Genomic DNA, 222,296 nt, shown 5'->3' on the forward strand with positions numbered 1-222,296 from the left:
GGAGCCAAGGCCCAGGACGACGAGTGCAGCTAGCGCCGGGACCGGGAAAAATCTCCAGCCGGGGCGGAACATGGCCGGGAATTTGGCAGGTCGGGGCGGGTTTTGGAAGTGCCGGGATGCGCCCGAATCGACCCCGGAAAACCGCTACTTCTGGCAGCGGCCACAATAGAAGGTGGAGCGCCCGGATTGCACGATGCGCTTGATGGGCGCGCCGCAGGCCTGGCAGGGCTCGCCCTCGTGGTCATAAACCCGGAACCGGGTCTGGAAATAGCCCAGTTCGCCATCCGACTGGACGTAATCACGCAAGGACGAACCGCCCGCCTTGATGGCCTCGCGCAGCACGGCCTTGATCGCCTGCACCAGCTTGGCCAGCTTCTCGGGCTTGACGCTGCCCGCCAGCCGTTTCGGGTCGATGCCGGCGCGAAACAGCGCCTCGCAGACATAGATATTGCCCAGGCCGGCCACCACGGTCTGGTCCAGCAGGGCAGCCTTCATCGGGGCTTTTTTGCCCTTCAGGGCGGCAGTCAGCACCGCCGGCGTGAAGGCATCGTCCAGCGGTTCGGGCCCCAGGCCTTTCAGCAGGCGGTGCTCGGCCAGTTTGCCGGCCGGCACCAGATCCATCATGCCAAAGCGGCGGGCATCGTTGAAGGTGGCGGCCCAGCCTTCGTCGGTGGCGAAAATCACGTGATCATGCGGGCCGATATCATTGGGCCAGCCGGCCCGCAGCACCATGCGCCCCGACATGCCCAGATGAATGATCCAGACCAGGCCGCCTTCCAGGCGGATGAGGATGTATTTCGCCCGGCGCTCCAGGGCTTCCACCCGGCGGCCCAGGATGGTTTTGGTGAAATTCTTTGGCAGGGGGAAACGCAGGTCGGGCCGGCGGGCCTCGATACGGGTGATGCGCCGGCCTTCCAGCTTGAGCGCCAATCCGCGGCGCGTGGTTTCCACTTCAGGCAATTCGGGCATTCCGCGGATCCTCTGGGCTGTCTCTATACCGTGACGGCCCCATTTCGGCTATGGTCGGCCCCACCATGACCGATCCGACCCAACCGACTGAAAACACTTCGGGAAACCAGACCCATTTCGGCTTCCAGACCGTGCCGGAAACCGAAAAGGCCAGGCTGGTGCGCGGCGTGTTCGATTCGGTGGCCGGCAATTACGACCTGATGAACGACGTGATGTCGGGCGGCATCCATCGCCTGTGGAAGGCGGCCATGATCGACTGGCTGAGCCCGCGCGGCGAGATGACCGTACTCGACCTGGCCGGCGGCACGGGCGACATCGCCTTCCGCATCGTCGAGCGCGCGCCGAAGGCCCGCGTGGTGGTGGCCGACATCAATGCCGCCATGCTGGAACAGGGCCGCAACCGCGCCATCGATACCGGCGCGCAGCATCCCGCCCGCCTGCGCAACCTGAGCTGGGCCTGCATGGATGCCGAGAAGCTGGCCCTGCCCGATCGCTCTGTGGATGCCTATACCATCGCCTTTGGCATCCGCAACGTAACCCATATCGATGCTGCCCTGCGCGAAGCCTTTCGCGTGCTGAAGCCCGGCGGGCGTTTCCTGTGCCTGGAATTCTCGGCCGTGCGCAACCCGGCGCTGACGAAGCTTTATGATGTCTACAGCTTCAACCTGCTGCCCAAACTGGGCGGCCTGATCGCGAAGGACGAAGATTCCTACCGCTATCTGGTGGAAAGCATCCGACGCTTCCCGGATCAGGAGCGTTTCGCCGCCATGATCACCGAGGCCGGTTTCGGCAACGTGATGGTGCGCGACCTCACCGGCGGCATCGCCGCCCTGCATTCGGCCCGCCGCATCTGAGCTACGCAGGATCACCATTGCCGTGCTGACCGACCTGCGCCACCTGCTTCGTCTGTTCGCCATCGGCCGCTGCTTCGCGCGGCAGGATGCGCTGTTCCTCCTGCGCGATGCACCGGTCGGCGGCGGCCGCAGCATGCTGGGCCTGTTCCAGACCCTGTTCGGCCGGCGGCGGCCGAACCTGCGCGAGGGCGAGCGGCTGGCCGCGGCCCTGGGCGAGCTGGGCCCCAGCTTCATCAAGCTGGGCCAGGTGCTGTCCGTGCGGCCAGATCTGGTTGGCGCGGCACTGGCCGAGGATCTGGGCCGGCTGCGCGACAAGCTGCCGCCATTTTCCTGGGTCGAGGCGAAGGCGGTGATCGAGGCCGAACTGGGCGCGCCGGTCGATGCGCTATTTGCGCATATCGAGACCGAACCGGTGGCCGCCGCCAGCGTGGCGCAGGTGCATCTGGCCGAAACCAGCGATGGCCGCGCGGTGGCCGTGAAGGTGCTTCGCCCTGGCGTGGAAGAGGCTTTCGCCCGCGATCTTGCCCTGTTCGCCTGGCTGGCCGAAACCGCCGAGCAGCGTGTGGCGGGCATGGAGCGCCTGCGGCCGCGGGATGTGGTGACCAGCTTGCGTGACTGGGTGGCGATTGAACTGGATTTGCGGCTGGAGGCGGCAGCCGCCAGCGAATTGCGTGACAATTTCCGCGACGATCCGGATGTGCTGGTGCCGGCCATCGACTGGCAGCGTACGGCACGCCGGGTGATGACCGTGGATCGCATTCGCGGCCTGCCGATCGAGGATCGTGCGGCGTTGCAGGAAGCGGGGCTAGACCTGCACGAACTGGCAGCGCGGGTGATCCGTGTTTTCCTCAAGCAGGCTTTGCGCGACGGCTATTTCCACGCCGACATGCATCACGGCAACCTGTTTGTCTCGCCCGAGCAGGGCGGGCGATTGGAGCTGGTGGATTTCGGCATCATGGGCCGGCTCGACATGAAGACCCGGCGCTTCATGGCCGAGATGCTGGGCGCTTTCCTGACCGGCAACTGGCGACGTGCGGCAGAAGTGCATTTCGAGGCCGGCTATGTGCCGGCCGACCGTGACGTGGACGCGTTTGCCCAGGCCTGCCGCTCGATCGGCGAACCGATCCTGGACCGGCCGGTGACCGAGATTTCGATCGGCCGCCTGCTGGCGCAGTTGTTCCAGATCACCGAGACCTTCGGCATGCGCACGCAGACCCATCTGCTGCTGCTGCAGAAAACCATGGTCACGGTAGAGGGGGTGGCCCGCAGCCTTGATCCGGAGATCAATTTCTGGGAAGTGGCGCGGCCAGTGATCGAGGACTGGGCTCGCGAGAATCTCGCCCCCGCGGCGAGGCTGCGCGAGATGGCTGACAGCCTGACCGACACGCTGCGCCGCCTGCCCGCCATTCTGGATGGGCTTGAGGCGCTGGCGCAGACAGGGGCGACGGCAGCGCCGACGGCAGGCGGTCTCGTGCTCAGCGCGGAGAGCGTTACTCGGCTGGCCGAAGCCCAAGCCGCAGCGACAGCAAAGCGGCAGCGGCCGCTGTTGTGGAGCCTGTGGGTCGGCATCGCCTTGCTGCTGGCCGCCCTGCTGCTGGATTAAGGCCCAGACCCGCCGGCGAAAAAAGAAAGGGGCCGGTTTCCCAGCCCCTTCCCCAAGACGATCTGATCGAAAAATCAGAAGTCGAGACGCATGCCGACGACACCGAAGGTCGCCTTCGAATCGTTGTCGGCCTGGGCGGTACCAGCAACGACGGTACCGGCGCTGATGGCGTCGTCATATTTGTAGTAGCCGATGCCGCTGAACAGCAGGACGCCAGTGGCGACCTGGTAGGTCAGACCAGCCGAATACCAGGTGTATTCATCTTCGCCACCAACCGCGGTGCCGGCGATGTTGCCCTGATCGGCCTTGGTCTTCGCGAAGTCAGCGCCCAGACCGATCGAGCCGGACTTGGTGCCGTTGGTCAGGTAGCGCAGACCGGCGGTGTAGACATTCCGCTTGTCGTCGCCCGCACGGGTCACACCCATTTCTTCGCGCTTGTAGGCGCCACCGAACTGGACCGACGAACCGTCGCCGATGTTGTAGGTCAGCGTGGTGCCGGCGACATAGCCGGTGAGACCGCTCGACTTGAACACGGTGGCGGAGCCCGAGGTCAGGCTGCCGGCGCTGTCAGCTTCGATCGAGAAGCGGTTGTAGCCGCCGAACAGGGCGACGTCGACCGGGCCAAACGACTCGATGTAGTTTGCGGCTACCGTGTAGGCCTTGGAAATCTGGCCCGCATTCGCCGAGCTGCCGAATTTCGCCGTGCCGCAGGACACAGCGTTGGTCGACGAGCTGGAGCTCTGGTAGTCGAAATCCTCGCAGCCATCCGGCGTATACGACACGCCCAGCTGCAGGCCCTTGCCGGCCTTCGAGCCGAAATAGCGGTTGGCCGAAGTGTAGAGGTTGATGCCTTCCCGATCGTCCGGCGCGGAGGCGAACTTGGTCAGGTTGCCAGACGTACGGGCGCCCGAAGGAGTCACCGTGACGGCAAGATCACCGGTCGGATCGACCGTACCGTAACCCGGGATGGCGATGGGCGCACCATAGACCATCTTCGAGGCGGCACGGTCGGTCGAGCCCAGCTCAACACGGCCGATGTCAGCCCGCTCGACAAACATATAGCGCTCATCGATCTGGTCGCCGGTGCTCGAACCTTCGAGTTCGACGCGGCCGCCGACAACGGTGCCGTTATCCAGCACGCCGCGGATATTGAAATAAATTTCCGCATCATTGCTGATCGCAGTCGGGTTGGTGTCGGTCTGCGTCCGGTTCTTCTCACGATCCTGGACCTTGATGGCCTGCGTGAGATAACCGCCAACCGAAACCGCAACCGGCTCGGCCTTGACCTGGGCCAAGGCTGCTTCGCTCACGATCAGCGTCGCAGCCGCAACCAGCGCAGTCTGGAGTAAGAGGGTCTTTTTCATATTGGCGTCCTTCATTTCGGTTTGCTTGTCAGCGTCGAAGTACACCACAAACTGTACCCAATGCTGGTACTTACGGGCCTTCGAGCGGGCAAGTCAATCGATGAATACCGAAAGCACTTTGCAACGATATGACTTGAACCCATTTAACGCCGAGTGTGGCGCCAAGCTCACGATTTCCTGTGTCGCCGATCACACGTCAGTTCTGCGGACGGAATAAGGATAGAAAGAACAGGAAATAAAAAGGGGCGGATTTCTCCGCCCCTTTTCCAGATCCGACGGTAGTCGGATTAGAAGGTCAGGCCAAGGCCGACAACGCCGAAGGTCTGCTTGCTGTCGCTACCAGTGCCCGAGCCGATGTTGCCCGGCTGGTCAAGGTCAGAGACACCGACGCCCGCGAAAGCGAGAACGCCAGCAGCCACCTGGTAGGTCAGGCCGAGATGGTAGTAATCGAGATCCTGGTCACCGGTGTTAGCGGCACCACCAGCAGCAGCGCCATTGAGGGTGTTGCTGTCGGAACGGCGGTAGAATTCCACGCCGATACCGATCGAGCCCGGAGCCGCACCATTGGTCAGATAGCGCAGACCAACAGTCCAAGCCTTGCGGTCACGGTCGAGAGTCGCACCATCGCGCTTGCTCAGGTCTTCCTTGGTGTAACCACCACCGAGGGCAACCGACGAACCATCGCCGACATTGTAGGTCAGCGTGGTGCCGAGCTGCCAGCCATCGACGCGGCCCTTGCCAGCGCCCGAAGCGGTGGCGGTGCTCGCCGTGGTCGCTTCGCGGTTGACGCTGTTGTAGCCGGCATAGAGGGCGGCATCAACCTGGCCGAACGTCTCCAGGTAGTTGGCGGCAGCGGCATACTGGGCGCTGACCTGGCCTGTATTGGTCGAGCTGCCAAACTTGGAATTGCCGCACATCCCGGCCGTGGTGGTGGCGGTCGACGGATTGGCATCGAAGTCCTCACAGCCATCCGGCACGTACGAGAAGCCGAGCTGCAGACCCTTGCCCGCCTTCGAGCCGAAGTAACGGTTCGAAGCCGTATAGACGTTGATGCCTTCCTTGTCGTGGTTGGCATTGGCGAACCACATCAGCGGGGCATTCGGGGTGGCCGAATATTCCGAGTGAACGGTGGTGCCATGGCCCGGCAGCGAGTTCGGGGCGAAATACAGCATCTTGCCGGTCACGCGGTCGGTCGAACCCAGTTCGACGCGGCCGATGTCGGCGCGCTCAACGAACAGATAGCGTTCATCGATCTGGTCGCCGTAGGACGCGGCTTCCAGTTCGACGCGGCCACCGATCACGGTGCCGTTGTCGAGAACGCCACGGATGTTGAACCAGATTTCGGCGTCGGACGAGAAGGCATCCGGGCGCTGGTCGACCGCAGTGTCCTTATCGCGATCCTGGACCTTGTAGAACTGATTGAAATAACCGCCAACAGTGGCGGCGAGCGGTTCAGCCTTGACCTGAGCCGAAGCGACATCGGCCACGAACAGGCCAGCAGCCGCAACGAGTGCGGTTTGCAGAAGCAGCGTCTTCTTCATTTTCCTCTTTCCTCTCCCACCGGGATTAGGGTTGCAGTGCTAGTCACTAGCAATGAACATTCGACCTTGCAGGGCCGAGTGATCCTGCAGATCAAGCCATTTTGAATGCACAAGTGTCAATCAAAGCTCCCCCGCCCGCTGTTCTTTTGCCGTTTGTGTTGCAATCGAGCCACACAGATGGATTCAGCCAAAAATTGAATTATAAACAAAAGCTTAACTGGTGGGTCGAGCCAGGATGCCTGAGGTCATGCGCGCCGGTCGCGGGGAAATTCATTCCTTCATGATTAACCGGTATGCGCGGCCTGGCTCCGGAATGCCATTTTCGATCCTTAAGGGTGAATCGCTCCACGCCGCAACGAAGAAACCGTTATTTTCCGCGCATTTTCGTATGTAGTCGTCTGACTGGCGGAAGCGGCCGGTAGGCATGAGTTGAACCGGTCCGCCGGTATCATCTCCAAGTTCAATAGTGCATAGCAGTTCGCCAGCCGCCTCAAGAACACGCCGGCAGAGCGCAAAAGTCTTCTCCAGGTGTCCTATATATATAAATACATCTGTTGATAGTAAAATATTGTAGCGATTAGGCGTTTGCTCTAGAAAAGCGTGGATTTCTCCTTTGTATAGCCTGTCGTAGCCACGCCGGACGGCGTGGGACAACATTCGCGGCGCAAGATCAATACCATCAAGTGTTGCGGCATATTGGCGAAACAGTTTGGCGTTCAGTCCCGTCCCGCAGCCGAGATCAAGGATGCGACGCGTTGGCTCACGGGGCCAAACCGATTCGATAAGGCCATAAATCATTTCAGGAGCACAATATTTCAGGCCCGCCAATCGGGCGTCAAAATCATCCGCGTGACCATCAAAAACCCACAGGACATAATCGTCCGGGGCACGTTCCGGCGCCGCTCCGCCCTCAAGCATCGCCACCATGTGCTTGATGGCCCCGGAATCAGGCAAAATGGCCGAGGCCCGACGGAAAGCCGCCAAAGCCGCTGCCGTATCCTTGCATTCAAGATGGCATTGGCCGATCCCAAGCCAGACGGATGCATTATCGCCCTGCTGCAGCATTTGCCGATAAATACCGATTGCCTCCTCAAACCGGCCACTGGTCTGAGCCTGCCAAGCTGCAGCAAAAAGATGATCAAGACTGGAAGAATTAGTCATTTTTTATATGCACTTACCTAGCGCCTTGGTCTGCAACACCGATGATGCCTGAGACCGATTCTTCCGTCTGCCAGGAATTGGCGGCATCTTCCGAAGTGTGATACTTACACCAACTGCTTTGCGGTTTCTAAATCAGAGGATGGTCGTAATGCCCGCCCTTCGTCATTTTTTTCACATGCGGAATCCTGGAGAGGGCTCCGTCACTAAGCCGGGCATACGCAACCTGCTGGTATTTGCCATGCTGCTGGCCGTCTTATCGGCCTGCACGTCCCCCGGGGATGGGACACAGACGTATTATCCTGAAAAGGATTCCATGGGAAATTATAACCCGGCACCAACGGGCGACCGGCAGAGTGTGTTTGGTGGAGGCGGCCTTAATATCCTCGGCGGCGACAAGAAAAAGGAAGACCCCGGCTCCGGTTCCGGCATCGGCGTAAACAGCTATCTGTGGCGCGCCAGCCTGGATACCGTATCGTTCATGCCGCTCACCTCGGCCGATCCTTTCGGCGGCGTGATCATCACCGACTGGTATGTACCGCCGCAGACCCCTGGCGAACGGTTCAAGGTGACCGTCTATATCCTCGACCGGGCACTCAGGGCCGACGGCCTCCGGGTCGGGGTGTTCCGCCAGGTGCGCCAGGGCGATTCCTGGGTGGATCAGCCCGCCGCCGCAAACACGGCCACCACCATGGAAAACGCCATACTCCAGCGTGCGCGTGAATTCCGCATGGAGGCCGAGGCCCGGCGCTAAAGAAGCCGGCGCGGAGGCAATCCGGCCCTGAACCCGTGCGTCGGTGTCGGCTCCACCTTAGCTGCAGCCCTGCGCGGCGCACTTCGAATACGGCTTTCCGCGCCGCCCTTTCGCCGCTAAAACAGCCCTTCTCCGGCCGTTTCCGGCTGGACGTCAGTAGTCTCAATTGGATGCAGCATGTCCCGCTATAACGCGAAGGCGGTCGAAACCAAGTGGCAGTCTGTCTGGACCGAGCGCCAGGCTTTTCGGGCCAAAGCCGATCCGTCCCGGCCGAAATATTATGTGCTCGAGATGTTTCCCTATCCCTCGGGCCGCATCCATATGGGCCATGTGCGCAACTACACGCTGGGCGACGTCGTGGCGCGCTACAAGCGGGCCCGCGGCTTCAACGTGCTGCATCCCATGGGCTGGGACGCCTTCGGCCTGCCGGCGGAAAATGCCGCCCAGGAAAAGAAGGTGCATCCCGCCGCCTGGACCTATGACAACATCGCCAACATGCGCGCCGAACTGCAGCGCATGGGCCTGTCGCTGGACTGGAGCCGTGAGCTCGCGACCTGCCATCCCGGCTATTACCGGCACCAGCAGAAGCTGTTCCTCGATTTCCTGAAAGCCGGCCTGATCTACCGCCGCGAAAGCTTCGTCAACTGGGATCCGGTCGACCAGACCGTGCTGGCCAACGAGCAGGTGATCGACGGCCGCGGCTGGCGTTCGGGTGCTGTGGTCGAACGCCGCAAGCTGTCGCAATGGTTCCTCAAGATCACCGCCTATGCCGACGATCTGCTGCAGGCCTTAAGCGGCCTGGACCGCTGGCCCGAGCGCGTGCGGCTGATGCAGCAGAACTGGATCGGCAAGTCGGAAGGCGCCCGCTTCTCCTTCGCCCTGAAAAACCGGGCCGATAAAATCGAAGTCTATTCCACCCGGCCCGATACCCTGTTCGGTGCCAGCTTCGTCGCCATTTCCGCCGATCATCCGCTGGCCACGGAGGCCGCGAAAAGCGACCCGAAACTGGCCGCCTTCATCGAGGAATGCCGCCAGACCGGCACGGCGGAGGCCGAACTGGAAAAGGCCGAGAAGAAGGGCTACCGCATTCCGCTGGATGCCATTCATCCTTTCGACGCGGCCTGGACCTTGCCGGTTTACGTGGCGAATTTCGTGCTGATGGAATACGGCACCGGCGCCATCTTCGGCTGCCCCGGCCACGACCAGCGCGACCTGGATTTCGCCCGCAAATACGATCTGCCGGTGAAGGCCGTGGTGGCTCCGAAAGGCCAGTCCACCCTGGAAATCGGCAGCGAAGCCTTCACCGATACCGATGGCACGGTGGCGATCAATTCCGGTTTCCTCAACGGCCTGGATGTCGCGGCCGCCAAACGCGCCGCGATTGCCAAACTGGAAGAACTGAAAGCTGGCGAAGGCACCGTTACCTTCCGCCTGCGCGACTGGGGTGTGTCGCGCCAGCGTTACTGGGGCTGCCCCATTCCGGTGATCCATTGTGATTCCTGCGGCATCGTGCCGGTGCCGGAAAAAGACCTGCCGGTGCAACTGCCCGACGACGTCACCTTCGACCGGCCCGGCAACCCGCTGGATCACCATCCGACCTGGAAGCACGTGAACTGCCCGTCCTGCGGCAAGGCCGCGCGGCGCGAGACCGACACCTGCGACACCTTCGTCGACAGTTCGTGGTATTTCGCCCGCTTCTGCAGTCCGCGCAGCGACGAACCGATGGTGAAGGCGGAAGTCGATTACTGGCTGCCGGTCGACCAGTATATCGGTGGCATCGAACATGCCATCCTGCATCTGCTCTATTCGCGCTTTTTCACCCGCGCCCTGCGCGATACCGGCCACGTCTCGCTGCCGAGCGGCGAGCCGTTTGCCGGCCTGTTCACCCAGGGCATGGTCTGCCACGAGACCTACAAGGACGCTTCCGGCGCCTGGCTCATGCCGACCGAGGTGAAGAAGGATGGCGGCGCGGTGGTGCATATCCGCACCAACGAACCCGTCAGCGTCGGCCGCACCGAGAAGATGTCGAAGTCGAAGAAGAACGTCATCGACCCGGGCTTGATCATCGACACCTATGGCGCCGACACCGCGCGCTGGTTCATGCTGTCCGATTCCCCGCCGGAACGCGATCTGGAATGGAGCGAGTCTGGCGTCGAGGGCGCCTGGCGTTTCACCCAGCGCCTGTGGCGTCTGGTTTCCGAAGCCAAGGGCCCGATTGCGGCCAAGACCGCCGCCATGCCTGCGGAATTCAATGGTGCCGCGCTGGACCTGCGCCGCGCCCTGCACAAGACGGTCGCCGCGATGACCGGCGATCTGGAACAGTTTCATTTCAACAAGGCCGTGGCGCGGGTACATGAATTCGCCAACCTGCTGGAAGCCACCAAGGGCGATGATGTCGCCACCGCCTGGGCCCGGCGCGAAGCGCTGGAAACCCTGGCCAAGCTGATCGGCCCGATGGTGCCGCATCTGGCTGAGGAAATCTGGCAAGCGCTCGGCAACGAAGGCTTGCTGCTGGAACAGTCCTGGCCTGTTGCCGATGCCGATCTGGTGCGCGACAACACGGTGACCGTGGCGGTGCAGGTGGCCGGCAAGCTGCGCGCCACCATCGAGGTCGAGCGCGACATGGACAAGACGGCCCTGGAAAAACTGGCCCTGGCCAACGACAATGTGCAACGCGCCATCGATGGCAAGCCCGTGCGCAAGGTGGTGATCGTGCCAAATCGGATCGTCAATGTCGTGGTCTAGGCAATTCTGCCTCGTTTTGCTGCTGGCTGCCGGCCTTGCCGGCTGCGGCTTCAAGCCGCTATACCGGCAGGACGGGCCAGGCGCGACCGCGCCGCAATTTGCCCAGATCAGCATCACCCAGCCGGAAGACCGCGTCAGCCAGCAGTTGCGCAATCACCTGCTCGACATGATCACGCCACAAGGCACCCCCGAACGGCCGGCCTATATCCTGGATTACCGCATCACCGAAACGGTCGGCTCGGTTTTTGTCACCCGCAGTGACGAGATCACCCGCAACAATCTGCAGATCACGGTTGCCACCAATCTCCGCAATTACGAGACCGGCCGTCCGATAACCTCCTTCTCGGTCACCAGTCAGGCTTCCTACAATCTTACCGTTGCCGATTATTCCAACCTGATCAGCGAGAAGAATGCCCGCGAACGCGCCTTGCGCGATGCCGCCGAGCAGATCCGCATTCGCCTGGCCAATTATTTCGGGCGCGGCCAGTTTACGACGCCGGCGACGCCGCGCGTGCCATGAAACTGGCCACGCGCGAGGTTGAGGGCTTCGTCCGGCGCCCGCGCCCCGAAATCCGCGCCGTGCTGCTGTTTGGCAGCGACGCCGGCATGATCCGCGAACGCGCCAAGGCCATTGCCCAAAGCGTCGTGAAGGATCTGAGCGACCCCTTTTTGGTCACCACCCTGACCGGCGCGCAGCTGCAGGAAGACCCTGCACGCCTGGCCGATGAAGCGGCCGCCATCGCACTGACCGGCGGCCGCCGTGTCGTGATGGTCTCAGGCGCCGGCGATCGCAACGCCAAGCTGTTCGAATCCTTCTTGGACTCCATGGTCGGCGACACGCTGGTCGTGGTCGAGGCCGGCGAACTGGCGGCGCGCTCGTCGCTGCGCAGCGCCTTCGAGGAATCCGACCTGGCCGTCGCCATCGGCTGTTATGCCGACGACCAGCGCGCCCTGCAGGGCCTGATTGAGGAGATGGCGCGCGAAGCCGGCAAGAAGATCGCACCCGAGGCGATGGGCTACCTGCTCGACAACCTCGGCACCGATCGCATGGTGACGCGCGGCGAAATCGCCAAGCTGCTGCTCTACAAGGGCGAGGACGCCACGCCGATTGGCCTGGAAGACTGCGAGGCGGTGATCGGCGACAGCTCGTCGCTATTCCTGGACGATGTCGCCTTCGCCGCCTTTGGCGGCGACTTCAATGGCCTGACCGATGCGCTGACCCGTTGTGAAAGCGCAGGCGAATCGCCGGTGGCGATCCTGCGCGTGGCCCAGAAGCATGGCCAGAAACTGCATCTTGCCGCCGGCCAGCGCGAAACCGGTACCCGCTTGGACCCGCAGCGCTTAGGGGTGCATTGGACGCGGCGCGACGGTTTCGAGCGGCAGAGCAAGATGTGGTCCAGCGACCGGTTGATGCGCGCGCTGGAAATCCTCACCGATGCCGAACTGACAGCGAAAAGCACCGGCATGCCGGCCGCCAGCGCTTGTGGCGATGCCCTGCTGCGAATCGCCAGAGCCGCACGCGTCGCGCGATAAGACTGGCCCGCGCGTCGCGCGATAAGATTGGCCCGCGCGCGTCGCGCGATGACTATTTGCCGAAATCGAGGATCGCCGCAGCCCCGTCCTCGGCACCGGCCATCAGGTAACGGCCATCGGACGTCCAACCCAGGGCGGTGACCGGGGCATCGCCCAGACGTTCAAGGTCGATGCTGGAACCGTCGGAAATCCGGCCGAGTTTGAGCTGGCCGTTATCATGGCCCGAGGCCACCAGGCCGTGACGCGGATGAAAGGCCACGACCGTGACAGGCGCGCCGCGGCTCAGTTCCACCGGCGCCGAGCCCATCGGCCCCTTGCCCTTGCAGTCCCACACCACCACCACCTCGGCGCCGCTGGTCGCCAGCCAGCGGCCATCGCGCGACCAGCTGAAGCTTTTCGGCTTGGCCGGATAGCCGCTCATGCGCATGTCGGCGGAATCGGCCAGCCGCCAGCCATGCAATTCATTTTCCTGCGTCGCCGTCATGATGAATTTGCCATCCGGCGACCAGGTCACCGCCACATGCGAACCTTTCCAGGCCAATCGTTTCGGCTGCTGTGCTTCTGCCTTCGCCCACCACAGGCTGACGCCGCCGTAATGCGCCGCCACCAGTCGCTTGCCCTTCGGATTGAAGGCCAGGCCGCTGATCGTGCTGGGATGATCCTCAAAGGTAGCGACCGGCTTGCCGGCAGCATCAAGCAGGCCAAGCTTTTTGCCGGCAGCGTAAGCGGTGGCGCCGCCATTGTCGGCCACGGCAACATGCTCGATCCATTTGCGCGGCACGTTGGCCAGTTCCTGGCCCTCGCCCGCCACCGTGGTCTGCATCAGCCGGCCATCGTCGCCGCCCGAAACAAAGCCCATGCCCCCCGGCGCCGCGGCCATGCAGAGCAGGGCCGCATCGGGATGCACGATCAGGCGGCGGGTACTGGCCGCTTCCGGTTCGTCGAAAGGACGCAGCGCGATCGAGCCATCGCCCAGCCCGAAGCCGGCCGTGCCGGCCGCCTCGGCGGCGGCCACCGAGATCACACCGGCCCTGAACTGCCAGAGATAGGCGCGGAAGCCGATCTGGGTTCCAGCCCCCGCCTGCCCGGCATCACGCACGGCAGGCATCGAAACCCTGCTGCAAGGCGGCGGCATCCAGTTCGCGGCCGATAAAAACCAGCTTGGACTGGCGCTTCTCATCGGCACGCCACGGCCGCTGGAAATCGCCGTCCTTGATCATGTGCACGGCCTGGAACACAAAGCGCTTGTCGCTGCCCTTCAGATCGAGAATGCCTTTGGCCCGCAGGATATCCTGCCCCTTGGTGGCCAGCAGCTCGCTGATCCACGCATCGAACTTGCGCGCATCCACCGGCGCATCCACCGTGAGCGACACGCTTTTCACCGAAACATCGTGCACGTGGTCGTGGCCGCAATGCTCGTCATGCACATGGCCCGGTTCGCCATGGGCCGGGTTGTGGTCATGATGATGGTGGTCGTGGCCATGATGATCATGACCGCAATGTTCGTCATGCACGTGACCTGGCTCGCCATGGGCCGGATTCTTCTTCAGGAATTCCGGTTCCAGATCGAGGATGCGATCCAGGTCGAAGGCGCCACGGTCCAGCACCTTGTCCAGCGGTACGTCGCATTTGGTGGCATGGTGGATCTTGGCAAAGGCATTGATCGCCCGGATGCGGGCTTCCACCTCGGCCAGTTCGGCCGGCGTCACCAGGTCGGTCTTGTTCAGGATTATCACGTCGGCAAAGGCGATCTGCTCTTCCGCTTCACGGCTGTCCTTCAGGCGTGCCGGCAGGTGGCGGGCATCGACCACGGTGACGATGGAGTCGAGCTTGGCCCGGCGCGACACATCCTCGTCGACGAAAAAGGTCTGTGCCACGGGGCCGGGATCGGCCAGGCCGGTGGTTTCCACGATGATCGCGTCGAAGCGGTCCTTGCGTTTGAACAGGCCCTCGATGATGCGGATCAGGTCGCCGCGCACGGTGCAGCAGATGCAGCCGTTGTTCATCTCGAAGACTTCCTCGTCGGCATCCACGACCAGCTCGTTGTCGATGCCGACCTCGCCGAATTCGTTGATGATCACGGCGTATTTCTTGCCGTGCGGCTCGGTGAGGATGCGGTTCAGCAAGGTGGTCTTGCCGGCGCCGAGATAGCCGGTCAGGACGGTGACAGGCGTTTGCGACATGGGCTTACTCCGGGGTGATCGGCTGTGCTATGAGTTGGCCGTAACCATAGTGGCCTGCCGGCCGGAGTCCAGTGCCGGACCCGGCCGCCAGAACACCGGAAAAGTTCTGCCGTTCCAAGCTGATGTCCGACCGCACCACCACCTACTGGATCACCGTCCCGAGCCCGCTGGGCTCGCTGAGCGTGGCTGCCCGCGATGGCGCGATCGTCGAGCTGGATTGGGGTGGTCGCGGCGCGCGCGCCCTGGCGGTGGATCAGCCGCCCGAGATCGCCGGCCTGCTGGCGGAAGCCGCCCGGCAACTGGCCGCCTATTTCACCGACGGTCAGTTCCGCTTCGATCTGCCGCTGCGCCCCGCCGGCAGCGATTTCCAGCGCGCGGTGTGGGACTTCATGCTGGCGATCCCGGCGGGCGAGAGCCGCACCTACGGCCAGGCCGCTGCGGCCACGGGGGCCGCCGCCCGCGCAGTGGGCGGCGCCTGCGGCGCCAATCCGATCCCGGTGATCATTCCATGCCACCGCATCCTGGCCGCCGGCGGCGAGGCCGGCGGCTATTCCGGCAAAGGCGGACTGGATACCAAGCGCTGGCTGCTGCGGCATGAAGGCGCCTATGTGCCATCCGAACAGGTCAGCCTGTTCTGACGCCGCCTGCCTCGGCCAGCAGCGCGGCGGAGAAATCCTGCACGGCGCGCAGCGGCATGGTCTCCCTGTGGGCGAGGAACAGCAATGGCGTGGCGGTCGGCTCACGATCCACGCGCAGACGCTGCACCAGACCCAGCCGGCTGTAATGGGCAATCGCCGATGATGGCGCGGCCGTCACCAGTTCGGTGCGGCCGACGATCTGCAGGTTGGTATGGAATGACAGCGATTCGACGACGGGGCGCGGCAGCGCCAGCCCGTGATCGAGGAAATGCTGGTCCACCACCTCGCGTGTGAAACTGGGCAATGGGGCGAGCACCCAGGACATCTCCGCCAGTTCACCCAGCGACACCTTCCGGCGCCGCGCCAGCGGATGGCGGTGCGCGATCGCGAAGGACAGGCCTTCCGATGCCATCGGCATCGCAACCACGTCACGCAGCGCCGGATCGCGTAGCGCCGAAGCATCGATGCGACCGACGAAACAGTCGATGCGACGGTTTTTCAGCGCCGCCAGCAGAACGGGGACGATATTTTCGACGATCTCGATATCGAAGTCGCCGCCCGCCCGTCGCAAGCGCGCAATGGTTTGCGGCAGCAGGTTGACCGCCACCAGAGGCAGAGCACCAACCGACAGCCGCCGACGCGGTGCGGCCTCGCCGCTACCCAGCGCGCGATCGAGCGAAGCCAGGCCGATGCGCAGGCGTTCCACCACGGCGCGGCCGGCTTCGGTCAGCCGCACGCCGCGCGGCAGCCTTTCATACAGCTGAGCGCGGACTGCGGTTTCCAGCTCGCGCAGGATCTTGGTGGCGGCCGGCTGGCTCAGGCCCAGTTGCTGTGCGGCGCGGCTGAGCGAGCCGCTCGCTTCGACGGCATCGAGCAGGCGGAGATGGCGCAGGCGCAAACGGTCGGTGCGGAACATGGCGGCGCGGCCTCGGCGATATATCCACTGGTTATGGATATAGTCCATAACAATAATTTACTGGCAAGGATGCGATGTCTAGGCTGGCCGGAAAAACAAGGAGGAAACACCGATGCGCCGTTCGCGCCACCGCCCGACACGCCGCGCCGTGCTGCACTTTGCCGCCGCCGGGGCGACGACCGCCCTCACGCCACGCCTGTTGCGCGCGCAGGGTTATCCGGCCAAGCCAATCAAGCTGATCCTGCCTTACGCGGCCGGCGGCGGACCCGATGTCCTGACCCGCGTCTTCGCCGAGAAGATGAGCGATGTGCTGGGCCAGCGCGTCATTGTCGACAACCGCGTCGGCGCCGGCGGCATTCTGGCCGGGCAGATCGCCGCCCAGGCGCCTGCCGACGGTTACACCATCCTGCTCGGCTCGTCGTCGCATGTGACGCAGAAGCTGCTGGAGCAGAAGGCGGAGTTCGACCCGCTGACCAGCTTCACCCATATCACCAGGCTCAGCACGGCGCCGACGCTGATGGTGGCCGCAGCGGATGGCCCGTTCCGCAGCGCCGCCGACATGGTGGCGGCCGCCAAACAGGCGCCGGGGAAGTTCAATTACGGCTCCGGCGGCATCGGCAGCGCCGCGCATCTGGCCGGCGCCGCCTTCGCCACCTTCACCGGCATCGATGTGGTGCATGTGCCATTCCGCGGTTCGGTCGAGATCGTGCCAGCCATCCTGAGCAATACGGTGGAGTTCGCCTTCCCCACCGCCTCCACCGCCGTGCCGCAGGTGCATGCCGGCAAGGTGCGCGCGCTCGCCACCACGGCACCGCGCCGCCTGCCGCAACTGCCCGACGTGCCGACCCTGAAGGAGCTTTTCGGCAGCGACGATCTGGTGATCGAATCCTGGAGCGGCCTGTGGGGCCCGGCCAATCTGCCGGCACCCGTGGTGGCGAAGCTGAACGAGGCGGCACTGGCGGTTGCGCGGATGCCCGACGTGATCGCGGTGCATGACAAGATCGGCAGCCCGATCGACACCTCCGCGACGCCGGCGGAATTCACCGCCTTCATCCGCAGCGAAACGGCGAAATACACCAGGCTGGTGGCCGCCGCCAACATCGGGATACAGCGATGACTGGCGCACCGGATTTCCGGCCGCTGGATGGCGTGACGGTGCTGGATTTCTCGCATGTCATCGCCGGGCCGCTGGCCTCCTTCCATCTCACCCGGCTCGGCGCCACCGTGATCAAGGTGGAAGGGGCTGACGGCGACGTGATGCGGCATACCGCACGCGGCATGCAGACCTATACCGCGCTCAATGCCGGCAAACAGGCGCTGCAGCTCGACCTGCGCGATCCGGCGCAGTTGCAGGCCGCGCGCGACCTGGCAGAGAAAGCCGACATCCTGCTCGATAATCTGCGCCCTGGCGTGCTCGACCGTTTCGGCCTCAATTATGAATCCGTGCAGGCGCTCAATCCGCGCATCGTCTATTGTTCGATCTCGGGCTTTGGCCGCCATGGTGCCTGGGCCGACCGTCCCGCCTATGATCACGTGATCCAGGCCATGACCGGCATGATGCTGCTGGCCGGCACCGAGCAGGATCCGCCGATCAAGGTCGGCTTCCCGGCCGTCGACGCGGTGGCCGGCCTGCTCGCCGCGTTTGCCATGCTGGCGGGCCTGCGCGAACGCGAGCGCACCGGCAAGGGCATGCTGCTGGATGTTTCGATGATCGGCGCGGCGATGCAACTGATGTATCCCTTCACCTGCGAGACTTTGACCAGCGGCGCCTCGCCGCCGCGGCTCGGCAACCAGGGCTATTCCGGCAGCCCGGCCGCCGATCTGTTCGAATGCCGGGATGGCTGGATCGCCATCGGCGCCAACAAGCCGCGGCATGTGGCCAGCCTGCTCGACATCCTTGGACTCGCCGAACTGGCGCAGGACCCGGCGATCTTTCCCGATGGCCTGTCGCTGGATGGGCCGGCCAGCTTCGCGCGGGCGGCCGATCCGGCCCGTTTCAAGCAGGCGGTGGCGGCCAGGATGCGCGACTGGCAGGCCGATGCCCTGGAAGCGGCCCTGGCGGCCGCACGGGTGCCGGTGTCGCGGGTACGGCGCCTGCATGAATTCGCGGCGGCGTTCAAGCTGGACCCGCCCTTCGCCCTGCAAAGCCTGGGCGACCCTGACGCGGCCGTCCTGTCTCCCGGCCTGGGTTTCCGCATCGCCTGACCGATCCACCATCTGCGGCGGTCACGCAGCTGTTGGTTGCCCAGCCCCCTCGCTGCTGCCTAAAGTCGTTTCCGCGTTCCGACAGAACCACCGCGTCCTGACCGGCAACGACGAGGCGGACGGCTATTCGGGCAGGACCGGACAGGTGGGACTGGCGTCATGAGCATGACTGATTCCGCGGGCGAGCCGGCAAACGGCCTGTCGCCGGATGCCGTGGTGGAACGCAGCGAGGATCTGGCCGCGACCACGCGCCATCCCCTGCTGCGCCGGCTGTTCGAATACTGGTCCGGCAAGGCGGCCGGGCGCATGGCCCCGACCCGCGCCGATATCGATCCGGTCGACTTCTCCTATGCCATCGGCTGGACCACCCTGGTCGACGTGTTGGAAGGCGGCGGGGAATTCCAGGCCCGCGTGTTCGGCGGCGGCATGGCGATGATGGCCGGACAGGAACTGACCGGCCGCACCAGCGCGGCGATGCAGGACCCGGAATTGCGCCGGGCCATCGTCGCCAACCTGCGCTGGGTGGTGGCCCATCGCAAGCCATTGCGCATCTACCGCGAACAGACCACGGCGCAGCGGCGCTATCGCTACGAGACGGTGATCCTGCCGCTTTCTTCCGATGGCCAGACGGTGGATCAACTGCTGATGGCGGCGACGCCGCCGCTGTTCGAAGCCGGCTGAAATCCCAAATAAACCGCAGCATACGGCCTATTTAAACCGCCGACTCTCCCTTGCCAGTGGTTGTCGCGGCCCCACATTCTCTCAAATCGCACCTGGGGGGCGGAACGGCGCAGCATTATGACGGCTCCGGAATACATCGGCGGTCTGCCCTATGAGCGGGTAGAACTGAAAAACGATCCGAGGCGCGAACTCATTCACCCGATATTGCGCCGACTGCATGCCTATTGGGAGACCAAGCGCGAGCTTCGCATCGGACCATCACGTAGTGATATTGACCCGGTGGATTTTCCTTATGCCATCGGTTGGGTGAGTCTCTTCGATGTCAGTGAAGGCCCCGACAATTTCATCATACGGGTTCTGGGCGGGCGCAGCGAAAGGACTTTGGACCTCGGTCCCGATTTCCGTCGGCCGCAAGATAGCGACGACCCGGAATTCCATGCTGTCGCGATGGAAGACCTTCGTTGGGTCGTCGAGCACCGCAAACCCCTTCGGGTCTTCCGCGACATCAAGACCGCCAAGCGAAGATACCGTTTCGAAGGACTGGTCCTGCCGTTGTCTGACGACGGCCAGCACGTCAACATGCTGCTGCTCGCCGGCATTCCGCCAGTCGGCGGTTGATTGCTGCACTGCGCTGCCGCTAGAGTCCGCGCAGCGCAGAAAACCGGACAGGAGGAATGCATGGCCCGCAGCATCGAAATCCAGGCCCATGACGGTGGCCGCTTCACCGGGTATCTGGCCGAACCGGCCGGCGGCAAAGGGCCGGGCATTCTGGTGATTCAGGAAATCTTCGGCGTCAACAAGGTGATGCGCGACATCTGCGACGGCCTGGCGAAGCAGGGTTATGTCGCGCTCTGCCCCGACCTGTTCTGGCGCCAGGAGCCCGGCATCGACATCACCGACAAGACCAAGGCGGAATGGGACAAGGCGTTTGCGCTGTTCAACGGTTTCAATCTCGACAACGGCATCGATGACCTGAAGGCATCGCTGTCCGTCCTGCGCAAGCTGCCCGGCTGCAGCGGCAAGGTCGGCACGGTGGGCTACTGCCTGGGCGGTCGGCTGGCCTATCTGATGGCCTGCCGCAGCGACGTGGATGCCGCCGTGGGCTATTACGGCGTGATGCTGAAAGATCATCTGGCCGAAGCAAAGAACATCAGGAAGCCCCTGCTGCTGCATTGCGCGACCGAAGACAAGTTCGTGCCCAAGGACGCGCAGGCGACAATCGCCACCGAACTGAAGAAATATCCGCTGGTCACGCGGCTGGATTACCAGGGCAACGACCACGCCTTCGCCCGCGTGGGCGGCGAACATTACGACAAGGCCGCCGCCGATCTGGCCAACAGCCGCACGGCGGAATTCTTCAAGAAGCATCTGGCCTGAACGCCGGCATCGCCCTAGTTCCGATCCCGCAACACCCAACGCAAGGACTGCAACCCATGGCGCATGCCATCCGTATCCACGCCAACGGCGGCCCCGAAGTGATGAAATGGGAAGAGGTCGAGGTCGGCGATCCCGGCCCGGGCCAGATCCGCATCAGGACCTCGGCCGCCGGCCTGAACTACATCGACACCTATCACCGCTCCGGCCTGTACAAGCTGCCGCTGCCGCTGATCCTGGGCCAGGAAGGCGCCGGCAGCGTGACGGCGGTGGGCGCTGGCGTGACCGACATCAAGGTGGGCGACCGCGTCGCCTATGCCTCCTCGCCGCTGGGTTCGTATTCGGAAGAGCGACTGATGCAGGCCGACCGCTGCGTGGTGCTGCCCGCCGGCATCACCGACCAGCAGGCCGCCGGCATGATGCTCAAGGGCATGACGGCGGAATACCTGCTGCGCCGGACCTACAAGGTGCAGCCGGGCGAGACCATCCTGTTCCATGCCGCCGCCGGCGGCGTCGGCCTGATCTTCGGGCAATGGGCCAAGGCGCTGGGCGCCACCGTGATCGGCACGGTGGGCAGCGAGGACAAGGCGAAGCTCGCCAAGGCCCATGGCTACGATCATGTGATCAACTATCGCACCGAGAATTTCGTCGAGCGCGTGAAGGAGCTGACCAGGGGCGAAGGCGTGCCGGTCGTTTACGATGGCGTCGGCAAGGATACCTGGGACGGCTCGCTCGACTGCCTGCGGCCGTTCGGCCTGATGGTCAGCTTCGGCAATGCCTCGGGCGCGGTGCCGCCCTTTGCCATCGGCACGCTGGCAACCAAGGGCTCGCTCTACCTCACCCGCCCCACGCTGGTCACCTACACGGCCAAGCGCAACGACCTGGTCACTTCGGCCAATGCGCTGTTCGACGTGGTGAAGGCGGGCAAGGTGAAGATCGAGACGCCGCAGACCTACGCCCTGAAGGATGCGGCCAAAGCCCATGCCGATCTGGAGGCGCGCAAGACCACCGGCTCGACGCTGCTGCTGCCGTAAACCCTCACCCTCCCGACGCAGCCCGTCGGGTCCCTCCCTCTCCCGCATGCGGGAGAGGGTTGGGGTGAGGGCGCCGCATGCCAGCCATGCGGTAGCGTCTTACCCCTTTTCCCGCGGCGGCGCTTTTGCCATGGTGCCGCCGCCATGACCGACCTCCTCAGCCTCGCCAGCGGCAACCTGCTGTCGCCGATGATCCTCGCCTTCGCGCTGGGCGCGCTGGCGGCTTTCCTGCGCTCCGACCTCGAAATCCCCGAAGGCGCCGCCAAGGCGCTGGCGATCTATCTGATGTTCGCCATCGGCTTCAAGGGCGGCGTCGCCATGCATTCCGCCAGCGGGCTGGCCCTGCTCTGGGCCATTCTCGCCGCCCTGGCCTTGAGCGCCGCACTGCCGCTGCTGGCCTTCGGACTGCTGCGCACGCTGTGGCGGCAGGATCGCACCAACGCCGCGGCGATTGCCGCGCATTACGGCTCGATCAGCATCGTCACCTTCGTCACGGCCGCCGAATTCCTGCGCAGCCGCGACATCCCCTATGAAGGCTATATCGTGGCGATGACGGCGGTGATGGAAACCCCGGCCATCCTGATCGGCCTCCTGCTGGCCGGCCGGCAGGTGCAGGCCGGCATGCAGCAGGGCAGCAGCGAACGCGGCGAACTGGTGCGCGAGGTGCTGGTGAACGGCTCGGTGATGCTGCTGGTCGGCGGTTTCATCATCGGCTGGATCACCGGCGATGCCGGCCTGACCAAGATCAAACCCTTCGTGGCCGACCTGTTCAACGGCGCGCTCTGCATCTTCCTGCTCGACATGGGCCTGGTGGCCGTGCGCCAGGGCCGCGCGGCGAAACATTTCCCCAAGCCGCTGATCCTGTTCGGCCTGGTGATGCCGCCGCTGGGCGCGGCTTTGGGCCTGCTCACCGCCTGGGCGCTGGGCCTGAGTGTCGGCGGCGCCATGCTGCTCGCTGTATTGGCCGCCTCCGCTTCCTACATTGCCGTGCCGGCCGCCATGCGCCTGGCCCTGCCGGCGGCCAATCCCTCGCTGTCGGTGACGCTGGCGCTGGCGATCACTTTCCCCTTCAATGTCGCCATCGGCCTGCCGCTCTACCTGCTGGCCGCGCAAACGCTGTTCGGAGGCTGAAACCATGCCGGGCCATCCGCGCAAGAAGATCGAAATCATCGTCGAGGCGCCGCTGCAAAGGTCGGTTCTCGAGTGGCTCAGCGGCCAGGGCGTGAAGGGCTGGAGCCTGCTGCCCCGCGTGATCGGCGGCGGCCAGCATGGCGAACGCAGCGGCGACGACGTGACGCGAGCCTTCGACAACGTGATGATCGTCGCCGTCACCACCGAACCGGTGGCGCGCCAGGTGCTGGACGGTTTCCATCAGCGCTTCGCCAATGCCGTCGCCATCGTGTATATTTCCGACGTGGAAGTGGCACGCCCCTACAGGTTCTGACATGACAAGCGATACGCCGGCCCCGTCATCTCCCGCACAGCAGGGCCGCGCACTGGCCCGCGCCTGCCGCACGGCCACACTGGGCACCGCGATGGCCGATGGCAGCGGACAACCCTATGCCTCCCTCGTCCTGCTCGCCTGCGATGTCGACGCGACACCCTTGCTGCTGATCTCCACCCTGGCCGACCACACAAAGAACATCCTGAATGATAACCGCGTGTCGCTGCTCTGCGACGGCACGGCAGGCTTCGCCGAACCGCTGACCGGCCCGCGCGTCACCCTGCTGGGCCATGCCGAAAAAACCGAACTGCCGCGCCACCAGACCCGCTTCCTCGCCCGGCACCCCTCGGCCGAGATGTATGCCGGCTTCAGGGATTTCGCCTTCTACCGCCTGCGCATCACACGCGCCCATATCGTGGCCGGCTTCGGCAAAATCCACTGGTTCGATGACTATACATACGCTGGCGACTGGCAGGCCCTGGCCGAGGCCGAGGCTGGCATCATCGAACACATGAACACCGACCACACTGACGCCGTGCAGCTTTACGCCTCGAAACTGCTGAACCGCACGGAGGGCAGTTGGAAGATGTGCGGCGTGGACCCGGAAGGCACCGATCTGATCCGCAGCGATGAGGGCCATGAGGGCGAACTGCTCCGCCTGCCCTTCGCCAAACCGGTGAGCGATGCCGAAGGCGCGCGGGTGGAACTGGTGCGCCTGGTGAAGCAGGCGCGGGCGGCATAATAAAAAGCCCGCCAGCCTAACGGCTGACGGGCTTTCGCGTCCGATGTCCGGGGGGGACTTGCGCGGACGGTTTACCAGCTGGTGACGACGGCGCCCTTGAACTTCTCTTCCACGAAGGCTTTCACCTCGGGCGAGCGATAGGCCTGCACCAGTTTGGCGTATTCAGGCTTGTCCTTGTCCTGCGTGCGCACGGCGATAATGTTCACGTAGGGCGATTTCGGCGTCTCGATGGCGATCGAATCGCGCTTGGGGTTCAGGCCGGCGGGGATCGCGTAGTTGGTGTTGATCACGGCGGCATCCAGCTCGTCGAGCGCGCGCGGCAACTGGGCGGCGTCGAGCTCCACGATCTTCAGCTTCTTCGGGTTCTCGGCGATATCCAGTGGCGTCGCCTTCAGGCCGGCATCGGGCCGCAGCTTGATCAGACCAGCCGATTCCAGCACCAGCAGGGCGCGGCCGCCATTGGTGGGATCGTTCGGAATGCCGATGCGCGCGCCGTCGGCCAGATCGCCGATGGCCTTCACCTTCTTGGAATAGGCGCCCATCGGGAAATTCACCGTGTAACCGATATTGCTGAGCTTGTAGCCGCGATCCTTGATCTGCGCCTCGAGATACGGGAGGTGCTGGTAGGAATTCACATCCAGATCGCCGGCATTCAGCGCCGCATTGGGCTGCACGTAATCGCTGAATTCCACGATCTGGATTTTCAGGCCGTCCTTCTCGGCCACCTTCTTCACGACCTCGAAGATTTCCGCATGCGGGCCAGCGGTGACGCCGACCTTGATCGGCTTGTCCTGGGCGACAGCGGGGAGCGAGACGAGAGCCGCGACGGCAAGGGCGGCGAAACTGCGACGGTTCAACATGGTGTTTGTCCTTTTCTGTGTGGGGAGGTTTAACGAAACTCAACGATGGCTGAGGCGGCGCACCAGGCGATCACCCAATGACTGCACGCCCTGCACGAAGACGATCAGCACAGCGACGACGGCCAGCATCACCTCGGGCAGGAACCGCTGGTAGCCGTAGCGGATGCCGATATCGCCTAAGCCGCCGCCGCCCACCGCGCCCGCCATGGCGGAATAGCCGATCAGACTGACCAGCGTGATGGTGAGGCCGGCGATGATCCCGGGCAGGGCCTCGGGCAGCAGCACTTTCGTCACGATTTGCAAAGGGGTTGCCCCCATCGCCTCGGCCGCCTCGATCAGGCCTGCCGGCACCTCGCGCAACGCGGTTTCCACCAGGCGGGCGATGAAGGGAATGGCGGCGATGGTGAGCGGCACGACCGCTGCCAGCGTGCCGATCGAGGTGCCCACCACCAGCCGCGTGAAGGGGATCACCGCCACCATCAGGATGATGAAGGGCGTGGAGCGCGCGGCATTCACGATCAGCCCGAGCGCGCGGTTGAGCGGCACGTTCTGCAGGATGCCGCCACGGTCGGTGAGGATCAGCACCACGCCGAGCGGGATGCCGAAGGCAGCGCCGATGCCGCCCGAAACGCCGACCATCACCAGCGTCTCAAGCAGGCCGTCAAACAGCAAGGCGATCAGGGCGGACGACATGATTCAGGTCCTCGACATGAAGCTGGCGGGAGAGCAGGAAATTGCGGGCGGCGGCAAGCTGGGCCTCGCCACCGCGGGCCTGCACGACCATGACGCCGAAGGGGCGGCCCTGGATCTCGTCGATCCGGCCATGCAGGATATTGAGGTCGATATTCAGGTTGCGGGACAGCTCGGCGATCACCGGCTCGTCGGCATGCGGCCCGGTGAACAGGATGCGCCACAGGCCGGCGCCGGCATGATCCGGATCGGCGGCGATGCGCTTTTCCAGCGCCGGTGGCAGGGCGAAGCCGATCAGATCGGCCACGAAGCTGCGCGTGGTGGCATGCTGCGGCCGGGTGAAGACATCGAAGGTCTCGCCCTGCTCGATCACGCGGCCCTGTTCCATCACGGCGACGCGGTCGGCGATTTCCTTCACCACCGCCATCTCGTGGGTGATCAGCACCACGGTCAGCTTCAGCCGGTCGCGGATGTCCTTGATCAGCGCCAGGATCTGCTCGGTGGTTTCGGGATCGAGCGCCGAGGTGGCCTCGTCGCAGAGCAGAACCTTCGGATCGGTCGCCAATGCGCGGGCGATGCCGACACGCTGTTTCTGCCCGCCGGAGAGCTGCGCCGGATAACGCCCGGCCTTGTCGGCCAGGCCGACCAGGTCCAGCAAAGGCTCGACCTTGGCCTTGATCGCGGCTCGGCTTTCGCCACGCAGTTCCAGCGGCAGGGCCACGTTGTCGAACACATTGCGCGCCGACAGCAGGTTGAAATGCTGGAAGATCATGCCGATGTCGCGCCGGGCGGCGCGTAGCGCGGGCGCCCTGAGCAGGGTGAGGTCGCGGCCGGCGACGATCACGCTGCCTTCGGTGGGCCGTTCCAGCAGGTTGATGCAGCGGATCAGCGTGGACTTGCCGGCGCCACTGCGGCCGATCACGCCGAAGATTTCCCCGGCGGCAATATTGAGGCTGACATCGCGCAGGGCTTCGACGCTGCCCGAGGCGCCGGCAAAGCGCTTGGTGATGTGACGCAACTCGATCATGGACAGTGATCCTTCAGCGGTCGAAGGGCAAAAAACTCAGCCCGATCAGGTCGCCGCCCTGGCTCCACTCACGACCATGCCATTCCGGCGGCAGGGCCAGCGGATCGGTGAGCGATGCAGCCGTGTCATGGGGATTATCCCCGAGCGGATTGTCGTTGGCGGCGGGCCGCAGCCGTTCGGGCGCGAGGAAGGCGCCGAAGGCGGCCTGCAGGCGATGGGCAAAGCCCGGCCGGCGCCGGCTGCGCCCATGGCGGGTGATGTGGGTGGGCACCTCGTTGGCCGGTGCCAGAAGCAGGAACTCGGTCATGGCTTACCTCCAGGACTGAGACGGGTGGGAAAAACCGCGGCGGCGGGCCGCGTTGTCGTTGGCGGCCAGCAGGGCGCGGGCGGCGCGTTCGGCATCGGTGCTGCGGCGGAACAGTTGCTGTTCCAGCGCGGCGAATTGCGGCGCGGATGCGAAGAAGCGGAACCCGCCGCGTTCGCGGATCACCACACCGGCGGCCTCGCCGGCCGCCTCGATCAGATAGGCTTCACTCATGGGAAGATCTCCGTTGGCCGGCCCTGCTTAAGGGGCGCGGCCGTTCATCGCTGGACTAGGAAACGCGGTTGGATCGGCGCGTGGTCAGCGACAACAACAGAGACGGGTTTTGCGGATGCAGAAGCGGATCATGGGTCACTCCGGACTTTTCATTCGGGCCCACGACTTCCGCCGTGGCGCTTTAGCATTGGTGTCGCGGTGCAAGCTGCCCCTCAAATCCCGCGGTACGGCCGAAGCCGACGCCCCTATATTCCACAGTTGGAAATACAGGTCAACATAAATTCACAAACAGTTACGCAAATAAAACATGCCTCAGGCGCAAAAAATTCATAGCTCCGGTTGAAGCCATTGATAACGATCAATTTTCAGAAGATTTCGGTCGGGGTCGGCCCGGCAATGCCCCATTGTACCGGACCGACCACGTATCCCGACACGACCAGCAGAGTGTCGGGACCGACCTAAGAAACCGCCCCGGCTGCAGGGAAGCAGTGGCGCGATGGGCCTGAGTATATGCGAATGATTTTCAATTACAAGTCCGATCTGCAAGCCGGCGAAAGTTTTTTGCCCGGCCCCGCCTGGCCTCCGCATGGCATACTGCCGGCAAGGCCATAACGGGCATGACGTGACGAAACAGATTCCGGCAACACTGGAAACCGTATCGCAGCCCCGGCTGCGGCGGATGCTGGATTACTGGCACGGCCTGCGCCGCAACGGCGCCCTGCCCGCCCGCACCGACATCGATCCGATGGATTTTCCCTGGCTGCTGGGCAACGTCTCGCTGGTCGAGGTGCATGATGGCGCAGATGCCGCGCGTCGCTATCGCATCCGCCTGGTCGGCATCAACACCACCACGTATTTCGGCTACGAAGCCGGCGGACGCTGGCTCGATGAACTGCCGGAACCGGATTATGTCGAGCACATCACCGTGATGTTCGACGAGGTGGTGCGTCTGGCCCGCCCGATGGTGGAGCGGCCCGACATGATGATCGACGGGCGGATCTACAATTACGAGGTGCTGCGCCTGCCGCTGGCAAGCGACGGCGTAACCCCCGACATGCTGCTGCTGGCCGCCGATTTCTTCGACTCCGACGATTAAAGTCAGGGATGCAGCCGCAGGCCCTTCACGGCCTTGTCCACTGCCTTGCGCGCGCCATGCAGCCCGAGACCGACCCAGTGCTGTGCGCCCGGGTCGCCCTCGGCGAAAACGGCGCGGTTGGCCGCATCATGGCCGGTGGCGAACATCGCTTCCACATAGGGCGCGATGGTCAGGCCCTGGGCCAGCGCGCGGTCATGCAGCTTGCGCAGGTCATCCAGCCCGGCGGCAAACACCAGGATCGGCTGGCCGCACAGGGCGGTGTAACGGCGGCCGGCGGCATCGATATAGGCCTGCCCGATGCAGCCGGGAATGGCGGCGGCCAGCCCGCTGGCCAGGAAAGCCGTCACGTTCAGTTTCTGCCACACCGCCAGGTCCTCGCGCACCGCGATCGCGATCTTGGTTTCGAATGCCAGCTTGGTTTCCGACACGTCTTCCTCCTGCCATTGCCGGAGGGAAGATGCCGTCAGGCCGGGGCGCTGTCTGGAAGATTTGTGCAGAGACGGCGATAGGCAGACGGCGTCATGCCATAGGCGCGGCGGAACCAGCGGCCCAGATGGCTCTGGTCGGCGAAGCCGGTGGCGGCCGCCACAATCGCCGGCATGGTGCCGCCGGCCAGCATCCGGCGGGCATGGCTCAGACGCCGCTGCACAAGATAGGCATGCGGAGCCAGACCGTAGGCCGCCTTGAAACTGCGGCTGATCCGGAAACGGTCGGCACCCAGTTCATCGGCCATCATCTGCAGGCCAAGATCGGTGCCGAAGGCATCGTCCATCATCGCCCGCGCCTGCCGCGCCAGACGCGGCGCCTGCGCCGGTGCGGTGCGGCTCTCGCCACGCCGCCGCCACAGCAACGCCACCACGCGATCCAGAGCCGCCTCGCGGGCCATGCGGCTGTCGGGCGCGGCGATCTGGTGCCAGGCGGCGAGGATGGCGCGCGCCAGGGCGGGATCCTCGGCCAGCGTGGCGGGAAAACCCAGAGCCGATGCGCCGTCGGACACATCGGCATGCAAAGCCGCCGCATCGCGCAGCCAGGTGGGGTCGAAATACAGCATCGCATAGACGAAACCGCTGCTGGCGCCCGCTTCGCCGTCATGGGTCTCGCCCGGCTCCATCAGGATGACGCGGCCGGGCGTGCTGCGCACCAGCCGGCGGCGGCAATGGAATTGCTGCAACCCCCGCTCGGTCACGCCGACCAGCACCTGATCGTGGAAATGCGGATCATAGGCATGGCTGTGGAAGGCGGCACGCACGGCCTCGGTGCCGCTGACGCGGTCGCGGGCAAAACGGAACCAGTCCCTGGGATCTGCGCCGGTCATGCGGCGGCAGTCTAGCCGCCGCAATGCCCCCCGGCTACCGGATCACGCCACAGGCGATGCGGCCACCGCCGCCGCCCAGCGGCGTGGGTTCGTCGCTGTAATTGTCGCCGCCGGCATGGATCATCAGCGCATGGCCGGACAGATCCTTCACCTTCAGCCGCGGCGCGATCACCGGCAGCGTCGCCGTGCCGTCGCCGTTGACCACCAGCGGCGGCAGGTCGCCCATATGTCCCATCCTGTCATGCGGGCCGTGATGCCGGCCGGTGCGGCGCGGATCGTAATGTCCGCCGGCGCCCATGCCGGCAGCCGGTTGGCCGTTCGGCCCGGGCCCCGGCCCGCAATCGGGTTTTTCATGCAGGTGGAAGCCATGCGGGCCCGGCGGCTGCAGGTTGGCCAGGGCCGGACTGAGCATCAGGCCCTGGGGCGTATCCTTGGCCGCGATGGTGCCGATCTTGGATCCCACGCCGCTGGCGGTGATGGAATGGATGTCGATGGTCTTTTCGGCGGCAAATACCGGGCCGGCGGCAAGGGCGGCGGCACCAGTGAGAGCCGCGGCGAGAGTCAGGGGTAGGATCAGAACGCGCTGCATGTCGTTTCCTCCTCGGGCGGATTGCCCTTTCCAACAGATATGCGGCGGGAAAGGTCCGGCAAGCGGGCCAGCAGCGCAAAAAAAAGACGGGCGGAGTTGCCCCCGCCCGTCCGGTCGGCCAGCCGCAGCCGGCGATCAGGTGTTCATCGAGTCGAAGAAATCCGCGTTGGTGCGGCTGTGCTTGATCTTGTCGAGCAGGAATTCCATCGCGTCCTGGCCGCCCATCGGCATGAGGATGCGGCGCAGCACCCACATCTTGGCCAGCACGCCCTTGTCGACCAGCAGTTCCTCCTTGCGGGTGCCCGACTTGGTGATGTCGATGGCCGGGAAAGTGCGCTTGTCGGAGAGCTTGCGGTCGAGGATGATTTCCGAATTGCCGGTGCCCTTGAACTCTTCGAAGATCACTTCGTCCATGCGCGAGCCGGTATCGATCAGCGCGGTGGCGATGATGGTGAGCGAACCGCCCTCTTCGATATTGCGCGCCGCACCGAAGAAGCGTTTCGGGCGCTGCAATGCGTTGGCATCCACGCCGCCGGTCAGCACCTTGCCCGAGGAGGGCACCACGGTGTTGTAGGCACGGGCCAGGCGGGTGATCGAGTCGAGCAGGATCACCACGTCGCGCTTGTGTTCGACCAGGCGCTTGGCCTTTTCCAGCACCATTTCGGTGACCTGCACGTGGCGGCTGGCCGGCTCGTCGAAGGTGGAGGAAATCACCTCGCCCTTCACCGTGCGCTGCATGTCGGTCACTTCTTCCGGGCGTTCGTCGATCAGCAGGACGATCAGGTAGACTTCCGGGTGGTTGTGGCTGATGGCATGCGCGATGTTCTGCAGCAGCATCGTCTTGCCGGTGCGCGGTGGCGCCACGATCAGCGAACGCTGGCCCTTGCCCTGCGGCGAGATCAGGTCGATCACGCGGGCCGAGACATCCTTCTTCGGCGCGGCCGAGACCAGCTTCTCGCGCTTGCCCTCGCCGCCACGGCTCTTGATGGTCGGCGTCTTGGTCGCGGCGGCCGGCGCGGCAGCCGCCGGCTCCTCGGCGGCATCCGGCATTTCCATGCGCAGGCGCTCGGTCGGATAGAGCGGCGTCAGGTTGTCGAAATGCACCTTGTGGCGGCTCTGCTCGGGGTCTTCGTAATTGATCGTGTTGACCTTGAGCAGGGCGAAATAGCGCTCGCCGTCCTTCGGCGCGCGAATCGTGCCCTCGATGGTATCGCCGGTGCGCAGGCCGAAGCGACGGATCTGGTTGGGGCTGACATAGATGTCGTCGGGGCCCGGCAGGTAATTGGCCTGGGCGGATCGCAGGAAGCCGAAGCCGTCCTGCAGCACTTCCAGCACGCCCTCGCCGGTGATCTCGACTTCCTTCTCGGCCAGCTGCTTGAGGATCGCGAACATCATGTCCTGCTTGCGCAGGGTGGAGGCGTTCTCGATCTGCAGTTCTTCGGCGAAGGCCAGCAGTTCGGTCGGGGATTTGGTTTTCAGTTCCTGCAGATTCATCGGACGGACTCGCGGACTCGTGAGGGCGGTGTTGTTCGGGAGATTTGGGCCCAGCGTCCGGTACGGACGCAGCAGCCATAAGGGGGGAATGTCAGCCGCCGGTGCGGTTGTCAGCCTGGCCGCTGCTGCCAACCGCTATTGCCTGGAGGCGACTAGGCCCGGAGCGACGCGATCGGAAAATGCGGAAGGGATGCCGTGGCGACCCCGACCCGAAAGAAGATGGGCCGGTTGCCTAAGCGAGATAGCAACGGGCCTGGGATAAGTCAAGGGCGGGCGACCGCGTTTGCAGTCGCCCGCCCGATCATAACGATGACAAATTTGTAATCTGCCGTCTTTGTAATCTGGTGGCCGTGTCAGGCGGCGAGGTTGAGCGCCAGAAAGACCGCGCCGATCACCGCAACGCCGGCGCCGGCATAGCGGCTGAAGCGCGGCAGGCGGTCGCCGGCCGTTTTGCCCAGCTTGCGCCAGGCCACCACCACGCCGGCGGCGATGCCGTATTGCACAATGACCAGGCCGGCAAGATAGGTGCCCAGCGGCGTGGTTTCGGCGCCCACGATGCTCTCGCCGAAGGCATAGCCATGGAACAGGCCGGCCAGGGCAAGAATGGCGGCAAACAGGCCATCGTCGATCTGGCGCGGGATCACCAGCAACACCCCGAGCAGCAACACCGAGGCCGCCACCAGGATTTCGCCGCCCGGCAGGTCGATGCCGTTCAGATGCACGATGACGCCGGCCAGCGAGGCCAGCACGAAAGCCAGGGGCAGGATCAGGCCACGGGCGCGCGGCGCGGCCAGCAGGCCGGCGGCCAGGATGAAGGCCAGATGATCGAGGCCAATAATGGGATGGCCGAGGCCAGACAGCAGGCCGGTCATAAAGGTATTGGGCATCTGGCCGCCCATCGCGTGATGGGCAAGGGCCGGGGCTGCCTGGATGGAAATGAGCAGGGCCGCGATGGCGGCAGTGATACGCAACATGATGTACCTCCCGTACAGGAAAAACGGCCGGCCCTGCATTCTTCCCCTCGAAGCAGGCGGCCGCCCAATCAGGCGATGGCAGGTCTCCGGGCTTGCGGGTCATCGCTTGGCGCCGCCTTCCCAGCCGGTTGCCCGGCCAGTGGCATTGTGGCACCGCGCTCGCCGCCTACCGTAGCGGGGGCTGCTGCGGCCTGGGACGACGATATGAGATATGAATCGTCCGCACCGCATTCCCTTTTCACCACCGGCAACCGTGAATCGCCGGCGGACCATCGCGGCGAAGCTTAGGAGCCTAACCGGCCTGCGTCAAACCGCCGCTCTTGCCGAAGGCCGGCCGCAGGGGTAAGCCTTCAGGACATGAGCATTGCCGCAACCCTGCTGCCGCCCCGGCGCCGTCCCATGTGGACGCACGTCCTGGCGCGCATGGCGTTGCTCGCGGTGCTGTTCCACGCCCTGTTGCCATTGACCCTGCATGCCGCGCAGCGGGTGCAGGCCGCCAACGGCATCGAGATGACCGTGCTCTGTTCGGCGCTTGGCACCCGCACGATTGCCCTGAAAGATGGCCTGCCGATCGAAGCCGACACGGAAAAGCCCCTGAAGGCAAGCAAGACCTGCCCGGTCTGCCTGGCCGCGGCCCAGCTTGGCCAAGCCATCCTGCCCGGCACCCTGCCGCTGCTGGTTCCCGGGCTTGCCATCACCGTTCTCTACGGCGCCGCACCAGACAGCACGCTGGCCCAGGCCCGTTATCTCCCCGCCCAGGCACGCGCGCCACCGCTTTCGTAATCCTGACCGAACCGTTTTCGTCTTATTCAGGATTTACGGGAGGATTCCCATGTCGCGTCTATTCCTTTTGAGCGCTGCGGCGCTGACCCTTGTTGCTTCATTGCCCGTCATGGCTCATGTCACGGCCGATCCGGCGCTGGCCGAGCCCGACAGTTATTTCCGCACCGCCCTGCGCGTGCCCCATGGCTGCGGCAGCAGCCCGACCACGGCGATCCGCGTCGGCATTCCCGACGGCGTGGTGAGCGTGCGGCCCCAGGCCAAGCCCGGCTGGCAGGTCGCCATTGAAACCCGCAAGCTGGCCCAGCCGGTGGAGATCGGCCACGGCCAGAAAACCGATACCCTGGTCAGCACGGTGAGCTGGAGCGGCGGCAAACTGCCGAACGAGCAGTTCGACGAATTCGGTCTGGTGATGAAGCTGCCGAACCAGCCCGGCGCGCAGCTCTGGCTGCCGGTGGTGCAGACCTGCGAAACCGGCGAAACCCGCTGGGACCAGATCCCCGCCGCCGGCCAGTCGGCGCATGACCTGCCGCGCCCCGCTGCCCTGATCCGTGTCGCCGATGCCGGCAAGCCGGTGATGCTCGCGCAGCACAACCATGCCATGCCGGCGGCGCCCAAGGCAGGCGACGTCGCCATCGAGCAGCCTTTCGCCCGCGCCACGCCGGCGAAGGTGGGCGGCGTGTTCATGACGCTGAAGAATGCCGGCGGCACGGCCGACAAACTGGTGAAGGCCGCGTCCCCCGTTGCCGAGAATGTCGAACTGCACACCCATGTGAAGGACGGCGATGCCATGCGCATGCGGCCGGTGGAGAACATCCCCGTGCCGGCCCATGGCCAGACCGCGCTGGAGCCCGGCGGCTATCATGTGATGCTGATCGGCCTGAAACAGCCGCTGAAGGAAGGCACGCAGTTTCCGCTGACGCTGACCTTCGAGAAAGCCGGGACCGTCACCATCCAGATTCCGGTCATGAAGGCCGGCAGCATGGGTGATGCCGGCCAGGGCGGCCACAAGCACTAAGCGATCCATCCGCAGGCAGTCTGCCGCGCAGCTTCGGCTGCGCCACGGATGGATTCTGCCTGCCTGCCATCCATCGAAAGATCAATCCAATGCATTATAGCGATCCCGCATTCTTCGCCTTGCGTCGCAAGGCCGAAAAACTGCTGCCCAAAGTGGCGCTGGCCCTGCTGGGAACCAGTGCGGCGCTGGCGCTGCTGACCCCGTCGGCGCATAGCCAGACCGTGACCCGGCCGATCACCGTGACCGGCAAGGCGGAAACCGACTCCATCACCGTGCCCGATGCCGGGGAAGCCAGGCGCCGCATCGAGAACACGGCCGGTGGCGTTGACATCGTGCCGGCCGATGAAGTCCGCGACGGCCGTGCCAATACCGTGAAGGACGTGTTGGATTTCGTGCCCGGCGTGTTTGCCCAGCCGAAATACGGCCAAGAGGATTCGCGGCTTTCCATCCGCGGCTCGGGCCTGTCGCGCAGCTTCCACCTGCGCGGCACCCGCATCCTGCGCGACGGCGTGCCGATCACCGACGCCGATGGCGCCGGCGACACGATGGAGATCGACCCGCTCGCCGTCGACTACACCGAAATCTACAAGGGCGCCAACGCCCTGCAATACGGCGCCTCGCTGCTGGGCGGCGCGGTGAATTTCGTCAGCCCCACCGGCCGCAGCCAGCCGGGCTTCCTGCTGCGCCAGGAACTGGGCAGCTTCGACAGCCTGCGCAGCCAGTTCGGGGCCGGCGGCGCCCAGGGTAACTTCGATTACTACGTCACGCCGACCTACAGCCACAGCAGCGGCTATCGCGACCACACCGACCAGGATTACACGCGCCTGAACGGCAATGTCGGCTACCGCTTCGGCGACGGCGCGGAGACGCGCTTTTATTTAAGCGCCGCCAACATCAACCAGAAGATCCCCAACAGCGTGACCAAGAGCCAGGCGCTGGCCAGCCCGAGCTGGACCTCGCCGCAAAGCTTCTCCGGCAACACCAAGCGCAACATCGAGGCCATCCGCGCCGCCAGCAAAACCACCTTCCTCACCGACAGCGGCGAGGCCACGGTGGGATTCTTCGCCGCCAGCAAGACATTGTTCCACCCACTGTCCTCGCCGGGCTTCAGCACGGTGGTGGATAACGAGGAGGTCAATGGCGGCGGCTTCGCGCGCTGGACCGGTGACACGCAGGTCGCCGGCCATCGCAACGAGATGACGCTGGGTCTGAATTATTTCACCGGCAACAATCACGCGAAAAGCTTCACCAATGTCGGCGGCGCCCGGGGCAGCCTGACCGCCGATGCCGACCAGACATCCGATACGCTGGAAGTCTACGGCGAAAATGCCTTCTACGTGGTGCCGGATGTCGCCCTGATCGCCGGCCTGCAGGGCACCATGGCAAGGCGCGAACTGGACGACAATTTCCTGTCCAACGGCAACCAGTCTTTCGAGCGCGGCTATAACAGCGTGAATCCGAAGTTCGGCACGCGCTGGGATTTCGCGCCGCACATGCAGGCCTTCGTGAACTACAGCTGGTCGAGCGAGCCGCCGCCCTTCTCGGAACTGGGCACCACGGCCACCACCACCGCCCTGGAACAGCAGGAATCCAGAACGCTGGAGCTTGGCAGCCGCGGCCGCCACGGCGACCTGGCCTGGGACGCGGCGATCTATCGCGCCTGGCTGCATAACGAGCTGCAGACCATCCAGCCGGCTACCGGCCAGGCCGTGCAGCAGAATGTGGACAACACCATCCACCAGGGTATCGAACTGGGCGGCGACTGGGTGTTTGCCCGCAATCTGGCGGCGACCGACGACAGCACGACCTTGCGGCTGGCTTACACCTACAGCGACTTCTTCTTCGATGGTCACCCGACCTACGGCAACAACGACATTCCCGGCGCGCCCAGGCATTACCTGCGCGCCGAGTTGCGTTACGCCCACGCCAGCGGGTGGTATGCCGGACCGAACGTGGAATGGGTGCCGCAGGGCTATTACGTCGACAATGCCAACACGCTGAAGACCGATCCCTATCTGCTGCTGGGCGCGAAGGCCGGTTATGACTTCGGCAACGGGCTGAAACTGTTCCTCGACGGCCGCAACCTGCTCGACAAGACCTTCATCTCGAATGCCAGCACCACCACCAGCGCCACCGCCAGCTCCGCGCTGTTCAATCCCGGCGATGGCCGCGCGGTGTTTGTCGGCGCCGAGTACCGGTGGTAGCCGAGATCCTTGTCTCACAGCCAGCACCGGGGCGGCTTCGGCCGCCCCGGTTGTTGCCCCTGCGCGGCCTTGCGCCTGCCCTGCTGCTGCATGGCGGCATCGCCTGGATGCTCGTGACGATGGCGCCTGCACCGCAGCCGCCGGCGCCTGTTTTTGAAATCCTGCTGCAACCGGCAGCCGCCGCAGCTGAAGCCCCGGCCCCAGAAACCTCGGCCCCAGAAACCTCGGCCCCTGACACCCCAACCCCTGAAACAGCGGCATCGGATGCGACGCCGATGGAAACAGCGCCGCCCGAGCCAGCCATCGAAACGCTGCCCGATCCCGCGCCGCCGCGTCCGCGCCACCGGACCCAGCGGACCTCAGCGCCGACGCTGGCAAATACGGCTGCAAATACGGCGGCAAATACGACAGCAAACCCTGAAGCGATCTCTGCTCCGACAGCGATGCCGGTCCCTGCGGCCGCGCCGGCGACATCAGCGACACCGACCGAGTATGCGCCGCCGCCCTACGCGCCCGTATTGCTGGACTGGCTTGTCCGCCACCGCGATTATCCGCGCGCCGCGCGCCTGCGCCGCCAGGAAGGCACGCCGCGCATCGCCATCACGCTGGATACTTCCGGCCGCCTGCTGGCGTTGACGCTGACCGAGAGCAGCGGCTTTGCCCTGCTGGACGAGGCCGCCCTCGACATGGCACGCCGGGCAGCGCCCTTTCCGCCGCCGCAGTTTCCGCGCGGCACCGACCGCGCCACCTTCATCGTCCCTGTGCAGTTCACCCTGCAGCGCTAATCGTGCTGGACACTGTGACACAGCGAGGCAAATACTGTCGCTGTCATGCAGGTGATCCGACATCGTTCCGAGCGCGGCCAGTGGGAGATGGCCTTTGCATCCGCGCATCCTCGGCTGGCCGGAATGGTTGATACCTATATCGGCTACGACGAGCGCAACACCGCCTTCACCCGGCGACACGAACTGCCCGGCCTGAACGTGGTTATGATTGTCAACCTGGGCGATCCGATCACTATTGTCGACACGGCCGGCTTTGTCATTCCGGTCGGCACTAGTTGCGGCTTTGCCGCCGGCCTGAGCGATGCCTATGCCATTTCGGAAAGCGGCGGCAGCCAGCGTGGCCTGCAGGTGATGTTCACGCCGCAGGGCGCGCGGCGTTTCTTCCGCCTGCCCATGCAGGACCTGACCAACCGCGTCTTCCTGCTGCCCGACCTGCTGGGTCCAGCGGCGGCATGGCGCCTGATCGAAGACCTTCAGGCGGCCAATGACTGGGATGCCTGCTTCGCCCGACTGGATGCCGCCATCGCCGCCCGCACTGCATCGCACGAGACTGTGGATCTGGCCGGCATCCGCGCCGCCGACTGGGCCCTGCGTCAGATCGCGCGGCGCAACGGCGCCATGTCGATCGCTGCCCTGGCTGAGGAGATGGGCTGCAGCCGCAAGCATCTGGCCGCGCAATTCCGCGAGCATGTCGGCCTGGCGCCGAAAACGGTCGCCGGCTTGTTGCGCTTCCGCCATGTGCTGAGCCTGATTGATGCCGCACCGACACGCTGGACAGAACTGGCGCTGGAAGCCGGCTATTACGACCAGGCCCATTTCAACCGCGATTTCCGCCGCCTGACCGGCCGCACGCCGGGCGATTACCTCGCCGCCCGGCTGCAGGGGCAGGTTGGCCTGCCGGTGGACTGAATAATCCGGTTACATTTTTACAAGCATGCCGACGGGCGGGCGGCTAACGTGCCGGCATCCGAATATCAGGAGCCAGCCATGACCGATACCCGACCGAGTTTCTATCCCGTGCTGCAATACCGCGACGCGCCGGCCGCCATGGCCTGGCTGGAAAAGGCCTTCGGCTTCCGCACCATCGCCTGCCACAAGAACCCCGATGGCAGCATCGCCCATGCCGAGATGCGCTTTGGCAACGGCATGGTGATGCTGGGCAGCGTGCAGGATGAAGGCCCCTTCGCCTTCCGCACGCCGCGTGAGGCCGGTGTCATCACCCAGAGCAGCTATGTCGCCGCCGATGATGTCGATGCTTTGTATGACCGGGCGCGCGCCGTCGGCGCCGAAGTGGTGATGGGCATTCGCGACACCGATTACGGTTCACGCGATTTCTCGGTGCGCGACCCGGAGGGCCATCTGTGGAGCTTTGGCAGCTACCGCCCGGATTTTGGCTGATAAAATTAATTTAATTTCCCGCTTCGACCCGAAATCGCCATAGTCCCCGGGCGTGTTTCCAGGCCCGGCCACACCGGCCGGGCCTTCTCCCGTCCCCGAGGATATCATGTCGCGTCTTGCCGCTTTCTTCCGCGCCTTCTGGTTTCTGGCCCGCCCCTATTTCGCCGATCGCCGCGAACGGACGGTCGCGGTCGGCCTGCTGGCGGCGATCGTCGTGCTGAACCTGGCCAGCGTGGGCCTGAGCGTGTGGTTCAATTCCTGGTACAACGACTTCTACAACGCGCTGCAGGAGAAGGATTTCGATGCCTTCAAGACCCTGCTGCTCACCTTCAGCGCCGTTGCCGCCGCCTTCATCATCGTCGCGGTCTATCGCTACTACCTGCAACAGATGCTGCAGATCCGCTGGCGCAAGTGGCTGACCGAACACTGGCTGCGCGACTGGCTGGGCGACAAGCGCTATTACCACATGCAGATGCTGGGCCTGGATACCGACAACCCGGACCAGCGCATCGCCGAGGATCTGCGGCTGTTCCCGGCCTATTCGCTCAGCCTGACGCTCGGCCTGATGAATGCCGTGGTCACGCTGGTCTCCTTCCTCGGCATCCTGTGGAGCCTGTCGGGCGATTTCGCCATCTCGCTTGGCGGCACGGAATACCAGATTCCCGGCTACATGGTCTGGTTCGCCATCGTCTATGCCGCTGTCGGCACCGGCCTGACGCACTGGATCGGCAAGCCGCTGGTGAAACTGAATTTCGACCGCCAGCAGGTGGAGGCCGATTTCCGTTTCCATCTGGTGCGCGTGCGCGAACATGCCGAAGGCATCGCCTTCCAGCATGGCGAAGCGGTGGAACAGGCCGGGCTGGCGCGCCGCTTCATGGCAGTGTTCAACAACACCTATGCCATCATGCGCCGCACCAAGAAGCTGACCTGGTTCACCGCCGGTTACGGCCAGATCGCGGTGATCTTTCCCTTCGTGGTGGCGGCACCGCGTTATTTCAGCGGCGGCATCCAGCTTGGCGGCCTGATGCAGACGGTATCGGCTTTCGGCCAGGTGCAGGAAGCGCTCAGCTACATCATCACGGCCTATACCGACATCGCCGAATGGCAGGCCGTGATCGACCGTCTGACCGGCTTCCAGGACGGCATGGCCAAGGCGCGCGCCCTGGCGGCCGAAAAACAGATCGGCGTGGATGCGGATGGCGAGATGCTGGCGGTGGGTCCGCTGGCGCTGGCCCTGCCGGATGGCCGGCCGCTGCTGGATGTGCAGGCGCTGGATCTCGCTGCCGGCGACAGCCTGCTGGTCGGCGGCCGTTCGGGCAGCGGCAAGAGCACGCTGTTGCGCGCCGTCGCCGGGCTGTGGCTGTTCGGCCGCGGCCATGTGCGGCGCCCCGCCGATGCGGCCAGCCTGTTCCTGCCGCAGAAGCCGTATCTGCCGCTGGGCAGCCTGCGCGCGGCTTTGGCCTATCCGCGCGATCCCGCAGATTTCAGCGACGCGGATTACCGCGCCGCGCTGGCGGCGCTCGACCTTGGACATCTGGCGCCGCGCCTGGCCGAGGAAGCCTACTGGAGCCAGCAATTATCCGGCGGCGAGCAGCAGCGCGTGCAGCTGGCCCGCGCCCTGCTGCTGAAACCACGCTGGCTGTATCTGGATGAAGCGACCTCGGCGCTGGATACGGCCACCGAGGCAAAAGCCCTGGCCGCGCTGCGCGATGCCCTGCCCGACGCGGCCGTGATCAGCATCGGCCACCGCCCCGCCTTGCAGCAGTTCCACCGCCGCCACGCGATGCTGGAGAGCCAGCCACAGGGTCCGGCGCAGGGTCCGGCGCGGCTGCTGGCCGTGTGAAGCCGGGCCTCAGCCCCAGGATCTCAGCCCCAGGATCTCAGCCCCAGGGGCCGCCGCGGCGGCTGCCGCCCGAGCGCGGCACTGAGCTGGTGCCTGAACTGGTGCCTGAACTGGCGCCTGGGCTGCCGCCGCCCGAATAGGCCGGCGCGGCACGATAACCGCCGCCGCGCACATTGGCGGCCAGCTGCATCAGCGCGGCAACGCGGTTCTCGGTGCTGGGATGGGTCGAGAACAGGTTGTCCATGCCCCGGCCATGCAGCGGGTTGATGATGAACATGTGTGCCGTGGCGGGATTGTGCTCGGCCTGCTCGTTGGGAATGCGCTCGGCCGCGCCGGAGATGCGCTGCAGGGCCGAGGCTAGCCAGGTGGGGTCGCCCGAGATTTCCGCGCCCATGCGGTCGGCGGCATATTCGCGGCTGCGGCTGATCGCCATTTGCACCAGCATTGCGGCGATGGGGGCCAGGATCATGATGGCGATCGAGCCGATGATGCCCAGCGGGTTGTTGCGGTTGTCCGACGAGCCGCCGAAGAACATGGCAAAATTCGCCAGCATGCCGATGGCGCCGGCCAGCGTGGCGGTGATCGTCATGATCAGGGTGTCGCGGTTCTTCACATGGGCCAGCTCATGCGCCATCACGCCGGCGATCTCCTCGCGGCTCAGGCTGTGCAGCAGGCCGGTGGTGGCGGCCACGGCGGCGTTTTCCGGATTGCGGCCGGTGGCGAAGGCGTTGGGCTGGTCGTTGTCGATCACGTAGACGCGCGGCATCGGCAGGCCGGCGCGCTGCGACAGTTCGGCGATCATGCCGTGGAATTCCGGCGCGGTCTGGGCGTCCACCTCGCGCGCGCCATACATCGACAGCACCATTCTGTCGCTGTTCCAGTAGGCGAACAGGTTCATGGCGGCGGCCAGTCCCAGGGCGATCAGCATGCCCGCCTCGCCGCCGATCAGGAAGCCGACTGCGCCGAACAGCGCCATCAGGCCCGCCAGCAGGATAGCCGTCTTCATGTAATTCATCGTCTTCGGTCCTCTTTCCCGGGTGACTTAACAAGCCGCCCGCACCGTTATATGTATGCAGGGTCGATCCCTGCGCAAGACATCCCAGCCGTGACCAGCAACACCAGACCGACCGGACAGCCCGATCCCAGCCTCGACGGCGAGAGCGGTAAGGCCATTGTCGATACCCGGCCGATCGACCCGAAGACGGGCAAACCGCTGGCGCCGGCCAAACCGGCCGTGAAACTGACCCAGGCGCCCGGCGAGGAAAACGGCCCCCAGGGCCCGGAACCCACCCGCTACGGCGACTGGGAACGCAAGGGCATCGTCTCCGACTTCTGAAGGCGATTTAGGGTTCGATTAAGCCAAAATTGGGGCATTCCGGCAGAAGCCGGCGGCTTGCATGCCCCCCGCGCCTGCCTATACTCCGGCCCGATTTTCCCGGCTTTTGAGGAGTATGCCCGATGAGCGGCAGCAAGCATGGCAGCGTGAAGAAGGTGGTCCTGGCCTATTCCGGCGGCCTGGATACCTCGGTGATCCTGAAATGGCTGCAGGAGACCTATGGCTGCGAGGTCGTGACCTTCACCGCCGATCTGGGCCAGGGCGAGGAACTGGAACCGGCGCGCAAGAAGGCCGAGATGTTCGGCGTGAAGCAGATCTTCATCGAGGACGTGCGCGAGGAATTCGTGCGCGACTTCGTCTTCCCGATGTTCCGCGCCAATGCCATGTATGAGGGCCTCTACCTGCTGGGCACCTCGATCGCCCGGCCGCTGATCGCCAAGCGCCAGATCGAGATCGCCCGCGAGGTCGGCGCCGACGCGGTCTGCCACGGCGCCACCGGCAAGGGCAACGACCAGGTGCGTTTCGAGCTGGGCTATTACGCGCTGAAGCCCGACATCAAGGTGATCGCGCCCTGGCGCGAATGGGAGCTGAATTCCCGCACCGCCCTGATCGACTTCGCCGAGAAGCACCAGATCCCGATCGCCAAGGACAAGCGCGGCGAGGCGCCCTTCTCGGTGGATGCCAACCTGCTGCACATCTCGGCCGAGGGCAAAGTGCTGGAGGATCCGTGGGTGGAAGCCCCGGACTTCGTCTATTCCCGCACAGTCGATCCCGAGAAGGCGCCGAACGAGCCTGAATACATCGAGATCGAGTTCAAGAAAGGCGATGCCATCGCGGTGAACGGCAAGGCGCTGTCGCCGGCCGCGCTCCTCACGAAGCTGAACGAACTGGGCGGCAAGCACGGCATCGGCCGGCTGGATCTGCTGGAGAACCGCTTCGTCGGCATGAAGAGCCGCGGCATCTACGAAACCCCGGGCGGCACCATCCTGCACATGGCCCATCGCGGCATCGAGCAGGCCACGCTGGACCGCGGCGCGGCGCACCTGAAGGACGAGATCATGCCGCGCTATGCCGAGCTGATCTATAACGGCTTCTGGTTCTCGCCCGAGCGCGAGATGCTGCAGGCCCTGATCGACAAGAGCCAGGAGAATGTGGAAGGCACCGTGCGGCTGAAGCTCTACAAGGGCTCGGTCAACGTGGTCGGCCGCAAGTCGCCCAAGTCGCTCTACTCGCTCAGCCATGTCACCTTCGAGGCCGACTCGGTCTACGACCAGAAGGATGCCCAGGGCTTCATCAAGCTGAATGCCCTGCGCCTGCGCCTGCTCAACCGCCAGAAGGGCTGAGAGAAAGGCTAAGCGCCGGTTTCAGCGGTTTTCCGCAAAAAGGCGGGCTTTGCGGCCCGCCTTTTTTATTGCCCATCCCGTTTTTGTCACAGGCCGCCCCGATCTGGTCGCAACCGGCGCGGCCAGCCGCCGGCTACCCTGCCTTCACCTCTGTAGAAGACAGGAGACCGCCATGCCGACGACCACGCGCATCCACGCCGTCAGCGTCTATCGCAGCATCCCGCGTTCCACCGAGCGGTATATGGAGGAGCGGCTGTGGCAGCGCGCGCTGCAGCGCCTGGAAGGCCCGAAGCAGAAGCCCGCACCGGCGCGCAAGAAAAAGGCCCGCCAGACCAAATCCTTTGCCGCCATCCTGCGCGCCATCCGCAACGGCCTCGGCCGCCACGTCGACATGTATGTCTGACGTCGTTTCCGCCTGACGCTTGCTCACGCCGCCGCCGGCAGCCGCGCCAGCTTGTCGGGGTTGCGGATGATGAACACGTTGCGCACCGCGCCATCCACAATGTCGACCGCCATCGCCAGATAGGGTTTGTCGCCGTCGAACAGCAGCCAGCCCGGCTGGCCGTTGATGCGCACCGCCATGCCACGCAGCGTGTCGGGCTGCTTGCGGCGCACGCCGACGAAAAAGCGCACCACCTTTTCGGCGCCATGGATCACGTTCAGCGCCGCCGCCGCCTTGCCGCCGCCATCCGACCAGATCATCGCATCCTCGGCCAGCAGGCCGGCGAACATCCGCGCATCGCCCGCGCGCGTGGCGGCAGCAAAGCGTTCGGCCAGCCGTTTTGCCTCGACTGAATCGGCGGCGAAACGCGGGCGCTGGTCCTTCAGGTGTTTCTGCGCGCGGCTGACCAGCTGGCGGCAGGCGACTTCCGATTTCTGCAGCGCGGCCGCGATCTGCGGATAATCGTAATCAAAAGCCTCGCGCAGCAGCCAGGCGGCGCGTTCGGCCGGCGTGAGGCGTTCCAGCACCAGCAGCATCGCCATGGAAAGATCGTCGGCCTGCTCATGGGCGGCATCGGCGCCGGGCGTCGGATCGGGCAGGCTGACCTCCAGTTCCACCAGCGGTTCGGGCAACCAGACGCCGGGATACTGGGCGCGTTCCAGCTTGGCGGCGCGCAGGCGGTCGATGCACAGCCGCGTGCAGGCGGTGACCAGCCAGGCTTCCGGATTCTGGATCGCCCCCGCGTCGCTGCGGTGCCAGCGCAGGAAGGTGTCCTGCACGGCATCCTCGGCATCGCCGACGCTGGCCAGCATGCGATAGGCCAGGCCGAACAGCCGGCGGCGATGCTGCTCGAAGGTCGCGGTCTTGGCGTCGGTCGCCGGCGCGGTCGGCATGTCAGGCCACCTTCAGAGGGATCAGGCTGCAACTCTTGGCATAGCCCAGGGCCCGCTTCAAGACGGGATAGAAGCGCGCCAGACCCAAGGCAATGGCGAGATCGAACATGGCGCGGCGGCCGAGCTGACGCTGCAACTGCTCGGCCAGCGTTTCCAGCGCCGGATCGTTTTCCGCCGCCGCGCGGCCGAAGCGCAACGCCAAAGCCTGCAGCGGCGGCAGATCGGTGAGGCGGTTGTCGAGCGCGGCCTGCAGATGCGCCGGCGCGATGCCGTCCTTCAGCGCCAGATTGACATGGATCTGCACGCACTCGCCGCAATCGTCGACCTGCACGGCCCCCAGCGTCGCGAAATGCAGGGCCTCGGCCGGCGCGGTCACATCCTGCCGGCCCAGGCCGGCGATCACACCGAGCTTCGCCAGCAGGGCCGGTGCCACGCGACCGATCTCGCGCATGTAGTCCATGCGTACACCGAGATACTGCTCCGATGCCGCCACGCGCCGCTCGATCAACGCCGCCGGCGCTAGCCTGGCCAGCGTGGCCGTGGAGGGACGCGGCAGGACCAGCGCGATCGCCAGCACGGCCGGCAGATGGATGCCCAGCACTTCGACGGCCAGCGCGGCGGCATGGGCATGGCCGGCCACCAGCGTCTCGACCAGATGAATGCCCGCATGCAGGCCGAGGAATACCGCCGCCGGCAGCAGGCCGCCGCGCTGGCCGCGCCGGGCCGCCCAGGCGGCACCCAGGCCGGTGGCGATGAAGGCCGCGCCGATATCGCGCACAAAATGGTCGTTGAACGGGCCGGTGCCGCTCACCCCCGGCACGCCGGCATACCAGCCGCCGGGCATGATCAGCATGAACAGGCCGTTCAGCACGAGGCCGGCGGCCAGCAGGGCCGTCAAAACACGCCAGAGCGGGCCGGGCGCGGGAGTCAGGCTGGAGGCGGTCGTCATGGGGCTATCCTTTTTTCTGTGGATACCCCCGAAGACGGCCGGCCTGCGGATTTTGTGACAGGCCGCTCTTATCCAGCCGCCTTTTATTCGGCTGCCTGGCGCAAGGCCTCCTGCTTGGCGCGCTCGGTTGCCTGCCGGTTGCGCCGCTTGATCCACCACATGAAAAAGCCGGTGACGGCAAACAGCGGGATGATCACGCCCGAGACGAAGACCAGGAATTTGTAGAATCCGCCCAGGCCGGTGCCGTAATGCAGCGCGCGCTGCCAGGCAATGATCGCCTCGCCTGTCGAAAAGGTCTTCGGATCGAACACGTCGATCACCTGGGCGCGCCAGGGATCGATCAGCACGGTAATGCCCGGGGCGCCGTCTTCCGGTGTGCCGCGCACCAGACCGATGCGCAGGGCCTGGTCCGGCCGGGTCGGCAGGAAGGCATTCAGGAAGCGTGCATCGGGGACCTGCTCCTGCGCCAGGACCAGCCCCTCGGCCAGGCCAATCCGGCTGCCGCCCCGGATCGGCTCGACACGGGCCTGGAACATTGCCGCCCGCATGTCGCGTCCCGGGAACACGGCATTCACCGCCGCCGAGATCTGCTGCGGGAAAGCCAGATAGACCCCGGTGAAATTCACCAGCATGAACAGCAGCAGGCTCCAGATGCCCACCGCGCCATGCAGGTCGCGATGCAGCCGCAGGCCCTTCGCTCCCTTGCGGATGGTGAAGGCGGCCTTCCATTGTCCGTTTCGCGGCCACCAGATCACCAGCCCGGTGCAGCCCAGCACCAGCATGGCGATGCCGAGCCAGCCGACCAGCTCACGCCCCAGGCCGCCCGCGATGAACAGATGGCCGTGCAGGTCATGGAAGAAACGCACCCAGCCGGTCATGGCCTGCTGGGTTTCAATCGGCTGCGCCGTCACCGGATCGAGCAGGATTTGCAGGCTGCCGGCAAAAGGACTGACCCGTGGAATCGCCGCCTGCGCCTGGCCCGGCGCCGCCGGTTCGGCATTGCGCATCGCCGGCCGTTCATCGGCCATGCCGGGGCGCGACAGCCGCACGGCGGCGGGCTCGCCCGGTTCGGCCGGCCAGCGCACGGCGATGGGAATCCGGCCCGGCTCGCTATTGGCGGCCTGCGCGGCTTCGATCAGCTCGGCCGGACTGCGCCATTCGCCGGGCGTGGTGACCTGGGGTTCACCCTGGCCGAACAGATGCTCCAGATCATGGGCATAGACCAGTACGCTGCCGGTAACACCCATCATCACCAGCGGCAGCAACAGGATCAGTCCGGTCCATAAATGAACCTGTTCCAGCCAGTAGCGCAGGCCGCGGCGTTGCGGTTTGGATTTGCCAGCCATGGAGCGGGAGCCTCGTATCGTCTTAGCTGTCGGCCCAGCGCCGCAGCAGGTTGTGGTAGATGGCGGTGAGCTGCAGGACCTGCGGATCGGCATTGCCGTGCCGCATCACCAGCTGCTGGATCGAGGTGTCGAGCTGGAACAGCAGCGCGCGCTGGCCGTCGTCGCGCACCATGCTCTGCAGCCAGAAGAAGCTGGCGATGCGGGCGCCGCGCGTCACCTCGGTCACGCGATGCAGGCTGGTCGAGGGATACAACACCATGTCGCCGGCCGGCAGCTTCACCCGATGCTCGCCATAGGTATCCTCCACCACCAGCTCGCCGCCCTCGTATTCCTCCGGATCGGCCAGGAACAGCGTGCAGGACAGATCGGTACGGATGCGGAAGTCGCTGCCGGCCAGCGGCCGGATCGCGTTGTCGACATGGTTGCCGAAGGATTCGCCGCCGGCATAGCGGTTGAACAAGGGCGGAAAGACCTTGAGCGGCAGGGCGGCAGAGATGAAGCGCGGGCTTTTTTCCAGCGCATCGAGGATCATGTCGCCCATCTGCCGCGCGGCCGGCGATCCCTCGGGCAATTGCATGTTGCGCTTGGCGAGCGCCGACTGGTGGCCGGACGTGACATTTCCGTCCACCCATTCGGCGGCATCAATCACCTGGCGGCATTGCGCGACCTGCTGACGGGTCAGCACCCGCTCGATATGCAGCATCATGGTGTCGTCTCCACAGTATTACCGCCCGAATGCACATCGCCCCGCCCGGCGAATGCACGGGCGGGGCGCGGTTCTCCTGCGCGGATTGTCTTACGCGGTACTCAGAACTTGAAGTTCGTCGTCAGCAACGCCGTGCGGCCCGGCGCCACGGTGGCGAACTGGCCGGCATGGGTGGCGTCGTAATAGGTTTCATCCAGCAGGTTCTGCACGTTCAGCTGCACATCCACATTCTCGGTCACCTTGTAGCCAACCATGGCATCGAAGCGCCAATAGGACGGCAGCTCGTAGGTATTCGCGGTATTGGCATAACGCCGCGCCGTGTAGATGGCGCCGCCGCCGACCACCCAGTCGCGCGTCAGGTCGTACGTGGTCCACAGGCTGATGTTATGCGGCGCAATCGACGGGAATTCCTTGCCATCGTTGCTGGCATTCGGACCATCGTCGACGATCTCGCTCTTCAGGAAGGTATAGCCGCCGAACAGCTTCCACGCCCTGGTCAGGTTGCCGGCAAATCCGACTTCGAAGCCATCCACCCGCTGCTTGCCCACCGGCAGCTGCTCGGCGGTGTTGGTGACGCCGCTGACGCGGGCGTTCTCCTTCTCGGTGCGGAACACGGCGCCGGTCAGCGACAGCGTCTTGTTCAGCAGGTCCCACTTGGTGCCGAGTTCGTAGGAGCGGTTCTCCTCGGGCTTCAGGGTTTCATTATTGGCCGCGACATTGCCTTCGTCACCGCCCTCGCCGGCCGAACTGCCGACCGGATTGGTGGACGTGCCGTAGGCGACATAGATGCTGCCGTTGGGCATGGGCTTGTAGACCAGGCCGGTCTGGTAGTTCACGAAGGTGTCGTGCCGGCTGCCGTCGAATGCCCCGTTCTGGGTCGTGCCGTATGAATTGGTGCGATAATCATCCAGGCGCAGGCCCAGATTGAGATCCCATTGCGGGGCCAGCGCGATGGTGTCGATGGCGTAAATCGCCATCGTGGCAACGCGCGTGTTGGCGAACTGGCTCGAGGTCGTGATCGTGCCGGTATACGGATCCGACGAATTCGGGTTGTAGAGATCGCCCTGGGTCGACGAGGGGCTCAGCGTATAGCCGCGATTCTTGGTCTGCTCGCGGGCCAGCTCGATGCCGGTAATGGCGGCGTTCTTGAAGCCGCCAAGATCGAACTCGCTCTGCAGGTCGGTCTGGTTGACGACCGTCTCGGTATCGGCGTTGCGGCTGCGCGTCTCACGCTCGATCCGGCCGTTCGTCAGGATGTTGACCGGCGACGTTGCCGTGCCGGTATTCCAGTCCGGCTTGGTGACGATGTAATGGTTCTGCGCATAGGCATAGCGCGTGGTGTTGCGCAGCACCGTGTTGTCGGTCAGATCGTGTTCCAGCTGCGCCGTCAGGCCGTCGTAATAGGTTTCGCGGAAATCCCGGCTGGTCAGGCCGTAGAAATTGTCGCGCGAAACGCTGATCGGCTTGCCGGTGCGCGGATCGAAGGTGTGGCCGTAATCGGGCAGACCATCGGTCTGGAAATGGAAGTAGCTGAGCGTGAGGCGGGTCGGCTTGTTCAGGCCGAAGGTCACGGTCGGCGCGAAACCGAACTTGGTGATATCCACCTCGTCGCGGCCGGCCACCTCGCCATCATGCGCCATGGCGTTGATGCGGAAGGCGATGTTGTTGTCGATTACGCGATTGACGTCGGCGGTCGCCCGCTTGGTCATGTCGGTGCCCAGCGTCAGGCTGCCGGCGGTGAAATCCTCGGCCTTCGCGGTCTTGCTGACCAGGTTGAGCACGCCGCCGGTGGCGCCGCGGCCAACCATGGCGCCGCTCGGCCCCTTGGTGACCTCCACCTGCTCAAGATTGAACGTGTCGCGCGACTGCGCACCGGTATCGCGCAGTCCGTCGATATAGGTGCTGCTCATGGCGTCGAAGCCGCGGATGAACGGCCGGTCGCCGATGGCGGTGCCGCCTTCGCCCGAACCCAGGCTTATGCCCGGGGTGGTGCGCAGCACTTCGGTCAGCGATGTGGCGGCGCGCTCCTGGATCACCTCCTGCGGGATCACGGTCACCGACTTGGGTGTGTCCAGAAGCGGCGCGGTGAATTTCGGCGAGGCCGACTGCTCGACCCTGTACCCCTCGGCTGCGGCCGGCTTTTCGCCCTCGACGGCAATGGTCGGCAGCTGGGCCGGTTGGCTGGCCTGCTGGGCCTGGGCCGGCAGGGCAGCGGCGCCGAGCGCGACAGCGGAAGCGGCGCCCAGCACATGCGGCGCGACGCGGCCCAGCCGCAGGCGGCCAACAGTGGGTTGCTGAATGGTCGGAAGGCTGGAATCAGCCATGGTTCACCCCCGGAACACGAGAAAAGGATGGAAACCTGGCTGGCGGGTCCGGCGCGGCAGGCCGCAAGGCCGGACTGGGCTGGCTTGGCAATTGATATGGCCGCGGAAATCAGTCTCCGCGGACACAGCCGTGGCGGGACTTTTTTAGCCGCCCGCATCTGGCGGACAGGGACATAGCATTGCTATTGGTAATATTGCAACTGATTATCACTAGTATAATTATCAATGTGGCCCTGCCGCCACACCAGCCCTGCCGCCATCCCCTTCCATGTTCGGTCATCCGGTCCGAGTATTGTCAGGTCCAGCGCAGGACTCCGGCGGCAAGCCCGTTTAACCCGTAAACCCTTCATTTGGCCTCGTATTATGAAACGCCCTGCCCTGACCTTCTCCGCCGTCGCCCTCGCCCTGCTACTGGCCGGCGGGGCCGGGTGGTACTGGTCTGCCCGCACCGACACCCAGCCCTCTTTCCGCATCCACAGCGTGGCCCTGGGCAGCGTGGAGGACACCGTATCGGCGGTCGGCACCCTGCAGCCGCTGACCTACGTCGATGTCGGCACACAGGTTTCGGGCCAGCTGAAGGTCATATCCGTGGATTACGGCCAGCGCGTGGAGCAGGGCGCCCTGCTGGCGCAGATCGATCCCACCGTCTATGAGGCGCGTGTCGCCGCCGATCAGGCCAACCTGCTGGCCCTGAAGGCGCAGCGCGCCGACAAGCAGGTGCAGCTCGGCCTCGCCGAGCGTCAGTTCGAGCGCCAGCGCCGCCTGCTGGCCGAACGCGCCACCAGCCAGGATTCCTACGACAGCGCCGAAGCCAACCGCCGCTCGCTGCTGGCTCAGATCGCCGTGCTGGATGCGCAAATTCAACAAGGCGAATCGACGCTGCGCTCCGACCAGGCCAATCTGGGTTACACCAAGATCTACGCGCCGATGACCGGCACGGTGGTGGATATCAGCGCGCGTCAGGGCCAGACCCTGAACGCCAACCAGCAGGCCCCGATCATCCTGCGCATCGCCGATCTCGATACCATGACGGTGAAAACCCAGGTCTCGGAAGCCGATGTGCCCAAACTGACCATTGGCATGCCGGCATATTTCACCACGCTGGGCCAGCCCGACAAGAAACGCACCGGCACCTTGCGCCAGATCCTGCCGACGCCGGAAACCGTCAATAATGTGGTGTTGTATTCCGCGCTGTTCGACGTCGCCAATCCCGAGCATGACCTGCTGACCCAGATGAGCGCACAGGTCTTCTTCGTGGTGGCGAAAGCCGAGAACCTGCCCGTCGTGCCGATGGCGGCCCTGCGGCCGCTGCCCAACGACAAGGCCCGCTTCGCCCTGCGCGTGATGGAAAACGGCCAGCCGGTGCGCCGCATCGTGGAGGTCGCCGCCAGCAACCGCGTGAATGCCGCGATCAAAAGCGGCCTGAAAGCCGGCGAGGAGATCGTGCTGGATGCGCCGCCGGCCGGACAGCGCAATGCGGCGTCACGCCAAGGCGGCCCGTCCGGCCCGCCGCCGCGGCTGTAGCGGGGCATTGCGATGAATGTCATGTCCTCCACCCAGCAGGGCGACCAGCAGGCCATTCTGCAGCCGGACCGGAAAACCGGCCAAACCACTGACCAGCCGGTGATCCGCCTGCGCGACATCCGCAAGACCTTTTATCGCGGCACGCTGGCCGTCGAGGTCCTGCACGGCATCTCGCTCGACATCCATGCCGGCGAATTCATCGCCATCATGGGCGCCTCGGGCTCGGGCAAATCAACCCTGATGAATCTCATCGGCCTGCTCGACCGGCCGACCAGCGGCTCTTACACGCTGGACGGCACCGAAGTCGCGGCCCTGGATGCCGACCGGCGCGCCCTGCTGCGCCGCGAGGCTTTTGGTTTCATCTTCCAGCAATACAACCTGCTGCCGGGTGAAACCGCCGCCGGCAATGTCGAGATGCCGGCGATCTATGCCGGCCTGTCACGCGGCGAACGCGCGGCACGCGCCGCCGAACTGCTGACACGGCTTGGACTGTCCGACCGCATGGATCATCGCCCGGCGCAGCTTTCCGGCGGCCAGCAGCAGCGCGTTTCGATTGCCCGCGCCCTGATGAACGGCGGCGCCATCATCCTGGCCGACGAGCCGACCGGCGCGCTGGACAGCAAAAGCGGCGCCGAAGTGATGCAGCTTCTGCGCGACCTGAATGCCCAGGGCCACACCGTTCTGCTGATCACCCATGATCCCGAAGTGGCGGCACAGGCCAACCGCATCGTCGAGCTGAAGGACGGCAACATCGTCTCCGACCGCGGCACCGGAAGCGTCACGCCGACACAGGCCGCACCGAAACATCCCGAGCATCACGTCCGCACGGGCTTTGCCCTGTTCGACGCGCTGGAAGCCGGCCGCATGGCCCTGCAGGCTTTGCGCGGCAACCTGCTGCGCACGCTGCTCACCCTGCTGGGCATCATCATCGGCGTGGCCTCGGTGGTGGCGATGCTGGCGATCGGCGACGGCGCCAAGCAATCGGTGCTCGACCGCATCACCGCCATGGGCACCAACCTGCTGCTGATCCGGCCCGGCGCGCCGAACATCCGGCGCAGCGACGGCATCACGGCAACCCTGGTGGCCGAGGATGCCGATGCGATCAAGGCCGAGATCGGCAATGTCATCGCCGTGGTGCCGGAATATACCGGCAACGTCACCGCGCGCTACCGCGACCGCGACACCGTCACCCAGGTCAATTCCACGGTCGCCGATTTCCCCAAGGCGCGCGACTGGCCGGTGGCCGAAGGCGTGTTCTTCTCGGACGAGGATGTGCGGGCCTATGTGCCCGTGGCGGTGATCGGCCAGACCGTGGCGAACAACCTGTTCCCCGGCGGCCAGCCGGTCGGCAACTACATCCTGCTGAACAGCATTCCCTTCCAGGTCATCGGCACCATGACGTCCAAGGGTGCCACGCCATGGGGTGCCGATCAGGACGATGTGATCTACGCGCCGCTCACCACCGGCATGTTGCGGCTGTTCGGCCAGCGTTATGTGAAGACGATCACAGTCCAGGTCGAGGATGTGACGAAGATCGATGACACGCAGGAGGAAATCCGCCAGCTTCTGGTCGCGCGCCATCGCGCGGAGGATTTCCAGATCCGCAACATGGCCTCGATCATCGAAACCGCCATGGCCACCCAGAATACATTGACCATCCTGCTTGGCTCGATTGCCGCCATCGCCCTGCTGGTGGGCGGCATCGGCGTGATGAACATCATGTTGGTCAGCGTCACCGAGCGCACGCGCGAGATCGGCGTGCGCATGGCAACCGGCGCGCGCCGGCTGAACATCATGCTGCAGTTCAATTCCGAAGCCCTGGCGATCTGCACGCTCGGCGGCCTGATCGGCGTGGCCGTCGGCTTAAGCACGACCTGGCTGTTCGCGTGGTTCGGCCGGCCGGTGATCTTCTCGCCCGAACCTGTATTGCTCGCCTTCTCCTGCGCCTTCGCCACCGGCCTGCTGTTCGGCTATCTGCCGGCGCGCAAGGCCGCCGATCTCGACCCTGTGGTCGCCCTCGCTGCGGAATAACCCAACCATGCCTGCCTTCCGTCTGACGGCCACGGCCGTGCTTGCCCTTTCGCTTGGCGCCTGCTCGATGGTGCCCGACTATTTCAAGCCCGCCGTCGAAACGCCGAAGGCGTGGGACAGCCGGCAGGACGGCGCCGGCCTCTGGCCCGATGCCGGATGGTGGCACAGTTTCGGCAGCGCCGAGCTGAACGCCCTGATCACCGAGGCCCAGGCCGGCAACACCGACCTGCGCGCCGCCGTGGCCCGCATCCGCCAGGCCGAGGCACAGGCCAAGATCTCCGGCGCCGCGCTCTATCCCACTTTGGGCAGCGATGGCTCGGCCACCCGCAGCCGCACCGGCCGCGGCACCAGCACAACGAATACCACCAGCAGCAGCGCGACCTCGGGTCAGGTCATCCGCAACAGCTTCGCCGGCAACCTCACCGCCGGCTACCAGGTGGATCTCTTCGGCGCCAACTCGGCCACCGCCGATGCGGCACTGACCCGGCTGGAGTCCAGCCGTTTCGACCGCGAGACCGTGGCGATCACGCTCTATGCCGATATCGCCACCGGCTATTTCCAGGTCCTGTCGCTGCGCGACCGTATACGTCTGGCCAACGATACCCTGCGCGTGGCCGAAGGCGTGCTGGAACTGCTGGAAAGCCAGCGCCGGCTGGGCGTGACCACCGATTACGAAGTCGCGCAGCAGCGCAGTAGCGTCGCCACCCAGCGCGCCACCGTGGCGGCGCTGGAGCAGAGCGAACGCCAGGCCCTGGATGCACTGGCCGTGCTGATCGGCCGCAACCCGCAGGGTTTCCGCGTGGCGGGCAACACCCTGGCCGGACTGAACCTGCCGCCGGTGGCCGCCGGTCTGCCGTCGGAGCTGCTGCTGCGCCGGCCCGACCTGCGCAAGGCGGAAAGCGACCTGCGCGCCGCCAATTTCGATATCGGCGCGGCGCGGGCCGCGCGCTTCCCCAGCCTCGACCTCACGGCGCGGGCCGGCACCCAGAGCGGCACGACGGCCGCGCTGTTTGAGCCCAACACGATGATCTATTCCATCGCCGCCTCGCTCACCGCGCCGATCTTCCAGGGCGGCAAGCTGGAAGGCCAGGAGGAGCTGGCGCGCGCCCAGAGCCAGGAACTGGTGGAAAGTTATCGCGGCGCCATCCTCTCGGCCTTCCGCGACACGGAAGACGCGCTGGGCGCCACGCTGAATACCGGCCGGCAATACGGCTTTGCCTCGGAAGCCTTCAATCAGGCCAACGATGCCTACCGCATCGTGGAAGCGCGCTATCGCGCCGGCACGGTGGGATTCCTCGACCTGCTGGATGCCCAGCGTTCGGTGTTCTCGGCCAACGATGCGATGGTGCAGGCGGGCCTCAGCCGCTTCACCGCCAGCGTCGATCTCTACAAGGCACTCGGCGGCGGCTGGGACGGCAGCACGGTGCCGCCTATCATCACCCGGCCTTGAGGTTCTGCGCCCCGCCGGCGCCGGCCGACGCCGTCGCTGTCGCCGGCGCCGACGCCGCCTGCAGCAGCCAGTCGGCCTGCGCCGCCCAGCATTGCTGCGGCATGTCGCGCTTGAAGAAGCCGAAATGGCCGATGCGCTGCAGGCCCCAGTCGCGCGGCGCCACATGCAGGCGTTCGATGCTGGCGTTGGGGTAATAGCCCATCAGCCTGTCGACGCCCTTCTTCGGTCCGAAATCGTGATCGTCGGCGAAGCTGATCATGCGCATGCGGGCGCGCACGGCATGATTATGCGGCCGCAACGGCGCACCGTCGTCGTCGACCAGATAATGCGGCGAGCAGCACCAGCGCCGCCAGTCGCGCGCGATGGCGCCGGGCAGCGGCTGGCCGCCCAGCCACCAGCCCGGAATCCGGTCGATCAGGCCGACCACTGCCGGAAACGCGACATACCATGACAGCAGCAGCCGAATCTGATGCCGGCGCGACCAGTTGCGCCAGTAGCCATGCTGCGAGGCAATCGCCAGCACGGCATCGATCTCGCCGGCCTGCGGCATCAGGCCCAGCATCTGGCCGCCAAAGGAATGGCACACCATGGCGCGGCGATGGCCGGGCGCATGCCGGCTGAGGAAATCGGCGGCGGCGGGAATGTCGCGCCGGCCCCAGTCGAGCATGCGCGGCAACGGCGCTCCGGGGCTCTGCGGCGAACCGCCGATGCCGCGATAGTCGAAGGCCAGCACGGTGAAGCCGCGCCCGGCGAGGAAGGCGGCGAAGCTTTCGTAATAACGGCGCGCGACGCCGGTGGCCGCATTGATCTGCACGCTCACGCCATTGGGCCGGGCAGGCTCGATCAACGTGCCGGCCAGGATCTGGCCATCGGGCACGGGGATGGAGACGGAGAGAATCTTCAGTCGCGGTGTCTGCATGGCGCGCAGGCTAGAGGCGCCAATTCCGCGCCGGCAATTACGCGCGACGTAAGGTCGCGCGACTGTGATCGGTCTGCCGTCACGTCAACCCGATTCGTTGAATCACGACTGCGTGACGAACGGCTGCGGCCGCCGCTATCCGGCATATACCGGCATCACCATGCCGGTACAGCTGGCGAAAACCGTGTCGCCGTCACCCAGCCGCCCCTCGACGAAGCAGACATGCCGTGTTGTGCGTGTTGCCCAGGCGCGGAAGGCGAGCGACGGCGCGGGCCGTGCCAGATGCAGGAACTGCACCGCCAGATTCAGCGTGACCACGGTGTCGGTATCGTAATGTCCGAGGCCGGCCAGCACCACCGCCGCATCAAATCCGGCGGCAATCACGCCGCCATTCAGCGCCGCCGCGCCGCCACCGCCGAGCATGCCTTCGGGTAACGCCGTCAGGCCGATGACGGCCTCGTCCGTCCCGAAACTTCCATCGAAACCGAACCAGAGAATCTCCGCGCGGCGATTGAACAGCGAGAGCGAGAGAGCGCGATCGGCCGCGTCGCGACGAAAGGGAATCCGCGATCCATCCGCCATGCCGCGCTCACAGGCCGAAGACCCGGCGCGCGTTGCCACCGAGAAATTTCGCCTTTGCCTCGGCCGGCAGGTCCAGCGATTCGACGCCTTTGATGCAGCGGTCGAACGGCAGATGCGGGAAGTTGGTGCCGAACAGCACCTTGTCCTGCCCGTAGCCTTTCATGAACTGCAGCAACGCCGGCGGATACATCTTGGGTAGATAGGCCGAGGTATCGATGTAGACATTCGGATGCTTCCAGCACAGGGCCAGCATCTCCTCGGTCCAGGGAAAGCCGATATGGCCGCCCACGATGACCAGCTCGGGGAAATCCAGCGCCACCTGGTCGATATAGGGGATCGGCCGTCCGGTCTCGGAGGGAAACAGCGGCCCGGTATGGCCGACCTGGGTGCAGAAGGGAATGCCGAGCTCGACGCATTTGGCATAGAGCGGATAATAGCGCCGGTCGGTGGGCGGCAATTCCCACAGCCAGGGCACCACGCGCAAGGCCCTGAAGCCGAGCTCCTTCACGGCGCGCTCCAGCTCGCGCACGGCCTCCATCGGCTTGTGCAGGTCCACGGCGGCGACGCCGGTGAAGCGATCCGGATAGGCGCGGGTGAAGCGCGCCACCTCGTCGTTCGACACCACCCAGCGGCCGGGCCGCGCCCAGGCGCAGAACATCAGCCGGTCGATGCCGGCGGCATCCATCAGCGCCACCACCTCGTCGGGCGACAGCGCGCGGTCTAGCATGGCCGCCGTGCCCGACTGCTCGAACAGCCGCACCACTTCGGGCATGGTCTGGCGTGCATTGAAAACCGGCTGCGCCCAGGAATCGATAATGGGAGTGCCCGCACGCATGTCAGGCCGCGCGGGAATCGCTTTTGCGGTAGGCCGCGTTGTAAAGCCACTCGGCCATCTCGGCCCAGCGTTCGGCCGGCATGTCGCGCTTGAAGAAGCCGAAATGGCCGATGCGCTGCAGGCCCCAGTCGCGCGGCGCGATATGCTGGCGGTCGATCCGGGCACCGGCATAGGTCTGGGCCAAAGCATCCACGCCCCGCCTCGGCCCGAAATCCACATCGTCGGCGAAGCTGATCATGCGCAGGGGCGCGCGGATGCGACGGTTCTGCGGCTGCAGCGGCTTGCCGGTATCGTCGGACATGTAATGCGGCGTGCGGCACCAGCGCGCCCAGTCCAGCGCCACGCCGCGCGGCAGCGGCTCGCCGCCCAGCATGCGGCCCGGCACATGGCCGCGCAAAGCCACGGTCAGCGGCATGGCGACATACCAGATCGCCGCCAGCCGCACCTGATGCGCCGCCGGCCAGTTGCGCCAGTAGCCCTGCTGGGCGCCGATGGTGATTGCGGCGGCGATGTCTTCCGCCCGCGGCAGCAGGCCCAGGGCCTGGCCGCCGAAGGAATGGCCGACCATGCAGGGCCGCGCCTCGGGGAAACGCTGGCTGAGGAAGGCGGCGGCGGCGGGAATATCGTGGCGGGCCCAGTCGAGCATGCGCGGCGCCGGCGCGCCGGGCGATGTCTCGCGCGAGCCGGCAATGCCGCGATAGTCGAAATTCAGCACGGCGAAACCGCGCCCGGCCATATAGGCGGCAAAGGCATCGTAATAGCCGCGCGGCACGCCGGTGGCGCCGTTGATCTGCAGGGTCAGGCCGTTGAAAGCCGACGGCACGGGCGCGAACAGGCGGGCCGAAAGCTGCTGGCCATCGGCAGCCGTGAGGGTGACGGATTCGGGAGGCAATGTGGTCATGCCGCGATCTATAGGATCGCCGCCCGGGCGCGGACAAATGCAAAGTGCCGCGGCTCGGATGAATTCATTTCACCTGACGCAGGGGCGCGCGACGTTTTCCGGTTTTGGCCTTTTTGCCGTTCGCGTCTTGGGCCGGCATAAAGGGCGCCATCTGCGTGTTGGCCCGCCGCATCAAATCGACCAGCCAGTCGCGCAGGGCCTGCAGCGACGGCCGTTCGGCATCGGCGCGGCGGCAGACGAACCAGTAGCCCTGGTCGGCCGGCACCACCACGGGAAACGGCATCACCAGCCGTTTGTCGGCCAGCTTTGGCGCGATCAGCGGCACCACGGCCAGCGCCACGCCCAGCCCCTGCTCGGCCGCCTCCAGCATCTGCACCACGCTGTCGACCCAGACCTCGCGGCCGGCGGTGATGCCGTCGACGCCGGCGGCGCGCAGCCAGCGCGGCCAGGCATCGGCGAAGGTGGACAGATGGATGAGCGTCTGGCCGCGCAGATCGCGCGGAGTTTTCAGCTTCGCCGCCAGTTTCGGCGCGCAGACCACGGTGGTCGCCAGGTCGGTGAGCTTCACGGCGGTCAGCCCCGGCCAGCGGCCATGGCCGAACCGCACGGCGGCATCGATGGCATCGCGCGCGAAATCGGCATGGCGCGGCGAGGATTCCACGAACAGCCGCAGGCCCGGCTGGCTTTCCAGGAATTCGGCCAGGTTGGGAATGATCCAGGTGGCCGCCACATTGGGCACGGCCGACAGCCGCAGGTCTTCGGCATGGGGCGTCTGGCCCACGCGCAGCGAGGCCTGCGCCACCTGGTCGAAGGCCTTGCGCACCGTGCTGAAATAATCCTGCCCGGCCTCGGTGAGGCGGATCTCGCGGTTGAGCCGGCGGAACAGGCTCAGGCCCAGATGCTGTTCGATCTGCTTCACGCGATGACTGATCGCCGACGGCGTGAGGTTGAGCTCGGTGGCGGCCGCCTTGAAGCTCAAATGGCGGGCGGCGGCGTCGAAGGCCTCGAGGGCCAGCAGGGGCGGCAGGCGTTTGGCCATGGCCCCAGATTAGGACGATTCAGGCGAATGGGAAGCCGTGACGTGGCGGCAGACTGACGCCGCGGCAGGCCCGACCTTGGTCTAGTGCGCCATCGCAGACCAGCCGGCGCTTTAAAGCAGAATAAGGAAAATCGTGGATGCCCGGGTCAAACCCGGGCCTGACGGTTATATAGGACGTCATGGCCGGACCCAGAAAGCGCTTTCTTGGCCGGCCATCCATGTCTTTTCTGAAGCGTCTTTTTCTACAGCGTCTTCGGATCGATCTTTTCGCGGTAGCAGGCTGCCGTCAGCGTGTTCTGCAGCAGGCAGGCAATCGTCATCGGGCCGACGCCGCCCGGCACCGGCGTGATCACGCCGGCCTGCTCGACGGCCGAGGCATAATGCACATCGCCGATCAGCTTGGTCTTGCCGTCGTCCTTGGGCACGCGGTTGATGCCCACATCGATCACGGCGGCACCGCGCTTGATCCATTCGCCGCGCACCATCTCGGGCTTGCCCACGGCGGCGATCAGGATATCGGCCTGCTTGCACAGCACGGGCAGGTCGCGCGAGCGCGAATGGGCGATGGTGACGGTGGCATTGCCGGCCAGCAGCAGACCGGCAACCGGCCGGCCCACCAGGATCGAGCGGCCGATCACCAGCGCGTTGGCGCCAGCCACCTCGACGCCGGCCTTTTCCAGCAGGATCATGCAGCCCAGCGGCGTGCAGGGCGTGAGCGCCTCCATGCCCTGGGCCAGCTTGCCGGCATTCACCGGATGCAGGCCGTCGACATCCTTCAGCGGGTCGATCGCCTCGATGATCGCCTGGGTGTCGATCTGTTTGGGCAGCGGCATCTGCACCAGGATGCCGTCCACGCTGGGATCGGCATTCAGCCGCGCCACCACGTTCAGCAGGTCGCGCTGGCTGGTGCTTTCCGGCAGCTTGACCTCGTCGGAGATCATGCCGGCCTCGCGCGTCTGCACGCCCTTGTTGCGCACATAGACTTCCGAAGCCGGATCGTTGCCGACCAGCACCACGGTCAGGCCCGGCAGGCGGCCAGCCCTGGCCTCGAAGCGTTTCACGCGCGCGGCCACCTCTTGGCGCAATGCCACCGCCACCGCCTTGCCGTCCAGGATCGTCGTCATGGGATCACCTCTTGTTCAATGCGGCGAGCCAGCCAGACAGCGCCGTGTCCAGCGCGGCGGGATCGCCGGAAATAAGGATCTGCTTGTGCCGGTCGGTGGCGCCGGCGACGATCTCGAAATCGCGGCCGGGCAGTTTCAGGCTTTTGGCCAGCAGCTTCAGCAGCGCGGCATTGGCCTTGCCGTCTTCCGGCACGGCGGTCACCCGCGCCACCAGTTCGCAGGATCCATCCGCAGTCGGCTTCACGCCTTCGATGGCATCGCGCCCGCCCTTGGGCGTGAGGCGCACGAACAGGCGCAGGCCGTCGGCCTGGTGTTTCCAGGGCTGAATGCCAGCCGTCAGGCCAGATATTCCCACAGCAGGTTGCGGATGAAGATCAGCAGCAGGATCAGCACCACCGGCGACAGGTCGATGCCGCCCAGGTTGGGCAGGATGCGCCGGATCGGGCGCAGCAGCGGCTCGGTGATGCGGTAGAGGAAATCGCCGATGGCATAGACCACGCGGTTGCGCGTGTTGATGACGTTGAAGGCGACCAGCCAGCTCAGAATGGCGGAGGCGATCAGCACCCACATATAGAGGTTCAGCACCATATCGATCAGGATGATCAGCGAATGCACGTAACCCTCCGGGAGTGGCGGACTAGGCCGGATAACAGGGCCGGATAACAGGGCCGGGTAACGGGCCGGGCGACAGGCCGGCGCCTGCTGCCCGACCGGGGCGGCGAGACCATGGTCGGCCATGGTCGGAAACGACACCGGGGAGTGATACCGGCAGGCGGGCGGAAACGCAACCGAGCGGGCTGCCCGCCGGAACCTAAAGATGGGGACAAATATCGGGGCCCATTGCGAAAACCGTGCGCAAAAACGGCAAGGCGGCCGGCCGGCTTCCGGCAGCGGGCAGGGCCCGGCCAGGAGCCGAGCCGGCCCACGATTTCGGGGGTTTAAGGTGTGGACAAAGCCCGGCCCGTTTGCTACTTGCTAGCCGCCCGGCCGGGACCTTTGCGAAGTCCCCCTTGATCTTATGGCCGGCGCACCGGCTTGGGGCCGTAGCTCAGATGGGAGAGCGCCTCGTTCGCAATGAGGAGGTCAGGGGTTCGATTCCCCTCGGCTCCACCAAATCTCCACCTATTCCGCCATCAACCGATATCCCACACCCGGCTCGGTGAGCAGCAACTGCGGCCGGGCGGCATCGGCCTCGATCTTCTGTCGCAGTTGCCGGGCGAAGACCCGCAGATACTGCACGTCGCTCTCATGGGCCGGACCCCAGACTTCCCGCAGGATGAACTGGTGGGTCAGCACCTTGCCGGCATGCTGCACCAGCAGCTTCAGCAGGTCGTATTCCTTCGGCGACAGCCGCACCGGCTCGTCCTTCAGGAAGACCTGCCGCTTCTCCAGATCGACCTTCAGGTCGCCCGTGATGAAGACCGGCATGCCGGTGGTGGCCCCGACAGTGTGACGCAGGGCCGCCCGGATGCGGGCCAGAAGTTCTCCGGTGCCAAACGGCTTGGTGACATAGTCATCCGCCCCGGCGTCGAGGGCTGCGATCTTGTCGGTCTCGTCGGCCCGAACGGAGAGCACCACAATGGGCATGGTGCTCCACTCGCGCAGGCGGGCAATCACCGACTGGCCGTCCATGTCGGGCAGCCCGAGATCGAGCACGATCAGGTCGGGCTTCTCCAGCGCCGCCAGTCGCAGCCCCTCCTGCCCGCTGGCGGCCTCGACGATTGCGAAACCGTGCGCCTCCAGGCTGACTCGCAGATACCGCCTGATCTGCGGTTCGTCGTCGATCACCAGTATCTTGGCGCCATCAGGCATTGGGGATCTTCTCTTCGGCAGGCATCGCCGGCTGCTCTTCAAGCGGCAGCGTTACAATCATCCGCGTGCCCATATGCGTCTTTTGGCCGTCCGCCACCGGGCTCTCGGCACGAATCTCGCCGCCATGGGCCTTCAGGATGCTGCGGCAGATCGACAGGCCAAGCCCGGTACCGGCCACCTGCCGGTCGCCGGCCTTCACGCGATAAAACATATCGAAGACCTGCTCAAGCTCGGCATGCGGGATACCGGAGCCGGAATCCGTCACGGTCAGGATCACATGGCGGTCGTCGTGGCGCAGGCGCAGATCGATGGTTGAACCCCTGGGAGAATACTTGGCGGCATTGTCCAGCAGGTTGATCAGCACCTGCTCGATCAGGATGTAATCCACCCGCAGCAAGGGCATGGCGGGGTCGACCTCGATGCGGATGTCGTGACCCTGTGTCAGCGGGGCCGCGCGTTTGACCGCCGTGGCGACGATCTCTTCCGGATCGGTCCAGTCGAGCTTGGGCTGCATGGCGCCGGCCTCGATCCGCGTCATGTCAAGCAGGTTGCCGACGAAACGGTTCAGACGCTCCGCTTCGTCGCGGACGGTCTGCAGAAGCTCCTTGCGCCCGCTTTCGTCGATCTGCCGGCCGAAATTCATCAGGCTGGACACCCCGCCGATGATGGAGGCCAGCGGCGTGCGCAGATCGTGGCTGATCGACGACAGCAGGGCCGACCGCAGCTTCTCGGTCTCGGCCGAGACGCGGGCTTCCTCGACATCGCGGTTGAGCAGGCTGCGCTCGATGGCCAGTGCCGCCTGCCCAGCCAGCGCATCCAGCAGCCTGCGCTCGTCGGGGCCCAAGGCTGGCCGGTCGTCCGGAAAGCGGATACCCAATGCACCCAGCTTGCGTTCGGCCGTCCGCAGCGGCAGGAACAGCCAGTCCGACGACGGCAGCGTGCCGGTGCCGCGTCCCGCCGGTTCGCCCTTTTCCCATGCCCATGCGGCGGCGATCCGTGCGCGTTCATCGATCTGGTCTTCCGGCGGATAGGCGGCGCGGATCACCAGGCCATCATCCTCGGGCATCAGCACCAGCGACTGCGCCTTGCTGGTGGCCGCCACGTGATGCACGACGGCCCAGAGAATGTCGTCTTCCGCTGCCGCTCCCGTCACCATGCGGCTGAAATCATAGAGCGAAGCCGTGCGGGCCTCACGAATACGGGCGGCCTCCGCCTGCGCCCTGATCCGCGCCGTCAGGGTGCTGGTGATCAGGGCGACGGCGAGGAAGACGAAGAAAGTGTAGATGTTTTCTGCATTCGCGATGGTGAAGGTATACAGCGGCTGCAGGAACAGGAAATTGTAGCCCAGCACGGCTACGACCGAACTCAGCACCGCCGCTGAGTGCCCATAGCGCAGCGAACTGAACAGCACGCCGACGAGAATCAGCAGTGGCACACTGGATTCCGGCAGCCAGCGTTCTGCCAACTTCACCAGCCCCGTCACGCCAAGAACTATCGCGGCGGCCGGGACGAGTCCGGCGAGGCTAACGCCGGCGAGACGGTCCCGCATGACCTCGAACCACGATTCGGCATCGGAGGATCCGGTGATCACATGGATGTTGATGCCATCGCCCAGCTCGACCAGACGATCCGTCAGTGTGCCGCGCAGGCGATTGACCAGCCGCGAACGATGGCTGCGGGCAACGACGATCTCGGTCACGTTGCGCTGGCGGGCCTGCCGGATGATCTCGCCCGGCACATTGCCGCCGGCCACCGTGACGACCTCCGCACCGAATTCCTCGGCCAGGGTCAGCGCCCGGTTAATCTGCGTCTTCTCGGCGTCGGACAGGCGATCATGCGCCGGCGTCTCGACATAAAGCGCGATCCAGGGCGCACGCCGACGTTCGGCGATCCGTCGCGCCGTCCGCACCAGTCGCGGCATCAGCGGGCTGGGGCTGATGCAGGCCATGATGCGGTCCCGCGTCGGCCACGGGCCGGCAATGGCGTGCGACTGCATGTAGGACAACATCTGGCTGTCGACCTGATCGGCAGCCTTGCGTAGTGCCAGTTCGCGCAGGGCCGTCAGGTTGCCCGGCGCGAAGAAATGATGCACGGCGCGGGCGGCCTGATCGGGCACATAGACCTTGCCTTCCTTCAGTCGCTTGATCAGGTCTTCGGGCGGCAGATCGATCACCTCGATGGTGTCGGCCTGCGCCAGCACACTGTCGGGCACCGTCTCGCGCACCTTCACGCGGGTGATCTGTGCCACCACATCGTTCAGGCTTTCCAGATGCTGGATGTTCAACGCGGTATAGACATCGATTCCGGCCGCGCGGATTTCCTCGATATCCTGATAGCGTTTTTCATGCCGGCTGCCGGGCACGTTGGTGTGGGCCAGTTCGTCGATCAGCACCAGTTGCGGCCGGCGCTTCAGAACCTCGTCGACATCGAGTTCGTTGAACACCCGGTCGCGATAGGCCACCCGCCGCTGCGGTAGCTGCTCCAGCCCACGCAGAAGATCGGCCGTCTCCTGCCGGCCGTGGGTCTCGACCACACCGACGACCACATCCACGCCCTCACGCTGCCGGGCATGGGCAGTCTCCAGCATCGCATAGGTCTTGCCGACGCCGGGCGCAGCGCCCAGAAAGACGTTCAGACGGCCACGCTTTTCCTGCGTGGCCGTCTGGAGCAGGGCGTCCGGTGACGGTCGACGGTCTTGATCTGGCCGATCTTCAGGCATCAATCCTCGCGTTGATCGGGCTCACTTCGATACCGGCTTCATCTTATCCAAGGCCATGTTCAGCGTCAGCACATTGACGCCGGGTTGCCCGAGGAATCCCAGCCAAGGCCGTTCGGTATGCGCCTCGACCAAGGACTGAACTTCGGCCATGGTCAGGCCACGCGCCTCGGCCACACGGGGAAGCTGTCGCGCGACATTGGCCGGCGAGATATGCGGGTCTAGGCCGCTGCCGGATGTGGTGACGGCATCCACGGGAACGGCAGCCGAGCCATCGCGGCCCTTGTAGATTTCCGTGTCGCCGGCCACCCGCTCCACCAGCGCCTTCGCCGTGGGCGCGAGATTCGAGCCGCTGGACGAAGTTGCGTCATAGCCGTCCTTGCCGGCGGCCGAGGGGCGCGGCAGGAAATACTGCGGCTGGGTGAAGCTCTGGGCGATCAGCGACGAGCCGACGACCTTGCGGTCCTGTTCGATCAGACTGCCGCCGGCCTGCCTGGGGAACAGGCCCTGGCCGATGCCGGTCATCGCCAGCGGATACAGCAGCCCGGTGACCAGCGTGAAAAAGACCAGCAGGACCAGAGCGGGGCGAATGTGAGTAATCATGTTCGTATCTCCTTACGCCAGACCAAGCGCGGCCACGGCGATGTCGATGGCCTTGATGCCGAGGAACGGCAGCACGACGCCGCCAAGGCCATAGATCACCAGGTTGCGCCGCAGCAGCGTGGCGGCCGGCAGTGGCCGGTAGCGCACGCCTTTCAGCGCCAGCGGGATCAGGGCGATGATGATCAGGGCGTTGAAGATCACCGCCGAGAGGATGGCGCTCTGCGGCGAACTCAACTGCATCACGTTCAGCGACCCAAGCTGCGGGTAAGTGGCAACGAACAGCGCCGGAATGATGGCGAAGTATTTCGCCACGTCGTTGGCCAGACTGAAGGTGGTCAGCGAACCCCGGCTCATCAGCAGCTGCTTGCCGATCATCACCACCTCGATCAGCTTGGTCGGGTTGCTGTCGAGATCGACCATGTTGCCGGCCTCGCGGGCCGCTGCCGTGCCGATATTCATGGCAAGACCCACATCGGCCTGCGCCAGCGCGGGGGCATCGTTGGTGCCGTCGCCGCACATGGCAACCAGCTTGCCCTCGCCCTGTTCTTTCCTGATCAGTTCCAGCTTCTTCTCCGGTGTCGCCTCGGCAATGAAATCGTCCACGCCGGCCTCGGCCGCGATGGCGGCAGCGGTCAGCGGATTGTCGCCGGTCACCATCACCGTGCGAATACCCATCCGGCGCAGTTCGGCGAATCGGTCGCGAATGCCAGTCTTCACGATATCTTTCAGATGGATGACGCCGAGGATGCGGCGGTCGATGGCAACCACCAGCGGCGTGCCGCCCGACTTGGCGATTCGCTCAACGGCCACCGTCAGGTCTGCCGTGGCCTGCACGCCGACATGCCGCAGCACGGCATCGAGCGCGCCCTTGCGGATCTGCCTGGCATCGAGATCAAGGCCGCTCATCCGGGTCTGGGCCGAGAAGGCGATGAAGCTGCCGGCCTTCGCCCGCTCGATCTCCTGAGCCAGAGCGTATTTCTCCACTGCCAGCGCCACGATGGATTTGCCTTCGGGCGTCTCGTCGGCGACGGAAGCCAGCAGGGCGGCTTCAGCCAGTTCATGCTCGGACACACCTGGCAGGGCCACGAAGGCCGAGGCCATGCGGTTGCCATGGGTGATCGTGCCGGTCTTGTCGAGCAGCAGCGTATCGACATCGCCGGCCGCCTCCACGGCGCGGCCCGACTTGGCGATCACGTTATGGCGGATCAGGCGGTCCATGCCGGCGATGCCGATGGCCGACAGCAGCCCGCCGATGGTGGTGGGAATCAGCGTCACCAGCAGGGCGATCAGATAGACCACCGGCACCGGCATACCGGAATAGATCGCGAGTGCTTCGAGGCTGCCGGTGGTGACGAGGAAGATCAGCGTCATGCCGACCAGCAGCACGGTGAGGGCGATCTCGTTCGGCGTCTTCTGCCGCTTGGCCCCTTCCACCAGGCCGATCATGCGGTCGAGGAAGCTTTCTCCGGGATTGACGGTGATCTTCACCTTGATCCAGTCGGACAATACCCGCGTGCCGCCGGTGACGCCCGAACGGTCGCCACCGGATTCCCGGATCACCGGCGCGGATTCGCCGGTGATGGCCGATTCATCCACCGAGGCGATACCCTCGATCACGTCGCCGTCGCCCGGCACCGGATCGCCCGCCTCCACCATAACGACATCGCCGATCCGTAAGCTGGTGGCCGGCACCTGCGTGATCTTGCCTTCAGCGTCGAATTTTTTTGCCATCGCCTCGGTCTTGCCGCGACGCAGGGATTCGGCCTGCGCCTTGCCGCGTCCCTCCGCCAGGGCTTCCGCGAAATTGGCGAACAGCACGGTAAACCACAGCCATGCCGATATCTGGCCCAGCAGGGCCGCATCGCCGCCGGCAAAGAGAGCGCGGACGAAAAGCACGGTCGAGACGGCGGCAACGGCGGCGGTGACGAACATCACCGGGTTGCGCCAAAGCTGACGCGGATCGAGCTTGACGACCGACTGGCCGATAGCCTCCCGCATCAGGGCAGGATCGAAGGTTTTCTGAACCACAGCTTTGCTCATGACAATATCCTCAGAACGTCTTGCCGGCGGCGAGCAGCAGATGCTCGACAACCGGCCCCAGCGCGAGCGCCGGGAAAAAGGTGAGACCGCCGACGATCAGGATCGTGCCCGCCAGCAGCAGGACGAACATCGGACCATGGGTGGGGAAACTGCCGCTTGAGGCCGGCGTCGCCTTCTTCGCCGCCAGTCCCCCGGCCATGGCGATGACCGGCACGATCATGGCGAACCGGCCCAGCAGCATCGTGATGCCCAGCGCGGTATTGTAGAAGACCGAGTTGGCGCTCAGGCCGGCGAAGGCACTGCCGTTGTTGCCGGCTGCAGAGGTGAAGCCATAGAGCGCCTCGCTCAGGCCGTGCGGACCCGAGGACAGGAGCCCGGCCAGACCGGACTCGGTCACCAGCGCAATCGCCGTGCCGACCAGGATGGCAATCGGCGAGATCAGGATCGCCAGCACCGCCAGCTTGGCCTCACGCGCCTCGATCTTCTTGCCGAGATATTCCGGGCTGCGGCCGACCATCAGCCCGGCGATGAACAGCGTCGCCACGATGAACAGCGCGATGCCATAAAAGCCCGCGCCCACGCCGCCGACGATCACTTCGCCCAGCATGATGTTGAGCATCGGGATCATGCCGCCCAGCGGCAGGAAGCTGGAATGCATGGCGTTGACCGCGCCGCAGGAGGCCGCCGTGGTGATCACTGCAAAGAGCGCGGACGTGAAGCTGCCGAAGCGGACCTCCTTGCCCTCCATGTTGCCCATGGCCGGGTCGACCCCCAATGCGGTGAGCAGCGGATTTCCACCGGCCTCGACATGGCCCGCGATCAGAACGCCGGCGACGAACAGCAGCAGCATGGTGGCAAGAATCGCATACCCTTGCCGCTGATCCCTCACCATGCGACCGAAGACGTTGGTGAGCGCCGCGCCGATCAGGAAGATCAGCAGCATCTGCACGAAATTGCTTAAGCTGGTCGGGTTCTCGAAGGGATGCGCCGCATTGGCGTTGAAGAAACCGCCGCCATTGGTGCCCAGCATCTTGATCGCCACCTGGCTCGCCACCGGACCCTGCGCGATCACCTGCTGCGCGCCCTCCAGCGTCGTCGCCGTGGTGTAGACGTCGAAATTCTGCGGCATGCCCTGCCAGATCAGGAAAATGGCGGCAACGAACGCTATCGGCAGCAGCACACCCAGCGTTGCGCGGGTGAAATCAACCCAGAAATTGCCGACCGTCTTGGCCGATTTGCGGGCGAAGGCGCGGATCACCACAAGGGCAATCGCGATGCCGGTGGCCGCCGAGACGAAATTCTGCACCGTCAGGCCGGCCATCTGGCTGAAATAGCTCATGGTGCCTTCGCCGCCATAGGCCTGCCAGTTGGTGTTGGTGACGAAGCTAACGGCGGTGTTGAAGGCCAGATCGCTCGGCACGGCGGGCAGACCCTGCGGATTGAGCGGCAGCATGTCCTGCAGGCGCAGGATGGCGAACAGCAGCAGGAAGCCGGCGAGATTGAAGACCAGCATGGCAATGGCATAGGCCGACCAATGCTGCTCGCGCCCATTGCCATCATGACCGGCGCTGACCCCGGCCAGTGCAAAAAGCGGCCGTTCGATGGGCCGCAGCCAGCCGATCTCGCCGCTGAACAGCCGCGTCATGTAGAGACCAAGGACAGGCGTGACGGCCAGAATGATGGCCAGATACAGGCCAAGCTGGAGATAGTCGTTCTGTGTCATGGCCGCCTCAGAACGTCTCGGCCCGCAGCAGGGCGTAGACCAGATAGATGGCGAGCAGGAGCGCGATGCCCCCGCCCAGGATGAAGTCGAAGCTCAGGGAAGGACTCATGGGCGTGGCGCTCCTATAGCCGTTCGCAGAACAGCGTGTAGGCGATGAAGCCGGCGAAGAGGCCGGCACCGAGGATGATGAAAATGAGATCGGACATGGACGGGCTCCAAGAGAGCCTATGGTCTAGTCCCGGTCCGCATTAAGCCGCCATGCGGGATGCGCCCGGGCGGCATAAGGATTCCATAAAGGTGGCGTTTATGGCTGTCATGCAACACGCCGCCACGGCCAGGCACCGAGACGACGGGTTCAGCGCCCAGAACCTTGCCGGATGCCGTGTTTTCAATATGTTGAACGAGATGCTCAGTGAAAATTGCGGCCCGGCATCTTTGATGGCCGCCTGAAGCTGCAATCTGGGGAAATGATTGGTTCAATGAATCCCGCTATGCCTGCGACCACGCGCCATCCGAATCTCATGCGCTTCGAGCGGTTCCTCTGGGCCCTGCCGCTGGCCTATGCCGTGCACATCCCCGAGGAATTCCTCGCCGGCTTCCCGGACTGGATGAGCCGGCACATGCATGCCGACATGGACAACCAGGGCTTCTGGCTCAACAACAGCCTGTTCATGGCGATCCTGCTTTCGCTGTCGCTGTGGGCCAGCCGCAGCCGGTCATCCCTGGCGGCCTTTGTCTTCCTGAGCTGGGCGAGCGGCAACCTGTTCTGGAATTTCATCTTCCATGTCGTCACCACGGTTTATGCCGACAGCTATTCGCCGGGCCTGGTGTCGGCATCGCTGCTTTATTATCCCGTCGCGGTCTGGGCCGGCGTGCTCGCCATGCGCGACGGCCGGCTGGGCCTGCGGGGCGTTCTCGGCGCATTTGCCATCGGCGCCGGCCTGATGCTGTTCGTGATCTGGAGCGGCCTGTGGAATTTCAGGCTGCCCTTCGCGTGAACGCGGCCCTCACTCGGCCCCGCGTTCACTCAGGCCCGCGTCCCAGCCACACCACATCGCCGGGGTTTTCGCCCTTGCGTGCGCCGCGCTCGGCGGCGCCGGGCAGCGGCGTGAGCGGCAGGTAGACCAGCAGCAGGGCCTCGCCGTTTTCCGTGCGTGTCGGCAGGCCAAGGCGCCCCACCTGCACGCTGGTGAATTCAAACAGCACGCGGCCGAGATACCAGACCGGCATGCCCTCATCGAGCGCCTGATGAATGATGGCATAGCGGGCTTCGCGTATTTCCGGCGCGGCATAATACAGCACCGGCTTGCCGCGCGGATTTTCGTGAAACAGGAAGGTGAGTTCCTCGCCCACCACGCCATAGCTGAGATGGCGCGCGGCATCGCGGCGGAAGGTCATCGTCCAGGGCAGCAGGTCGGCGGGGATCAACGCCGGCGCCAGGGCATGCAGGCCGGGCAGGCCACTCTCTTCCCCCGCCAGGCCACGCCAGCGCGACAGCATCAGTCGCGCCGCCGCCGGCAGGGCCTGATCGGGCGGAACCATGGTATCGCTGTCGCTTTGCACCGGTGTCTTCCCGTTTGCCAGTTGGCGGTCTCGCATGGCGGCGGTTCAGACTAGCACGAATGCCGCGCGCACCACCGTATGGATTGCCTCATCCCGCCACTTCGAACGGCCCGTGCTTCACCTTGACGCCCGGTTCGGGCGGCAGCAGGCGGATCGGGCCGGCGCGGGTGTCGCTTGCCGTCAGGGTCTCGACGATGATGGTGCATTCCACCGCCGTCGCGCCGTCGGCCAGAGGCAGCACCAGGCGTTCGGCGGTGATCACGTTATCGGGCTCGCCGGGTTCCAGCGGCGGCAGGGTATAGACGCTTTTGCAATAGACCGGCTTGCGGCGCTGGATCACCTCGGCCAGAAGGTCGCGCATGTAATGGGTGTAGACCGGATCGGCAAGTTCGGTGAAGGCACGGGCATCCAGGCCCTCGGGCAGGGTGCGGAACCAGCGCGCGATCTCGTGACCGCAGAGGCGGAAACGGCCGAGATCGAAATTGCCGCGGTTCACCTCGGCGATGATCATATGCGGCAGGATGATGCGCGGAATCGTCGCCGCATCGATCAGGCGGAAATCGGGGATGTTGACCGGATGCGGCAGCGCGCGCCAGTAATCGCGCGCCGCCTGCAGCACCGGATTGGCAGCCAGCAGCATGGGGCCTCGGCGGACGGGGGTCTGTCTTGCCCGAAGCTATGCCCGCTTTGCCGCCCCGGCGGGAGGTTGAGAATCGGATATGTGGTTAGGCCACAGCCTTAAATTGTTCAAAACGAAGCGCCAAACGATCCCGATCAGGCAAATCTGCGTCACGCGATGGCTTGTTAATATACCCTCCATGCAGATCCTTGAGCGCTTCGAGCATAGGCCCATCTTCCAACATCAATAATTTCTCAGAAACATGAATTTTAAAGTCAGGGTCAATCCCGATTAGATGTGCATCGAAGGCTGCATGGTGGATTTTCGACAGCGGTATGCCGTTTGTAACCACGGGCTGCCCAAGTTTCTCATGTGCATCTGGAACAATATGGGCCGCATCCAAAAGAATTGGTTCCGGCAATCGAGAGAGCGCACAACGTCCTTTATATGCATCAATAACTGCCGCACGGAATGATGCTTGATGTAGTCGTTGCTTAACCGACCGCAGAGCATATCGCCGCTCCGATGCAGTATGTGGCAGAGCAAGGCTCGTTTGATTTACATCCCCAAAGGCAATTCTAGCCGTATGCGTCTTTGCATCCCACCCAACGATGAAGGCGGGAACGATCGCGTGATAGAATCCTGGAGCAAATCCAAGGAAATAAATAATTGGAATCTGAGCATCCATTGCCTCTCGTAGCCAACGATTGTCTGCAGCTTCCGGATCAGTCCCCATAAAAGCGTATTCCACAACCTCGTCGCTCTGATAAATTTTCCGCTGCACACTGCGCTGGTCGTCGTACCAGACCTTCCTGCCAGGACGAGGAAATACCGTTCTAATGGAAAGCAGATATTTCATTTGTTTTGGCTTAAAGATGCCACGTTGAGGGTTTACGAGAGGAATGCGCTGACCTTCATATTCCAACCCCGCAGCAATATGTTCATTGGTAATTTGCCCATGGATTTGGGTAAGCAATTGCACATGCTCGAAGACTTTAAGCCGCAATGCAAAGTCCGGATCATTAGTTGGAACAGAGAGCAATCTCTGCGGATCAACTAAACCCCATCCTATGCTTGCTTCTTCAAAGCCTTTGTTATTAGCCACAGCTTGCCAATTTGTTTTGCGTCCCAACGATCATCGTAATGTCCGCCATCGATATTTGTATGGCAACCTTGAATTTTGTGCTGGCAGCCTCAGTTCAATATAGCCGCTCTTGCCCATCGTGAATCCGCCGTGTTTCTTCCGCCTGGCGCAGACGTGGACCAGACAGGACGGGCCAGTTCACGCCGCCCGCTTTGGCAACGATTGGCCGGTTCTGGCGATCATTGGCGATAGTTGTCGATAATTGTCGAGAATTGGCGAGGTCTGGCCGGCGCCCGGCCGCCAGCCGCCCCGGCCTGGATGCGCGTTGGCCCGGATCGATCAAGGCAGATCAGCCACTTAAGCCGGCACGCCCCACCAGCCAGGCCGCAACCGCGCCTGAAACGCCGCCTTATTCGCTGGCAAGGATGGTGTTGCGCAGGATCGGGTAGATCTGGTTGTTCCAGCGTTTGCCGCTGAACACGCCGTAATGGCCCACGCCGGCCTGCATGTGGTGGCGCTTCCGATAGGGCCGCAGGCCCGTGCACAGGTCATGTGCCGCCATGGTCTGGCCGATGGCGCAGATGTCGTCGCGCTCGCCCTCCACGGTGAGGAGCGAGGTGCGCTTGATCAGGCCGGGATTGACGGGCTTGCCGCGATAGGTGAGTTCGCCTTTTGCCAGGCGATGCTCCTGGAACACCCATTGCACGGTCTCGAGATAGAATTCCGCCGTCAGGTCGAGCACGGCGAAATACTCGTCGTAGAAATCCTTGGTCTTGGCGGCCTGCTCGAAATCGCCCTGCCACAGATGCTGGAACAGCTCGACATGCGCCTTCACATGGCGGTCCATGTTCATGCTCATGAAGGCCGTGAGCTGCACGAAACCGGGATAGACCCGGCGGCCAACGCCGGGCAGCCCGGGCGGCACCACCGAGATCAGCCTGCTCTCGAACCAGTCGATGGGATTCTCCATCGCCAGGTCGTTCACCTTGGTCGGGTTGATGCGGGTGTCGATCGGCCCGGCCATCAGCGTCATCGAGCGCGGCTGCGCCTTGTGGCCCTGCTCGGCCATCACCGAAACGGCGGTCAGCGCCTGCACGCAGGGCTGGCACACCGCCACGATATGGCCGCCGGGGCCGATCACGGTCAGGAATTCGATCAGGTGGTCGACATAATCCTCGAAGCCGAAGCGGCCGGCGCTCAAGGGGATGTCGCGCGCATTGTGCCAGTCGGTAATAAAGACGTCGTGGTCGGGCAGCAGCGTCGCCACCGTGTCGCGCAGCAATGTGGCGAAATGGCCCGACAGCGGCGCCACGACAAGAACGCGCGGCTGTTCGGTGGCGATGTCCTTTTTGAAATGCAGCAGGGTGCCGAACGGCGTGACATGCGCGGGTTCTTCGGTCACCGCCACGTCGCGGTTGCCCACGGTCACATTGGTGATGCCATAGGGCGGGCGGCCGTGGCTGAGGCCGGCGCGGGCCAGCATCTCGGTGGCGGCGGCCATGCCGCGCAGCAGCGGGTTTTGCCCGGCCGCATGGTGCAGGCCCGGCAAAACCTGTTCGGCCATGCGGCGCAGGGGCGCCATCAGGTCGGCCTGGGTCTGGTAGGCCAGGTAAAGCATCGCGCTGGGGTCAGCCTTGGTCATGCAGTCCGATCGGCCGGGTGTCGGCCCGGCACGAAATTCCGGCGCTCCCCCCATGGCAGGCCGGTTGCAAAAAAAGCTAATGCAGTTTTTGCTGCAATGCGAGATATATGTATGCACCGCACAGGCTGGACTTTCGGCGAAGCCCGTGCCAGCCGCCGCCGGGGGGAACGGGAATGTCCAGGGCCACACTCACCATCAGCAGCAAGAATTACTCCTCCTGGTCGCTGCGCGGCTGGCTGCTCTGCCGCATGGCCGGGCTGGATTTCGAGGAAAAGCTGCTGTCCAGCGACGACCCCTCCACCCGGGCCGAACTTTTGCTGCTCTCGCCCAGCTTCCTGGTGCCCAGGCTGACCCATGGTCAGATCTCGGTGTGGGACACGCTGGCGATCGCCGAATACCTGCACGAGATCGCGCCCCAGGCCGGGCTGATGCCCACCGACCAAGTGCAGCGCGCCCATTGCCGCGCCATTGCCGGCGAGATGCATTCGGGTTTCTACAATCTGCGCTCGGCCTTGCCGATGAACCTGAAGGCGCATTATCCCGGCTTCAAGATCTGGGCCGGCGCCCAGGCCGATATCGATCGCGTGATCACCATCTGGCGCGACTGCTTCACCGCCTATGGCGGGCCGTGGCTGTTCGGCGCCAAACCCTGCCTGGCCGACGCGATGTATGCGCCGGTCTGCACCCGCTTCCTCACCTACGACGTGAAGCTGGATCCGGAATGCCGCGCCTATTGCCAGACCGTCATGGCCTGGCCGGTGATGCGCGACTGGGTGGAGGCGGCCAAGGCCGAGCCGGAGGAACTCGACGAGCTCGACGTCGAGTTCTGAATAAGTCTGCCGGTGGCGGCTATGCGGCGCCGCCGCCATGGCGCGACACGAAACTGCGCAGCCGATGCAGCGCCGGCGCCGCGATCGGATCGCGCCCGTTCAGCATCAGCACCAGGGCAGGCCGGCTGATCTCCAGCCTGCCGGCCAGGTCGTCGATGCTGATCTGCGCGACCCGGCAGGCATCGCTCACCACGCTCAGGCCGTTATTGTCGAGATAGAAATTGCCGTCTTCCTCGCGCACATGCAGGCTGCCCTTGGGCAGCGACGGCGCGACATGGCCCGATGCGTGACCGGCAGCAGGACTGGCCGCGCGGACACTTGCCGGGCGCGGAGCCGCACGCGGCGTCGTCATTTGCGGCGCTGCCGGCGCGGCCGCGCTGAAATCATCCAGCGCCAGCGCGGTTGGCCTGGTGAAATCGTCCAGGCCAAGGCTGTGACTGACCTGTTCCTTCAACATGTCGCTCAAACTCTGCAGCCGCGCCGGATCAAGCGGCACGAGGTCGAAGCGCGCGGCATTCTCGCCATGGAAGGCGCGGATTTCATCCAGCCTGTGCAGCCGGCGAGCCAGCACCGGCTTGCTGCCCAACGGCCAGGGCTTGCCGCTATCGGCCATGCGCGCAAGAAAGGCCCGCGTAGCCTCGATTTCCAGCTGCAGGACACCCCAGCGCACCTGCGCAAGGTTTTTCGCCTGGGCTTCCTGCTTTTCCGGTTCGAAATCGCCCAAGCGCGATTCAACCAGATCGATGAAGACCTGAAACTGGTCCAGCTTTTCCAGCAGGGTCCGGAAGTCGCCGAAGCGATCCGACATGCCGGCACTGGAAAAGGCCTTCGCGATTTCCTGTGCCTGGCGTTCGACCTGCGCGACCAGCGCCAGGGCAGCGGCGCGGGTATCGGTTTTCTTCTGGCTGGTCTGCACGACGGGCTCCGGATCGGCGATGAATGTCCGGAGCTGAAATTAGACATGCCGGCAGGCATGCGGTGGTTATTTTCCGCTTAGGGTTGCCAAACGATAACCTGCCGCCTCAGGCCGCGATGCCGCCGTTCTGGGTGATGAAACTGCGCAGCATATCGAGCGGGCCACGGCTGATCGGGTCATTGCCATTCAGCATCAGCACCAGGGATGCCCGGCTGACGCCCATTTTGGTGGCCAGCTGGTCCATGCTCATGTTCGCCGCGCGACAGGCTTCGGTAACGGCCACGATCCCGTCGCGTTCAACATAAAAACGGCCCGCCATCTCGCGCACGCGCAGGCGCGGCGGCGAGGAAAGCCGTGCAACCGGTGGCGCCGGCGGCCGTGGCCCCTGGCGGCGTGGGGCCGGGCGGGGGCGCAGGCGCTGAGGCGCCGGTTCGGCCGCGACCTGGCTTTCGAAGCTGAAATCCTCCAGCCCGGGCGCGCGTTCGATCTGCGCCTTCAGCAAGTCTTCCACTGCATGCAGCATGGCGCTGCCCAGCGGAGCCAGGCCGTATTGCTGGCCGTGGTGGTCGTAATATTCCAGGAATTCATCCAGCCGGTGCAGCCGGCGCTGCAGGAATTCGCGACTGCCCAGCGGCCAGGGTTTGCCGTTTTCGCCGATCCGCACCAGGAAAACCTGGGTGCTGTCCACCTCGACCACGATGATCCGCCAGCGGATTTCAGCCAGATGCCTGGCCAGCGCCTCACGCTTGGCTGGCTCGAATTGCGGCAGGCGCTCCTCGACCAGATCGACGAAAACATGGAAATGATCGACCTTGTCGATAAACCGCTTGAAATCGCCAAACCGGTCGGAGAAGGCATCGCCATCGCGGTAGGCATCGGTGATATCGAGACCCTGGCGTTCCACCTGGGCCAGCAGGCGCAAGGCTTCCCGCCGAACCTTGCCGTTTTCCGCCGTCTGACCGAGCACGCGACCCCTGGGTGTTTAGCCTAGCCTATGCAGACAACACTAACGGGATCGGTTGTATTTATCAATTTTCAATTCTATTATAAATTTTCAATAAACTCAATGTCTTGGCTGCTTGCAGGGCGTGAAGTGCGCCAAATCCCGGCTCAGGCAGACCTGCACCTCGCGGATTACCCCGTCCTGGGCCAAGGCGCGCAGGCTTTGCACCGTCAGGCCCTTGGCCGCGTTGGCCTCGACCAGGGTGGCGGCGTAATCCTTGGCGGATTGGCGCGGCGCCGGATCGGGGAGGACCAGGCCCTCGCGTAGCCTGACGATGGTGGCGAAATAGGCCGCCGGATCGGTGAAATCACTGCAGCTTCCATGTTTGGTCCACTGGCACTGCATCAGCCGTGCCTCGGGCATGGTGCACATGGTCCGGCGCAGCACCTCGGCCGGCACAGGCTGTACCGTGGCACAATATTGCGGCCAGGACCCGCCATCGCGCTTCTCGCGGTATTCTGGCCACAGGCCATGCACGACCCAGCCGAACCGGTTGTCACGACACTGCACCGGGCTGTTTTGCCCGGCCCTGGTGGCGCAAAAAGCCGGCGACCAGCTCAGGCTGAGGATGTAATGGTCGAAATCGCGGGGCCGCCCGCGTGGCAATTCGCGCGACTGGTCGGGCCGCGAGCAGGCCTGCACCTCGATCTGTGCCGGGATGCGGCATTGCTGGGGCTGGGACTGCGCTGTCTGCGCACCAGCCGGCATGGCGCCCGACACGGCAACGGGCAGCAGCAGAAGCAGCAGGATGGCGAGCTTGCGATGGAGCATCATGGCGGTCTAAAGATCGACGACCCGTCCCCTTTTGCCAAGCCCCATGAAGCCCCAGCAAGCCACCGAATTCTTCACCCGCCTGGCCAAACAGAACCCCGAGCCGAAGACGGAGCTGAATTACGTCAACGCCTATACCCTGCTGGTGGCCGTAGTGCTGTCGGCCCAGGCCACCGATGCCGGCGTGAACAAGGCCACGAAGGCCCTGTTCGAGAAAGTCACGACGCCGGCGCAGATGCTGAAGCTGGGCGAGGCCGGCCTGAAGCAGCACATCAAGACCATCGGCCTGTTCAATGCCAAGGCCAAGAACGTGATCGCCCTGTCAAAAATCCTGGTCGAACAGCATGACAGCCAGGTGCCGCGCGACCGCGACGCGCTGCAGGCCCTGCCTGGCGTTGGCCGCAAGACGGCGAATGTGGTGCTGAACGTGCTGTGGGGCGAGCCGACGATTGCGGTGGATACGCATATCTTCCGTGTTGCCAACCGCACGGGCCTGGCCAAGGGCAAGACGCCGCTGGCCGTCGAGCTGGCGCTGGAAAAGGCCGTGCCGAAGCCGTTCGTGCAGCATGCCCATCACTGGCTGATCCTGCATGGCCGCTATATCTGCAAGGCGCGCAAGCCCGATTGCTGGCGCTGCATCGTGGCCGACCTCTGCGCCTTCAAGCCGAAAACGAAAAAGGACGATTAAGCCGGCCCACTAGCCCAGCGAGGCGATCGCGGCCTGCAGGTCGCGCTTGTATTGCAGGAAGTCGACGAAGATGCCGTGCTCGCCGCGATCCTGCGTGCCCTGCATGCAGCCTTCGACGACGCGGCGACGGAAGGCCTCGGCAGCCGCCGGATTCCTCTCGCGCGCCTTTAGATAGGCCGCGATCAGATCAGTCTGAAGCGCACGGCCGGCCCAGCCGACGCCGGCGCCCTCCAGCAGGCCAGCCACGAACAGGCCGTTATCCTGCGGCGGGAATATGTTGAGGAACAGCCTGGGTGCCTGGTTCGCCGCCTGCCAGTTCAGCGTCGAAAGATCGGCGAGGAACGGGAAGGTGATGCGGTAGCCCGTGGCCAGCAGCACGAGGTCGACCTTGTCTTCGCGTCCATCGGCGAAAACCACGGTGTCGCCGCGGAATTCACGGATCGGCTTGCGCAGGTCCACGTCACCCTGACCCAGATGCTGCAGCACCAGCGAGTTGACGATCGGCGTGCGATCATAGAGGCGATGTTTCGGTCGGGGCAGACCGAAACGTTCCGGCGGACCAACCAGCAGCCGCAGCAAAGGCTCGTGCAGCATGGCGCGCAGGCCCTTGGGCAGGATGAAACGCTTTGGCTTGTGGTTGCCCTCGTCGGCCGGCTTGCCGGCGAGGAATTTCGGCACGAAATGATTGCCGCCACGCACGCTCCACAACACGCGGGCGGCGCGGTGAATGGCATCCACCACGATGTCGCAGCCGGTATTGCCCATGCCGACCACCAGCACGGTCTTGCCCTCGAAGATATCCGCCGTCTTGTAATCCTTGGCATGCATCAGCCTGCCGCTGAAGGAGCCCGGAATCTGCGGCAGCAGCGGATCGGTCAGATGGCCGTTGGCGATCACCACGCCGGCATAGTCCTTCACGCTTCCGTCGCTGAAGGTCGCGCGCCATCCATCGCCCTGCCGCACCAGGTTCTGCAATGAGGTGTTGAAGCGGATCAGCGGATACAGCCCGAAATGCGTCGCGTAATCGCGCAGGTATTCCAGCACCTGGGCATGACCGGGATAGGCCGGCCAGTCTTCGGGCATCGGGAAATCGGCAAAGGCCGTGGTGCGCTTGGATGAGATCAGATGCGTGGAAGCATAGACCGCGCTGGATTCCGCGCCGTAAAGCCACTGCCCGCCGATATCGGCATGCCGTTCCACGGCCTCCACCGGCAGGCCCGCCTGTTTGAAGCTGTTCAGGGCCGCCAGCCCGGCCGGGCCGGCACCGATCACCAGATAGGTCATGCCTGGTTTGCCTTCCTGTATCGCTCGAACACCGCATCCGCATCCAGCTCTGGCGCATAGCCGAAGCCGCTTTTCAGTTTTGTGTTATCCAGAACCGGGCGGTACTGGATGAATTTGACATGCTGCGGCCCAAGCTTCGTCAGGCCCAGCCGGTTGAGCAGCCATAAAGCGCCTTTCAGCAATGCCGGCGGGATCGCCAGATAGGGCTTGCCGAGTTTGCCGGCGATCTGCGCCAGGCTGAGCGTGCCATCACCGGCCAGATTGAACACACCGGCCGGACCGCCGCGGGCCGCGCGGATCAGCGCCGCCACCACGTCACTGTCGGCCACCAGAGAAAACGGCGTCGTCGTGCCGGTGAGGCCAAGCACCAGCGGCCGACGAAACATCGCGGTGATCTGGTTGGCCGTGCCGGGCCCCAGCACGGTGCAGGGCCGGAACACGGTCTGTTTCAGTCCGGGATGCTCTGTGCGCCACGCGGCGAGCATTTCCTCGACCAGCCTCTTGTGCCGCGCATAGGCGAAATCCTCGTTGCCGCGCAGGGCATCGCTTTCTCGCAGCGGCACCGGATTGTCGGCATGATAACCGTACGCCGCCCCGCTGGAGGTGACCACCAGATGCGCCACACCGGCAGCAAGACAGGCGCGCAGCACAGTCTCGGTGCCCTTCACGTCGATCTCGAAATCGCGCTGCTCGTCGCCCCCGGCCGCCACCACGGAGGCCAGATGCACCACGCAGCGCGGCCGATACCGCTGCATGTGTTCGGCCAGCGCCGGATCGCGGATATCGCCAGCGACATAGGTCACGCCCGGCAACCGTTCAGGCGACGGCACATCGCGCAGATCGAAAGCGATCACCGGCTGCGCCGCTGTATCAGCGGCCAGTGCCGCCACCAGACTGCGGCCGATAAAGCCGGCCGCGCCCGTCACCATAACGCCCGCATTGTTCATGCCGATTGCTCGCGCCGGCGGCGGGCATCACCGCGTTTCCATAGCGTCGCCAGCGTCCAGCCCGAGACGATATGCCAGATGCCCCAGCCGGCGGCGATCAGCGCCGCGCCGCCCAGTGCATCGAACTGATTGAGGATCAGCGCCAGGCCAAGGCCGGAATTCTGCATGCCGATTTCTATGGTGACGGCGCGGCTGTCGGCGGCATTCATGCGGATCGCCTTTGCCGCCAGCCAGCCGAGCAACAACGCCGCCGCGTTATGCAGCACCACCAGCGGCATGATGTCGGACAGGAACGTGAGCAGGTAGCGCCCGTTCGATGCCGTCGTGGCCAGGATGAACAGGATCAGGAACAGGAAGGACATGATCTGGAAAGGGCGGCGCAGCCGCGCCGCGAGACGCGGCGCCCAATGGGCCAGCGCCATGCCCAGCGCCATGGGCAGGCCGAGAATCAGCACGGTTTGCGCCAGAAAGGGCCCGGCCTCGATATCCACCTGCCGCAGCAGGGCTGCGGTGGCCGGATTGAGCGAGGCCCAGAGCAGGATGTTGAGCGGCGTGGCAATGATCGCCACCACACTGGACAGGCCGGTCATGCAGACCGACAGCGCCGTGTTGCCGCGCCCCATATGAGTGATCAGATTCGACAGGTTGCCGCCCGGACAGGCACCCACGATGATCATGCCCAGGGCCACGCTGGGCTGCGGCTGGATCACCATGGTCATGGCCCAGGTCAGCGCCGGCAGCAGCAGGGTCTGCGCCACCAGGCCGGTCAGCGGCGCCAGCGGTTTGCGCAACACGGCGATGAAATCGCTCAGACGCAGGTCCAGCGCGACCCCGAACATGATCAGGGCCAAAACAAGTCCCAGAATGGCCTGACCCGTCGAATCGATCTGGATCAGCACCGCGTCAATGGACGCGTCTGTCATGGTTTCCTCCCTCGCCGGCCACTTTGGGTTTCTGTCGGGTTGTCGCGACCGGTTTGCTGCGGCATTCTGGCGCAGTCCAGACGGCAGGGCGATGGCCGGATGCGCCAGCGCATTGTCACCGGACGCCAAAATCGGGAGGAAACCGGGCTGCATGACCCAGGCCGGCACCATCTTGCATCGTATCCCGCGCAGCGTGGCCGCCGGCTATGTGCGCACCCTGCTGGATGCGCTGCGCGACCGGACCGCCCGTCCTGTTGCCGCCGATCAGGTGCTGCGCGAGGCCGGACTGTCCCCCGCCCTGCTCGACAACCCGGAGGGCCGCCTGCCCCATGATGCCGTTTCGGCAATCTGGCAGGCCGCATTGCGCCTCACCGGCGATGCCAATCTTGGCCTGCATGTGGGCGAGCAGGTGCGACCCGGCTCGTTCGATGCTCTGGGCCACCTGCTGATGAGCTGCGAAACCCTGCGCGAGGCGGCAGCGCAAGCCGATCGTTTCGCGCCGCTGGTGGGCGGCGGCGGACGGTTTGCGGCACGGCCGGAAGGCGCGGATATTCGTCTGCTCTACATGCCATTCGATCCGGATTGGCCCTGCCGGCGCCATCGCGTCGAAGCCGTGCTGACCGCGACGCTCACCTTCACCCGCTGGCTGTGCGGCCGCACCATCGCGCCGCAGAGCGTGCGCTTCCGCCATGCCGCGCCCGATGGCATCGCCGAATATCGCCGGGTCTTCGCCGCGCCGGTTGAATTCGACGCCGAGGACGATTCCCTGCTGCTGGCGGCCGATACACTGGCCTTGCCGGTGCGGCAGGCGAGTCCGGCCCTGAAAGGCATGCTGGCCGATTACGCCGGCCGCGCGCTGGCCCGGCTGGGCGATGCGACCGACGACGACCTGCGCATGCGGCTGGCCGATTGCATCCGCGGCCTGCTGGCCGACGGCGATCCACCCAGCATCGATGCGGCCGCCGCCGCACTGGGCATGACAGCGCGTACATTGCAGCGGCGGCTGACGCAGCGCGGCACCGGATTTCAGGCCGAAGTCGCGGCCCTGCGCTGTGCCATGGCAAAAGACCTGCTGCGCGATCCCAGCCGCAGCATGGCTGCGGTGGCCGCGCGGCTGGGTTTTGCCGATGTGGCCAATTTCCATCGCGCCTTCAAGACCTGGACCGGCGCCACGCCGGCGCAATGGCGGCGCGGGGCATGACATTGCCGGCAAAGCTGCGGGTGATGTTCGACAGCAACGCCTATGACGAGATCCTGCGCCATAATGACGTGGACCGCATCCGCGCGTTGATCGAGGCGGAAGAACTGGTCGTCGTCACGACGCATGTTCAGGAAGACGAACTGCGCCAGATCGCCGATGCGGAGAAACGCATAGCCTTGCTGGGCGTCTATCACCGCGTCGGCGGCAGCAGGATTGCACCTGGCGATGTGATCACGGGTGACATAACCTATCTGTCGCGGGATGATCTACTGGCCGGCGTTGCGAAAGCCTGCTGCGCTGCCCTGGTGACGCATGACCGCGCGCTCGCCGAATGCAGCACCGGCGCAGCCCTTACTTATGACGCGTTTCGGCAACAGGTCGGATTGAGTTAGGACATCGGCCGGGGCTGCGCCATCGGCGGCTGGGTTTTCAGCAGGGCCGCCAGACAATCGGAATCGTCGACCGTCTGGCCGCGCACGCGGCTCAGCACCTGGGCATGGGCCACACGCAGGCGCGGGCCCGCATCGGGATAGAAAAACAGCAGCAGGGTGCAGCGCGGATTTTCGGCCTGATACTGCCAGACTTCGCCCGGCGGTTCGCGGCGCAAGGTGGTGGGCGCGCCGAACAGCGCGCGGGCCTCGGCCTCGGTCTTGCGGACCACATCGGCGCTGAGCGGCCGGCGCGGTGCTTCATCGGGACGCGAGGGCGCGGGCACCAGGGCCAGGTCGAGCGGTTCCTCGCCGGTGCCGGCACTGCCCGACGGCCGCGCGCCGCAGGCAGACAGCGCAACCAGCATCAGCCCCAGAAACAGAAGGCGCGGGGCAAAAGCCCCGCGCGATACGCGATACGAAAGCACGGTTCTGTATGCGATGCTTATTCGGCCGCCGCCGAGGTGCTGCGGCCGCCGGCAGCCACGGTCTGCACCGTGCCGGAAATCTCGCCGCCGCATTCGATCTCAAGCTGGCCATAGGCGATCTCGCCCGAGACCTTGCCGCTGCCGCGGATCAGCAGGCGGCCACGCACGCTGAGACGGCCTTCGAAGCGGCCACGGATCTCGGCCTCTTCCACTTCGGCCGAACCCTTGAACTGTCCGGTTTCGGTGATCTCGACAAAGCGGCTGTCGGTGAGCTGGGCCTCGACGCGGCCCTCGACGATCACCTTGTCGCAGGCGGTGATCTGGCCGTTCAGGCTGATTTCACGGCCGATCAGCAGCACCTTGGGCTCGGCGCCTTCGCTGCGCGGCGAAGCGGGCGCGGCAGTGGCCTGCACCACGCTCTTGGGCGCCAGATCGACACCCGGGCGCTTGGCAATTTCGGGGCGGAAGGTCGGGGTGGTGGGCGTATCGGTCATGGCGGCTCCGGCGGTAACGGTGGCGGGGGCAGTGGGAAGCACGGGTTTGCCGACGGCCCGCAGATGGCTGGGCATGGGCGGCAGATCGTCATCGGCCTTGGCAACGCTTGAAACCGCGGCCGGTTCGGCCGGCTTCACCTCGGCAGGCTTGCTTTCGGCAGGCGGCGCCGGCGGCAGGGTGGCGGCAGTATCGGCACTCGGCTTCTTGCGACCAAACATAGACGGTTCTCCTCTGATCCCCCAAGGTGATTCAGCCGGCAACCGACCTATTGCCGGGGTAACGGTCAGCCCGTCGCCCGCAACCGCTTGTAGACGTGAACCATGAATGCGGTAGCTACAATCGGGACAAGGAAATTTACGACCGGAATGGTTAACAGAAGCACAATAAGCACGCCGCACAGCCATACATCGCCGCGCCGGCGCCGGCGCAGCCGATCGGCCTCCGGTCGCGGCAGGTAGCGCCAGGCCACCGCCTCGAAATACTCCCGGCCGACCAGATACCCGTTCACCGCCAGCGACAGGATGTAAAACAGCGGCGGGAAGAACAGCAGGATGCCATAGACCGGCAGCAGGACGATATTGACCACAAGAACGATGCCGAGGAAGCGCAGCGAGCCCCAGAGCGCCGGCCAGAAAGCCAGCGGCTGGCCCCGCGAATCCTGCGGGTAATGCTTCTGTTCCACGGCGTCGGCGATATCGTCGATGAACAGGCCGAGCGCCGCCGTCATCACGGCGGGGAACAGCAGCATCATGCCGACGAAAAAGCCCAGGCCCGACAGGAAACCGACCACCCAGTCGAGCCAGGTCTGTTCGGTTTCCGGCAGCAGCAGCAGGCCGAACCACAATCCCACGGCCAGCAGGCCGAACACGATCATGCTGATCAGCAGCGACTTCACCAGCACCCGGCGGAAAGCCGGGTCGGGCAACTGGCCGATGGCGAGGCTCAGACTGCGACCGATCATCACGTCTCCCCGATCATGGCTGGCCGGCGATGGGATCGACCGGCACCCGGCCGCTCAGGCCCAGATCGGCCTCCAGCACGGCGCAGAAAGCCAGCAATTCCGCTTCGCCGCGCGGACGCGCCACGATCTGCAGGCCGACCGGCAGGCCCGACTTGGTGAAGCCGCAGGGGATCGAAATTGCCGGCGTGCCGGTAAGCGTGACGGCAAAGGTGAGCACCAGCCAGGAGATGTAGGTGTCGAACTTGCGGCCCGCCACCTCTTCCAGATACCGCTTGCGATGATCGAAAGGCGGCGAGACGCAGGTGGGCAACACAAGGAAATCATGGCGTTCGAAAAAGGCGGCGACGCGGTTATAGATCTCGCCCTGCACGCGGCGTGCATCGGCCTGCTCGACGCCGCCGAGTTTCAGTCCCTTCTCCGCGTTCCAGATCACTTCCGGTTTCACCAGATCGGTCTTGCCCTGGATTTTGGGCCAAACTGAGGCAGCGAAATTGGCCGCGCGCAGAACCTGGAAACACTCTTCCGCGCCGCTGAAATCCGGCGTGTCGGTGCCGACGCTCGCACCCAGCTTTTCCAGCCGCCGCACGGCTGCCTGGCAGATCGCCAGCACTTCCGGATCCACCGGCGAAAGGCCGAGATCGGGTGTCCAGCCCACACGACAACCGCCGGCGAACCGCGATGGCAGCCGGCCGAAGCTGACGGCATGGTCCACGCTGTCGACGAAACTGCGGTCCGGCGCCGGCAGGCTGAGCGGATCGCGCGTATCCAGGCCGACCTGGGCATCCAGCATCAGCGCGCAATCACCGACATTGCGCCCCATCGGGCCCAGCACCGAGAGCGTGTCGAACGGCAGGGCACGCGGGCCCCACGCCACGCGCCCGGGGGACGGACGCAGGCCGACCACGCCGGTAAAGGAAGCCGGAATGCGCAAGGAACCGCCCAGGTCGGAGCCATCGGCCAGCCAGACCTCGCCGGCGGCCAGGGCCGCCGCCGACCCGCCCGATGACCCGGCCGGCGTCATCGCCGTATTCCAGGGATTGGTGGTGGTGCCGAACACGTCGTTGAAGGTTTGCGCCCCGGCACCGAATTCCGGCGTATTGGCCTTGGCGATCACCAGCGCGCCGTTGCCTTCCAGCCGCTCGACCGAATAATCGGAGCGATGGGCAATGCGGTCGGCGAAGGCGCGGCTGCCCTGGGTGCAGCGCACGCCGGCCACATCCACCAGATCCTTGATCGCCACCGGCAGTCCATACAGGTAGCCCGGCGGCGGATCGTCGGGGCGTTCCAGCTTTTCGGCCATGGCGCGGGCGCGGTCGAGGCACAGGATGGGCAGGGCGTTGACCTTGGGCTCCACCTCGGCGATGCGCGCCTCGGCGGCATCGATCAGTTCGCCCGGGCTGACATCGCGGGCCTTCAGGGCCGCCACAGCCTGGCGGGCAGTCATTTTTATCAACGCGTCCATATTTGCCTTCCTTGCCTCGATTGGCTACAGAGTAACGGTAAATACCGCCAGCAGGAAAGCTTCGATGACCAAGGCCCAGAATAACGTGCTCGCCATCGGCAACGCCATCGTCGACGTGCTGGCACGCGTGGACAACGACTTCCTCGACGAACATGGCATGCCCAAGGGCGGCATGACCCTGATCGACGGCGGCCGGGCCGAGGCGCTTTATGCCGCCATGGGTGAAACCGTGGAGTGCTCGGGCGGTTCGGCGGCCAATACGGCGGCTGGCGTCGCCGCCCTGGGCGGCAAGGTGCAGTTCATCGGCCGGGTGCGCAACGATACGCTGGGTAACGTCTTCGCCCGCGACATCCGCGGCCTGGGCGTGCATTACGACACCGCACCGGCCACCGAAGGCCCGTCCACCGCCCGCTGCCTGATCCTGGTGACGCCCGATGCCCAGCGCACCATGAACACCTATCTGGGTGCCTCGATCGACCTGACGCCCGACGATATCGAGGCCGCTGCCGTGGCGAAGGCCGAAATCACCTATCTGGAAGGCTACCTGTGGGACCAGCCGATGGCCAAGGACGGCATGCGCAAGGCGATCCGCCTGGCCCATGATGCCGGTCGCAAGGTGGCCATGTCGCTGTCCGACAGTTTCTGCGTCGACCGCCACCGCGCCGAATTCCGCCATCTGGTCGAGCATCACGTCGACATCCTGTTCGCCAACGAGGCCGAGATCACCGCGCTGTACGAGACGCAGGATTTCGACGGCGCGCTGCAGCATGTGCGCGGCCATGTCGACGTCGCCGCTCTCACCCGCTCGGAAAAGGGCTCGGTGATCATCTCGGGCGAGGAACTGCACATCATCGACGCCGTGCGCGGCGTGAATGTGGTGGACACCACCGGTGCCGGCGACCTTTACGCCGCCGGCTTCCTATACGGCTTCACCCATGGCTTCGACCTGCACGCCGCCGGCCGGCTCGGCTCGCTCTGCGCCGCCGAGGTGATCAGCCATATCGGCCCACGGCCGCAGAAGCCGCTGAAGCCCTTCGTGGCCGAAGCGCAGAAAGCCTGAGCTGAAAAGCCGGATCGGCCGTCAGAACGGCCGATCGACGAAGGCGTTGAGAACGTGCCGGTCGTCGAGGCGGATCGAAACACCGTGACCCGACACCACGGCGTGCCCCATTGACGGCAGCGGCGCACGCGAGCGGGCGACCGCGACACGCATCACCTCGTCGTGGCGCGCCATCACGTTGAGATCGCGGCAGGGACCGTTCACCAGCCGGCATTGCGCGGCCAGGCCGCCATCGAACTGATGCGGCTCAAACGGCTTCGTCACCTCCAGCGTCGAACCGTCGCTGAAATCAAGGATGAAGCCGTTGCCCTCGACCAGGGTGATCCAGCGCGTGATGCCGGGAAAAGCCGAGAATGGCCCATCGCGCTCGATCTTCGCCATGCTGACGCGCCAGCGAAAATCCTCCAGCGAGGCATTGGGCGGATCGATGGCGATCTCGGTGGTGAGACCACCGCCATTCTTCCAGGGTTGCGCCGGCAAGCTGGCAATGTGGATCAACCGATTTTGGTTAGCGCCCATTTGAATACCAGAGGGGTTTCGCCGGCCGAGCCGGTCATCACAATCTGTTGCGTGCGTCGCGGCGCATCGGCACCGCCATTGTCGGTATGGCCGAAATAGACACTGTCTTCCAGGCGCACCACGCCGCCGGCACCGCGCCAACGCCAGCCCTGGCCGCTGGCGCTTTTCAGGATCACCGTGTCGCCGCTGCCGATCAGGGAGGCATGCACGCCGGGATGCAGATGCAGCCGCAGCACCGCTTCGACCGGCATGCCGGCAGAGTCGGTAATGGTTTCCTCGCCGCGCAGATCCTCGCCACCAGCCGCCAGGAACAGGCGCCGGCGATACAGGCGGTTGTGGCTGCGCCGCCAGCCGTCATGCTCGAGGTCGAACAGGATAGCGCCATCCTGTTCGTTGCGCGTCACAGACACCTGCGCATCCAGCGCCGGTTCGCCCTGCCCCAGGGTGATCGTGCTGTGCGCCGCGCTGCCGCTCAAGGCTTCGGCCCAGCCGCCGCCGATGCGTCGCGACGCCCCGCAATTGACGATCAGGCGATCCTTGCCGTGGCTGAATTCAAACGACAGCAGGCCACGATGGGGGGGCGGCGCATCCGGCTGGACCGGCGGCGCCGCACCGGCATCGATCAGCAGCAGGCCACGCCGCGCCACGGCACGTTCATAACCGCTGAGCGTCGCCGAATTGAGTGGCTTGCCCTTGGCCTCGGAGAGATCGAGCAACTGTTCGATCTGGGCCGGCACTTCCTCCTGCCCACCATGGAACAGCGCGAGTCCGCCATCACCGTGACGGAAGAAACGCAGCATCGGCGCCATGCGATCCAGAAAAACCTGCAGCATGGCGGCGCGTTCCGGATCGAGCGCCAGAAGGAAACGCCATAGCGCGACAATCTCGCGCAGCAGGCGATAAAGCTGCGAAGGATTGCGGCTGACATGGCCGCCATCGGCGAGGATTTGCGTTTCCAGCGCGGCGCACAGCGCCTGCATCGCAGCCTGCTCGGGTTGGCCCAGCGCTTCCAGGCCATAAACCAGTCCTATCATGGCGGCAAAGCGCGGCAGGCCGGGTGGCGTGCGTTTCGCCGCGTGGTTCAGATGCGCCGTGTGCCGCGCGATGGCGAGCAGGAAATCATGGGCGAATTTTTCATCGGCGCCATCGAGCAGGAAATGCGCCGCGCCGATCCAGTGCGACAGCCGGCGCCCCGCCACGTCAGCGCGCCAGGGCAGGCCCTGGATCTGCTGCGCGTGCCTTTCAAGCCAGGAGGTGAGCAGCGCACGGGCCATGCGGCGCGCCATGTCGCCGCCCTGGGTGGCGAAATCCCGCAGCCAGCGGAAGCCATGCAGTTCGGCGGCCCAGGCAGCATGGCTGGGAGCGTCGAGTTTCAGCTCGGCCGCCGTCATGCTCCATGGTGCGGAGCGTGGCGAAACCACCTCGACGCCGGCAAAGACGAAACGGCCCTGAAACAGCCGGTCGGCATTGGCCACCGCACCGGGCCAGGCTTCATCCGGCAGGACCGGGAGTTCGAGCGGCGCCTGGCGCGGCAGGGTCAGGGCATACAGACGCGTGGCATACCAAGCGGTGCTGGCACGCCGCAGCAGTTTCTGTCCGAAGGTATCCCGCAGACTGGCCGCAGCCACGTCAGCTCACGCCGCGCGCTTGGCGCGCACCCGCGCGATGTTATCGGCATAGGCCGACGGGCCGCCCTGGAAGGTGGCGGTGCCGGCCACCAGAACATCAGCACCGGCATTGACAGCCAGCTGCGCCGTTTCGACGTTGATGCCGCCATCCACTTCCAGGTCGATCGCACGGCCGGATTTGTCGATGGCCGTGCGCAGGATGCGGATCTTCTCGAGTTGGCTGGAAATGAATTTCTGTCCGCCGAAACCCGGGTTCACGCTCATCACCAGCACGAGGTCGACCATGTCGAGCACCGCCAGCGCGGTTTCCACCGGCGTGCCGGGATTGAGCGACAGGCCGGCCTTTTTGCCCAGGCTGCGGATCAGCTGCAGCGTGCGATGCACATGCGGGCCGGCTTCGGGGTGCACGGTGATGATGTCGGCGCCGGCCTCGGCGAATTGCGGCACGAAGGCATCCACCGGCGAGATCATCAGGTGCACGTCGAAGGGCTTTTTGGTGTGCTTGCGCAAGGCGGCGACCACGCTTGGCCCGATGGTGAGATTGGGTACGAAATGACCGTCCATCACGTCGATATGCACATAATCGGCGCCGGCCTTGTCGATGGCGGCGACCTCGGCGCCCAACTGGGCGAAATCGGCGGACAGGATCGAGGGGGCGATTCGGGTCGATTGCTGCGGCATGGCCGGAGGATTAGCAGGTTCCGGCCCATCCGCCAAGCAAGCGGGCCGCCCCGATTCGGCCATTATTCGCGGTTTCGCGCGATATTTCGCTCACTTTCCGGTTAACAGCGCATAGGTCAGGCTGGCTTGGGCGAAAGGCTCCTCGCGCTCGGTGCTGCGAAAGTTCGCTTCGCCGAAAGCCAGGCTCTTGCCCAGCCGGATCACGCGCGTCTCGCACAGCACATCCATGTCGGCCACCGAACGGAAAAAGCTGGTGGTCTGGGTCACGGTCGCCATGTTGACGAAACGCTTCACGGCACTGGTGACGGCAAACACCATCGCCGTGTCGGCCACCGCCATGATGGCCTGGCCGCAGAGGATGCCGCCGACGCGGGCCAGTTTCGGATTGTTGGGCAGACGCAGCACCACGCGGCCAGGTGCAAGACTTTCGAAACGCAGATGCAGGTCGCGGATCCAGGGTGGGAAATTTTCGGCCAGGATGGCCTGGGCATCGGCAATGGAGAGTTCGGTCATGGCGCCTCCCGGTCAGTGGCTCGACTATACCCCAGACGGGGTCTAGAACAGCGGCCATGTCTGACCAGACCGCCCCCGCCACACCGGCTCCGATCAATCCCCGCCGCGTCGCCGCCAGCCTGCTGGATGGCGTGCTGGGCAAGGGCCGCGCGCTGGACGACCAGCTGGCCGATCCCAAAACCGGTTTCCGCGACCTGGCCGACCGCGACCGTGCCTTCGTGCGCCGGCTGGTGGCCACGGCATTGCGCCGGCGCGGCCAGATCGACGGCGTCCTGCGCAAATTCCTCACCCTGTGGCCCAAGGGCCTGCCGCGCGAAGCGCTGCGGCTGGGCGCCGCCGAATTGCTGTTCCTCGATGCGCCACCTCATGCCGCGGTGGATTCCGCCGTCGACCTGATGCACCCGGACCAGAAAAAGCCGCGCGGGCTGATCAATGCCGTGCTGCGCAAAGTGGCCACCGAAGGCATGGCTATCGTGGCCGAACAGGATGCCGCCCTGACAAACACGCCCGACTGGCTGTGGCAGAGCTGGGACCATGCCTATGGCCCCGATGTCGCACGTGACATCGCGTTGGCGCACCTGCAGGAAGCGCCGCTGGATATCTCGGTAAAGAGCGATGCTTCCGTCTGGGCAGAGACACTGCAAGCTGAATTACTGCCGAATGGCAGCCTGCGTCGCATGGCCGGCGGCGCGATCGAGAGCCTGCCTGGTTTCGAAGATGGAGCCTGGTGGATTCAGGATGCGGCCGCCACGCTGCCGGCGCTGCTGCTGGGCGATGTGAAAGACTTGCGCGTGGCCGATCTGTGCGCCGCGCCGGGCGGCAAGACCGCGCAACTGGCCGCCATGGGGGCACAGGTGATGGCGGTGGATCGCTCGGATCCGCGGTTGAAGCGGCTTAAGGCCAATTTGAAACGCCTGCACCTGAAAGCCGAGGTGAGAACCGCCGAGATCGAGTCCTGGCAACCCCCGCAACTTTTCGATGCCGTGCTGCTGGACGCGCCCTGTTCGGCCACCGGCACGATCCGCCGCCATCCCGACCTGCCGTATCTGAAAGACGAAACCGACGTGATGAAACTGGCCGCATTGCAGCAGCGCCTGATCAAGGCGGCCTGGGCGATGCTGAAGCCGGGCGGAAAGATGGTCTACTGCGTGTGTTCGCTGCAGCCCGAGGAAGGCGAGCGGCAGATGCCGGTTCTGCGCGCCCTGCCCGGCGCCCGTATTGTGCCGGCCGATGCGGCGAAGCTGGGCCTGCCGGAGGAAGCGGTCACATCTGACGGCGCCCTGCGCACCCTGCCCTGCCACTGGGCGGAGCGCGGCGGCATGGATGGCTTCTTCGCCGTCTGCCTCGAGAAGACCGTCTAGCGCATCACGCGCCTTAACGCATGACGCTGGGCAGCCAGGTGCTGATCGCCGGCACCAGCGAGATCAATGCCAGCACGCCGAGCTGCAGCGCCAGCATCGGATACAGTTCGCGATTGAGTTCGGAGAGCGAAACCTTCGCCACCATCGCGGTGACGAACAGCAGGCCGCCCACCGGCGGGGTGATCATGCCGAGCGTCAGATTGACGATCACCACGATGGCGAAATGGGTGGGATCGATGCCCAGGGCATAGGCCATCGGCGCCAGGATCGGCACCAGCACCATCACGCCGGGCAGCGGCTCGATGAAGATGCCGAACAACAGCAGCAGGATGTTCACCGCCAGCAGGAAAGCCAGCGGGTCAAGCCCCTGGGCGCCGATCCACAGCGCCAGCATCTGCGGCACCTTGAGGATCGTCAGCACCCAGGCGAAGGCCGAACACATCGCCACGATCAGCAGCACCGATGCCGTGAGGAAGGCCGAGCGCGCCAGGATGCCGGGCAGCATCGCCAGCGTGAGCGTGCGGTAGACGAACATGCCGCAGACCAGCGCGTAGAACACGGCGATCACTGAAGCCTCGGTGGGCGTGAACACCCCGCCATGGATGCCGACCACGATGATCACCGGCAGCACCAGCGCCGGCAGGGCCCGCCAGGTGGTGGTGACGATGGTGCGCAGGTCGGGCAGGGTGCCGTCGCTCTTGAAATTGCGGCGGCGGCTGGCCCAGAAATTATAGAGCAGCAGCGAGCCCGAGATCAGCAGGCCGGGAATAATGCCGGCGATGAACAGGCTGACCACCGAGACATTCTGGTCCTGCAACGCATAGATGATCATGATGATCGAGGGTGGGATGATCGGCCCGACCACCGAGGTGGTGGCCGTCAGCGCCGCCGCATAGGCGGCTGGATAACCGGACTTGCGCATCATGCGGATCAGGATGGCACCGGGGCCGGCCGCATCGGCCAGCGCCGAGCCGCTGATGCCCGAGAAGAAGGTCAGCGTCAGGATGTTGGTATAACCCAGGCCGCCGCGCCGGTGGCCGACGAACATGGCGGCGAAGCGCAGCAACACCTCGGCCAGCGCGCCGCCGGTCATCAGTTCGGCGGCGAGCAGGAAGAACGGCAGGGCCATCAGCGGAAAACTGTCGACCCCGGTGAGCAGCTTCTGCGCCAGGCTGATCGGCAGCAGGCCATTGGCCAGCATGGCGGCCAGCGACGACATGCCGATGGCAAAAGCCACCGGCACGCCGAGTGCCAGCAGCAGGACAAGACAGCCAAACAGGATCGCGGTGATCATATCGACGCCGCCTGATCCGGATCGAGATCGGCCGAAACCTCGAATTCCCTGTCGGTCACATAACCGCGCGCCACCGCCAGCAGGTGCCACAGGTTCAGCGCGAAGCCGACCGGAATGGCGGCGGCGATCCAGCTGAAGGAAATATCCGTCACCGGCGTCGACTGCACGGATGTGCGATCGACAAAATCGACGCCGATCCACACCATCGCCGCGCTGAAGCACGCCATCAGCAGCACGATCAGCAGCCGCAGCAGCTTCGCCCGCGGTTCGCCCAGACCGGCCTGCAGCGTGTCGATCGCCATATGACCACCCAGCCGCAGCACCGGGCCGATGCCAAGGTAGGCCAGCCATATCATCAGGTAGCGCGCCACCTCCTCGGCCCAGACGATGGAATCGCCGGTGGTGTAGCGCAGCATCACATTGGCGAACACGATCACCGACATCGCGGCAAGGGCCACGATCAGCAGCAGGCGGTTGAGGCCAAGAATGGCGCGATCGATCTGACGCAGCATGGGAAGGCTTCCGGAAAACGGAGCGGGACGGCTTTTGCTGCCGTCCCGCCCATACCCTGTGTGAGATTCAGATCACTTGAAATTGCGGATCTGGTCGATCTTGTCCTTGCCGAAACGCTTGGCGTATTCGGCGAAGGCCGGTTCCAGCGCGGTCTGGAACTTGGCGGTATCCACCTTCTCCACCACCTTCATGCCCATCGCCTGCACATCGGACACCGCCTTGGACTCGACCTGGTCGATCCAGGCGCGCATATCCTTGGCGCCGGCCTTGGCCGCGGCCTGCACTGCGGTCTTGTCGGCATCCGACAGCTTGTCGTAGGTGCGCTTGGACATGATGATCAGCGCCGGCGAATAGACATGCCGGGTCAGGGTGAGGAATTTCTGCACTTCGGGCAGCTTGGCGCTGACGATCACCGACATCGGGTTTTCCTGCCCGTCGATGGTGCCCTGCTGCAGGCCCTGGATCACTTCCGGCCAGGCCATCGGCGTCGGGCTGGCACCCAGGGTGCGGAAGGCGATCATGTGCACCTGGTTTTCCATGGTGCGGATCTTCAGGCCCTTGAGGTCGGCCGGGGTGTCGACCGGATGCTTGCTGTTGGTGAGATGGCGGAAGCCCTGCTCGCCCCAGGCCAGCGCGACCAGACCCTTGGCGGGGAATTTCGCCAGCAGCTCCTGACCGGGTGCGCCATCCAGCACGGCGCGGGCATGGGCGGCATCGCGGAACAGGAAGGGGATGTCCATGATGGCGACTTCCGGCACGAAGTTGCCGACCGGACCGCTGGAGGTGACCACCATTTCCAGGTTGCCGAGCTGCAGGCTCTCGATCATCTCGCGTTCGCCGCCCAGCGCGCTGGAGGGGAACTGCTCGATCTTGAACTTGCCCGGCGCCAGCTTGGCCAGATTTTCGTCGAAGGACTTGGCCGCCACGCCGTAATGCGAGTTCGGCGCCAGGGCATAGCCGAATTTCAGGGTGGTCTGGGCGGCAACAGGGCCGGCAAGGCCAACCGCCATCACGGCGGCGGCCAGCAGATATGAAATGCGCATGATCGGTCTCCGGGTTTCCTCTGGCGGCGGTTCATCGCCCGTCGCCTTGTTATAGGCCGCCGAGGTTGCCGGTCCTTCCGCACACTGTCAATTGCCAGATTGCGCTGGCCGGCTTGCGGCCCGGACGATCAGTCGAGCAGCGACTTCATCACGGCATAAAGCCCGGATTTCGCCTCGAAACCAACACCGGGAATCTGCGGCAAGCCGACATGGCCATCCTCGACGGCGATGCCGTCGGCAAAGCCGCCGAAGGGCTTGAACACGTCGGGGTAGCTTTCGTTGCCGCCCAGATGCAGGCCGGCGGCGATGTTCAGCGACATCTGGTGGCCGCCATGGGGCACGACCCGCCGCGTCGACCAGCCATGGTCCTTCAACATGTCGAGCGTGCGCAGGTATTCCACCAGGCCATACGACAAGGCGCAGTCGAATTGCAGCCAGTCGCGGTCGGGCCGCATGCCGCCGAAGCGGATCAGGTTGCGCGCATCCTGCATCGAGAACAGGTTCTCGCCGGTGGCCATCGGCTTGTCGTAATGCCTGCCAAGTTCGGCCTGCAGGGCGTAATCGAGTGGATCACCAACCTCTTCATACCAGAACAGGTCGTAGGGCAGCAGCGCTTTGCCGTATTCGATTGCCGTCTTCAGATCGAAACGGCCGTTGACGTCGACGCAGAGATTGCGCCCATCGCCCACGATCTTGATCACCGCCTCGATGCGGCGCAGGTCTTCGGCGAGTGACGCACCGCCGATCTTCATCTTCACGACGCGATAGCCGCGGTCGCGATAGCTTTTCATCTCGTCCTGCAGGGCGGTCAGGTCCTTGCCGGGATAGTAATAGCCGCCGGCGGCATAGACCCAGACGTGGTCGTCGGCCACGCCCTTGCGGTAGCGGTCGGCAAGCAGGCGCCAGAGCGGCACGCCGGCAATCTTGGCCACGGCATCCCACACCGCCATGTCGAGCGTGCCCACTGCCACCGAGCGTTCGCCATGGCCGCCCGGCTTCTCGTTGGTCATCAGGGTTTTCCAGATGGCAAACGGATCGAGGTTGTTGTTGGCGGTATCGATCAGCGTATCGGGATCGGCCTCCATCAGGCGCGGCAGGAAACGTTCGCGCATCAGGGCGCCCTGGCCGTAGCGGCCATTGGAATTGAAACCGAAGCCCACCACCGGTTTGCCGTCGCGGACGACATCGGTGATCACGGCGACCACCGAGCAGGTCATCTTGGAGAAATCGATATAGGCGTTGGCGATCGGCGAGGCGATAGAAACGGTTTTCTCGCGGACTTCGACGATGCGCATGCGGCGCTCCTGATCTGACGGGGCGCGGCTTACGCCTCGCGCAGGTCGGCCGCCACCGGGGCGATCTGTTCGGCCAGGAAGCGCGCCAGTTCGGCGCGGCTTTTCGGGCTGCGCAGGATGCGTTCGTCCTGCGGATTCGACAGGAAGCCGGTCTCGATCAGCACCGAGGGGATCGCGGGCGAACGCAGCACGGCGAAATTGGCCTGCCGCATCGGGTTTTCCAGCAACTGCACCCGCCGGCCGACGCCGGTGACGATGCGGCGCTTGGCCGACAGCGAGGCGTTATGGCTGTGGCGGCGGGCCAGATCGATCAGGATCGCCGCCGTCTGCTTGTCGGTGGCGCCGGTATCAAAGCCATAGATCGCATCGACCTGGTTCTCGCGGTCGGCCAGGCGGCGGGCGAAATCATCCGATGCCTTGTCGGCGCGCGAATATGCCGACAGGCCACGGGCGCCGCGATTGGGCGCCGCATCGGCATGGATCGAGATGAACAGGTCGGCGCTTTTTTCATGCGCGAAAGCAACCCGGCTGGGCAGCGGGATATAGCTGTCGCGGTCGCGGGTCATGAATACCCTGATGTCGGGATTGCCGGCCAGCATCTGGCGGATGCTCTGGCAGATCGACAGCGTGACATCCTTTTCCTCGGTTCCGGTCACGCCGATGGCACCCGGATCGCGGCCGCCATGGCCGGGATCGAGCACCACGACGGCAGGCGGGCGTTTCGGCATGGGCTTGGTTCCGCCGGCCGGCGGTTTCTGCCTCGGCACCGGCACGGCGCCATTGCGCGATGCCGCCAAGCCCGGCGCCGCGAAGGCGGCGCTGCCAAGCAGTCCAAGCAGGGAAGAAATCACCAAACGTCGCGTATACATGCCTTGTCCATCGACCGAATCGGGATCGCGCGCGAATCGGCTGTCGTGGCGGGACGATAAACGCCCACAGGACTCTCCGGCAAGGACAGTCCACCTTCAGGCTGACAAGAGATGGTGAATGCTTCGTTAATTCCGGCCGGGCGGCGGCGGAATCATTCGACCGTGTATTTGGCCCGCACGTCGTATTTATTCGACTTCACCCAGCCCTCGACCAGCTTTTCCAGCGCCGAGTTCGGTTTCTCGGGCAGCACGAGCTTGAGCTTCACATACTGGTCGCCCCGCTGATCGGACGCACCGCCCTTGAGCGGGAAACCGCGGCCTTTCAGACGCAGGGTGGTGCCTGAACTTGCGCTTTTGGGCACCGCAACGGCCACCATGCCATCGATGGTGGGCACGGCAATCTTGGCGCCAAGCACGGCCTCGTCCAGCGTGACCGGCAGCTCGAGATGGATGTCGTCGCCCTGGCGGGTGAAGAAGGCATGCGGCTCGACCGTCACCTCGATCAGCGCGTCGCCCGCCTCGCCACCATTGCGGCCGGCATCGCCCTGGTGCCGCAAGCGGATCTGCTGGCCATCGGCCAGCCCGGCCGGGATGGTGACATCAAGCTGCTTGCTATCAGGCATGGTGAGCCGCCGCTTGCAGCCGCGGGCGGCATCCAGGAACCCGATCTTCAGATTGAAATGGCGATCGGCGCCCCGCATCGGCCGGTTGGCACGCGCCCCGGCATGGGCCCCCGCACCGGCACCACCGCGCGTGCGCCGCATCTGGCCGAATATCTCGTCAAAGATATCCTCGCCGCCATTTTCAAAACCGCCGAAACCGAAATCGCCGCCGCCGAACGGGCCACGGCCGCCGCGCGCGCCGGCGCCAGCACCTGGACCGCCGCGAAAGCCGCCGCCGAAGCCGCGCGCACGCGGCTGGCCGGCGGCGTCGATTTCGCCGCGATCATATTTGCCGCGTTTCTCGGCATCGCCCAGAATGTCGTAGGCGGCCGAGACTTCCTTGAACCGCTCCGCGGCCTTGGCGTTGTCGGGGTTGCGGTCGGGATGCAGTTCCTTGGCCAGCTTGCGATAGGCCTTGCGCAGGTCGTCCTGACTGACACCGCGCGCCACGCCCAGCACTTCATAGGGATCACGCATGACGGCCGGTCCCCCAGATCGCGCACGGCATCATGGCCGCGCCTCCGAACCGGACTTCGCTTCCGGCTCGAGCTTGTCGGTATCATCGCGATTTTCGCCGGCATTGAACAGGTTGGGAAGCGAGACGCCGCCACCCGACGAGATGGCGGAATAAAAACGCCCGAGCAGACCGGGCCGTTCGGGTTCGCCCTGGGCATCAGCAGGCCGGGACGGATCGGCCGCCGGCGGCGCCTCGACCGGATTTGCCTCGACCGGTGCCGGAGCCGGCGATACTGCCGGCGCGGACACGGGCGTTTCCACTACGCCGGCCGCGCTGTTTTCCGTCTTGTCGTCACTGCCCGCGGCTTTCGGTGGGATCGCAGCCTCGCCGGCCGGCTTCGCCGCCGCCCCGCCATCGCGACGCATCACCAGCAGCGACAGGCGTTCCAGCGCATCGGGCTGGCCGGCCTTGGCCGCGTTGTTGTACCAGCCGAGCGCCACAGCCTCGTTCTTCTCGACGCCAAGGCCGAGTTCATACATCAGGCCCAGATTATACTGCGCGACGGCATGGCCCTGTTTTGCGGCCGCCTCGAACCATTTGCGCGCTTCGGCATAATCGACGGCGACGCCCTCATCGCCCTGCAGATAGATCGCCGCCAGATTGGCCTGGGCCCGCGCGAAACCGGTTTCGGCGGCGCGACGATACCAATGCATGGCCTGCTGGATGTCGCGCTCGACGCCCTGGCCCCAGCGATACAGATGCCCCAGATTGCGCATGGCGGCGACATCGCCGCCTTCGGCCAGCGGCGACCAGGCCGCGTAGGCCCCGGCATAATCACCGGCCTCATAGGCTTTCACGCCATCGGCAAAGCCGGCCCGGGCCTGCGGGGATGCCAGCAGCAAGGCGACGGCACAGAGTCCTGCCGCCGCGACCCGGCGTATCGCAGCCCCGGTTCCGATCATGGCGATGCGGATCACCCGTTGACGATCTTCCAGCTGCCGTCAGGCTGGCGGCAGGCCGTGCCGTAGGCCTGTTCGGTCTTGCCGCCGACAGTGACGGTCTGCTGGAATTCGCGGCAGTAATCGCCATTGGCCGCCGTGCCCTCGCGGGTAGGCGTCACGGTGCCGGAATTGCCGCTGTCGGGATTGCGCCAGGAGATGGTCTGGCCGACCGGAGCGGTGGTCGCCTTCTGGCTGGCCTTTTCCATTTCCGCCTTGTCGGCCTTGTCGAGCGACGAACCGATCTGGTTGCCGAGATACGCACCCGCCAGCGCGCCGGCGGCCACGCCGACCAGGCGACCCGTGCCCTTGCCGAACTGGGCGCCCAGCACGGCACCGCCAATGCCGCCCAGCACGGTGCCGACATTTTCCTTGTTCAGCTCCGGCCCCTGGCCGTTGTTCTGGCAAGCGGCCAGACCAAGAGCCGCGACCAGGGCGGGCAGCAGGAAATACCGCGGCAGACGGGCCTGCTTTGCGGCCGGTTTGATCGAATGGATCGGGGTGGCAGACATGGGAAACGTCCTCGCAACAGGGGCGGCCGACAGCGCCGCCGAATCAAGCGCCTAGTATATTGGTCGGGTTAATGCCGCTGCAAGGAGGGGGATGCGGCGGATCGCCGCGAAAAACCGCGATCCGCCGCGTTACAAGCCGGGCCGAAGGGTCAGGATTTGCTGAAGAAATCGATATTGGTGAATAGCGGCGACGGTTCATCGGCCAGGCGCGAACCATCGAACATGTCCAGCGTATTCGTCTTCATAATCGAGCGGATGGTGCGGATATAATCGGCACCGCGCACCGAATAGCGGTGGAGCTGGCCAGCAAGCTGATAGCTGTCCAGATCCTCGCCGCGGCTGCGCATCGAGGCGCGCTTGTCGCGGAATTCGCGATAGCTCGACTTGCTGTTCAGGTTGCGCATATAGGCAGCGACCGACTGCTCCAGGCTTTTGAAGCGCTGAATCTCGTAGGTTTCGCCATCGGGGCGGTTCTCCGGCACAATGCCGTTGCCCGGATTCCAGGTCCACTGGCCGAACACCGCATTGCCGAGCAGGGCAAAACGCGACGTGCCCCAGCCGGATTCCTCGATCGACTGCGCCAGCGCCAGCGCCGGCGGCACCACATCGATGCGATTGAGCAATTCGGCAGTGTCGACCTCGTCGAGGCCGTATTGTTCGGAAATCTGCTGCAGCCAGGCTTCGTCGCGCGCCGTCAGCGTCGCGCCCCGCTGCATACGCTCATGCAGCTTTTCGACGCGCTCACGATTGGCGGCAATACGCTCGTTCTCACGCAGGATATGCGGCAGCATCACCTTGATGAAGGCGCGCTTGCGCTTCTCCGTCAGATTGACGTCGGCGATATCGATCGGCAACGAGGCCAGGAAAATGCGCGGCACTTCAAGCTGGCCGCTGGCATTGCGCAGATCGGCAAGATCGAAACCTTCCTGCTCGAATTTACGCAGCATGGCGTCGACGGTGCGATCGGTCTGCGCGCGCAGGGCCGTGCGGTGCGGCGAAAGCTGCCGCACCTCGGCAAACCGGCGCGAGGCTTCTTCCGGGCTGACCGCGGCGGTATCGCCCGACTGCGGCTGGGATTCCTTCTTGCCTTTGCCGGCATCGGCAACCGCGCGCGGCTCGACCACGGCGCGCCAGTCCAACTGGGCAATCTGGCGCAGACGGTCCCAGGCCTCATTCACGCCATCGCCCACGGAGAGATGGGCCGCCTGCTGCACCTGCACGTCTGGGACGCGGGCCAACTGGCGGCTGGACAACAGGCCGACACCAATACCGGAAACCAGGCCGACGGCCAGAAGAAGGCCAAAGCCGGCAAAAATCAGACGCACATCAGAGCCGATGGCAAGCAACCGCCGATCGCGATTAGCCGTCATGGGTCAAACCTCCACAGTTCTCAGCGCCAGATCCCTTCGACACATCCGACACAACACGTCGGACTGCGCCGGGCGCTGCCCTTGTGCGATCCCCCACCAGGAAACGCGTGAATACCCAGCCGGTTCCGCAACCCGGAACCGGAGGGCGACTTAAACTGCCCGAACCTCGGAAACCTCGGGCACGTAATGCTTCAGCATGTTCTCGATGCCGTAGCGCAAGGTTGCCGTCGAACTGGGGCAACCAGCACAGGAACCCTGCATATGCAGGTAGACGACGCCGCGTTCGAAACCGCGAAACACGATGTCGCCGCCATCCTGGGCGACCGCGGGACGGACCCGCGTGTCGATCAATTCCTTGATCTGCAGTACGATCTGGCCGTCGGCCGGATCGAAAGTCTCGGCGGCGCCAGACTCGGCCGCGCCGGCATTGATCACCGGCAGGCCCGCCATGAAATGCTCCATGATGGCGCCCAGCAGGGCCGGCTTCAGGGCCGACCAATCCTGGTCGGCCATCTTGGTCACGGTGACGAAATCGCTACCGAGGAAGACCCCCTCGACACCGTCCACTGCAAACAGCCGCACCGCCAGCGGCGAAACCTTGGCGGTTTCGGCGTCGGTGAAGGCCGCCGAGCCGGCCGCGAAATCCGCCGGCAGCACAGCGCGGCCGGGCAGGAATTTCAGGGTCGCCGGGTTTGGCGTGGTTTCAGTCTGGATGAACATCGATGGGTCCGCAAAAAGGTGACTGGAAATTGGTTGGGGGGTCCGCAAATATCAAGGCTAAAGACAAGGGCAAAACTGTGACAAAGTAAGATTGTTGCCAAATCCAACCCTCTGTTTGGAAGATTTTTAACCGATGTGGATAGAATCGCGGGTTTTCCCCAGGGCTGTGGAGCAATGACCCCCGTCGCGAAAGGGGTAGAGCGCCTGCCGAGCTGGCCCGATTCGCGGCTTGTTCTGACGCCGGCGGCCCGCTGGCTGGTCGAGCATGACGGCAAAATCATCCCGATGCCCGATCTGATCGAGGGATTCTGCCGCCGTCTGATCGCCGAAGGCATTCCGCTCTTCCGCGTCACCACCGGCCAGCCCTCGATGCACCCGCTCACCTTCACGCGCGGCTTCACCTGGCAGCGCGACTCGGGGGTGACCATGACTGAACGCGGCCATGGCGTGGTGCGCACGGCCGAATACCTCAACAGCCCGATCGCCGTGATCCACCAGGGCGCCGCCGCCATCCGCAGACGCCTGGACCTGGCCGACACGCCGATGGATTTCGGCATCCTGCACGACCTGAAGGCCATGGGCGTGACCGACTACCTCGTGCTGCCCATGCGCTTTACCCAGGGCCCCGGCATGGGAGGCAACGAGGGACAGAACATATCCTTCATGAGCTTTGCCACCGACCGGCCGGGCGGCTTCCGGCCCGAGGAACTGAGCTATCTGGAGGAGCTGATGCCGCTGGTCGCCCTGCGGTTCGAGCTGGAGGCCGGCCGGCGCATGACCCGCGACCTGCTGACCACCTATCTGGGCCGTGGGCCGGCCAAGCGGGTGCTGAAAGGCAATTTCATGCGCGGCCGCGGCTATGAGGTGGAGGCGGCGATCTGGCTGTCAGACCTGCGCGGCTTCACGGCCTTTTCCGACCGCCATCCGCCGCAGGAGGTGGTGGCCATGCTGGACAGCTATTTCGACGCCATGGCGGCACCGATCCAGGCCCATGACGGCGAGGTGCTGAAATTCATCGGCGATGGCCTGTTGGCGATTTTCCGCGTCGACGACAAGCCGGGCGGCCGGGAAGAAGCCTGCCATCGCGCCCTGTCCGCCGCCCGTGAAGCCTTCACCGGATTGTATGAACTGAACCAGGGCCGTGCCATCGAGGGCGCGCCGCCGGTGCGGGTGGGGATTGCCCTGCATGTGGGCAAGGTCGTGTTCGGCAATATCGGTGCCCGCGACAGGCTGGATTTCACCGTGATCGGCCGCGCGGTGAACGAAGTGGCGCGCGTGGAAACCCAGACCAAGATTCTCGACCGGCCGCTGCTGACCTCGGCGGCCTTTGCCGCCGAAGTGCAGGACTGCCCGCTGGTATCGGTGGGCTTCCATGCCCTGCGCGGCGTGCAGCAGCCGCAGGAATTGTTCGCCCTGACCGGCGAATGCCTGGCCGGGTACGAATAGCCGGCAAAAGCTCTGTACACGTCTGCGCGGGATCTGTTTGCCTGTCGCCCGACACGGGTGCAGAGTCCGCGCCATGACCAATCTTCTTCCCGACCTGGTCAACGATGGGAGACTGAGCTACGCACTGGCTTGCTGGCGGCGCTGGCGTGGCGCCAATGTATGGCCGGCGCGGGAAGATATAGACCCGCTCGATCTCAAAAACCTTTTGCCCGGCATGTACATGCTGGAAAGCATCGAGAATGGCCATCGATTCCGCTTCACGCTGGCCGGCAAGACCGTGCGGGAGAATCTTGGCTTCGAACTCAGCGGAAAATATCTCGACGATCTGTTCAGCGGGCCGCAACTGGCCTGGTCCACGGATGTCCACCGCAAGGTGCTTGCGGGGTTCGGCCATTTCGCCCTGCAGCATTGGCAGCGGCGCGGCAAGGCGGTACGTGCCTTCCGTCGGCTGCTGCTGCCGCTGGCCTCGGACCACGCTCATCCCGACATGATCGTGGGCTTCGGCCTCTACGACCAGCTTGATCGCCGTGAAACCATTCCGCTCGATCACATCAACGATCCGGTCACCATTCAGATCGTTGCTGAAAGCAGCATCAATCTTTCGGAAAACCCGGAGACGTGAACCGTCAGGTCAGCCGGTCGATCTGCTCGTCGGTCAGGCTGCCCGGGATCACCGTGATCGGGAAACTCAGATTGCCCGCCATCTGGCCGGCCAGCGCGGCCACCAGCGGCCCCGGCCCCTCGCCGCCGGGTGCCGCCGCCAACACCAGCATGCGGATCGCCGGATCCTCGTCGACCAGCTTGAGGATTTCGTCGCGTGCGATGCCTTCGCGGATCACCAGCTCCGGAAGGATGCTGGAATCCTGATTCACCTGCTCGGCCAGTTTGTGCAGCAGGTCTTCCGCGGCCTCATGCGCTTCCGAGCGCATGATCTCGGCCACACCGGCCCATTGCTGGAAATCGATCGGTTCCACCACACGCAGCATCACCACGCCGCAGCGGATATTGCGCGCGCGCTTGGTCGCGTAGCGCACCGCCACGCGCACCTCCGGCGTATCATCGACGACGACGAGGAATTTGCTGCGGCGCTTGGCGTCTGTGTCTTTGTCGGTCATGGCGCGCAGGTTGCCATTGCCGGCGGCAAAAAGGCAATGGTTAACCTGATGGGGCTAATGCTGGTAGCGCGCCGCCATTATTTCTGCAGGATATTGACCACTTCATAAACCTGCGTGCGGGCGCGTTCGACATAGAATCCCATCGAACCAAGATGATTGGGCAGGATCACCGCATCGGGCTTGGCGTTGCTGACCACCAACGGCTTCAGGCCGGCACCGGCGGCGAAAGAGGCCAGCATCTGATCCCAGGTGCCGCCCAGTTCGCGGTCGCGGATCACATTGGCATAATCCTGCCGCAACTCGCGCAGCAGCATGTAATAGGCATAGAGCTGCCCCTTCACGCTGTAGAAGACATCGTCGCTTTCGGTGTCGATCCACAGGCTGCTGCCTTCGGTGATGCGACGGTCGATGGCCGCCGAAGCCGAACCGATATCCAGCGCGATGCGCTCCAGCGTGGCCTGCAGGTTGTCGCCGCGGCGCTCGAACACGGCCTGCCCCTGACCCAGGCGCTGGTTATAGCTGAGCAGCGCGCTGCGCGCCTTGCGATACTGGTCTTCCGATTTCGCGGTCGGCAGCAGCGATGTGGAGAAATCGAAAATCCACTTGGTGCCGGAATACTGCAACAGGCCGGCGGCTTCCTGCAGATCGCGGTCGGTCTGGCTGGACCCGCGCGTGCGGCCGATCTGATCGACCATCTGGAACGCGAAGCGCCCCAGCGCATGGATCATGCCGAGCTGGTAGTTCGGCATGTTGTCGAGCACCGAGCCGGGCATGAAGAACGGATCGTTCGCCACCCAGCCGTTGCGGTTCACTTCGCGGTCGATCAGCGCGGCGGCCATGGCCACGGCCCGACTGCCAGGCGCCGTCGGATCGGTGCCGGCGACCTGATAATCGAGATTGTCGTCCACCTTGTGGGCGATCAGCATGCCGACCGGATAATACAGGCCGAAAATCAGAACGACGGCAACCACGGTCAGCGGCAGCCAGCGGCCGCGCAGGCGGGTAACGAAAGAATCGGCGCTATCGGTCATGGTTTCAGCCAGAAAAAGAAAGGGGCAGGCCCCTGTAATGTGGGCCTGCCCCGGCAAGGGTTCAAGGCAGAGACGGTTTACGGCCGCAGGAAACCCACGGCATCGTATACATCCCGCAAAATCGGCGCCGACAGGGCGCGGGCTTTTTCGCCGCCATCCCGCAGAATGCCGTCGACATAGGCGGGATCGGCCATCAGCCGGCGCATTTCCGCCGTGATGGGGCCCAGAACGCCAACCGAAACTTCGGTCAGCATCTTCTTGAACTCGGCAAAGCCCTTGCCGGCGCAATCCGCCACCGCCTGCTCCAGCGTCTGGTCGCTCAACGCGGCATAGATGCCCATCAGGTTCTGCGCTTCCGGCCGGCCTTCCAGCCCTTCCACCGTGTCAGGCAGCGCCTCGGGGTCGGTTTTGGCGCGCTTGATCTTGTCGGCGATGGCGTCGGCCGTGTCGGTCAGATTGATGCGCGACTGGTCGGAGGCATCCGATTTCGACATCTTCTTCGACCCGTCGCGCAGGCTCATCACGCGCGTCGCCGTACCGAAGATCATCGGCTCGGTAAGCGGAAACACTTCACGCCCGTAATCGTGGTTGAACTTCTGCGCGATGTCGCGGGTCAGTTCCAGATGCTGCTTCTGATCCTCGCCGACCGGCACATGGGTCGCCTTGTAGGCCAGGATGTCCGCCGCCATCAGAGCCGGATAGGCGAACAGGCCGAGCGAGACATTCTCGCGATCCTTGCCGGCCTTCTCCTTGAACTGCGTCATGCGATTCATCCAGCCCATGCGGGCGACGCAATTGAAAATCCAGGCCAGCGTGGCGTGATCGGGATTCTGCGACTGGTTGAACAGGATGTTCTTCTTGGGGTCGATGCCCGAGGCGATCATCGCCGCCGCCAGCTCGCGCGTGGAGCGGGTCAACTCGGCCGGATCCTGCCACACCGTGATGGCATGCATGTCGACCATGCAGAAGATGCATTCGAACTCGTTCTGCAGCGCGACCCAGTTGCGCACCGCACCGAGATAGTTGCCGAGATGGAGATTGCCGGAGGGCTGGATGCCCGAAAAGATGCGCCGTTGGAAGGCCATGGAAGTCCCTTGCGGAATGGGGCGGTGGAAGGCCCCGGATGTGGGAAAAGTTGAGCGCGCGGTTATCGCCGGGGCGGATTGCTGCGTCAACCCCCACGCAAGCGCCATCACCGGCGCAGGGCAGTCCGCCACTCGGCCGGGCGGGTAGCGCCCAAAACCAGCGCCGCCAGCAGGAAGACGGCCAGCCCGGCGCCGACCAGCACCACGAGCGCGGTCACTCGCAGGCCGAAGCCGCCGGCATACCAGCCAGGCAGCACCAGGCGATCGAGCACGACCAGCAGGATCGCCATCAGCACGGACGCCGCCAGGATGCGCCAGGCCCGGCTTTTCAGCCGGTCGTCGGCGCGCCAATGGCCACGACGACGGAGCACATACAGCAGCAGCAGGGTATTGGCGGTGGCCGCCAGCGCCGTGGCCAGCGCCAGACCGACATGACCGAAACGCGGCATCAGGGCGAGACTGAGCCCGATATTCACCGCGATGCTGACCAGCGCCAGCTTGACCGGCATGCGGGTATCCTGCCGCGCGTGGAAACCGGGGATCAGCGTGCGCGACACCACGAAGCCCGGCAGGCCCACGGCATAGGCGAGCAGGGTGGCCGCGGTCTGCTGCGCCGTGACAAGATCGAATTCGCCGCGCTGAAACAGGATCGAGATGATCGGGAATGGCACGACCAGCAAAGCGGCACAGGACGGCAATGCCAGCAGCAGGGCGAATTCCAGCGCGCGGTTCTGCGTCACCAGGGCACCGGCATGATCGTCGCGGGCCAGTTGCGCCGAGAGCGTCGGCAGCAGGGCGGTGGCGATTGCCGCGCCCACCACGCCGACGGTGAGCTGGTTGATGCGGTCGGCGTAGAACAGATACGACACCGCGCCCGCCGGCAGCAGCGAGGCGAGGATCAGCCCGACCACAAGATTGACCTGCGTGGCGCCGGCGCCCAGGGCGGCCGGCAGGATCAGCCTGAACAGCCGGCGCAGCTTGTCGTTCAGGCGCGGGCGACGCAGCCGCAGATCGATGCCAGAGCGTTTTGCATCCCAGGCCAGCCACAGGAATTGCAGGATGCCGCCAACGAGCACCGACCAGGCCAGCGCATAGCCGGCATTGGGAACATGCGGCGTGAGCAGCAGCATGCCGGCGATCATCACCAGATTCAGCAGGATCGGCGTCGCCGCCATGGCGAAGAAGCGGCCCAGGCAGTTCAGCACTGCGCCATAGAGCGAGGCGAGGCTGACGAACAGCAGATAGGGGAAGGTGATGATGGTGAGCGTCACCGACAGATCGAAACGCTGTGGGTCGTCGACGAAACCCGGCGCCAGCAGAATGATCACCACCGGCATGGCGATCTGGGCGATCAGCGTGAAGCCGAAGGTGGCCAGCAGCAGGATCGACAGCGCGCGTTCGGCAAAAAGCTGCGCCGCCGCCCTGCCCTCCTTGGTCTGGATATGGCTGAACAGCGGCAGGAAGCCGGCGGTGAAGGCACCCTCGGCAAATAGCGAGCGGAAGAAATTGGGCAGGCGCAGACTGACGAAAAAGGCATCGGCGACCGGGCCGGCGCCGAGATAGCGCGCGATCAGGAGATCGCGGACGAACCCCGCGATGCGACTGACCATGGTGAGGCCACCGACAGTGGCAATGGCGCGAAACAGGGACATCTACGCGAACTTCCAGGCAAGCGAGGCGGCTGCAGTATAGGCAAGCACCGCCGCCACCGCCACCGCCTTCAGGCCGCTTTCGCCGCCGCCTTGGCGGATGCTTTCTCGTCGGCTGGCGCGATCTTCTTCAGCAGATGTTTCTCGATCTGCTGAAGCCGGCGTTTGTCGGTCAGCTTCATCCCGGTCAGGTCCTGCACATAGAACACGTCGACGGCGCGCTCGCCATAGGTGGCGATATGCGCCGAACCGATGGTGAGGTTGAGTTCATAAAGACCACGGGTGACATCGTAGAGGAAACCCGGCCGGTCGCGGCCGTTCACCTCGATCACCGTCCAGCGATTGGATGCCGCGTTATCGACCAGCACACGCGGCTCCACCTTGAAGACGCGGGCGCGGCTGGGCAGGCCCGGCCGTTCCGGCGCGATGGCCGAACGCAACTTCAGGTCGCCCGACAAGGCCCGCTCCAATGCCGTATTGAGCTTCTTGAGCTGCTCGGACTTGTCGAAGGCTTTGCCCTCGATGTCCTGGATATAGAAGCTGTCGAGCGCCATGCCGTCATTGGTGGTGAATATCTTGGCGTCCACGATGTTGGCGCCGGCGGCCGCCATGGCGCCGGCAGCGCGGGCAAACAGGCCCGGATGGTCGGGGGCATAGAGCGTGAATTCGGTGACGGCGCGAAAGCGGTCTGGTCGCGAGGCGGTGGTCAGGCTGCGCCCGGACTGGTCGGCCTCCCGCATCAGACCGGCATGGCGGACGATGGTATCGACGTCGTTGGAATACCAGTAATTCTCGTAATGCCGCTTGAGCAGCTTGTCCGTCTCGGCCTTGCTCCAGCCGGCAAGCAGGCCGCGCACCTTCTCCTTGGTTTCGGCGATGCGCTCCTCGCGGCGGCGGCCGGTGAATCCGCCCGACAGGTATTCCTCGGCGCGGTAATACAGATCGCGCAGAAGCTGGCCCTTCCAGCCGTTCCAGATCGTCGGGCCGACGGCGCGGATATCGGCCACCGTGAGGCAGAGCAGCAGGCGCAGGCGCTCCGGACTCTGCACGGCTTGCGCAAAATCCACCACCGTCTTCGGATCGGCGATGTCGCGCTTGAAGGCGGTGGCCGACATCAGCAGATGCCAGCGCACCAGCCAGGCCACGGTTTCGGTTTCCGCCGCCGTCAGCCCGAAGCGCGGTCCCAGCTTCTCGGCCACCTTCTCGCCCAGCACCGAATGATCGCCGCCGCGGCCCTTGGCAATGTCGTGCAGCAAGACGGCCACATACAGCACGCGGCGCGACAGCACTTCCTTGATCACATGCACGCTGAGCGGATGGTCTTCCTTCAGCGCGCCGCTTTCGATGCGCGACAGAATGCCGATGGCGCGGATGGTATGCTCGTCCACCGTATAGGTGTGGTACATGTCATGCTGGGTCTGCGCCACGACGCGGCCAAAATCCGGCACGAAACGGCCGAGCACGTCAGCCTCGTTCAGGCGGCGCAAAGTCGTCTCGGGATCGTTGACCGAGCAGAGCATGTCCATGAACAGGCGGTTGGCATCCGTATCGTTGCGCAGCCTGGCATCGATCAGCTTGAGATTTCGCCGCACCAGCCGCAGGGCCTCGGGGTGGATATCCAGCCCCTGCTCCTGCGCCAGGTGGAACAGGCGCAGCATCTTCACCGGCTGCTTCTCGAACAGGGTTTCGCTGCCGACATTGAAACGGCCGCCCTCGACTTCGAAGCCTTCCAGCTTTTTCGGGCGCTTGATCTTGGCCTTGATCGCCGCCAGCGGTTTTTTCTTCTTGTGGCGCTCTTCCAGCGCGGCGGCGAAAATGCGCGTCAGATCGCCCACTTCCTTGGCCACCAGATAGTATTTCTTCATGAAGCGTTCGACATCGCGACGGCCGGGCCGGTCGGCATAGCCCAGCGCCTTGGCGATTTCGGTCTGCATGTCGAAGGTCAGCCGCTCTTCCGGCCGGTTGGCCAGATAATGCAGGTGGATGCGCACGGTCCACAGGAATTCCATCGCCTGCACGAAGCGGCGATGCTCTTCGGCATGCAGCAGGCCGCGCGCGATCAGCTCGGCGGTGTCTTCGATGCCATAAACGTATTTGGTGATCCAGACCAGGGTGTGCAGATCGCGCAGCCCGCCCTTGCCTTCCTTGACGTTGGGTTCCACCACATAGCGGGAATCACCCATGCGCCGATGGCGATCGTCGCGTTCGGCCAGCTTCTTCTCGATGAAGTCCGGCCCGGTCTTGGCCACCACGTCGCTCTGGAAGCGGGACTTCAATTGCGCCGCCAGCTCCTGGTCGCCCCAGATCCAGCGCTGCTCCAGGATCGCGGTGCGGATGGTGATGTCGCTTAAAGAGAGCCGGATGCATTCATCCACCGAGCGCGTGGCATGACCCACCTTCAGGCCGAGGTCCCACAGCAGGTAGAGCATGTATTCCACCACCTGCTCGCCCCAGGGCGTCTGCTTGTAGGGGAACAGGAACAGCAGGTCGACATCGGAAAACGGCGCCATCTCGCCACGGCCATAGCCGCCCACCGCCACCACCGACAGCTTTTCCGCCGCCGTGGGGTTGGGCAGGCGGTAGACGCGGTTCACGGTGAAATCGAAGACGAGCCGGATGATCTGGTCGGTGAGATAGGCCAGCGACTGCCGCGTGGGCAAAGCGGGCGTGCCGGCCTGGAACCGGACCTGCACCACGCGCCGGCCCTCGTTCAGCGCCGCCTTCAGCAGTACCAGCGCCTGTTTGCGCTGCTCCGCCGTGCCATGCATGCCTTCGCCGCCCAACGCATCGAGCTGCAGCGTCAGCGCCTTGCGGTCGATGATCGCGCGTGGATCGGGGATGAGGGGACGCATCTGCATGGCAAGCTTATAACCTATCTAGGGCGGCTACACGCCCAGGAAATCGCTACTGGGGAATCACACGCCCGGAAAATCACACGCCGGGAAAATCATACGCTCTGGAAATTCACCATGCCGCCGCCATCGATGATCATGGTCTGGCCGGTCATGAAGCGGCCGGCGGCGGAGGCAAGAAACACGGCGGCACCCGCGATCTCGTCGGGATCGCCGATCCGCTTCAGCGCATAACCCTTGGTGGCTTTCTTGGAGATTTCCGGATTCTCCCACAGGGCGCGGGCGAAGTCGGTTTTGATCAGGCCCGGCGCGATGCAGTTGGCGCGGATATTCTGCGGGCCCCATTCCACGGCAAGATTGCGGGCCAGTTGCATGTCGGCCGCCTTGGAGATGCCATAGGCGCCCAGTGTATTGGAGCCGAACAGGCCGCCCACCGACGAGATGATGATGATCGCGCCGTCCTGGCGTCTGGCCATGTCGGGGGCGGCCATGTTGCACAGCCAGTGGTTCGACTTGATGTTGACATCCATGATCTTGTCGAAGGCATCGTCGGGAATGTCCTTCGACGGGCCGAAAAAGGGATTCACCGCGGCATTGCAGACCAGGATGTCGATACGGCCCCAATGCTTGATGGTGGTATCGACCAGGGCCTGAAGCTGCGCCTTCTCAGACACATTGCAGGGCACCACGATCGCCTCGCCCGCTTCCCCATTCAGAGTCGTGGCCGAACGGATTTCCTCGGCCACCTTTTCGCAGGCATCGGCCTTGCGGCTGGTCACCACCACTTTTGCGCCATGCTGGGCCATGCGGATGGCGATGGCGCGACCGATGCCGCGGCTGGAACCGGTGATCACTGCCACCTTGCCGGTCAGGTCGAAAAGGGTATCGCGGGCATTCGGGGCAAGGGTCATGGCGGTTCCTGTCCTGTCGTGTTGGTCTGTTTTTCTGGCTTTTCCTTGAATGACGGCAGCTTAAACCGGCCGCGCTGCCGATGGGAACCTTCCGCCATAGCCCCTATAATAAATGTATGACCCTGTTCCGCCGCCTATCCGTCCTGAGCCTGATGTTGCCCCTGCTGCTGGCTGGGCTGTTGGCCGCCTGCGGCAGCACGCCCCCGCCCCCGCCCCGGGCCGCCGCCTGGCTGGGCAGCCAAAGCGGCCGGGTCTTTGTGCGGGTGCTGGCGGTCGATCCGGTCAATGCCATGGAGCTGACCGCTCCCGATGGCCGGGTCTTTGCGCCCGAGAACCTGCGGGCCGAACAACGCCCGCGCAGCAATGACGAACCCTGGCGCCCCGGCATTGGTCTGGGTGGATCGGTCGGCTCGGGCAGCGGCAGCGATGTTGGCATCGGCATTTCCCTGCCCATGGGCAACCCGTTCGCCCGCGAGGCCCCGCGCGGCGCCATCGCCAGCGAGGCGCAGTTCATGCTGCCGGCCGAGGCGCTGGCCTCGTATCGCAATCGCCCGCAGGACTGGCGGCTGGACCTGCAATTCCCCGGCCGCAGCACGGGGCTGCAGGCACCGCCGCTGGCACCCTGAAGCCGGACCTCTCGGCAAAAGCTGCCGACAGGCGCAGCGCGGGCTTAATAAAATATCCCTGAAATCCGGCATTTTAACCATGGCATGGGGTTTGCTCCGCTTCTGCCAGGAACCCGAAGTCCGGACCCAAGGAGTACAAGTCATGGCGATTGCGTTGCTGTCCCTGCGTCAAGCCGAGAAAGTCGAGCCCCAGCTCCGGGCCGCCATGAAAGGCCAGGCTTCGTCAAAGCCGACGGCCAGCGACCTGGCCCAGGCGGGCCTGAGCGCCCGCGAGCGTCTGGCCCTGCGCGAAGGCAGCCCGGCCGATGCCGCCGCCGCGCTGAACGCCCGCCAGTATGTGCAGCAGATCATCGCCAAGGATCGTGAACTCACCCGCAGCCAGATGATCTGGGCGCTGGGCCGCATCGAGCCCGGCGAGATCGAGGCAATGCTGAAATCGCTCGCCAAGATGCGTGGCCGCTATGCCAGCCTGGTGCTGGAATACAGCCAGACCGAACGGCCCATCGGCAAACAGGCCCTGGAAGAGCTGCGCGGCCTGCGCGAGCGCATCGAAGAATTCGAACGCGGCCTGGAAACCATCAAGACCGCCATCCTGGACGGCAACGCGGAAGTCGACGGCGTGAAGAGCGCACGGCTGTAAAAGGCTGGTGTAAAAGGCTGGCGCAGCCTTTAGCGCCGGTCGAAGGCCAAGCGAAGGGCCATGGCGGCAAACACGCCGCCCAGCAGCCGGTTCTGCCAGCGCACGAAGGCCGGCCGCCCATTCAAGAATTCGCCCAGCCGGCCAGCGACCAGAGCGATACTGCCATTGACGATGAAGCCCGCACCGCTGAGCACACAGGCCAGCAGCAACGCCTGCCACACCGCCGTATCGGGATCGGGCTGCATGAATTGCGGAAACAGCGCCAGGAAAAACAGCGCCACTTTCGGATTGAGCATGTTGGTCAGCAGGCCCTGGCGGAACAGCTTCAGCAGCGGCAGAGCGGGCGCGCCGGGCCGCGGCGGCTGAAAACCGCCGGCACCGCGGAAAGCCTGCACGGCGAGATACAGCAGATAGGCGGCACCGGCCCAGCGGATGATTTCGAACATCACCGGCGCCATCAGCAGCACGCCGCTTAACGAGAAGCCCGCAACCAGCGCGTGGAAATAACAGCCAACGGTGATGCCGGCCAAGGTGATGAGCCCGGCCGTGCGGCCCTGCGCCACGCTGCGCGTCATCACCAGCAGCATGTCCGGACCCGGCGTCGCCGCCAGGGCGAAGGCGGCAATCGTGAAGGTGAGCAGGGTGGGCAGATCCATCGTGGCGGCGACGATGGCGCTGTGCCTTTGCCGGGTCAAGCCACCTCAATCGATGTCGAGCACAAAATCGTAGCGCGCGATTTTCGCCGTGTCGTCGCCACCCATCTGCACCAGCAGGCGGCGGTCGAAAAGGCCATCCCGCGCATTGCCCGGCTCGCTGGGGAAATAGAGCTGCGTGGTGAGGATGTCGCCACGCGGCGGCTGCAGCTTCACATGGATGTGCCGGGTGCGGCCGGGATAAAGCCCGGGCAGGATGGTCTCGAACTGCCAGCGGCCATCGGCATCGCTGAATTGATGGCCACGCAAACGATAACCGGCATTGTCGTATTGCCCGTTGGCATCGGCATGCCAGACATCGACCATCACCCGGGCGACCGGGCGGCAACGACGGCTGAGCACCAGCCCGCCGATGCGCAGCGGAATGCCGGCCATGCCAGGTTCGCGCAGTTGGGTCTTCTGCGGCGTCTGTGGCGTGTAATAAGGCCCTTCGGTCTGCTCCGGTGTCGGCACGGCCTGTTCGCCACAGGGCGGCGTCGGCTCCAAGGGCAGCGTCAGGCCCCGGGTCTGCGCAAAGCCAAGCCCCGGCAGGGCGGAAAGCATGGCAGCCTGCAGCAGCAGATCGCGTCGCGTCGTCATGGAAAAACCCCTCCACCCATGGCCCGTTTACGTCAGGCCAGATCCGCCGGTTTACACGCGCCACAGTGAACTCCCCTGCGCAGCCCGCCATCACGCTTTTGTGGCCGCCGTCACAGGCGCGGCTCGAGTTGATCTTGACTTAGCGAACGACCGTTCGTAATTTAGCGGCATGAGCAAAGGTCAGCAGACACGCGCCGTCATCCTTACCGAAGCCCTTCGTGCCGCCAGCGTCGAGGGCTTCCAGGGAATTTCCATCGGCATGCTGGCCGACCGGCTGAAAATGTCGAAATCCGGCCTATTCGCCCATTTCGGCTCGAAGGAAGAGCTGGAGAAGGCTCTGCTGGATGAAAGCGCCAAGCGCTTTATGGCGCGCGTCTGGGAACCGGCCCGCCTGGCGCCCCGCGGACGGCCGCGGATCGAAGCGATGTTCAAAGGCTGGCTCGACTGGAGCCTGCATAACGACGATCTGCCCGGCGGCTGCCTGTTCGTCACCCTGGCCGCCGAGTATGACGACAAGCCGGGCCCGGTCCGCGACCATCTGGCCGAACTGCAGACCCGGTGGCAGGGCATGATGATCCGCAGCGCCCAGATCGCCGTGCAGGAAGGCCATTTCCGTGCCGACCTCGACCCGAAACAGTTTGCCTATGAGCTGCAGGGCATTTTCCTGACGCTCAATTATTACCGTCGCCTGTTGCGCGACGGCACCGCGGTCCGACGCGCCGAGCAGGCTTTTGCCCAACTGCTGGCGCGGTCAGCCGCAACCCACTGACCTAACAACAAGAAAAGAGCCTCCCATGACCTACCACAGCGCTATCGACTACCCCTCCGGTTCAGAAAAGCACGATCGTTCGTTAATAAGGCCGTTCGCACGGACCACGACCGCACCGTCGCGGCCCGACTGGCTCGCCTCGCCCCTGGCTCCGGCCCCGAGCAAGGCCGAGCTGCGCTGGCTGGATGGTCTGCGCGACCCGTCGGCGCTGCAGGGCCTCGCCCAGCCCTGGTGGCAGCTTGTGCTGCCCGCCCTGCGCACGGCTTTCACCACATGGCGGCAGCGCAGCCGCATGCGGCACGATCTGGCACAGGTCGACGCCCATACCCTGCGCGATGCCGGCATCTCGCCTGGCGCGGCCGCCTTTGAGGCCGCACAGCCCTTCTGGGCGGCGCCGATTTCGCTGCGCGATCTCGATAGCGACCGTACCGAAGGCTGATACCGGCATCAGACCGTTCTTGGCCCGAGCGAGACTGCACGGTCAATCTGTGGCCGCAATGTCTTGCTCGGGCACGATCTTTTTCGATTGCATACACGAACGATCAATGCGTTGATCCTCCAAGTCGGCCTCCGTAAGCTGTTGGTCCGACAATCGGACCAGCCAGCATCAGGCGGAGTCCGGCACGGGGAGGAAAACGATGTCACAGGGTCTCGGCGCCAACCGTGCCGATCAGCCGTCCCACGACCAGAAGCCCACTGGTAACGATCACGAGGGCGATGCGGCACCGCCGCCCCAGGACCAGATGGTCGAGGAACTGGCCTATCGCCGCCTGACCGGCGTGCTGCGCGTCGTCTTTGTCCTGCTCACCCTCGGCGGCATCGGTCTGGTGCTGAACCAGCAGTTCAACCTGCATGCGTTCGGCTACACGCTGGTCGAAAACCGCTATCTCTTCCTGCTGGCTGCCGCCACATTGCCGCTGGTTTTCCTCGCCTATCCGTGGCGACCGCAGGCAACCCGGCGCGGCGGCATCGCGCTGGGCATCGACATCCTGCTCTGCCTGGCCTGCGCCGGCGCCCTGCTGTGGTTCGCCTTCAAGGCCGAAACGATTCTGGGGGAAGGCTGGGAATTCTCCGCGCCCGACATGGCCAAGATTCTGGGCGCCGTGCTGTGGCTGCTGATCCTGGAAGCCCTGCGCCGCACCGGCGGCACCGCGATCTTCATCATCGTCACCATCGTCTCGCTTTATCCGGTGCTGGCCGACAAACTGCCCTCGCCGCTCAATGGCATCGGCCAGTCGCTGGAAGACACACTGGCCTATCACGTCGTGTCGGCAGAAAGTGCCTTCGGCATTCCGATGCGCGCCTTCGGCGAAATCGTGATCGGCTTCATCGTGTTCGGCGTGGCGCTGAACCATACCGGCGGCGGCAAGTTCTTCAACGACGTGGCCTTCGCCCTGGTCGGCCGCTGGCGCGGCGGCGCGGCGCAAGTGGGTGTGATCTCATCCGCGCTGCAGGGCTCGATCTCGGGCAGCGTGATTTCAAACGTGATCTCGTCGGGCGTCGTCACCATTCCGGCAATGAAGCGCACCGGCTTCCGCGCCGATTATGCCGGCGGCGTCGAGGCGGTGGCCAGCACGGGCGCCGTGCTGATGCCGCCGGTGATGGGCTCCACTGCCTTTGTGATGGCGAGTTTCCTTGGCATTTCCTATGGCGAGATCGCATTGGCTGCCGCCGTGCCGGCCCTGCTGTTCTATTTTGGCCTCGCCATGCAGATCGATGCCTATTCAGCCAGACTGGGCCTGCGCGGCCTCAGGACGGAAGAATTGCCGTCGCTGTGGCAAACACTGAAGGACGGCTGGCTGTATATCGCCGTCTTCGCCGTGCTGGTTTACCTGATGATCAACGAACAGCGCGAGGCCACGGCACCCTTCGTCGCCACCGCGCTGCTGCTGGTCATCAACCAGATTCTGCCCCGCCACCGCCTGAACTGGCCGCGTCTACTGGACCTGGGCATGGCGACCGGCCGCGCGCTGGCCGAACTGGTGGCGATCCTGGCCGGCGTCGGCTTCATCATCGGCGCCTTCTCGGTCACCGGCCTGGCCGGCACGCTGGCCAACGACCTGGTCTATCTGGCCGGCGACAAACCCGTCGTGCTGCTGCTGATGGGCGCGATCACCAGCTTCATCTTCGGCATGGGGATGACGGTGACCGCCTGCTACATCTTCCTGGCCATCGTGCTGGCGCCGCCGCTGGTGAAAGCCGGGCTCGATCCGCTCGCCGTGCATCTGTTCATCATGTACTGGGGCATGATCTCGTTCATCACGCCGCCGGTGGCGCTGGCAACCTTCGCCGCCGCGCCGCTGGCCCGCACCTCGCCGTTCAAGATCGGCTTCCAGGCGATCCGGCTGGGCGCGGTGATCTACATCGTGCCGTTCTTCTTCGCCCTCAATCCCGCGCTGATCCTGAAAGGCGAGCCGCTGGAGGTGATCTCGGTGATCGTGACCGCCTTCATCGGCGTCTGGTTGATGGCTGCCGCGATCCAGGGCTGGCTGATCGGCGGCGGGCGGCTGGACGGTTCGCCATTGCGTTTGCTGGCGCGCGTGATGCTCGCCATCGGCGGCCTGGCTTTGATGGCGCCGGGCGGCAATCTGATCCCCGTGGGCAATGCCACGCTGGCGATTGTAGGCGGCGCTCTGGCTCTCGGCGCTTTCCTGTTGCTCAAACTGACCAACCGCGACACAGTGGTTGCATAAGCAAGAATAAACACCAGGAGGAAACCAACGATGCGTCACACCACCTATGCCCTGCTCGGGGCCGTTGCGGCACTCGCCGTCTCGGTATCTGCCCCCGTTTCGTCTGCCTGGGCGCAGAAGCTGCCTGACCAGTTGACCTGGACTGCCTATGACGTCGGCTCGGGTGGCTACAACCAGGCGGTTGCGGTCGGCAATGCGCTGAAGAACAAGCAGGGCGTCACGCTGCGCGTGCTGCCTGGCAAGAACGACGTGTCGCGCACCGTGCCACTGCGTGACGGCAAGGTGCCATTCTCGGCCAATGGCGTGGGCGGCACCTACATGGCGCAGGAAGCGATGTATGAATTCGGCGCCAAGGACTGGGGTCCGCAGCCGGTGCGGTCGCTGCTGCTGAACAATTCCGACGCGCTGCTCACCATCATGACGGCGAAGGACGCCAACATCAAAACCATGGCCGACCTGAAGGGCAAGCGGGTGGCCTGGGTGATCGGCGCGCCGTCGCTGAACCAGAACATCACCGCGCTGCTGGCCTTCGCCAACCTGACCTGGGCCGATGTGCAGAAGGTGGAATTCGGCGGCTTCGGCCAGGCCATGCAGGGCATGATCAGCGGCCAGGTGGATGCCGCCTTCGGCTCGTCGATCTCGGGCCCGGCCTACCAGCTCGCCTCCAGCCCGCGCGGCATCCAGTATCCGACCGTACCGCATGGCGACAAGGCCGGCTGGGCGCGCCTGAAGGCGAAAGCGCCGTTCTTCGTGCCCTTCATGGGCGCCGAAGGCCCCGAGCTGAGCCAGACCAACAAGGTGGAAGCCGCCACCTATCCCTATCCGGTGCTGATGACCTATGCCAATGCCGATGCCGGCATGGTCTATGCCATGACCAAGGCGATGGTCGAACTCTTCCCCGACTACAAGGACGCGGCCCCCGGCAATGGCGGCTGGGATATCAAGCGCCAGGTATTCGACTGGGTGGTGCCGGTGCATGAAGGCGCCATCAAGTACTTCAAGGAAATCGGCGTCTGGAAGCCCGAATATGACAAGAGCAACGAAGCCCTGCTGAAGCGCCAGAAGGTACTGGCCGATGCCTGGGCCACGCATACCAAGGGCAGCCATGCCGACGATGCCGCCTTCATGAAGGCCTGGCAGAAGACCCGCGCCGATGCCCTGACCAAGGCCGGCATGGAACCCGTTCTCACGGAATGGTAAGCGCGACCTTCATCGCCTGACACCAGACGGCCCGCCCTCACCGGCGGGCCGTTTGAGTTTTATGCAATTGCAGCAGGACAATTCCGCGCTTTGCCCGCCCCCGCGACCGGGCTTAGGCTTGGTCCATGACCAGCACCGACATCCTGCTCGACCACGTGCGCCGCATGGCGCGCTACAACGCCTGGGCCAACCGCCGCATCTATGACGCCTGCGCGACGCTGCCGGCGGCGGACTATTATGCGGCGCGGCCCAGCTTCTTCGGCAGCATCCATGCCACGCTGAACCACATCCTGGTGGGCGACAGCGTCTGGCTTGGCCGCTTCACCGGCAAACCCGCCACCCATGTAAAGGCCCTGAACCAGATCCTGCACGAGGATTTCGCCGGCCTGCGGCAGGCCCGCGAGGCCAAGGACGCCGCGATCATCGCCTTCTGCGACGGACTGAACGATGCCGCGCTGGCGGGTACGTTCTCCTATACCAACATGCGCGGCGACCCCTTCACCGATCCGCTGCTGCCGCCGCTGATGCATTTCTTCAATCACCAGACCCACCATCGCGGCCAGGCGCATGGCCTGCTGAGCCATGCCGGCGTCAGCCCGCCGGAACTCGACCTGATCTATTTCCTGCGCGAGGCGGCCTAAAGCGAGTCCCCGGCTGGCCGCGTCGGCACATCGGACGGATAGATCTGGCCCGCGGCCAGGCGATCGATCACGCCGCTGCCGGCATTGATCAACGGCAACACGAGATATTCCAGCGCAAAGGACTTGCCCTCGATCTCGCGGCGCGCGCGCACATGCACCGGCCGGCGCGACTGCACGGCCGCATTGCATGCCTGCGGGCCGATCTTCGCCACCAGCGCATCGGTATGCTCATCCATCCAGATGCCGGTGACATCGCGGCCGCGGCGGGCCACCAGCGGTGCGCCGACGAAACGATAGCGGAAACGCAGACCCGCGCCCGATTGCGGCACCGCGTCAAAGATCACGATCTGGCCCTGCATGTAATCCAGCCGCTGCGGATCAGCGAAATCATGATCCGGTAGACCGCCTGGCCCGGCCGCATTCAGCCAGTCGGCCAGCAGGCGACGGAGCAGCGGATGCCGCAGGTCCATCGTGGATACGAGAATTTCGTATCCCGACTCGGTCGTTTGCGGCTCGCGACTCATGCTTTACAGATTCGCGTAATCGATCTGGCCATGGCGGTCGAGCGGCTTGCCGCCATCGGGCATCGGGTATTTCAGGCCGGCGGCACAGTTCCACAGCACCACGCGGTCGCTCTTTTTCACTTTGCCCTCGGCCAGGGCCTGCTTGTAGGCGGCATAGGTGGCGGCCCCCTCGGGGCACATCAGGAAGCCTTCCTGCTTCGCCACCTCATCCAGCGCCGCCGTGATGGCGGCATCTTCCACAGCCATGGCAAAGCCGTTGGAATTGCGCACGGCATCCAGGATCAGGAAATCGCCGATTGCCGCCGGCACGCGGATGCCGGCCGCCACGGTATGGGCGTTCTCCCAAAGTTTCGCGTGGCGCTCGTTGCCCTGATAGGCGCGCACGATGGGAGCGCAGCCAGCCGCCTGCACGGCGATCATCTTGGGGCGTTTGGAACCGATGAAACCGATGGCTTCCAGTTCCTCGAACGCCTTCCACATGCCGATCAGGCCGGTGCCGCCGCCGGTGGGATAGAAGATCGCATCGGGCAGTTCCCAGCCAAGCTGTTCGGCCAGTTCCAGTCCCATCGTCTTCTTGCCCTCGATGCGGTAGGGCTCTTTCAGCGTGGAGGTATCGAACCAGCCCGCAAGTTCCTTGCCGGCGCCGACCAGCTTGCCGCAATCGTTGATCAGGCCGTTGACCTTGTAGAGCCGCGCGCCCTGCAGCGCGATCTCGTTCATGTTCACCTGCGGCGTGTCGTCGGGGCAGAACACCACGGTTTCGATGCCGGCCCGTGAGGCATAGGCGGCCAGCGCCGCGCCGGCATTGCCGTTGGTGGGCATGGCCATCTTCTTCACGCCCAGCTCTTTCGCCATGCAGACGGCGAGCGCCAGGCCCCGCGCCTTGAACGAGCCCGTCGGCAGGCGGCCCTCGTCCTTCACGATGATGTCGCCGCTGACGCCGAGCTGCCTGCCCAGACGCGGCAGGCTGAGGATCGGCGTCATCACCTCGCCCAGCGAAACGACATTCTCGGTTTTGCGCACCGGCAACAATTCGCGATAGCGCCACCAGTTCGGGGCGCGGGCCGCGATCTTCTCCTTGGTCAGCGTCGCCTTCACCCCGGCCAGGTCGTAGCGCACCAGGATCGGATAGCCCTTGGGCGACAGGTTATGCAGGGTGTCGGCCGGCAGCCGTTCGCCCGTCATGCCGCATTCCAGATGGGTGACGAAGGTGGGGGTGTCGGGAATGAGGCGGGACGTGGCGGTCATGATGGGTGGAAAGCCTATGTGATTGAACGGGAGCAGGAAATCCCCGATTCGTAGCATGCGCTCACGATGGCCGGGAGGGTTGTGCTGCCACGATGCCGTTCGGATTCTTTCACAACGGCTTTGAACCGTTTGAAACCGTTTGCGCTCATTATGCTTCGTCCGAATTCGCCCGACTTCCCCGGGCTTCGTTTGCGTTCGTTTGTGTTCGTTACGCTTCGTTTGTGTTCGTTTCCACTCTGCGCTGCCCGGCCGGCAGGATATGCAACTAGGAATATAGGGATTGATAAATAAGAACATATCTAGTACAAATGGTTCAGCAAGGCAAGGCCGGGAATTGACTTGGACGCCGGCGGCAGCCATCAAACCGGCAGGATCAGCATGGGAGGACGGACATGGCGGAAGCCACGATTCACAAGGGCGGCTGCCATTGCGGCGCGGTGCGGTATGAGGTGAGCACGGCGCTGGATACGCCGGTGATCGCGTGCAACTGCTCGATCTGCCAGAAGAAGGGCACGCTGCTGAGCTTCGTGCCGGCCGATGCCTTCAAGCTGTTGAGCGGCAAGGATGCCGTGCAGGATTACCAGTTCAACACCAAGAACATCCATCACCTGTTCTGCAAGACCTGCGGCGTGACCTCGTTCGCCACCGGCACGGCGCCGAACGGCACGCGCATGGTGGCGATCAACGTGCGCTGCCTGGACGACGTGGACCTGAAGGCGCTGAACGTGACGGAGTATGACGGCCGCAGCATGTGAACTGGCCGTGGCGCCGGCCTACGATTTCCGCCGCATGACGGTGGCTGACCTGCCGCTGCTGCGTGGCTGGCTGGAAACCGAGGCATGGCGGCTCTGGTGGGGTGAGCCGGAAACCGAACTGGAAAACCTGGCCGCCGATCTGCACGAGCCGGCAATGCGGCTGTGGATCGTGTCGCAGGATGGCCTGCCCTTCGCCTTCATGCAGGATTACGCCATCCACGCCTGGGACGACCATCCCTATCGCGACCTGCCGCCGGGCACATTCGGCGTCGACCAGAGCATTGGCGTGCCGGCGATGATCGGGCGCGGCCATGGCAGCGCCTTCATCCGCCAGCATGTGGCGCGGCTGTTCGCCGAAGGCGCGGCGTTCGTGGCGACCGATCCCGATCCCGACAATGCACGCGCCATCCGCGCCTATGAGAAGGCGGGATTCAGGATTCTGGAAAACCAGGCGCGGATCACCGAATGGGGCCGCAGCCTGCTGATGCTGGCCGAGCCGGTCTGACGCGGAATATTGGGCTAAAGATTGAAGAACCCGCGCGCGATGCGGCAGGCTTCGTCGCCGGGCTGGCATTCGCGGCAGACATCGGGCCGCACGTCATAGGCATTGCAGGACGTGTGCTGGCCGACGACGCCGCTCAAAGCCGAGCAGCGGTCGCCGTCACAACGCATCCGGCCCGCCTCGTCATCGACGAAACGGGCCGGGATGCGCGCGAGCGTGGCATCCTCTTCGAGCGAGAAACGGGGCCAGTCGCGCGAATACGCGCAGCAGGCGCCGCAACTCTGACAGTCGAAGGCTGCCGCGCCCTGGATCGCCTGATGAATCAAGCGGTGATCAGGCGGCCTGGATGGCGCGCACGGCGGTCTTGCCCGAGCGGTTGTCCTGCTCGGTGTCGAAGGAGACCTTCTGGCCTTCGCGCAGCGCGCTCATGCCGGCACGTTCCAGCGCGGTGGCATGCACGAACACGTCCTTGCTGCCGTCTTCCGGCTGAATGAAACCGAAGCCTTTTTGATCGTTGTAGAATTTGACAATGCCCGTTTGCATGGGAATTTTCCTTTGGTGCGATGAATGAAGGGAAAAGGGCGCAGCAAAACTGCGTCCGATGCCCGGTTTTCGATATTTTTGGAGAGAAAGTCGGAAGATGCGCCCGGCAAGGCCGAGGCGAATAGCCAGAAGGTCCGGCCAAAAAATGTCGATGGGCGGACCCTAGGCTTTAAATGCGGCGAATACAAGCTGTTCTTTTGGGCCGATCTTCGCGGCCTTAGCTGTAGAGCTGCAATATCCGCGCGATCTCGCCCTTTTCCTGCAGGCGGCGCAGGGCGGCCTGCAGCATGTCGGCTCGCGCGGCCAGGGCCGAGTAGCGACTGATCGCGATATAGGAGGGCTGGCCCTCGATCCGGTAGGGCGACAATGGCCAGTTGAGCTGTTGCCAGCGCAACAGCCAGCGCGCCTGTTGTTCGGGCATGATCACGGCATCGACGCGCTCGCCGCCCAGCAGACGCAATGCGCTGTCGTAATCGCCAACAGGAACTTTCTCCAGCGCCGCGTCGCCGTCGAAGCGGCTGGCATACCGCGCGCCGCGCAGCACGGCGATGCGCAGGCCACGCAGATCCTCGTGGCGCGTGATGCGTGGGCCCTGCGGCCGGGTGATGAACACCTTGGGCTCGGCCGGCAGCGGCGGATCGAGATAGAGCAGATAGCGTTCGCGCTCGGGCGTGCGATTGGGGCCCAGCATGATATCGGCCTCGCCGGCCTGCATCATGGGAAAGCTGCGGGCGAACGGCGCCTCGATGAACCGCAGGGTCAGGCCCGTTTCCGCCGCCAGTGCGCGCAGGATATCGACATAGATGCCGCTATGCCCCTCGTCGCCGCGGGCGCGGCTGATGATGCGGTAGGGCGGCGCGTCATTGATCAGCACACGCGCAATGAAATCTTGGGAATCCGGCGTGGCTGCCGTTTGCGCCATGGCCGGCGCGGATTGGCCCACAACCAGAGAGCCCGCGCCAAAACACAGCACACAAACGATCAGCAGACCCGCAGCATGACATCGAGCGGCGACCGCGATCCTCATAATACCAATCATACACGCAGCGCGAGGATACGGGATAGCGGGAATCCGCCCGCACCGATCCGCGTTTTATTGTTTCAGCAGCGCCTTCAACTGATACAGCAGATCAAGCGCCTGTTTCGGTGAGAGGGCGTCAATATCGGCCGTTTTCAGGGCCCGCTCCACTTCGGATGGCTTGGCCGCGGCGGTTTCCGCCTTCGGCGGCGGCGCCATGGAAAACAGCGGCAGATCATCAACCAGTTTCGCCGAACCGCCGGTCTGGCCGGATTTCTCCAGCGTGTGCAGCACATCGGATGCGCGTTTCAGAACCGCGTCGGGCAGGCCGGCAAGCTTGGCGACCTGGATGCCATAGCTGCGGTCGGCAGCACCCGGGCCGACCTCGTGCAGGAAGACCAGTTCGCCTTCCCATTCCTTCACCTTCAGGGCGTGATTGGAAAGCTGCGGCAGCTTTTCGGCCAGAGCCGTGAGTTCGTGATAATGGGTGGCGAACAGGCCGCGGCAGCGGTTTTTTTCATGCAGGTATTCCACCACCGACCAGGCAATGGAGAGGCCATCGAAGGTGGCGGTGCCCCGCCCGATCTCGTCCAGGATCACCAAGGCCCTGGGGCCCGACTGGTGCAGGATCGCCGCCGTCTCCACCATCTCGACCATGAAAGTACTGCGCCCGCGCGCCAGATCGTCGGCCGCGCCGACACGGCTGAACAGGCGGTCGACCACGCCGATACGGGCCTTGGCCGCCGGCACGAAGGCGCCCATCTGCGCCAGCACGGCGATCAGGGCATTCTGACGCAGGAAGGTGGATTTACCCGCCATGTTGGGACCGGTGAGCAGCCAGAGGCGCCGACCGCCCGTCTCATCGCTGCTCAGATCGCAATCATTGGCGACGAACCGCTCGCCCTGGCCGGCCCGTTCCAGCGCGGCCTCCACTACCGGATGACGGCCGGCCTCGACATGGAAAGCGAGGCTGTCGTCCACTTGCGGCCGCACCCAGTTGCGCTGCACCGCGAGCAGGGCGAGCGACGCGGTGACATCGAAAGCGGCCAGCGCCTGGGCGGCGCGCGTGACGGCGTCAGCCCGGGCCAGCACCTCAGCCGCCAGGCGCTCGAACATCTCCAGCTCGAGTTTCAGCGCGCGATCGGCGGCCTGGGCGATCTTGCTTTCGAGTTCCGACAATTCGGGCGTGGCATACCGCACCGCATTCGCCATGGTCTGGCGATGGATATAGACCGGACCCATCTGCGGCATATGCTTGGGCGCCACCTCGATGTAGTAGCCCAGCATGTTGTTATGCCGGATCTTCAGCGTATTGATGCCGGTTTCCTGCGCGTATTTGTCCTGAAGCTGCGCGATATGGCGGCGGCTTTCGTCACGCAGCACCCGCAGCTCATCCAGTGCGGCATCGACGCCTGAACGGATGAAACCGCCATCACGGGCATAGATCGGCAGCTCGTCGGCCAGGGCATTGCCGAGCGTATTGACCAGCGCATCGTGATTGCCCAGTCCATCGCGCAGGCCGGCCAAAGCCGGCGGCAGCATGGTTTCCGCGCCCAGTCGCGCCTGCAGGGCACCGGCCTGGGCAAGGCCATCGCGCAGGCTGGCAAGATCGCGCGGCCCGCCGCGGCCCAGCGAAAGGCGCGAGAGCGCACGCGCCAGGTCGGGCACTTTCTCCAATGCCGCGCGGATATCGTCGCGCAGGCGCGGCGTGTCGACCAGATAGGCCACGGCATCATGGCGCGCGGCGATCTGGGCCGGATCGGTGAGTGGCGCCTGCAGCCGCTGCGCCAGCAGGCGCGCGCCAGCGCCGGTCAGCGTGAGGTCAATGCAGGCCAGCAACGCACCGTCGCGGCTGCCCGACGTGGTTTCCACCAGTTCGAGGTTGCGCCGCGTGGCCGGATCGATCGCCATCACGCTGGTCGGTGACTGCCGGGCCGGCGGGTCAAGGCGGGGCAGCTTGCCACATTGCGTGGCCTCGACGTAATCGAGCAACGCGCCGGCGGCGCAGAATTCGGCGCGACTGAAATCGCCGTAGGCGTCGAGCGCAGCAACGCCCAGCGCGGTTTTCAGCCGACGTTCGCCCGAGACACTATCAAACCGCGCCGCGGGCAGCGGTGTTAATGCAGCATCGACCTGTTCGAACAATGCGCGCAGTTCGGCCCGGGCCAACATACCCTCGGGCAGCACCAGCTCGCGCGGATTGATCCGGGCCAGATCGGCGCCCAAGGTGCTGCCCCCGGAACTCTCCCCGGGGCCACCGGCGGTCGTTTCGGTGAGACCGAATTCGCCGGTCGACATGTCGAGCCAGGCCAGCGCCAGCGCGCCATCGGCACCGCCCACCTGCGCCAGCGCGGCGAGGTAATTGTTGCGGCGCGACTCGAGCAGGCTGTCTTCCGTGATGGTGCCGGGCGTGACAACGCGCACCACGTCGCGTCGCACCACTGATTTAGAGCCACGTTTCTTGGCTTCCGCCGGGTCTTCGGTCTGTTCGCAGACCGCCACCTTGAAACCCTGGCGTATGAGACGGGAGAGATAGGCTTCCGCCGCGTGAACCGGCACGCCGCACATGGGAATCGGCTGGCCGTCATGCTCGCCGCGCTTGGTCAACGCGATGTCCAGCGCCCGGGCGGCCGTGCCGGCATCCTCGAAGAACAGTTCGTAAAAATCCCCCATCCGGTAGAACAGCAGGCAATCGGGATAGGCCGCCTTGATGGTCAGATACTGCGCCATCAGCGGGGAAGTTCCGGGGGGGAGGGTCAGATCGGGTTTGTTCATGGGCGAAATATTATGCGGCCCGCAGACATAGCACAGTACGTGGGCCTTTTAACCCCTCGGGCGTTGGTCTTATGATGGACCACGGGAGCGAAATGCCCGCGTGTGAAAACCGGAAACACAGAGAAAATGAGCGACTCGAAAAGCCCGTCCCTTTACGACGACGCCCTCGAATTCCACAAAATGGGCCAGCCCGGCAAGCTTGAGGTCGTACCGACCAAGCCGATGGCCACCACCCGCGACCTCAGCCTGGCCTACAGCCCGGGCGTCGCCGCCCCCTGCCTGGAAATCCAGAAGGATCCCGACACCGCCTACGACTATACCTCGCGCGGCAACATGGTGGCGGTGATCTCGAACGGCACCGCCGTGTTGGGGTTGGGCAATCTGGGCGCGCTGGCGGGCAAGCCGGTGATGGAAGGCAAGGCCGTGCTGTTCAAGCGCTTTGCCGATGTCGACTGCATCGACCTGGAAGTCGATACCGAGAATGTCGACGAGTTCGTCAATGCCGTGCGCTATCTGGGCCCCAGCTTCGGCGGCATCAACCTGGAAGACATCAAGGCGCCGGAATGCTTCGTGATCGAGCAGCGCCTGCGCGAGCTGATGGACATTCCGATTTTCCACGACGACCAGCACGGCACCGCGATCATCGCCGCCGCCGGCATGATCAACGCCCTGCAGCTCACCGGCCGCGACATCAAGGATGCCAAGATGGTGGTGAACGGCGCGGGCGCGGCGGGCATCGCCTGCACCGAGCTGATGAAGGCGATGGGGATGCGGCATGAGAATGTCATCCTCTGCGACACCAAGGGCGTGGTCTACCAGGGCCGCACCGACGGCATGAACCAGTGGAAATCGGCACATGCCGTGAAGACCGATGCGCGCAGCCTGGAAGACGCCATGAAAGGCGCCGACGTGTTTTTCGGCCTCTCGGCCAAGGGCGCGGTGACGCCCGACATGCTGCGGTCGATGGCGGCCAATCCCATCGTGTTCGCCATGGCCAACCCGGATCCGGAAATCACCCCGGAAGACGCGCTGGCGACGCGCGGCGACGTGATCATGGCAACCGGCCGTTCGGATTATCCGAACCAGGTGAACAACGTGCTGGGCTTCCCCTATATCTTCCGCGGCGCGCTGGACGTGCGGGCGAAGACGATCAACGACGAGATGAAGATCGCCGCTGCCGAGGCCATCGCCATGCTGGCGCGCCAGGACGTGCCCGACGAAGTGGCCGCCGCTTACAAGGGCGACCGCCCGAAATACGGCCCCGGCTACATCATCCCCTCGCCCTTCGATCCGCGCCTGATCGTCGACGTGCCGCTGGCTGTCGCCAAGGCCGCCGTGAAATCCGGCGTGGCGCGCAAGCCGATCACCGACTGGGCCGCCTATGCCGCCAAGCTGCGCGCGCGGCTGAACCCCACCGTGGGCAGCCTGCAGATCTTCTTCGATCAGGTGGTCGCCAATCCGAAACGCGTGGTGTTCGCCGAGGGCGAGGAAGAGACCGTGATCCGCGCCGCCCTGGCCTTCCGCGATGCCGGCTACGGCACGCCGGTGCTGATCGGCCGGTCCGAGCGCATCGAGGCGACCATGCAGGCCATCGGACTCAAGAACCTGGATGGCTGCGAGATCCACAATGCGCGCATCAGCGAGCATAACGCGCGTTATACCGAGTTCCTGTACAAACGCCATCAGCGCCGCGGCATGCTGCAGCGCGACGCCCAGCGCCTGGTCAACCTGGACCGCAACGTGTTTGGCGCCTGCATGGTGGCCAACGGCCATGCCGATGCGATGATCACCGGCGTCACCCGCACCTACTCGGTGTCCTATGACGGCATCCGCATGGCGATCGACGGCCAGCGCGGCCAGCGCGTGATGGGCGTCTCGATCATCGTGGCCAAGGGCCGCACGGTGTTCATGGCCGACACCACCATCACCGAGCTGCCCGAGGCGAAGGACCTCTGCCAGATCGCGGTGCAGGCGGCGGCGATTGCCCGGCAGATGGGCCATGAGCCGCGCGTCGCCCTGCTGTCGCATTCCAATTTCGGCAACGCGCCGGGCGGCGTGGTGGAGAAGGTGCGCCAGGCCGTGATGGAGCTCGACGCCCTGCATGCCGGCGGCCATGGCGCCGAATTCGAGTATGACGGCGAGATGTCGGCCGCGGCAGCGCTCAATCCCGACCTGATGAAGATCTATCCCTTCAGCCGCCTGTCGGGCCCCGCCAACGTGCTGATCATGCCCGGCATCCATTCCGCCCTGCTCTCCTCGCAGCTGTTGCAGGAACTGGGCGGCGGCACGGTGATCGGCCCGCTGCTGATCGGCCTGGAGAAGCCGGTGCAGATCGCCCAGATGGGCGCATCAGTCAGCGACATCGTGAACTTGGCGGCATTGGCTGCGTATAACGCGCGGTAGCCTCTACTCCGTCATGCCCGGCCTCGTGCCGGGCATCCACGCCTTCATCACAGAATGAACGCTCTGCAAGCTGCACGAAACGCCCTGTCGGAAATCGCCCGGCGATTCCCGACCTTGCGGATGGAGGAGCAGCCTGATGATCCAGTTGAATTAAGCATCAAACTTCCTGTTCAACCGGGCCTTTCTCATGACATCTGGCTCGGATTCCAGAACGAAAACGAGCTGCATTTCAGCGTAGGCCATTTCTGGATGGAATGGTTCCCATGTACAGACAAAGCCAAAGCCGCCGCTTTCGTGGACGCGGTGACAGGTTTCATCTCTGGCCGGTACAGAATTCTTGAGCACTATCGCGGCAAAAAATGCGTCCGCGCGGAGTTGCAAATGCCGGATGGCGACAAGTGGCGTACGATTTCATCATGGGCGCGCCCTTCACTGCCTTTCCCTTTGAAAAAGCAGTTCCGAGAGATTCGCAATCGCCCTGTCTGACAAGACGTGGATGGCCGGGACAAGCCCGGCCATGACGGTTTTAGGTTGGCGCGCCCAGTTATTGTTCTCTATTGTCGCCACTGCGAGCCGACCTGCTCGCGGGTCAGACCGACATCGCGGAGCTGGGCGTCGCTGAGATCGCGCAGCTCCTCGTGCCGGCGCCAGCGCCGCTGCAGCTCGACAAGCCGGACAAGCCCGCCGCCGAGCCATTCGAACGGCGACGGCAAACGCCAGATCGTACTTCCGCTGGGTTGCAGAACTGGTGGATGGGCAGGGGAATAGATTCGGGAACAGGTACCGCCACAAGACATGCCTCACCTCCTGACGGAGCGAGACAACGCTTGACGGCCCATGATCCTGAAAAAGGGGAAGGTCGCTGACCGGGCGGTTGTCGCTGGCCCGGTGACGGCGAAAGATAATACGGTGGCAAACGAAGTCAATCGCGAAACCAATCCTGCTTCGTCAGCACACATCCGTTTATTCTGGTGCGCCGCGGCTTGCATGCTGGCGGCTTTTTCTTACCCTCCGCGCAGTTTTTGTCGCGGAGTTCATCATGCGCATTCTCGCCTTTCTGGCTGTTGTTTTCCTGAGTGTCACGGCACGGGCCGAGACGGTTCGTATCGCTTTCATCGATCCGCTGTCGGGACCGGCGGCGGCCGTGACCGAGAATGCGCTGAACCACCTGCGCTTCATGGCCGAGCGCCTGGCTTCGCCGGAGGCGACATACGAGATCACCGGCTATGACAACAAGCTGAACGCGCAGGAAAGCATCATCCAGGCGCAGAAAGCCATCGATGCAGGCATCCGCATCATCGTGGCGGGCAATTCCTCGGCCGCCGCCGGCGCGCTGAACGAATTCATCGCCAAGCATAACGAGCGTTACCCGGACAAGACCGTGCTGTTCCTCAACATCTCGGCCATCGATCCGGCGCTGACCAACGAGAAATGTTCGCCGTCGCATTTCCGCTTCGATGCCCATGCGGACATGAAGATGCTGGCCCTGGCGAAATTCATCGCCACGCAGAAGCAGATCAGACGCGTCTACCTGATCAACCAGGATTATTCCTTCGGCCAGGCGGTGCGGGCGGCAGCGCTGACGATGGTAAAGGCCGCGCGGCCCGATATCGAGATCGTGGGCGACGAGCTGCATCCGCTGGCCAAGATCACCGACTTCGCGCCCTATGTGGCCAAGATCAAGGCCAGCAATGCCGATGGCGTGATCACCGGCAACTGGGGCAGCGACCTGGCCCTGCTGCTGAAAGCCGCCGCCGACGCCAACCTGCAGGCCGGCTGGTATACCTATTACGCCAGCGGCATCGGCAGCCCGACCGCCGTGCGCCAGACCGGCCTGGAGCATCGCGTGTTCGCCGTGATCGAGGGCCATTCCAACATGGCGATGACAGACGATCTCGATGCGGCATACCGCGCCCGCTTCGGCGGCAGCTTCAACGTGCCGCGCGCTCGCCTGCTGATGGACATGCTGAACGACGCCGTTCTGGCGGCCAAAAGCGCCGAGCCGCGCAGGATCGCGCCATTGCTGGCCCAGGCGCAGCGCAAGACCATGTATGGCAGCAGCGCCAGCATGCGCGCGCAGGACCATCAGGTGCTGCAGGACCTGGTGATCGCCTCCTTCGGCCCGCTGGATGCGACTATGAAATTTGATGAGGAAAAGACCGGCTGGGGCTGGAAGACGGCCGGCATGGTGAAGGCGGCCGATACCGCGCTGCCGAGTACGTGCAGGATGGGCGCGCTGTAGCGCCGCGTCACATCATGCCGGTGACGAGGTCGACCGGCTGGTCGAGATCCATGCCGGCCTTCTCGAAACCCTTGCGCCAGTCGATCAGGTGACGCCGGGTCCAGAGCCGCGCCATTTCGATGTCACGCCGGCGCAGTGATTCCGCCAGCATGCGGTGCGCCTCGATCAGGCGTTGCGCGCCATGTTCAGTCGCGCGCACCGCGACATTGGTCGTGGGATAGATCAGCATGTTGGACGGTTCGCGCGCCAGTTCCAGCACGCGGTTGCGGCCGGTCTTTTCCAGCAGCAGATGAAATTCGCTGTCGAGAGCGGCCACGGCGGCGGGATCGTCCATCGCCTCTTCGGTGGCGGCGATATTGGCATCCAGCGCCGCAATCTCTTCCGGCGTGGCCCGCTCCACCGCCAGTTCGATGGAGGCCAGGCTGAGCGCCATGGTGGCTTCCCACAATTCGCGGAAACTAACCTGATGCAGCATCAGCGCGCGGCTGGCACGGGTGGCCAGCCGGTCGTAATGCGGCAGGCCGACAGCAAGCCGGCGGCTGGAATCGCGATGCACCATGCCGCCCTGCTCGAGCAGGCGGATGCCTTCGCGCACCGTGGAGCGGTTGACGCCGAACTGGCGCACCAGCTCGGCCTCGGTGCCGATGGGATCGCCGGGACGCAGGCGACCCGACAGAATCTCGCGCTCGATCGCCTCGGCCACCATCTGATAGGCGGGCACCGGCGTGATGCGCGTGAATTTCTCGGCCGACTCAGACATTTACCCCCCGATTCCGGACCCCTTTCCGGCGCGGCCGCGACATCGATTCGCGACCACTGGCAGAATGGGCAATGATCGGCATTTCCGCCAGCCGGGTCCAGCAATTGAGCATTTGACTTAGGTCCGATTGTCCGACAATCATGGTCGCCAAGCAAAATAAAAATGGTCCAGGGAGGCCACGCAGATGAGAGTGCGCTATTTCGGGCGGTCCTTGATGGCTGCCCTTGCCATTGCTTTTGCGTTCCACGCCAGCTTGTCTGGCGGTGCAGGTCAACATGGTGCCCTTGCGGCCGACCTGCTGCCTCAGGGGGATCCGGCGGCCCTTGGCTTCGCCCCCGATCGCCTCGCCCGCATCACTGCCCGCCTGAAAGCGGATTCCGAGGCGCAGGTGATTCCCGGCGCCGTGCTGCTGATCGCGCGCCAGGGCAAGATCGCCTACTTCGAGGCCATGGGCGTTCGCGACCCGCAGACCAAAGCGGCGATGACGCGGGACACGATTTTCCGCATTTATTCGATGACCAAGCCAATCGTCACCGTGGCGGCGATGATGCAGGTGGAAGAAGGCCGCATGGCGGTCGGCGATCCGCTGGCCCGTTACATTCCCGCCTTCGCCAAGCCGCAGGTTGGCGTGGAAAAACCGGCAGCGGAAAACGGCGGAAAGCCGACGCTTGAGCTGGTGCCGGCGCAGCGGCCGATCAGCATCCAGGACCTGATGCGCCATACATCGGGCATCACCTATGGCTTTTTCGGTGTCGGCGCGGTGAAGGCGCAGTATCGCGAGACCGGCGTGATGGACGGCGATTTCGACAATGCCGAATTCGCCGAGCGTGTCGCCAAGCTGCCGCTGGCCTATCAGCCCGGCACGGTCTGGGATTACAGCCATTCCACCGATATCCTCGGCCGCGTGGTGGAAGTGGTGGACAAGAAGCCATTGAGCCAGGCGCTCAAAGATCGCCTGCTCAATCCCCTGGGCATGAAGGACACCGCCTTCTATGTCACTGACAATGCCAAGCAGGACCGCGTGGCCGAACCTTTCCCCGACGACCGCAGCCTGGGCGGCGGCGTGGAATTCTTCGATCCGCGCAAGGCGGGAAAATATGAATCCGGCGGCGGCGGCCTGACCGGCACGGCGATGGATTACGCGCGTTTCCTGCAGATGCTGCTGGATGGCGGCGCGCAGAACGGCAAGCGGTATCTGAGCCTCAAGACGCTGGCCTACATGACCTCCGACCATATGGGCAGCGGCATTGTTCCGGGTCCCTATTTCCTGCCCGGTCCGGGCTATGGCTTCGGCCTTGGCTTCGGTGTGCGCAAGGATGGCGGTATTTCGGCCGATCCGGGCAGCGCCGGCGACTATTACTGGGGCGGCGCCGGCGGCACCTATTTCTGGGTCGATCCCAAGGAAAAGATGTTCGTCGTCTTCATGATGCAGTCGCCGAAGCAGCGCCTGACCTACCGCGCCCTGGTGCGCAACATGGTCTATGCGGCGATGGTGAAGTGAGAGAGAACACGGCCAGCATGATCTGAACCGAATACAGGAATTCGCCGCTAGACCGGCGGATCGGCGGACCGGAAGCCGCCGCGACATAACTGGATGGAGGAAACAATGCCGACTCGTCGTTATGGGACAGGCCTTGCCGTTGCCGCGCTGGCGGCCGGCCTGGGATTGGCAACACCAGCCTGGTCGCAGGTGAAAGTCGCGTTCATCGATCCGCTTTCCGGCGCCATGGCGCCGATCGGCGAGCATGGCGTGAAGCATTTCCAGTACATGATCGACAAGATCAACGCCAAAGGCGGCGTGAACGGCCAGAAGATGGAGCTGATCACGTTCGACAACAAGCTCAGCCCGCAGGAAACCGTGATCGCGGCGCAGAAGGCCATCGATGCCGGCGCCCGCATCCTGACGCTGGGCAACGGCTCGGGCGCCGCAGCGGCGATGATCGACTTCGTGAACAAGCATAACGACCGCAACCCCGGCAAGGAGGTGGTCTACCTCAACTATGCCGCGGTCGATCCGGCCTTCACCAACGACAAATGCAGCTACTGGCATTTCCGCTGGGATGCCCATAGCGACATCAAGATGCAGGCCCTGACCAGCTACATGAAGGGCAAGCCGAACATCAAGAAGGTCTATCTGATCAATCAGGATTATTCCTTCGGCCATGCCGTGCGCAAGGCGGCCAACGAAATGCTGAAAGCCAAGCGGCCCGACATCCAGATCGTGGGCGACGAGCTGCATCCCCTGGCCAAGATCACCGATTTCGCGCCCTATATCGCCAAGATCAAGGCCAGCGGCGCCGACAGCGTGATCACCGGCAACTGGGGCAGCGACATCGCGCTGCTGCTGAAAGCCTCGGCCGATGCCGGCCTGCAGGTGGATTACTACACCTACTATGCCGGCGGCGCCGGCGGCCCCACCGCGATCAAGCAGACCGGCCTGAAAGACCGCGTCTTCCAGATCACCGAAGGTTTCGCTAACATCAACACGCCGGCGAACTATGCCTGGGAAGAGGAGTTCCGCAAGAAAAGCGCGGGTCAGGGCTGGTGGTATCCGCGCGTGCGTAACGAGATGGAAATGCTGGCCGCCGCCATGAACGAGGCGAAGTCCAACGATCCGAAGGTGTTCGCCGAGAAGCTGCGCGGCATGAAGTACAAGAACATCTACGGCAAGGACACCTACATGCGCGCGGAAGACCATCAGTTCTTCCAGGACATCTACATCTCCGCGCTCACCCCCCTGTCGGGCGACATGAAGTTCGACGAGGAGAATACCGGCTGGGGCTGGAAGCTGACCGCGACGGTGCCGATGGGCGAAACCGACGTGCCCACCACCTGCAAGATGGCCAAGCCAAGCTGAAACGCTTGCCCGATGCGCGGCCCCGGGTGAAAACCGGGGCCGCGGCGTCTGGTTACCATGGTATAGTCCGGTTCGGGATTACGGGGGCGTTTCTTGCTGGAACTGGTGATCTTCTCCACGCTGAACGGCGTGCTTTACGGTATGCTGCTGTTTCTCCTGGCCAGCGGCCTGACACTGATCTTCTCGATGATGGGCGTGCTGAATTTCGCCCACGCGAGCTTTTACATGCTGGGTGCCTATTTCGGCTTCCAGATCAGCCAGTGGCTGAATTTCTGGGTGGCCCTGATCGTCGCACCCGTGCTGGTCGGACTGATCGGCGCCGGCGTCGAGCGCTGGGGCCTGCGCACGGTGCATAAATGGGGCCATGTCGCCGAATTGCTGTTCACCTTCGGCCTGGCTTTCGTGGTGGAAGAACTGGTGCAGATGATCTGGGGCAAGCTGCCCGTCGATTATCGCGTGCCGCCGCTGCTGGATTTCCCCGCCTTCGAGCTGTTTGGCACCACTTATCCGGCTTTCCGCATGTTCATGCTGCTGATCTCGGTGGCGATCTTCCTGGTGCTGCTGCTGGTGCTGACGCGTTCGCGCACCGGCCTGATCATCCAGGCGGCGCTGACGCATCCCAACATGGTGGCGATGCTGGGCCATAACGTGCCGCGGGTGTTCATGCTCGTCTTCGGCTGCGGCTGCGGCCTTGCCGCGATTGCCGGCGTGATCGCCGGCCCTGCCCTGGTGACCCAGCCCAGCATGGCCCATGTGCTGGGCCCGATCCTGTTCGTGGTGGTGGTGTTCGGCGGCCTGGGTTCGCTGCCCGGCGCCTTCATCGCCTCGCTGCTGATCGGCCTGATCCAGACCTTTGCGATTGCCATCAACTATTCGCTGGGCGACATGCTGGCCACGATTGGCATGGCGCGGCCGGTGCAAGGCATATTGAACGATCTGTGGCAGGTGACGGTGGCGCAGATCGGCCCGGTAGTGCCGTATCTGATGCTGGTTCTGATCCTGATCTTCCGGCCCACAGGCCTGATGGGCACGCGGGAGACCTGAGCATGGCGATCACCACCATGACCAAACCGGCCTCCCTACCGCTCGACTTGGCGAAACGCTACGGCATCTGGATCCTGGCTGCCGCCGTGATGATCGTGTTGCCCAAGATATTCACCTCGGGCGCAGCTCTCACCACCATGTGCCTGATGGGCATCATGATCGTGTTCTCGCTCAGCTATAACATGCTGCTGGGCCAGACCGGCATGCTCAGCTTCGGCCATGCGGTCTATTACGGCCTGGGCGGTTTCCTGGCCGTGCATGCGATGAACGTTATCGCAGCCGACAAGCTGCCCATTCCGCTCCCCGTGCTGCCGTTGGCGGGCGGGTTGATGGGTCTTTTGTTCGGTTTCATCTTCGGCGCGGTCTCGACCCGACGCGCCGGCACCGCCTTTGCCATGATCTCGCTGGGCCTGGGCGAGCTGATCGCATCCCTGTCGCTGATCCTGCGCGGCTTTTTCGGCGGCGAGGAAGGCATCACGGCCAACCGCACCAAGATGCTGACCCTCTTCGGCGTGCGCTTCGGGCCGCAGATCGAGGTCTACTACCTGATCGCCGCCTGGTGCTTTGCGTGCATCGTGCTGATGTTCGCCTTCACCCGCACGCCGCTGGGCCGCATGTGCAACGCGGTGCGCGAGAATCCGGAACGCGCCGAATTCGTCGGCTATTCAACCCAGATGGTGCGCTTCATCGCGTTCTGCATCTCGGGCTTTTTCGCCGGTATCGCCGGTGGGCTGGCGGCGATCAATTTCGAGCTGATGAACGCCGTGAACATCTCGGGCGCGCAGTCGGGTGTCGTGCTGCTGATGGCCTATATCGGCGGCGTCGGACATTTCTTCGGCCCGATCCTGGGCGCCGTGCTGGTGACGCTGCTGCAGGTGATGCTGTCCGACATCACCGGGGCCTGGATGCTGTATTTCGGCCTGATCTTCATCGGCATGGTGATGTTTGCGCCAGGAGGCATGGCCGGGTTGATCATGCTGCATCTGCCGCTGTGGCAGCGCGGCACGCTGCTGCGCATCTTGCCGCATTATGCCGTGATGGCCGTGCCGGTACTGATGAGCCTGGCCGGCCTGGTGCTGCTGATCGAAACGGCACATCACCAGATGGTCAAGGCGGCCTCTGACGGGCCGGCCATGGCGATGCTGGGCATTCCATTCAGCTCCAATACCGCGCCACCCTGGATCGTCGCGCTTGCATTGCTCGGGGGCGGACTCTGGCTCGGCAGATTGTATGGCCCGAAACTGGCCGCTGCCTTCTCGGATGCCGCCCATGGCAAGGATCTGGGCAAGGACCTGGGCAAGGAGGCGGCCCGATGACCGCGCCCCTCTCCTCTGCACTGGGCCTGCAGGACCTGCATAAAAGCTTCGGTGCCACACCGATCATCCGCGGCGTGTCGCTGGACGTGGGCAAAGGCGAACGCCACGCCATCATCGGGCCGAACGGTGCCGGCAAATCCACGTTGTTTCACCTCATCTCGGGCCGCTTCCCCTTGAGCAGCGGCCGCATCAGCCTGAACGGCGAGGATATCACCGGCCTGAAACCCTATCAGATCAACCGTCGCGGCCTGTCGCGCAGCTTCCAGGTCACCAATATCTTTCCGCGCCTGACCGTGTTCGAGAACCTGCGCTGTGCCGTTTTGTGGCAGATGGGCTATCGCTATTCCTTCTGGCACAATATCCGCAAGGCCAGGGATGCCAATGCCCGCGCCGATGCCGTGCTGCAGCAGATCGGCCTGGCCGAGCGCGCCATGATGCCGGCCGGCCTGCTCACCTATGCCGAGCAGCGCGCGCTGGAGATCGGCATCACGATTGCCGGCGGCGCCGAGGTGGTGATGCTGGACGAGCCGACGGCGGGCATGAGCCGTTCGGAAACCGCGCATTTCGTGGCCCTGATCCGCAAGGTGACCGAGGGCAAGACGCTGATCATGGTGGAGCATGACATGGGCGTGGTGTTCGACCTGGCCGACCGTATCAGCGTGCTGGTCTATGGCCAGATCATCGCCTCGGATGCGCCGGTGAAGATCCGCAGCAACAAGGCCGTGCAGGAAGCCTATCTGGGCCAGGCTTTAGAGGCGGAGCATTGATCATGACTGAAGCAATGCTCGACGTTCGCGACCTGCATGCCTATTACGGCAAGAGCCATATCCTGCATGGCGTGACTTTCACCGTGCAGCCGGGCGAGATCGTCTCGCTGCTGGGCCGCAACGGCGTCGGCCGCTCCACCACCATCAAGGCGATCATGGGCGATGTGCCGCCGCAGGGCTCGATCCTGTTCAAGGGCGCGCAGATCGCTGGCCGCAAGCCGCACGAGATCGCCCGCTTGGGCCTGGGATATGTGCCTGAGAACCGCGACATCTTTCCCGCCCTCACCGTGCGCGAGAATCTGTATCTGGGCCAGAAATCAGCCAAAGGCGGCGGACGCTGGTCGATGGCCGACATGTTCGAGATCTTTCCCCGCCTGGAAGAGCGCGCCGACACGCCGGCCGGCGTGCTGTCGGGCGGCGAGCAGCAGATGCTGACCATGTGCCGCACCCTGATGGGGGATCCAGACCTGATCATGGTGGATGAACCGACCGAAGGCCTGTCACCCATGATGGTGGAACATGTGGGCAAGCTGCTGGAGCGCATTGCCGCGCGCGGCATTTCTATCCTGCTGGTGGAGCAGAAGCTCACCATCGCGCTGAAGATCTGCCAGCGGCTTTACGTGATGGGCCATGGTCACATGGTGTTCGAGGGCACGCCGCAGCAACTGCTGGCCGACGCCGCCATCCGCAAGGAGTGGCTGGAAGTCTGATCCTCAGGCCGGCGTCGCCAGCTTGAGTCCGACGATGCCGGCCACGATCAGACCGATGCAGACCAGCCGCAGCACAGCCGCGCTTTCGCCGAACAGTACGATGCCGAGGATCGCGGTGCCGATGGTGCCGATGCCGGTCCACACCGCATAGGCGGTGCCGAGCGGCAGGTCTTTCAATGCCAGGCCCAGCAGCCACAAACTGACGATCATCGATGCGACCGTGCCAAGCGTGGGCCAGAGCCGCGAGAAACCTTCGGTATACTTCAGGCCCACGGCCCAGCCCACTTCGGCAAGACCGGCAAAAAACAAAATGACCCACGCCATGCGGATGGCCCCTTCACTCTGCTGGCGGGGTCGTCCCCACCGGATGGATGCTGAAAGGCCGGGTCGTCCCGGCTTAAATGGTCTGGTACCGGCTGATATGAGACGGCGGACCGGTTCGGTCAAGCCAGCCCCGGTCAGGCCGGCGTCATGATCTGCGCCGACAGCATCATGTCTGGCGTTTCTCCATCGGAGGCCAGCGGCAGGATCAGCCCCTCGAAATTCGCCGACAGGCCATGCAGCGTGAAGCCGTCGACCGTGGCCCAGAGCGGCTGGCGCGCCAGCATGGACTGCAAATAGGCCCCGTGCACCCGGCTGGCGAAATCCGGATCGGGATGCTGGTCGAGGAACTGGCCGGTGAGATCGAAGCCGCGATACATCGTCACTGCGCTGCCGAACACGCGATAGCGGAAACGCGGGCCTTCAGGAGCCGGCGCGATATCGAGCAGGAAGACATGGCCGAGCAGGTAATGCAGTTCTTCAGGCTGGAAATCGCTCCGCGCCGGCAGGCTGCGTGTGCCGCGCCAGGCCTGCCAGTCCTGCAGCAGCCGCAGCAGCCGCGCATCGAGCACGTGCGGCGCGACGATGTCGGGCGCCGCGCAGACGATCTTGCGCGGCCGCGCCGACTGAAGCTTCACCGGAGGATCATTATCGCGTCCCGCCATCGGGACTGGATATCAGAATTCCTGCCAGTCGTCGTCCTCTGCCGAAGCCGAAACAGACGCAACAGCCTTCGGCTTTGATACCGGAGATTGCACCGCGGCCGGCTTTGCCGCCGGTTTGGGTGCGGATTTCGCAAGTGCCGGCTTCGCGGTTGGTTGGGCTGGCGGTTTTGCTGCCGGCTTGAGCGGCACGATCTCGGCTGGCCTGGCCGCGACTGGAGGATTGGCGGCTGGACGGGCGGCAACCGCGCCATCGGTGCGGAAAAAGCCGACCAGTTCGGCAAGCTGGCGGCCCTGATTCGCCAGATTCTGCGCCGAGGCCGAGGTCTCCTCGACCAGGGCACCGTTGCGCTGGGTCATTTCATCCATGCTGCTGACAGCCGTATTGATCTGCTCCAGCCCGGTGGCCTGCTCACGGCTGGCCGCCGCGATCTCGGCCACGATGTCGCTCACCTTCTTGATGGCAGAGACGATCTCGGTCAGCGAGGAACCTGTCTGGTTGACCAGGGTCGCGCCGGTTTTCACCTGGGCATTCGATTCCTGGATCAGCGCCTTGATGTCCTTGCTGGCGTTGGCCGAACGCTGGGCCAGGGCGCGCACTTCCTGCGCCACCACGGCAAAGCCCTTGCCGGCCTCGCCGGCGCGGGCCGCCTCGACCGAGGCATTCAGCGCCAGCAGGTTGGTCTGGAAGGCGATTTCGTCGATCAGGCCGACGATATCGGAAATCTTCTGTGCGCTCTGCTCGATCTGGGTCACGGCCGCGACGGCATCACCCACCACGCTGCCGCCCTTCTGCGCCGTATCGCGCGCCACGGTGGCGAGCTGGCTCGCGGCCTGGGCGTTGTCGGCATTCTGTTTCACCGTGGCCGTGATTTCGTGCATGGAAGCGGCGGTTTCCTCGATCGAGGCCGCCTGCGATTCGGTACGCTGGGCCAGATCCTGCGAGCCCGAGGAAATCTCGGCCGAGGCAGTGCGCACCGTTTCGGCACTGTCAGCCAGCTGGCTGGCGAAATCACGCAGGCGCGCCACCGTGCCACGGGCCGCATCGGCGAGCGCGCCAAAGGCGCCCTTGTACTGGCCGGCGGTGGAGCGCGTCAGATCGCCTGTGCTCAATGCGCGCAGCACCGCGCCCAGATCGTCGAGCACACCCTGCAGGGTATCGGCCAGGCCATTCATCTGCTGCGACAATTCACGGAATACGCCATCCTTGCCAGCCAGGTCGATACGACGGGAGAAATCGCCCGCGCCGACCGCGGCGCAGAATTGTGCGATTTCGCGGCTGATGGCGGCTTCGGCCTCGCGCTGGGATGCCAGACGCTGGGTCTCGGCCTCGGCACGGCTGCGTTCCTCGGCTTCCAGTTTCGCCTTCTCTTCAGCATTCTTCTGGAAGACGCTGAGAGCCTGGGCCATGTCGCCCACCTCGTCCTTGCGATTGGCATAACCGATTTCGGCCGCCTCGCCCTGGGCAATGCGGGTCATCGTGTTGGTGATCGCACCCAGCGGGCTAACCACCCGGCGCAGGAAGAAGATAGCGCCGCCGACGACCAGCAGCACGGCCAGGGCAGCCACCACCGACTGGATGATCAAGCTGTTTGTGCGTTCGGCGATCAGCATGTCGGCCACGCGCACCGCCTCCTTCACGGCGGCATCGCGCAGATGGCCGGCAACATAAAGCTGCGGATTATGACGAGTGCGGAATTCGTTGGCCGTGAACGGCCATTCACCGCCCTTGTCGCTGCCGGCGCGGATTTCGGCATACAGAGTGGGCAGGCCTGACTTGAAATAGCCGTCGTCGGTTTTCTGCACCATCTCTTTCAGTTCGGCGCCAGCATCGATCATCGCCATCGTCATGGTGATGCGGCCCCACAGGGCCTCCATGCGGCCGGTATAATCGGCATACCGCGCGTTGGTATCCGGCGTGATCGGCTTGCCCGAGACGATCACATTCACCATCACGGTGCCGCGGGCGCCGGCCAGGGCGCGCATGTCGGCGGCGAGGCGGGCGATGCTCATCGGCGAGGCCACATCGCTGTCGGCCCGCGAGATCGCCGCATCAATGGCATTCAGCGCCGGCGTCATATTGCCGACCAGATCGACGAAAGCGGGAGAATATCCCTTCACCACATCGGCGGGACGCTCGGCCAGCGGCTTGACGATGGCGGCATCCACCTTCTTGCGCCAGTCCAGCACCGTGGCCTGTGCCTTTTCGATCCGCGCGATATCGATGGCGCGGTTCGAGGCGGCGCGGGCCTGGTCCAGCACCGTCTTGAAAGCGGCGTCGGTATTGGCGCGCGGCTTGGCGATATTGTCGGCCTTGGGGTCGTAGGTCTTGTTGTCGAGCAGGGCGCCGTTATCGACACCGCGTTCGATGCCGACCAGCTCGTTCAGGCGCATCAGCTCGCCCTGCACGCCGGCCAGGCTGCGTGCGGTGATGGCGCTCTGGCGGTCCCGATAGGCTTCGCCGATCATGACCCCGATGACGCCGAGCACGATCACGGCGATGACCAGCATCAACGCCAGGAAACTGCTGCGAATACGCATAACTCACCCCTTTGGCTGCCCAAAATCCGTTAAATCTCTATACGGACTATTCCCGCAGAGGGTTAATATCCCGTTGTTGCGGTGCAGCAGCCCTATCCCGCCCATCCCGACCGGACAAGGGCGGGAGGGCGGGTACAGGGGTGGTATGAATTATCGTTCTAGTTTGAAGAAGCCGACCAGAGCCGAGAGTTCCCCAGCCTGATTGGCCAGGTTCTGCGCCGAGGCCGAGGTTTCCTCGACCAGGGCACCGTTGCGCTGGGTCATCTCGTCCATCTGGCCGACAGCCGTATTGATCTGCTCCAGGCCGGTGGCCTGCTCGCGACTGGCGGCGGCAATCTCGGCCACGATGTCGCTCACCTTCTTGATGGCAGAGACGATCTCGGTGAGCGACGCACCGGTCTGGTTCACCAAGGTTGCACCGGTTTTTACCTGGGCATTGGATTCGGCGATCAGCGCCTTGATGTCCTTGCTGGCATTGGCCGAACGCTGCGCCAGGGCGCGCACTTCCTGCGCCACCACGGCGAAACCCTTGCCGGCCTCGCCGGCGCGGGCGGCCTCGACCGAGGCATTCAGCGCCAGCAGGTTGGTCTGGAAGGCGATTTCGTCGATCAGCGACACGATGTCGGAAATCTTCTGCGCGCTTTCCTCGATCTGGGTCACGGCAGCGACGGCATCGCCCACCACGCTGCCGCCCTTCTGGGCGCTGTCGCGGGCGGCCACGGCCAACTGGCTCGCGGCCTGGGCGTTGTCGGCATTCTGCTTCACCGTCGTCGTGATCTCGTGCATCGAGGCGGCCGTCTCTTCAATACTGGCCGCCTGCGATTCCGTACGCTGCGCCAGATCCTGCGAGCCCGAGGAAATCTCGGCCGAGGCGGTTTTCACCGTTTCGGCGCTTTCGGCCAGACGCTGGGCGAAATCGCGCAGGCGCGCCACGGTGTCGCGCGCCGCCTGGGCCAGCGAGGCGAAGGCGCCCTTGTAATTGCCGGCCGCATCGCGACTGAGATCGCCGCCGGCCATCGCCTGCAACACACCGCCCAGATCGTTCATCACACCCTGCATGGTGTCGGCCAGACCATTGAGCTGGCGCGACAGTTCGGCAAACACGCCTTCCTTGCCAGCCAGATCGATACGGCGCGAAAAATCACCCTCGCCAACCGCGCCGCAGAATTGCGCGATTTCGCGACTGATCAAAGCTTCGGCCTCGCGTTGAGCCGCCAGGCGTTTCGCTTCGGCTTCGGCACGGGCACGCTCTTCGCCCTCAAGCCTGGCTTTTTCCTCGGCATTGCGCTGGAACACACTGAGCGCCTGGGCCATATCGCCCACTTCGTCCTTGCGATCGGCGTAACCAATTTCGGCAGACTCGCCATGGGCGATACGGGTCATCGTATTGGTGATCGCGCCCAACGGGCTGACCACGCGACGCAGGAAGAAGATCGCACCCACAATCAGGATCAGCACGCCGACGGCGGCAACACCGCCCTCAAGGATAACATGCCGCGTGCGCTCCGCGATCAGTGCATCGGCCACCTTCAACGCATCCTCGATGGCCGCGTCGCGCATGTAACCGGCCGTGTAGAGCAGTGGATTCTGTTTGTTGCGGAATTCGGTGATGTTGGCGAAGGGATAAGCTTCGCCCTTGTCGCTGGCGGCATAGACCGTGTCGAGCATCTGCTTTAGGTCGACATAAAAGCCCTTGCGGGTCTGCTCGACCTTTTCCTTCAGATTGGGCGAGGCATCGATCATGCCCATGGTCATGATGACGCGGGCCCAGATGGCGTCCACCTTGCCGCTCTGCTCGGCAATGAAGATGCGGGTGGCAGGGGGCATCGGCTTGCCCGAGGCGATCACGTTCACCGTGGTGGTGCCGCGGATGCTGGCTTCGGCACGCATGTCGGCGGCCAGACGAGCGATTGTCATCGGCATGGCGACATCGTCATCGGAGCGGCTGATCGCCGAATCGATGCGGTTGAGCAGCGGGGTCAGCTTGTTGACCATGTCGGCCAGGGCCGGAACATAGCCGTTCATCACATCGGCAGGCCGCTCGGCCATTGGCTTGGTGACAGCGGCCTCCACCTTCTTGCGCCAGTCCTGCAGACCGGCCTGGATGGCCTGGATGCCCGTGATATCGATGGCGGGATGACCGGAGGCGCGGGCATTGGCGAGCGCCGCCGCGAGAGTATCGTCAGACGCCTTGCGCGGCTTGGCGAGGAAATCGCCATTCGGGTCGGTGGTCTTTTCGTCGCGCAGGGCCGCGTTATAGGCACCGCGTTCGATGCCGATCAGCTCGACCAGCCGCAGCAGTTCACCCTGGGTCGCCGCCAGGCCACGGGCATCGATGACATTGGCACGTTCTTCATAACCGTCGCTGATCACCCGGCCGGCAAGGCCCAGCACGATCACACCGATCAGAGCGACAAAAAGCAGGAAACTGGCGCGAATACGCATCATCGACCCCCAGTAATAATCCGCCCACGGCGGACCTAGAATTGTGGATAACCACAATCTACCGGCAGTCGTTATCCGGAGATATATGGAATTTCAGGGGGTTATCAGGAAATAACGTAACGCCCGCCAGCTTTTTTTCGTGGCAAGCGTGGTCAAAAGACAAGGGAAACAAAAGTTTAGAGAAAAACCCACAGATCTGCGCGGCATATCGGAAAATACGGGGCCGCCGCGATTGCGAGACGGGGACTGTCGCGGCGGCCCCAGAATCTGCCAGGCGGAGGGGCGGGAGGCCCGGCAGATATTCGAAACGTCTACTCGGCAGCTTCGGCCAGCGCTTCGCCCATGGCCGCTTCGCCATCGAGCGTGACTGCAACGGCATGCACGACGGCGGCGATGCGCACCGCCTGCTGCACCTGCTCGGCGGTCATGCCGGCCTTGCGCAGTTCATGCTCATGGGCGACCAGGCACATGCCGCAGCCCTTCACGGCCGAGACGGCAAGCGACCAGAGTTCGAAGTCCGCCTTCTCGACGCCGGGCTTGCCAATCACGTTCATGCGCAGCTTGGCCGGCAGGGTCTTGTACTGGTTCTCACCGCCGCCTTCGCCCATCAGGTGGACGAAGCGGTAGTAGATGTTGTTCATGCCCATGATCGCGGCGGCGGCCTTGGCGGCGGTCAGCGCCTCGGGCGAAAGCTGCGGGCCGTATTCGGCCAGGATGGCGCGGATGGTGGACGGCTCGCGGGCGGCGAGCGCGGAGGCGACGAAGGTGCCCGCGCGCTGCTGCTCGGTCAGGCCCGGTTCGGTGGCCAGCGAGCCCAGGTTGAGCTTGAGGTCGCGGGCATAGTCGGGCAGGCGGTTCTTCAGGCTTTCGAGGCTCATGGCAAACTCCTCTGATATCATGCTGCGGAGACCCGCCGCGCCGCATTGCGCGCGGCGGGATCCCGTGTTGCCTTAGGCGGCGGGCTTGAGGACCTCTTCGCCCTTCTGCCAGTTGCAGGGGCAGAGCTCATCGGTCTGCAATGCGTCGAGCACACGCAGCACTTCCTGCGGATTGCGGCCGACGCTGAGGTCGTTCACCGACACGAAGCGGATGACGCCTTCCGGATCGACGATGAAGGTGGCGCGCAGGCAGACGCCCTCGGCCTTGTCGAGGATGCCGAGATTCTGGCTCAGCTCGCGCTTGATGTCGGCGATCATGGCGAACGGCAGGTCCTTGAGATCGGCGTGGCTGTTGCGCCAGGCCAGGTGGACGAATTCGCTGTCGGTCGACACGCCGTAGACCACGGTGTCACGGTCGTTGAAGTCGCCGTTCAGCTTGCCGAAGGCCGCGATCTCGGTCGGGCAGACGAAGGTGAAGTCCTTCGGCCAGAAGAACACGACCTTCCACTTGCCCTTGTCGGACTCGTTGGAAATCTCGGTGAAGGCCTTTTTCGGGTCGGTCGATACGACGGCCTTGAGGTTGAAGTCGGGGAACTTGTCGCCGATGGTCAGCATTTGGATGGGCTCCTCTCTTGGATACGAAACGGTCTCAGGTCTGGGGCGGCGGGGCTGGCCGGGATATCGGTGATACCCCCTGCGTCCCGCTCGAAGTGATAATTAGACGCTTTCTAATTATCGTTCCAACGGATAATTCCGTTGAAAATAATCGATCAGATCGATTAAATTTACCCCATGCTGAACCTGCCCACCCTCCGGCAATGGCGGTACCTGGTTGCTTTGGCGGAAATCCGCCATTTCGGCAAAGCCGCCGAGGCCTGCTTTGTCACCCAATCCACCCTTTCGGCCGGCATCCAGGAGCTGGAAACCCAGCTTGGCGCCGCCCTTGTGGATCGCACCAAACGAAAGGTTGTGCTCACGCCTCTGGGCGAGGAACTGGCCGGACGGGCCCGCGAATTGCTGCGCGAAGCCGAGGAAATGGTGCTGCTGGCGCGCGCCGCCGCCGCGCCGCTCAGTGGCCCGCTGCGGCTGGGCGTGATCCCGACGATTTCCCCTTTCCTGCTGCCGCGCGTGCTGCCCACGCTGCGCCGGCGCTTCCCCGACCTGAAGCTGTTCCTGCGCGAGGACCTGACCGCGCGGCTGATCGAGCAATTGCAGGCCGGCCGACTCGACCTCTTGCTGATCGCCCTGCCCTATGAAGGTGGCGCACTGGATACGCTGGAACTCTTCGACGACGAATTCCTGGTCGCCTGCCGCAACGACCATGTGATGACCAAACGCCAATCGGTGAAGCTGGACGACCTGGCTGACGCACCGCTGCTGCTGCTGGAAGACGGCCATTGCCTGCGCGACCATGCGCTGGCGGCCTGCCGCCTGCCGCCATCGCCGCGCCGCGATGGCTTCGCCGCCACCTCGCTGCACACATTGGTGCAGATGGTGGATAGCGGCCTGGGCGTCACCCTGCTGCCGCGTCTGGCGCTGGACGCCGGAATCCTGCGCGGAACCGATGTGGTGACGCGGCCGCTGGCCGGCGAAGGCAAGGCGAAGGCACCGGCGCGCCATATCGGCCTGGCCTGGCGGCGCGGCACGCAGCGCGCCAAGGAATTCACCCTGTTTGGCGAGGCGCTCGTTGCAGCCATGAAGCAACCTGCCTCCGAATCCCAGACCAAGAAAGCCTGAACCATGAGCAAGACCCTGATCCGCCCTGCAACGCCGGCGGATGCCGCAACCATCGTGAGCCTGGTGCAGGCGCTGGCGATATACGAAAACGAACCGTTGACCAGCGTGAAGATCACACCCGAGGATGTACTGCGCGACGGTTTCGGACCCGAACGGCGTTTCGAGGCGCTGATCGCCGAACTGGAAGGCGAGCCGGTCGGCTTCGCGCTGTTCTTCCATAATTACTCGACCTGGGAAGGCCGCGCCGGCATCTATGTCGAGGACCTGTTCGTGCTGGAACGGGCGCGCGGCAATGGCCTGGGCCGGCAGTTGATCACTGCGCTGGCGGCCATCGCGGATGCGCGTGGGTGCAAACGGCTCGACCTTAACGTGCTGGACTGGAATCCGACACGCGATTTCTATCACCGCATCGGCATCAATCATCTGAAGGAATGGCTGCCTTACCGCATCACCCAGCCGGCGATCGGGCGCCTGGCCCAGCAGGCCGATGGTGCGTGGTTCCCCGGCCGTGCCGATCTGCAATAAAAGTTTGGGTCAACGCGGCGACCTGTGACAGACTCGGAAACTGGAAAACCTAACCAGGCATGACCGAGCCAGAAACACAGATCGGGCAAATCGCCTTTCCGTCAGGCATCCGGCGCGGCCGTAGCGGCATGTCGCGGAGTTTCATGGCGGTGATCGCCGCCGTCACCTTGCTGCTGGTGGCGGCCACGGCTATGGCCGTTTCGCTGGTGCTGAATCTGCGCGATGCCGAGCGGCAACGCCTGGATCTGCAGGCGGTGGGCCTGAGTCGCACCCTGGCCGATGCCACCCAACGCCAGATCGACGGTGCCGATCTGCTGCTGCAATTCGCCAGCGTCGAATTCGGCGATGCAATCGCGCTTGGTGAACGGCCGACCGCTTCGATGCACCGCCTGCTTGAAGACCGCCTCGCCATCATGACGCAGGTAGATGGCCTCGATGCCTACGACCGGGACGGCGTTTTGCGGTTTTCGGTGGGCGACGCCCATCTGCCGGCCGACGTATCCTGGCATCCCGCATTCGACCGCCATCGCAGCGGCACGGTCATGCAGATCACGGCTGGATGGACCGACAGCGCGAGCAGCCTGTGGCTGAGCCGCCGACTGGATGCACCGGATGGCAGCTTCGGCGGCGTGGTGGTGGCATCTTTGCATATTGCCGCCGACGAACTGCTCGATCCCAATCACCTCGGCCTGCCGGTTTCCAGCGCCGCTTTGGTGCATGAACAGGGCCGACTGATCATCGGCTGGCCGCAGGACGAAGCCGCCGAACTGGCGGGCCTGACCGGATTCATCGACAGCGAACGCGGCCATGTCACCATCGACGGGACGATCCTCTACTGGTCGCGCCTGTCCGGTTTTCCGATCAATGTCATGCTCCGCGTCGAACAGCATGACATCGACAGCAACTGGCAGCGCGCCGCGATCGGTTACGGTCTGCTGCTCGGAATCGTCGCACTGGGCGCGGGCGCCTCGTTATGGGCCACCTGGCGCCAGCTGCGGCGCCGCGCGGCCAGCGAAGCGCTGCTGCAGGGCATGATGGACAATCCGCCGATCATCATGGCCCTGCAGGATGCCCAGGGCCGCTATCTGATGGTGAACCGGCATTACGCCGAACAGATCGGCCGTCCCGCGCAGGATCTGGTCGGCCGCGCACCGCATGAGGTGTTCCCGGAACTGATAGCGGCGGATTTCATGCGGCAGATCGGGACAACGCTGGCTGCCGGCAAACCGGTGGTGTTCGATACCGAGACTTCCGACAGGACAGGCCAGACACGCAACCACATCATCGTCCGCTTCCCGATCTATGACGAACGGCACAAGCTGCTGGCCGTGGGCAGCATTGCCACCGACATCACCGACCGCAAACGGCTGGAGGCGGCCTTGCGCGAACAGGCCGCCGAACGCGAACAACTGGTGGAAAGCTATGCCCGCCAGCGCGAGGCGGCAGAAACCGCCAATCGTGCCAAAAGCGAATTCCTCGCCCATATGAGCCACGAACTGCGTACGCCGCTGAATGCCGTGATCGGCTTCGCCGACATGATCGCCAACCAGATGCTGGGGCCACAATCGCCGAAATATTTCGAATATGCCGAAGACATCAGCCGCAGCGCGCACCACCTGCTGAGCGTGATCAGCGACATCCTCGACGTGTCGAAGATCGAGAGCGGCCGGCTGGAACTGGAATTGGCCATGCATCATCCGCAGGACCTGGTGGATGACAGCCTGCGCCTGGTGCGTGGCCGGGCGCGCGAAGCCGGCCTGAAACTGGTGAACCGGCTCGATGCCGGCCTGCCCGAACTCTGTGTCGATGCCCGCGCCATCAAACAGGTGTTGATCAACCTGCTGGGCAACGCGATGAAGTTCACGCCCAATGGCGGCAGCATCATAGTCAGCGGCAGCCGCACCGACGATGGCGGCATGACGCTTACGGTGGCCGACACCGGCATCGGCATCGCGCCGGAGAACCTGCCCCGCGTGTTCGAACCTTTCTGGCAGGCCGATGCCGGCGTGCGCCGCATCGAAGGCAGCGGCCTGGGCCTGAGCATCTGCCGCAAGCTGATCGAGTTGCATGGCGGCACGATCACGGTGCAATCGACGCCGCAGCAGGGCACGCAGGTGGCGCTGCATTTTCCATCGCATTGCGTGGCGCCGCAGAACTGACGCCTTTACACAAAGCCAAGGCGTCCAAACGGAAACGGCGCGCCACCAGGGCGCGCCGTTTCCGTTTGAGCCGGTTTAAGCCGGGCCGGTTTATTTGGCCGGCTTGACCTCGATTTCACTGCCCGCATCGGCCGCCTGGCTGATCGTCGGCGACACCGACGGCTGACGCGGCTTGCGGTTAGCGATCTCGTCGACACGGCGCTGGCGATAGACGCTGCGCAGCGTGACGTAATAATCCAGCGAGGTCTTCTCGAGATTGTCGAGGGTATCGAGCAGCTCGGCGCGGGTATCGATGCCGGTCAGTCCGGTGCGGGCATAAATCCAGCCATCACGGTCGGTGTTGTGCAGATACCAGTTGAGCGGATCCATCGCGGAGTCGGCAGCCAGGCCAACCAGGTCGCGCGGGTTGCTCGGGCCGATCACCGGAATGAAGAGATACGGACCTTCGCCGCTGCCCCAGGTGGCGAGCGTCTGGCCGAAATCCTCGGTGTGGCGGGGAATGCCGAACCACTTGTCGGCGGCATCGATCACGCCCAGCACGCCGACGGTGGAATTGATGGCGAAGCGCTCCAGCGTGTTGCCGGCGCGACCGGTCTCGCCCTGCATCAGGTCGTTGGCGAGATAGACCGGGGTCTTGAGGTTGTGCAGCGCGTTGCGCACGCCTTCGCGCGCCGGCTCGGGGATCAGCATCGTGTAAACGAAAGCCGCCGGCTTGAGCAGGAAGTTGTCGAGGACCTGGTGGAACTCGAACAGGGCGCGGTTCACCGGCTCCAACGGGTCGTTGGCCTCGTCATAGGCGGCACGGGCCTGCGGGTCGGCGGGTGCCGTGGCACAACCGCTGAGTACACCGCCAGCGAGAATGGCGAGGGCGGCAAGAGTCTTCCACTGCGGCAGACGCTGGCCGGACGAGGGCAGGGCAACGGACATGGGCTTGGAACCTCTTATACTTCTGAACAGCAAGCTTATCAGACATCTAGCCCCCGGGAGCAAGCCGAATCCCGGGACCGGACCGTGACGGCCGTCCGGTCCCCCGCCCTACGGGCATTTTTTCCCCAGCGGTGATGCAGTTCTGCAACAGGGGGCCGCTCCGAATCGGAGGGGTAAGCCGCCGGATCACAACCAGGACGGCCAGTGCTCCTGGCCGCCCGCGTTCAATGCAGGGGCGGATTCATCCTGTCCCGGCCGGATTCCTCGCTGGATTCCTCATCGGGATCGTCGGTTTCGACGGCCGGTATGGCATAGGCGCCCTTCAGCCAGCGGTTCAGGTCGACATCGGCGCAGCGGGGCGAACAGAACGGATTATGCTTTTCCGTCGCCGGCTTGCCGCAAATCGGGCAGATTTTGACGGGCGGCATGGTCAATGCCCCAGCCGGCTGACGGCGAAGGATTCGCGGCGGCGGCCGGCTTCGGGTTTCACATGCACCACGGCGCCGATCTGGCGTTCCAGCCTGGCCCGCAATTCGGCATCCACCAGCGCGGCCACTTCGGGTGCGCAGGCGATTTCCAGCTTGCCGCCGCCAGTCCCGCCGGGGCCGCCGCTGCTGGCCTCACGCCAGGTCCGGCGCAGCAATTCGGCCAGCACGGCCGGCAGAGAGGGCAGCCGCCCATCGCCGTCGCAGGTGGGGCAGTTCTCGAACAACCGCGCCGCCAGCGGCTCGCCGATGCGCTTGCGCGTCATCTCGACCAGGCCCAGGGCCGACATGCCCAGCACCTTGGTGGGGGCCGGATCGCTTTTCAGCGCATTGCGCAGGGCATTCACCGTCTGGGCGCGATAGGCAGCGTTTTCCATATGCAGGAAATCGATCACCACGATACCGCCGATCCCGCGCAGGCGTAGCTGGCGGGCGATCTCGACGGCGGCATCCAGATTGGTCTGCAGCGCCTGTTCCTCGAAGGCGCGACCACTGCGCCCGGATGCCCGTCCGGAATCGACATCGATGGCCGTCAGCGCCTCGGTCTCGCCGAATACGATGGCACCGCCCGACGGCAGATCGACACGGCGACCCAGCGCGGCGGCGATATCGGCCTCGATCTCGAACAGATCGAACAACCCGGCCGGATCGTCAAACCGTTCCAGCCTTGCGACATAATCGGGCGCATGCTCGAACAGCCAGGCGCGCGCCTCGGCAAAGCCGGCCGCGGCATTCACGCGGATACGGTCCAGCCGCGCCCCGACGAAATCGCGGAGCGCGCGGCCCACCGGACCCATCTCGCGCCACAATTCGGCCGGTACATCGGAACCGGATGCGGCCTTGGCGCGGCGTTCCTCGATGGCGATCCAGCGCGCGCGCAGGCGTTCGAGATCGGCAAACAATTCCTGCTTCGACACGCCATCGGCATTGGCATTGACGATGCAGCCCATGGCCTTGCGGCGTTCCTCGCCATTGCGGCGCTCGGGCTCGCGCCTGACCGGCTTGGCGATGCGCCGGTCGCCGGCGCGATGCTGCAACCTTTCGCTCACCTCACGCTGCAGGCGCGCGGTGACTTCCAGCGGGGTCTGGTCGGCCAGGGCCATCAGGCTTTGCATCACGGCGGCCAGCCGCATGCGCTCGGCATCCTGACTGATCCGCTTGGTGACGCGCACGGCGGGATCATAGGGGGTAAGCGACAGGAAACGGCCCGGCAGGGCGATGCGGCAGGTGAGCTTGACGCCCTTGTCGCCGACCGGATCGCGGCTGACCTGCACCAGCACGGTCTCGCCTTCATGCAGGCATTGCTCGATCGGCTTGTCGCCCCCGGAGCCATTGGCGTCCACAAGATCGTCGCGACCCAGGAAGCCGTCGCGGCTGAGGCCGATATCCACATAGGCGGCCTGCAGACCCTTTTCGATCCGGCGCACGCGGCCAAGGAAAATTGCGCCGAGCGCGGAATCGCGTTCGGGCCGTTCGAGATCGAGATGCACCAGGCGGTCGTCCTCGACCAGCGCCACGCGCGTCTCGGTCAGCCCCACATCGATCAGCAGCTCGTTGGCCATCGAATCGACTATACTAGTTTTCCGGCCACAGCGGGTAGCCGAAGCCGCGCAATAGCTGGGCGGTTTCGGCCAGGGGCAGGCCTACCACATTGGAGTAGGAACCACCGAGCCAGGCGACAAAGACCGCCGCACGGCCCTGGATGGCATAGCCACCCGCCTTGCCCAGCCCCTCGCCACAACGCAGATAGGCGGCGATTTCGGCATCATCCAGCCGCTTGAACCGCAGCAGGGTCTCGACCGTGCGGCTGACCATGCGGCCATCGGAATGGATCAGGCACAAGCCGGTCAGCACCCGGTGGCGTCGGCCGGACAGCAGGCCCAGGCAGTGGCGCACCTCGGCATCGGATTCGGCCTTGGGCAGGATGCGGCGGCCCAGCGCCACCACGGTATCAGCGGCCAGCACCAGGGCATCGGGGCGTTGTTTGGCTACGGCTCGCGCCTTGGCCTGACTGAGGCGCGCGGCCAGCGCACGGGGCGTTTCGCCCTTGAGCGGGTTTTCATCCAGGTCGGCGGCGCGGATTTCGGTCGGCCGGATGCCGATCTGAGCCAGCAGGTCACGCCGACGCGGCGATGCGGAAGCCAGAACAAGAGGTGGCACGGCCACGATCCGGCCCCAGATCAGGCTTACTTGAAGCGGAAGGTGATGCGACCCTTGGTCAGGTCGTAAGGAGTCATTTCCACCATGACCTTGTCGCCGGCCAGAACGCGGATGCGGTTCTTGCGCATCTTGCCCGAGGTATGGGCCAGCACTTCATGGCCGTTATCGAGCTTGACCCGGAACATCGCGTTGGGCAGCAACTCGTCGACCACGCCGGGAAACTCCAGCAATTCTTCCTTCGCCATTCAACCTCTGTTTTACGGTAGTCGCGCGCCTGAAAACGACGCGGCACGGGCTGCGCCATGCGGCGCGGGCGAGAACATGCGCGTGACGGACCGGAAAATCAAGCGCAGCCCGGCAGGGCCATCGCCAAATCGGAACAAAATGCGAAAATACCTGCCGTCAGTCACCCGTAAGCGCCCCGCGCCAGACTGTGCCAGACTGCGACCGCACGGGGACTGTACCGGATGAACGATGCGCCCATCAGGTCCGACACCATGATGCATTCAACCCCGGCCAACCGGCCGGCATGGATCTGGCTGCTGCCGGCCGTATTGCTGATCCCGGCCTGCTATGCCTGGATCGATCGGCCGCTGGCGTTGTTCTTCCATGCCCGCAGCGACAGCGGCCCGGTTCATCTGGCCCAGATGCTGACCACGCTGGGTGCCGCCGGCTGGTGGATCAGCGGCGCTGCGTTGCTGTATCTGGTCTGGCGCTGGCTGCGGCCATCACGGAATCGGCGCGCGGCGGGTTTTGTCGCCGTTGCGGTGGCTGTGGGCGCTGGCCTGGCGGAACTGCTGGAAAAGCCGCTGGGACGGGCGCGGCCGCGCCTGCTGTTCGAAGACGGCAGCTACGGCTTCGCGCCGCTGCATTTCCTGCCGCATTACGATTCCTTCCCGTCCTCGCATGCCGCCGGAGCGTTGGCCGCCGCCACCGCGATTGCGCTGGTACTGCCCGTGAGATGGCGCTGGCAACGGATTGCCGTGCTGACCATCGGAGCCGGAATCGCCTTCACCCGCGTGGTCATCACCGCGCATTTCCTGGGTGACGCGCTGGCCGGCGGCGCGATGGGCTGCGCCGCCGTGCTGGCCTGTCATTGGCTGGCAAAGCGGCGCGGCTGGCTCTGACGCCCGATCACTCCACTTCGATGCGGATCGCCGACCAGACCCATTTGGCGTCATCCTGCTTCTTCAGCTCGGGGCTCGCATCGCGCGGGAACACCACCCAGGTCGGGCCACGGCCGCCGAGGCCGAGATATTTGCCATCGGCCTTCAGCGCCAGCAGCACATCGAACTTTTCGATCTCGGCCATTGGAATCTCGGCGCCATAGCCGTCGATGGCATAGACCTTCACGGCCTTGCCCGAAGCTCCTGCCGCCTTCAGCACATCGCGCAGCAGCGGGCCTTCAAAGCGGTAGGCTTTCGGCCAGGTGTCGTATTTCACCGTCAGCGTCTTCATGCCCAGCTTTTCCAGCATGGCGAGATCGAAGCTGGCCGCCTTGTCGAAGCTGACATTGCCGAACTTGAAAAAGGCATCGTCGAAGGCATCCACCGCACCGCGATTGGTGCTGGCGATCTTGCCATGGACCGTGAGCGCCACCGGGCCTGCCGGCTGGGCAAGGCCGGCCGCCTCCGCGCCCAGGGGCGCGGCGGCCAGCAGGCAAAGAGCAAACAGGGCTGCAAGAATACGCATAACATCGTCCTCCCCAAGAGCGTTTCGTCCCGTTCTGGTTACGCGGGAAGGCGGGGATCGTCCAGTGAATTGATTTTTAGAATAGCCGGCCAGGATGACCGGTCAGGCGGCCGGCGGAAAGATCATCGTCGCCGTGGTGCCGCAGCCAACTTCACTTTCGATGACCAGCTTGCCGCCATGCAGGGCCATCAGCCGATGCGAAATGGCCAGTCCCAGGCCTGTGCCCTGCCGCCGCTGGCTGTGCGGGCCGGCCTGATAGAAAGCCTCGCCCAGCCGCGCCAGATCGGCCGGCGCGATGCCGGGGCCGTCATCGCTGACACTGATACGCAGCGCACCATGATCGTCCATCGCGCCGCGCACCACGATGCGGCCTTCGGCCGGCGTGAACTTGATCGCGTTGGAGATCAGGTTGAGCAGCACCTGACGGAAGGCGCTGCGGTCGGCCTGCAGCACGGGCAGGCCATGCAACGAGGCATCCATCACCAGCGACAATTCCTTCTGCCGCGCCTGGGTGATCAGCAGCGAGATCACCGCATCGGCCTCGTCCACCACTTTCAGGCGGTCGAGCGTAAGCGTCATCTTGCCTGCCTCGATGCGCGAGAGATCGAGAATGGATGTGATCACTTCCAGCAGATGCTTGCCGGCGCGACCGATCAAGCCGGCATAATCCTTGTAGTGGCTGTCGCCCAGCGGGCCATAGGCCTCGCTTTCCAGCAATTCGGCAAACCCGATCACGGCATTGAGAGGCGTGCGCAATTCGTGGCTCATGAAGGCGAGGAATTCGCCCTTCGAGCGCGAGGCCAGCATGGCCTCTTCACGCGCCGCCTCGGTCTCGACCAGCGCGCGATGCAATTCCAGCGCATCCACCACCAGTGCGGCAAAGTCGCGGAGTTGAGCCTGGGCCTTGGCATCGAAGCTGCGCGCCTTGCCATCGAAGATCGCCAGCGTGCCGACCGCCTGGCCACCCAGGCCGATCAGCGGCGCACCGGCATAAAAGCGCAATCCACCCTCGCCGGCCACGAAGGGATTGTCGGCGAAACGGCTGTCCTGCGACGCATCCTCGATGACACAGACTTCGTCTTTCAGGATCGCCCAGGCGCAGAGGCCATGTTCCCGCGGGATCTCGCGCAGATCGATGCCGCTATGGGCCTTGAACCATAGACGGTCGGAATCGACCAGGCTGATCATCGCGCCGGTGGTGCCGAAGACGCGGGTCGCCAACTGCACCAGACGATCGAAACGCGGATCGTATGGTGTGTCCAGAATGGCGAGGCGGCGCAACGCAGTCAGGCGTGCGGCTTCGTCGGACGGCAAGGGTGCGGCGGCCAAGGGCGACAATCTCTTGGGGGTCACATGAAAGGGGTTCTTAAATAGAGGTGGGCTCCCGCCCCTGCAAGCATTGCTTTGCGTGGCGGCAGCAGCCTCCGCGATTAACCATGATGCGATAGCGACCGGAAATGGAAATCAGGCCGCCGCACCTGCCAAAAAGTGCATCAGCGCCGCTTCAGGATCGCCTCGCCATCGACATTCATGTTGACCGTCTGCTCGCCGGCCGCCGCCACCGGCGGCACACCGGCCGCCATGCCCTTGGCTTCGGCGGCACGCATCAGCATCGGGCGCGACACGCCGCCGCCATGCACGCCGATGCGCGCCCAGCCGGCGAAGTCCATGCCCAATGCGGCGGCCGCACGCTGCGCCCGGGCGGTCAGGCGCTGCAATGCCTCGGCCACCAATTCATCCTGGATGCCGCGCTGCTGTTCGCGCGAGATCATGTAACCCAGTTCCTGCAGCGCCAGTCCTTCGCTTTGCAGGATGCCCACCGCCTCCAGCAATTTGGCATCCTCCTTGGCGGTCAGGACCAGACTTTGCTGCGCCCGCCATAGCGGGGCCGGCGGTTTGGCGCCAGCCGGCAGGGCCTGTGGTCGCGGCGGCGTTTCCTGCCAGGTATTGTAGCCGCCGGTTTCGACCTCCAGCCCCAGCGCTCGCGCCCGCGCCAACGCCTTGGTCATCGCGGCATTCACGCTGGACTGGGCAGCGGCGGCCTGTTCTGAGGTCGCCTGCGCCACCAGGCGGGCACGGATCGTATCGGGCGCGACGTCACGCTCGGCCTGCTCGTTCAGCGTCAGCAGCGTGGCGTCATCGGGCAATACCCGCTGGTTCTGCGCGGCAGCGATGCCCGATGCCAGCAGCAAGGCCGTGACGGCGGCAACGGAAAGGATGCGGATGGGCGCCATGATGGAAAATCTCCGGGTCGATCCCTCGCAGCATAACCGGACAACCATGGCGACTTTGCGGCAAAAATACCGCCCCGAACGACAGCGGGGCCGGATCACCGGCCCCGCCATCCAGACTGGAAAGACGTCAGTGGGTTTGCAGCAGGGGCCGCATGCGATCCTTGGCGTGGAAATACTTGCGAGCATAGGCCACTACCTGGCCGTCAGTTGGATGATCCACCGTCTCGACACCGACGATCTTGGGTTCCAGTTCCGGCATTGCCTTGTGGACATGCCGGATGAATTCCAGCTTGGCGGCGCCGGGGCCGAGCACGAGGATTTCGCTGCTGCCCGCCAGGGCATGGCCAATCTCGACATAGAAGGCGAGGTCCGCCGGCTCGCGCCCCGACCCCACGACGGAACTGGCCTTGTGATGCAGGTGATGCTTGTGGCCATGCACCGTGAATTTCTCAACGTCTTCCTGGTTGAACTGGAAGACCCGGGCCTCGGCGTGATCGAGCCAGACCACGGCATGGTAATGCGACATCGTGTTTTTCCTCCAACGAATGATGTTGGATGATTACATCCATAACGGCAATTCCGCCTTGATGCAGGTCAATTGCCTCAACCGGCAGAGGCCGCCGGACGTACAAAGCGGGCGCGGATTTTCTTCATCAGGAAATCGCGCACTTCGCGATAGGCCTGCAGGCGCTGCTCCCGGGTGCCTTCGACGATGGTGGGGTCAAAGGTGTTCCAGAATTCCACGTCGCAGGCCATGGTGCGCGTCATGTCGACGGCGGTGTGCTGCGCCTCGGGCGAGAGCGAGATGATCAGGTCGAAGGAGCTGTCTTCCAGGTCGTCGAAACTTTTCGAACGATGCTTGGAGATATCTAACCCGATTTCGTCCATCACCTCGACAGCCAGCGGATCAACCGGCTGTTTGCGCACGCCGGCGGAATCGACGAAGACCTGTTTGGGGTACAATGCCTTGAGGATGCCTTCGGCAATAGGGGAACGCACGCTGTTCATGGTGCAACAGAACAGCACGCTGCCGGGAAGCCGATCGCTCATGCGGCTTACCGGATATGCAGGACGCAGATCAGGGTGAACAGCCGGCGGGCGGTATCGAAATCGGTGTCGATCTTGCCCTTCAGCCGCTCGCGCAGCAATTCCGATCCCTCGTTGTGCACGCCACGGCGCGCCATGTCGATGGTCTCGATCTGCGATGGCGACGAGCGCTTGATCGCCTGGAAATAGCTGTCGCAGATTTCAAAATAGTCTTTCACAATGCGGCGAAAGGGCGATAACGCCAGGATGATCTTGCCCAGCGGCGCGGCGCCCTCGTCGCGGACATCGAAGACCAGGCGATTATCCTCGATGGCCAGCACAAGCTGGAACGGGCCCTGGTTTTCATGCGCCCCGACCGGCGAGAAAACATTCTGCTCCAGCAGGTCGAAGATAGCCACGCGCTGTTCATGCTCGATATCGGGCGAGCGGCGCACGACGGTGCGCTCGTCGAGCTGCACGTCGACGAGGCGGTGCGTGGCTGGCGGCGCCTTTTCGGTCATGCCGCTCCCTTATTCAAGCGAATGGCAACCGACAGCGCATGGCCCTGCAGTCCCTCGGCCTCGGCCAGCGCCACCGCGGCCGGACCGATTTTCTCGAGCGAGGCTGCATCGCATTGCACCAAGGTGGTGCGCTTCATGAAATCGAGCAGGTTGAGGCCGGAGGCGAAACGCGCGGCCCCCGCCGTGGGCAGCACATGGTTGGGCCCGGCCACGTAATCGCCCACGGCTTCCGGCGTGTGGCGCCCGAGGAAGATCGCGCCGGCGTGACGCACCTTGGCCGCCAGTGCCTGCGGATCATCGATGGCGAGTTCCAGATGCTCGGGCGCGATGGCATCCACCAGCGTTGCCGCGTCGGACAGCTTCGGCACGGTGATCAGCGCGCCAAACTTCTCCCAGCTGGCCGTGGCGATATCCCGGCGCGGCATGGTGGAAAGCTGCTGGCGCACGGCAGCATTGACCTGCTCGGCAAATGTTGCGTCGTCAGTGATCAGCACCGACTGTGCCACCTCGTCATGCTCGGCCTGGGAAAGCAAATCGGCGGCGATCCAGGCCGGGTCGTTTTTATTGTCGGCCACCACCAGGATTTCCGACGGGCCGGCCGGATTGTCGATGCCGACCTGGCCGAAGACCAGTCGCTTGGCCGTGACGACAAAGCTGTTGCCCGGGCCGGTGATCTTGTCGACCGGCGCAATGCTTTCGGTGCCATAGGCCAGGGCGGCCACGGCCTGCGCGCCGCCAATGCGATAGACCTCCGTGACGCCGGCCAGTTTCAGCGCCGCCATCACCAGCGGATTGAGTTCACCGCCCGGCGTGGGCAGCGTGACGACGACACGGCGCACGCCGGCCACGACCGCGGGAACGGCATTCATCAGCACGGAGGACGGATAGGCCGCCTTGCCGCCCGGCACGTAAAGCCCCACGGCATCCAGCGGCGTCCAGCGATGGCCCAGATTCACCCCTTGAGGATCTGTGTAGAAATCATCGGACGGCTTCTGGCGCGCATGGAAGGCGCGGATACGCTCGGCCGCGACCTCCAGCGCCTTCAGCGTGGCCTTGTCGACCAGCGCGGCGGCTGTGTCTATTTCAGCCTGGCTGATGCGCAGACCGAGCCTGGCGGAATCCACCTTGTCGAATTTAAGGTTCAGCTCGTGCAGGGCGGCATCGCCGCGCTTGCGCACATCGGCGATGATCTGCGCGACCGTGGCCGAGACATCGGCCTCGGCGTCACGCTTGGCCTTCACCATCGCATCAAACCGCGCGGCGAAATCCTTGTCGGCTGCGTTAAGAAAAGCAGGCATCAGACGGCAGCTTTCTTCTTCTCGCCATTCTTCTTGGCACTTGCTGCCTGATCGACGGCGGCACGGAATTTCTCCAGCCAGCCGCCAACCTGCAGCGGCCGGGTTTTCAGCGCGGCCCGGTTCACCACCAGGCGCGAGGTGACCTGGGCGATGACTTCCACCTCGACCAGGCCGTTCGCCTTCAAGGTAGCGCCGGTGGAGACCAAGTCCACGATGCGGCGGCACAGGCCCAGAGTTGGCGCCAGCTCCATCGCGCCGTTCAGCTTGATGCATTCGGCCTGCACGCCGCGGGCGGCAAAGTATTTCTGCGTCACATGCGGATATTTGGTGGCCACCCGCACGTGGCTCCAGCGTTTCGGATCGTCGGAGGCCGAAAGCTCCACCGGCTCGGCCACCGACAGGCGGCAGTGGCCGATATCGAGGTCGAGCGGGGCGTAGATCTCGGGAAAGTCGAATTCCATCAAGACATCATTCCCCGCCACGCCGAGCTGGGCGGCGCCGAAAGCGACGAAGGTGGCGACGTCGAAGCTGCGCACCCGGATCAGCTCGATATCGGGCTGGCTGGTGGCAAAGCGCAGCTTGCGGCTGTTCTCGTCGGCGAATTCCGGTTCAGGCACGATGCCGGCGGCATGCAGCAGCGGCATCACCTCTTTCAGGATGCGGCCCTTGGGCAGGGCCATCACCAGCTTGTCTGAAGAGGCGGCGTTCATGACACTTCCTTGTGCTTGGGCGCGTGGCGCACCGGATAAGGCTGGCCGATATCCTGCATCTGGGCATCGACACATTCGACTTCCAGCCGCACCGCCGCACCGCCGGCAAAAACCAGGGTCAGCACCGCTGCCGGCGCTTCGGCTGCTGGTTCGGCCATGATCGAAAGCAATTCCAGCGGCGTCCTGGCATCATTCCGGACGATGCCGCTGGTCTGCACCTTCAGCACGCCTTCAAAATGCAAACCGGCCGGCACGCGCACATGCGGCACGGCGCGGATCAGGCCGCGCCGGGCATCGGCCAGATGCTCGTCTTCCCAGCGGAAGCGGTTCAGCACCAGGGCAAAGCGGCGCTGGCGCGGCTGGAAGGTCATATCGGCGGCATGCATCGTGGCATCCTGCAGACAGGCCGACAGCACCGTGATGTCTTCGACATCCTCGGCGCGCAGCTTGAGCGGCAGGAAACGCGGCGATGCCATGGCGGTCAGTCTTTCAGCCTCTCGATCTGGGCGCCGCAGGCGGCCAGCTTTTCTTCCAGCCGTTCGTAGCCGCGATCCAGGTGATAAACACGGTTGACGACGGTCTCGCCCTCGGCGGCCAGGCCGGCCAGCACCAGCGACACCGAGGCGCGCAGATCGGTGGCCATCACCGGCGCGCCGGTCAGCTTGGGCACGCCGCGCACCAGGGCCGATGCGCCATGCACCACGATATTGGCGCCCATGCGCGCCATTTCGGGCACATGCATGAAGCGGTTTTCGAAGATCGACTCGGTAATCATCGAGGCACCTTCGGCCACCGACATCGCCGCCATCACCTGGGCCTGCATGTCGGTCGGGAAACCGGGATAGGGCTGGGTGAGGAAATCGACGCCCTTGAGCCGGCTGCCATTGCGGCCGATGGAAATGCCGCGGGCGGTTTCCTCCACGTCGCAGCCGGCCTCGCGCAGCTTGTCGACCACGGACTCGATCAGGTCGAGCCGCGTGCCCAGCAACTCCACCTTGCCGCCGCAGATGGCGACAGCGGCGGCAAAAGTGCCGGTTTCGATACGGTCGGGCACGATGCGGTGCTGGGCGCCGTGCAGCGATTTCTTGCCGTGAATGGTGAGGTGTTCGCTGCCGATGCCATCGATCATCGCCCCCATCGCCACCAGGCAATAGGCCAGGTCGGTGATCTCGGGTTCGCGCGCGGCATTCTCCAGCACCGTGGTGCCTTCGGCGAGCGTGGCCGCCATCAGCAGGTTTTCCGTGGCGCCGACCGACACCATCGGAAAGCGCACCACGCCGCCCTTCAGGCCCTTCGGTGCCTTGGCCTTGATATAACCGTTCTCGACATTGATCTCGGCGCCCAAAGCCTTCAGGCCCATGATGTGCAGATCGACCGGTCGCGTGCCGATGGCGCAGCCGCCGGGCAAGGACACCTCCGCCTCGCCGAAGCGGGCCAGCAGCGGGCCGAGCACCAGCACGGAGGCGCGCATCTTGCGCACGATGTCGTAGGGCGCCAGCGTAGATTCGATCCGGGCGGCGTTGAGATGGATGGTGCGGCCTTCCGGCGTACCGTTGCCGCCATCCATCGACACATCGACGCCATGCTGCTGCAGCAGATGGGCCATGGTGGCGATGTCGGCCAGATGCGGCACATTGGACAGGGTTAGGGTATCGCCGGTCAGCAGGCTGGCCGCCATCAGCGGCAGGGCCGCGTTTTTGGCACCGCCGATGCTGATGCTGCCTTCCAGCGGCCGACCGCCGCGCAACCGAATTCGATCCATAACGCCTTGATTCCAAAGGACCTTCGGCCAAACGGCCAAGGCCACGCCAAACTTGTTACGTCTGTCTAGCGCAACGGGGCGCGAATCGCCAGTGCGGGCAGCCCTGGCGGTCTGCACGGGCGGCTTGTCCAGGGCAATCTGCCCAGGCAGCGCGTCCGGCCGGGATCGGCGCTACGGCTTGGGCCCTACAGCTTCGGCAGGGTGACGCCGCGCTGGCCCATGTATTTGCCGGCGCGGTCGGCATAGCTCACCTCGCAGGGCTGGTCGCCCTTGAGGAACAGGAACTGGCAGGCGCCTTCGTTGGCGTAAATCTTCGCGGGCAACGGCGTGGTGTTGGAGAATTCCAGCGTCACATGGCCTTCCCATTCGGGTTCCAGCGGCGTGACGTTCACGATGATGCCGCAGCGCGCATAGGTGCTTTTGCCCAGGCAGATCACCAGCACATCGCGCGGGATGCGGAAATATTCCACTGTGCGCGCCAGCGCGAAGGAATTGGGCGGGATGACGCAGACATCGGTGTCGAAATCGACAAACGAGCTGGGCGAGAATTCCTTCGGATCGACCACCGCGCTGTTCACGTTGGTAAAGATCTTGAACTCGCGCGCCACGCGGGCGTCGTAGCCATAGGAGGACAGGCCAAAGGAGATCGTGCCCTCGCGCTTCTGCGCCTCGACGAAGGGTTCGATCATGCCATGCTCGCGGGCCATCTGGCGGATCCAGATATCGGACATGACGGCCATCGGCGGCGGTCCCTTCTTCGTTGCGGAATATTGCCTGCCAGCGGGCTTACGCGGGCGGGTCGTCGCGGTCAAGGCTTGGCGACAGATCGTCAGGAGATGCAGCGGCGGCGGCCCTGTCGGCTTCTTGATCAAGGCCGTTTTCGCCGGAATCGCTTGCCCTGCCCCGCACCTGCTGCTTGCGGCGGGCAAGATTGGAGCGCAGCTTCTGCGCCAGGCGTGCGTCGCGTTTAGTCGGCGCCGGCATGCAGATCACGCCCGGATTGCGCGCCTTCCAGCAGGCGGCGGGCAAGAGCCAGCAATTCGGCCGGCGCCGGCAGCGGCGCGGCACCGCCGGGCGAAACCGCCAGGGCGGCATTGTGATAACGCGGATCGCCAGTCACCTCGGGCCCAAGCCAGGCCGGCAGATCGACGGCATAATCGGCGCGCGGCAGTTCGATCTCGGCGAGCCACAGACCATGATGGCGCTCGAGGAAACGGTCGATTTCCCAGGCCAGCGCTGTCCCCGGCACCGGCAGGCGGTAACGGATCTTGCTGATCAACTGATCGGGCGGCACGGAAGCCAGCAACCGACTGGCCAGTTCAAACGGCACGGGACTTTCGATTTCCTGCCGCGTCATGCCTGATGGGGCCGATTTCAGTGTCAGCCAGGCCCGGTCACCGGCAGTGCGCAGCCGCAGGGTCCAGCCTTCCAGACCGCTGAAATAGCCCTGCACCAGCGGGGTGCCGGCCAGACCCGCGACGATGCCGCTATCGCGCACGAGGAACTTGCGCTCGATTTCTGCGGCGGCCGTGGCAGTTTCCGCACCGATCATACTGGCTCCGGAGGGGCTGGCGGGGCCCTAGCGATAGCCAAGCTGCTATGGTGCCGTCAAGGCGGCAGCGGGACGCAGGACCGATCTCGGGCAAGATCATGGAAAAAGGGGCAAATATGCCTTTTGCCAAAAGTCGTTATGTCGTGCTTGCGTGATCTGCCCGGCTGTGGCAGTTTCCGCGCCCGACGCCGGCCGGGCCCCTGAAGGCTTCTGTCGGCTTGTCTGTTTCGGCCCGCCGCTTCCCGTTGCGGGCCCGGGCTGCTGTAGCTCAGTGGTAGAGCACCTCATTGGTAATGAGGAGGTCGCGAGTTCAATCCTCGCCAGCAGCACCAGCTCCCTCCCTGGCGCTCCAGTCCCGGCTGACGTTATCGGTTCCCGGCCATTCCGGCGGCATGATAGATGCCCGATTGCATTGTATTGGCTATGCGGCACGCTGGGCTTGCGTCATGATGATTGGTGCAGAGGGGAGATGACGCCGCAGCCAATCTTCGCCGATCAGCCCGCCCTGACGACCGTGGCCGCATATTGGCAGTCCCGGCGACGTGGCCGCCTGATGCCGGATCGCGCCGATATCGATCCGCTCGACCTGCCGCCCTCGTTATGGCCCAACCTGCTGATCACAGAGCCGGCGGGCCCTGATGGGCACGGGGGAGAGAACTGGCGCTATCGCCTGGTCGGCTCCGCTCATGTCGAACGCTATACCTATGATTTCACCGGCAAGACCACCGGCGAGATCATGCATGGCAGCTATCGCGACTATATGAACCGCATATACGCGACAGCCTTCCACCAGCGCGTGCCAGTCTATTCGGAAAGCGTGTTCCGCTGGGATGTGGAAGGCTACGCGGCGACGCGCCGCCTGATGCTGCCGCTCAGCCAAGGCGAAACCAACAAGCCGGCCATGATCTTCAGCGTGCAGGTGTGGCCAAGCGAAAGACCGGCGCGGCCGCGCTCGATCAGCGAGATCAGCAAGCACGGCGAATTTCGCGATGGCTTTTTTCTGGCGCTGGACCGCGACAGTTTCCAACCCCTGCCGCAGCAGGAGGCCACGCCGATATCATGGCCGCAGCATTAGCCTGTGGTTTTAGGGCAGACGAACGGTTTCCTGGTAGCGGCTGAGCACATGCAGCGGAACATTGCCACTGTTTTTCAGCGACACGTAACTGCCGCTGACCGGCCCGCGGCCATAGGCACCGTATAATTCGACCTTGCCGCCCGCTGGCACTTCGATGGTCTGGTTGACCGGCGCGCCCAGTTCAAGCCGACCCGCGACTGCGCCGGCATTGCTGATGGTGATGGTGGTGTAATTGCTGCGATCGCCCACATCGATCTGACTGGCGGCACCCGGCTCTACCTGGACCATACCGGCCTGTGCCGGCGAAATGGCCGCCAGGCCCAGGGCGAGCGTAAAGAATGGAATGGCGGCATAGCCCAGCTTGCGGATCATGATCTTTCTCCTTCGACGGCCTGACTGATTCGGCCGGAACAAGAGATGGCGCAATCCTGCACGGCACCAAGGGACAGGCCCACAGGAACGCAGCGCTTTGTGGCGGAGGTCACATGGCGGGACGAGCCGGGCACGGCGAACAGAGTGGCGGCAAAAATTGCAAGGGATACGCGAGCCGAGCCGCCCGCTATGCAATCGACCTTAGTAAAGCGCGATTAATCATAAATTGTTAGGGTTTTCCCCTAATATGCAATACGATTACGTCCACTGCACGCAGGGGTGTTATCCCGGGGGAGCAGATAAAAAAATGGCACAACGCTATCCGTTCGTGAATTACCAAATCGATGGCAAGGTTGTGACCTTGATCATGGTTTCGGAAGCTGGCGTGGCAACGCCGGAGATGGCCCAACGCTCGATGGCCGCCTTCAAGCAACGCCTGAAGAAGGACGAAGTCGTCCTGGTCGCCAAGGGCGTCAGCCTCGCGCCGATCTATATCGGCGCCAAACCTTTCGTCGACAAACTGAAAGACGTGCCGCTGCACAGCATCCCCTGGAGCCAGGTGGAAATGTGAGCGCGCCGGGCGGCGCGGCCATCAGGGCGCGTCGTCCCGCAACTGCACGCCATCGGGCGGCATCTCGTAGGCATCCAGTTCGAATGTCGCGACATCGCTGATGGTGATTTCGTGCTCTTCCACCTGGCTGGGATTGCGCGTGTTGATTTCGCCATCCAGCTTGATGCAACCGAGCAGGTGATCGATACGCTCGCCGGTTTCCGACAGGGGCAGCAGCAATCGCGAATAGCGGATATACGGCCGCCCGGCGAGGTGCAGGGTGTTGCGCCGGAAATGCACCTTCTTGTCGAAAGCGGCAATGCAGAAGCCTTCATCGAAGAATTCGCGCAGCGGGGAACGCAACGCCTCGTCCAGCCAGCGGCCATGCAGCTTGGTCTGCACCAGGGCCTCGACTTCGGCGCCTGCCAGCCGGTAGCGGAAGCGCTGCTGTTCGTGATCGACTTCGATGATGAACAGCGATGGCAACAGCCGGCGGATCTCGCCAGGATCGATGGCCGATCGCGGCGGCGGGAACCGGCTGGTCTTTTTCGACAGCCAATAAAAATAGAGCTGCCGGAGATCTTCCTCGTCGATTTTCTCGGCGAACCGCATGGAATTCTTCCCGCTCCACTGGGAGGGTTCAGGGAATGTCGGGTTGACTATGATTGGTATCGGCCCGGACCCGCAATCAAGTTCCGCATGGCCTCCGATTGTAATCGATTTGATCGATTACAATATGCAAAACAATCAATTTCTTCTATTTAAATACCCGGCTTAGCCTTCGGTCATGGCGCGCGGGCTCCTTCCGCCGCCGCCCGTGAGGAGAGCCACCATGTCAGACAAGACCCAGCCCCAAACCCTGACCACGGCTGCCGGTGCGCCGGTTGCCGACAACCAGAATTCCCTGAGCGCGGGCGCACGCGGCCCGCTGCTGCTGCAGGACGTGCATCTGATCGAGAAGCTGGCCGCATTCAATCGCGAACGCATCCCCGAACGCGTGGTACATGCCAAGGGCTCCGGAGCCTATGGCACGCTGACCGTAACCAAGGACATCACGCGCTACACCAGGGCCGCCCTGTTCAAGCCGGGCAGCAAAACCGATCTGCTGCTGCGTTTTTCCACCGTGGCCGGTGAACGCGGCGCGGCCGACGCCGAGCGCGACGTGCGCGGCTTCGCCCTGAAATTCTATACCGGTGAAGGCAACTGGGACCTGGTCGGCAACAACACGCCGGTCTTCTTCGTGCGCGATCCGCTGAAATTCCCCGACTTCATCCACACGCAGAAGCGCGATCCACGCACCAACCTGCGCAATCCGGTGGCGATGTGGGACTTCTGGAGCCTGAGCCCGGAAAGCCTGCACCAGATCACCTATCTGTTCGGCGACCGCGGCCTGCCCCTGAGCTATCGCCATGTGAACGGCTATGGCAGCCACACCTACAGCTTCATCAACGCCGCCAATGAACGGTTCTGGGTTAAGTTCCACTTCCACAGCCACCAGGGCGTGAAGAGCATCACCGGCGAAGAGGCTGAAAAGATCATCGGCGTCGACCGCGAAAGCGCCCAGGCCGACCTGTATGGCGCGATTGAACGTGGAGAATACCCGCGATGGACCATGTCGGTGCAGGTCATGCCGGAGCTGGATGCGGAAAAGACGGCTTACAATCCGTTCGACCTGACCAAGGTGTGGCCGCATGGCGACTACCCGCTGATCGAAGTGGGCGTGATCGAACTCAACCGCAATCCGGAGAACTATTTCGCCGAGATCGAGCAGGCGGCATTCGCGCCGGGCAACCTGGTACCGGGCATCGGCCCCTCGCCCGACAAGATGCTGCAGGCACGGCTGTTCGCTTATGCCGACGCGCATCGCTACCGGCTTGGCGTCAACCATACCCAGATCCCGGTGAACCAGCCGAAATGCCCGTTCCACAATTATCAGCGCGACGGCATGATGCGGGTGGATGGCAATGGTGGCTCAAGGCCGAATTATGAGCCGAACAGCTTCAGCGGTCCGGTGCAATCGGCCGCCGCCACCGAGCCGCCGCTGAAGATCAGCGGCGCGGCAGATCGCTATGATCATCGCGCCGGCAACGATGACTACAGCCAGGCCGGCGCATTGTTCCGCCTGATGAGTCCGCCCGAGCAGGCCCGCCTGATGGATGCCATTGCCGGCGCGATGCGCCCGGTGCCGGAATTCATCCAGCGTCGCCAGATCGCGCATTTCGCCAAGGCCGATCCGGCCTATGGCGCGGGTGTCGCGGAACGGCTGGGCCTGACGGGCAAGGCCGCGGCGGAATAGGCTCCTCTGCCGCTGCGGTCAGGATGCGGCCGGTGCATATGCGCCGGCCGTTTTCTTTTCGGGACCGTCAGGCTGCGCCGCTGACGCCGGCGCAATCGCGCAGATCGGCACCGGTGAAATTGGCCTTGGCCAGCTTCGCGCGACTGAAATCGACATGATCGAGCACGGCGCCGCGCAGATCGGCACCGGTCAGGTCGGCATCCATCATCATCGGGTAGAGCGTGCGGCCAGTGGCCTGATGGCTGGCGCTGAACAGCGGCGCACCGACCAGCTTGGCCCCGCGGAAGGTGGCGGCCGCCAGGTTGCTGTTGGCGAAATTCACGCCGCCCAGATCGGCCTGGTCGAAATTCGCCTTGCTCAAATCAGAGCCGAGGAAGCTGGCGAATAGTAACTGGGCGTTGGAGAAATCGGCACCCTGCAAATCGCTGCCATGCATTTCGGCGCCACGCAGGTCGCAACTGGAGAAATCGCAGCCTGCCAGTTTCCGGCCGCTGAGCACGGCGCGCGCGCCTTCCTGGCCGCCAGTGGCGATCCAGCGGCTATGGGCATGCAGCAGCACCTCGATCTCGGTCGGCAGACTGGCCGTCTTGCGGTAGGTGGCGTGCGAAAGATCGACGCCCTTGAGATTCACCTTGGAAAGATCGACGTTCCGCAGATTGGCGCCGCGCAGATCGGCGCCCTGCAGCAACGCCCCCTCCAGCTTGGCACCCAGCAGGTTCACATCGCGCAGGCGCGCCGCGGTGAGATTGGCGCCCGAGAGATCGGCGCCTGCCAGATTGACGGCAAACATGCTGGCATTAGCGAAATTCGCGCCGGTCGCCGAGGACACGGACATGTTGGCTTCATCGAGTTGGGCCGAGCGCAGGTCGGCGCCATCCAGCTTGGCCTCGCTCAAATTCGCCGAGCGTTCCTTGGTGGTGCCGTCATCGATCACGATCTGGCCAGGCCGCAGATCGGCCTGGTTGAGCGAGGCGCCGCGCAGGATGGTTTTCATCATGTTGGCGCCGCGCAGGTCACTGCGGTCAAGCACCGCACCGGACAGATCGGCGCGCATGAAATCGACGGCAAATAAGTCGGCCCGGCGCAGTTCGGCCTTGACCAGCGAACTGCCAGTGAAGAGGCAGCGCGCCAGGATCGCATCGTTCAGCTTGGCATTGTCGAACCGCAGGAAGGACAGGTCCTCGCCGCGGCGCTGAATCCGCTCGCCATCCGACCGACCGCCAGCCCAGGCTGCATGGCGCGACAGGGCGACCGTGATCTGCTGGGACGGAAATTTCAGCTCGCCCATCGGCGCAATACCCACTTTCTGCGAGAAAAGCTGTTAACTATTTTCTAGCAACTAGATTACGTCAGCCCTCTGAACAGCTGCAAGGCGATTTATGGCTGCCCCTTCGGGCAAATATCCCGGGCACCTTAGCCAGCCGGCCGCCCCGGCAGGGAGTTGATATCCGTTAACCTTGGAAAATCCGCCTACAGACCAGCCCTACCTTGGCCGGCCGCGTCCCCTTGGGGGATCAACTCGTGCGCCCGGGAGCGATGCCCGTGCATTGCCGCAGATCGGCCCCCTGAAGGTTGGCCTTGTCCAGTTTCGCGGTCGAGAAATCGATCCCTTCCAGAACGGCACCGCGCAGGTCGGCGCCGGTCAGGTCGCTTTCGTCGAAGCGCGGATAGATCACCTTGCCAGTCCGCTGATTACGGGCGTTGTAGAGATCGACGCCGACGACGCGCGCACTGCGCCAGCGGCTGCCGCCCAGATTGGCGCGGGAAAAATTGGTGCCCGACAGGTCGGCCATGTCGAAACAGGCCTTGTCGAGATTGGCCCCGGCAAAGCTGGCGAACATCATTTGTGCATTCGAAAAGTCGGCACCTTGCAGCGAAGCGCCCTGCAATTCGGCGCCGCGCAGATCGCAGCCGCCGAAATTGCAGCCGTCGAGATTGCGCTGGCTGAGGATGGCACGTTCGCCGTCGGCACCATTGGTGGCGATCCAGGTGCTGTGCGCCTTCAACAGGGCTTCGATATCATCAGGCAGCGCATCGCCCTTGCGATAGACTGCGCCCTGCAGGGCCACGCCGTCGGTATCCACCTTGGACAGATCGACATTGCGCAGGTTGGCACCGCGCAGATCGCAGCCTTTCAGTTTGGCACCGGCCAGGTTGGCCCCGATCAGGTTGGCATCCTTCAACTTCGCGCCGGCCAGATTGGCGCCCGACAGATCGGCACCCGCCAGATTGACAGCAAACATGCTGGCATTGCCAAACGAAGTGCCAACCGCCGACGACACCGCCATGCTGGCATTGTCCATCTGCGAATTCTTGAAATCGGCACCATCCAGCTTGGCGCCGTCGAGGTTGGCGTTGACCTGTTTGCTCTCGTTGGTTTCCGCCAGCATGATCTGTCCCGGCCGCAGATCGACCTGCGACAGCGAGGCATGACGCAGAATGGCGCGGCCCATGTTGGCACCGCGCAGGTCGGCGCGGTCAAACACGCCGCGGGTCAGGTCGGCATTCTGGAAATCAGCGCAGAAAAGATCGGCACGGCGGAACTGCACGCCGGCCAACGAGGCGTTGCCGAAGGTGGCGCGCGCCAGGATAGCATCGTCGAGCATGGCGCCATCGAGCCGCAGATTGGCATACAGCCCACCCGGCTGCTGAAGGCGGGCCCCGCCGGGCCGGCCAGCCAGATAGGCGGCATGGCGGGACAGCACAACCTGAATATCGTGTGAAGGAAGAGAACGGTCTTGCATAAAAAACAACGGCTGATGGTAAATGCCCCCGAAAGCTAGTGCACCGAGCGACCATCAAGCAACCACAAACTGCAATCTGATCTGAGCCTTACAATTCTGAGGCTGGAAATTCAGCCGCGCTTGGTGCCGCGCATGCCGGTGCATTGCCGCAGATCGGCTCCGCCGATATTCACTTTTTCAAAAATAGTACTAGAGAAATCAATGCCTTCGACGACGGCGCCACGCAGATCGACCCCGGTCAGATCGGCATTGTCAAATCGTGGAAAGATGGTCTTGCCGGTCCGCTGATTGAGCGCATTGAAGATTTCCACCCCGACAAGCTGGGCGCCGCGGAACACCGCCCCGGCCAGCAGCGCCCCGGAGAAATTGGCACCGCCCAGGCTGGCCTGGTCGAAATTCGCCTTGCGCAGATCGGCACCGATGAAGCTGGCAAACAGAAGCTGGCTGCGGGTGAAGTAGGCGCCGGCCAGGTTGGTATCGTGGAAAATAGCGGCGCGCAGGTCGCAGCTGGAGAAATCCACGCCGGGCAGCTTCATGTTGCTGAACACCGCGCGTTCACCGGACAGGCCATTGGAGGCAATCCACTTGCCGTGGGCAGCCATCTTGGCTTCGATCTCGGCCGGCAATTGCACCTGACTGCGATAAACCGCGCCCTGCAGGTTGGCGCCCGTAAGATCGACGCCGGTGAGATCCACGCTGCGCAGGTTGGCACCACGCAAGTCACAGCCGGCCAGCTTGGCGCCGTCCAGATTGGCACCGACGAAAGTGGTATCCTTCAGCCGCGCACCGGAGAAATCGGCACCCGACAGATCTGCACCGGTGAGATTGACGGCGAATAGCGAGGCGCCGACGAAAGTGGCGCCGACCGCGCTGGAATTGCTTAAATTCGCCTGATCCATATGGGCATGGCCCAGATTGGCTTCATCCAGGTTCGCACCGGACATATTCACAGGCACGTCTTCGGGTTTCTCCTCGCCTTCCTTTTCATGGCGCACGATCTGGCCGGGGCGCAGATCGGCCTGGCGGAACGAGGTCTGCTTCAGAGTCGCCATAAGGAAATTGGCGCCGCGCAGATCAGCCCGGTCGAACATCGTGCGGGTCAGGTCGGCATGGGTGAAATCGCTGCCAAACAGATCGGCGCGCAGGAACTGCGCCGATTGCAGCGAGGAACCAGCAAAGCTGCAGCCGGGCAGGATGGCATCATCCAGCACTGCGCCATCAAGCTTGAGATCGGACATGTCCTCGCTGCGCCGCTGCATCCGGACTCCACCGGGGCGGCTGTTCAGATAGGCGCTGTGACGCGATAAGGCCCAGACGACGGGCTCCGGCGGGATCCGCGCGGACATGGCAGCTATTTTCTATGATCGTTCGGGTACATCTGTTGCCACTTTAGATAATCGGCGGCGGCATCGCCATGCTTTTGTCATACAGACAAGCCGTTATTCACCCTTCCCTCTTCCCGGCAGTGCCGCTACTGTGACGCGAGATACAGGAGAGACGCGCGTTATGGCCGCCGCAAGCCGCAAAGCGACCCGCAAGCCCAGCAAGGCCAAAACCAGCAAGGCCAAAACCGGCAAGGCCAACGCCAAGGCAAAGACGCTGGCAGGCGCCAAAGCGAAGGCGGTAAAGCCCAAAGCCAAAACTGCAAAGCCGAAAACCAAGACTGGCAAACCGAAAGCAGCGAGCCCGCGCAAAAGCGCCGCCAGGAAAGCGCCGCCCTCCAACCGGCGCCGGTTCGACCGGCGAGACACCCGCATCGCGGCGAAACTGGAACATGCCGGCGGCGTCACCGAAGGCACTGTCACCAACCTGTCGCTGGAAGGCTGCCTGTTTGCGCCGCGTATCGCGCTGAAACCCGACAGCCGCATCAAGCTCTATCTGGCCAACGAGACCAAGCCGGTGGCTGCCACGGTGAAGGCGGTGAGCGACCTGGGCGTGCATTGCCTGATGCATGCTGGCGGCGTGACCCTGGGCCGGCTGTCGACCGATCTGGACGACATGGCCCTGCTGATGCTCAGCGCCGGACGCCCCCATGTAGTGACATCCAAGCCCGAGGCCAAGCGCAAATAACGCGTTTGGGTTTTCCGCCTAGTTTTCCATGAGGCGCGGCAAGACCGTCATCAGGCCGGGAAAGGCCATGGCGATCAGCAGGCCCGCGCCCTGCAGCAGGAAGAAGGGCACGATCCCGCGATAGACAATGCCCATATGCAGCGCCTTGGGCAGCACACCCTTCATATAGAACAGCGTGTAGCCGAAGGGCGGGGAAATATAGCCCATCTGGATCGTGATGGCATAGAGCACGCCAAACCAGATTTCGTCGAAGCCGAGGAATTTCACGATCGGGATGAAAACCGGCACGGTGAGCAGAATAATGCCGATCTCGTCCAGCACAGTGCCGAGAAAAATCAGGATCAGCAGCATCACGGCCAGGATCACATAAGGCCCGACCTCCAGCGACTTGATCATGCCCAGCAGGGAATCCGCGCCGCCCAGGCCGGTGAAGATCGCCACATAGGCCTTGGCGCCGATGGTGATCCACAGGATCATCGCCGTGGCCTTGCCGGTATCGGCCGCCGCCGAAACCAGCGCATCGACATTCAGCTTCCGCTCGATCGCGGTGGCGATCAGCGCGCCGAACACACCCACGGCCGCCGCTTCGGTGGGCGTGGCAATGCCAAGGAAGATCGAACCGAGGATCAACAGGATCAGCAGGCCGGGCAGCACCAGCGCCTTCAGGGCGGCCAGCCGCTGGCGCAGCGGCGCCGGCGCGTAATCCTCGCGCAACGGCGCGGCGCCGGGCTTCAGCCAGGCCACCAGGATGATATAGATGATGTAAAGCGCCGCCAGGATCAGGCCGGGCACCAGGCCGGCAATCAGCATCTTGCCGATCGAGACCTGGGCAGTAACGGCATAGACGATGGTGAGCACCGAGGGCGGAATCAAAATGCCCAGCGTGCCGGCGGCGCAGATCGTGCCGGTGGCAAGTTCGGGGCTGTATTTACGGCGCAGCATCTCGGGCAGGGCCAGCATGCCCATGGCCGTGACGGCGGCGCCGACCACGCCGGTCATCGCCGCCATGATCACGCAGATCACCACCGTGCCGACGGCGAGGCCCCCGCGCAGGCGACCAAACCACAATTCCATGGCGCGGTAGAGTTTTTCGATCACGCCTGAACGCGACAGCAGGGCCGCCATCAGGATGTAAAGCGGAATGGCCAGCAGGGCCTCGGACTTCATGGTGTCGAAAATCTGCAGCACCAGAATGATCACCGCCTGGGGATTCCAGAACAGCACAGTGATCAGCAGCGACAGGCCGCCCAGCACGAAGGCGATCGGCAGGCCGGTCAGCATGAACAGCGTCAGACCGCCGAACATCAGGATGAGGATGGCGGTCGAGTTCACAGCGCGGCCTCCTCATGATGCAGGCCGGCGGTACCCGGCGCACGGAACAGCACGCGCAGGAATTCGGCCAGCGCCTGCAGCAGCATCAGCACGAGCGACAGCGGCACCGCCGCCTTGGTCCACCAGATCGGCGGATTCCAGGCCGAGAAGGAGGTTTCGCCATAGTTGAAGGAATCGATGGCTGCCGGCAGCGAAAACCAGAGCAGGATGGCGCAGAAGGCGACGATGATCGGCAGATTGACCAGCTCGACCAGGCGATCGGCCTGCACATTCAGGCGCTGGCGCAGCAGATCCATCGCCACATGCCCCTTCTGGTGCAGCACATAGGGGCCGGCCAGCAGAAAATACGGCCCGAACAGCAGCACGGCCAGCTCCATGCCCCAGACGGTCGGCGCATTGAAAGCATAACGCATCGCCACATCGATCAGCATGACCGGCACGATCAGATAGATCAGCAGGATGGCGAAATAAAAGGCCGCGCGGTTGACGGCGGTGACGGCGCCGACGAAGCCGGCGATGACGGGCGGCATGGGCTCTCCCGATGAACTGGAGAAAAAAAGCGGCGGATGCCGACTGGCACCCGCCGCAGGACGCGATTTAAGCCAATACGCCGAGACGCTTCATGAAGGCAACCTGGCTGTCCAGGATCTTCTTGGCCAGTGCGTTGTCCTTGGTCGCCGCCTGCCAGGCCGCCACGGCCTTGGGCCGGTTGGCGAGGATGTCGGCCGGATCGAAGGTGTGGATGGTGCAGCCCTTGGCTTTGTACTTCTCCAGCACCAGCGCGTCCTGCACCAGGATATGCTGGCGCAGGCTGGACGAGATTTCGCGCGCCGCAACGGCCAGCGCCGCCTTGAATTCGGCCGGCAGCTTTTCATAGGCGCCGCGATTGGCGACGTAGCTGGTGGCCGTGGTGGGTTGATGCACGCCGGGCAGCACAACATGCTTGGCTACTTCGGCGATGCCGGCCTCGAAATTGGCGGTCAGGTCGCCGCGGTCGGCGATGTCGATCACACCCTTGTCGAGCGCCGAATAGACTTCGCCGGTCGGCAGCGGCGAGACGCTGACGCCGAAGGCGCCCATCACGGCCGAGGCCAGACCGACGAAGCGGCCTTTCTTGCCGGCCAGGTCGGCGATCTTGGTGATCGGCATCTTGGCGTGGATCGGCTCCTGGCCGTAGATGGTCGGCGCGATATACATCAGGCCGGCCGGCGCATAGGCTTCGCGGGCCATATCCAGTCCGCCCATCTCGTAGAACCAGGCTTCATACTGGTCGGATTCAGGGAAACCAAACGGAATCGTGCTGGTGAAGGCAAAGGCGGGGATCTTGCCGGCCTCGTAGCCGTCGAAGGTCTTCATCATCTCGAAAGCGCCGCCGCGCACGGCATCGAAGGCCTGTGCCGCCGGCACGATCTGGCCGCCGGCAAACAGCTCGATGGCGAACTTGCCGCCAGTCAGCTCGGCCACGCGCTTGACGAAACGCTCCTCGAATTTCTGCGGCGTGGTGCCCGGATCCCACAGCGACTGCATGCGCCATTTCACGGCACCGCTCTGGGCCAGGGCAGGTGTCGCGGCTGCGAAAGTGGCGACTGCCGCCAGAGTGGCACCCGAGCCGAGCAGCTTGCGTCGATTGATCGTCATTCCAGTTTCCTCCATTGGATTGTTTTTCTTAAGTAATGCTACGCGTGATGTCAGGCCTTGCGCAGACGGGCGAGGATTTCGGCCGCGCGGTCGGTGCGCACGTCATGGCTGGCGGCCAGTTCGGCGGCGACCTTGTCGATCTCCTCGCCGGTGGCGCCGGCAACGATGGCGATATTGCGGGCATGCAGCGCCATATGACCGCGCTGGATGCCTTCGGTGGCCAGCGCACGCAGGGCGGCCATGTTCTGCGCCAGACCGACGGTGACCGTGATCTCGGCCAGTTCCTGCGCCGTCGCGACGCCGAGGATGCGCAGCGCCAGTTGAGCCAGCGGATGCGTCTTGGTGGCGCCGCCGACCAGACCCAGCGCCATGGGCATTTCCAGCGTGCCGACCAGGCGGCCGTCGTTGCTGAGTTCCCAGGTGGTGAGTGAGGTGTAATGCCCACCGCGCGCCGCCCAGGCATGGGCGCCGGCCTCGATGGCACGCCAGTCGTTGCCGGTGGCCACCACCACGGGATCGATGCCGTTCATGATGCCCTTGTTGTGGGTGGCGGCACGATAAGGATCGACGGCAGCGAAGGTATAGGCATCCAGGATGCCGTCGATGATGCGGCGGCCGGAGAATTCCTTGGTCGCCAGCGCGTCTTCCGTCAGGCTGACGCGGGCGCGCGCTAGGCGGCGGTCGGCCAGGTTGGACAGGATGCGCAGCCGCACGTTGCCACCGGTGATGCGCTCGACGATGGGGGCCACCGTCTCAGCCATGGTGTTCACCGTGTTGGCGCCCATGGCATCGCGCACGTCGACTAGCAGATGCAGTACCACGATGGGTCCGCGCGGCGTCTGCGGGAAGACATGCACCTCGATGTCGCGGCAGCCGCCGCCTAGGCCGACCAGCACCTTGTCGCGCGCATTGGCGGCGGCGAGGATATCGTCGCGGGCGGCCAGGATCTGCAGCCGCGCGCCATGGGGATCGGACAGGCCGATCACCTGCACCTGGGCGCGCATGATCGGCATGGTGGACGAGGTTTCGAAACCGCCACAGCCACGCGCGATGCGCGCCATGTAGGAGGCGGCGGCGACAATGGAGGGTTCCTCCACCGCCATGGGGATCAGATAGTCGCGCCCGTTGATCTGGAAATTGGTGGCAACGGCAAAGGGTAGCTCGAAGGTGCCAACCACATTCTCGATCATGCCGTTGGCGCGCTCCACCGGCAGGGCACCGGGCGCGGCCAGCAGGGCACGGTCGGCATCGCTCAGGCCCGCAGCATCCGCCAGCGCCGCCAGACGCTGCGCGGGCGTCATGTTGCGGTAATTCTCGATACGCGAATTGACACTTCGCCCTGCCGCATTGGCAGAGACCGCCTTGCTCATCGGTGTTTCCTCCATTTGGCCGCTGCCTGTGCCGGCGCGGCCCTGATGACGGCCCAAAATCGCGGTGCATGCCCTTTTAAACAAGGGACAATTGGCGCTATTGTCCGATCAACTGTACTTGTGAAATTACTGGTACAGTTTAGCAGGAGCCAGCATCATGCGGATCGCCAGGGCGGAGCAGATCGCCCGCAACATCGCCCAGCAGGTGGAACGTGGGCATCTGGTGCCGGGCACGCGACTGGGTTCGGTGCGCCAGGCCGCCACCGAGTTCGGCGTATCGAAAAACACCATGGTCGAGGCCTATGACCGGCTGGTGGCGCAAGGCTACCTGGAACCCAAGCGCGGATCGGGTTTTTATGTGGCGCGGCCGCGACCGAAGGCATCGGCGGCGATCCGACCCGCCCATGTCAGCGAGGCGATCGATCTGGTGTCGCTGCTGCGCGAACAACTCAACCAGCATTATGCCGTGCGCGTGGGCGATGGCCGCCCGCCGGCGGCGTGGATGGAGGGTTCCGAACTCGGCCGCCATCTGCGCCCCAGCATGCGCGGTGGCGAACGCATCGAACATGGTTACGGCGCGCCGCAGGGTTATGGCCCACTGCGCGAAATGATCGCCGGCCGGCTGATCGAACGCTCGATCCATGTGACTGCCGAACAGATACTGCTCACCTTCGGCGCCAACCATGCGCTGGACCTGATCGTGCGGCATTTCATCGAGCCGGGCGATGCCGTGCTGGTCGATAGCCCCGGTTATTATCCGCTGTTCGGCAAGCTGCGATTGGCACGCGCCAACGTGATCGGCGTGCGGCGCACGGCCGACGGCCCAGATCCGGAAGACCTGGAGGCCAAGGCGGCGCAATATCGCCCACGCCTGTTTTTCACCCAGACCCTGGCGCATAATCCGACCGGTACCTCGATGACACCGGCCGGCATCCATCGCCTGCTGCAGCAGGCCGAACGGCTCGGCATGATCCTGGTGGAAGATGATCCTTTCGCCGATCTGCTGCCGCCGATCACGGCGCGGCTGGCGACACTCGATCAGTTGGAACGGGTCATCTATGTCGGCACGTTTTCCAAGACACTGTCGGCCAGCCTGCGCACCGGGTATATCGCCGCGGCGCCGGCCCTGATCCGTTCGCTCACCGACGTGAAGATGCTGACCGTGGTGAACAGTTCAGGTTATGTCGAACGCCTGATCCACGACCTGATGGCCGACGGGCATTACCGCCACCACCTGAACCGCCTGCGCGAGCGCGTGACCCGCGCCTCCAGCCAGGCGATGACAGACCTGGCCGCGATCGGCCTGAGGGATTTCAGCGCACCGGCCGGCGGCTATTACCTGTGGTGCCCACTGCCCGAAGGCGTCGACGATGTTGCGCTGGCCCGCCGCGCCTCGGAGGACGGCATTTTCCTGGCGCCGAGTTCGATCTTCACGCTGGACCGCGAGGCGCATCGGCCGGCTTTGCGCATCAATGTCGCCTATGCCGACGATCCGGCCTTCCTGGATTTCATGCGCAGCGCCTGCGAAGGAGCGGTTTGAGCCTCAGTTTTTCGCGGCGGCGATCACCCGCCCGATGCTGAGCATGCCGCCCATCAGCAGGATGCCGAGCAGGCCGATGGCGACCAGGACATGGGTGGAATGCGCCACCGCGCCGAAGACCAGCGCCATCAGCATCGCCGCCACGCTGGCAACTGCTGCCGCCAGGCCGCTGCCGGCCGGCAGTTCGTCGAGTTGGAGGTTGCGCAGGGCCAGGGTGTCGCAGGCCAGCCAGTAGGATTGCCCGGCCACGGCGGCAACAAAGAAAACCGGCGCATAGGCTTCCGCCGTGCGCCAGCCCAGATGCAGATCGAGCAGCAACGCATAACCGGCGGCCAACAGCGCCAGCACGGGAGCGGCGCGCAACACCAGTTCCACATGCCGGTCCAGGATACGCGCCAGCAGCAGACCGGCCAACGCACCGCCGAGCGTGGAAGCGGCCACGAACAGGCCCAGCGCATGGGCCGCGCCGGTGACATTGGCGGCATGAATGGCAAAAAAGGGCACCGTCATGTCAATACTCTGCGCCACGGCGCGCATCTGCAGATACGAACGATACCAACGCGAGCGGCCGGCAAGCCGAAACCCATCGGCGAGCGAGGGCAGCCGTGTTCCGGCCGCCGCGCCGCGGCTTTCGAAAAACAACAGGATCGCCAATGCGCCGAGCACAAGGCAGAAAGCGGCGATCAGCAGCTTCCAGCCATAACCGTCGATGCTGCGCGGCGCGGTATGCTGGCTGTAGAACATGACCAGCAATGCAACGGTGAGCAGGCCGCCAGCGGCAAGACGAAGCGCCAGCAATGCACCGCGCCGGTGCACCGGGATCGCCTTGGCCGCCAATTGACGGAACCCCAGGCCGCCCAGCCCATTGGCCAGGCCAACCAGGAGCAGCAGAATGACGATGGTGGCAATGGCGAGCAGCGGCGGCAGCAGCCAGGCGGCCAGTGCCATGCCGCCCAGTGCGATGGCCTTGCCGAAAGTGGCGAACCCGACCAGCAGCTTTGCCTGCGGCGCCCGTACCACCGCCGGACCCAGCGCGAGGCTGGCGGCTAGCTGGCCGAGCCGTACCAGCGGCACGGCGGCCGAGACCACGAAGGGAAACGCGCCCAACGCATGCAGCAGCCACGGCACGACGATATTGGGCGATGCGATCTGGTCGCTGGCATCGACCAGCGTGCCATTGGCGATGCCAAGGCTGAAATTGCGCCGCAGCAGCGGATCGCTGTCGGAGGGCTGGTCGGGTGCGGTCATGCAGAAAAGCGGATAGGTCCGGCGGCTGATGGATACTGGCCGCCAGATTGAATCCGGCAACGCGGCCGGAGGCAAGCCCCGGCTGCCTTGCCGCCGCAGGACTCAGCGCAGGCCGTCGACGCCCTTGATCTCGCTCGCCGCCAGGCCGCCCAGCCGGGCATGGGGTCGGCCACCGGTGGCCATGCCGAGCGCATAGACGATCTCGTCGGCGCGCGGCGCATCGTCGATGCTGACGCCGACAGTATGGAAATGCGATCGCACATAGGCGGCATTCACATGGCCCAGCGGCATCATCAGCCGCGCGCCGACCGCACCGACCATCTTGCCCGCCGGCACAATCGCCTTGGTGTCACCCAGGATCGCGCGCATGCCCCAGCCGCCCGAAGGATGCCACATGGCACCGTGTTCCAGTTCGCCGTCGGCTCCGACGATGGCGCCCTTGCCATAGGCCTCGATCTCCGCCGGCTGCGCCTCCAGCGCCTTGAGCAGACGGCGCGCCACCTCGCGGCCCAGCTCGTTCAGGGCCTCCATGCCGGGCAGCAGGTTTTCCTCATATCGGCCGGCATAGGGATTCTGCACGACAACGGCAGCGGTACCGATGCGCAATGGCACTTTCAGATCCGGACCACGGTCATGCAGCACTTCCTCGACGGCCGTGACGTATTTGCGCACCTTCCACATGGCGGCCTCCGCGCTCAGGCTTCGTTGACGACGGGATTGCGCAGGATGCCGATCTTCTCGATCTCGACCTCCACCACGTCGCCATGCTTCATGAAATGCGGCGGTTTGCGGCTCCAGCCCACTCCGGCCGGCGTGCCGGTCACGATCACGTCGCCCGGCACCAGATCGAAGATGGTCGAGCAGTAGTTGATGATGGTGGGAATCTTGAAGATCAGGTTGCTGGTATTCGACGACTGCTCGGTCTTGCCGTTCAGCCGCAGCTCCAGCTTCAGGTTCTCCGGCTCGGGGATTTCGTCCGCCGTCACCATCCAGGGGCCGAAAGCGCCGGTACCGACGAAATTCTTGCCCGCAGCGATCTGCTTGGCATGGAACTGCCACTCGCGGATGCTGGCATCGTTGTAGCAGGCATAGCCGGCGATATGACTGTAGGCATCGGCCGGCGCGATGTGGCGGCCGCCCTTGCCGATGATCAGTGCCATCTCGCCTTCCCAGTCGAGTTGTTCCGACACCTTCGGCCGGATGATCGGCTGGCCATGGCCCACTTGCGAGCGCCAGACGCGCAGGAAAATCGGCGGAAACTCCGACAATTCGCGATGCATGCCGGCGGCCAGCACTTCCTGGTGATGGTCCATGTAGTTGCGTACCAGGCAGACGATCTTTTCCGGCCGCGGGATGACGGGCAGGAAACTGATGGCGGAAACCGGGATATCGGCGGCCAGGCCCTGCACGATGCGGTCGCGACCGGCAAAATCGGCGCTGGCGATGAAATCGGCCAGCGCCGGATATTTGCCGCCGAAATGACGGCCGAGATCGACAATCCTGTCGCCCTGGACCGCGCCCCAGGATTCCCGCCCCTGATAGGTGAAGGAGGCCAGCTTCATAGACGTTTGCTCCGCAATGCTTGTGTGACGTGAAGAAGGCCGGGCCGTACCGGCGGATGAATGAACCCGCTGTTATGAAACCGGCGCGGCGAGCGCCTGTGTCTTCATGGCGGTCATGACGTTCTGCGCGGTCTTTTCGACATGCTCGCGCAGCAGTTCGGTGGCCAGCGCCGCATCGCGGGCCAGTGCGGCTTCCATCAGGCGGCGATGTTCCGAGGTCTTATTGCGCGGCCGCTTGCGATAGATGGCCGACAGGCGGCGATAGCGTTCGGCCTGATCGAACAGGCTGGCGCAGAGATTGATCAGACGGCGCGAATTCGTGCCCGACAGCAGCGCCATGTGAAAATCGCGATGGCGCTCGCTCCACTCCTCCGACAGCGGCGCGCCGTCGCCGGTGATGCGCTTCTCCTCGCGCTCCAGCCTATAGAAGGCTGCGACAATGCGGGCCTCCCATTCATCGTTGCCCTGGGCGATAGACGCCTCGATGGCCTCGCGCTCCAGCATCACACGCATCGCCACGATATCCTGCAGATCTTCCAGCGAGATCGGCGCGACGCGGAAACCGCGATTGCCCTCGGCCGTCACCAGGCCCTCGGCGGTGAGGCGGTTCAGCGCCTCGCGCAGCGGCGAGCTGGAAATCGCATGTTCCTTCTGCAGCACCTCGATCTTCAGCTTTTCACCCGGGAGGGCCTCGCCACGCAGGATGGCCTGGCGCAGCACGGCATAGGCCTTTTCGACCAGGGTGGTTTCGGCATCGGGGCGCGGGACGGTGACGGTGGGTTCCATCGGTTCAGTCTATGTCGGGACTACTGCAGGATGATAATGCATTGTTATGGACATTATGCATAAAATCAGTCTTAATGCAAATATTAAACGACGCCACACAGATAGGCGGCGCGTGAGAAAAACTTAAAAAGGAGAGGAAACACATGGCATTACATCGCTTCGCCGGCGCCCTGCTGGGCGCCGCCCTGCTGGCCGGCCCGGCCATCGCCTCGGATTACCCCTCGCGGCCGATCACCCTGATCCACGGCTTTGCGGCGGGCGGCACGGCCGATGCGATTTCACGCATCCTGGCCCAGCCGATGTCTGAGATCCTGAAACAGCCGGTGATTGTTGAGCAGCGCACCGGGGCCGGCGGCAACACCGCCTCGCGCGTGGTGGCCACAGCAGCGCCTGATGGCTACACCCTTGGCCTGCCGACTGGCGGCCATGCCGTCTCGGCTGGCCTGTACAAGAGCCTGCCCTTCCATCCGGTCGACAGCTTCGAGATGATCTCGACTGTCGTCTATTACGCCTTCGCCATCGCGGCGCGGCCGGATTTCGAAGCCAATGACATCAAGGGCCTGGTCGCGCTGGCCAAAAGCAAGCCTGGCAAGCTGGATTACGGTTCAGCCGGCGTCGGCTCCACCCATCACCTGACCGGCGAATTGCTGGCTTCAATGGCCGGCATCCAGTGGAACCACATCCCCTATCGCGGCGAGGCGGCTGCCTTCACCGGTCTGCTGAGTGGTGAACTGCCGATCATCATTGCCACCACAGTAACGGTGGCGCCCCAGCTCAAGGCCGGCAAATTGAAGGCATTGGCTGTCAGCTCGCCGACGCGGCTCCGCGACATGCCAAATGTGCCAACCGTGGCGGAAAGCGGCATCCCGGGCTTTGACGTGCGCACCTGGGCCGGTCTGTTCGCGCCCAAGGGCACGCCTAAGGATATCGTTGCCAAGCTGAACGCTACGGTGCAACAGGCGCTGGCGCGGCCGGAGGTGAAGACGCGGCTGGAAGAAGTGGTGGGCGGCGACGCCCAGGGCAGCACGCCGGAGGAAATGAAGGCGATGGTGGCACGCGAAGCCGCGCGCTGGACCGACGTGATCAAGAAAGCCAACATTCCTCAGCAGGAGTGAGCGCGTGAAAACAGTCGTCATCCGACGCACTGGCGGCCCGGAGGTGCTGGAAACGGTGGAGCAGCCGATTCCAGCACCCGGCCCGGGTGAAGTGGTGGTGCGAGCCGCCGCCATCGGCGTCGGCTGGCCCGACGTGCTGATCCGCACCGGCGTCTACAAATGGATGCCTCCCCTGCCGACCAGCCCGGGCAGCGACATGACCGGCACGATCGCCGCCATCGGACCGGATGTGACAGCGCTGGCCGTGGGCGACAGCGTGCTGGTGACGGCGCGCGACCTGAAGCAGCGCGGCGGCTGCTATACCGAATATCTGCTGGTGCCGGCCACGGCACCCTATCGCCTGCCGGCCGGCATCGACCTCGATTCCGCCGCCTGCCTGCCCAATTACCAGGTGGCCTGGGCCATGCTGCAGGAAAGCCGCGGACAGCGCATCCCGCACAGTATTTTCATCGCCGGCGCGGCGGGCGGCGTGGGCAGCGCGGCCGTGCAGCTCGCCCGTCATCTGGGCATGAGTGTGATCGGCACCGTGAGTTCGTCCGACAAGGCCGCTTTCGCGCGCCGGCAAGGCGCAGAACATGTGATCAACTACAGGCTCGAGCCTGTGCTGCAACGCGTGCTGGACATCACCGCCGGCCGTGGCGTCGATCTGGTACTGGATCATGTCGGCGGCGCCGGCCTGATCGACAGCCTGAAGATGCTGGCGCCCTGGGGCTGCGTGGTTTCCTATAACGCGGTTGCCGGAGCGCCAGAAGCGAACATATTCGCCGAGATGCGCGCGTTGCTGTCGAAGAGCCTGACGCTGCGCTGCTTCTCGATGCACAGCTACGATGCCGAACCCGAGCGCCGGCGCAAACTGATGACCGACGTGATCAGCCTGCTGGATGCCGGCGCCATCCGCCCGGCCGTTGGCTTGACCCTGCCGCTGAGCGAGGCGACCGAGGCGCACCGGTGCATCGAGCAGGGCAACGTGTTGGGCAAGATTCTGCTGAAGCCGTGATATTTCGTTAACGGGGATTTCCCATGGTCGAACCGATCATCCGCATCAAAGACATCGCCTGGATCAGGCTGCGCTCTCCCGACCTCGACATGCAGGAAGAATATCTTACTGCATTCGGCCTTGTGCGGGCCGAACGCACGGCCAACGCGCTGTATATGCGCGGCACGGATCCGGTGCACCACATCCATATCACAGAAAAAGGTGATCCGGCCGTGCTGTGCATCGCCTTTTGGGCGCGATCGCTTGACGACCTGCACAAGCTTTCACGCGAAGGCGATGGCGTTTCGCCGGTGGAAGACATCGACGAACCCGGCGGCGGCAAGCGCGTGCGGCTGACCGAGCATAACGGCATGGGCATCGAGGTCGTATGGGGCGTGCAGGAGGTGGCAGCCCTGCCCGTGGAGCCGGTGGCCCTGAATTTCGGTTATGCCAAACAGGCACGCGAAGGCGCCCTGCAGCGCGTCGAGCATCGGCCCTGCCGGGTCAAGCGCATCGGTCATGCCGTGATCTCGACACCCGAGATCGAGAAGTCGGTGGCCTGGGCGCACCGACATCTGGGCATCGTGAAGTCTGACGACGTGCATGCCGAGGACGATCCGAACCTGCTGCTGGCCAGCTTCAATCGCGTCGATGCCGGGCCGGATTATGTGGATCACCACGTGATGATGTTCGGTCGCCACCAGAAATCCGGTCTCAACCATGTCTCGTTCGAGGTGCAGGATATCGACGACCTGGCCGTTGGCCACGATGCGATGATGCGCAAATACCCCGACCTGCATCTGTGGGGCCTGGGCCGCCATACCCTCGGCAGCCAGATCTTCGACTACTGGCTCGACCCCTGGGGCCGCGTGCACGAGCACTGGACGGATACCGACGTGCTGAATGACGCGCATCCCTTCCGCCGTCACCCCAAGAGTACTGGCCTGCATTCGCAATGGGGCCCGCAGGCTCCCCAGGCCTTCCGCGACGCCGCCAGCCGTTGAGGCCCAACACCGCCGAAGGGGTGCAATAACGCGCATTCTGTGCCATCAAGCTGGGCAGCCGGCGCGGACCGGCCCCTGCGGGCGACATGAGCACAAACCCTTCTCCACAGCGCATTGCCATCATCGGTGGCGGGCCAGCCGGCCTGATGGCGGCCGAGGTGATCGCGCGCGAGGGCGGCGATACCGTCGCGGTGACGGTGTTCGAGCGCATGCCCAGTGTGGGCCGCAAGCTGCTGATGGCCGGACGCGGCGGCCTGAACATCACCCACTCCGAGGCGATCGAGCGGTTCCACACGCGTTACGGCGCGGCGGAAGGCTGGATGCGCACGGCACTGGAGGCCTTTCCGCCCTCCGCCCTGGTGCAATGGTGCGAAGCGCTGGGCCAGCCGACCTTCGTGGGCAGCAGCGGCCGCGTCTTCCCCCGCGCGATGAAGGCCAGCCCCCTGCTGCGCGCCTGGCTGACACGATTGAACGACCTGGGCGTGACGCTGAAGCCCCGCGCGGAATGGGCCGGCTGGGCTGCCGATGGTACCCTGCGCTTCGCCGATGGCGGCATCTATGCCGCCGATGCCACTGTGCTGGCACTGGGCGGCGCTTCCTGGCCACGCCTGGGCGCCGATGGCACCTGGGCCACTTTGTTGTCCGATATCGCGATAACACCGCTGCAACCGGCCAATTGCGGCTTTCATGTCGATTGGTCGGAGCATTTCCGCAGCCGCCATGCCGGCAGCCCGCTGAAACGCATCGCCCTCAGCTTTGCCGGCCAGACGATCCGCGGCGAGGCAATGATCGGCGCACAGGGCATCGAAGGCGGCGCAATTTATGCCCTGTCGGCGCGGCTGCGCGATGCCATCGCACGCGATGGCGCGGCAGAGCTGCTGATCGACCTGCGGCCCGACATGGACGACGCCGAGCTGCACGAAAAACTGAGCCAGCCGCGACGTGGCGCGTCGCTGGCCAATTTCCTGCGCAAGCAGATCAATCTGCCGCCGGTGGCGATTGGCCTGATACAGGAGGCCTTGCACGGCGGCAGTACCGCATCTCTGGAAACGCTGGTGCGTGGCCTGCGGCTACGATTGACCGCGCCTTTCGGGCTGGCGCGCGCCATCTCGACCGCCGGCGGCATCGCGCTCGATGAACTGGACCAGCATCTGATGCTGCGCAAACGGCCGGGCGTGTTCGTTGCCGGCGAGATGCTGGACTGGGAAGCGCCGACCGGAGGGTACCTGCTGCAGGGTTGCATGGCCACCGGCGTTGCCGCCGGCCATGGCGTGCTGCGCTGGCTGCGGCAGGCGCACCCCGCCTAAGCGGCGAATTTTAGCTGCCAGCGGCGGCCGACGCGGCCTGCTGCGGCTCGGGCAGGCCCATCAGCCGACAGGCATTCAGACCGATCATCTTGCGGATATCTGCTTCACTGTAGCCGAGCCCGAGACAGAGCCGGATAACGGAGCGGAAGCCCGCGACCGGATGCGGGTTCTTGGCCTGGCCAAGATCCGATCCCAGGATCGTACGCTCGACGCCGGCCGCTTCGATCAGTTGTTTAAGCTGCTCGCCGGTGAATTTCTTGTTGTAGGTCTCGTTGATGAACATGCAGAAGGAATGTTCGATATAGGCGCCCATATCGGCCAGTTCCTTGATGTCGCGCAGATTCGCATCGATCACGAAGGTTGGATGATTGACGAGCAGGCGTTTCACGCCGCGTTTCTTGGCCTCATCGAACAGGGGCCAGATCTCGCTTATATGCAGATGGCCGGCCGACAGCACACAGTCGGATTCGGCGATCATGTCGAGGATCGGCTTGACCTCCTCCTTCAGCTCGCCCGTGTCGGTGACGACCGACAGGCCGGTGGGCTGCAACATTCTCTCTTTGGTCGGCAGGATGACATGGCGGTGGCCGTGACGCAGATGGTTCGCGGCGCTGAAGGTCGGCATCCACACGATATGCCCGCCCAGCTTGAGCATATGGTCGACCGCATAGGGATTCAGCCCGCCGACCGTGTTGTTGAGCGCCACGCCGGTCAGCAGATTAAGCCGCAGATCGGGCATGGTCTCTTCGATATATTTCGCCACCGGCGTCACGGAGTAGTAATGATCCTTGAACAGGATCGCATGCATGCCCGCATCCTGGGCCTCCAGGATCGCCTGCAGATGGTCCAGCGAGCGCGGCATTACTGACGGGCCGCTATGGCAATGCAGGTCTACGGCGCCGCGCAGGATGTCCGCGATCACCGATTCGGGCGCATCGGAATATTCTTCGACGGTTTTGGAAAAGGTAAGAATAGGATCGCCGCTCATTGCCGTATCTCCTGCTTTTTGGTGTTGACCGCGCCTAGCCCCAGCCGACGGTGCTTTTCCGTGGGCCGGATTGTTCAGCCTGCGGCGTCATGCCGATGATTTCGCCGAGTGTCGAATAATTCGGCCCGCCCAACCGCGCGACGGGACGCAGACGGGCGGTGTCGATCTTGTTGTCCACGGCGAGACCCTCACGGATATGAAACAGCTGGATCTCGCCGACGAAGAATTGGTTGTTGCCGAAATCGACCACCTTGTGCAGCCGGCACTCCATGGCGATCGGCGCCTGCGCCACCCGCATGGGTGCCACCAGCTTGCTGGGCAGTAGTTCGAGTCCGAGCTGCTCGGCTTCGCTGACCTCGGGTGGATATTCCGCTCCGCTGCGATGCAGGGAATCCAGCAGGGTCTCATCGCCGATATGGACAACGAATTCCTGCGTCTCGTGGATATTGCGCGCCGTATCCTTGAAGCCGTCGGCCCGCCGTCCAATGCTGACACCCAGCATCGGCGGACGGTGTGAAACGAACGTGAAGCAGCTGAATGGCGCTAGATTTGATAAACCGGATGCAGACCTGGTGCTGATCCAGGCGATCGGTCGTGGCACGACGACCGCGCACAGCAGTTTATAGGCAGCTTCGCCCGAAAGATCGGCAGGACGGATTTCCTGCATGGCGATCAGCCAAGCGTTTCGCGCATCTCGGCGAGACCCTTGCTGGCCGCCTGACGCAGGAAACCCTGGTCCGAGTTGAAAATGAAGGTCGTCGCTCCCTGACCTCGCAGCCATTCCGCTTCAGGCTTGCCGCCGACATAGACGCTGACCGGCTTGTTCACCTTGCACGCGGCCGCAGCGATTTTTTCCACCGCCGTGCGGACCGCTGGCGGATTGGGCGTTTCGTCGCCGAAGGCCGCCGTCAGGTCGCCGCGACCGATAAACAGCGAATCAATTCCCTCCACCGCGGCGATGGCATCGATCTGGTCGAGGGCTTCCGGGTCCTCGATCTGCGCGATGACCGTCACCGTCTCGTCGGAGGCGCGGATATGCTGCCACATTGGCACGGCGGTATAACCGCCGGCACGGGTGCTGGTGGCGTAACCACGCCGGCCGCCGCGATAGCGGCACATACCCGCCACTTCGCGCGCATAGGCGACACTTGCCACATGCGGGATCAGCAGGCCGGTGGCGCCGCAATCCAGCACGGACAGGATTGAATCCGGACCGGAGACCCGCACCAGCGCCGGGATATTGCTACCGCGTGCCGCCATCAGCGCGATGTCGGTCGTGGTGCGATCAAACGGTGCATGTTCCTGGTCGATAACCACGAAATCGAAACCCAGCGATGCGACGATTTCGGTGGCATGACTGGTTGGCGTCTTCAGGAAAGTGCCAACCAGTTTGTCGCCGGCCAGCATGCGCTGCCGGAAAGAACGCGTTTCTGTCATTTTCTAAAACCCAGCCACTCTTTACTCGGGCATCGGATAGTCGTCGGCATTCAGCACCCAGCCGGGTTTCAGCGAGAAATCCATGCGTGGAGGGCAGAACAGGTCAACGAGCTGGTTCAGTCCCTTGCCGACGGCTTCCGTGGTGTGCACCGACGGCGGCGGAATGACGGCAATGGACGGGCTGCCGCACAATTCATGCTGGTCGTCGCGCCAGATATGCTTGTTCGGTGTCCACGGCCAGCGGATGTGGTGGAGGAACTCGCCTTCCAGCGCCAGCGAACCCTGTTCGAAATCGTCATGATGATGCGGCGAGAGCGTGGTCGGGTCACGTGGCCCCTGGCGCGGATCGATATAGTTGATCATGAGCGTCGTGCAGCGCCAGATACGCCCAAAACGGCCTTTTTCCGGCGGCACATCAAGCGAATAGACACGCAGCTTCAGGCCATCCTTGGGCATCGGCCAGGGTTTGGCTGGGGCCACGGCCGGCTTCGGCTCGCGGTAGGAGGCGTTATTGATGCACTTCGCCACCAGATCGGCCGATTGCGTGGTGAACATGCGCACGATGCGGCCAGGTTTAAGCACTTTCACACTTGATTGGCCGGGCGGAATGAAGGCCAGCGAATTGCCCTTCACCAATTGCGTGCTCGTCTGCGTTCCCTGGGTGGTAGTGATTTCCACCTCGATCTTCGGGTCGTCCAGGATGATGGCGTATTCGTCTGGCTGCGCCGCACGCGCCAACACTGCGCCTTCGGCCGGATCGGTGATGGCGATCAGGAAATTCTGGCCGCGCGCATACCAGGTTTTGCCCTCGGGACCGCTATCCTGCGGCGGCTCCTGATAGAAGCGCACATACTCGCAGTCGCCATAAGCGGTGACGGGCGCGGCCGGCGCGCCGGCTGGCTTGGTCGCCAAGCTGGCTCGTGGATCGCTGGGGTTGTACACGGCATGCCTCCCTCGTCATGAGCCGGGTGATTGACCCGGATCATACGGAAGCTGAAGCGCCGCGTGGCGAAATTTCCCGCCGCGTTCCACAGAGCGGAACGCATTTATCGTGCGTCAACACCCAGGCGGCTGATGCTGCGCGCGATGTTTTCCGCCGCGGATCGCAGATGTGGCACATACAGCTCGACTGCCTGCGCACGTTTCATTGCCGAGGTGAAATATGTCAGCCCCAGCGTCGCCAGCACGCGGTCCCCATCCATCACCGGCACCCCCAGTGTGGAGGAGGATTTCGGCTCTACGGCCGGATCACGCTCGGCATAACCCTGGCTGCGGATGGATTGCAGACTACGCAGCAGTGTGGCAGGTCGACGGGCCGGTGCATCTTCAGGGTCTTTCGACGATGCCAGCATCTGCAGCAGTATATTGCGCTCGGCCGCTGGACAAAAAGCAAGATAGGCCCGTCCCAGGCTGCGCGATACCAGGCTCAGGCGCAGCCCCACGGTACCATGGAATGGCGAGATCGGGCTGTCTGGAATGGTGCTGAATCGCACGGTCATGGCATCTTCTTCAAGCACTGCAATCGCCACCGGCCACTTGAACTGGCGTGTGAGATCGATTGCCCATGCGCGTCCTGCCTCCACCACCAGCGGATCGCCGTGAAACCCGCAACTCAAGGCACGTACCTGCGAGGTCACGGAATAGCCGCCCTGACGATGATCGTTGGCAACGTAACCACGCGCAGTCAGCGTCTTGAGCAGGCGCACGATGGTCGGCTTGGGCAAACCGGTTGCGTCGTGCAATTGCTTGATCGAGGCGACCTTCTGGCGATTCAGCGCCTGCAGCAAATCAAGCGCACGCGTAACCGATTGTACGTTGCCAGCGGCTGGCATGGCGTTTCCTCAATAACCTTATTATTCCGTATTGTGAAACGCCAGCCGCAGAAAGGCAAGCCGGCCTGCGGCTGCTTCATTTCGGATTGCGAAATGAGCGGAACTTCCTGTGCCGCTGCCTATCCCGCGCCTATAGGGTCTCCCGCACAAGAAAAGCCGGAGGGAGGCATATCATGGACAACGGACGGAACCGTTTCGCGAATTGGGAATCATTAAAGGCGCTTGGTGCGGCAATAGTGTTTGCCGGATTGAGCCACGCGGCCTTGGCGCAAGGTGGTTCAGCTTCGGCGAAACCACCGATCGTGCTGGATTCGACGGGCGCGTATGAGGTGGGCGGCAGGATCATCGCCAATCCCGCCAATCCCGCAGAGACGCTGTCTTGCGACCACGGCTACGTCGAATACTTCATCCCGCAGAAACGCCGCCAGGTCGGCCTGATCATGTGGCACAGCTCCAGCACGAAGGTATGGGAAACCCGCTGGGATGGCGGCGAAGGCTTCAAGAGCATGTTCCTGCGCAAGGGTTATCCCGTGTATCTGTGGGATGGCCCGCGCGTCGGCCGCGCCAACTGGAGCTGCGAGCCGATCACCTACACGCCCGCCTATTTCGACCAGCGCAATTTTGCCGCCTGGCGTTTCGGCATCACCTACCCCAACTGGCATCCGGGCCTGCAATTCCCCACTGCTGACAAGGAAGCCTGGAACCAGGCGACCCGTGCCCGCTACGACGAGTTCGACACCCTGGAGAATGCCCTGCTGCAGGCCGAGGCCGGCGGACAGGCCATCGACCGGATCGGGCCCGTTGTCGCGCTGACCAACTCCGCAGGCGGGTGGCGCGCGCTGCTGTCGGCCCTGAAAGCGAACAGCGGCAATATGAAAGGTATCGTCGCCTACGAAACCCCGGGATTCGTCTTCCCCATCGGGGAAGGCCCAGAGCCACAGCCCAAAGCACCCTACGGGCCCCATTCCGTGCCGCTGGCAGAATTCATGAAGCTGACGAAGTTTCCGATCCAGATGGTGTTCGGCGACTACACCGATACGCGCCCGATCTGGAAAAACTCGGTCGAGGTGGCGAAGACCTTCTGCGGCATCGTCAACAAGCATGGGGGCGATTGCGAGGTGCTGCTGCTGCCTGAGACAGGCCTGCGCGGCAACACGCATATCGCCTTTGCCGACCTTAATAACGAGGCCGTGGCCGACGAACTCTCCAAATGGCTGAAGCGCAAGGGGTTGGACACGTTCGCCTCCGGACAGTAACACGCGTTACGCCCGGAAACTGAAAGGGCGGCGCCTGATAAGCGCCGCCCTCTTTTTATCTGTATCGAGCACTCGGTCAGCCGAGAATGGCTTTCACCTCGAGATACTCCTCAAAGCCGAAGACGCCGAATTCCCGCCCGTTGCCGGATTGCTTGTAGCCACCGAAAGGCAGGCTGCGATCGAAGGGCGCACCGTTGAGGTAGACGCGCCCGGCCCGGATGCGGTTGGCAACGGCGCGGGCATGCTCACGATCCCTGGATTGCACGAAACCAGCCAGGCCAAAGGGTGTATCGTTGGCAATGTCGATCGCTTCGTCTTCGGTGTCGTAGCTGATGATGGACAATACGGGGCCGAAGATTTCCTCGCGCGCGATCCGCATTTGCGGCGTCACATCGCCGAACACGGTCGGGCGCACGTAATATCCGTGGTTGACCTCTGCCGGCCGCCCGGTTCCACCCGCCACCAGGGTTGCCCCTTCATCAAGGCCCGACTGGATCAGGGCCTGCACTTTTTCGAACTGCGCCTGGCTGACCATCGGCCCCATGGTGGTGGCCGGATCGAGCGGATCGCCCAGGCGTATGGTGGCAACGGCTTCGCGCGCGGCCGAAAAGGCCGCATCCCGCTGCGTACGCGGGATCAGCATCCGCGTGGGTGACTGGCAATTCTGGCCACCGTTTGTATAGCAGGCATGAACGCCGGCGATCACAGCAGCCTTCAGGTCGGCATCCGGCAGGATGATGTTGGCGGATTTTCCGCCCAGCTCCTGCGCGACGCGCTTGACCGTATCGGCGGCCAACTTGGCCACGCGCACGCCGGCCGTCGTCGAACCGGTGATCGACACCATGTCGATCCCGGGATGGGCGGCGATCGCCTCGCCGACCGTGGGGCCATCGCCGTTCACCAGATTGAAAACGCCAGCTGGCAGGCCGGCATCGTGGATGATCTCGGCCAGAAGCATCGCGCTGAGCGGCGCGATCTCGCTGGGCTTCAGCACCACCGTGCAGCCGGTGGCGAGGGCCGGCGCGACCTTGGAGGCAACCTGGTTCAGCGGCCAGTTCCACGGCGTGATCAGGCCGCAGACGCCGATGGGCTCGCGGCGGACGATCCCGGGCCCCATCGGTTCCTCGAATTGGTATCGCGCCAATACCCGTGCGGCTTCCTCGAAATGAAACAGCGCAACGGTGGCCTGGCGCTCGGTCGCAAAGGTGATCGGCGCGCCCATTTCCAATGTCATCGTCCGCGCCAGTTCTGGCAGGCGCGCCTTGAAGCCGTCGATGATCCTGCGCAGATAGGACAGACGTTCCTCGACGCCGACTTCAGAATAAGCACTGAAAGCACGGCGCGCCGCCGTCACCGCGCGATCGACATCATGGCCCGAACCCAGGCTGATCCGCGCGAAGGTTTCCTCCGTCGCCGGATTCGTTATGCCCAAAGTCGACGGCGCGGCCGGGTCCACCCAAGCGCCGTCGATATAGAATTTCAGTTTGTCATTCATGCCTCAGCCATTCCTTCAGAGATGCCTGCCCTCATCCACCGGCACCACAATACCCGTCGCGCTGGTCAGATTGGTGATGCAGGCCACTGCGGCCCTCGCCACGTCATCGGGTGTGGTGACATGAGCCAATGGCAGCCGCTCGGCGGTTTTCACCAGCTGCTCACGGCTCCGGCCAGGCACAAAATCCGTATCCACGCCAGCTGGCGAAACGGAGAAGACGCGGATGCGCGGCGCCAGCACCTTTGCCAGCGCAATGGTCAGCGCGTCGACGCCAGCCTTGGCCGCCAGATAAGCCAGGCTGCTGCCCAGGCCGGTACGGGCCGCAATGGAGGATATGTTCACAATCGCCGCCTGGCTGCCGCGCTCCAGCAATGGGCGGAAAGCGCGCACCATGGCGAACGGTCCGCGCAGATTGATCGTAACGGTGCGGTCGAAGATTTCATCGGTCAATCCGTCGAGATCGTTGGCGGGCACCGGCGTTGTCGCGCCACCGCAATTGACCAGCGCATCAAGCCGTCCGTAGCGTTCTTCCACCGTCCGCACCGCCTCGGCGATGGAGGCAGGATCATCGATTGCAATACGCAGGGTCAGGTGCCCGCTGCCTTGCAGGCCGGCGATCACGTCTTCTGCCATGGTCCGGCGGCTGTTGTAGCCGACGATCACAGTGGATCCCATGGCAGCAAGGCGTGCCGCGATTGCCTTGCCGATGCCGCTGCTGGCGCCGGTGACAAGCGCCACCTTCGGGATCGGCAGCGCCGGAACTTCAATACTGGCCATCTACAGCCCTTCCCAAAATCGTTTCAACTTCCTGCTTCAGGACTGTCCCGAAATCCAACCCCGCGATCGGATCGGGGCCGCCCGAGGGCGGCCCCGCCCCTGCTACATCACGATGTTGGCCTTCTCGATCACCGGCTTCCACTTGGCAAGTTCGGCGGCAATAAAAGCCTTGAGGTCTTCCGGCGATCCGCCGACAGGTTCCAGGGTATTCTGCTCCAGCAGCGTCTTGCCCTTTTCGCTTTTCAGGAAATCATTCACGCCCTTGTTCAACTTGGCAATGACGGCAGGCGGCGTGCCGGTCGGCGCGACGATTGCGTACCAGGCGCTGGCTTCGAAGCCCTTGAAACCCGTTTCCTGCACAGTGGGCACATCCGGCAACTGCTTGGCGCGCTGGCTGGTCGTCACCGCCAGGGCGCGGATCTTGCGCTCATTCACCTGCGGCACATAAGTCGGCATGAAATCCATCGCGACATCGACCTGACCGCCAAGCAGGTCGGTCATCAGCGGCACGGTGCCGCGATAGGCTACCGTCGTCATCGTCACACCGGTGAACTGCTGGATCAGTTCGGCGGTGATATGTCCAAGCGTGCCATTGCCCGGGTTGCCCACATTGACCTTGCCGGGATTCTGCTTGGCATAGGCAATCAGCTCCTCGAATGTCTTGGCTGGAAAGTCGAGCCGCGTCGTGACGATCAGCGGCGACTTGGCAACCAGCACGACCGGGGTGAAGTCCTTCTCCGAATCGTAGCTCAGGCCTTTATACATCAGCCTGTTGATTGCGATTGGCGACGGCGTGCCGAACAGCAGCGTATAGCCATCAGCCGCTGCCTTGGCCACGGCGGCGCCACCGATATTGCCGCCCGCGCCGGTGCGGTTCTCAACGACGAACGGCTTGCCGTAACTGTCGCTCAGGTGGCTTGCGGTGGCGCGCGCCAGGAAGTCGACGGCAGACCCGGCCGGAAATGGCACGATCACGGTGACGGGGCGGTCAGGCCAAGCCTGCGCCATGGCGGCATGGCAGGGTGCAAAGACAAGGGCAAGGCCCCATAGGGCGAGAGAGAGCAGACGCATGTTTCCTCCGGTTTCTGGCGCAGGTTTTTACTGCGCGTCTCGTTTGATGTCGTCGTTCGGACACTGGTTAATTCGTTGTACCGGCATCTCCGTCATACCGGCAGCGACAGCATTTCTCGGGCCTGCCGGGCGGTTGCAATCTGTCCGCCCAGCGATTCGACGATGCCACGCGCCTTCTCGACCATGACGGCATTGGATTCGGCCAGCACGTCCTTTCCGAGATAGACGGCATCCTCCAGCCCAACCCGGACATGACCACCCGCCAGATAGGATTGCGCCACCATCGGAAACGCCATGCGGCCAGTGCCGAACGCGGTCCATGCCGTGCCCGGCGGCAGCAGGCCGCGCGCATACAGCACGGTTTCCGGCGATGGCTGAAAACCGTATTTCACACCCATGACGACCGAACACAGCACCGGGCCTTTCAGCGTCCCGTCGCTGACAAGGTCGCGGCACAGGGCGATGTCGCCGGAGTCAAACAGCTCGATCTCGGGCTTCACGCCGGCATTGTTGATCACCGCGGCCATGCGGCGCACATTGTCGGGCGTATTGATCACCACCTGCTTGCCGGAATTCATGGTGTTGAGATCAAGCGTGGCGATGTCGGGCTTGAGCAGTGCGATATGCGCGACCCTGTCTTCCGGCCGCATCAGTGTGGTGCCGGGCGCGGCGAGCTTCGGGTCGTTGGCATCCGGCACGAAGCGGCCGCCCGGCCCGGTTGTCAGATTGATGATGAGCTGCCTGTTCCTGGCGCGGATACGGTCCATGACATCGCGGTAATACTCGATCTCCATCGACGGCCGCCCAGTCTTTGGGTCGCGCACATGGATATGCACGCTGGCAGCGCCGGCTTCGGCCGCGCCCAAGCAGGCCTCGGCGATCTGCTCGGGCGTGATCGGCAGATGAGGGGTCATTTCCGGCGTGGTCTGGTTGCCGGTCACGGCACACGTAATGATGACACGCGACTGCATCTGCTCGCCTCAATCCCTCCGGACTTTCCGGGCATTTCCCAGGGCCGCGATCAACGGCCTCCCTGCTCAGGTTCTACAGGGAAGCGGTGGCAGCGGCGCGAGCTATGTTTTGGCGTTCCGCATCGCGGAATGAGACCCTCTTGCGTCAAGGGTAATGTGGTTTTGGCGGCCGATCACGCGACCGGGGCCCCGAGGGTATTCACATAGATGGCCCGCAGCGTCGTGGTGGCGCAAATGAAAAGCCGATTGCGCTTTGGACCACCGAAGCAGACGTTGGCCACCACCTCATCCAGCAGGATCTTGCCCAGCAGCGTGCCGTCCGGCGCATAACAATGCACGCCATCGCCGGCAGAGGACCAGATGTTGCCATGCGCATCAACGCGAAAGCCGTCGAAAAGACCAGTATCGCAGACGATGAAATCCTGACCTTCGCCCAGGCTGCGTCCGTCGGCGGCCAGCGGATAACGGCGGATTTTCGGCTTGCAGCCGGGGAAATGCGTCCGGCCGGTATCGGCGACAAACAGCACGGATTCATCGGTCGAGAATGCCAGGCCGTTTGGCTGTTTCATGTCGTCGATCACGCGGCTGACCGTGCCGGCCGGATCGATCCGGTAGACATGGCGGCCATCCTGCTCCATCGGCGCGGCATCGCCCTCATAATCGCTGTCGATGCCATAGGACGGATCGGTGAACCAGATCGAACCGTCGGATTTCACGACAACGTCGTTGGGGGAATTCAGCCGCTTTCCGGCATAGCTGTCCGCCAAGATCGTGCGAGTCCCGTCGATCTCGTAACGACTGACGCAGCGGCCGCGATGTTCGCAGGCGATCATGCGCCCCTGGAGATCGACGGTGTGGCCATTCTGATTGCGGCAGGGTTGCTCGAAGACAGCGACCTGGCCGTTCATCTCGTCCCAGCGCAGAATGCGGTCGTTCGGAATATCCGACCAGATCAGATAACGGCCTGCAGCGAAATAGGCCGGCCCCTCGGTCCAGCGGCCGCCACTCCACAGGGTATCGATCCGTGCATTGACATGAATGAGACGACGAAAGCGCTCGTCCCGGATATCGTAATACTCTGCTGGCATGGCCTTGATCCTTATGACAGAACGCGCTGGTTCCGGCCGTAGACCAGCAGCATGGCAATGATCACGCCGCCATAGATGATCTGTCGGCCGGCCTCGGGCATCTGCATGATGGATAACACGGAATTGAGCAACACGATCAGGATCACGCCGATCAGCGTGCCGGCATAGCGGCCTCGGCCGCCAAGGATATGCGTGCCGCCCAGAACGACAGCCGCGATCGCCGGCAGCAGGTAGACATTCCCCATGCCCTGATAGGCCTTGGCCGAATAGCCGGCCAGCAGGATGCCCGCGATGGCGGCGCAGACGCCCGATACCACGAAGGCACCGACAATGACCCAGCGCGTGCGGATGCCCGACAGGTAGGCCGCGGCTTCGCGCGAGCCGGTGGCATAGATCGCGCGGCCGAAGCCGGTGCGGGTCAGGATGATGATGATGGCCAGCGACACGGCAGCCCAGACGAAGATCGCCGCGGGAATGCCGAGCAGGCGCTGCTTGGCGAGGAACACCATCAGCGGCGTGGCCGTATCCTGCGGCGCGAAGCCGCCGGTCTGCGCCACCATAAGGCCGCGCAGGACAGTATCGACACCGAGAGTGAAAATCATCGAAGGGATGCGCAGATAGGCAACCCCTATGCCATTCACCACACCGACGGCCACGCCAACGGCCAATGCCGTTGGAACGGCCAGGTCGCCGCCCATGGCCGTGGCCGTCATTGCAGCCGCCGTCAGCGTCCAGGGGATAGACAGGTCAATATGGCCAAGCAGGATGACCATCATGATTCCCGCCGCGCAAATGCCCAGGAAAGAGCCGATCTGCAACTGCTGCAGCAGATAGTTCGGTGACAGCAGAGGCATCGTACCGGTGGTCGACAGCGTATAGGTCGTTCCGATCAGGAGAATAACCAGGATGAAGACTACGGCGATCGCGATCGGCTTGTTATCGTCCGAAACGGGCATGCGCATGGCGTCACCTGAACAGATCGAGTTTATTCTTCACCCTCAGGGTGCGGAATGCACTGAACGACACGGCGGTCAACAGAACCACGCCTTCGATCAACGGCTGAAGCAGGGGGTCGATGTCCAGGATCCGGAAATAGAATGAAATCACCCGCAGGATCAGCGCCCCGATCAGGCTGCCTATCGCGCCGCCGCTGCCACCCAGCAGCGATGTTCCGCCCAGCACCACGGCCGCAATGGAGTTCAGGGTATAGGCCCCGGCCTGCTGGATATCGGCGTTGCCTGACGATGTCTGGATGGCGAGATAGAGGCCGCCGCATGCGGCCAGAAAGCCCCCCAGCGTAAAGGCCGCGATCTTGGCGCGGTTGATCGGCAGGCCGGACATGTAAGCGGATCCCTCGGCCGAGCCGATGGCATAGACGGTACGCCCGGTGACCGAGCGGCGAAACGGTATCCAGACAAGGGCAGCCACCGCGACGACCAGGATCGCGGGAACCGGGATATCCGCAAACGGCAGCAGCCACCAGGCCTGGCCGCCATCGGCGATGCCATAGGTATCCGCGAAATCGGCTACCGAGTTGGTCAGGGCCCAGCTCAGGTCCCCATCCACTTCCCCGCCCGGCTTCGGCCTGACCAGCAGGGCGAGGCCGATGGCAATCGCGCCGGTCGCGAGCGTCGCGATGATCGGCTGGATCCGACCATAGACGACGATGCAGCCGTTCATCAGCCCGAAAGCGGTTCCGGCCAGAAGCGTCAGGACCATGCCCAGCATGATCTGCCACGGCGAGCCATGCAAAAGCTCGGAAGCGATACAGTTCGTCAGCGTCATCACTGCGCCAACCGAAAGATCAAGTCCGCCCAGCAGAACGGGCAGGGTCTGCGCCATCGCAACAAAGACGATGGCCACGGCCTCGTTGGAATTCTGGATCGCCACGGCCGAGGAGAAACCGCGCGGATGCAGGATGTTGTAGGTCAGATACAACACGACAAGCAGCAGGACGGCGGCGGCAAAGCCCGCATTCTGCTGCAGCCACCTCTTCCACGACATCCTGTGCATCAGGCCGCCCGCGGATCTATGTTCAGGGAAGCGGCGACCAGGCTTTCCTCGGTGATGTTATCGCCGGACTGCTCGCTGACGACACGCCCGCCATACAGAACCGAAACGCGGTCGCAGCATCCGATGAGTTCTGCATAATCCGAGGAATAGAACAGGATGGCTTTGCCTGCATTGGCAAGGTCGCGCATCAATCGGTAAATCTCCTGCTTGGTGCCGACATCAATGCCACGGGTCGGATCGTTCAGCAGGATGATGTCGGGATCGATCAGCAGCCATTTGGCGATCACCACCTTCTGCTGATTGCCGCCGGACAGCGTCGTCACGGCATCCCGGACCGAGCCGACCTTGATCTGCAGCTTGGCGATGCCCTCCTGCACGGCCTGGCGGGCGCGCTGGAGATCGATGAACGGGCCGCGCGATATCCTGGCGTGGCATGCCGCCAGAAGGTTGTCGGCAACCGACATGCCGAGCATCAGGCCTTCCGTTTTCCGGTCTTCCGGGACCAGGGCCATGCGCGTCCTCCGCCCCGACTTGGCATCCGCCGGCGAGGCCGGCTTGTCGGAGCGGCCGTCAATTTCGATTTCGCCCTCAACATGCTCCAGCACGCCAAACAGCGCGAGCAGCAGTTCCTTCTGTCCCTGCCCGTCAAGGCCACCGAGACCGACGATCTCACCCCGGCCGATGGAAAGATCGATTCCGTTCAGCCTGTCGCCCCATTTCAGGCCGCTCACCTTCAGCAGGGGGGAAGCCGCTTGTGCTGCCTGGCGCACCGGCGGCTTGGGCGGAAACTGAGCCTCCACATCGCGTCCGATCATCAGCTTCACGATCTCGCGTCCGGTCTTTGCACCCTTGGCAAAGGTCTCGATATGCCTGCCGTTGCGGAAAACGGACAACGTGTCGCAAAGGGCGTCGACCTCATGCATGCGATGCGAGATGAACAGGCTGGACACCTCCCTGGATTTGAGGTCGGCAAGAAGATCGTAGACCGTCTGCACATCGCGGGCGGTCAGCGCTGACGTGGCTTCGTCCAGAATCAGAACCTTCGGATTGCGGCCGAGAGCCTTGGCGATTTCCACCATCTGCCGGCGCGACAGCGACAGATCCCGCACCAGTGTATTCGGATCGACATCCTCGCAGCGCACCCTGGCAAGAAGCGCTTCCGCGCGTGCAATCTGCGCGCGGCGATCGATCAGGCCGAACCGGCGCGGTGGATCGGAGATCGAGAGATTGTCCGCGACCGTGAGGTCGGGGATCAGCGAGAGTTCCTGGAACATGCAGACGATGCCCGCATCGCCGGCGGCCCGCGGCGATGCGAAGGTGACAGGCCGGCCCTCAAGGCGGATTTCCCCGGCATCGGGCTGCAGCACGCCGGACATGATCTTGATCAGGGTCGACTTGCCTGCCCCGTTTTCACCGAGGATGCCATGGATGGATCCGACCGAGCAGGCAAAGTCGACATTCTCCAGCGCCCGGATGCCCGAGAAGTGTTTCGATATGCCGCGATATTCGATGATGGCGTCGGTCATGCCTGTGCTGCATCCGGCCGAAGCCGGCCGCCTTTGCATAGGGGAGGACTGTTTCCGAGAAGACAGGGCCCCGGGATCAGCACCGGGATCAGCACCGGGGCCCTGCTTGATCCTGGACGGCGGTTATTTCACGTCCGCTTCAGTCTTCGACATGATCGCCGGGCCGGAGATGTTCACGCCGCAAGGCGGGAACTCGTTGACCGTGAAGAAGTTGTCCGGAAGGCTGGTCCAGAAGTTCACGCCGTCTTTCAGCTGCGTGTAGTCGGCCACCGGAAGCGGCACCGAGATGAGCTGCGGCATGACCTTGCCTTCCAGCGCGGTGACCGCCGCTTTCATGGCGATCGCGACCAGGCCGGGAGATTGGCCGATCGAGATGCCTTTCAGGCCCTCGCCCGAATGTTTGGCGACGAGTTTGCGGAAACCGTTCTCGGACTCGCCGGCAATCGGGACCATCGGGTGCTTGGCATCCAGCATCGCCCGCACCACGCCAGTGGTGCCGCCCTGCGCCGCGATCGCATCGAACTTGCCATGCACGGCAATGGCGTCGGCCGTCACCTTCTGCGCGGTGCCGTCATCCCAGTTGCCCACCACCTGGACGACCTCCCACTTGCCGCCCGATGCCTCGAGCGCCATGTGGATGCCGATCGACCGGTCGCGGTCGACAGAATTGCCGGGCAGGCCACGAACCTCCAGGATCTTGCCCGAGGTCTTGCCGGCGGCCTTCAATTCCTTCAGCAGGAATTCGGCCCAGGTCTTGCCCATGGCCAACTGGTCCTCGTTCACCTGCATGACCTTGTCGGTGTCGAGGACGTTGTCGAACGGCACCAGCACCACATTGTTCCGGTCAGCCAGACGAATGACGCGGTCGAACCCGTCCGGTGAAACCGCAATGGTGATGATGGCGTCATAACCCTGGTTGATGAAATCCTCGATGGCGCCCAGCTGTGCCGGCGCATCGGTTCCGGTGGAAACGACCTTGAATTCCTTGATCTTGCCCTTCATTGACGGATCCTCGGCAAAAGCCTTGGCCGTCTTGATCATCTGGATGCGCCAGGTATTGCCGACAAAGCCGTTGACCACGGCGACGCGATACGGGCCGGGACGGGCAGCCCACTGGAAATGTTTGGTGGCGTCCGCCCAGGGCTTGAAACAGGCCGGATCGGCGCCGGGGCCCGACACGAGCTTGGGACCTGCATAGGCGAGTTGCGCCGACAGCACCACCGCCATCAGGGCGGCCGAGAACTTGAGAACTGACTTCATGGTAGTTCCTCCCTCTGTTAAAGCATCCGTTCGGATTTCTTCGGACTACGGTCCACATCTCCGTTATTTCGGATCGCCTTCATGTTTGCGGATTCGTCAGACCGCCGCCTCCATCTCTTCACTGAAATTCTTGAAGCCGATCATCAGATGGCTCCGCAGGCGATACTGGAATGCCAGACGGTCGCGCGCGGCCAACGCGTCGATGACGCCGGCATGCTCGGAATAGGTTTCGGTTTTGTAAGACCTGCGGGTCTTGCCTTTCTGCATGATCCGCAGAACCACCGGCTTCATCACCTTGTAGACATCCATGATGGCGTCATTGCCGAGGATCGATATCAGCCGAGTGTGGAAGTCGTAGTCGACCTCGGAGGCTTCCTGGATGTCGCTGATTTCGGCCAGCCGGTTATTGATCCCGTAAAGATCCTCAATGTCTTGGTCCGTGAGCCGGTCGAGGAGCTGATCCACTGAGCCGACCTCGAGAAGGTCGCGGAAGGCCTGCACGTCGTTGAAGGTCTTGCGCGAGACCTCCATGGTGTTGAAGGAAAACAGCTCGAATGCTCGCGACATACGGTTGTCGGTGATCGTCGCGCCAACCTTGGGCCGCACATCCACCAGGCCATAAGCCTTCACGATACGCATCGCTTCGCGCACCGTGTTCCGGCTGGCATTGAACTGGATGCAGAGCTCGCGTTCTGTCGGCAGATTGTCGCCGACTTTCAAGCCGGCATCGGCAATCAGCGCGCGAATCTGTTCGACAACCGCGTCAACGGCCGAACCGCGAGACGATCTGGTTTTCACTGCTGCCACGCGTGTCTTTGGTTTCACAACGCCCCCTGTGTCGGTCGGGTACCGGGCGGCGAGCGCCCATCCCTCCTCGTATTTGTTGGACCAGAATCCCTAGTCGTCCCGTTGGGCCCTGTCAACTCCACAGCCCGCGTTCCGGCCACGGAAGCCGGAAAAGGGAGATTAAAAGCCTATAAAACAACAGCAGATTGCGCGTCTCCGGAAGCCCCGGAGCTGCCCGACACGAATTGACCCTGGCAAGGGACATCCGTTATTTGTAGGACCAAATACGAGCCGCCGACGAGACTGCAGGGCACCGGCGCACGCAAAAGGGTGGAAAACAGATGACATTCTTTCTTGGACAGGCGGAAACCGACGGCGTGTTCATCGGCCGGATCTGGTCCCCCGAAGCATCAGGCCCTTCCGTCGTCACGATCCGGGACGGCATGGTCGTCGACATCACCTCCCGCACGGCGCCGCTGGTTGCCGACATCTGCGACATGGACGACCCGGCCGCCTTCGTGCGTGCCGCCCCGGGGAGGATTGTCGGCCCCGCGGACCAGATCGCGGCCCATACGCCCGGCAACGGCGCAAAGCCGCATTTTCTTGCTCCCTGCGACCTCCAGCCGATCAAGGCCTGCGGTGTGACCTTTGCCTCATCGATGGTCGAGCGGGTCATCGAGGAGAAGGCGGCCGGCGATCCGAAACGGGCGGAGGCGATCCGCAAACGGGTTGGCGACGTGATTGGTGGATCGCTCCGCAATATCAAGGCCGGCTCGGATGCCGCGGCCGTCGTCAAGCAGGCCCTGATCGCCGAAGGCATGTGGAGCCAGTATCTGGAGGTCGGCATCGGCCCTGATGCGGAAGTCTTTTCCAAGGCGCAGGTGCTGTCCGCGATAGGGCCCGGCGCGGATGTTGGCCTGCATCCGATCTCCAGATGGAACAATCCCGAGCCGGAGATCGTGCTGGCCGTCTCCTCCCGTGGCCGCATTGTTGGCGCCGCGCTCGGCAACGATGTCAATCTGCGCGATGTGGAAGGACGCTCGGCGCTGCTGCTGTCGAAGGCGAAGGACAACAACGCAAGCTGTGCGATCGGGCCGATGATCCGCCTTTTTGACAAGCGTTTCACGCTGGATCATGTGCGGCAGGCCGAACTGGACATGACCGTGGCCGGACAGGACGGCTTCGTGCTGAAAGGCCATTCTTCCATGAAAGAGATCAGTCGCGATCCGGAAGACCTGGTCCGGCAGACGCTCGGCCGCCATCACCAGTATCCGGATGGCATCATGCTGTTCCTTGGGACGCTGTTCGCGCCGACCGAGGATCGCGACGCACCCGGCGAAGGCTTCACCCACAAGATCGGCGATGTGGTGCGGATTTCCTCGCCCGGTCTTGGCTATCTTGAGAATACGGTGCGCCTGTCGACCGAATGCCTCGAATGGACCTTCGGAACACGTGCCATGATGCGGAATCTGGCGGCGCGAAACCTCATCTGACGCCAGATCGATTCGCCGGGCGAATTCCGGGCATCTCCGGCATGACCCGGAGCAGCGCCGGCTAGGCCTGACCGGGGCTGCATCCGGCCCTCATATCGCCAGATTTCATTGCCACAGTGCCGCTATGCGAAGACCGCGGCCTGTTTGCAGGTGGTTCTCGCACAATCGGGCGATCAGGGGTCGCCAGATCATCCTGGAACACCCGCTCCTCCAGAGGTGAAAGCCCTTGGCCCCCCTGTCATATAGGTGTAATGATTCTGTAACAATAGAGCCCTGCCGAACTGGAACTGATATAAATGGCTGTTTTCCGCGATCCTGATCCTGACCCTGACGGTGTCCGCAGCAAGGACTGGCCCCCCGCTTTGATGTCGCGCCGCTGGTGGGGGGCAACGCGATGATGATGGGTGCAAATCCCGGCGCGACCGAACTTCTGCTCAACCTGGCCGCCGGCATCGCCCTGCTGCTGTGGGGCGTGCGCATGGTGCGCACCGGTATGACGCGTGCCTTCGGCGCCCAGTTGCGGCGATATATGAGCGGCGCGCTGCGCAACCGTTTCTCCGCCTTCCTTGCCGGCATCGGCGTCACGGCGTTGCTGCAATCCAGTACCGCGACGGCGATGATCGTGTCGTCGTTTGCCGGCCGTGGCCTGATCGTCGGCGGTGCGGCGATTGCCGTGCTGCTGGGTGCCGGCATCGGCACGTCGATCACCGCGCAGTATCTCTCGCTTGACCTGCACTGGCTCGGGCCATTGGCGCTGATCCTGGGCGTGATCGGCTTCTTTGCCTCCGAAAGCGGCATGCCGCGCCATGTCGGCCGGCTGCTGATCGGCCTTGGCCTCATGCTGCTGTCGCTGGAGATGATCATTGCCGCCTCCACGCCGATGCGCGATGCGCCGGGCCTGGCCGTCGTGCTGCAGCCGCTGGAACGCGAGCCGTTGCTGGGTGTGCTGATCTTCGCTTTGCTCACCTGGCTGTCGCATGCCAGCCTCGCCACCGTGCTGCTGGCGGCATCGCTTGCCAAGGCCGGCACGGTGGATGCCACGCTGGCCGTCGCGCTGGTGGTGGGCGCCAATCTCGGCACCGCGATTTCGCCGCTGGTGGCCAGCGCCGGCCAGCCGCCGGCGGCACGCCGCGCGCAACTGGCCAACCTGATCGCCCGCGTGATCGCCACGCTGGCCGTGCTGCCGTTCCTGGCGCAGCTGCCGCAATGGCTGGGTTATGCGAGCAGCGATGCCACGCGGCTGGCAGTGAATGCGCATACCGCCTTCAACCTCGCGCTGGCTTTGATTTTCCTGCCCCTTGTCGCCCCGCTGGAAAAGCTGGCGCGCCGTCTGCTGCCCGATCCGCCGGCCGCCGAAAATGCGGCGAAGCCGCGTTATCTCGACAAGTCGGCGCTGGATACACCCAGCGTGGCGCTGGCGGCAGCCGCACGCGAGACCCTGCGCCTGAGCGATGCGGTGTCACGTATGCTGGACGACACGATGACGGTGTTCAGTCGCGACGACGCCAAGCTGGCAAAAGCCGTTGAACAGGCAGACGACACGGTTGATGGCCTGCATGAGGCGATCAAGCTGTACCTCACCGAGATCAGCAAACATGGCCTGGATGAAGCCGAGAGTCGCCGCTATGTCGATGTGCTGACCTTCACCACCAACCTGGAGCATATCGGCGACATCATCGACAAGAACCTGATGGAGCTGGCGCAGAAGAAGATCAAGAACAAGCTGGCTTTCAGCAAGGAAGGCTTAGGCGAATTGACCGGCTTTCACCATCGCGTCGCCGCCAACCTGCAGATGGCCTGCAACCTGTTCATGTCGGGCGATGTGAAACTGGCCCGCCAGCTGTTGCAGGAGAAAGCCGATCTGCGCGCCGCCGAGCAGTTGGCTGCCGAAAGCCACTACCAGCGCATCCGCGACGGCCGCACCGAGAGCATCGAGACCAGCTCGATCCATCTCGACATCATCCGCGACCTGAAGCGGATCAACAGCCACCTGACGGCTGTGGCCTACCCGATCCTGGAACAGGCCGGCGAGTTGACCGCAACGCGCCTGCGGGCAGATGAGCGACCCGATACCACCAGCCAGCAACTGCTGGGCAACAGCAAAACCGGTCGTGCCGGCGTGGCCTGAACATTCATGCACCGCCTGCGGCAACCTGCCGCAGGCCGGTTTGCCTGATTATCGTTTCTTAACTTCTAAAATAACAGACGCGTAACTTATGATCGGTTCAGTTGTGTTAAAGCCTGAACTGATGACCTCTGCCCCCCTTTCAGTCCTGCCCGACCCGCTGTTGCAACGCCTGTATGACTACTGGCTGAGCCGCCGTCATGGCCGCGTCGTGCCGGAACGCCGGGATATCGATCCCCTCGACATGCCGCGGGCGCTGCTGCCGCATCTGCTGCTGGTGGAACTGGAAGGCGCCGGGCCGCGCATCCGTTATCGCCTGATCGGCACCGAAATCGGCAAGCGATATGGCGAGGATTTCACCGGACGTTATCTCGACGAGGTTTCCGGCCCGTATTATCGCGACCTGCTGCAGGATATCTACCGCCGCATGCGCGCGCACGCCAAGCCGATCTATGCCGAGGGCCTGTTCTATATCGGCGACAACATCATCGCCAAAACCTGCCGCCTCTATCTGCCATTGGCCCAGGATGGCGAGATCACCATGGCGCTGGCCGGCCAGACCTTCCCCACCTATCCATTCGACCGGCCTGATTTCTTCGACGTCATCCGCCCGGCTGTCACCGGCGAGAATGCGCGGCATCGCGAATGGCTGCTGGAGCCGATGCCCGAACTGAAACTGGAAAGCGCCGTGGCCTGATCAGGCCGCCGCCGCACTCATCCGGTCTTGCCGCAGCATGCGGCGCAGCAGCAGCGACGCAATCGTCACATTCAGGATGTTCCAGGCGATGCCATTCATCAGCGCCGCCTGATATGACCCCGTCAGATCGAAGATCGCGCCCGACAGCCAGCCGCCCAAAGCCATGCCGGCCATGGTGGCCGAGATGGTGAGGCTGACGCGAAAGCCCGCCTGGCTGGCCGGAAACAGCTCGCGGATGATGAAGGCATAACTCGGCACGATGCCGCCCTGCACCAGGCCGAACATGGCCGAGATGATATAAAGCGACGCCAGCCCGTCGAAGGGCAGATAAAAGGCCAGCGCGATGCCCTGCAGCGTCGAGCCCAGCAGCAGGGTCGCCAGCCCGCCGATGCGGTCGAGAATCCAGCCCGAAGCCAAACGACTGACGATGCCGAAACCCAGCATCAGCGACAGCATCTCGGCGCCGCGCGCCGGCCCATAACCCAGATCGACGCAATACGCGACGATATGCACCTGCGGCATCGACATGGCGACGCAGCAGGCCACACCCGCCACCACCAGCAACGCCTGCACCAGATTGGGCGGCAGGCCCAGCGGCCGCGTGCCAAAGGCCGCCGCGCCGTTCACCGCCTCGGCCGGCGCGGCCTGGACCGGTGGCCGGCGACGCAGCGCCAGCGCCAGCGGCAGCATGGTGATCAGGCAGAAGACGCCGATCCAGATATGCGTCTCGCGCCAGCCGATCTCGGCGATGAAATGCTCGATCACCGGCGGCCACAATGTGCCGGCAAAATAATTGCCGCTGGCGCACAGGCCGATGGCAAGGCCGCGCCGCCGGTCGAACCACAGCGAGGTATCGGCCAGCAAAGGCGCGAACATCGCCGAACCCCCCAGCAGGCCCACCAGCAGGCCGTAAAGAATGGCGAAACTGACGATGCCACCGGCAAAGGACGTGGCCACGTAGCCAATGCTGAGCATCACAATGCCCATCAGCATGGGCACCATGATGCCGAAACGGTCGGCCAGCCGGCCCATCAGCACCGTGCCGGTCATGAAGCCGACCATGGTCAAGGTGTAAGGCAGCGACGCCGAGCCGCGCGTGATGCCAAATTCCGCCTGCACGGCGGGCAGGGCCACGACGATCGACCACATGGCGACGCCGCCGATGGTGCTCAGGGCCACGGCGGCGGCAAGGCGCGCCCAGGCATAGGGCGATTCGATCACGCTGGCCTTGGTCATGCCGCAGTCACGCGCGCGTCAGTCGACGATGAACAGCTTGGCACCGGCCGCACCCGTGCGCGAGCGGTGCGGCTCGGCATTGTCGGCCACCTGGTAGGACTGCCCGGCTTTCAGCGTGAAGACGCGGCCGTCTTCCAGTTCGGTCACCAACTCGCCCTCCAGCACAAACAGGATGTGGCCCTTCACACACCAATGGTCGGCCAGGTAGTGCGGCGTGTAGTCCACGCGGCGCACGCGGATGGGCCCGAAATTGCGGGTGCGCCAGGTGGCGCCGCCCGTCTCGCCCTTGTGCTGCGTCGGCTCGACCGAAGACCAGTCGGTGGTGCCGAAGGGAATGTCTGACATCTGCATGAAGTGGACCTGATATGCGGCGAAACGACTGCCCATTTTCTAGGCCGTCCGCGCGGTCAGGGCCAGCCTTGAATTGTCGGGCGACAATCCGGAACGCCGGCCTACCACCCCATCTGGCGGCTCGCCAGATCCTTCATGATCTCCTCCGTGCCGCCGCCGATGGCGTTCACCTTCACCTCTCGGTAGATGCGCTCGGACTTGCAGCCCCGCATGAAGCCGGCGCCGCCCAGGATCTGCACTGCTTCCGTGGCGCAGAAGGCCATGGTCTGGGTCGCCTGGTTCTTCAGCATGCACAATTCGGGAATCGGATGCTCGCCCTGGTCCAGCGCCCAGGCGATGCGCTCCAGCATGGCCTGGCTGGCCTCGATGCGCTGGGCCATGTCGACCAGCTTGTGACGGATCACCTGGTGCTTGATGATCGGCTTGCCGAAGGTTTCGCGCAGCTTCGCGTAATCGAGGGCTTCCTCATAGGCCGTGCGGGCGAAGGCGATGGAAGATGCCGCCAGACCCAGCCGCTCGTCATTGAAGTTGAGCATGATGCCCATGAAGCCCTGGTTTTCCGCGCCAATCAGGTTGGCGGCCGGCACACGGCAATCGTCGAAATGCAGCGTCGCGGTATCGGAGGCCCACCAGCCCATCTTCTTCAGCGGCGTGCGGGTGAAGCCGGGCGTATCACGCTCGATCAGCAAAAGCGAGACGCCGCCCATGCCCGGTCCGCCGGTGCGCACTGCCACGGTGTAGAAATCGGCGCGCATGCCGGATGTGATAAACGTCTTCTCGCCGCGCACCACGTAATGATCGCCGTCCCGCTTCGCCACTGTCTTCAGGTTGGCGACATCCGAACCGCCGCCCGGTTCGGTGATGGCCAGCGCCGATATCTTCTCGCCGGCCAGCACGGGACGCAGCACCTTGTCCTTCAAGGCATCGGAACCCAGTTTGGCGATCGGCGGCGAGCCGATGGTGTGGCTCATCAGCGAGGCCGCCACGCCGCCCGAACCAGCACGGGCCAACTCCTGGCCGGCAATGATGGCATAGAAACGGTCGGCCGCGATGCCGCCATAGGCCTCCGGGAAGTTAAGCCCCAGCAGGCCGATCCCGGCCGCCTTTTTATACAGTTCGCGCGGAAACTCGCCGGCCTCGTCCCATTGATCGGCGAAGGGCGCGATTTCTTTCGCCACGAAACGGCGCACCTGATCGCGGAAAGCCTCGTGGTCGGGCGTGTAGTACGGCGATCTGGTCAGCATGGGCTCATCCTTGGGGCGGTCGCAGCCGCGCCATCAGCACAATGTCGTCGTAATGGTTGTCCAGCTTGCGGGCGCGGATGCGTGTGCCCTCGGTGACGAAACCGAACTTGCGATACAGCGCGATGGCGCCCGTGTTGCTGGCATAGACCTGCAGATCGATGCGTTCCAGCCCGATGCGGCCGGCCCAGTCGAAACAGGCCTGCATCATCCGGGTGCCCAGGCCCTTGCCGCGATAGGGCTCGTCCAGGCCCATGCCCAGCGTGCCGACATGCTGAAACCCCGGCCGCAGCGGGTTGTTCGGCGCGACATGGATGTTGCACCAGCCCACCACCTTGTCCTGCGCATCGACCGACACCACAAAGGGCAGGTCGCGTTGCAGCATCGCCTTCACATAGAAACGCGCTTCGGCCGCCGAGGGTGCCTCGGTGAAAGCGATATAAAGCCGCTCGCGCGCCACGCGGTCCAGGCAGTCGCGATAGGAATCCGCATCTTCCTGGGTGATCGGTCGGACCTGTGCCGGCAGCGCCTCGGTCATGTCATTCCGCCGCCGGATTCAGCGCGGCCAGCAATTGCCGCGTCGCCACCTGGTCGCCAACCTTCACTGGCAGCTTCTCGACCACGGCATCCACGCGGGCCACCATTTCGTGCTGCATCTTCATGGCTTCCATGATCACCAGGCGCTGGCCTTTGCTGACCCGCTCGCCCTCGGCAGCCAGCACAGCGACGATCTTGCCGTTCATCGGCGCGCGCAGTTCACGTTCGGCCGCGCCCTCGGCCTCGGCGGGTGGCTGGTAGGTGATGTCGCGGCAGGCAAAGTCCCGCACGCCCAGCGCCAGATGCAGCGTATCGCTGGCGAAGGCGAAGACAATATCGCGCCCCTGCCCATCCACCTGCAGGCGCAGCCGGCAGCCGTCGCGGCGCAAAATCGCAATCTCCTGATCCTGCACGCGATAGCGATTGCCACCCGATGGTGCAACGAGCCGCTTTGTCTTCGTTTCGCCATACTGCAGCAGCACCGGCGAGCCCAGCCGGCCGGTGGACGACCAGCTGGCCGCCGGATCATGGCCGCAGGCAGCAGCCGCGCGCTCGAACCACAGCAGGGCGGCAATGTTGAGCAGCGTATCATCGGCGACCGGCGCGGCTGGCGTTTCAAAATGCTGCGGGATGAAGCGCGTGGTGGCGCGGCCGGCGGCGAAGTCGTCATGTCGCAGCAGATCGACCAGGAAGCCGCGGTTGGTCTCGATCCCAAGCGCCACGCAGCGTTCCAGCGCGACGACCAGTCGGCGTCGTGCCTCTTCGCGGGTGGCGCCATGCGCGATGATTTTCGCGATCATCGGATCGTAGAAGGGCGAAATCACCTGGCCGGACTCATGCAGGCCGTGATCGACGCGCAGCCCCTCACCTGTCGGCGGCCGCCACAGCACGAGGTCACCGCTCTGCGGCAGGAAGCCCTTGTGCGGCGCCTCGGCATAGAGCCGCACCTCGATGGCATGGCCGGAGAGCTGCACGTCGTCCTGCGACAGCGGCAGCCTGTCACCCGCTGCCACGCGGATCTGCAGCGCCACCAGATCGAGGCCGGTGATCAGCTCGGTCACCGGATGCTCTACCTGCAGGCGGGTGTTCATCTCCAGGAAATAAAAGTCGTGGCCGTTGCCATCCAACAGGAATTCCACCGTTCCGGCGCCGACATAGCCAATCGCCCTGGCCGCCGCCACGGCCGCCGCACCCATCTTGGCACGCAAATCGGCGTTCACCGCCGGCGAGGGCGCTTCCTCGATCACCTTCTGGTGCCGGCGCTGCACACTGCAATCGCGTTCGCTTAAGTGGATCACATTGCCATGCGTGTCGGCAAAGACCTGTATCTCCACATGACGGCCATCCACCACGGCCTTTTCCAGGATCAGTTCAGGCGAACCGAAGGCGTTCTCGGCTTCCGAACGCGCCGACTGGATGGCGGGCAGCAATTCGGCATGCTGGCGCACCAGCCGCATGCCGCGCCCGCCGCCGCCGGCGGCCGCCTTCACCATCACCGGCAGGCCGATCTTTTCCGCTTCATGCAGCAGGACGGCATCGGACTGCCCAGAATCAGTACTTGGGCCCTGATAGCCCGGCACGCAGGGCACTTTGGCTTCGATCATGCGCCGCTTGGCCGCGGCCTTGTTGCCCATGGCGGCAATCGCCGATGCCGGCGGCCCGATGAAAACCAGCCCGGCATCGGCGCAGGCCTGGGCAAAGGCCTCGTTCTCCGACAGGAAGCCGTAACCCGGATGCACAGCCAGGCCGCGGCTCTGGGCCCCCGTGGCGCGGGCCGCGTTCAGGATCGCCTCGATGCTGAGGTAACTCTGTTTCGCTTCCGCCGGCCCGATGCAGATCGCACGGTCGGCCTGCAATGTGTGCGGCGCGCCGGCATCGGCCTCGGAATAGACCGTCACGGTGAAAAAGCCCAGCGCGCGGGCCGAACGGATCACCCGGCAGGCGATCTCGCCGCGATTGGCGATCAGGATGGTGTCGAAGGGTTTCGTCACAGCCATACCCTCACCCTCCCACCGCTTCGCGGCGGGGCCCTCCCTCTCCCGCTTGCGGGAGAGGGTTGGGGTGAGGGTGCGCGTGTAGAGATCCGCTCACTTCTTCTTGCCCGGCAGGATGCCCATGAATTTGCAGATGATGCCGAGCATGATCTCGTCGGCGCCACCGCCGATCGAGCCCAGGCGGGTGTCGCGATAGGCGCGGCTGACCGGGGTTTCGTTCATGAAGCCCATGCCACCGTAATACTGCAGGCAAGCATCGGTGACCATGCGGCCAAGCCGCCCGGATTTCAGCTTGGCCATCGAGGCCAGCCGCGTCACGTCCTCGCCCTTCACCAGCAGATCGGCGGCGCGATAGGTCAGGGCACGCAGCAACTCGATCTCGGTCTGCAGTTCGGCCAGGCGGAAATGCACCACCTGGTTATCCAGGATCGGCTGACCGAAAGTCTTGCGCTGGCGGGTGTATTCAATGGTCTGCTCGATGATGCGCTCCAGGCCGATCAGGCTGGAGGCGGCAGCCCAGAGGCGCTCCTCCTGGAACTGCACCATCTGGTACATGAAACCATGGCCTTCCTGGCCGATCAGGTTGCGCCGCGGCACCCGCACATCATCCAGATAAATCTGCGCCGTGTCGGAGGAATGCATGCCCATCTTGTCGAGCTTGCGCGCCACCTGTACGCCCTTGGTCTTCATCGGCACGCAGATCAGCGACTTGTTCTGGTGCACCGGGCCTTCGCCGGTATTGGCCAGCAGGCACATCCAGTCGGCCTGGGTCCCGCTGGTGGTCCACATCTTGCCGCCGTTGATGACGTAATCGTCGCCGTCCTTTTTCGCCGTGGTCTTGATGCCGGCCACGTCGGAACCCGCGCCGACCTCGGACACGCCCAGGCAGGCGACGTAATCGCCGCTGATGCTGGGGACGAGAAATTCCTTGCGCAGTTCGTCCGAACCGAAGCGCGCCAGCGCCGGCGTCGCCATGTCGGTCTGCAGGCCGATGGCCATCGGCACGCCGCCGCAATTGATGTAGCCCAGCGCCTCGGTCATCACCATGTGATAGGAATAATCGAGGCCCAGGCCGCCGTATTCCGCCGGCTTGTTGATGCCCAGGAAACCCATGTTGCCCATCTTCTTGAACAGCTCGTGGGCGGGGAAGATGCCGGCCTTCTCCCATTCATCGACATGCGGATTGATCTCCGCCTCAATGAACTTCTTCATGTTGTCGTGGATGCTCTTGTGTTCCGGCGTGAAGTCCATTCTCTGCGCTCCTCGGTGTTTCTTTTTGTTCTGTTACATGCGGGCGATGCCGAAGGCGTTCGGCTTGGTCACCCGCGCATCGCCTTCACGGCAGACGCTCAGACACATTCCCAGCACGCGGCGGCTGTCGCGCGGATCGATCAGGCCGTCGTCCCACAGCCGCGCCGTGGCGAATAGCGCCGTGCTTTCGGCCTCCATCTTCTTCACCACTTTGGCCTTCATGCCCTCGATCACCGCAGCATCGACCTCGGCGCCCATGCGGCGGAATTTTTCCTCCGCCACGATGGCCAGCACGCCGGCGGCCTGTTCCGGCCCCATCACGGCGATGCGATTGTTCGGCCAGGCGAAGATGAAGCGCGGATCATAGGCGCGGCCGCACATGCCGTAATTGCCGGCACCGAAGCTGGCGCCGATATGCAGGGTCAGCTTGGGCACGCGCGCATTGGTCACGGCCTGGATCATTTTCGAGCCATGCTTGACGATGCCACCGCGTTCCGCCTCCTTGCCCACCATGTAGCCGGTGGTGTTCTGCAAAAACACGATGGGCATGTCAGCCTGATCGCAGAGCTGGATGAACTGCGCCGCCTTCACGGCGCCTTCGGTATCGATGGGACCGTTATTGCCGATGATGCCCACCGCCTCGCCCTCGATGGCAGCCTGCAGGCAGACGGTGTGCAGGCCATACAGCGGCTTGAAATCCACCGCCTCGCTGCCATCCACCAGGCGCGCCACCACCTCGCGCACGTCATAGGGCTTGCGGTAATCCACCGGCACCACGCCGCACAGTTCATCAGGGTCATAAAGCGGCGCGGTCCAGGCCTTTTTGCGAAGCTGCGGCCCTCGCTCGTTCCAGGGCAGGCGCGCCATGATCTCGCGGGCGATGCGCAGGCCGTCGGCATCGTCCTCGGCCAGGAATTCCGCGACGCCGGAGACGGTGGTGTGGAGTTCGGCGCCGCCCAGTTCCTCGTCGGTGGCAATCTCGCCGGTAGCGGATTTCAGCAGCGGCGGTCCGGCCAGGAAAATCTTCGCCCTGCCCTTCACCACCACCACATAGTCGCTCATGCCCGGCACATAGGCACCGCCTGCCGTGGACGAGCCGTGCACCACGGTGATCTGCGGGATGCCGGCGGCCGAAAGGCGGGCCTGGTTGGCAAAGCCGCGCCCGCCATCGACGAAAATCTCGGCCTGATAGTTCAGGTTGGCACCACCGGATTCCACCAGGTTCACCACCGGCAGCTTGTTCTGCACGGCGATCTCCTGCGCGCGCAGGCTCTTGCGCAGGCCCATCGGCGCGATGGTGCCGCCCTTGATGCCGGAATCGGAGGCCGTGACCATGCAGCGGATGCCAGCGATACAGCCGATGCCGGCGATGAAACCGCCGCCCATGATGTTCTCGGCGCCATCGTCGTCATGCATCTTGTAGCCGGCGAGCGTCGAGATTTCGAGGAAAGGCGCGCCACGGTCCAGCACATGGGCCAGCCGGTCGCGCGGCGTGAGCTGGCCGCGTTTCTCGAAGACTGGCTTGCGGGCATCGGAGGTATCGCGCACACGCTGTTCCAGTGCGCGGAACCCCTCGATCAGCGCCAACATGTCGGCGCGGTTCTGCCGGAATGCTTCCGAGCCTGTGTCGACCTGCGAGCGCAGCACCGCCATCGGATTATTTCTCCTGCAGCACTTTGGGCATCACCGAGCGGTGGAAGCCGTCGAAAGCCTGCGACCTGTCATGTTTGGGCAGCGGATAATGCCGCCGCGCATTGGGCACGCCGCCATCCACGCGCAGGGTCGTGCCCGAGATGAAGCTGGCGGCCGGCGACAGCAGATAGACGATGGCGGCCGAGACTTCCGCCTCGGTGCCCAGGCGCTGCAGCGGCACATGGTCGCGCATGCCACGGATCAGCGGCTTCATCCAGTCGGGGTAGGTGTCCATGCCGGAGGACGCGATCCAGCCCGGCGCCACGGCATTCACCCGCACGCCCGAGACGCCCCATTCGCAAGCCGCTGTCTCGGTGAAGTTCACCATGCCGGCACGCGCCGCGCCCGAATGGCCCATATTGGGCATGCCGTTCCACATGTCGGCCACGATGTTGACGATGGCGCCGCCATGATCGGCCATCCACTGGGTGTAGCATTCCCGCGCCATCAGGAAGCCGCCGGTGAGGTTGTTGCGCACCACGGCATCCCAGCCTTTCTGGCTGATCTGGCTGAGCGGCGCCGGAAACTGCCCGCCGGCATTGTTGACCAGGCCATCGATACGGCCGAAGCGTTTGCGGATCGCCGTCACCGTCTCGGCGACTTTCTCCTCCTCGCGGATATCGCAGGAGAAGATATCGACATCGCAGCCGGGATTATCGCCGCGCAATTCGTTGGCCACGGTTTGCAACTTGTCGAGCTTGCGACCGATCAGCGCGAGTGTCGCGCCAAGGCGGCTGAGTTCATGCGCCGTGCAGCGGCCAATGCCCGAACCGCCGCCGGTGACAACAATCACCTGACTGGCGAACAGGCCATCACGGAATACCGATCGATACGGACCTGAACCCGCCGCCATCCGTTTCACTCCCTGACACCAGTCAAACAAGACTGCATGCTGTTTTTATGCGTTGCAGCGACGCTACTTGACGCTTACGTAAACGTCAATATAGGGTGCCGCCAAAGCCGCGTGGCTGTTGACGTTGCGTCAATTCGCAGATGTCGATGCCCTTGCGGAAGCCTGCATCTTTTCTCAGCGATTCACACGAGCCAGGGAGGCCACATGTCGCTCGACCAGATCACCCAGCAGATGAGCCAGCGCGTGAAGCCGGGCGCAATCGACGCCACGGTGAAATTCGATTTCGGCGATGACGGCCAGATCTTCGTAGACGGCAATGCCGGCACTGTAAGCAACGAGGATGCCGAGGCCGATTGCACCATCACCATCTCGATGGACAATTTCGTCGCGCTGAGCAGCGGCGACCTCGATCCCACCACCGCTTTCATGATGGGCAAGCTGAAGGTGAAGGGCAACATGGGCGTGGCGATGAAGCTGCAGTCGATCCTCGGCTGAACTGCAGACGACACTTAAAAACAAAGGCCGGACGGCATCGCTGCTGCCCGGCCTTTTTTGTTTTCCGGTTATGCCGCCGCGCGGCGCTGCCGCCCCTGCAACAGTGCGAACAACGCGGCACCGAGCAGCAGCGCGGTCTGCAGGCCAATGGCCTGGATGGTGGGATTGAAGCCCGCCTGTACCGCCCAGCCCGGCAGGCCCATATCGTCATAGGGCAGCCAGCCGATCTCCTGGAATTCCAGCAGCGCGCCGCCGATGAAGCGCAGGCCAAACAGGAACAGCAACGCGGAGGTGACGGCGAAGACCGGACGCAGCGGCAGGCGCAGGGCCAGCCTCGTCATCGCCAGATAGATCAGCGCCAGCGCCAGCGCGGCAACGCCCAGGCCCAGCAACATGCCCTGCATGCCACTTTCGGCGCCGGCCTCGGCATTGGCCATCGCGGCATGCAGGAACAGGATTGTCTCGGCGCCCTCGCGGAATACGGCGAGAAAGGCAATGCCGGCCAGCAGCCAGGGTCCATCGGCCTGCAACGCCCGGCTGGTCTGCGCCTGCAGCCGGCGTTTCCAGCTTTCCGGATTCTGCCGCAGCCATAACCAGCCGCTGACATAGAGCAGCAGCACGGCCGCCACCGACATCACGATGGCCTCGGTCAGATCGTCATGCGCACCACCGAAGAATTCGTAGAAGATCCAGGCGGCGACCAGACTCGCCACCAGCGCGGCAGCGCCGCCCCAGAGCAGGGCGATGCGGCGATGGCCTTCGCCGGCGCGTTGCAGGAAGGCGGCCAGCGCGGCGATCACCAACAGGGCTTCCAGTCCCTCGCGCAGCACGATGAAAAAGGATTCGACGGCAACCGGCAGCATGGCGGCGGCTCTCCTCGATGGTCAGACGGGGCGATCAAACGCTATTGCGAGGCGTTTGCGACAGCAAGCCCGCTGACGGCGGCAAAACGCCGCGCCCAAGAGCCGGTCCGGCGCCGGATTTGACCTGCATCATGCCGGCGCCCGACGATCGTATCACTTGCCTTCGAAATGCGCCTTGATCGCCTGGGTCACGCGCGCGTCGTCGCAGGTATAGCGCACCGCCACGAATCCCTTGTCCACACGCGCCACCGTGGCATGGCAGGGGAATTCGATGCGGCCTTCGACGGCATCGACCCGCACACGCAATTCCACCGTCTCGCCCATGGCGGGCGTCTTTTCGGCCGGACCGAAGAACAGGCCGATGCGCGACCAGTTGCGCAGCGGCAGCACCTGGCCTTTCCAGGTGACGATATCGTTGGCGCCGGCTTCCTCGCGGCGCGCCCTGCGATGCTCCTCATGGGCCTCGCCCAGCTTGAAGAAACTCACCGCCTCCGACAGGCTCTGCGCCATGTTGGCCAGCGCCTGGGCCGAAGCATGGGTTTCTTCCACCAGGGCCGCGTTGCGCTGTGTCATCTCGTCCATGTTGCCGACTGCGATATTCACCTCGTCCAGCCCACGCGCCTGTTCGGCCGAAGCGGTGGCGATCTCGCCGACGATGCTGGTCACCTTGTCGACCGCACCGACGATCTCGGTGAGCGACGCGCCGGCCTGATGCACCAGTTCCGCGCCGGTTTTCACCTGGGCATTCGATTCCTGGATCAGCGCCTTGATGTCCTTCGACGCGTTGGCCGAGCGCTGGGCCAGGGCGCGCACTTCCTGCGCCACCACGGCGAAACCCTTGCCGGCATCGCCGGCGCGGGCGGCTTCTACCGAGGCATTCAGGGCGAGCAGGTTGGTCTGGAAGGCGATCTCGTCGATCAGGCCGACGATATCGCCAATCTTCTGCGCGCTCTGCTCGATGCTGTTCATCGCCGATACCGCATTGCCCACGACTTCGCCGCCGCGATGGGCGGTGCCGCGCGCCTCGCCCGACAGCCGGTCGGCGGCCTGAGCATTATCCGCATTCTGCTTCACCGTCGCCGTCACCTGATGCATGGCGGCGGCGGTCTGCTCCAGCGTGGCGGCCTGGCTTTCGGTGCGATGCGCCAGATCTTCCGAACCCGACGAGATTTCGGATGCGGCCTGACGCAGCGTGTGCACCGAGGCCGCCAGGTTCTCGGCGAAGCCGCGCAACGTGTCGGCCATGCTGTTGGCACTGGCCTTCAGGTCGGCGAAGACGCCGTCATATTCGCCGTTTACGCTGCGGCTCACATCGCCTTCGGCCATGCCGTGGATCACGGTCGCCAGTTCGCCGGTCACGCTGTGCAGCGTGGCAGTGAGTTTGTTCAGCCGCTGGGTCACTTCCAGCAGGAAGCCTTCCTTGTCCGCCTCGCCGAGGCGTGTGTCGAGCCGGCCATGAGCGATTTCCTCGCACAAGGCGGCGATCTCGCGCGCCGCCGCCTGTTCCCGCGCCTCGCGGGCTTGGCGCTGTTCGTCGGCCTGGCGCCGGGTTTCCTCGGCTTCGCGCTGCAGCCGGTCATTTTCCATGCCGTTGGTCTTGAAGACGCCGACGGCACGGGCAATCGCGCCGATCTCGTCACCACGGCCGGTATGCGGCACCACCGTTTTCCAGTCGCGTTGCGCCAGGCGGTCGATCGCCTCGGTCAGGGCATGCAGAGGCCGGGCGACGGCACGCGCCAGCATCCAGCCGAACAGCACCAGGATCAGGCCGTTGATGGTGACGGCAATGCCGGTATTGCGGATTTCCTCGCGCATCTGCGCATCGACATCGTCAAGATAGATGCCGCTGCCGATCACCCAGCCCCAGGGCGCAAAGCCCTTCACGTAGGAAACCTTTTCCACCGGCTCGCTGCTGCCCGGCTTGGGCCAGCGGTAGTCAAACTCGCCTTCACCCTTCTCGCGGGCGATACGGGCAAATTCGACGAAGATCTTCTTGCCATCGGGATCGGCGTATGACCCCACATCCTTGCCGACCAGATCCTTGGCGAAGGGGTGCATCAGCAGCACGGGCTTCTGGTCGTTGACCCAGAAATATTCCCGCCCGCTATAGCGCAGGCCCTGCAGCATGGTCAGCGCGGCCTGCTGGGCCGTCTCCCTGCTCATCGCGCCCTTCTCGGCTTCGGCGGCAAAATGCTGCACCACGCCGTGGGCCACCTCGACCAGTTCGCGGGTCTTGGTGGCGCGGTCATCCAGCAAGTTGTGACGCAACTGGTACAGATCGGTGCCGAGCTGGATCACCAGGCTGACAATCGCGACCAGGATGATCGCCATGATGCGCACGAGCACCGAGAGGCCGCGACGATTCGGATTGGCGGCCCCCGGATTGGTGCTCGGGGAGCTGACGGCAACTGTGATGGACATTGGGGGGGAATTCCGGGTTACAGGATTGCAATGCGCGAGAGGTGCCGCAAACCGGCCATCCCTGCCTTGATCCAGATCATTTATTTTTGTGATGGCGTATGACAGTCAGCTGCAGGATTAATTTAAAAGATCAGCAGAAACAACCATTTGACGCATCGGTTCGGTTAAGCGAAGGTCAGGCATGGAGCATTCCGAGACCATTCCCTATTTCCGCGAGCTGATCGTCTTTCTGGTGGCGGCCGGCATCGTCGTGCCGGTTTTCCACCGCCTGCGCCTGAGCCCGGTGCTGGGCTTTCTGGCTGTGGGCCTGCTGATCGGTCCCTATGGCCTGGCGCTGTTTGCCGACCGGCTGCCCTGGCTGGAATATGTCACCATCGGCGATATCGCCGGCGTCCGTCTGATCGCCGAATTCGGCATCATCTTCCTGCTGTTCATGATCGGGCTGGAACTCTCGCTCGACCGGTTGTGGCAGATGAAACGCCTCGTGCTTGGTCTGGGCCTGGCCGAGGTGCTGATCGCTGCCGCCGTGATCGGCGGCATCGCCATTGCGTTTGGCAACAGCACGCCGGCCGCGCTGATCCTGGGCAGTTGCCTGGCGCTCAGTTCCACGGCGATCGTGATGCAGCTGCTGATCGAAAGCCGGCGTGGCGGCACGCCGGTTGGCCGCGCCAGCTTTGCCATCCTGCTGATGCAGGATCTGGCCGTGGTGCCGATCCTGTTCATGATCGGCTTTCTTGCCACCGCCAGCAGCATCAGCAACGAAGACATGTTGCTGCAACTGGGCGA

General features: G+C 64.4%; 220 protein-coding genes, 2 tRNA genes and 1 riboswitch (2 of these 223 only partly in view). Of the genes, 78 read left to right on the forward strand and 144 right to left on the reverse strand.

The features are described from left to right. Both ACE3OO_RS06685 and mutM read right to left on the reverse strand, forming a co-directional pair. Positions 1-72 carry the beginning of a hypothetical protein gene (locus ACE3OO_RS06685; protein WP_374301057.1) on the reverse strand. Its footprint begins 375 nt before the window's first position, so 72 of the gene's 447 nt are visible here — the first part of the coding sequence; the start codon lies at positions 70-72; the stop codon falls past the left edge of the window. A 72-nt stretch (positions 73-144) separates the two neighbouring features. After that, positions 145-969, reverse strand: a complete 825-nt coding sequence (gene mutM, locus ACE3OO_RS06690; RefSeq protein WP_374301058.1) for a bifunctional DNA-formamidopyrimidine glycosylase/DNA-(apurinic or apyrimidinic site) lyase — start codon at positions 967-969, stop codon at positions 145-147. Between the two features lie 65 nt (positions 970-1,034). On the opposite strand from mutM, the gene ubiE reads away from it, so the two are divergent. Further along, on the forward strand, positions 1,035-1,823 hold the full coding sequence (gene ubiE / locus ACE3OO_RS06695) for a bifunctional demethylmenaquinone methyltransferase/2-methoxy-6-polyprenyl-1,4-benzoquinol methylase UbiE (protein WP_374301060.1): 789 nt from the start codon (positions 1,035-1,037) through the stop codon (positions 1,821-1,823). Positions 1,824-1,845: 22 nt separating this feature from the next. Continuing rightward, complete coding sequence (gene ubiB, locus ACE3OO_RS06700; protein ID WP_374301063.1) at positions 1,846-3,426, forward strand: 2-polyprenylphenol 6-hydroxylase; 1,581 nt, start codon at positions 1,846-1,848, stop codon at positions 3,424-3,426. Positions 3,427-3,500: 74 nt separating this feature from the next. Here ubiB and ACE3OO_RS06705 read toward each other — a convergent pair whose 3' ends face one another. The 3 genes from ACE3OO_RS06705 to ACE3OO_RS06715 form a co-directional block, all read right to left on the reverse strand. Continuing rightward, positions 3,501-4,790 carry a porin gene (locus tag ACE3OO_RS06705; protein ID WP_374301065.1) on the reverse strand — a complete coding sequence of 430 codons (1,290 nt, stop codon included), beginning with the start codon at positions 4,788-4,790 and terminating at the stop codon, positions 3,501-3,503. A 287-nt stretch (positions 4,791-5,077) separates the two neighbouring features. Continuing rightward, a complete protein-coding gene (locus ACE3OO_RS06710) occupies positions 5,078-6,331 on the reverse strand; it encodes a porin (RefSeq protein ID WP_374301067.1) in 1,254 nt (417 codons plus the stop codon). Between the two features lie 270 nt (positions 6,332-6,601). After that, positions 6,602-7,492 (reverse strand): class I SAM-dependent methyltransferase, encoded by an 891-nt coding sequence (locus ACE3OO_RS06715; protein WP_374301070.1) that lies wholly within the window; start codon positions 7,490-7,492, stop codon positions 6,602-6,604. A gap of 148 nt (positions 7,493-7,640) precedes the next feature. On the opposite strand from ACE3OO_RS06715, the gene ACE3OO_RS06720 reads away from it, so the two are divergent. The 4 genes from ACE3OO_RS06720 (at position 7,641) to holA (ending at position 12,521) form a co-directional block, all read left to right on the forward strand. Then, complete coding sequence (locus ACE3OO_RS06720; protein ID WP_374301072.1) at positions 7,641-8,243, forward strand: DUF3576 domain-containing protein; 603 nt, start codon at positions 7,641-7,643, stop codon at positions 8,241-8,243. A gap of 177 nt (positions 8,244-8,420) precedes the next feature. Further along, positions 8,421-10,988: a leucine--tRNA ligase gene (gene leuS / locus ACE3OO_RS06725; RefSeq protein WP_374301075.1), complete on the forward strand. Its 2,568-nt coding sequence runs from the start codon at positions 8,421-8,423 to the stop codon at positions 10,986-10,988. After that, entirely contained in the window at positions 10,975-11,508 is a 534-nt protein-coding gene (gene lptE / locus ACE3OO_RS06730) for an LPS assembly lipoprotein LptE (RefSeq protein ID WP_374301077.1), read from the forward strand. Before leuS ends, lptE begins: the two co-directional genes overlap by 14 nt. Then, on the forward strand, positions 11,505-12,521 hold the full coding sequence (gene holA / locus ACE3OO_RS06735; protein WP_374301080.1) for a DNA polymerase III subunit delta: 1,017 nt from the start codon (positions 11,505-11,507) through the stop codon (positions 12,519-12,521). The genes lptE and holA overlap by 4 nt, the downstream gene beginning before the upstream one ends. A gap of 52 nt (positions 12,522-12,573) precedes the next feature. Here the strand turns inward: holA and ACE3OO_RS06740 are convergent, their stop codons facing one another. Continuing rightward, positions 12,574-13,629: a WD40 repeat domain-containing protein gene (locus ACE3OO_RS06740; protein WP_374301082.1), complete on the reverse strand. Its 1,056-nt coding sequence runs from the start codon at positions 13,627-13,629 to the stop codon at positions 12,574-12,576. Then, positions 13,613-14,704 carry a GTP-binding protein gene (locus ACE3OO_RS06745; protein WP_374301084.1) on the reverse strand — a complete coding sequence of 364 codons (1,092 nt, stop codon included), beginning with the start codon at positions 14,702-14,704 and terminating at the stop codon, positions 13,613-13,615. Before ACE3OO_RS06745 ends, ACE3OO_RS06740 begins: the two co-directional genes overlap by 17 nt. A 71-nt stretch (positions 14,705-14,775) precedes the next feature. Between ACE3OO_RS06745 and ACE3OO_RS06750 the strand changes: the two genes are divergently transcribed. Continuing rightward, the gene (locus ACE3OO_RS06750) at positions 14,776-15,342 is read left to right on the forward strand and encodes a methylated-DNA--[protein]-cysteine S-methyltransferase (RefSeq protein ID WP_374301087.1); all 567 of its coding nucleotides are present in this window, start codon (positions 14,776-14,778) and stop codon (positions 15,340-15,342) included. On the opposite strand, the gene ACE3OO_RS06755 is transcribed toward ACE3OO_RS06750, so the two are convergent. Then, positions 15,329-16,306: a LysR substrate-binding domain-containing protein gene (locus ACE3OO_RS06755; protein ID WP_374301089.1), complete on the reverse strand. Its 978-nt coding sequence runs from the start codon at positions 16,304-16,306 to the stop codon at positions 15,329-15,331. The two genes, ACE3OO_RS06750 and ACE3OO_RS06755, sit on opposite strands and share 14 nt — an antisense overlap. A gap of 64 nt (positions 16,307-16,370) precedes the next feature. On the opposite strand from ACE3OO_RS06755, the gene ACE3OO_RS06760 reads away from it, so the two are divergent. From ACE3OO_RS06760 to ACE3OO_RS06800, 9 genes are all read left to right on the forward strand, one after another. Then, entirely contained in the window at positions 16,371-17,375 is a 1,005-nt protein-coding gene (locus ACE3OO_RS06760; protein WP_374301091.1) for a Bug family tripartite tricarboxylate transporter substrate binding protein, read from the forward strand. Continuing rightward, the gene (locus ACE3OO_RS06765; protein WP_374301093.1) at positions 17,372-18,463 is read left to right on the forward strand and encodes a CoA transferase; all 1,092 of its coding nucleotides are present in this window, start codon (positions 17,372-17,374) and stop codon (positions 18,461-18,463) included. The genes ACE3OO_RS06760 and ACE3OO_RS06765 overlap by 4 nt, the downstream gene beginning before the upstream one ends. 165 nt (positions 18,464-18,628) lie before the next feature. After that, the gene (locus ACE3OO_RS06770) at positions 18,629-19,144 is read left to right on the forward strand and encodes a PAS domain-containing protein (RefSeq protein ID WP_374301096.1); all 516 of its coding nucleotides are present in this window, start codon (positions 18,629-18,631) and stop codon (positions 19,142-19,144) included. A 117-nt stretch (positions 19,145-19,261) separates the two neighbouring features. Continuing rightward, positions 19,262-19,762 carry a PAS domain-containing protein gene (locus ACE3OO_RS06775; protein ID WP_374301099.1) on the forward strand — a complete coding sequence of 167 codons (501 nt, stop codon included), beginning with the start codon at positions 19,262-19,264 and terminating at the stop codon, positions 19,760-19,762. 60 nt (positions 19,763-19,822) lie between these two features. Further along, positions 19,823-20,521, forward strand: a complete 699-nt coding sequence (locus tag ACE3OO_RS06780) for a dienelactone hydrolase family protein (protein ID WP_374301101.1) — start codon at positions 19,823-19,825, stop codon at positions 20,519-20,521. Between the two features lie 56 nt (positions 20,522-20,577). Continuing rightward, the gene (locus tag ACE3OO_RS06785) at positions 20,578-21,552 is read left to right on the forward strand and encodes a quinone oxidoreductase (protein ID WP_374301103.1); all 975 of its coding nucleotides are present in this window, start codon (positions 20,578-20,580) and stop codon (positions 21,550-21,552) included. A 144-nt stretch (positions 21,553-21,696) separates the two neighbouring features. Further along, positions 21,697-22,683, forward strand: coding sequence for a sodium-dependent bicarbonate transport family permease (locus ACE3OO_RS06790; protein WP_374301105.1), 987 nt, complete (start codon positions 21,697-21,699; stop codon positions 22,681-22,683). Between the two features lie 4 nt (positions 22,684-22,687). Continuing rightward, complete coding sequence (locus ACE3OO_RS06795) at positions 22,688-22,996, forward strand: P-II family nitrogen regulator (RefSeq protein ID WP_374301107.1); 309 nt, start codon at positions 22,688-22,690, stop codon at positions 22,994-22,996. A 1-nt stretch (position 22,997) separates the two neighbouring features. Beyond that, positions 22,998-23,738 (forward strand): HugZ family protein, encoded by a 741-nt coding sequence (locus ACE3OO_RS06800; RefSeq protein WP_374301108.1) that lies wholly within the window; start codon positions 22,998-23,000, stop codon positions 23,736-23,738. Between the two features lie 71 nt (positions 23,739-23,809). On the opposite strand, the gene ACE3OO_RS06805 is transcribed toward ACE3OO_RS06800, so the two are convergent. The 5 genes from ACE3OO_RS06805 to ACE3OO_RS06825 are packed head-to-tail and all read right to left on the reverse strand — an operon-like array spanning position 23,810 to position 26,853. Further along, a complete protein-coding gene (locus ACE3OO_RS06805; RefSeq protein WP_374301110.1) occupies positions 23,810-24,598 on the reverse strand; it encodes a MetQ/NlpA family ABC transporter substrate-binding protein in 789 nt (262 codons plus the stop codon). A gap of 39 nt (positions 24,599-24,637) precedes the next feature. After that, on the reverse strand, positions 24,638-25,291 hold the full coding sequence (locus ACE3OO_RS06810) for a methionine ABC transporter permease (RefSeq protein ID WP_374301112.1): 654 nt from the start codon (positions 25,289-25,291) through the stop codon (positions 24,638-24,640). Further along, positions 25,260-26,315: a methionine ABC transporter ATP-binding protein gene (locus tag ACE3OO_RS06815; protein ID WP_374301114.1), complete on the reverse strand. Its 1,056-nt coding sequence runs from the start codon at positions 26,313-26,315 to the stop codon at positions 25,260-25,262. The genes ACE3OO_RS06810 and ACE3OO_RS06815 overlap by 32 nt, the downstream gene beginning before the upstream one ends. Positions 26,316-26,328: 13 nt before the next feature. After that, positions 26,329-26,622 (reverse strand): hypothetical protein, encoded by a 294-nt coding sequence (locus ACE3OO_RS06820; protein ID WP_374301117.1) that lies wholly within the window; start codon positions 26,620-26,622, stop codon positions 26,329-26,331. Between the two features lie 3 nt (positions 26,623-26,625). After that, the gene (locus tag ACE3OO_RS06825; RefSeq protein WP_300295522.1) at positions 26,626-26,853 is read right to left on the reverse strand and encodes a hypothetical protein; all 228 of its coding nucleotides are present in this window, start codon (positions 26,851-26,853) and stop codon (positions 26,626-26,628) included. Between the two features lie 622 nt (positions 26,854-27,475). Here ACE3OO_RS06825 and ACE3OO_RS06830 point away from each other — a divergent pair. Then, positions 27,476-27,949: a PAS domain-containing protein gene (locus ACE3OO_RS06830; protein WP_374301119.1), complete on the forward strand. Its 474-nt coding sequence runs from the start codon at positions 27,476-27,478 to the stop codon at positions 27,947-27,949. Between the two features lie 2 nt (positions 27,950-27,951). Here the strand turns inward: ACE3OO_RS06830 and ACE3OO_RS06835 are convergent, their stop codons facing one another. The 5 genes from ACE3OO_RS06835 to ACE3OO_RS06855 form a co-directional block, all read right to left on the reverse strand. After that, a complete protein-coding gene (locus ACE3OO_RS06835; RefSeq protein WP_374301121.1) occupies positions 27,952-28,377 on the reverse strand; it encodes a DUF2000 family protein in 426 nt (141 codons plus the stop codon). 35 nt (positions 28,378-28,412) lie between these two features. Next, positions 28,413-29,264, reverse strand: a complete 852-nt coding sequence (locus tag ACE3OO_RS06840) for an AraC family transcriptional regulator (protein WP_374301123.1) — start codon at positions 29,262-29,264, stop codon at positions 28,413-28,415. 34 nt (positions 29,265-29,298) lie between these two features. Next, entirely contained in the window at positions 29,299-29,853 is a 555-nt protein-coding gene (gene sodC, locus ACE3OO_RS06845; protein WP_374301125.1) for a superoxide dismutase [Cu-Zn] SodC, read from the reverse strand. A gap of 135 nt (positions 29,854-29,988) precedes the next feature. After that, positions 29,989-31,347: a transcription termination factor Rho gene (rho, locus tag ACE3OO_RS06850; RefSeq protein ID WP_374301127.1), complete on the reverse strand. Its 1,359-nt coding sequence runs from the start codon at positions 31,345-31,347 to the stop codon at positions 29,989-29,991. Between the two features lie 353 nt (positions 31,348-31,700). After that, positions 31,701-32,321, reverse strand: coding sequence for a HupE/UreJ family protein (locus ACE3OO_RS06855; protein WP_374301129.1), 621 nt, complete (start codon positions 32,319-32,321; stop codon positions 31,701-31,703). 59 nt (positions 32,322-32,380) lie between these two features. Further along, a riboswitch (cobalamin riboswitch) is annotated at positions 32,381-32,610 on the reverse strand. A 110-nt stretch (positions 32,611-32,720) separates the two neighbouring features. Here ACE3OO_RS06855 and ACE3OO_RS06860 point away from each other — a divergent pair. From ACE3OO_RS06860 to ACE3OO_RS06890, 7 genes are all read left to right on the forward strand, one after another. Further along, positions 32,721-33,104 carry a DUF2946 family protein gene (locus ACE3OO_RS06860; protein ID WP_374301131.1) on the forward strand — a complete coding sequence of 128 codons (384 nt, stop codon included), beginning with the start codon at positions 32,721-32,723 and terminating at the stop codon, positions 33,102-33,104. Between the two features lie 49 nt (positions 33,105-33,153). Then, on the forward strand, positions 33,154-34,119 hold the full coding sequence (locus ACE3OO_RS06865; RefSeq protein ID WP_374301133.1) for a DUF1775 domain-containing protein: 966 nt from the start codon (positions 33,154-33,156) through the stop codon (positions 34,117-34,119). Positions 34,120-34,208: 89 nt separating this feature from the next. After that, complete coding sequence (locus tag ACE3OO_RS06870) at positions 34,209-36,323, forward strand: TonB-dependent receptor family protein (protein ID WP_374301135.1); 2,115 nt, start codon at positions 34,209-34,211, stop codon at positions 36,321-36,323. Between the two features lie 443 nt (positions 36,324-36,766). After that, positions 36,767-37,108 carry an energy transducer TonB gene (locus ACE3OO_RS06875; protein ID WP_374301138.1) on the forward strand — a complete coding sequence of 114 codons (342 nt, stop codon included), beginning with the start codon at positions 36,767-36,769 and terminating at the stop codon, positions 37,106-37,108. Between the two features lie 87 nt (positions 37,109-37,195). Continuing rightward, complete coding sequence (locus ACE3OO_RS06880) at positions 37,196-38,017, forward strand: helix-turn-helix domain-containing protein (protein ID WP_374301140.1); 822 nt, start codon at positions 37,196-37,198, stop codon at positions 38,015-38,017. A gap of 78 nt (positions 38,018-38,095) precedes the next feature. Then, a complete protein-coding gene (locus ACE3OO_RS06885; RefSeq protein ID WP_374301142.1) occupies positions 38,096-38,506 on the forward strand; it encodes a VOC family protein in 411 nt (136 codons plus the stop codon). A gap of 106 nt (positions 38,507-38,612) precedes the next feature. Further along, the gene (locus ACE3OO_RS06890) at positions 38,613-40,349 is read left to right on the forward strand and encodes an ABC transporter ATP-binding protein/permease (RefSeq protein ID WP_374301144.1); all 1,737 of its coding nucleotides are present in this window, start codon (positions 38,613-38,615) and stop codon (positions 40,347-40,349) included. Between the two features lie 37 nt (positions 40,350-40,386). On the opposite strand, the gene htpX is transcribed toward ACE3OO_RS06890, so the two are convergent. Continuing rightward, the gene (htpX, locus tag ACE3OO_RS06895; protein WP_374301146.1) at positions 40,387-41,364 is read right to left on the reverse strand and encodes a zinc metalloprotease HtpX; all 978 of its coding nucleotides are present in this window, start codon (positions 41,362-41,364) and stop codon (positions 40,387-40,389) included. Between the two features lie 90 nt (positions 41,365-41,454). On the opposite strand from htpX, the gene ACE3OO_RS06900 reads away from it, so the two are divergent. From ACE3OO_RS06900 to ACE3OO_RS06910, 3 genes are all read left to right on the forward strand, one after another. Next, positions 41,455-41,685 (forward strand): DUF1674 domain-containing protein, encoded by a 231-nt coding sequence (locus ACE3OO_RS06900; protein WP_374301148.1) that lies wholly within the window; start codon positions 41,455-41,457, stop codon positions 41,683-41,685. 122 nt (positions 41,686-41,807) lie between these two features. Beyond that, complete coding sequence (locus tag ACE3OO_RS06905) at positions 41,808-43,028, forward strand: argininosuccinate synthase (protein ID WP_374301150.1); 1,221 nt, start codon at positions 41,808-41,810, stop codon at positions 43,026-43,028. A 172-nt stretch (positions 43,029-43,200) separates the two neighbouring features. Continuing rightward, positions 43,201-43,431: a hypothetical protein gene (locus ACE3OO_RS06910; RefSeq protein WP_374301152.1), complete on the forward strand. Its 231-nt coding sequence runs from the start codon at positions 43,201-43,203 to the stop codon at positions 43,429-43,431. A gap of 23 nt (positions 43,432-43,454) precedes the next feature. On the opposite strand, the gene ACE3OO_RS06915 is transcribed toward ACE3OO_RS06910, so the two are convergent. The 5 genes from ACE3OO_RS06915 to ACE3OO_RS06935 all read right to left on the reverse strand — a co-directional run bounded on the left by ACE3OO_RS06915 (position 43,455) and on the right by ACE3OO_RS06935 (position 49,688). Further along, positions 43,455-44,363, reverse strand: a complete 909-nt coding sequence (locus ACE3OO_RS06915) for an RNA polymerase sigma-70 factor (RefSeq protein WP_374301154.1) — start codon at positions 44,361-44,363, stop codon at positions 43,455-43,457. Between the two features lies 1 nt (position 44,364). Further along, the gene (locus ACE3OO_RS06920) at positions 44,365-45,312 is read right to left on the reverse strand and encodes a hypothetical protein (RefSeq protein WP_374301156.1); all 948 of its coding nucleotides are present in this window, start codon (positions 45,310-45,312) and stop codon (positions 44,365-44,367) included. 83 nt (positions 45,313-45,395) lie between these two features. Further along, positions 45,396-46,658 (reverse strand): PepSY-associated TM helix domain-containing protein, encoded by a 1,263-nt coding sequence (locus tag ACE3OO_RS06925; RefSeq protein WP_374301158.1) that lies wholly within the window; start codon positions 46,656-46,658, stop codon positions 45,396-45,398. Positions 46,659-46,680: 22 nt separating this feature from the next. Then, positions 46,681-47,364: a Fe2+-dependent dioxygenase gene (locus tag ACE3OO_RS06930; RefSeq protein ID WP_374301159.1), complete on the reverse strand. Its 684-nt coding sequence runs from the start codon at positions 47,362-47,364 to the stop codon at positions 46,681-46,683. Between the two features lie 101 nt (positions 47,365-47,465). After that, positions 47,466-49,688, reverse strand: coding sequence for a TonB-dependent receptor (locus ACE3OO_RS06935; RefSeq protein WP_374301161.1), 2,223 nt, complete (start codon positions 49,686-49,688; stop codon positions 47,466-47,468). A gap of 363 nt (positions 49,689-50,051) precedes the next feature. Between ACE3OO_RS06935 and ACE3OO_RS06940 the strand changes: the two genes are divergently transcribed. Genes ACE3OO_RS06940 through ACE3OO_RS06950 form a run of 3 tightly spaced genes read left to right on the forward strand, consistent with a single transcriptional unit; the run spans position 50,052 to position 54,693 of the window. Then, positions 50,052-51,212, forward strand: a complete 1,161-nt coding sequence (locus ACE3OO_RS06940; RefSeq protein ID WP_374301163.1) for an efflux RND transporter periplasmic adaptor subunit — start codon at positions 50,052-50,054, stop codon at positions 51,210-51,212. Between the two features lie 21 nt (positions 51,213-51,233). Next, a complete protein-coding gene (locus tag ACE3OO_RS06945; RefSeq protein WP_374301165.1) occupies positions 51,234-53,243 on the forward strand; it encodes a MacB family efflux pump subunit in 2,010 nt (669 codons plus the stop codon). 7 nt (positions 53,244-53,250) lie between these two features. Continuing rightward, complete coding sequence (locus tag ACE3OO_RS06950; protein WP_374301167.1) at positions 53,251-54,693, forward strand: efflux transporter outer membrane subunit; 1,443 nt, start codon at positions 53,251-53,253, stop codon at positions 54,691-54,693. On the opposite strand, the gene ACE3OO_RS06955 is transcribed toward ACE3OO_RS06950, so the two are convergent. From ACE3OO_RS06955 to ACE3OO_RS06990, 8 genes are all read right to left on the reverse strand, one after another. Next, a complete protein-coding gene (locus tag ACE3OO_RS06955) occupies positions 54,680-55,612 on the reverse strand; it encodes an alpha/beta fold hydrolase (RefSeq protein ID WP_374301169.1) in 933 nt (310 codons plus the stop codon). The genes ACE3OO_RS06950 and ACE3OO_RS06955 overlap by 14 nt on opposite strands. 135 nt (positions 55,613-55,747) lie before the next feature. Continuing rightward, positions 55,748-56,194 (reverse strand): PaaI family thioesterase, encoded by a 447-nt coding sequence (locus tag ACE3OO_RS06960; RefSeq protein WP_374301171.1) that lies wholly within the window; start codon positions 56,192-56,194, stop codon positions 55,748-55,750. 7 nt (positions 56,195-56,201) lie between these two features. Continuing rightward, complete coding sequence (locus ACE3OO_RS06965; protein WP_374301174.1) at positions 56,202-57,029, reverse strand: amidohydrolase family protein; 828 nt, start codon at positions 57,027-57,029, stop codon at positions 56,202-56,204. Between the two features lies 1 nt (position 57,030). Beyond that, positions 57,031-57,930, reverse strand: coding sequence for a serine aminopeptidase domain-containing protein (locus ACE3OO_RS06970; RefSeq protein ID WP_374301176.1), 900 nt, complete (start codon positions 57,928-57,930; stop codon positions 57,031-57,033). 64 nt (positions 57,931-57,994) lie between these two features. After that, positions 57,995-58,969 carry a transcriptional regulator GcvA gene (gcvA, locus tag ACE3OO_RS06975; protein WP_374301179.1) on the reverse strand — a complete coding sequence of 325 codons (975 nt, stop codon included), beginning with the start codon at positions 58,967-58,969 and terminating at the stop codon, positions 57,995-57,997. A gap of 242 nt (positions 58,970-59,211) precedes the next feature. Next, the gene (gene folD / locus ACE3OO_RS06980) at positions 59,212-60,093 is read right to left on the reverse strand and encodes a bifunctional methylenetetrahydrofolate dehydrogenase/methenyltetrahydrofolate cyclohydrolase FolD (RefSeq protein WP_374301181.1); all 882 of its coding nucleotides are present in this window, start codon (positions 60,091-60,093) and stop codon (positions 59,212-59,214) included. Positions 60,094-60,097: 4 nt separating this feature from the next. Further along, positions 60,098-60,448 carry a DUF167 family protein gene (locus ACE3OO_RS06985; protein ID WP_374301183.1) on the reverse strand — a complete coding sequence of 117 codons (351 nt, stop codon included), beginning with the start codon at positions 60,446-60,448 and terminating at the stop codon, positions 60,098-60,100. After that, positions 60,430-60,681 (reverse strand): YggT family protein, encoded by a 252-nt coding sequence (locus ACE3OO_RS06990; protein WP_374304669.1) that lies wholly within the window; start codon positions 60,679-60,681, stop codon positions 60,430-60,432. The genes ACE3OO_RS06985 and ACE3OO_RS06990 overlap by 19 nt, the downstream gene beginning before the upstream one ends. 449 nt (positions 60,682-61,130) lie before the next feature. On the opposite strand from ACE3OO_RS06990, the gene ACE3OO_RS06995 reads away from it, so the two are divergent. Then, a tRNA-Ala gene (locus tag ACE3OO_RS06995) sits at positions 61,131-61,206 on the forward strand. 9 nt (positions 61,207-61,215) lie between these two features. Here ACE3OO_RS06995 and ACE3OO_RS07000 read toward each other — a convergent pair. The 6 genes from ACE3OO_RS07000 to kdpF are packed head-to-tail and all read right to left on the reverse strand — an operon-like array spanning position 61,216 to position 69,096. Next, positions 61,216-61,905, reverse strand: a complete 690-nt coding sequence (locus ACE3OO_RS07000) for a response regulator (RefSeq protein WP_374301185.1) — start codon at positions 61,903-61,905, stop codon at positions 61,216-61,218. Continuing rightward, the gene (locus tag ACE3OO_RS07005; protein WP_374301187.1) at positions 61,898-64,624 is read right to left on the reverse strand and encodes an ATP-binding protein; all 2,727 of its coding nucleotides are present in this window, start codon (positions 64,622-64,624) and stop codon (positions 61,898-61,900) included. Before ACE3OO_RS07005 ends, ACE3OO_RS07000 begins: the two co-directional genes overlap by 8 nt. 21 nt (positions 64,625-64,645) lie before the next feature. Next, positions 64,646-65,224, reverse strand: a complete 579-nt coding sequence (gene kdpC / locus ACE3OO_RS07010) for a potassium-transporting ATPase subunit KdpC (protein ID WP_374301189.1) — start codon at positions 65,222-65,224, stop codon at positions 64,646-64,648. 12 nt (positions 65,225-65,236) lie between these two features. Then, positions 65,237-67,264 (reverse strand): potassium-transporting ATPase subunit KdpB, encoded by a 2,028-nt coding sequence (gene kdpB, locus ACE3OO_RS07015; RefSeq protein ID WP_374301191.1) that lies wholly within the window; start codon positions 67,262-67,264, stop codon positions 65,237-65,239. A 10-nt stretch (positions 67,265-67,274) separates the two neighbouring features. After that, on the reverse strand, positions 67,275-68,987 hold the full coding sequence (gene kdpA, locus ACE3OO_RS07020) for a potassium-transporting ATPase subunit KdpA (protein ID WP_374301193.1): 1,713 nt from the start codon (positions 68,985-68,987) through the stop codon (positions 67,275-67,277). A gap of 7 nt (positions 68,988-68,994) precedes the next feature. Next, positions 68,995-69,096, reverse strand: a complete 102-nt coding sequence (kdpF, locus tag ACE3OO_RS07025; RefSeq protein WP_374301195.1) for a K(+)-transporting ATPase subunit F — start codon at positions 69,094-69,096, stop codon at positions 68,995-68,997. Positions 69,097-69,478: 382 nt separating this feature from the next. Between kdpF and ACE3OO_RS07030 the strand changes: the two genes are divergently transcribed. Continuing rightward, positions 69,479-69,985 (forward strand): HXXEE domain-containing protein, encoded by a 507-nt coding sequence (locus ACE3OO_RS07030; RefSeq protein WP_374301197.1) that lies wholly within the window; start codon positions 69,479-69,481, stop codon positions 69,983-69,985. Positions 69,986-70,010: 25 nt separating this feature from the next. Here ACE3OO_RS07030 and ACE3OO_RS07035 read toward each other — a convergent pair whose 3' ends face one another. From ACE3OO_RS07035 to ACE3OO_RS07050, 4 genes are all read right to left on the reverse strand, one after another. Beyond that, a complete protein-coding gene (locus tag ACE3OO_RS07035) occupies positions 70,011-70,550 on the reverse strand; it encodes a hypothetical protein (RefSeq protein ID WP_374301199.1) in 540 nt (179 codons plus the stop codon). 88 nt (positions 70,551-70,638) lie between these two features. Next, positions 70,639-71,190 carry a hypothetical protein gene (locus ACE3OO_RS07040; protein WP_374301201.1) on the reverse strand — a complete coding sequence of 184 codons (552 nt, stop codon included), beginning with the start codon at positions 71,188-71,190 and terminating at the stop codon, positions 70,639-70,641. 85 nt (positions 71,191-71,275) lie between these two features. Next, on the reverse strand, positions 71,276-72,301 hold the full coding sequence (locus ACE3OO_RS07045; protein ID WP_374301203.1) for an HNH endonuclease: 1,026 nt from the start codon (positions 72,299-72,301) through the stop codon (positions 71,276-71,278). A 361-nt stretch (positions 72,302-72,662) separates the two neighbouring features. Further along, complete coding sequence (locus tag ACE3OO_RS07050; RefSeq protein ID WP_374301206.1) at positions 72,663-73,895, reverse strand: polyhydroxyalkanoate depolymerase; 1,233 nt, start codon at positions 73,893-73,895, stop codon at positions 72,663-72,665. A gap of 173 nt (positions 73,896-74,068) precedes the next feature. Here ACE3OO_RS07050 and ACE3OO_RS07055 point away from each other — a divergent pair, with 173 nt between their 5' ends. Then, the gene (locus ACE3OO_RS07055) at positions 74,069-74,725 is read left to right on the forward strand and encodes a glutathione S-transferase family protein (protein ID WP_374301208.1); all 657 of its coding nucleotides are present in this window, start codon (positions 74,069-74,071) and stop codon (positions 74,723-74,725) included. A 19-nt stretch (positions 74,726-74,744) separates the two neighbouring features. Here ACE3OO_RS07055 and ACE3OO_RS07060 read toward each other — a convergent pair whose 3' ends face one another. From ACE3OO_RS07060 to ACE3OO_RS07070, 3 genes are all read right to left on the reverse strand, one after another. Beyond that, the gene (locus ACE3OO_RS07060; protein ID WP_374301210.1) at positions 74,745-75,641 is read right to left on the reverse strand and encodes a hypothetical protein; all 897 of its coding nucleotides are present in this window, start codon (positions 75,639-75,641) and stop codon (positions 74,745-74,747) included. A gap of 106 nt (positions 75,642-75,747) precedes the next feature. Next, the gene (locus ACE3OO_RS07065; RefSeq protein ID WP_374301212.1) at positions 75,748-76,608 is read right to left on the reverse strand and encodes a hypothetical protein; all 861 of its coding nucleotides are present in this window, start codon (positions 76,606-76,608) and stop codon (positions 75,748-75,750) included. Between the two features lie 96 nt (positions 76,609-76,704). Further along, a complete protein-coding gene (locus ACE3OO_RS07070) occupies positions 76,705-77,418 on the reverse strand; it encodes a hypothetical protein (protein WP_374301214.1) in 714 nt (237 codons plus the stop codon). 43 nt (positions 77,419-77,461) lie between these two features. Here ACE3OO_RS07070 and nth point away from each other — a divergent pair, with 43 nt between their 5' ends. Beyond that, positions 77,462-78,103 (forward strand): endonuclease III, encoded by a 642-nt coding sequence (nth, locus tag ACE3OO_RS07075; protein ID WP_374301216.1) that lies wholly within the window; start codon positions 77,462-77,464, stop codon positions 78,101-78,103. Positions 78,104-78,112: 9 nt separating this feature from the next. Here the strand turns inward: nth and ACE3OO_RS07080 are convergent, their stop codons facing one another. Genes ACE3OO_RS07080 through ACE3OO_RS07090 form a run of 3 tightly spaced genes read right to left on the reverse strand, consistent with a single transcriptional unit; the run spans position 78,113 to position 81,257 of the window. After that, a complete protein-coding gene (locus ACE3OO_RS07080) occupies positions 78,113-79,387 on the reverse strand; it encodes a flavin-containing monooxygenase (protein ID WP_374301218.1) in 1,275 nt (424 codons plus the stop codon). Further along, entirely contained in the window at positions 79,384-80,334 is a 951-nt protein-coding gene (locus ACE3OO_RS07085) for an SDR family oxidoreductase (protein ID WP_374301220.1), read from the reverse strand. The genes ACE3OO_RS07080 and ACE3OO_RS07085 overlap by 4 nt, the downstream gene beginning before the upstream one ends. Beyond that, positions 80,331-81,257: a bile acid:sodium symporter family protein gene (locus tag ACE3OO_RS07090; protein ID WP_374301222.1), complete on the reverse strand. Its 927-nt coding sequence runs from the start codon at positions 81,255-81,257 to the stop codon at positions 80,331-80,333. The genes ACE3OO_RS07085 and ACE3OO_RS07090 overlap by 4 nt, the downstream gene beginning before the upstream one ends. A gap of 151 nt (positions 81,258-81,408) precedes the next feature. On the opposite strand from ACE3OO_RS07090, the gene ACE3OO_RS07095 reads away from it, so the two are divergent. Both ACE3OO_RS07095 and ACE3OO_RS07100 read left to right on the forward strand, forming a co-directional pair. Further along, positions 81,409-82,458 (forward strand): AraC family transcriptional regulator, encoded by a 1,050-nt coding sequence (locus tag ACE3OO_RS07095; RefSeq protein ID WP_374301224.1) that lies wholly within the window; start codon positions 81,409-81,411, stop codon positions 82,456-82,458. Beyond that, positions 82,455-82,850 (forward strand): hypothetical protein, encoded by a 396-nt coding sequence (locus ACE3OO_RS07100; RefSeq protein WP_374301226.1) that lies wholly within the window; start codon positions 82,455-82,457, stop codon positions 82,848-82,850. Before ACE3OO_RS07095 ends, ACE3OO_RS07100 begins: the two co-directional genes overlap by 4 nt. Here the strand turns inward: ACE3OO_RS07100 and ACE3OO_RS07105 are convergent. The 4 genes from ACE3OO_RS07105 to ACE3OO_RS07120 all read right to left on the reverse strand — a co-directional run bounded on the left by ACE3OO_RS07105 (position 82,847) and on the right by ACE3OO_RS07120 (position 86,214). Next, positions 82,847-83,314 (reverse strand): hypothetical protein, encoded by a 468-nt coding sequence (locus ACE3OO_RS07105; RefSeq protein WP_374301228.1) that lies wholly within the window; start codon positions 83,312-83,314, stop codon positions 82,847-82,849. The genes ACE3OO_RS07100 and ACE3OO_RS07105 overlap by 4 nt on opposite strands. Positions 83,315-83,331: 17 nt before the next feature. Then, positions 83,332-84,027 carry a polymer-forming cytoskeletal protein gene (locus ACE3OO_RS07110; protein ID WP_374301230.1) on the reverse strand — a complete coding sequence of 232 codons (696 nt, stop codon included), beginning with the start codon at positions 84,025-84,027 and terminating at the stop codon, positions 83,332-83,334. 65 nt (positions 84,028-84,092) lie between these two features. Then, on the reverse strand, positions 84,093-84,770 hold the full coding sequence (locus ACE3OO_RS07115) for an EI24 domain-containing protein (RefSeq protein WP_374301232.1): 678 nt from the start codon (positions 84,768-84,770) through the stop codon (positions 84,093-84,095). Between the two features lie 13 nt (positions 84,771-84,783). Beyond that, complete coding sequence (locus tag ACE3OO_RS07120; RefSeq protein ID WP_374301234.1) at positions 84,784-86,214, reverse strand: amidase; 1,431 nt, start codon at positions 86,212-86,214, stop codon at positions 84,784-84,786. A gap of 82 nt (positions 86,215-86,296) precedes the next feature. On the opposite strand from ACE3OO_RS07120, the gene ACE3OO_RS07125 reads away from it, so the two are divergent. Then, a complete protein-coding gene (locus ACE3OO_RS07125; RefSeq protein ID WP_374301236.1) occupies positions 86,297-87,292 on the forward strand; it encodes an adenosine kinase in 996 nt (331 codons plus the stop codon). 21 nt (positions 87,293-87,313) lie between these two features. Here the strand turns inward: ACE3OO_RS07125 and ACE3OO_RS07130 are convergent, their stop codons facing one another. The 4 genes from ACE3OO_RS07130 to ACE3OO_RS07145 all read right to left on the reverse strand — a co-directional run bounded on the left by ACE3OO_RS07130 (position 87,314) and on the right by ACE3OO_RS07145 (position 90,633). Further along, positions 87,314-87,790, reverse strand: a complete 477-nt coding sequence (locus ACE3OO_RS07130) for a HutD family protein (protein ID WP_374301238.1) — start codon at positions 87,788-87,790, stop codon at positions 87,314-87,316. Further along, complete coding sequence (locus ACE3OO_RS07135; RefSeq protein WP_374301240.1) at positions 87,787-89,439, reverse strand: heparinase II/III family protein; 1,653 nt, start codon at positions 89,437-89,439, stop codon at positions 87,787-87,789. Before ACE3OO_RS07135 ends, ACE3OO_RS07130 begins: the two co-directional genes overlap by 4 nt. 6 nt (positions 89,440-89,445) lie before the next feature. Further along, complete coding sequence (gene rpe, locus ACE3OO_RS07140) at positions 89,446-90,120, reverse strand: ribulose-phosphate 3-epimerase (protein ID WP_374301242.1); 675 nt, start codon at positions 90,118-90,120, stop codon at positions 89,446-89,448. 90 nt (positions 90,121-90,210) lie between these two features. Next, positions 90,211-90,633 (reverse strand): PaaI family thioesterase, encoded by a 423-nt coding sequence (locus ACE3OO_RS07145; RefSeq protein ID WP_374301244.1) that lies wholly within the window; start codon positions 90,631-90,633, stop codon positions 90,211-90,213. Positions 90,634-90,689: 56 nt separating this feature from the next. Between ACE3OO_RS07145 and ACE3OO_RS07150 the strand changes: the two genes are divergently transcribed. Beyond that, positions 90,690-91,994, forward strand: coding sequence for an RsmB/NOP family class I SAM-dependent RNA methyltransferase (locus tag ACE3OO_RS07150; RefSeq protein WP_374301246.1), 1,305 nt, complete (start codon positions 90,690-90,692; stop codon positions 91,992-91,994). A gap of 13 nt (positions 91,995-92,007) precedes the next feature. On the opposite strand, the gene ACE3OO_RS07155 is transcribed toward ACE3OO_RS07150, so the two are convergent. The 10 genes from ACE3OO_RS07155 to ACE3OO_RS07200 all read right to left on the reverse strand — a co-directional run bounded on the left by ACE3OO_RS07155 (position 92,008) and on the right by ACE3OO_RS07200 (position 101,727). After that, positions 92,008-93,288: a TRAP transporter large permease gene (locus tag ACE3OO_RS07155; RefSeq protein WP_374301247.1), complete on the reverse strand. Its 1,281-nt coding sequence runs from the start codon at positions 93,286-93,288 to the stop codon at positions 92,008-92,010. Beyond that, a complete protein-coding gene (locus ACE3OO_RS07160) occupies positions 93,285-93,800 on the reverse strand; it encodes a TRAP transporter small permease (RefSeq protein WP_374301250.1) in 516 nt (171 codons plus the stop codon). Before ACE3OO_RS07160 ends, ACE3OO_RS07155 begins: the two co-directional genes overlap by 4 nt. A 72-nt stretch (positions 93,801-93,872) precedes the next feature. Beyond that, on the reverse strand, positions 93,873-94,844 hold the full coding sequence (locus ACE3OO_RS07165; protein WP_374301252.1) for a TRAP transporter substrate-binding protein: 972 nt from the start codon (positions 94,842-94,844) through the stop codon (positions 93,873-93,875). 128 nt (positions 94,845-94,972) lie between these two features. Continuing rightward, positions 94,973-96,139, reverse strand: coding sequence for a mandelate racemase/muconate lactonizing enzyme family protein (locus ACE3OO_RS07170; protein WP_374301254.1), 1,167 nt, complete (start codon positions 96,137-96,139; stop codon positions 94,973-94,975). A gap of 29 nt (positions 96,140-96,168) precedes the next feature. After that, a complete protein-coding gene (locus tag ACE3OO_RS07175; protein WP_374301256.1) occupies positions 96,169-97,008 on the reverse strand; it encodes an N-acetylmuramoyl-L-alanine amidase in 840 nt (279 codons plus the stop codon). A 152-nt stretch (positions 97,009-97,160) separates the two neighbouring features. Then, on the reverse strand, positions 97,161-98,147 hold the full coding sequence (locus ACE3OO_RS07180) for a DnaJ C-terminal domain-containing protein (RefSeq protein WP_374301258.1): 987 nt from the start codon (positions 98,145-98,147) through the stop codon (positions 97,161-97,163). 30 nt (positions 98,148-98,177) lie between these two features. Next, positions 98,178-99,104: a hypothetical protein gene (locus tag ACE3OO_RS07185; RefSeq protein ID WP_374301260.1), complete on the reverse strand. Its 927-nt coding sequence runs from the start codon at positions 99,102-99,104 to the stop codon at positions 98,178-98,180. Beyond that, complete coding sequence (locus ACE3OO_RS07190; protein ID WP_374301262.1) at positions 99,101-99,637, reverse strand: RT0821/Lpp0805 family surface protein; 537 nt, start codon at positions 99,635-99,637, stop codon at positions 99,101-99,103. Before ACE3OO_RS07190 ends, ACE3OO_RS07185 begins: the two co-directional genes overlap by 4 nt. 149 nt (positions 99,638-99,786) lie before the next feature. Next, positions 99,787-101,007, reverse strand: coding sequence for a glucosaminidase domain-containing protein (locus ACE3OO_RS07195; RefSeq protein ID WP_374301264.1), 1,221 nt, complete (start codon positions 101,005-101,007; stop codon positions 99,787-99,789). Between the two features lie 150 nt (positions 101,008-101,157). Further along, on the reverse strand, positions 101,158-101,727 hold the full coding sequence (locus tag ACE3OO_RS07200; protein ID WP_374301265.1) for a NifU family protein: 570 nt from the start codon (positions 101,725-101,727) through the stop codon (positions 101,158-101,160). Positions 101,728-101,901: 174 nt separating this feature from the next. Between ACE3OO_RS07200 and ACE3OO_RS07205 the strand changes: the two genes are divergently transcribed. Beyond that, positions 101,902-103,173: an adenylate/guanylate cyclase domain-containing protein gene (locus tag ACE3OO_RS07205; protein WP_374301267.1), complete on the forward strand. Its 1,272-nt coding sequence runs from the start codon at positions 101,902-101,904 to the stop codon at positions 103,171-103,173. Between the two features lie 73 nt (positions 103,174-103,246). Then, on the forward strand, positions 103,247-103,795 hold the full coding sequence (locus ACE3OO_RS07210; RefSeq protein WP_374301269.1) for a PAS domain-containing protein: 549 nt from the start codon (positions 103,247-103,249) through the stop codon (positions 103,793-103,795). 4 nt (positions 103,796-103,799) lie between these two features. On the opposite strand, the gene ACE3OO_RS07215 is transcribed toward ACE3OO_RS07210, so the two are convergent. The 6 genes from ACE3OO_RS07215 to ACE3OO_RS07240 all read right to left on the reverse strand — a co-directional run bounded on the left by ACE3OO_RS07215 (position 103,800) and on the right by ACE3OO_RS07240 (position 111,816). Continuing rightward, a complete protein-coding gene (locus ACE3OO_RS07215; protein WP_374301271.1) occupies positions 103,800-104,288 on the reverse strand; it encodes a universal stress protein in 489 nt (162 codons plus the stop codon). A 77-nt stretch (positions 104,289-104,365) separates the two neighbouring features. Continuing rightward, complete coding sequence (locus tag ACE3OO_RS07220) at positions 104,366-105,319, reverse strand: DUF2333 family protein (RefSeq protein ID WP_374301273.1); 954 nt, start codon at positions 105,317-105,319, stop codon at positions 104,366-104,368. Between the two features lie 77 nt (positions 105,320-105,396). Further along, complete coding sequence (gene trpS, locus ACE3OO_RS07225; protein ID WP_374301275.1) at positions 105,397-106,404, reverse strand: tryptophan--tRNA ligase; 1,008 nt, start codon at positions 106,402-106,404, stop codon at positions 105,397-105,399. Positions 106,405-106,511: 107 nt separating this feature from the next. Further along, positions 106,512-108,056 (reverse strand): murein biosynthesis integral membrane protein MurJ, encoded by a 1,545-nt coding sequence (gene murJ, locus ACE3OO_RS07230; RefSeq protein WP_374301277.1) that lies wholly within the window; start codon positions 108,054-108,056, stop codon positions 106,512-106,514. Positions 108,057-108,124: 68 nt separating this feature from the next. Further along, positions 108,125-110,905 carry a [protein-PII] uridylyltransferase gene (locus ACE3OO_RS07235; protein ID WP_374304670.1) on the reverse strand — a complete coding sequence of 927 codons (2,781 nt, stop codon included), beginning with the start codon at positions 110,903-110,905 and terminating at the stop codon, positions 108,125-108,127. 95 nt (positions 110,906-111,000) lie between these two features. Beyond that, positions 111,001-111,816 (reverse strand): SDR family NAD(P)-dependent oxidoreductase, encoded by an 816-nt coding sequence (locus tag ACE3OO_RS07240; RefSeq protein WP_374301279.1) that lies wholly within the window; start codon positions 111,814-111,816, stop codon positions 111,001-111,003. 116 nt (positions 111,817-111,932) lie between these two features. Here ACE3OO_RS07240 and ACE3OO_RS07245 point away from each other — a divergent pair, with 116 nt between their 5' ends. Next, positions 111,933-112,442 (forward strand): hypothetical protein, encoded by a 510-nt coding sequence (locus ACE3OO_RS07245; RefSeq protein WP_374301281.1) that lies wholly within the window; start codon positions 111,933-111,935, stop codon positions 112,440-112,442. Positions 112,443-112,584: 142 nt separating this feature from the next. After that, on the forward strand, positions 112,585-113,082 hold the full coding sequence (locus ACE3OO_RS07250) for a hypothetical protein (protein ID WP_374301283.1): 498 nt from the start codon (positions 112,585-112,587) through the stop codon (positions 113,080-113,082). A 29-nt stretch (positions 113,083-113,111) separates the two neighbouring features. Here ACE3OO_RS07250 and ACE3OO_RS07255 read toward each other — a convergent pair whose 3' ends face one another. Next, on the reverse strand, positions 113,112-113,777 hold the full coding sequence (locus ACE3OO_RS07255; RefSeq protein WP_374301285.1) for a LysE family translocator: 666 nt from the start codon (positions 113,775-113,777) through the stop codon (positions 113,112-113,114). 6 nt (positions 113,778-113,783) lie between these two features. Then, positions 113,784-114,374, reverse strand: coding sequence for an intradiol ring-cleavage dioxygenase (locus ACE3OO_RS07260; protein WP_374301287.1), 591 nt, complete (start codon positions 114,372-114,374; stop codon positions 113,784-113,786). Positions 114,375-114,543: 169 nt separating this feature from the next. On the opposite strand from ACE3OO_RS07260, the gene ACE3OO_RS07265 reads away from it, so the two are divergent. From ACE3OO_RS07265 to ACE3OO_RS07285, 5 genes are all read left to right on the forward strand, one after another. Beyond that, entirely contained in the window at positions 114,544-115,143 is a 600-nt protein-coding gene (locus ACE3OO_RS07265) for a TetR/AcrR family transcriptional regulator (RefSeq protein ID WP_374301289.1), read from the forward strand. A gap of 25 nt (positions 115,144-115,168) precedes the next feature. Continuing rightward, entirely contained in the window at positions 115,169-115,582 is a 414-nt protein-coding gene (locus tag ACE3OO_RS07270; RefSeq protein WP_374301290.1) for a DUF1127 domain-containing protein, read from the forward strand. Positions 115,583-115,781: 199 nt separating this feature from the next. Then, positions 115,782-117,836, forward strand: a complete 2,055-nt coding sequence (locus tag ACE3OO_RS07275; RefSeq protein ID WP_374301291.1) for a TRAP transporter permease — start codon at positions 115,782-115,784, stop codon at positions 117,834-117,836. Between the two features lie 30 nt (positions 117,837-117,866). Then, positions 117,867-119,036, forward strand: a complete 1,170-nt coding sequence (locus ACE3OO_RS07280; RefSeq protein ID WP_374301293.1) for a TAXI family TRAP transporter solute-binding subunit — start codon at positions 117,867-117,869, stop codon at positions 119,034-119,036. Between the two features lie 125 nt (positions 119,037-119,161). Continuing rightward, the gene (locus ACE3OO_RS07285) at positions 119,162-119,677 is read left to right on the forward strand and encodes a DinB family protein (RefSeq protein WP_374301295.1); all 516 of its coding nucleotides are present in this window, start codon (positions 119,162-119,164) and stop codon (positions 119,675-119,677) included. Here ACE3OO_RS07285 and ACE3OO_RS07290 read toward each other — a convergent pair. Both ACE3OO_RS07290 and ACE3OO_RS07295 read right to left on the reverse strand, forming a co-directional pair. Then, complete coding sequence (locus tag ACE3OO_RS07290) at positions 119,674-120,201, reverse strand: hypothetical protein (RefSeq protein ID WP_374301297.1); 528 nt, start codon at positions 120,199-120,201, stop codon at positions 119,674-119,676. The genes ACE3OO_RS07285 and ACE3OO_RS07290 overlap by 4 nt on opposite strands. Positions 120,202-120,204: 3 nt before the next feature. Beyond that, positions 120,205-121,449, reverse strand: coding sequence for a threonine synthase (locus ACE3OO_RS07295; protein WP_374301299.1), 1,245 nt, complete (start codon positions 121,447-121,449; stop codon positions 120,205-120,207). Positions 121,450-121,841: 392 nt separating this feature from the next. Between ACE3OO_RS07295 and ACE3OO_RS07300 the strand changes: the two genes are divergently transcribed. Together ACE3OO_RS07300 and ACE3OO_RS07305 are read left to right on the forward strand one after the other, a co-directional pair. Continuing rightward, positions 121,842-122,204: a GFA family protein gene (locus ACE3OO_RS07300; protein ID WP_374301301.1), complete on the forward strand. Its 363-nt coding sequence runs from the start codon at positions 121,842-121,844 to the stop codon at positions 122,202-122,204. Beyond that, on the forward strand, positions 122,185-122,709 hold the full coding sequence (locus tag ACE3OO_RS07305; protein ID WP_374301303.1) for a GNAT family N-acetyltransferase: 525 nt from the start codon (positions 122,185-122,187) through the stop codon (positions 122,707-122,709). The genes ACE3OO_RS07300 and ACE3OO_RS07305 overlap by 20 nt, the downstream gene beginning before the upstream one ends. A 14-nt stretch (positions 122,710-122,723) precedes the next feature. Here the strand turns inward: ACE3OO_RS07305 and ACE3OO_RS07310 are convergent, their stop codons facing one another. The 4 genes from ACE3OO_RS07310 to mutS form a co-directional block, all read right to left on the reverse strand. Continuing rightward, on the reverse strand, positions 122,724-123,032 hold the full coding sequence (locus tag ACE3OO_RS07310; RefSeq protein WP_374301305.1) for a YkgJ family cysteine cluster protein: 309 nt from the start codon (positions 123,030-123,032) through the stop codon (positions 122,724-122,726). Positions 123,033-123,039: 7 nt separating this feature from the next. Beyond that, entirely contained in the window at positions 123,040-123,249 is a 210-nt protein-coding gene (locus ACE3OO_RS07315) for a cold-shock protein (RefSeq protein WP_374301307.1), read from the reverse strand. Between the two features lie 217 nt (positions 123,250-123,466). Then, complete coding sequence (locus ACE3OO_RS07320) at positions 123,467-124,171, reverse strand: substrate-binding periplasmic protein (RefSeq protein WP_374301309.1); 705 nt, start codon at positions 124,169-124,171, stop codon at positions 123,467-123,469. Positions 124,172-124,342: 171 nt separating this feature from the next. Next, positions 124,343-126,997 (reverse strand): DNA mismatch repair protein MutS, encoded by a 2,655-nt coding sequence (gene mutS, locus ACE3OO_RS07325; protein ID WP_374301311.1) that lies wholly within the window; start codon positions 126,995-126,997, stop codon positions 124,343-124,345. A 171-nt stretch (positions 126,998-127,168) separates the two neighbouring features. Here mutS and ACE3OO_RS07330 point away from each other — a divergent pair, with 171 nt between their 5' ends. Beyond that, the gene (locus ACE3OO_RS07330) at positions 127,169-129,445 is read left to right on the forward strand and encodes an NADP-dependent malic enzyme (protein ID WP_374301313.1); all 2,277 of its coding nucleotides are present in this window, start codon (positions 127,169-127,171) and stop codon (positions 129,443-129,445) included. 54 nt (positions 129,446-129,499) lie between these two features. After that, positions 129,500-129,931: a hypothetical protein gene (locus ACE3OO_RS07335; protein WP_374301315.1), complete on the forward strand. Its 432-nt coding sequence runs from the start codon at positions 129,500-129,502 to the stop codon at positions 129,929-129,931. Positions 129,932-129,999: 68 nt separating this feature from the next. Here the strand turns inward: ACE3OO_RS07335 and ACE3OO_RS07340 are convergent, their stop codons facing one another. Continuing rightward, on the reverse strand, positions 130,000-130,158 hold the full coding sequence (locus ACE3OO_RS07340) for a hypothetical protein (protein WP_374301317.1): 159 nt from the start codon (positions 130,156-130,158) through the stop codon (positions 130,000-130,002). 326 nt (positions 130,159-130,484) lie between these two features. Here ACE3OO_RS07340 and ACE3OO_RS07345 point away from each other — a divergent pair, with 326 nt between their 5' ends. After that, positions 130,485-131,687 carry an ABC transporter substrate-binding protein gene (locus tag ACE3OO_RS07345; protein WP_374301319.1) on the forward strand — a complete coding sequence of 401 codons (1,203 nt, stop codon included), beginning with the start codon at positions 130,485-130,487 and terminating at the stop codon, positions 131,685-131,687. Between the two features lie 7 nt (positions 131,688-131,694). Here the strand turns inward: ACE3OO_RS07345 and ACE3OO_RS07350 are convergent, their stop codons facing one another. Then, positions 131,695-132,447, reverse strand: coding sequence for a FadR/GntR family transcriptional regulator (locus ACE3OO_RS07350; RefSeq protein WP_374301321.1), 753 nt, complete (start codon positions 132,445-132,447; stop codon positions 131,695-131,697). 214 nt (positions 132,448-132,661) lie between these two features. Here ACE3OO_RS07350 and ACE3OO_RS07355 point away from each other — a divergent pair, with 214 nt between their 5' ends. The 6 genes from ACE3OO_RS07355 to ACE3OO_RS07380 all read left to right on the forward strand — a co-directional run bounded on the left by ACE3OO_RS07355 (position 132,662) and on the right by ACE3OO_RS07380 (position 139,141). Continuing rightward, on the forward strand, positions 132,662-133,948 hold the full coding sequence (locus ACE3OO_RS07355) for a serine hydrolase domain-containing protein (protein ID WP_374301323.1): 1,287 nt from the start codon (positions 132,662-132,664) through the stop codon (positions 133,946-133,948). Positions 133,949-134,053: 105 nt separating this feature from the next. Next, positions 134,054-135,304 (forward strand): branched-chain amino acid ABC transporter substrate-binding protein, encoded by a 1,251-nt coding sequence (locus ACE3OO_RS07360; RefSeq protein ID WP_374301325.1) that lies wholly within the window; start codon positions 134,054-134,056, stop codon positions 135,302-135,304. Positions 135,305-135,397: 93 nt separating this feature from the next. After that, positions 135,398-136,348: a branched-chain amino acid ABC transporter permease gene (locus tag ACE3OO_RS07365; RefSeq protein ID WP_374301327.1), complete on the forward strand. Its 951-nt coding sequence runs from the start codon at positions 135,398-135,400 to the stop codon at positions 136,346-136,348. 2 nt (positions 136,349-136,350) lie between these two features. Beyond that, a complete protein-coding gene (locus ACE3OO_RS07370; RefSeq protein ID WP_374301329.1) occupies positions 136,351-137,664 on the forward strand; it encodes a branched-chain amino acid ABC transporter permease in 1,314 nt (437 codons plus the stop codon). Continuing rightward, positions 137,661-138,431: an ABC transporter ATP-binding protein gene (locus tag ACE3OO_RS07375; RefSeq protein ID WP_374301331.1), complete on the forward strand. Its 771-nt coding sequence runs from the start codon at positions 137,661-137,663 to the stop codon at positions 138,429-138,431. The genes ACE3OO_RS07370 and ACE3OO_RS07375 overlap by 4 nt, the downstream gene beginning before the upstream one ends. 2 nt (positions 138,432-138,433) lie before the next feature. Then, entirely contained in the window at positions 138,434-139,141 is a 708-nt protein-coding gene (locus ACE3OO_RS07380; RefSeq protein WP_374301333.1) for an ABC transporter ATP-binding protein, read from the forward strand. A 3-nt stretch (positions 139,142-139,144) separates the two neighbouring features. Here ACE3OO_RS07380 and sugE read toward each other — a convergent pair whose 3' ends face one another. From sugE to ACE3OO_RS07410, 6 genes are all read right to left on the reverse strand, one after another. Then, positions 139,145-139,465 (reverse strand): quaternary ammonium compound efflux SMR transporter SugE, encoded by a 321-nt coding sequence (sugE, locus tag ACE3OO_RS07385; RefSeq protein ID WP_374301335.1) that lies wholly within the window; start codon positions 139,463-139,465, stop codon positions 139,145-139,147. Positions 139,466-139,599: 134 nt separating this feature from the next. Continuing rightward, a complete protein-coding gene (locus tag ACE3OO_RS07390; protein ID WP_374301337.1) occupies positions 139,600-140,100 on the reverse strand; it encodes a PAS domain-containing protein in 501 nt (166 codons plus the stop codon). A 39-nt stretch (positions 140,101-140,139) separates the two neighbouring features. Next, complete coding sequence (locus tag ACE3OO_RS07395; protein ID WP_374301339.1) at positions 140,140-142,665, reverse strand: methyl-accepting chemotaxis protein; 2,526 nt, start codon at positions 142,663-142,665, stop codon at positions 140,140-140,142. A 150-nt stretch (positions 142,666-142,815) separates the two neighbouring features. After that, a complete protein-coding gene (locus ACE3OO_RS07400) occupies positions 142,816-145,113 on the reverse strand; it encodes a methyl-accepting chemotaxis protein (protein ID WP_374301341.1) in 2,298 nt (765 codons plus the stop codon). Positions 145,114-145,421: 308 nt separating this feature from the next. After that, positions 145,422-145,988 (reverse strand): carboxymuconolactone decarboxylase family protein, encoded by a 567-nt coding sequence (locus ACE3OO_RS07405; RefSeq protein ID WP_374301343.1) that lies wholly within the window; start codon positions 145,986-145,988, stop codon positions 145,422-145,424. Positions 145,989-146,060: 72 nt separating this feature from the next. After that, positions 146,061-146,603: a peroxiredoxin gene (locus tag ACE3OO_RS07410; RefSeq protein WP_374301345.1), complete on the reverse strand. Its 543-nt coding sequence runs from the start codon at positions 146,601-146,603 to the stop codon at positions 146,061-146,063. A gap of 177 nt (positions 146,604-146,780) precedes the next feature. Between ACE3OO_RS07410 and ACE3OO_RS07415 the strand changes: the two genes are divergently transcribed. Genes ACE3OO_RS07415 through ACE3OO_RS07425 form a run of 3 tightly spaced genes read left to right on the forward strand, consistent with a single transcriptional unit; the run spans position 146,781 to position 150,409 of the window. Further along, complete coding sequence (locus ACE3OO_RS07415; protein WP_374301348.1) at positions 146,781-147,725, forward strand: hydrogen peroxide-inducible genes activator; 945 nt, start codon at positions 146,781-146,783, stop codon at positions 147,723-147,725. 3 nt (positions 147,726-147,728) lie between these two features. Further along, positions 147,729-148,250, forward strand: a complete 522-nt coding sequence (locus tag ACE3OO_RS07420; protein ID WP_374301350.1) for an N-acetyltransferase family protein — start codon at positions 147,729-147,731, stop codon at positions 148,248-148,250. Positions 148,251-148,309: 59 nt separating this feature from the next. After that, positions 148,310-150,409, forward strand: coding sequence for an ATP-binding protein (locus ACE3OO_RS07425; protein WP_374301352.1), 2,100 nt, complete (start codon positions 148,310-148,312; stop codon positions 150,407-150,409). A 90-nt stretch (positions 150,410-150,499) separates the two neighbouring features. Here ACE3OO_RS07425 and ACE3OO_RS07430 read toward each other — a convergent pair whose 3' ends face one another. The 5 genes from ACE3OO_RS07430 to infA form a co-directional block, all read right to left on the reverse strand. After that, on the reverse strand, positions 150,500-151,336 hold the full coding sequence (locus tag ACE3OO_RS07430; protein WP_374301354.1) for a VacJ family lipoprotein: 837 nt from the start codon (positions 151,334-151,336) through the stop codon (positions 150,500-150,502). 224 nt (positions 151,337-151,560) lie between these two features. Further along, a complete protein-coding gene (gene yacG / locus ACE3OO_RS07435) occupies positions 151,561-151,764 on the reverse strand; it encodes a DNA gyrase inhibitor YacG (protein ID WP_374301355.1) in 204 nt (67 codons plus the stop codon). Positions 151,765-151,766: 2 nt separating this feature from the next. After that, positions 151,767-153,383 (reverse strand): ribonuclease E/G, encoded by a 1,617-nt coding sequence (locus ACE3OO_RS07440; RefSeq protein WP_374301357.1) that lies wholly within the window; start codon positions 153,381-153,383, stop codon positions 151,767-151,769. Between the two features lie 13 nt (positions 153,384-153,396). Further along, positions 153,397-153,987: a nucleoside triphosphate pyrophosphatase gene (locus ACE3OO_RS07445; RefSeq protein ID WP_374301359.1), complete on the reverse strand. Its 591-nt coding sequence runs from the start codon at positions 153,985-153,987 to the stop codon at positions 153,397-153,399. 20 nt (positions 153,988-154,007) lie between these two features. After that, positions 154,008-154,226, reverse strand: a complete 219-nt coding sequence (gene infA, locus ACE3OO_RS07450; RefSeq protein WP_144067704.1) for a translation initiation factor IF-1 — start codon at positions 154,224-154,226, stop codon at positions 154,008-154,010. 252 nt (positions 154,227-154,478) lie between these two features. Here infA and ACE3OO_RS07455 point away from each other — a divergent pair, with 252 nt between their 5' ends. Beyond that, positions 154,479-155,108 (forward strand): phosphatase PAP2 family protein, encoded by a 630-nt coding sequence (locus ACE3OO_RS07455; protein ID WP_374301361.1) that lies wholly within the window; start codon positions 154,479-154,481, stop codon positions 155,106-155,108. A 7-nt stretch (positions 155,109-155,115) separates the two neighbouring features. Here the strand turns inward: ACE3OO_RS07455 and ACE3OO_RS07460 are convergent, their stop codons facing one another. The 13 genes from ACE3OO_RS07460 to ACE3OO_RS07520 all read right to left on the reverse strand — a co-directional run bounded on the left by ACE3OO_RS07460 (position 155,116) and on the right by ACE3OO_RS07520 (position 164,776). Then, the gene (locus tag ACE3OO_RS07460; protein WP_374301363.1) at positions 155,116-155,673 is read right to left on the reverse strand and encodes a molybdopterin-dependent oxidoreductase; all 558 of its coding nucleotides are present in this window, start codon (positions 155,671-155,673) and stop codon (positions 155,116-155,118) included. A gap of 102 nt (positions 155,674-155,775) precedes the next feature. Next, positions 155,776-157,002: an ATP-binding protein gene (locus ACE3OO_RS07465; RefSeq protein WP_374301365.1), complete on the reverse strand. Its 1,227-nt coding sequence runs from the start codon at positions 157,000-157,002 to the stop codon at positions 155,776-155,778. A gap of 164 nt (positions 157,003-157,166) precedes the next feature. Then, positions 157,167-157,907, reverse strand: coding sequence for an SIMPL domain-containing protein (locus ACE3OO_RS07470; protein ID WP_374301367.1), 741 nt, complete (start codon positions 157,905-157,907; stop codon positions 157,167-157,169). A gap of 127 nt (positions 157,908-158,034) precedes the next feature. Further along, entirely contained in the window at positions 158,035-158,433 is a 399-nt protein-coding gene (locus ACE3OO_RS07475; RefSeq protein WP_374301369.1) for a hypothetical protein, read from the reverse strand. A 77-nt stretch (positions 158,434-158,510) separates the two neighbouring features. Beyond that, complete coding sequence (locus ACE3OO_RS07480; RefSeq protein ID WP_374301371.1) at positions 158,511-158,957, reverse strand: arsenate reductase ArsC; 447 nt, start codon at positions 158,955-158,957, stop codon at positions 158,511-158,513. Positions 158,958-158,962: 5 nt separating this feature from the next. Then, the gene (locus tag ACE3OO_RS07485; RefSeq protein ID WP_374301373.1) at positions 158,963-159,454 is read right to left on the reverse strand and encodes a UPF0262 family protein; all 492 of its coding nucleotides are present in this window, start codon (positions 159,452-159,454) and stop codon (positions 158,963-158,965) included. Continuing rightward, positions 159,451-160,752 carry a histidinol dehydrogenase gene (gene hisD / locus ACE3OO_RS07490; protein ID WP_374301375.1) on the reverse strand — a complete coding sequence of 434 codons (1,302 nt, stop codon included), beginning with the start codon at positions 160,750-160,752 and terminating at the stop codon, positions 159,451-159,453. Before hisD ends, ACE3OO_RS07485 begins: the two co-directional genes overlap by 4 nt. Next, a complete protein-coding gene (gene hisG / locus ACE3OO_RS07495) occupies positions 160,752-161,462 on the reverse strand; it encodes an ATP phosphoribosyltransferase (protein WP_374301377.1) in 711 nt (236 codons plus the stop codon). The genes hisD and hisG overlap by 1 nt, the downstream gene beginning before the upstream one ends. Next, positions 161,459-161,938 carry a DUF2948 family protein gene (locus ACE3OO_RS07500; RefSeq protein ID WP_374301379.1) on the reverse strand — a complete coding sequence of 160 codons (480 nt, stop codon included), beginning with the start codon at positions 161,936-161,938 and terminating at the stop codon, positions 161,459-161,461. Before ACE3OO_RS07500 ends, hisG begins: the two co-directional genes overlap by 4 nt. A 5-nt stretch (positions 161,939-161,943) precedes the next feature. Continuing rightward, positions 161,944-163,224, reverse strand: coding sequence for a UDP-N-acetylglucosamine 1-carboxyvinyltransferase (gene murA, locus ACE3OO_RS07505; protein ID WP_374301380.1), 1,281 nt, complete (start codon positions 163,222-163,224; stop codon positions 161,944-161,946). A 185-nt stretch (positions 163,225-163,409) separates the two neighbouring features. Further along, positions 163,410-163,964, reverse strand: a complete 555-nt coding sequence (gene dcd, locus ACE3OO_RS07510) for a dCTP deaminase (RefSeq protein WP_374301382.1) — start codon at positions 163,962-163,964, stop codon at positions 163,410-163,412. A gap of 46 nt (positions 163,965-164,010) precedes the next feature. Beyond that, entirely contained in the window at positions 164,011-164,208 is a 198-nt protein-coding gene (locus ACE3OO_RS07515; RefSeq protein ID WP_374301384.1) for a hypothetical protein, read from the reverse strand. Then, on the reverse strand, positions 164,192-164,776 hold the full coding sequence (locus ACE3OO_RS07520) for a CYTH domain-containing protein (protein ID WP_374301386.1): 585 nt from the start codon (positions 164,774-164,776) through the stop codon (positions 164,192-164,194). The genes ACE3OO_RS07515 and ACE3OO_RS07520 overlap by 17 nt, the downstream gene beginning before the upstream one ends. A 257-nt stretch (positions 164,777-165,033) precedes the next feature. On the opposite strand from ACE3OO_RS07520, the gene ACE3OO_RS07525 reads away from it, so the two are divergent. Next, positions 165,034-165,108 (forward strand) — tRNA-Thr (locus ACE3OO_RS07525). A gap of 137 nt (positions 165,109-165,245) precedes the next feature. Beyond that, entirely contained in the window at positions 165,246-165,851 is a 606-nt protein-coding gene (locus tag ACE3OO_RS07530; RefSeq protein WP_374301388.1) for a PAS domain-containing protein, read from the forward strand. Between the two features lie 9 nt (positions 165,852-165,860). Here the strand turns inward: ACE3OO_RS07530 and ACE3OO_RS07535 are convergent, their stop codons facing one another. Beyond that, complete coding sequence (locus ACE3OO_RS07535) at positions 165,861-166,223, reverse strand: hypothetical protein (protein WP_374301390.1); 363 nt, start codon at positions 166,221-166,223, stop codon at positions 165,861-165,863. A 307-nt stretch (positions 166,224-166,530) separates the two neighbouring features. Here ACE3OO_RS07535 and ACE3OO_RS07540 point away from each other — a divergent pair, with 307 nt between their 5' ends. Next, on the forward strand, positions 166,531-166,794 hold the full coding sequence (locus tag ACE3OO_RS07540) for a hypothetical protein (RefSeq protein ID WP_374301392.1): 264 nt from the start codon (positions 166,531-166,533) through the stop codon (positions 166,792-166,794). A gap of 21 nt (positions 166,795-166,815) precedes the next feature. On the opposite strand, the gene ACE3OO_RS07545 is transcribed toward ACE3OO_RS07540, so the two are convergent. Beyond that, complete coding sequence (locus ACE3OO_RS07545; RefSeq protein ID WP_374301394.1) at positions 166,816-167,385, reverse strand: PAS domain-containing protein; 570 nt, start codon at positions 167,383-167,385, stop codon at positions 166,816-166,818. Between the two features lie 220 nt (positions 167,386-167,605). On the opposite strand from ACE3OO_RS07545, the gene ACE3OO_RS07550 reads away from it, so the two are divergent. Continuing rightward, positions 167,606-169,069 (forward strand): catalase, encoded by a 1,464-nt coding sequence (locus tag ACE3OO_RS07550; protein ID WP_374301396.1) that lies wholly within the window; start codon positions 167,606-167,608, stop codon positions 169,067-169,069. Between the two features lie 67 nt (positions 169,070-169,136). On the opposite strand, the gene ACE3OO_RS07555 is transcribed toward ACE3OO_RS07550, so the two are convergent. The 3 genes from ACE3OO_RS07555 to ACE3OO_RS07565 all read right to left on the reverse strand — a co-directional run bounded on the left by ACE3OO_RS07555 (position 169,137) and on the right by ACE3OO_RS07565 (position 173,051). Further along, positions 169,137-170,357, reverse strand: coding sequence for a pentapeptide repeat-containing protein (locus ACE3OO_RS07555; RefSeq protein WP_374301398.1), 1,221 nt, complete (start codon positions 170,355-170,357; stop codon positions 169,137-169,139). A 226-nt stretch (positions 170,358-170,583) separates the two neighbouring features. Beyond that, positions 170,584-171,774 (reverse strand): pentapeptide repeat-containing protein, encoded by a 1,191-nt coding sequence (locus ACE3OO_RS07560; RefSeq protein WP_374301400.1) that lies wholly within the window; start codon positions 171,772-171,774, stop codon positions 170,584-170,586. A gap of 149 nt (positions 171,775-171,923) precedes the next feature. After that, entirely contained in the window at positions 171,924-173,051 is a 1,128-nt protein-coding gene (locus ACE3OO_RS07565) for a pentapeptide repeat-containing protein (protein WP_374301402.1), read from the reverse strand. A 268-nt stretch (positions 173,052-173,319) separates the two neighbouring features. On the opposite strand from ACE3OO_RS07565, the gene ACE3OO_RS07570 reads away from it, so the two are divergent. Next, a complete protein-coding gene (locus tag ACE3OO_RS07570; RefSeq protein ID WP_374301404.1) occupies positions 173,320-173,883 on the forward strand; it encodes a PilZ domain-containing protein in 564 nt (187 codons plus the stop codon). Positions 173,884-173,901: 18 nt separating this feature from the next. Here the strand turns inward: ACE3OO_RS07570 and ACE3OO_RS07575 are convergent, their stop codons facing one another. The 4 genes from ACE3OO_RS07575 to ACE3OO_RS07590 form a co-directional block, all read right to left on the reverse strand. Next, a complete protein-coding gene (locus tag ACE3OO_RS07575; protein ID WP_374301406.1) occupies positions 173,902-175,215 on the reverse strand; it encodes a TRAP transporter large permease subunit in 1,314 nt (437 codons plus the stop codon). Then, complete coding sequence (locus ACE3OO_RS07580) at positions 175,212-175,745, reverse strand: TRAP transporter small permease subunit (protein ID WP_374301408.1); 534 nt, start codon at positions 175,743-175,745, stop codon at positions 175,212-175,214. The genes ACE3OO_RS07575 and ACE3OO_RS07580 overlap by 4 nt, the downstream gene beginning before the upstream one ends. 67 nt (positions 175,746-175,812) lie before the next feature. Next, entirely contained in the window at positions 175,813-176,853 is a 1,041-nt protein-coding gene (gene dctP / locus ACE3OO_RS07585) for a TRAP transporter substrate-binding protein DctP (RefSeq protein WP_374301410.1), read from the reverse strand. A gap of 50 nt (positions 176,854-176,903) precedes the next feature. Next, positions 176,904-178,223: a hydroxymethylglutaryl-CoA reductase, degradative gene (locus tag ACE3OO_RS07590; protein WP_374301412.1), complete on the reverse strand. Its 1,320-nt coding sequence runs from the start codon at positions 178,221-178,223 to the stop codon at positions 176,904-176,906. A 157-nt stretch (positions 178,224-178,380) separates the two neighbouring features. Here ACE3OO_RS07590 and ACE3OO_RS07595 point away from each other — a divergent pair, with 157 nt between their 5' ends. Continuing rightward, positions 178,381-179,763: a PLP-dependent aminotransferase family protein gene (locus ACE3OO_RS07595; RefSeq protein ID WP_374301414.1), complete on the forward strand. Its 1,383-nt coding sequence runs from the start codon at positions 178,381-178,383 to the stop codon at positions 179,761-179,763. Positions 179,764-179,766: 3 nt separating this feature from the next. Here ACE3OO_RS07595 and ACE3OO_RS07600 read toward each other — a convergent pair whose 3' ends face one another. The 4 genes from ACE3OO_RS07600 to ACE3OO_RS07615 all read right to left on the reverse strand — a co-directional run bounded on the left by ACE3OO_RS07600 (position 179,767) and on the right by ACE3OO_RS07615 (position 183,359). Then, a complete protein-coding gene (locus ACE3OO_RS07600) occupies positions 179,767-181,011 on the reverse strand; it encodes a hypothetical protein (RefSeq protein WP_374301416.1) in 1,245 nt (414 codons plus the stop codon). Between the two features lie 102 nt (positions 181,012-181,113). Then, positions 181,114-181,692, reverse strand: coding sequence for an amino acid synthesis family protein (locus ACE3OO_RS07605; RefSeq protein ID WP_374301418.1), 579 nt, complete (start codon positions 181,690-181,692; stop codon positions 181,114-181,116). A 14-nt stretch (positions 181,693-181,706) separates the two neighbouring features. After that, positions 181,707-182,573, reverse strand: a complete 867-nt coding sequence (locus ACE3OO_RS07610) for a fumarylacetoacetate hydrolase family protein (protein ID WP_374301420.1) — start codon at positions 182,571-182,573, stop codon at positions 181,707-181,709. A 72-nt stretch (positions 182,574-182,645) separates the two neighbouring features. Beyond that, the gene (locus tag ACE3OO_RS07615; RefSeq protein ID WP_374301422.1) at positions 182,646-183,359 is read right to left on the reverse strand and encodes a GntR family transcriptional regulator; all 714 of its coding nucleotides are present in this window, start codon (positions 183,357-183,359) and stop codon (positions 182,646-182,648) included. Between the two features lie 143 nt (positions 183,360-183,502). On the opposite strand from ACE3OO_RS07615, the gene ACE3OO_RS07620 reads away from it, so the two are divergent. The 4 genes from ACE3OO_RS07620 to ACE3OO_RS07635 all read left to right on the forward strand — a co-directional run bounded on the left by ACE3OO_RS07620 (position 183,503) and on the right by ACE3OO_RS07635 (position 187,761). Beyond that, entirely contained in the window at positions 183,503-184,474 is a 972-nt protein-coding gene (locus tag ACE3OO_RS07620; RefSeq protein ID WP_374301424.1) for a Bug family tripartite tricarboxylate transporter substrate binding protein, read from the forward strand. A 4-nt stretch (positions 184,475-184,478) separates the two neighbouring features. Further along, entirely contained in the window at positions 184,479-185,471 is a 993-nt protein-coding gene (locus ACE3OO_RS07625; RefSeq protein ID WP_374301426.1) for a zinc-dependent alcohol dehydrogenase family protein, read from the forward strand. A 23-nt stretch (positions 185,472-185,494) separates the two neighbouring features. Beyond that, positions 185,495-186,454 (forward strand): hypothetical protein, encoded by a 960-nt coding sequence (locus ACE3OO_RS07630; RefSeq protein WP_374301428.1) that lies wholly within the window; start codon positions 185,495-185,497, stop codon positions 186,452-186,454. Between the two features lie 86 nt (positions 186,455-186,540). Next, positions 186,541-187,761, forward strand: coding sequence for an NAD(P)/FAD-dependent oxidoreductase (locus tag ACE3OO_RS07635; protein ID WP_374301430.1), 1,221 nt, complete (start codon positions 186,541-186,543; stop codon positions 187,759-187,761). A 10-nt stretch (positions 187,762-187,771) separates the two neighbouring features. Here ACE3OO_RS07635 and ACE3OO_RS07640 read toward each other — a convergent pair whose 3' ends face one another. From ACE3OO_RS07640 to ACE3OO_RS07660, 5 genes are all read right to left on the reverse strand, one after another. Then, the gene (locus ACE3OO_RS07640; RefSeq protein WP_374301432.1) at positions 187,772-188,749 is read right to left on the reverse strand and encodes a DUF6282 family protein; all 978 of its coding nucleotides are present in this window, start codon (positions 188,747-188,749) and stop codon (positions 187,772-187,774) included. Positions 188,750-188,783: 34 nt separating this feature from the next. After that, positions 188,784-189,416: a flavin reductase family protein gene (locus ACE3OO_RS07645; protein ID WP_374301434.1), complete on the reverse strand. Its 633-nt coding sequence runs from the start codon at positions 189,414-189,416 to the stop codon at positions 188,784-188,786. Between the two features lie 5 nt (positions 189,417-189,421). Then, a complete protein-coding gene (locus ACE3OO_RS07650; RefSeq protein ID WP_374301436.1) occupies positions 189,422-190,186 on the reverse strand; it encodes an HpcH/HpaI aldolase/citrate lyase family protein in 765 nt (254 codons plus the stop codon). Between the two features lie 21 nt (positions 190,187-190,207). Next, complete coding sequence (locus ACE3OO_RS07655) at positions 190,208-191,128, reverse strand: hypothetical protein (protein WP_374301438.1); 921 nt, start codon at positions 191,126-191,128, stop codon at positions 190,208-190,210. Between the two features lie 104 nt (positions 191,129-191,232). Continuing rightward, positions 191,233-192,018 (reverse strand): DNA-binding transcriptional regulator, encoded by a 786-nt coding sequence (locus ACE3OO_RS07660; RefSeq protein ID WP_374301440.1) that lies wholly within the window; start codon positions 192,016-192,018, stop codon positions 191,233-191,235. A 302-nt stretch (positions 192,019-192,320) separates the two neighbouring features. Here ACE3OO_RS07660 and ACE3OO_RS07665 point away from each other — a divergent pair, with 302 nt between their 5' ends. Beyond that, positions 192,321-193,274, forward strand: coding sequence for an alpha/beta fold hydrolase (locus ACE3OO_RS07665; RefSeq protein WP_374301442.1), 954 nt, complete (start codon positions 192,321-192,323; stop codon positions 193,272-193,274). A 76-nt stretch (positions 193,275-193,350) separates the two neighbouring features. Here ACE3OO_RS07665 and ACE3OO_RS07670 read toward each other — a convergent pair whose 3' ends face one another. The 10 genes from ACE3OO_RS07670 to ACE3OO_RS07715 all read right to left on the reverse strand — a co-directional run bounded on the left by ACE3OO_RS07670 (position 193,351) and on the right by ACE3OO_RS07715 (position 204,300). Next, complete coding sequence (locus ACE3OO_RS07670; protein WP_374301444.1) at positions 193,351-194,769, reverse strand: aldehyde dehydrogenase family protein; 1,419 nt, start codon at positions 194,767-194,769, stop codon at positions 193,351-193,353. A gap of 15 nt (positions 194,770-194,784) precedes the next feature. After that, positions 194,785-195,546 carry an SDR family NAD(P)-dependent oxidoreductase gene (locus ACE3OO_RS07675; RefSeq protein WP_374301446.1) on the reverse strand — a complete coding sequence of 254 codons (762 nt, stop codon included), beginning with the start codon at positions 195,544-195,546 and terminating at the stop codon, positions 194,785-194,787. A 102-nt stretch (positions 195,547-195,648) separates the two neighbouring features. Beyond that, positions 195,649-196,617, reverse strand: a complete 969-nt coding sequence (locus tag ACE3OO_RS07680) for a Bug family tripartite tricarboxylate transporter substrate binding protein (RefSeq protein ID WP_374301448.1) — start codon at positions 196,615-196,617, stop codon at positions 195,649-195,651. 92 nt (positions 196,618-196,709) lie between these two features. Further along, positions 196,710-197,588, reverse strand: a complete 879-nt coding sequence (locus tag ACE3OO_RS07685) for a 3-keto-5-aminohexanoate cleavage protein (protein WP_374301450.1) — start codon at positions 197,586-197,588, stop codon at positions 196,710-196,712. Between the two features lie 173 nt (positions 197,589-197,761). Further along, a complete protein-coding gene (locus ACE3OO_RS07690) occupies positions 197,762-198,676 on the reverse strand; it encodes an SMP-30/gluconolactonase/LRE family protein (RefSeq protein WP_374301452.1) in 915 nt (304 codons plus the stop codon). An 11-nt stretch (positions 198,677-198,687) separates the two neighbouring features. Further along, positions 198,688-199,638, reverse strand: coding sequence for an ABC transporter permease (locus ACE3OO_RS07695; RefSeq protein WP_374301454.1), 951 nt, complete (start codon positions 199,636-199,638; stop codon positions 198,688-198,690). A 4-nt stretch (positions 199,639-199,642) separates the two neighbouring features. Beyond that, positions 199,643-200,680 (reverse strand): ABC transporter permease, encoded by a 1,038-nt coding sequence (locus tag ACE3OO_RS07700; protein ID WP_374301456.1) that lies wholly within the window; start codon positions 200,678-200,680, stop codon positions 199,643-199,645. An 8-nt stretch (positions 200,681-200,688) separates the two neighbouring features. Then, positions 200,689-202,215, reverse strand: coding sequence for a sugar ABC transporter ATP-binding protein (locus ACE3OO_RS07705; RefSeq protein ID WP_374301458.1), 1,527 nt, complete (start codon positions 202,213-202,215; stop codon positions 200,689-200,691). A gap of 123 nt (positions 202,216-202,338) precedes the next feature. Further along, the gene (locus tag ACE3OO_RS07710; protein WP_374301460.1) at positions 202,339-203,475 is read right to left on the reverse strand and encodes a sugar ABC transporter substrate-binding protein; all 1,137 of its coding nucleotides are present in this window, start codon (positions 203,473-203,475) and stop codon (positions 202,339-202,341) included. Between the two features lie 96 nt (positions 203,476-203,571). Beyond that, the gene (locus tag ACE3OO_RS07715) at positions 203,572-204,300 is read right to left on the reverse strand and encodes a FadR/GntR family transcriptional regulator (RefSeq protein ID WP_374301461.1); all 729 of its coding nucleotides are present in this window, start codon (positions 204,298-204,300) and stop codon (positions 203,572-203,574) included. Between the two features lie 302 nt (positions 204,301-204,602). Between ACE3OO_RS07715 and ACE3OO_RS07720 the strand changes: the two genes are divergently transcribed. From ACE3OO_RS07720 to ACE3OO_RS07730, 3 genes are all read left to right on the forward strand, one after another. Further along, a complete protein-coding gene (locus tag ACE3OO_RS07720; RefSeq protein ID WP_374301463.1) occupies positions 204,603-205,754 on the forward strand; it encodes a fumarylacetoacetate hydrolase family protein in 1,152 nt (383 codons plus the stop codon). Positions 205,755-206,148: 394 nt separating this feature from the next. Further along, positions 206,149-207,882 (forward strand): Na/Pi cotransporter family protein, encoded by a 1,734-nt coding sequence (locus ACE3OO_RS07725; protein ID WP_374301465.1) that lies wholly within the window; start codon positions 206,149-206,151, stop codon positions 207,880-207,882. A 121-nt stretch (positions 207,883-208,003) separates the two neighbouring features. Beyond that, the gene (locus ACE3OO_RS07730; protein WP_374301467.1) at positions 208,004-208,576 is read left to right on the forward strand and encodes a PAS domain-containing protein; all 573 of its coding nucleotides are present in this window, start codon (positions 208,004-208,006) and stop codon (positions 208,574-208,576) included. Here ACE3OO_RS07730 and ACE3OO_RS07735 read toward each other — a convergent pair whose 3' ends face one another. The 8 genes from ACE3OO_RS07735 to ACE3OO_RS07770 form a co-directional block, all read right to left on the reverse strand. Further along, a complete protein-coding gene (locus ACE3OO_RS07735; RefSeq protein WP_374301469.1) occupies positions 208,577-209,812 on the reverse strand; it encodes an MFS transporter in 1,236 nt (411 codons plus the stop codon). It lies immediately after the preceding gene. A gap of 18 nt (positions 209,813-209,830) precedes the next feature. Continuing rightward, positions 209,831-210,163: a DHCW motif cupin fold protein gene (locus ACE3OO_RS07740; protein ID WP_374301471.1), complete on the reverse strand. Its 333-nt coding sequence runs from the start codon at positions 210,161-210,163 to the stop codon at positions 209,831-209,833. Between the two features lie 101 nt (positions 210,164-210,264). After that, on the reverse strand, positions 210,265-211,407 hold the full coding sequence (locus tag ACE3OO_RS07745; protein ID WP_374301473.1) for an acyl-CoA dehydrogenase family protein: 1,143 nt from the start codon (positions 211,405-211,407) through the stop codon (positions 210,265-210,267). 4 nt (positions 211,408-211,411) lie between these two features. Beyond that, positions 211,412-211,942: an N-acetyltransferase family protein gene (locus ACE3OO_RS07750; RefSeq protein WP_374301474.1), complete on the reverse strand. Its 531-nt coding sequence runs from the start codon at positions 211,940-211,942 to the stop codon at positions 211,412-211,414. Position 211,943: 1 nt separating this feature from the next. Further along, entirely contained in the window at positions 211,944-213,938 is a 1,995-nt protein-coding gene (locus ACE3OO_RS07755) for a biotin carboxylase N-terminal domain-containing protein (protein WP_374301476.1), read from the reverse strand. A 90-nt stretch (positions 213,939-214,028) separates the two neighbouring features. Next, the gene (locus tag ACE3OO_RS07760; protein WP_374301478.1) at positions 214,029-215,186 is read right to left on the reverse strand and encodes an acyl-CoA dehydrogenase family protein; all 1,158 of its coding nucleotides are present in this window, start codon (positions 215,184-215,186) and stop codon (positions 214,029-214,031) included. 33 nt (positions 215,187-215,219) lie between these two features. Further along, positions 215,220-216,839 carry an acyl-CoA carboxylase subunit beta gene (locus tag ACE3OO_RS07765; protein ID WP_374301480.1) on the reverse strand — a complete coding sequence of 540 codons (1,620 nt, stop codon included), beginning with the start codon at positions 216,837-216,839 and terminating at the stop codon, positions 215,220-215,222. A 4-nt stretch (positions 216,840-216,843) separates the two neighbouring features. Further along, complete coding sequence (locus ACE3OO_RS07770) at positions 216,844-217,731, reverse strand: SDR family oxidoreductase (RefSeq protein ID WP_374301482.1); 888 nt, start codon at positions 217,729-217,731, stop codon at positions 216,844-216,846. 204 nt (positions 217,732-217,935) lie between these two features. Between ACE3OO_RS07770 and ACE3OO_RS07775 the strand changes: the two genes are divergently transcribed. Continuing rightward, positions 217,936-218,226 (forward strand): SCP2 sterol-binding domain-containing protein, encoded by a 291-nt coding sequence (locus ACE3OO_RS07775; protein ID WP_374301484.1) that lies wholly within the window; start codon positions 217,936-217,938, stop codon positions 218,224-218,226. 68 nt (positions 218,227-218,294) lie between these two features. Here the strand turns inward: ACE3OO_RS07775 and ACE3OO_RS07780 are convergent, their stop codons facing one another. Together ACE3OO_RS07780 and ACE3OO_RS07785 are read right to left on the reverse strand one after the other, a co-directional pair. Continuing rightward, positions 218,295-219,089 carry an FTR1 family protein gene (locus ACE3OO_RS07780; protein WP_374301486.1) on the reverse strand — a complete coding sequence of 265 codons (795 nt, stop codon included), beginning with the start codon at positions 219,087-219,089 and terminating at the stop codon, positions 218,295-218,297. Positions 219,090-219,242: 153 nt separating this feature from the next. Next, positions 219,243-221,510 (reverse strand): methyl-accepting chemotaxis protein, encoded by a 2,268-nt coding sequence (locus ACE3OO_RS07785; protein ID WP_374301488.1) that lies wholly within the window; start codon positions 221,508-221,510, stop codon positions 219,243-219,245. 181 nt (positions 221,511-221,691) lie between these two features. Here ACE3OO_RS07785 and ACE3OO_RS07790 point away from each other — a divergent pair, with 181 nt between their 5' ends. After that, on the forward strand, positions 221,692-222,296 hold the beginning of the coding sequence (locus tag ACE3OO_RS07790; protein WP_374301490.1) for a cation:proton antiporter. It continues 1,138 nt past the right edge of the window; the window shows 605 of its 1,743 coding nt (coding positions 1-605); the start codon lies at positions 221,692-221,694; its stop codon lies off the right edge, out of view.

The organism is Ferrovibrio sp., from assembly GCF_041906005.1.
Classification (GTDB): domain Bacteria; phylum Pseudomonadota; class Alphaproteobacteria; order Ferrovibrionales; family Ferrovibrionaceae; genus Ferrovibrio.

What these genes read in the sequence shown, in the direction of transcription:
- ACE3OO_RS06825 (WP_300295522.1), bottom strand. Translation starts at nt 26,853, where the DNA reads ATGAGTGAAGCCTATCTGATCGAGGCGGCCGGCGAGGCCGCCGGTGTG.
- ACE3OO_RS06865 (WP_374301133.1), top strand. Translation starts at nt 33,154, where the DNA reads ATGTCGCGTCTATTCCTTTTGAGCGCTGCGGCGCTGACCCTTGTTGCT.
- hisD (WP_374301375.1), bottom strand. Translation starts at nt 160,752, where the DNA reads ATGCCTGCTTTTCTTAACGCAGCCGACAAGGATTTCGCCGCGCGGTTT.
- ACE3OO_RS07725 (WP_374301465.1), top strand. Translation starts at nt 206,149, where the DNA reads ATGATGATGGGTGCAAATCCCGGCGCGACCGAACTTCTGCTCAACCTG.
- ACE3OO_RS06745 (WP_374301084.1), bottom strand. Translation starts at nt 14,704, where the DNA reads ATGTCGCAAACGCCTGTCACCGTCCTGACCGGCTATCTCGGCGCCGGC.
- ACE3OO_RS06950 (WP_374301167.1), top strand. Translation starts at nt 53,251, where the DNA reads ATGCCTGCCTTCCGTCTGACGGCCACGGCCGTGCTTGCCCTTTCGCTT.
- ACE3OO_RS06905 (WP_374301150.1), top strand. Translation starts at nt 41,808, where the DNA reads ATGAGCGGCAGCAAGCATGGCAGCGTGAAGAAGGTGGTCCTGGCCTAT.
- ACE3OO_RS06920 (WP_374301156.1), bottom strand. Translation starts at nt 45,312, where the DNA reads ATGACGACCGCCTCCAGCCTGACTCCCGCGCCCGGCCCGCTCTGGCGT.
- ACE3OO_RS06705 (WP_374301065.1), bottom strand. Translation starts at nt 4,790, where the DNA reads ATGAAAAAGACCCTCTTACTCCAGACTGCGCTGGTTGCGGCTGCGACG.
- ACE3OO_RS07420 (WP_374301350.1), top strand. Translation starts at nt 147,729, where the DNA reads ATGAGCAAGACCCTGATCCGCCCTGCAACGCCGGCGGATGCCGCAACC.
- lptE (WP_374301077.1), top strand. Translation starts at nt 10,975, where the DNA reads ATGTCGTGGTCTAGGCAATTCTGCCTCGTTTTGCTGCTGGCTGCCGGC.
- ACE3OO_RS07530 (WP_374301388.1), top strand. Translation starts at nt 165,246, where the DNA reads ATGACGCCGCAGCCAATCTTCGCCGATCAGCCCGCCCTGACGACCGTG.
- ACE3OO_RS06960 (WP_374301171.1), bottom strand. Translation starts at nt 56,194, where the DNA reads ATGGCGGATGGATCGCGGATTCCCTTTCGTCGCGACGCGGCCGATCGC.
- ACE3OO_RS07115 (WP_374301232.1), bottom strand. Translation starts at nt 84,770, where the DNA reads ATGATCGGTCGCAGTCTGAGCCTCGCCATCGGCCAGTTGCCCGACCCG.
- ACE3OO_RS07740 (WP_374301471.1), bottom strand. Translation starts at nt 210,163, where the DNA reads ATGCAGATGTCAGACATTCCCTTCGGCACCACCGACTGGTCTTCGGTC.
- ACE3OO_RS07550 (WP_374301396.1), top strand. Translation starts at nt 167,606, where the DNA reads ATGTCAGACAAGACCCAGCCCCAAACCCTGACCACGGCTGCCGGTGCG.
- ACE3OO_RS07160 (WP_374301250.1), bottom strand. Translation starts at nt 93,800, where the DNA reads ATGCTGCGTCAGATCGATCGCGCCATTCTTGGCCTCAACCGCCTGCTG.
- ACE3OO_RS07205 (WP_374301267.1), top strand. Translation starts at nt 101,902, where the DNA reads ATGACCCCCGTCGCGAAAGGGGTAGAGCGCCTGCCGAGCTGGCCCGAT.
- ACE3OO_RS06930 (WP_374301159.1), bottom strand. Translation starts at nt 47,364, where the DNA reads ATGATGCTGCATATCGAGCGGGTGCTGACCCGTCAGCAGGTCGCGCAA.
- ACE3OO_RS07405 (WP_374301343.1), bottom strand. Translation starts at nt 145,988, where the DNA reads ATGAGCCTCGAAAGCCTGAAGAACCGCCTGCCCGACTATGCCCGCGAC.
- ACE3OO_RS07720 (WP_374301463.1), top strand. Translation starts at nt 204,603, where the DNA reads ATGACATTCTTTCTTGGACAGGCGGAAACCGACGGCGTGTTCATCGGC.
- ACE3OO_RS06740 (WP_374301082.1), bottom strand. Translation starts at nt 13,629, where the DNA reads ATGCCTGCCGTGCGTGATGCCGGGCAGGCGGGGGCTGGAACCCAGATC.
- ACE3OO_RS07300 (WP_374301301.1), top strand. Translation starts at nt 121,842, where the DNA reads ATGGCGGAAGCCACGATTCACAAGGGCGGCTGCCATTGCGGCGCGGTG.
- mutS (WP_374301311.1), bottom strand. Translation starts at nt 126,997, where the DNA reads ATGGCGCAGTATCTGACCATCAAGGCGGCCTATCCCGATTGCCTGCTG.
- ACE3OO_RS06990 (WP_374304669.1), bottom strand. Translation starts at nt 60,681, where the DNA reads ATGGTGCTGAACCTCTATATGTGGGTGCTGATCGCCTCCGCCATTCTG.
- ACE3OO_RS07555 (WP_374301398.1), bottom strand. Translation starts at nt 170,357, where the DNA reads ATGGGCGAGCTGAAATTTCCGTCCCAGCAGATCACGGTCGCCCTGTCG.
- ACE3OO_RS07570 (WP_374301404.1), top strand. Translation starts at nt 173,320, where the DNA reads ATGGCCGCCGCAAGCCGCAAAGCGACCCGCAAGCCCAGCAAGGCCAAA.
- ACE3OO_RS07090 (WP_374301222.1), bottom strand. Translation starts at nt 81,257, where the DNA reads ATGACAGACGCGTCCATTGACGCGGTGCTGATCCAGATCGATTCGACG.
- ACE3OO_RS07440 (WP_374301357.1), bottom strand. Translation starts at nt 153,383, where the DNA reads ATGGCCAACGAGCTGCTGATCGATGTGGGGCTGACCGAGACGCGCGTG.
- ACE3OO_RS06875 (WP_374301138.1), top strand. Translation starts at nt 36,767, where the DNA reads ATGCCGGTCCCTGCGGCCGCGCCGGCGACATCAGCGACACCGACCGAG.
- ACE3OO_RS06790 (WP_374301105.1), top strand. Translation starts at nt 21,697, where the DNA reads ATGACCGACCTCCTCAGCCTCGCCAGCGGCAACCTGCTGTCGCCGATG.
- ACE3OO_RS06780 (WP_374301101.1), top strand. Translation starts at nt 19,823, where the DNA reads ATGGCCCGCAGCATCGAAATCCAGGCCCATGACGGTGGCCGCTTCACC.
- ACE3OO_RS07110 (WP_374301230.1), bottom strand. Translation starts at nt 84,027, where the DNA reads ATGTTTGGTCGCAAGAAGCCGAGTGCCGATACTGCCGCCACCCTGCCG.
- ACE3OO_RS07040 (WP_374301201.1), bottom strand. Translation starts at nt 71,190, where the DNA reads ATGCTGCTGGCTGCCAATCCGGTGCTGCAGGCGGCGCGCGATTACTGG.
- ACE3OO_RS07670 (WP_374301444.1), bottom strand. Translation starts at nt 194,769, where the DNA reads ATGAATGACAAACTGAAATTCTATATCGACGGCGCTTGGGTGGACCCG.
- ACE3OO_RS07210 (WP_374301269.1), top strand. Translation starts at nt 103,247, where the DNA reads ATGACCAATCTTCTTCCCGACCTGGTCAACGATGGGAGACTGAGCTAC.
- ACE3OO_RS07180 (WP_374301258.1), bottom strand. Translation starts at nt 98,147, where the DNA reads ATGCGTGATCCCTATGAAGTGCTGGGCGTGGCGCGCGGTGTCAGTCAG.
- ACE3OO_RS06795 (WP_374301107.1), top strand. Translation starts at nt 22,688, where the DNA reads ATGCCGGGCCATCCGCGCAAGAAGATCGAAATCATCGTCGAGGCGCCG.
- ACE3OO_RS07595 (WP_374301414.1), top strand. Translation starts at nt 178,381, where the DNA reads ATGCGGATCGCCAGGGCGGAGCAGATCGCCCGCAACATCGCCCAGCAG.
- kdpF (WP_374301195.1), bottom strand. Translation starts at nt 69,096, where the DNA reads ATGAGTCCTTCCCTGAGCTTCGACTTCATCCTGGGCGGGGGCATCGCG.
- ACE3OO_RS07155 (WP_374301247.1), bottom strand. Translation starts at nt 93,288, where the DNA reads ATGATCACCGCGATCCTGTTTGGCTGTCTTGTCCTGCTGCTGGCACTC.
- ACE3OO_RS07750 (WP_374301474.1), bottom strand. Translation starts at nt 211,942, where the DNA reads ATGACCGAGGCGCTGCCGGCACAGGTCCGACCGATCACCCAGGAAGAT.
- kdpA (WP_374301193.1), bottom strand. Translation starts at nt 68,987, where the DNA reads ATGACACAGAACGACTATCTCCAGCTTGGCCTGTATCTGGCCATCATT.
- ACE3OO_RS07515 (WP_374301384.1), bottom strand. Translation starts at nt 164,208, where the DNA reads ATGCCGGCGCCGACTAAACGCGACGCACGCCTGGCGCAGAAGCTGCGC.
- ACE3OO_RS06885 (WP_374301142.1), top strand. Translation starts at nt 38,096, where the DNA reads ATGACCGATACCCGACCGAGTTTCTATCCCGTGCTGCAATACCGCGAC.
- ACE3OO_RS06770 (WP_374301096.1), top strand. Translation starts at nt 18,629, where the DNA reads ATGACTGATTCCGCGGGCGAGCCGGCAAACGGCCTGTCGCCGGATGCC.
- ACE3OO_RS07275 (WP_374301291.1), top strand. Translation starts at nt 115,782, where the DNA reads ATGTCACAGGGTCTCGGCGCCAACCGTGCCGATCAGCCGTCCCACGAC.
- ACE3OO_RS07250 (WP_374301283.1), top strand. Translation starts at nt 112,585, where the DNA reads ATGGCGATTGCGTTGCTGTCCCTGCGTCAAGCCGAGAAAGTCGAGCCC.
- holA (WP_374301080.1), top strand. Translation starts at nt 11,505, where the DNA reads ATGAAACTGGCCACGCGCGAGGTTGAGGGCTTCGTCCGGCGCCCGCGC.
- ACE3OO_RS07500 (WP_374301379.1), bottom strand. Translation starts at nt 161,938, where the DNA reads ATGGCATCGCCGCGTTTCCTGCCGCTCAAGCTGCGCGCCGAGGATGTC.
- ACE3OO_RS07305 (WP_374301303.1), top strand. Translation starts at nt 122,185, where the DNA reads ATGACGGCCGCAGCATGTGAACTGGCCGTGGCGCCGGCCTACGATTTC.
- ACE3OO_RS06715 (WP_374301070.1), bottom strand. Translation starts at nt 7,492, where the DNA reads ATGACTAATTCTTCCAGTCTTGATCATCTTTTTGCTGCAGCTTGGCAG.
- ACE3OO_RS07520 (WP_374301386.1), bottom strand. Translation starts at nt 164,776, where the DNA reads ATGATCGGTGCGGAAACTGCCACGGCCGCCGCAGAAATCGAGCGCAAG.
- ACE3OO_RS07350 (WP_374301321.1), bottom strand. Translation starts at nt 132,447, where the DNA reads ATGTCTGAGTCGGCCGAGAAATTCACGCGCATCACGCCGGTGCCCGCC.
- ACE3OO_RS07395 (WP_374301339.1), bottom strand. Translation starts at nt 142,665, where the DNA reads ATGCGTATTCGCAGCAGTTTCCTGGCGTTGATGCTGGTCATCGCCGTG.
- dcd (WP_374301382.1), bottom strand. Translation starts at nt 163,964, where the DNA reads ATGGCCGTCATGTCCGATATCTGGATCCGCCAGATGGCCCGCGAGCAT.
- hisG (WP_374301377.1), bottom strand. Translation starts at nt 161,462, where the DNA reads ATGAACGCCGCCTCTTCAGACAAGCTGGTGATGGCCCTGCCCAAGGGC.
- ACE3OO_RS07240 (WP_374301279.1), bottom strand. Translation starts at nt 111,816, where the DNA reads ATGACCCTTGCCCCGAATGCCCGCGATACCCTTTTCGACCTGACCGGC.
- ACE3OO_RS07765 (WP_374301480.1), bottom strand. Translation starts at nt 216,839, where the DNA reads ATGGCGGTGCTGCGCTCGCAGGTCGACACAGGCTCGGAAGCATTCCGG.
- ACE3OO_RS07565 (WP_374301402.1), bottom strand. Translation starts at nt 173,051, where the DNA reads ATGTCCGATCTCAAGCTTGATGGCGCAGTGCTGGATGATGCCATCCTG.
- ACE3OO_RS07425 (WP_374301352.1), top strand. Translation starts at nt 148,310, where the DNA reads ATGACCGAGCCAGAAACACAGATCGGGCAAATCGCCTTTCCGTCAGGC.
- ACE3OO_RS07745 (WP_374301473.1), bottom strand. Translation starts at nt 211,407, where the DNA reads ATGCTGACCAGATCGCCGTACTACACGCCCGACCACGAGGCTTTCCGC.
- ACE3OO_RS07460 (WP_374301363.1), bottom strand. Translation starts at nt 155,673, where the DNA reads ATGCGTATTCTTGCAGCCCTGTTTGCTCTTTGCCTGCTGGCCGCCGCG.
- ACE3OO_RS06805 (WP_374301110.1), bottom strand. Translation starts at nt 24,598, where the DNA reads ATGTTGAACCGTCGCAGTTTCGCCGCCCTTGCCGTCGCGGCTCTCGTC.
- ACE3OO_RS07430 (WP_374301354.1), bottom strand. Translation starts at nt 151,336, where the DNA reads ATGTCCGTTGCCCTGCCCTCGTCCGGCCAGCGTCTGCCGCAGTGGAAG.
- ACE3OO_RS06925 (WP_374301158.1), bottom strand. Translation starts at nt 46,658, where the DNA reads ATGGCTGGCAAATCCAAACCGCAACGCCGCGGCCTGCGCTACTGGCTG.
- ACE3OO_RS07150 (WP_374301246.1), top strand. Translation starts at nt 90,690, where the DNA reads ATGTCTGACCAGACCGCCCCCGCCACACCGGCTCCGATCAATCCCCGC.
- ACE3OO_RS07680 (WP_374301448.1), bottom strand. Translation starts at nt 196,617, where the DNA reads ATGCGTCTGCTCTCTCTCGCCCTATGGGGCCTTGCCCTTGTCTTTGCA.
- ACE3OO_RS07540 (WP_374301392.1), top strand. Translation starts at nt 166,531, where the DNA reads ATGGCACAACGCTATCCGTTCGTGAATTACCAAATCGATGGCAAGGTT.
- ACE3OO_RS07455 (WP_374301361.1), top strand. Translation starts at nt 154,479, where the DNA reads ATGATGCATTCAACCCCGGCCAACCGGCCGGCATGGATCTGGCTGCTG.
- ACE3OO_RS06860 (WP_374301131.1), top strand. Translation starts at nt 32,721, where the DNA reads ATGTGGACGCACGTCCTGGCGCGCATGGCGTTGCTCGCGGTGCTGTTC.
- ACE3OO_RS07710 (WP_374301460.1), bottom strand. Translation starts at nt 203,475, where the DNA reads ATGAAGTCAGTTCTCAAGTTCTCGGCCGCCCTGATGGCGGTGGTGCTG.
- ACE3OO_RS07195 (WP_374301264.1), bottom strand. Translation starts at nt 101,007, where the DNA reads ATGACGGCTAATCGCGATCGGCGGTTGCTTGCCATCGGCTCTGATGTG.
- ACE3OO_RS06855 (WP_374301129.1), bottom strand. Translation starts at nt 32,321, where the DNA reads ATGTTGCGTATCACTGCCGCCATCGCGGCCCTGCTCATTTCCATCCAG.
- ACE3OO_RS06955 (WP_374301169.1), bottom strand. Translation starts at nt 55,612, where the DNA reads ATGCAGACACCGCGACTGAAGATTCTCTCCGTCTCCATCCCCGTGCCC.
- dctP (WP_374301410.1), bottom strand. Translation starts at nt 176,853, where the DNA reads ATGACGATCAATCGACGCAAGCTGCTCGGCTCGGGTGCCACTCTGGCG.
- mutM (WP_374301058.1), bottom strand. Translation starts at nt 969, where the DNA reads ATGCCCGAATTGCCTGAAGTGGAAACCACGCGCCGCGGATTGGCGCTC.
- ACE3OO_RS07145 (WP_374301244.1), bottom strand. Translation starts at nt 90,633, where the DNA reads ATGACCGAACTCTCCATTGCCGATGCCCAGGCCATCCTGGCCGAAAAT.
- murJ (WP_374301277.1), bottom strand. Translation starts at nt 108,056, where the DNA reads ATGTCCCTGTTTCGCGCCATTGCCACTGTCGGTGGCCTCACCATGGTC.
- ACE3OO_RS07785 (WP_374301488.1), bottom strand. Translation starts at nt 221,510, where the DNA reads ATGTCCATCACAGTTGCCGTCAGCTCCCCGAGCACCAATCCGGGGGCC.
- ACE3OO_RS07705 (WP_374301458.1), bottom strand. Translation starts at nt 202,215, where the DNA reads ATGACCGACGCCATCATCGAATATCGCGGCATATCGAAACACTTCTCG.
- ACE3OO_RS07735 (WP_374301469.1), bottom strand. Translation starts at nt 209,812, where the DNA reads ATGACCAAGGCCAGCGTGATCGAATCGCCCTATGCCTGGGCGCGCCTT.
- ACE3OO_RS06940 (WP_374301163.1), top strand. Translation starts at nt 50,052, where the DNA reads ATGAAACGCCCTGCCCTGACCTTCTCCGCCGTCGCCCTCGCCCTGCTA.
- ubiE (WP_374301060.1), top strand. Translation starts at nt 1,035, where the DNA reads ATGACCGATCCGACCCAACCGACTGAAAACACTTCGGGAAACCAGACC.
- ACE3OO_RS07760 (WP_374301478.1), bottom strand. Translation starts at nt 215,186, where the DNA reads ATGGACTTCACGCCGGAACACAAGAGCATCCACGACAACATGAAGAAG.
- ACE3OO_RS07355 (WP_374301323.1), top strand. Translation starts at nt 132,662, where the DNA reads ATGGCTGCCCTTGCCATTGCTTTTGCGTTCCACGCCAGCTTGTCTGGC.
- kdpB (WP_374301191.1), bottom strand. Translation starts at nt 67,264, where the DNA reads ATGAGCAAAGCTGTGGTTCAGAAAACCTTCGATCCTGCCCTGATGCGG.
- ACE3OO_RS07675 (WP_374301446.1), bottom strand. Translation starts at nt 195,546, where the DNA reads ATGGCCAGTATTGAAGTTCCGGCGCTGCCGATCCCGAAGGTGGCGCTT.
- ACE3OO_RS06755 (WP_374301089.1), bottom strand. Translation starts at nt 16,306, where the DNA reads ATGGACTATATCCATAACCAGTGGATATATCGCCGAGGCCGCGCCGCC.
- ACE3OO_RS06840 (WP_374301123.1), bottom strand. Translation starts at nt 29,264, where the DNA reads ATGACCGGCGCAGATCCCAGGGACTGGTTCCGTTTTGCCCGCGACCGC.
- ACE3OO_RS07730 (WP_374301467.1), top strand. Translation starts at nt 208,004, where the DNA reads ATGACCTCTGCCCCCCTTTCAGTCCTGCCCGACCCGCTGTTGCAACGC.
- ACE3OO_RS06870 (WP_374301135.1), top strand. Translation starts at nt 34,209, where the DNA reads ATGCATTATAGCGATCCCGCATTCTTCGCCTTGCGTCGCAAGGCCGAA.
- ACE3OO_RS07280 (WP_374301293.1), top strand. Translation starts at nt 117,867, where the DNA reads ATGCGTCACACCACCTATGCCCTGCTCGGGGCCGTTGCGGCACTCGCC.
- ACE3OO_RS07755 (WP_374301476.1), bottom strand. Translation starts at nt 213,938, where the DNA reads ATGGCTGTGACGAAACCCTTCGACACCATCCTGATCGCCAATCGCGGC.
- ACE3OO_RS07685 (WP_374301450.1), bottom strand. Translation starts at nt 197,588, where the DNA reads ATGCAGTCGCGTGTCATCATTACGTGTGCCGTGACCGGCAACCAGACC.
- ACE3OO_RS06890 (WP_374301144.1), top strand. Translation starts at nt 38,613, where the DNA reads ATGTCGCGTCTTGCCGCTTTCTTCCGCGCCTTCTGGTTTCTGGCCCGC.
- ACE3OO_RS06970 (WP_374301176.1), bottom strand. Translation starts at nt 57,930, where the DNA reads ATGACCACATTGCCTCCCGAATCCGTCACCCTCACGGCTGCCGATGGC.
- ACE3OO_RS06965 (WP_374301174.1), bottom strand. Translation starts at nt 57,029, where the DNA reads ATGCGTGCGGGCACTCCCATTATCGATTCCTGGGCGCAGCCGGTTTTC.
- ACE3OO_RS07370 (WP_374301329.1), top strand. Translation starts at nt 136,351, where the DNA reads ATGGCGATCACCACCATGACCAAACCGGCCTCCCTACCGCTCGACTTG.
- ACE3OO_RS07125 (WP_374301236.1), top strand. Translation starts at nt 86,297, where the DNA reads ATGACCAAGGCCCAGAATAACGTGCTCGCCATCGGCAACGCCATCGTC.
- ACE3OO_RS07535 (WP_374301390.1), bottom strand. Translation starts at nt 166,223, where the DNA reads ATGATCCGCAAGCTGGGCTATGCCGCCATTCCATTCTTTACGCTCGCC.
- ACE3OO_RS07695 (WP_374301454.1), bottom strand. Translation starts at nt 199,638, where the DNA reads ATGCGCATGCCCGTTTCGGACGATAACAAGCCGATCGCGATCGCCGTA.
- ACE3OO_RS07470 (WP_374301367.1), bottom strand. Translation starts at nt 157,907, where the DNA reads ATGGCGCCCATCCGCATCCTTTCCGTTGCCGCCGTCACGGCCTTGCTG.
- ACE3OO_RS07295 (WP_374301299.1), bottom strand. Translation starts at nt 121,449, where the DNA reads ATGACCGCCACGTCCCGCCTCATTCCCGACACCCCCACCTTCGTCACC.
- ACE3OO_RS07700 (WP_374301456.1), bottom strand. Translation starts at nt 200,680, where the DNA reads ATGTCGTGGAAGAGGTGGCTGCAGCAGAATGCGGGCTTTGCCGCCGCC.
- rho (WP_374301127.1), bottom strand. Translation starts at nt 31,347, where the DNA reads ATGAATCTGCAGGAACTGAAAACCAAATCCCCGACCGAACTGCTGGCC.
- ACE3OO_RS07200 (WP_374301265.1), bottom strand. Translation starts at nt 101,727, where the DNA reads ATGTTCATCCAGACTGAAACCACGCCAAACCCGGCGACCCTGAAATTC.
- ACE3OO_RS07660 (WP_374301440.1), bottom strand. Translation starts at nt 192,018, where the DNA reads ATGCCAGCCGCTGGCAACGTACAATCGGTTACGCGTGCGCTTGATTTG.
- ACE3OO_RS07315 (WP_374301307.1), bottom strand. Translation starts at nt 123,249, where the DNA reads ATGCAAACGGGCATTGTCAAATTCTACAACGATCAAAAAGGCTTCGGT.
- ACE3OO_RS07410 (WP_374301345.1), bottom strand. Translation starts at nt 146,603, where the DNA reads ATGCTGACCATCGGCGACAAGTTCCCCGACTTCAACCTCAAGGCCGTC.
- ACE3OO_RS07770 (WP_374301482.1), bottom strand. Translation starts at nt 217,731, where the DNA reads ATGGCGGCGGGTTCAGGTCCGTATCGATCGGTATTCCGTGATGGCCTG.
- ACE3OO_RS07600 (WP_374301416.1), bottom strand. Translation starts at nt 181,011, where the DNA reads ATGACCGCACCCGACCAGCCCTCCGACAGCGATCCGCTGCTGCGGCGC.
- ACE3OO_RS06910 (WP_374301152.1), top strand. Translation starts at nt 43,201, where the DNA reads ATGCCGACGACCACGCGCATCCACGCCGTCAGCGTCTATCGCAGCATC.
- ACE3OO_RS07645 (WP_374301434.1), bottom strand. Translation starts at nt 189,416, where the DNA reads ATGCAGGAAATCCGTCCTGCCGATCTTTCGGGCGAAGCTGCCTATAAA.
- ACE3OO_RS07400 (WP_374301341.1), bottom strand. Translation starts at nt 145,113, where the DNA reads ATGATGCGTATTCGCGCCAGTTTCCTGCTTTTTGTCGCTCTGATCGGT.
- ACE3OO_RS07085 (WP_374301220.1), bottom strand. Translation starts at nt 80,334, where the DNA reads ATGAACAATGCGGGCGTTATGGTGACGGGCGCGGCCGGCTTTATCGGC.
- ACE3OO_RS07380 (WP_374301333.1), top strand. Translation starts at nt 138,434, where the DNA reads ATGACTGAAGCAATGCTCGACGTTCGCGACCTGCATGCCTATTACGGC.
- ACE3OO_RS06880 (WP_374301140.1), top strand. Translation starts at nt 37,196, where the DNA reads ATGGCCTTTGCATCCGCGCATCCTCGGCTGGCCGGAATGGTTGATACC.
- ACE3OO_RS07545 (WP_374301394.1), bottom strand. Translation starts at nt 167,385, where the DNA reads ATGCGGTTCGCCGAGAAAATCGACGAGGAAGATCTCCGGCAGCTCTAT.
- ACE3OO_RS06800 (WP_374301108.1), top strand. Translation starts at nt 22,998, where the DNA reads ATGACAAGCGATACGCCGGCCCCGTCATCTCCCGCACAGCAGGGCCGC.
- infA (WP_144067704.1), bottom strand. Translation starts at nt 154,226, where the DNA reads ATGGCGAAGGAAGAATTGCTGGAGTTTCCCGGCGTGGTCGACGAGTTG.
- rpe (WP_374301242.1), bottom strand. Translation starts at nt 90,120, where the DNA reads ATGCCGCAGCAATCGACCCGAATCGCCCCCTCGATCCTGTCCGCCGAT.
- ACE3OO_RS07175 (WP_374301256.1), bottom strand. Translation starts at nt 97,008, where the DNA reads ATGTATACGCGACGTTTGGTGATTTCTTCCCTGCTTGGACTGCTTGGC.
- ACE3OO_RS06775 (WP_374301099.1), top strand. Translation starts at nt 19,262, where the DNA reads ATGACGGCTCCGGAATACATCGGCGGTCTGCCCTATGAGCGGGTAGAA.
- nth (WP_374301216.1), top strand. Translation starts at nt 77,462, where the DNA reads ATGAAGCCCCAGCAAGCCACCGAATTCTTCACCCGCCTGGCCAAACAG.
- ACE3OO_RS07330 (WP_374301313.1), top strand. Translation starts at nt 127,169, where the DNA reads ATGAGCGACTCGAAAAGCCCGTCCCTTTACGACGACGCCCTCGAATTC.
- ACE3OO_RS07070 (WP_374301214.1), bottom strand. Translation starts at nt 77,418, where the DNA reads ATGATGCTCCATCGCAAGCTCGCCATCCTGCTGCTTCTGCTGCTGCCC.
- ACE3OO_RS07220 (WP_374301273.1), bottom strand. Translation starts at nt 105,319, where the DNA reads ATGACCGATAGCGCCGATTCTTTCGTTACCCGCCTGCGCGGCCGCTGG.
- ACE3OO_RS07170 (WP_374301254.1), bottom strand. Translation starts at nt 96,139, where the DNA reads ATGCGCATCGTCGAAGTCCGCGAGAAAACCGTTTCTATCGCCTCGCCG.
- sodC (WP_374301125.1), bottom strand. Translation starts at nt 29,853, where the DNA reads ATGCAGCGCGTTCTGATCCTACCCCTGACTCTCGCCGCGGCTCTCACT.
- ACE3OO_RS07320 (WP_374301309.1), bottom strand. Translation starts at nt 124,171, where the DNA reads ATGGCGCAAACGGCAGCCACGCCGGATTCCCAAGATTTCATTGCGCGT.
- leuS (WP_374301075.1), top strand. Translation starts at nt 8,421, where the DNA reads ATGTCCCGCTATAACGCGAAGGCGGTCGAAACCAAGTGGCAGTCTGTC.
- ACE3OO_RS06810 (WP_374301112.1), bottom strand. Translation starts at nt 25,291, where the DNA reads ATGTCGTCCGCCCTGATCGCCTTGCTGTTTGACGGCCTGCTTGAGACG.
- htpX (WP_374301146.1), bottom strand. Translation starts at nt 41,364, where the DNA reads ATGAATTACATGAAGACGGCTATCCTGCTGGCGGGCCTGATGGCGCTG.
- kdpC (WP_374301189.1), bottom strand. Translation starts at nt 65,224, where the DNA reads ATGATTACTCACATTCGCCCCGCTCTGGTCCTGCTGGTCTTTTTCACG.
- ACE3OO_RS07780 (WP_374301486.1), bottom strand. Translation starts at nt 219,089, where the DNA reads ATGCTGCCGGTTGCCGTCGAATCCTTTTTCATCGTGCTGCGCGAGGGA.
- ACE3OO_RS07690 (WP_374301452.1), bottom strand. Translation starts at nt 198,676, where the DNA reads ATGCCAGCAGAGTATTACGATATCCGGGACGAGCGCTTTCGTCGTCTC.
- ACE3OO_RS07615 (WP_374301422.1), bottom strand. Translation starts at nt 183,359, where the DNA reads ATGGAACCCACCGTCACCGTCCCGCGCCCCGATGCCGAAACCACCCTG.
- ACE3OO_RS07270 (WP_374301290.1), top strand. Translation starts at nt 115,169, where the DNA reads ATGACCTACCACAGCGCTATCGACTACCCCTCCGGTTCAGAAAAGCAC.
- ACE3OO_RS07055 (WP_374301208.1), top strand. Translation starts at nt 74,069, where the DNA reads ATGTCCAGGGCCACACTCACCATCAGCAGCAAGAATTACTCCTCCTGG.
- ACE3OO_RS06815 (WP_374301114.1), bottom strand. Translation starts at nt 26,315, where the DNA reads ATGATCGAGTTGCGTCACATCACCAAGCGCTTTGCCGGCGCCTCGGGC.
- ACE3OO_RS06765 (WP_374301093.1), top strand. Translation starts at nt 17,372, where the DNA reads ATGACTGGCGCACCGGATTTCCGGCCGCTGGATGGCGTGACGGTGCTG.
- trpS (WP_374301275.1), bottom strand. Translation starts at nt 106,404, where the DNA reads ATGGCCTTCCAACGGCGCATCTTTTCGGGCATCCAGCCCTCCGGCAAT.
- ACE3OO_RS06710 (WP_374301067.1), bottom strand. Translation starts at nt 6,331, where the DNA reads ATGAAGAAGACGCTGCTTCTGCAAACCGCACTCGTTGCGGCTGCTGGC.
- ACE3OO_RS07335 (WP_374301315.1), top strand. Translation starts at nt 129,500, where the DNA reads ATGAACGCTCTGCAAGCTGCACGAAACGCCCTGTCGGAAATCGCCCGG.
- ACE3OO_RS07245 (WP_374301281.1), top strand. Translation starts at nt 111,933, where the DNA reads ATGACCCTGTTCCGCCGCCTATCCGTCCTGAGCCTGATGTTGCCCCTG.
- yacG (WP_374301355.1), bottom strand. Translation starts at nt 151,764, where the DNA reads ATGCCGCCCGTCAAAATCTGCCCGATTTGCGGCAAGCCGGCGACGGAA.
- ACE3OO_RS07580 (WP_374301408.1), bottom strand. Translation starts at nt 175,745, where the DNA reads ATGCCGCCCGTCATCGCCGGCTTCGTCGGCGCCGTCACCGCCGTCAAC.
- ACE3OO_RS07190 (WP_374301262.1), bottom strand. Translation starts at nt 99,637, where the DNA reads ATGTCTGCCACCCCGATCCATTCGATCAAACCGGCCGCAAAGCAGGCC.
- ACE3OO_RS07095 (WP_374301224.1), top strand. Translation starts at nt 81,409, where the DNA reads ATGACCCAGGCCGGCACCATCTTGCATCGTATCCCGCGCAGCGTGGCC.
- ACE3OO_RS07120 (WP_374301234.1), bottom strand. Translation starts at nt 86,214, where the DNA reads ATGACTGCCCGCCAGGCTGTGGCGGCCCTGAAGGCCCGCGATGTCAGC.
- ACE3OO_RS07080 (WP_374301218.1), bottom strand. Translation starts at nt 79,387, where the DNA reads ATGACCTATCTGGTGATCGGTGCCGGCCCGGCCGGGCTGGCGGCCCTG.
- folD (WP_374301181.1), bottom strand. Translation starts at nt 60,093, where the DNA reads ATGACGACGATCCTGGACGGCAAGGCGGTGGCGGTGGCATTGCGCCAA.
- ACE3OO_RS07635 (WP_374301430.1), top strand. Translation starts at nt 186,541, where the DNA reads ATGAGCACAAACCCTTCTCCACAGCGCATTGCCATCATCGGTGGCGGG.
- ACE3OO_RS07030 (WP_374301197.1), top strand. Translation starts at nt 69,479, where the DNA reads ATGCCTGCGACCACGCGCCATCCGAATCTCATGCGCTTCGAGCGGTTC.
- ACE3OO_RS07265 (WP_374301289.1), top strand. Translation starts at nt 114,544, where the DNA reads ATGAGCAAAGGTCAGCAGACACGCGCCGTCATCCTTACCGAAGCCCTT.
- ACE3OO_RS07650 (WP_374301436.1), bottom strand. Translation starts at nt 190,186, where the DNA reads ATGACAGAAACGCGTTCTTTCCGGCAGCGCATGCTGGCCGGCGACAAA.
- ACE3OO_RS07620 (WP_374301424.1), top strand. Translation starts at nt 183,503, where the DNA reads ATGGCATTACATCGCTTCGCCGGCGCCCTGCTGGGCGCCGCCCTGCTG.
- ACE3OO_RS07285 (WP_374301295.1), top strand. Translation starts at nt 119,162, where the DNA reads ATGACCAGCACCGACATCCTGCTCGACCACGTGCGCCGCATGGCGCGC.
- ACE3OO_RS07375 (WP_374301331.1), top strand. Translation starts at nt 137,661, where the DNA reads ATGACCGCGCCCCTCTCCTCTGCACTGGGCCTGCAGGACCTGCATAAA.
- ACE3OO_RS07640 (WP_374301432.1), bottom strand. Translation starts at nt 188,749, where the DNA reads ATGAGCGGCGATCCTATTCTTACCTTTTCCAAAACCGTCGAAGAATAT.
- ACE3OO_RS06915 (WP_374301154.1), bottom strand. Translation starts at nt 44,363, where the DNA reads ATGCCGACCGCGCCGGCGACCGACGCCAAGACCGCGACCTTCGAGCAG.
- ACE3OO_RS07415 (WP_374301348.1), top strand. Translation starts at nt 146,781, where the DNA reads ATGCTGAACCTGCCCACCCTCCGGCAATGGCGGTACCTGGTTGCTTTG.
- ACE3OO_RS07630 (WP_374301428.1), top strand. Translation starts at nt 185,495, where the DNA reads ATGGTCGAACCGATCATCCGCATCAAAGACATCGCCTGGATCAGGCTG.
- ACE3OO_RS07100 (WP_374301226.1), top strand. Translation starts at nt 82,455, where the DNA reads ATGACATTGCCGGCAAAGCTGCGGGTGATGTTCGACAGCAACGCCTAT.
- ACE3OO_RS06945 (WP_374301165.1), top strand. Translation starts at nt 51,234, where the DNA reads ATGTCCTCCACCCAGCAGGGCGACCAGCAGGCCATTCTGCAGCCGGAC.
- ACE3OO_RS07480 (WP_374301371.1), bottom strand. Translation starts at nt 158,957, where the DNA reads ATGAGCGATCGGCTTCCCGGCAGCGTGCTGTTCTGTTGCACCATGAAC.
- sugE (WP_374301335.1), bottom strand. Translation starts at nt 139,465, where the DNA reads ATGGCGTGGGTCATTTTGTTTTTTGCCGGTCTTGCCGAAGTGGGCTGG.
- murA (WP_374301380.1), bottom strand. Translation starts at nt 163,224, where the DNA reads ATGGATCGAATTCGGTTGCGCGGCGGTCGGCCGCTGGAAGGCAGCATC.
- ACE3OO_RS06760 (WP_374301091.1), top strand. Translation starts at nt 16,371, where the DNA reads ATGCGCCGTTCGCGCCACCGCCCGACACGCCGCGCCGTGCTGCACTTT.
- ACE3OO_RS07235 (WP_374304670.1), bottom strand. Translation starts at nt 110,905, where the DNA reads ATGCGTCCCCTCATCCCCGATCCACGCGCGATCATCGACCGCAAGGCG.
- ACE3OO_RS07610 (WP_374301420.1), bottom strand. Translation starts at nt 182,573, where the DNA reads ATGAAGCTGGCCTCCTTCACCTATCAGGGGCGGGAATCCTGGGGCGCG.
- ACE3OO_RS07000 (WP_374301185.1), bottom strand. Translation starts at nt 61,905, where the DNA reads ATGCCTGATGGCGCCAAGATACTGGTGATCGACGACGAACCGCAGATC.
- ACE3OO_RS06820 (WP_374301117.1), bottom strand. Translation starts at nt 26,622, where the DNA reads ATGACCGAGTTCCTGCTTCTGGCACCGGCCAACGAGGTGCCCACCCAC.
- ACE3OO_RS06785 (WP_374301103.1), top strand. Translation starts at nt 20,578, where the DNA reads ATGGCGCATGCCATCCGTATCCACGCCAACGGCGGCCCCGAAGTGATG.
- ACE3OO_RS07360 (WP_374301325.1), top strand. Translation starts at nt 134,054, where the DNA reads ATGCCGACTCGTCGTTATGGGACAGGCCTTGCCGTTGCCGCGCTGGCG.
- ACE3OO_RS07345 (WP_374301319.1), top strand. Translation starts at nt 130,485, where the DNA reads ATGCGCATTCTCGCCTTTCTGGCTGTTGTTTTCCTGAGTGTCACGGCA.
- ACE3OO_RS07775 (WP_374301484.1), top strand. Translation starts at nt 217,936, where the DNA reads ATGTCGCTCGACCAGATCACCCAGCAGATGAGCCAGCGCGTGAAGCCG.
- ACE3OO_RS07590 (WP_374301412.1), bottom strand. Translation starts at nt 178,223, where the DNA reads ATGAGCAAGGCGGTCTCTGCCAATGCGGCAGGGCGAAGTGTCAATTCG.
- ACE3OO_RS07475 (WP_374301369.1), bottom strand. Translation starts at nt 158,433, where the DNA reads ATGTCGCATTACCATGCCGTGGTCTGGCTCGATCACGCCGAGGCCCGG.
- ACE3OO_RS07290 (WP_374301297.1), bottom strand. Translation starts at nt 120,201, where the DNA reads ATGAGTCGCGAGCCGCAAACGACCGAGTCGGGATACGAAATTCTCGTA.
- ACE3OO_RS07260 (WP_374301287.1), bottom strand. Translation starts at nt 114,374, where the DNA reads ATGACGACGCGACGCGATCTGCTGCTGCAGGCTGCCATGCTTTCCGCC.
- ACE3OO_RS07165 (WP_374301252.1), bottom strand. Translation starts at nt 94,844, where the DNA reads ATGCGCATTTCATATCTGCTGGCCGCCGCCGTGATGGCGGTTGGCCTT.
- ACE3OO_RS07215 (WP_374301271.1), bottom strand. Translation starts at nt 104,288, where the DNA reads ATGACCGACAAAGACACAGACGCCAAGCGCCGCAGCAAATTCCTCGTC.
- ACE3OO_RS07605 (WP_374301418.1), bottom strand. Translation starts at nt 181,692, where the DNA reads ATGTGGAAGGTGCGCAAATACGTCACGGCCGTCGAGGAAGTGCTGCAT.
- ACE3OO_RS07485 (WP_374301373.1), bottom strand. Translation starts at nt 159,454, where the DNA reads ATGACCGAAAAGGCGCCGCCAGCCACGCACCGCCTCGTCGACGTGCAG.
- ACE3OO_RS06720 (WP_374301072.1), top strand. Translation starts at nt 7,641, where the DNA reads ATGCCCGCCCTTCGTCATTTTTTTCACATGCGGAATCCTGGAGAGGGC.
- ACE3OO_RS07050 (WP_374301206.1), bottom strand. Translation starts at nt 73,895, where the DNA reads ATGACCAAGGCTGACCCCAGCGCGATGCTTTACCTGGCCTACCAGACC.
- gcvA (WP_374301179.1), bottom strand. Translation starts at nt 58,969, where the DNA reads ATGGCCAAACGCCTGCCGCCCCTGCTGGCCCTCGAGGCCTTCGACGCC.
- ACE3OO_RS06935 (WP_374301161.1), bottom strand. Translation starts at nt 49,688, where the DNA reads ATGGCTGATTCCAGCCTTCCGACCATTCAGCAACCCACTGTTGGCCGC.
- ACE3OO_RS07005 (WP_374301187.1), bottom strand. Translation starts at nt 64,624, where the DNA reads ATGCCTGAAGATCGGCCAGATCAAGACCGTCGACCGTCACCGGACGCC.